The organism is Prevotella sp. oral taxon 376, from assembly GCF_003043945.1.
GTDB lineage: Bacteria > Bacteroidota > Bacteroidia > Bacteroidales > Bacteroidaceae > Prevotella.
On the sequence record NZ_PYXG01000001.1, the window covers coordinates 1640857 to 1840000 of the forward strand.

165 protein-coding genes, 5 tRNA genes, 2 rRNA genes and 2 pseudogenes (2 of these 174 running past the window's edge) are annotated in these 199144 nt (G+C 52.1%); 81 read left to right on the forward strand and 93 right to left on the reverse strand.

Annotated features, from left to right (window positions below; translation table 11 throughout):
- The 5 genes from C7120_RS07165 to C7120_RS07185 all read right to left on the reverse strand — a co-directional run.
- On the reverse strand, window positions 1-404 hold the 5' portion of the coding sequence (locus tag C7120_RS07165; protein WP_107620948.1) for a hypothetical protein. Its footprint begins 76 nt before the window's first position; the window shows 404 of its 480 coding nt (coding positions 1-404); the start codon lies at window positions 402-404; its stop codon lies off the left edge, out of view.
- Between the two features lie 547 nt (window positions 405-951).
- Window positions 952-1548: a DNA-3-methyladenine glycosylase I gene (locus C7120_RS07170; RefSeq protein WP_107620949.1), complete on the reverse strand. Its 597-nt coding sequence runs from the start codon at window positions 1546-1548 to the stop codon at window positions 952-954.
- A gap of 15 nt (window positions 1549-1563) precedes the next feature.
- Entirely contained in the window at window positions 1564-2382 is an 819-nt protein-coding gene (locus C7120_RS07175; RefSeq protein ID WP_107620950.1) for a TerB family tellurite resistance protein, read from the reverse strand.
- A 114-nt stretch (window positions 2383-2496) separates the two neighbouring features.
- Window positions 2497-2823, reverse strand: coding sequence for a nucleoside triphosphate pyrophosphohydrolase family protein (locus C7120_RS07180; protein WP_107620951.1), 327 nt, complete (start codon window positions 2821-2823; stop codon window positions 2497-2499).
- A complete protein-coding gene (locus C7120_RS07185; RefSeq protein WP_107620952.1) occupies window positions 2820-3281 on the reverse strand; it encodes a type I restriction enzyme HsdR N-terminal domain-containing protein in 462 nt (153 codons plus the stop codon). Before C7120_RS07185 ends, C7120_RS07180 begins: the two co-directional genes overlap by 4 nt.
- A 58-nt stretch (window positions 3282-3339) precedes the next feature.
- Here C7120_RS07185 and holA point away from each other — a divergent pair, with 58 nt between their 5' ends.
- The 4 genes from holA to C7120_RS07205 all read left to right on the forward strand — a co-directional run bounded on the left by holA (window position 3340) and on the right by C7120_RS07205 (window position 7301).
- Entirely contained in the window at window positions 3340-4368 is a 1029-nt protein-coding gene (gene holA / locus C7120_RS07190; protein WP_107620953.1) for a DNA polymerase III subunit delta, read from the forward strand.
- 778 nt (window positions 4369-5146) lie between these two features.
- A complete protein-coding gene (locus C7120_RS07195; protein ID WP_107620954.1) occupies window positions 5147-5578 on the forward strand; it encodes a helix-turn-helix domain-containing protein in 432 nt (143 codons plus the stop codon).
- Window positions 5579-5631: 53 nt separating this feature from the next.
- Window positions 5632-6399, forward strand: a complete 768-nt coding sequence (locus C7120_RS07200) for a dihydroorotate dehydrogenase electron transfer subunit (protein ID WP_107620955.1) — start codon at window positions 5632-5634, stop codon at window positions 6397-6399.
- Window positions 6393-7301, forward strand: coding sequence for a dihydroorotate dehydrogenase (locus tag C7120_RS07205; protein WP_107620956.1), 909 nt, complete (start codon window positions 6393-6395; stop codon window positions 7299-7301). Before C7120_RS07200 ends, C7120_RS07205 begins: the two co-directional genes overlap by 7 nt.
- A gap of 99 nt (window positions 7302-7400) precedes the next feature.
- Here the strand turns inward: C7120_RS07205 and C7120_RS13770 are convergent, their stop codons facing one another.
- Window positions 7401-7586, reverse strand: a complete 186-nt coding sequence (locus tag C7120_RS13770) for a hypothetical protein (protein WP_146154210.1) — start codon at window positions 7584-7586, stop codon at window positions 7401-7403.
- 196 nt (window positions 7587-7782) lie between these two features.
- Here C7120_RS13770 and C7120_RS07215 point away from each other — a divergent pair, with 196 nt between their 5' ends.
- The 4 genes from C7120_RS07215 (at window position 7783) to C7120_RS13900 (ending at window position 12261) form a co-directional block, all read left to right on the forward strand.
- Complete coding sequence (locus C7120_RS07215; RefSeq protein ID WP_107620958.1) at window positions 7783-8397, forward strand: TetR/AcrR family transcriptional regulator; 615 nt, start codon at window positions 7783-7785, stop codon at window positions 8395-8397.
- 46 nt (window positions 8398-8443) lie between these two features.
- Window positions 8444-10198, forward strand: coding sequence for an ABC transporter ATP-binding protein (locus tag C7120_RS07220; protein ID WP_107620959.1), 1755 nt, complete (start codon window positions 8444-8446; stop codon window positions 10196-10198).
- Between the two features lie 25 nt (window positions 10199-10223).
- Window positions 10224-11969 carry an ABC transporter ATP-binding protein gene (locus C7120_RS07225; RefSeq protein ID WP_107620960.1) on the forward strand — a complete coding sequence of 582 codons (1746 nt, stop codon included), beginning with the start codon at window positions 10224-10226 and terminating at the stop codon, window positions 11967-11969.
- A 142-nt stretch (window positions 11970-12111) separates the two neighbouring features.
- Entirely contained in the window at window positions 12112-12261 is a 150-nt protein-coding gene (locus C7120_RS13900; RefSeq protein WP_158267355.1) for a hypothetical protein, read from the forward strand.
- Window positions 12262-12427: 166 nt separating this feature from the next.
- On the opposite strand, the gene C7120_RS07235 is transcribed toward C7120_RS13900, so the two are convergent.
- The 7 genes from C7120_RS07235 to C7120_RS07270 form a co-directional block, all read right to left on the reverse strand.
- The gene (locus C7120_RS07235; RefSeq protein WP_233247040.1) at window positions 12428-14317 is read right to left on the reverse strand and encodes a GH25 family lysozyme; all 1890 of its coding nucleotides are present in this window, start codon (window positions 14315-14317) and stop codon (window positions 12428-12430) included.
- A gap of 90 nt (window positions 14318-14407) precedes the next feature.
- Complete coding sequence (locus tag C7120_RS07240) at window positions 14408-15112, reverse strand: DUF3307 domain-containing protein (protein ID WP_107620962.1); 705 nt, start codon at window positions 15110-15112, stop codon at window positions 14408-14410.
- A 2-nt stretch (window positions 15113-15114) separates the two neighbouring features.
- A complete protein-coding gene (locus tag C7120_RS07245) occupies window positions 15115-15750 on the reverse strand; it encodes a hypothetical protein (protein WP_107620963.1) in 636 nt (211 codons plus the stop codon).
- A gap of 535 nt (window positions 15751-16285) precedes the next feature.
- Complete coding sequence (locus C7120_RS07250; protein WP_107620964.1) at window positions 16286-16477, reverse strand: hypothetical protein; 192 nt, start codon at window positions 16475-16477, stop codon at window positions 16286-16288.
- Window positions 16474-19905 carry a leucine-rich repeat domain-containing protein gene (locus C7120_RS07255; RefSeq protein WP_107620965.1) on the reverse strand — a complete coding sequence of 1144 codons (3432 nt, stop codon included), beginning with the start codon at window positions 19903-19905 and terminating at the stop codon, window positions 16474-16476. Before C7120_RS07255 ends, C7120_RS07250 begins: the two co-directional genes overlap by 4 nt.
- Before the next feature lie 781 nt (window positions 19906-20686).
- Window positions 20687-21766 carry a chorismate synthase gene (gene aroC / locus C7120_RS07265; protein ID WP_107620967.1) on the reverse strand — a complete coding sequence of 360 codons (1080 nt, stop codon included), beginning with the start codon at window positions 21764-21766 and terminating at the stop codon, window positions 20687-20689.
- Window positions 21767-21771: 5 nt separating this feature from the next.
- A complete protein-coding gene (locus C7120_RS07270; RefSeq protein WP_107620968.1) occupies window positions 21772-22416 on the reverse strand; it encodes a peptidylprolyl isomerase in 645 nt (214 codons plus the stop codon).
- A 535-nt stretch (window positions 22417-22951) separates the two neighbouring features.
- Between C7120_RS07270 and C7120_RS07275 the strand changes: the two genes are divergently transcribed.
- The 12 genes from C7120_RS07275 (at window position 22952) to C7120_RS07325 (ending at window position 32266) form a co-directional block, all read left to right on the forward strand.
- Window positions 22952-25132 (forward strand): S8 family serine peptidase, encoded by a 2181-nt coding sequence (locus tag C7120_RS07275; RefSeq protein WP_107620969.1) that lies wholly within the window; start codon window positions 22952-22954, stop codon window positions 25130-25132.
- A gap of 114 nt (window positions 25133-25246) precedes the next feature.
- Window positions 25247-25741 (forward strand): flavodoxin FldA, encoded by a 495-nt coding sequence (gene fldA / locus C7120_RS07280; RefSeq protein ID WP_107620970.1) that lies wholly within the window; start codon window positions 25247-25249, stop codon window positions 25739-25741.
- Window positions 25742-25782: 41 nt separating this feature from the next.
- Window positions 25783-26142, forward strand: coding sequence for a DUF2023 family protein (locus C7120_RS07285; protein WP_107620971.1), 360 nt, complete (start codon window positions 25783-25785; stop codon window positions 26140-26142).
- 357 nt (window positions 26143-26499) lie between these two features.
- On the forward strand, window positions 26500-26664 hold the full coding sequence (locus C7120_RS13905; protein WP_158267356.1) for a hypothetical protein: 165 nt from the start codon (window positions 26500-26502) through the stop codon (window positions 26662-26664).
- The gene (locus C7120_RS07290) at window positions 26651-26875 is read left to right on the forward strand and encodes a DUF3791 domain-containing protein (RefSeq protein ID WP_107620972.1); all 225 of its coding nucleotides are present in this window, start codon (window positions 26651-26653) and stop codon (window positions 26873-26875) included. Before C7120_RS13905 ends, C7120_RS07290 begins: the two co-directional genes overlap by 14 nt.
- Complete coding sequence (locus tag C7120_RS07295; protein WP_107620973.1) at window positions 26872-27348, forward strand: DUF3990 domain-containing protein; 477 nt, start codon at window positions 26872-26874, stop codon at window positions 27346-27348. The genes C7120_RS07290 and C7120_RS07295 overlap by 4 nt, the downstream gene beginning before the upstream one ends.
- Complete coding sequence (locus tag C7120_RS07300; RefSeq protein ID WP_107620974.1) at window positions 27345-27566, forward strand: hypothetical protein; 222 nt, start codon at window positions 27345-27347, stop codon at window positions 27564-27566. The genes C7120_RS07295 and C7120_RS07300 overlap by 4 nt, the downstream gene beginning before the upstream one ends.
- A gap of 467 nt (window positions 27567-28033) precedes the next feature.
- A complete protein-coding gene (locus C7120_RS07305) occupies window positions 28034-28513 on the forward strand; it encodes a hypothetical protein (protein WP_146154211.1) in 480 nt (159 codons plus the stop codon).
- 101 nt (window positions 28514-28614) lie between these two features.
- The gene (locus C7120_RS07310) at window positions 28615-29517 is read left to right on the forward strand and encodes a M48 family metallopeptidase (protein WP_107621431.1); all 903 of its coding nucleotides are present in this window, start codon (window positions 28615-28617) and stop codon (window positions 29515-29517) included.
- A 31-nt stretch (window positions 29518-29548) separates the two neighbouring features.
- A complete protein-coding gene (locus C7120_RS07315; RefSeq protein WP_369916849.1) occupies window positions 29549-30007 on the forward strand; it encodes a MaoC family dehydratase in 459 nt (152 codons plus the stop codon).
- A 234-nt stretch (window positions 30008-30241) separates the two neighbouring features.
- Entirely contained in the window at window positions 30242-31402 is a 1161-nt protein-coding gene (locus C7120_RS07320) for an OmpA family protein (RefSeq protein WP_107620977.1), read from the forward strand.
- A 78-nt stretch (window positions 31403-31480) separates the two neighbouring features.
- The gene (locus C7120_RS07325) at window positions 31481-32266 is read left to right on the forward strand and encodes an acyl-[acyl-carrier-protein] thioesterase (RefSeq protein ID WP_107620978.1); all 786 of its coding nucleotides are present in this window, start codon (window positions 31481-31483) and stop codon (window positions 32264-32266) included.
- A gap of 114 nt (window positions 32267-32380) precedes the next feature.
- Here C7120_RS07325 and C7120_RS07330 read toward each other — a convergent pair whose 3' ends face one another.
- The 4 genes from C7120_RS07330 to C7120_RS07345 all read right to left on the reverse strand — a co-directional run bounded on the left by C7120_RS07330 (window position 32381) and on the right by C7120_RS07345 (window position 38853).
- Window positions 32381-34291, reverse strand: a complete 1911-nt coding sequence (locus C7120_RS07330) for an ATP-dependent DNA helicase RecQ (protein ID WP_107620979.1) — start codon at window positions 34289-34291, stop codon at window positions 32381-32383.
- Window positions 34275-36008: a single-stranded-DNA-specific exonuclease RecJ gene (gene recJ / locus C7120_RS07335; protein WP_107620980.1), complete on the reverse strand. Its 1734-nt coding sequence runs from the start codon at window positions 36006-36008 to the stop codon at window positions 34275-34277. The genes C7120_RS07330 and recJ overlap by 17 nt, the downstream gene beginning before the upstream one ends.
- Before the next feature lie 210 nt (window positions 36009-36218).
- On the reverse strand, window positions 36219-37427 hold the full coding sequence (locus C7120_RS07340) for an aminopeptidase C (protein ID WP_107620981.1): 1209 nt from the start codon (window positions 37425-37427) through the stop codon (window positions 36219-36221).
- A gap of 25 nt (window positions 37428-37452) precedes the next feature.
- Window positions 37453-38853 (reverse strand): aminopeptidase P family protein, encoded by a 1401-nt coding sequence (locus C7120_RS07345; RefSeq protein ID WP_107620982.1) that lies wholly within the window; start codon window positions 38851-38853, stop codon window positions 37453-37455.
- A gap of 87 nt (window positions 38854-38940) precedes the next feature.
- On the opposite strand from C7120_RS07345, the gene C7120_RS07350 reads away from it, so the two are divergent.
- Window positions 38941-39798, forward strand: coding sequence for a patatin family protein (locus tag C7120_RS07350; protein WP_107620983.1), 858 nt, complete (start codon window positions 38941-38943; stop codon window positions 39796-39798).
- A gap of 223 nt (window positions 39799-40021) precedes the next feature.
- On the opposite strand, the gene C7120_RS07355 is transcribed toward C7120_RS07350, so the two are convergent.
- A complete protein-coding gene (locus C7120_RS07355; protein WP_107620984.1) occupies window positions 40022-40726 on the reverse strand; it encodes a DUF805 domain-containing protein in 705 nt (234 codons plus the stop codon).
- Window positions 40723-41403 (reverse strand): tRNA (guanosine(37)-N1)-methyltransferase TrmD, encoded by a 681-nt coding sequence (gene trmD / locus C7120_RS07360; RefSeq protein WP_107620985.1) that lies wholly within the window; start codon window positions 41401-41403, stop codon window positions 40723-40725. Before trmD ends, C7120_RS07355 begins: the two co-directional genes overlap by 4 nt.
- A 187-nt stretch (window positions 41404-41590) precedes the next feature.
- Between trmD and C7120_RS07365 the strand changes: the two genes are divergently transcribed.
- Window positions 41591-42337, forward strand: coding sequence for a DUF5020 family protein (locus C7120_RS07365; protein WP_107620986.1), 747 nt, complete (start codon window positions 41591-41593; stop codon window positions 42335-42337).
- A 77-nt stretch (window positions 42338-42414) separates the two neighbouring features.
- On the opposite strand, the gene ligA is transcribed toward C7120_RS07365, so the two are convergent.
- Genes ligA through C7120_RS07380 form a run of 3 tightly spaced genes read right to left on the reverse strand, consistent with a single transcriptional unit; the run spans window position 42415 to window position 45881 of the window.
- Complete coding sequence (ligA, locus tag C7120_RS07370; RefSeq protein WP_233247041.1) at window positions 42415-44400, reverse strand: NAD-dependent DNA ligase LigA; 1986 nt, start codon at window positions 44398-44400, stop codon at window positions 42415-42417.
- Entirely contained in the window at window positions 44401-45066 is a 666-nt protein-coding gene (locus C7120_RS07375) for a B3/4 domain-containing protein (protein WP_107620987.1), read from the reverse strand. It lies immediately after the preceding gene.
- Window positions 45063-45881 carry an N-acetylmuramic acid 6-phosphate etherase gene (locus C7120_RS07380; protein WP_107620988.1) on the reverse strand — a complete coding sequence of 273 codons (819 nt, stop codon included), beginning with the start codon at window positions 45879-45881 and terminating at the stop codon, window positions 45063-45065. Before C7120_RS07380 ends, C7120_RS07375 begins: the two co-directional genes overlap by 4 nt.
- Window positions 45882-45968: 87 nt before the next feature.
- On the opposite strand from C7120_RS07380, the gene coaW reads away from it, so the two are divergent.
- The 6 genes from coaW to C7120_RS07420 all read left to right on the forward strand — a co-directional run bounded on the left by coaW (window position 45969) and on the right by C7120_RS07420 (window position 53777).
- Window positions 45969-46808, forward strand: a complete 840-nt coding sequence (gene coaW, locus C7120_RS07385) for a type II pantothenate kinase (protein WP_107620989.1) — start codon at window positions 45969-45971, stop codon at window positions 46806-46808.
- Between the two features lie 324 nt (window positions 46809-47132).
- Window positions 47133-47552, forward strand: coding sequence for a hypothetical protein (locus tag C7120_RS07390; protein ID WP_146154212.1), 420 nt, complete (start codon window positions 47133-47135; stop codon window positions 47550-47552).
- 49 nt (window positions 47553-47601) lie between these two features.
- A complete protein-coding gene (locus C7120_RS07395; protein ID WP_107621433.1) occupies window positions 47602-48612 on the forward strand; it encodes a M20/M25/M40 family metallo-hydrolase in 1011 nt (336 codons plus the stop codon).
- 272 nt (window positions 48613-48884) lie between these two features.
- On the forward strand, window positions 48885-49493 hold the full coding sequence (locus C7120_RS07405; RefSeq protein ID WP_146154213.1) for a hypothetical protein: 609 nt from the start codon (window positions 48885-48887) through the stop codon (window positions 49491-49493).
- Window positions 49494-50233: 740 nt separating this feature from the next.
- Window positions 50234-53566 (forward strand): leucine-rich repeat domain-containing protein, encoded by a 3333-nt coding sequence (locus tag C7120_RS07415; RefSeq protein WP_107620994.1) that lies wholly within the window; start codon window positions 50234-50236, stop codon window positions 53564-53566.
- Between the two features lie 13 nt (window positions 53567-53579).
- Window positions 53580-53777: a hypothetical protein gene (locus C7120_RS07420; protein WP_107620995.1), complete on the forward strand. Its 198-nt coding sequence runs from the start codon at window positions 53580-53582 to the stop codon at window positions 53775-53777.
- A 96-nt stretch (window positions 53778-53873) separates the two neighbouring features.
- Here the strand turns inward: C7120_RS07420 and C7120_RS07425 are convergent, their stop codons facing one another.
- On the reverse strand, window positions 53874-54347 hold the full coding sequence (locus C7120_RS07425) for a DUF5675 family protein (protein WP_199220675.1): 474 nt from the start codon (window positions 54345-54347) through the stop codon (window positions 53874-53876).
- An 82-nt stretch (window positions 54348-54429) separates the two neighbouring features.
- Window positions 54430-54750, reverse strand: a complete 321-nt coding sequence (locus C7120_RS07430; protein ID WP_107620996.1) for a hypothetical protein — start codon at window positions 54748-54750, stop codon at window positions 54430-54432.
- A 485-nt stretch (window positions 54751-55235) separates the two neighbouring features.
- Between C7120_RS07430 and C7120_RS07435 the strand changes: the two genes are divergently transcribed.
- Complete coding sequence (locus tag C7120_RS07435; RefSeq protein WP_369916862.1) at window positions 55236-57554, forward strand: TonB-dependent receptor domain-containing protein; 2319 nt, start codon at window positions 55236-55238, stop codon at window positions 57552-57554.
- A 165-nt stretch (window positions 57555-57719) separates the two neighbouring features.
- Window positions 57720-58634 (forward strand): LysR substrate-binding domain-containing protein, encoded by a 915-nt coding sequence (locus C7120_RS07440; RefSeq protein WP_107620998.1) that lies wholly within the window; start codon window positions 57720-57722, stop codon window positions 58632-58634.
- Between the two features lie 93 nt (window positions 58635-58727).
- Here C7120_RS07440 and C7120_RS07445 read toward each other — a convergent pair whose 3' ends face one another.
- The 4 genes from C7120_RS07445 to C7120_RS07455 form a co-directional block, all read right to left on the reverse strand.
- Window positions 58728-60419 carry a putative transporter gene (locus tag C7120_RS07445; RefSeq protein ID WP_107620999.1) on the reverse strand — a complete coding sequence of 564 codons (1692 nt, stop codon included), beginning with the start codon at window positions 60417-60419 and terminating at the stop codon, window positions 58728-58730.
- Window positions 60420-60431: 12 nt separating this feature from the next.
- Window positions 60432-60992 carry a hypothetical protein gene (locus tag C7120_RS07450; protein WP_107621000.1) on the reverse strand — a complete coding sequence of 187 codons (561 nt, stop codon included), beginning with the start codon at window positions 60990-60992 and terminating at the stop codon, window positions 60432-60434.
- A 237-nt stretch (window positions 60993-61229) separates the two neighbouring features.
- Window positions 61230-61328: a smalltalk protein gene (locus tag C7120_RS13910; protein WP_158267358.1), complete on the reverse strand. Its 99-nt coding sequence runs from the start codon at window positions 61326-61328 to the stop codon at window positions 61230-61232.
- 113 nt (window positions 61329-61441) lie between these two features.
- Complete coding sequence (locus tag C7120_RS07455; protein ID WP_107621001.1) at window positions 61442-61948, reverse strand: HU family DNA-binding protein; 507 nt, start codon at window positions 61946-61948, stop codon at window positions 61442-61444.
- Between the two features lie 634 nt (window positions 61949-62582).
- On the opposite strand from C7120_RS07455, the gene C7120_RS07460 reads away from it, so the two are divergent.
- The 3 genes from C7120_RS07460 to C7120_RS07475 all read left to right on the forward strand — a co-directional run bounded on the left by C7120_RS07460 (window position 62583) and on the right by C7120_RS07475 (window position 64499).
- Entirely contained in the window at window positions 62583-62753 is a 171-nt protein-coding gene (locus C7120_RS07460) for a cysteine peptidase family C39 domain-containing protein (protein ID WP_233247042.1), read from the forward strand.
- Window positions 62754-62894: 141 nt separating this feature from the next.
- A complete protein-coding gene (locus tag C7120_RS07465) occupies window positions 62895-63989 on the forward strand; it encodes a hypothetical protein (RefSeq protein ID WP_146154215.1) in 1095 nt (364 codons plus the stop codon).
- Window positions 63990-64301: 312 nt separating this feature from the next.
- Window positions 64302-64499, forward strand: coding sequence for a hypothetical protein (locus C7120_RS07475; protein ID WP_107621003.1), 198 nt, complete (start codon window positions 64302-64304; stop codon window positions 64497-64499).
- 106 nt (window positions 64500-64605) lie between these two features.
- On the opposite strand, the gene C7120_RS07480 is transcribed toward C7120_RS07475, so the two are convergent.
- Window positions 64606-65130 (reverse strand): hypothetical protein, encoded by a 525-nt coding sequence (locus tag C7120_RS07480; RefSeq protein ID WP_107621004.1) that lies wholly within the window; start codon window positions 65128-65130, stop codon window positions 64606-64608.
- Window positions 65131-65711: 581 nt separating this feature from the next.
- On the opposite strand from C7120_RS07480, the gene C7120_RS07485 reads away from it, so the two are divergent.
- Window positions 65712-66458 (forward strand): hypothetical protein, encoded by a 747-nt coding sequence (locus C7120_RS07485; RefSeq protein ID WP_146154216.1) that lies wholly within the window; start codon window positions 65712-65714, stop codon window positions 66456-66458.
- 601 nt (window positions 66459-67059) lie between these two features.
- Here C7120_RS07485 and C7120_RS07490 read toward each other — a convergent pair.
- From C7120_RS07490 to C7120_RS07510, 5 genes are all read right to left on the reverse strand, one after another.
- Window positions 67060-68676 (reverse strand): hypothetical protein, encoded by a 1617-nt coding sequence (locus C7120_RS07490; RefSeq protein WP_107621006.1) that lies wholly within the window; start codon window positions 68674-68676, stop codon window positions 67060-67062.
- Between the two features lie 27 nt (window positions 68677-68703).
- Window positions 68704-68889 (reverse strand): hypothetical protein, encoded by a 186-nt coding sequence (locus tag C7120_RS07495; protein ID WP_107621007.1) that lies wholly within the window; start codon window positions 68887-68889, stop codon window positions 68704-68706.
- A 367-nt stretch (window positions 68890-69256) separates the two neighbouring features.
- Window positions 69257-70399 (reverse strand): cytochrome d ubiquinol oxidase subunit II, encoded by a 1143-nt coding sequence (locus C7120_RS07500; protein WP_107621008.1) that lies wholly within the window; start codon window positions 70397-70399, stop codon window positions 69257-69259.
- 87 nt (window positions 70400-70486) lie between these two features.
- Complete coding sequence (locus tag C7120_RS07505) at window positions 70487-72142, reverse strand: cytochrome ubiquinol oxidase subunit I (RefSeq protein WP_107621009.1); 1656 nt, start codon at window positions 72140-72142, stop codon at window positions 70487-70489.
- A 319-nt stretch (window positions 72143-72461) separates the two neighbouring features.
- Window positions 72462-72692: a DUF4492 domain-containing protein gene (locus C7120_RS07510; RefSeq protein WP_107621010.1), complete on the reverse strand. Its 231-nt coding sequence runs from the start codon at window positions 72690-72692 to the stop codon at window positions 72462-72464.
- 440 nt (window positions 72693-73132) lie between these two features.
- Here C7120_RS07510 and C7120_RS07515 point away from each other — a divergent pair, with 440 nt between their 5' ends.
- Window positions 73133-73462, forward strand: coding sequence for a multidrug efflux SMR transporter (locus C7120_RS07515; RefSeq protein WP_107621011.1), 330 nt, complete (start codon window positions 73133-73135; stop codon window positions 73460-73462).
- Window positions 73463-73493: 31 nt separating this feature from the next.
- Here the strand turns inward: C7120_RS07515 and C7120_RS14150 are convergent.
- Window positions 73494-73659: pseudogene (locus tag C7120_RS14150) on the reverse strand (IS982 family transposase); the annotation flags it as partial.
- 125 nt (window positions 73660-73784) lie between these two features.
- On the opposite strand from C7120_RS14150, the gene C7120_RS07520 reads away from it, so the two are divergent.
- Together C7120_RS07520 and C7120_RS07525 are read left to right on the forward strand one after the other, a co-directional pair.
- Window positions 73785-75893: a contractile injection system tape measure protein gene (locus C7120_RS07520; protein WP_146154217.1), complete on the forward strand. Its 2109-nt coding sequence runs from the start codon at window positions 73785-73787 to the stop codon at window positions 75891-75893.
- A 4-nt stretch (window positions 75894-75897) separates the two neighbouring features.
- Complete coding sequence (locus tag C7120_RS07525; RefSeq protein ID WP_107621013.1) at window positions 75898-77232, forward strand: ATP-binding protein; 1335 nt, start codon at window positions 75898-75900, stop codon at window positions 77230-77232.
- A 279-nt stretch (window positions 77233-77511) separates the two neighbouring features.
- Here the strand turns inward: C7120_RS07525 and C7120_RS07530 are convergent, their stop codons facing one another.
- The 21 genes from C7120_RS07530 to rlmN all read right to left on the reverse strand — a co-directional run bounded on the left by C7120_RS07530 (window position 77512) and on the right by rlmN (window position 100792).
- Entirely contained in the window at window positions 77512-79692 is a 2181-nt protein-coding gene (locus tag C7120_RS07530; RefSeq protein WP_107621014.1) for a hypothetical protein, read from the reverse strand.
- 8 nt (window positions 79693-79700) lie between these two features.
- Entirely contained in the window at window positions 79701-82145 is a 2445-nt protein-coding gene (locus C7120_RS07535; protein ID WP_107621015.1) for a hypothetical protein, read from the reverse strand.
- A 2-nt stretch (window positions 82146-82147) separates the two neighbouring features.
- Window positions 82148-84595 carry a baseplate J/gp47 family protein gene (locus tag C7120_RS07540; RefSeq protein WP_107621016.1) on the reverse strand — a complete coding sequence of 816 codons (2448 nt, stop codon included), beginning with the start codon at window positions 84593-84595 and terminating at the stop codon, window positions 82148-82150.
- 9 nt (window positions 84596-84604) lie between these two features.
- Window positions 84605-84994: a GPW/gp25 family protein gene (locus tag C7120_RS07545; RefSeq protein ID WP_107621017.1), complete on the reverse strand. Its 390-nt coding sequence runs from the start codon at window positions 84992-84994 to the stop codon at window positions 84605-84607.
- A gap of 3 nt (window positions 84995-84997) precedes the next feature.
- Entirely contained in the window at window positions 84998-85276 is a 279-nt protein-coding gene (locus C7120_RS14350) for a PAAR domain-containing protein (protein WP_107621018.1), read from the reverse strand.
- 11 nt (window positions 85277-85287) lie between these two features.
- Window positions 85288-87018, reverse strand: a complete 1731-nt coding sequence (gene vgrG, locus C7120_RS07555; protein WP_107621019.1) for a type VI secretion system tip protein VgrG — start codon at window positions 87016-87018, stop codon at window positions 85288-85290.
- Window positions 87019-87021: 3 nt separating this feature from the next.
- Complete coding sequence (locus C7120_RS07560; RefSeq protein ID WP_146154218.1) at window positions 87022-87606, reverse strand: hypothetical protein; 585 nt, start codon at window positions 87604-87606, stop codon at window positions 87022-87024.
- 159 nt (window positions 87607-87765) lie between these two features.
- Complete coding sequence (locus tag C7120_RS07565) at window positions 87766-88230, reverse strand: phage tail protein (protein ID WP_107621021.1); 465 nt, start codon at window positions 88228-88230, stop codon at window positions 87766-87768.
- Between the two features lie 70 nt (window positions 88231-88300).
- Window positions 88301-88753 carry a phage tail protein gene (locus C7120_RS07570; RefSeq protein WP_107621022.1) on the reverse strand — a complete coding sequence of 151 codons (453 nt, stop codon included), beginning with the start codon at window positions 88751-88753 and terminating at the stop codon, window positions 88301-88303.
- Window positions 88754-88786: 33 nt separating this feature from the next.
- Window positions 88787-90262 (reverse strand): phage tail sheath C-terminal domain-containing protein, encoded by a 1476-nt coding sequence (locus C7120_RS07575; RefSeq protein WP_107621023.1) that lies wholly within the window; start codon window positions 90260-90262, stop codon window positions 88787-88789.
- A gap of 37 nt (window positions 90263-90299) precedes the next feature.
- Window positions 90300-90917, reverse strand: coding sequence for a Pvc16 family protein (locus tag C7120_RS07580; RefSeq protein ID WP_107621024.1), 618 nt, complete (start codon window positions 90915-90917; stop codon window positions 90300-90302).
- A gap of 12 nt (window positions 90918-90929) precedes the next feature.
- Complete coding sequence (locus tag C7120_RS07585; protein WP_107621025.1) at window positions 90930-92930, reverse strand: DUF4157 domain-containing protein; 2001 nt, start codon at window positions 92928-92930, stop codon at window positions 90930-90932.
- Between the two features lie 368 nt (window positions 92931-93298).
- Window positions 93299-93375 (reverse strand) — tRNA-His (locus C7120_RS07590).
- Between the two features lie 94 nt (window positions 93376-93469).
- The gene (gene secG / locus C7120_RS07595; RefSeq protein WP_107621026.1) at window positions 93470-93850 is read right to left on the reverse strand and encodes a preprotein translocase subunit SecG; all 381 of its coding nucleotides are present in this window, start codon (window positions 93848-93850) and stop codon (window positions 93470-93472) included.
- A 23-nt stretch (window positions 93851-93873) separates the two neighbouring features.
- The gene (locus C7120_RS07600) at window positions 93874-94638 is read right to left on the reverse strand and encodes a hypothetical protein (protein WP_107621027.1); all 765 of its coding nucleotides are present in this window, start codon (window positions 94636-94638) and stop codon (window positions 93874-93876) included.
- Window positions 94639-94655: 17 nt separating this feature from the next.
- Window positions 94656-95153 (reverse strand): LptE family protein, encoded by a 498-nt coding sequence (gene lptE, locus C7120_RS07605; protein WP_107621435.1) that lies wholly within the window; start codon window positions 95151-95153, stop codon window positions 94656-94658.
- Between the two features lie 144 nt (window positions 95154-95297).
- Window positions 95298-96527, reverse strand: a complete 1230-nt coding sequence (locus C7120_RS07610) for a sigma-54-dependent Fis family transcriptional regulator (protein ID WP_107621028.1) — start codon at window positions 96525-96527, stop codon at window positions 95298-95300.
- 54 nt (window positions 96528-96581) lie between these two features.
- Window positions 96582-97571 (reverse strand): lysylphosphatidylglycerol synthase transmembrane domain-containing protein, encoded by a 990-nt coding sequence (locus C7120_RS07615; protein WP_107621029.1) that lies wholly within the window; start codon window positions 97569-97571, stop codon window positions 96582-96584.
- Window positions 97572-97574: 3 nt separating this feature from the next.
- On the reverse strand, window positions 97575-98726 hold the full coding sequence (locus C7120_RS07620; RefSeq protein ID WP_107621030.1) for a PdxA family protein: 1152 nt from the start codon (window positions 98724-98726) through the stop codon (window positions 97575-97577).
- A gap of 112 nt (window positions 98727-98838) precedes the next feature.
- Window positions 98839-99759, reverse strand: coding sequence for a DUF4837 family protein (locus C7120_RS07625; RefSeq protein ID WP_107621031.1), 921 nt, complete (start codon window positions 99757-99759; stop codon window positions 98839-98841).
- On the reverse strand, window positions 99752-100792 hold the full coding sequence (gene rlmN / locus C7120_RS07630; protein WP_107621436.1) for a 23S rRNA (adenine(2503)-C(2))-methyltransferase RlmN: 1041 nt from the start codon (window positions 100790-100792) through the stop codon (window positions 99752-99754). The genes C7120_RS07625 and rlmN overlap by 8 nt, the downstream gene beginning before the upstream one ends.
- A gap of 577 nt (window positions 100793-101369) precedes the next feature.
- Here rlmN and C7120_RS07635 point away from each other — a divergent pair.
- The gene (locus C7120_RS07635; protein ID WP_107621032.1) at window positions 101370-105158 is read left to right on the forward strand and encodes a DUF4922 domain-containing protein; all 3789 of its coding nucleotides are present in this window, start codon (window positions 101370-101372) and stop codon (window positions 105156-105158) included.
- Window positions 105159-105226: 68 nt separating this feature from the next.
- Window positions 105227-106576: an MFS transporter gene (locus C7120_RS07640; protein WP_107621033.1), complete on the forward strand. Its 1350-nt coding sequence runs from the start codon at window positions 105227-105229 to the stop codon at window positions 106574-106576.
- 604 nt (window positions 106577-107180) lie between these two features.
- Here the strand turns inward: C7120_RS07640 and C7120_RS07645 are convergent.
- Window positions 107181-108479, reverse strand: a complete 1299-nt coding sequence (locus tag C7120_RS07645) for an alpha-L-fucosidase (protein WP_107621034.1) — start codon at window positions 108477-108479, stop codon at window positions 107181-107183.
- 306 nt (window positions 108480-108785) lie between these two features.
- Between C7120_RS07645 and C7120_RS07650 the strand changes: the two genes are divergently transcribed.
- From C7120_RS07650 to C7120_RS07685, 8 genes are all read left to right on the forward strand, one after another.
- Complete coding sequence (locus tag C7120_RS07650) at window positions 108786-111827, forward strand: SusC/RagA family TonB-linked outer membrane protein (RefSeq protein ID WP_369916863.1); 3042 nt, start codon at window positions 108786-108788, stop codon at window positions 111825-111827.
- Window positions 111828-111840: 13 nt separating this feature from the next.
- Window positions 111841-113391: a RagB/SusD family nutrient uptake outer membrane protein gene (locus C7120_RS07655; RefSeq protein WP_107621036.1), complete on the forward strand. Its 1551-nt coding sequence runs from the start codon at window positions 111841-111843 to the stop codon at window positions 113389-113391.
- Window positions 113392-113604: 213 nt separating this feature from the next.
- Window positions 113605-114000 carry a hypothetical protein gene (locus tag C7120_RS07660; protein ID WP_107621037.1) on the forward strand — a complete coding sequence of 132 codons (396 nt, stop codon included), beginning with the start codon at window positions 113605-113607 and terminating at the stop codon, window positions 113998-114000.
- Window positions 113997-114803: a class I SAM-dependent methyltransferase gene (locus tag C7120_RS07665; protein ID WP_369916850.1), complete on the forward strand. Its 807-nt coding sequence runs from the start codon at window positions 113997-113999 to the stop codon at window positions 114801-114803. Before C7120_RS07660 ends, C7120_RS07665 begins: the two co-directional genes overlap by 4 nt.
- A 489-nt stretch (window positions 114804-115292) precedes the next feature.
- Window positions 115293-115748 (forward strand): nucleoside deaminase, encoded by a 456-nt coding sequence (locus C7120_RS07670; RefSeq protein ID WP_107621038.1) that lies wholly within the window; start codon window positions 115293-115295, stop codon window positions 115746-115748.
- A 653-nt stretch (window positions 115749-116401) separates the two neighbouring features.
- Entirely contained in the window at window positions 116402-116989 is a 588-nt protein-coding gene (locus C7120_RS07675) for a Spi family protease inhibitor (protein WP_233247043.1), read from the forward strand.
- Window positions 116920-117633, forward strand: a complete 714-nt coding sequence (locus C7120_RS07680) for a C10 family peptidase (RefSeq protein ID WP_107621040.1) — start codon at window positions 116920-116922, stop codon at window positions 117631-117633. Before C7120_RS07675 ends, C7120_RS07680 begins: the two co-directional genes overlap by 70 nt.
- A gap of 2 nt (window positions 117634-117635) precedes the next feature.
- Window positions 117636-118244: a hypothetical protein gene (locus C7120_RS07685; RefSeq protein WP_146154219.1), complete on the forward strand. Its 609-nt coding sequence runs from the start codon at window positions 117636-117638 to the stop codon at window positions 118242-118244.
- Between the two features lie 128 nt (window positions 118245-118372).
- Here the strand turns inward: C7120_RS07685 and C7120_RS07690 are convergent, their stop codons facing one another.
- Both C7120_RS07690 and rsmI read right to left on the reverse strand, forming a co-directional pair.
- On the reverse strand, window positions 118373-119218 hold the full coding sequence (locus C7120_RS07690) for a hypothetical protein (protein ID WP_107621042.1): 846 nt from the start codon (window positions 119216-119218) through the stop codon (window positions 118373-118375).
- A gap of 4 nt (window positions 119219-119222) precedes the next feature.
- The gene (rsmI, locus tag C7120_RS07695; RefSeq protein WP_107621043.1) at window positions 119223-119921 is read right to left on the reverse strand and encodes a 16S rRNA (cytidine(1402)-2'-O)-methyltransferase; all 699 of its coding nucleotides are present in this window, start codon (window positions 119919-119921) and stop codon (window positions 119223-119225) included.
- A 93-nt stretch (window positions 119922-120014) separates the two neighbouring features.
- Between rsmI and C7120_RS07700 the strand changes: the two genes are divergently transcribed.
- The 3 genes from C7120_RS07700 to C7120_RS07710 all read left to right on the forward strand — a co-directional run bounded on the left by C7120_RS07700 (window position 120015) and on the right by C7120_RS07710 (window position 121850).
- Window positions 120015-120632: a thymidine kinase gene (locus C7120_RS07700; protein WP_107621044.1), complete on the forward strand. Its 618-nt coding sequence runs from the start codon at window positions 120015-120017 to the stop codon at window positions 120630-120632.
- Complete coding sequence (locus C7120_RS07705; protein WP_107621045.1) at window positions 120604-121716, forward strand: AI-2E family transporter; 1113 nt, start codon at window positions 120604-120606, stop codon at window positions 121714-121716. Before C7120_RS07700 ends, C7120_RS07705 begins: the two co-directional genes overlap by 29 nt.
- Before the next feature lie 61 nt (window positions 121717-121777).
- A tRNA-Lys gene (locus C7120_RS07710) sits at window positions 121778-121850 on the forward strand.
- Between the two features lie 167 nt (window positions 121851-122017).
- Here the strand turns inward: C7120_RS07710 and C7120_RS07715 are convergent.
- From C7120_RS07715 to C7120_RS07745, 7 genes are all read right to left on the reverse strand, one after another.
- Window positions 122018-122287 (reverse strand): hypothetical protein, encoded by a 270-nt coding sequence (locus C7120_RS07715; protein WP_107621046.1) that lies wholly within the window; start codon window positions 122285-122287, stop codon window positions 122018-122020.
- A gap of 28 nt (window positions 122288-122315) precedes the next feature.
- Window positions 122316-122846, reverse strand: coding sequence for a hypothetical protein (locus tag C7120_RS07720; RefSeq protein ID WP_107621047.1), 531 nt, complete (start codon window positions 122844-122846; stop codon window positions 122316-122318).
- 44 nt (window positions 122847-122890) lie between these two features.
- Entirely contained in the window at window positions 122891-123907 is a 1017-nt protein-coding gene (locus tag C7120_RS07725) for a PstS family phosphate ABC transporter substrate-binding protein (RefSeq protein WP_107621438.1), read from the reverse strand.
- Between the two features lie 81 nt (window positions 123908-123988).
- Window positions 123989-125053, reverse strand: a complete 1065-nt coding sequence (locus C7120_RS07730; protein ID WP_107621048.1) for a Gfo/Idh/MocA family protein — start codon at window positions 125051-125053, stop codon at window positions 123989-123991.
- 9 nt (window positions 125054-125062) lie between these two features.
- The gene (locus C7120_RS07735; protein ID WP_107621049.1) at window positions 125063-126130 is read right to left on the reverse strand and encodes an SPASM domain-containing protein; all 1068 of its coding nucleotides are present in this window, start codon (window positions 126128-126130) and stop codon (window positions 125063-125065) included.
- Window positions 126131-126231: 101 nt separating this feature from the next.
- Entirely contained in the window at window positions 126232-127941 is a 1710-nt protein-coding gene (locus C7120_RS07740) for a sigma-70 family RNA polymerase sigma factor (RefSeq protein WP_107621050.1), read from the reverse strand.
- Between the two features lie 108 nt (window positions 127942-128049).
- A complete protein-coding gene (locus tag C7120_RS07745; RefSeq protein ID WP_107621051.1) occupies window positions 128050-128394 on the reverse strand; it encodes a hypothetical protein in 345 nt (114 codons plus the stop codon).
- A gap of 546 nt (window positions 128395-128940) precedes the next feature.
- On the opposite strand from C7120_RS07745, the gene C7120_RS07750 reads away from it, so the two are divergent.
- Window positions 128941-130341, forward strand: a complete 1401-nt coding sequence (locus C7120_RS07750; RefSeq protein ID WP_107621052.1) for a GDSL-type esterase/lipase family protein — start codon at window positions 128941-128943, stop codon at window positions 130339-130341.
- On the forward strand, window positions 130338-131825 hold the full coding sequence (locus tag C7120_RS07755; protein WP_369916852.1) for an MBOAT family protein: 1488 nt from the start codon (window positions 130338-130340) through the stop codon (window positions 131823-131825). The genes C7120_RS07750 and C7120_RS07755 overlap by 4 nt, the downstream gene beginning before the upstream one ends.
- A 54-nt stretch (window positions 131826-131879) precedes the next feature.
- On the opposite strand, the gene C7120_RS07760 is transcribed toward C7120_RS07755, so the two are convergent.
- The 3 genes from C7120_RS07760 to hemW all read right to left on the reverse strand — a co-directional run bounded on the left by C7120_RS07760 (window position 131880) and on the right by hemW (window position 134544).
- Window positions 131880-132593 carry a M15 family metallopeptidase gene (locus C7120_RS07760; protein WP_107621053.1) on the reverse strand — a complete coding sequence of 238 codons (714 nt, stop codon included), beginning with the start codon at window positions 132591-132593 and terminating at the stop codon, window positions 131880-131882.
- Window positions 132590-133150, reverse strand: a complete 561-nt coding sequence (locus C7120_RS07765; protein ID WP_107621054.1) for a sugar O-acetyltransferase — start codon at window positions 133148-133150, stop codon at window positions 132590-132592. The genes C7120_RS07760 and C7120_RS07765 overlap by 4 nt, the downstream gene beginning before the upstream one ends.
- Window positions 133151-133428: 278 nt before the next feature.
- A complete protein-coding gene (gene hemW, locus C7120_RS07770) occupies window positions 133429-134544 on the reverse strand; it encodes a radical SAM family heme chaperone HemW (protein WP_107621055.1) in 1116 nt (371 codons plus the stop codon).
- A gap of 265 nt (window positions 134545-134809) precedes the next feature.
- On the opposite strand from hemW, the gene C7120_RS07775 reads away from it, so the two are divergent.
- Window positions 134810-136972: a translation factor GTPase family protein gene (locus tag C7120_RS07775; protein WP_107621056.1), complete on the forward strand. Its 2163-nt coding sequence runs from the start codon at window positions 134810-134812 to the stop codon at window positions 136970-136972.
- A gap of 165 nt (window positions 136973-137137) precedes the next feature.
- On the opposite strand, the gene C7120_RS07780 is transcribed toward C7120_RS07775, so the two are convergent.
- A complete protein-coding gene (locus tag C7120_RS07780) occupies window positions 137138-138871 on the reverse strand; it encodes a family 20 glycosylhydrolase (RefSeq protein ID WP_107621057.1) in 1734 nt (577 codons plus the stop codon).
- Window positions 138872-139098: 227 nt separating this feature from the next.
- Here C7120_RS07780 and C7120_RS07785 point away from each other — a divergent pair, with 227 nt between their 5' ends.
- Complete coding sequence (locus C7120_RS07785) at window positions 139099-140661, forward strand: sensor histidine kinase KdpD (RefSeq protein ID WP_107621058.1); 1563 nt, start codon at window positions 139099-139101, stop codon at window positions 140659-140661.
- Between the two features lie 35 nt (window positions 140662-140696).
- Window positions 140697-141395, forward strand: a complete 699-nt coding sequence (locus C7120_RS07790; protein ID WP_107621059.1) for a response regulator transcription factor — start codon at window positions 140697-140699, stop codon at window positions 141393-141395.
- 152 nt (window positions 141396-141547) lie between these two features.
- On the opposite strand, the gene C7120_RS07795 is transcribed toward C7120_RS07790, so the two are convergent.
- Together C7120_RS07795 and C7120_RS07800 are read right to left on the reverse strand one after the other, a co-directional pair.
- On the reverse strand, window positions 141548-142087 hold the full coding sequence (locus C7120_RS07795) for a hypothetical protein (protein WP_107621060.1): 540 nt from the start codon (window positions 142085-142087) through the stop codon (window positions 141548-141550).
- Window positions 142088-142091: 4 nt separating this feature from the next.
- Window positions 142092-142784: a hypothetical protein gene (locus C7120_RS07800; RefSeq protein WP_107621061.1), complete on the reverse strand. Its 693-nt coding sequence runs from the start codon at window positions 142782-142784 to the stop codon at window positions 142092-142094.
- Between C7120_RS07800 and C7120_RS13775 the strand changes: the two genes are divergently transcribed.
- Window positions 142770-143090, forward strand: coding sequence for a hypothetical protein (locus C7120_RS13775; protein WP_146154220.1), 321 nt, complete (start codon window positions 142770-142772; stop codon window positions 143088-143090). The two genes, C7120_RS07800 and C7120_RS13775, sit on opposite strands and share 15 nt — an antisense overlap.
- Window positions 143091-143124: 34 nt before the next feature.
- Here the strand turns inward: C7120_RS13775 and C7120_RS07805 are convergent, their stop codons facing one another.
- The gene (locus C7120_RS07805; protein ID WP_146154221.1) at window positions 143125-143340 is read right to left on the reverse strand and encodes a hypothetical protein; all 216 of its coding nucleotides are present in this window, start codon (window positions 143338-143340) and stop codon (window positions 143125-143127) included.
- 104 nt (window positions 143341-143444) lie between these two features.
- Here C7120_RS07805 and rpsF point away from each other — a divergent pair, with 104 nt between their 5' ends.
- The 7 genes and pseudogenes from rpsF to C7120_RS07845 all read left to right on the forward strand — a co-directional run bounded on the left by rpsF (window position 143445) and on the right by C7120_RS07845 (window position 153270).
- Complete coding sequence (rpsF, locus tag C7120_RS07810) at window positions 143445-143789, forward strand: 30S ribosomal protein S6 (RefSeq protein WP_107621063.1); 345 nt, start codon at window positions 143445-143447, stop codon at window positions 143787-143789.
- 3 nt (window positions 143790-143792) lie between these two features.
- Window positions 143793-144065 (forward strand): 30S ribosomal protein S18, encoded by a 273-nt coding sequence (gene rpsR, locus C7120_RS07815; RefSeq protein WP_092111733.1) that lies wholly within the window; start codon window positions 143793-143795, stop codon window positions 144063-144065.
- An 18-nt stretch (window positions 144066-144083) separates the two neighbouring features.
- Window positions 144084-144632, forward strand: a complete 549-nt coding sequence (gene rplI / locus C7120_RS07820; RefSeq protein WP_107621064.1) for a 50S ribosomal protein L9 — start codon at window positions 144084-144086, stop codon at window positions 144630-144632.
- A gap of 129 nt (window positions 144633-144761) precedes the next feature.
- Complete coding sequence (gene fabD, locus C7120_RS07825) at window positions 144762-145649, forward strand: ACP S-malonyltransferase (protein WP_107621065.1); 888 nt, start codon at window positions 144762-144764, stop codon at window positions 145647-145649.
- A gap of 40 nt (window positions 145650-145689) precedes the next feature.
- Window positions 145690-147821: pseudogene (locus C7120_RS07830) on the forward strand (alpha-amylase family glycosyl hydrolase).
- A gap of 35 nt (window positions 147822-147856) precedes the next feature.
- Entirely contained in the window at window positions 147857-151105 is a 3249-nt protein-coding gene (locus C7120_RS07840; protein ID WP_107621068.1) for a glycosyl hydrolase, read from the forward strand.
- Between the two features lie 446 nt (window positions 151106-151551).
- The gene (locus tag C7120_RS07845; protein WP_146154222.1) at window positions 151552-153270 is read left to right on the forward strand and encodes a hypothetical protein; all 1719 of its coding nucleotides are present in this window, start codon (window positions 151552-151554) and stop codon (window positions 153268-153270) included.
- A 115-nt stretch (window positions 153271-153385) separates the two neighbouring features.
- Here C7120_RS07845 and C7120_RS07850 read toward each other — a convergent pair whose 3' ends face one another.
- The 4 genes from C7120_RS07850 to uxuA form a co-directional block, all read right to left on the reverse strand.
- Complete coding sequence (locus tag C7120_RS07850) at window positions 153386-154960, reverse strand: Rne/Rng family ribonuclease (protein ID WP_107621070.1); 1575 nt, start codon at window positions 154958-154960, stop codon at window positions 153386-153388.
- A gap of 237 nt (window positions 154961-155197) precedes the next feature.
- Complete coding sequence (locus C7120_RS07855; RefSeq protein WP_107621071.1) at window positions 155198-155476, reverse strand: HU family DNA-binding protein; 279 nt, start codon at window positions 155474-155476, stop codon at window positions 155198-155200.
- Between the two features lie 496 nt (window positions 155477-155972).
- Window positions 155973-156785: an SDR family oxidoreductase gene (locus C7120_RS07860; RefSeq protein WP_107621072.1), complete on the reverse strand. Its 813-nt coding sequence runs from the start codon at window positions 156783-156785 to the stop codon at window positions 155973-155975.
- 11 nt (window positions 156786-156796) lie between these two features.
- A complete protein-coding gene (gene uxuA, locus C7120_RS07865) occupies window positions 156797-158044 on the reverse strand; it encodes a mannonate dehydratase (RefSeq protein ID WP_107621073.1) in 1248 nt (415 codons plus the stop codon).
- A gap of 213 nt (window positions 158045-158257) precedes the next feature.
- On the opposite strand from uxuA, the gene C7120_RS07870 reads away from it, so the two are divergent.
- A complete protein-coding gene (locus tag C7120_RS07870; protein ID WP_107621074.1) occupies window positions 158258-159280 on the forward strand; it encodes a sugar kinase in 1023 nt (340 codons plus the stop codon).
- Between the two features lie 37 nt (window positions 159281-159317).
- Window positions 159318-159986 (forward strand): bifunctional 4-hydroxy-2-oxoglutarate aldolase/2-dehydro-3-deoxy-phosphogluconate aldolase, encoded by a 669-nt coding sequence (locus C7120_RS07875; protein ID WP_107621075.1) that lies wholly within the window; start codon window positions 159318-159320, stop codon window positions 159984-159986.
- Between the two features lie 150 nt (window positions 159987-160136).
- Here C7120_RS07875 and C7120_RS13915 read toward each other — a convergent pair.
- The 7 genes from C7120_RS13915 to C7120_RS07910 all read right to left on the reverse strand — a co-directional run bounded on the left by C7120_RS13915 (window position 160137) and on the right by C7120_RS07910 (window position 171378).
- Window positions 160137-160207: transfer RNA gene (locus C7120_RS13915), tRNA-Cys, on the reverse strand.
- A 231-nt stretch (window positions 160208-160438) separates the two neighbouring features.
- Window positions 160439-161635, reverse strand: coding sequence for an L-serine ammonia-lyase, iron-sulfur-dependent, subunit alpha (locus C7120_RS07885; RefSeq protein WP_107621077.1), 1197 nt, complete (start codon window positions 161633-161635; stop codon window positions 160439-160441).
- Between the two features lie 22 nt (window positions 161636-161657).
- Window positions 161658-164231 (reverse strand): ferrous iron transport protein B, encoded by a 2574-nt coding sequence (feoB, locus tag C7120_RS07890; protein ID WP_107621078.1) that lies wholly within the window; start codon window positions 164229-164231, stop codon window positions 161658-161660.
- Window positions 164232-164340: 109 nt separating this feature from the next.
- The gene (locus C7120_RS07895) at window positions 164341-165039 is read right to left on the reverse strand and encodes an ABC transporter ATP-binding protein (protein ID WP_107621079.1); all 699 of its coding nucleotides are present in this window, start codon (window positions 165037-165039) and stop codon (window positions 164341-164343) included.
- Between the two features lie 5 nt (window positions 165040-165044).
- A complete protein-coding gene (locus tag C7120_RS07900; protein ID WP_107621080.1) occupies window positions 165045-168551 on the reverse strand; it encodes a preprotein translocase subunit SecA in 3507 nt (1168 codons plus the stop codon).
- Window positions 168552-168761: 210 nt separating this feature from the next.
- Window positions 168762-170165, reverse strand: coding sequence for an alkaline phosphatase family protein (locus C7120_RS07905; protein ID WP_107621081.1), 1404 nt, complete (start codon window positions 170163-170165; stop codon window positions 168762-168764).
- Window positions 170158-171378 carry a DUF4105 domain-containing protein gene (locus C7120_RS07910; protein ID WP_233247044.1) on the reverse strand — a complete coding sequence of 407 codons (1221 nt, stop codon included), beginning with the start codon at window positions 171376-171378 and terminating at the stop codon, window positions 170158-170160. Before C7120_RS07910 ends, C7120_RS07905 begins: the two co-directional genes overlap by 8 nt.
- Before the next feature lie 87 nt (window positions 171379-171465).
- Between C7120_RS07910 and C7120_RS07915 the strand changes: the two genes are divergently transcribed.
- The 4 genes from C7120_RS07915 (at window position 171466) to C7120_RS07930 (ending at window position 176962) form a co-directional block, all read left to right on the forward strand.
- On the forward strand, window positions 171466-172761 hold the full coding sequence (locus C7120_RS07915) for a hypothetical protein (RefSeq protein ID WP_107621083.1): 1296 nt from the start codon (window positions 171466-171468) through the stop codon (window positions 172759-172761).
- Between the two features lie 50 nt (window positions 172762-172811).
- Complete coding sequence (lptC, locus tag C7120_RS07920) at window positions 172812-173435, forward strand: LPS export ABC transporter periplasmic protein LptC (protein ID WP_107621440.1); 624 nt, start codon at window positions 172812-172814, stop codon at window positions 173433-173435.
- Window position 173436: 1 nt separating this feature from the next.
- Window positions 173437-174711 (forward strand): hemolysin family protein, encoded by a 1275-nt coding sequence (locus C7120_RS07925; RefSeq protein ID WP_233247045.1) that lies wholly within the window; start codon window positions 173437-173439, stop codon window positions 174709-174711.
- A 109-nt stretch (window positions 174712-174820) separates the two neighbouring features.
- Window positions 174821-176962, forward strand: a complete 2142-nt coding sequence (locus C7120_RS07930; RefSeq protein WP_107621084.1) for a peptidylprolyl isomerase — start codon at window positions 174821-174823, stop codon at window positions 176960-176962.
- Between the two features lie 312 nt (window positions 176963-177274).
- Here the strand turns inward: C7120_RS07930 and C7120_RS07935 are convergent, their stop codons facing one another.
- Window positions 177275-178093: a hypothetical protein gene (locus C7120_RS07935; protein WP_107621085.1), complete on the reverse strand. Its 819-nt coding sequence runs from the start codon at window positions 178091-178093 to the stop codon at window positions 177275-177277.
- Window positions 178094-178198: 105 nt separating this feature from the next.
- Here C7120_RS07935 and C7120_RS07940 point away from each other — a divergent pair, with 105 nt between their 5' ends.
- The 3 genes from C7120_RS07940 to C7120_RS07950 are packed head-to-tail and all read left to right on the forward strand — an operon-like array spanning window position 178199 to window position 181089.
- A complete protein-coding gene (locus C7120_RS07940) occupies window positions 178199-179473 on the forward strand; it encodes a replication-associated recombination protein A (protein WP_107621086.1) in 1275 nt (424 codons plus the stop codon).
- Between the two features lie 12 nt (window positions 179474-179485).
- Window positions 179486-180442, forward strand: a complete 957-nt coding sequence (locus C7120_RS07945) for a D-2-hydroxyacid dehydrogenase (protein ID WP_107621087.1) — start codon at window positions 179486-179488, stop codon at window positions 180440-180442.
- Window positions 180443-180444: 2 nt separating this feature from the next.
- Window positions 180445-181089 (forward strand): trimeric intracellular cation channel family protein, encoded by a 645-nt coding sequence (locus tag C7120_RS07950; RefSeq protein ID WP_107621088.1) that lies wholly within the window; start codon window positions 180445-180447, stop codon window positions 181087-181089.
- 76 nt (window positions 181090-181165) lie between these two features.
- Here C7120_RS07950 and glyA read toward each other — a convergent pair whose 3' ends face one another.
- From glyA to pyrB, 3 genes are read right to left on the reverse strand one after another with little or no spacing between them, the layout of a single operon-like run.
- On the reverse strand, window positions 181166-182446 hold the full coding sequence (gene glyA, locus C7120_RS07955) for a serine hydroxymethyltransferase (RefSeq protein ID WP_107621089.1): 1281 nt from the start codon (window positions 182444-182446) through the stop codon (window positions 181166-181168).
- Between the two features lie 38 nt (window positions 182447-182484).
- On the reverse strand, window positions 182485-182940 hold the full coding sequence (locus C7120_RS07960; RefSeq protein ID WP_107621090.1) for an aspartate carbamoyltransferase regulatory subunit: 456 nt from the start codon (window positions 182938-182940) through the stop codon (window positions 182485-182487).
- Window positions 182937-183890 carry an aspartate carbamoyltransferase gene (pyrB, locus tag C7120_RS07965; protein ID WP_107621091.1) on the reverse strand — a complete coding sequence of 318 codons (954 nt, stop codon included), beginning with the start codon at window positions 183888-183890 and terminating at the stop codon, window positions 182937-182939. Before pyrB ends, C7120_RS07960 begins: the two co-directional genes overlap by 4 nt.
- A gap of 112 nt (window positions 183891-184002) precedes the next feature.
- Between pyrB and C7120_RS07970 the strand changes: the two genes are divergently transcribed.
- The gene (locus C7120_RS07970) at window positions 184003-186315 is read left to right on the forward strand and encodes a transglycosylase domain-containing protein (RefSeq protein ID WP_107621092.1); all 2313 of its coding nucleotides are present in this window, start codon (window positions 184003-184005) and stop codon (window positions 186313-186315) included.
- Between the two features lie 20 nt (window positions 186316-186335).
- On the opposite strand, the gene C7120_RS13920 is transcribed toward C7120_RS07970, so the two are convergent.
- The gene (locus tag C7120_RS13920) at window positions 186336-186761 is read right to left on the reverse strand and encodes an HU family DNA-binding protein (RefSeq protein WP_158267359.1); all 426 of its coding nucleotides are present in this window, start codon (window positions 186759-186761) and stop codon (window positions 186336-186338) included.
- Between the two features lie 497 nt (window positions 186762-187258).
- Between C7120_RS13920 and C7120_RS07980 the strand changes: the two genes are divergently transcribed.
- Window positions 187259-187792, forward strand: a complete 534-nt coding sequence (locus tag C7120_RS07980; protein ID WP_107621094.1) for a hypothetical protein — start codon at window positions 187259-187261, stop codon at window positions 187790-187792.
- Between the two features lie 52 nt (window positions 187793-187844).
- Window positions 187845-188279, forward strand: a complete 435-nt coding sequence (locus C7120_RS07985; protein WP_146154223.1) for a hypothetical protein — start codon at window positions 187845-187847, stop codon at window positions 188277-188279.
- A 228-nt stretch (window positions 188280-188507) separates the two neighbouring features.
- Here C7120_RS07985 and C7120_RS07990 read toward each other — a convergent pair whose 3' ends face one another.
- A complete protein-coding gene (locus C7120_RS07990) occupies window positions 188508-189410 on the reverse strand; it encodes a hypothetical protein (protein WP_107621096.1) in 903 nt (300 codons plus the stop codon).
- A 44-nt stretch (window positions 189411-189454) separates the two neighbouring features.
- Complete coding sequence (locus C7120_RS07995; RefSeq protein ID WP_233247046.1) at window positions 189455-191752, reverse strand: TonB-dependent siderophore receptor; 2298 nt, start codon at window positions 191750-191752, stop codon at window positions 189455-189457.
- 375 nt (window positions 191753-192127) lie between these two features.
- Between C7120_RS07995 and C7120_RS14355 the strand changes: the two genes are divergently transcribed.
- Both C7120_RS14355 and C7120_RS08005 read left to right on the forward strand, forming a co-directional pair.
- Window positions 192128-192538 carry a MauE/DoxX family redox-associated membrane protein gene (locus tag C7120_RS14355; protein WP_146154224.1) on the forward strand — a complete coding sequence of 137 codons (411 nt, stop codon included), beginning with the start codon at window positions 192128-192130 and terminating at the stop codon, window positions 192536-192538.
- The gene (locus C7120_RS08005; protein WP_107621099.1) at window positions 192525-193343 is read left to right on the forward strand and encodes a hypothetical protein; all 819 of its coding nucleotides are present in this window, start codon (window positions 192525-192527) and stop codon (window positions 193341-193343) included. Before C7120_RS14355 ends, C7120_RS08005 begins: the two co-directional genes overlap by 14 nt.
- 132 nt (window positions 193344-193475) lie before the next feature.
- On the opposite strand, the gene C7120_RS08010 is transcribed toward C7120_RS08005, so the two are convergent.
- Together C7120_RS08010 and C7120_RS08015 are read right to left on the reverse strand one after the other, a co-directional pair.
- Window positions 193476-194321: an SGNH/GDSL hydrolase family protein gene (locus tag C7120_RS08010; RefSeq protein ID WP_107621100.1), complete on the reverse strand. Its 846-nt coding sequence runs from the start codon at window positions 194319-194321 to the stop codon at window positions 193476-193478.
- A 71-nt stretch (window positions 194322-194392) separates the two neighbouring features.
- The gene (locus C7120_RS08015; RefSeq protein ID WP_107621101.1) at window positions 194393-195607 is read right to left on the reverse strand and encodes a tetratricopeptide repeat protein; all 1215 of its coding nucleotides are present in this window, start codon (window positions 195605-195607) and stop codon (window positions 194393-194395) included.
- 789 nt (window positions 195608-196396) lie between these two features.
- Between C7120_RS08015 and C7120_RS08020 the strand changes: the two genes are divergently transcribed.
- The 4 genes from C7120_RS08020 to C7120_RS08035 all read left to right on the forward strand — a co-directional run.
- Window positions 196397-197929: ribosomal RNA gene (locus tag C7120_RS08020) — 16S ribosomal RNA — on the forward strand.
- A 144-nt stretch (window positions 197930-198073) separates the two neighbouring features.
- Window positions 198074-198147: transfer RNA gene (locus C7120_RS08025), tRNA-Ile, on the forward strand.
- Window positions 198148-198167: 20 nt separating this feature from the next.
- A tRNA-Ala gene (locus tag C7120_RS08030) sits at window positions 198168-198241 on the forward strand.
- A 148-nt stretch (window positions 198242-198389) separates the two neighbouring features.
- Window positions 198390-199144, forward strand: a 23S ribosomal RNA gene (locus tag C7120_RS08035) (it continues 2157 nt past the right edge of the window).
- The 16S and 23S rRNA genes sit together here with 2 tRNA genes alongside, the layout of an rRNA operon.

Below are 199144 nucleotides of genomic sequence, written 5' to 3' on the forward strand. Positions count from 1 at the left end.
TCCTTGTCGTGTCTTGTTAGATGCCCTTTGAACTCTTCCATGAAGTTCACTATCTTCATTCCATCACTTGGCATAACCTTCATTAAAACCTTGATCAGTTCATCCAGTTTAATTGTTTCATAAAGATTCTTCACATGGGCTTTGGGTTTGGTCATCGACTCTATGGTTCCCAAAGGCAGATGTATGATTAGAACTTCTTTTCCTAAACCTGCTGCACATTTCCGATATGTGCTGATTCTGATGTCCTTTTCCATTTTGCAAGCCTTTAGGAAATTTGAATACTCGATGCTACTTGTATGAGCAGCATCTTTTGCATTGACGCATGAAAGAGCTAAAGTTTCAAGCGTAGGACAACCGATGTACAGGTGTCCCTTTTGTTCTGAGTTGCTGTTTTTGTTTGCCATAATACATTGAACTATAATGATTATGGCTGCAAAGTTCCTAATGAAATGAGCTTTTAACGGAATATCAAAATACCATTATCTGGTAATATAATACCATTTTATATATTGATTATCTGCAGTATATCACAAGTGGCAAGGCTCTTCAGTGCACGGTGCAAGCCTATATATAGATAGGTCTTGCACCATGCACTGAAAAATTGTAGCCACAAGCTTTCTAAAACATTTTTAGTCAAATATTTGGAAGATGTATCATCTTTTTGTAACTTTGAACCCGAAAACAAGAAGTCTATGCTACTTCTGTGCGTTCTCTCAAAAATATCTGAAATGGCTACAGATTGGCTACAGTAAAAATTGAGGTTCGGCTAAATTTCTGAATATCAAGGACTGATATAGGTAAGTTCATTTCCCTCCAGGTCCACAGGAAGAAATGGCGGTGTCCTTTAGGAGCCGCCATTTCTTATGGATATTGCCGCTTGATTGTTTTTGAGGTGGGAGGAAATGGGCCCCGGGAGGTGGATGGGGGCGACAGGGCAGGGCGCTTCTGGCCTCACGGGCGGAACTCGATGTCCGCCACCCGGTTGATCTCGTCGTGCCTGAAGCAGTGCGGCTGGTGGTCGTTGATGATGCCGATGGCCTGGAGGTGAGAATAGGTAATCACGGTGCCCACATATCTGAATCCCCGTTTCCGGAGGTCTTTCGCCACGAGGTCGGAAAGCTCGTTCCTGACGGGAGCTTCGCCCTGGTGCGACTTGTAGACCAGCGTTTTGCCTTGGGTGAACGACCAAATATAGCGGTCGAAGCTGCCGAACTCGTTCCTGACCCTGATGAAGCAGGCGGCGTTTGAGATCACGGCCTCGATTTTCCGGCGGGAGCGGATCATGCCTTCGGTGCCCATGATGCGCTCGATGTCTGACTCTCCGAAGCGCGAAACTTGCTCGAAGTCGAAGTCGGCGAAACACTTGCGGAAAACCTCCTGCTTGCGGAGCATCAGCTCGAAGCTGAGCCCGCACGACAGGCATTCCATCAGGAGAAACTCATAGTGGCGCCGGTCGTCGTGCACGGGATTGCCCCATACATGGTCGTGATAGTCCTGATAGACTCCCGGATGGCGGTTCCACGCCCAGTTGCATCTTTCTTTATTCATGTTTCTTGCGGCTGTTCAGAGGCCCCGGGCCCTGTAGATGCGCTCCTTGGCGTCGTTGATTTCCTGAAATTTCTTTTCCGCCGCCTTCTTGATATCTTCCCCGAGGGTGGCCACACGGTCGGGATGGTGGCGCAGGGCCATTCTCCGATAGGCGTCCTTCACCTGGCTGTCGGTTGCGGTGGAGGCGACGCCGAGCACACGGTAGGCCGACTCGAGGTCTTTCTGCCCGAGGTTGAGCATGGAGTCGAGGTCGGCCGCGGAGAGGTTGAGATGCTGCGCCACCTCCCTGAGCGCGTCGATTTCGGAGGCATCGACATGACTGTCGGCCCGGGCTATCATGAGCAGGAAGTCGAGCAGTTGCAGCCGCTGCCCGTAGCTCATGTTGGCCGCGATCTGCCGGCAGCACTTGCGGATGGTGTCGCCGTATTCGTAGGAGCCCATCTTTTTCGCCTCCTCGAAGAGACGGAGGAGTATCTGCTCGCCCTGCTTCACGGCAGTCTCGCCGAAGTTCCGGCGGAGGAACTGCCTCACGAGCTCCATCTCGGAGTGCATGATCCTGCCGTCGGCCCGGATGATGTAGGAGGCCAGGACGAGCAGGGAGAAGAGGAAGCTGTTGCGCTCGCCCTCGTAGGTCCTGCGCTGCCGGTAGGTGTGTTGCCGGTCTTGGGAATAGCCGTCGTGGGCGTTGCCGCTTGAAGAGGTGTTGTCGGCGGTGTTCACGGAGTTGAGTCCTGCGTCGAAGAGCGCGCCAAGGGCGAAGCCCGCCAGTGCGCCGAGCGGTCCTCCGCCCATGATGAATCCTAAGAAGCCGCCGATCCATTTGCCTGTTGCCATGTCCTGATGTCTTTGTGCGAGGGGCCCGGAAGGCCCCCGCTGGTTTTGTCTGTGGAATATAACTGCCTGCAAATCTACTGCTTTTTTGCAGATTCGGGCAGGTGATAAGGAAGATTAACGATTGTCGCCGTTCCCGTGGAGCATGTCGCGCTCGTCGCGCGACTGGATTTTCTCGAGGTTGAGCCGTGCGATGTCGTCGAGCCGGTAGCCCATGTCTCCGGCAATGGCGGAGACATACCACAGCACATCCCCCAGCTCCTTGGCAATCTCGAGTTTCTCGTCCTCGTCGAAGACTCCGTCGTTGTCTCGGATGGTTTTCTTCACTTTCTCGGCCACCTCGCCGGTTTCTCCCGCAAGGCCGATGAGCGGATAGACCATGCGCAGCTCCCGGGGGTAAACGGAGGTCTTGCCGGCTGCTTCCTGATATTCGTTGAATGTCATGTCTGTTGGATATTTTGATAGTCTGGAATCTCTTCTAAATATAAATATTCTTGATGGTCATAATCCATCTTGCAACAGTAGCTCTGCATGCCGTTGCTGACCACGAGATAGTCTACATGCAGCAGCAGGTTGTATGCGCCGACCTGTTCGAAGGCCTTCTGCGTGAGCGGGATGTCGGGAGCCTTGTATTCAATGATCATGCGGGGGTGGAGCCTGGTGTCATAGAGCACGGTGTCGGCGCGGAGCTTCTTGCCGTTGCCCACCTGCAGGTTCACCTCGTTCGCGAGTAGGGAAGAGGGATAGCCCCGGTGCTCGATGAGGTAATGGACGAAGTGCTGCCTTACCCATTCTTCGGGGGTCAGCGCGACATATCTCCTGCGCAGGACATCCCAGATGGCGGGCTTTTCCGTCGTGCCCGATAATTTTATTTGGAAATCAGGGAGGTTTAATCGAATCATTTTATTATCTTTGCATATACCTTACAAAGGTAGGAAAAATAATCGATAATCCTCGACAATGGCTGAAAGAAAGAGTGCATCCGCTACATATGATTCCATCATGGGGGACCTGAGGGCTCGCAAATTCTCACCTATTTATATATTAATGGGCGAGGAGGCGTATTATATCGACAAGATTTCGGACTATATAGCGGAAAATGTGCTCCAGCCGGAAGAGCGCGACTTCAACCAGACGGTTCTTTTCGGGGCAGATGTGTCGGCTTCACAACTGGTCGACCTTGCCAAGGGATATCCCATGATGGCTCAATATCGCGTGATTATCGTGAAGGAAGCCCAGAACCTGAAGGCTACGGAGCCCCTTGAAAAGTATCTCGATAGCCCCGTCCCGTCTACGATTCTCGTTCTTTGCCATAAGAATGGCAGCATCGACAAGCGTAAGAAGATCGTTCCGAAGGCCGCTGCCGTAGGGGTGGTGTTTGAAAGCAACAAAATGCGCGAGGCTGATCTTCCCCGGTTTGTGGAGAATTACCTGAAGCAACACGGGGCCTCCATCGACCCGAAAGCGGCATTTATGGTGGCCGATCATATCGGTACGGATTTGAGTAGGCTGATTTCCGAACTAGACAAGGTCCTGATTTCTCTGTCGGAGGAGAAGCGAGTTACCCCCGAAATCGTGGAAAGACAAATCGGGGTGAGCAAGGACTTCAATCCGTTTGAACTGAGAAATGCCATCGTAAACAGGAATATTTACAAGGCAAATCAGATTATCAAATACTTTGACAAAAACCCAAAGGCAGGTTCCCTGTATGCATTCCTGCCTCTGCTCTTCAATTATTTCCAGAATCTGATGATAGCTTATTATGCCCCGCAGAAAACCAGCCGGGATTCTGTAGCCCAGTTTCTGGATTTGAGATCGGGGTGGGCGGCTACTGACTACATGACCGGAATGAGAAATTATTCGGGTATGAAGACCATGCAGATCATTCATAAGTTTAGAGAGATAGATGCCAAAAGTAAGGGTCTGGATAACCCAAATACTCCTCCCGGAGACCTGATGAAGGAGCTAATTTTCTTCATTTTGCACTAAAAATGCCGTTTTTTCCTCTATTTTGAGCTAGAATCGCGACTTCTCATAGCCCCTTTTTTTGCCTTAACTCCTTTGTTTTTGAGGAGGTTAAGCCATTTTAACCCTCAAAAATAGGGCCGTTTTTACATCCACTTGAGCACTAATCCTGAAACTCGCCCAAATTTCCCAAAAACCTCTATTCGGCAAGAAGAGAATTCATCGTTAACTTTCTTTTGTGTTTTAGTTTGCGTATTTTGGATTTATAAATGTGGTATAACGGGTGTTAATGTATTGTATTTCTTAATCAACATTTATACAAATATACAAATCTACAAACGCTTATATTCGTGTTTTGTAATCCGAAATAACGATTCGGATAACTTAATTATATAAATATCCATTCTTCTGCCATGACATTAAATCATTAATAATCATCGTTTTAGTGAGTTATCCTATATGAATATACGGTTTTGGGTGTCTATATAGCACAGTAAAGTGAATATTTTATATAGATTTCCGTATGAGTTCTGTAAGTAATTGATTTATAGTCAGTATACTTTCCTGAATCCTTTCTTTTTCTTCTTTGTAAAGGATTCTTTGTTGAAATTCGTGTTTGCATATCAAAATCAAAACCGAATCGGATGCTGGTTTGGTAATTTGAATTTGTTGATTTTCGAATCGGATATTTGGAATAGTAAATAATTCGGGAATTTGTTGTAAGTCTCAAAAAAATGATTTATCTTTGTAAAGTCAAGCTGAAGTCGGCTTTTGGACCTATTTTTAGAGCAGGTTTAGGAAAATGAAGGATAGAATTTTGGAACTTATGAAGAGTCAGCACATGACTCAACAGACTTTTGCAAATTTTCTTGGTATTGCTCCGGCAACACTGAGCAGTATCTTTAATGGTAGGACGAGGCCGACATTAAATATTGTGGAGGCTGTGAAGTCCAAGCTTCCGGGAGTGTCGACCGACTGGTTGATGTTCGGTACCGGTCCCATGTATCAGGATGAGAAAAACTCATCCTCGAATGAAAACTCAACCGGAGAGACTTCTCCTCTTGAGCCCGTTCTCGATTTCGGGCTGTCCCCTGCCACTCCATCGGTGGTCGACGGGCAGAAAAACTCACCTAAGGAGATTGTGAAAATAATTGACAGACCGCAACGAAAGATAACAGAAATCAGAATTTTCTTTGACGACCAGACTTGGGAATCTTTTCTTCCCAAGAAGTAGATTCTCCAAAATATTCGTTACCTTTGCAATATAAATCCTTGCAAAACGAATATATGAAGAAGTCGTGTATTGACTTGAGGGTTGTTGGCGTTGAGCATTTAAATGAGAAATATGTTCTTTTGAGGCTTACCGACAGCGCCCCTTTGCCTGAGATGATGCCGGGTCAGTTTGTCGAGGTCAAGGTCGACGATTCTCCTCAAACTTTCCTCCGTCGGCCTATTTCCATCAATTTTCTCGATGAGGAGCGCAACGAATTGTGGCTCTTGGTGGCGGCCGTTGGCGCGGGAACGCGCCGTATGGCCCGCCTGAAAGTCGGCGACGCGCTGAACTGCGTGCTGCCGCTGGGCACCGGATTCACGATGCCCCAAACCCCTGACGAGCGTCTCCTGCTCATCGGCGGGGGTGTCGGCGTAGCCCCTCTTCTCTATTTCGGGAAGAAGATTTGGGAGTTCGGAGCCCGTCCTACCTTTCTTCTGGGTGCCCGTTCCGCTGCGGATTTACTGGAGTTAGACGAGTTCGCCAGGTATGGAGAGGTATGTGTTACCACGGAGGACGGCTCCCTCGGCGAGAAGGGATTCGTAACCGACCATTCCGTGCTCGGTTCCCGGTTTGACCGGATATCCACTTGCGGTCCCAAGCCGATGATGCTTTCCGTGGCCCGGTATTCCCGCCGGTCCGGCATCGAGTGTGAGGCCTCGCTGGAGAACATGATGGCTTGCGGACTGGGGGCCTGCCTGTGCTGTGTGGAGAAGACCACGGAGGGAAACCTCTGCGTATGCAAGGAAGGGCCAGTGTTTAATATTCGGAGGTTGTTATGGTAGACTTACATGTAAAGATAAATGATTTAGAGCTGAGGAATCCGGTGCTGACGGCCTCGGGCACATTCGGCTACGGTTTGGAATTTGCCGACTTCGTGCCCCTTGACGGTTTGGGAGGCGTTATCGTAAAAGGTACTACGCTGCGCGCGCGCGAGGGCAACGACTATCCCCGCATGGCGGAAACCGCCTCGGGAATGCTGAACTGCGTGGGGCTCCAGAACAAGGGCGTGGACTATTTCCGCACGCAGATTTACCCCCGGATAAAGGACATCGACACGCATATGATCGTGAATGTGAGCGGAAACTCGCCGGAGGATTATGCCGAGTGTGCCGCTCGCATCGACGAGCTCGACAGGATTCCTGCCATCGAACTGAACATTTCCTGCCCGAATGTGCATCAGGGCGGCATGGCCTTTGGCGTTACCCCGGAGGGGGCGTCGTCGGTGGTCAGGGCCGTCAGAGCCCGCTATCACAAGACCCTCATCGTCAAGCTCTCGCCCAATGTTACGGATATTGCCGACATCGCGCGGGCCTGCGAGGCCGAGGGAGCCGACAGCGTGTCGCTCATCAATACGCTGATGGGCATGGCGATAGACATCGAGCGGCGCCGGCCCGTATTGAGCATCGCGACCGGCGGACTGAGCGGACCCGCCGTGAAGCCCGTCGCCCTCCGCATGGTCTATCAGGTGGCCAGGGCCGTGAAGATTCCCGTCATCGGCCTCGGGGGCATCTGCACGGCCGAGGATGCCGTCGAGTTTCTCATGGCGGGAGCCACCGCCATCGAAATCGGGACGGCCAATTTCCTCGATCCTGCCGTTACGATCAAGGTCAGAGACGGGCTCGGTGCCTGGCTCGAGGCGCATGGCTGCTCCTCGGTCAGCGAGATTATCGGCTGTCTGGAGTAGCCGGATCGTCGGCAGCAGGGCCACGCCCCCTTGCCTCCGCCCGTCTTTCGGCGGGCGCACGGATGGGAGTGTCATCGCGGGAAACGGCTTCCGGGGGTGTTACACACGGCTTGTAATGTCGTTACAAGCAGCGTGTAATCGTGTTACAAGCCGTGTGTAATTCCTCCGTGAGCCCGGCTCGATTTCCTCATGAGCTTTGCGCCCTGCCGCCTTATGAATGCCTGTTCCGTTGAAATGATGGCGTCGCTTGCCATCAAGTTCCATGTATTCTTTGCGAAATACCAATTTTTAGGTATTTTAGAGTGTTTGTTTATTTGCTATCTTTGCGGCATGAAACTGTGGCTTATGACAAGAATCAAACACCAAATACAGCCGGGACATGGATTCCCAACCTATCAGACGCATCGTTTAAAAGAAGAACGGTGCGTTTTTTTTGTGACCGAAACAGAACAATGTTCATTATTGCTAAATTCCATTCTACATGCAGACGCAGAAAGATGACATACGGCGGCGTCTCCTCGTGATAGCTCGCGAGGAGTTCATCGCCCATGGCGTAAGATGCACCTCCATTCGTACGGTGGCGCGCAAGGCAGGTGTTGCCGTGGGAAATGTATACAACTATTTCAGTAGTAAGGACGAACTGTTCCGCGAAGTGCTCCATCCGCTCATCGACGCGCTCAATCGTTATCTCCTGTCGCACAACGAAGAACAGCACTTGAGCATTGAAGTATTCAGCGTGAGGAAGTTCCAGGATGAATACATCATGGCTATGAGGACGCTCGTGAAGAACTTCCGTCCCGAACTCCGGCTGCTGCTCTTCCATGCCGAGAGCACCTCCCTCGCCGGGTATAAGGAAAGGATTATCGAGCATCAGACGAGAATAGGCATGGAATATCTGTGCCTGATGAAAGAGCGTTATCCCGGTATCAACATCGATATTTCCCCTTTCTTCCTCCATATTGCCAGCTCCACTTGGATGAGTATTCTCTCTGAGCTTGTGGAACACGATGAGTACGAGGAACGGGAGATAGAGCGTGCGCTCGAGCAATATGTAGCTTATAGCATGGCGGGCTGGAAAGAACTGATGAAAGTGTGAGGGAGTGTAACTCTTCAACTCCTTCAAGTTAAAAATAAATAAAGATATGATAAAGATTCTCAAACGCTTAGGGACTTACATGGGAGGGCGCAGACTGTTGCTTCCCTGCTCTGTTGTGCTGTCGGCAGTGAACGGACTGCTGTCGCTCGTACCCTTTATTTTCCTGTGGTTGGTGGTGCGCACGCTGCTCACTGCCGACGGAAACCTTGCCGATACGCCCGTATGGGACTATGCCATTGCGGCGTTCGTGGTGTCGGTGGCGAATGTTCTGCTCTATTTCGCCGCCCTCATGCTCTCGCATCTTTCCGCTTTCCGCATCGAAACCAATATGCGGCGCACTGCCATGGAACGGCTGATGCGGGTTCCGTTGGGCTTTTTCGACACGCAGAACACGGGGCGTATGCGCAAGATAATAGACGAGGATTCGAGCCAGACCCACACTTTCGTGGCACATATACTGCCCGATGTGGCAGGCAGCGTGGTGGCTCCGATAGGCATCATAGTACTTCTGCTTGCCGTAGACTGGCAGTTGGGCATTGCCGCAATGATGCCGATAGTGTGCGCCTTCGGCATCATGGGCTACATGATGAACCCTAAGAACAACGATTTCCAGCGTATGTACCTCGACGCACAGGAGAAAATGAGTGCCGAAGCCGTGGAGTACGTGCGCGGAATACCCGTTGTGAAAGTCTTCCAACAGACGGTATTCTCGTTCAAGCGGTTCCACGACAGCATCATCAACTACCGCGACCTCGTCATCAAATACACCCTTTCGTGGCGCACACCCATGTCTGCTTACACCGTAACCATCAATGCTTTCGCCTTTCTGCTGGTGCCTACGGGCATCATAATGATAGGGCACGGCGGCGAAACAGCGGTCATCGTTGCCGATATGGTGCTCTATGTGCTCATCGCACCCGTCATTGCAGCCAATGTAATGAAAGCCATGCACCTCAGCCAGAACCTCTTTTTGGCAAACGAAGCGGTAGACCGGTTGGAGCAACTCACCGCTACGTCGCCGCTTCCCGAGAGTTCCAATCCCGAGAAAGCAGCGGCCTTTGACATCAGCCTGCGCAATGTATCGTTCCGCTATGAGGGAGCGGAGCGCGATGCCGTGAGCCACATCAGCCTCACCATTCCCGAAGGAAAGACGGTAGCGCTGGTGGGAGCGTCCGGAAGTGGAAAGACCACCATCGCAAGGCTCATTCCCCGTTTTTGGGATGTGCGTGAAGGCACTTTGAGCATTGGCGGCGTCGATGTTCGGCACATGGATAAGGCAACGCTGATGCGCAGCGTGTCGTTCGTCTTCCAGAACACCCGCCTGTTCAAGACCACCATTTTGGAGAACATACGCTACGGCAGTCCCGAGGCAACCATGGAACAAGTGAACCGTGCCGTAGACCTTTCGCAGAGCCGTGAGATCATCGACCGCCTGCCACGAGGTCTGGACACCGTTATCGGGGCCGAAGGCACCTACCTCTCCGGCGGCGAACAGCAGCGTATCGTCCTAGCCCGTGCCATCCTCAAGAACGCCCCCATCGTGGTGCTCGACGAAGCTACCGCCTTTGCCGACCCCGAAAACGAGCACCTTATCAGGCAGGCATTTGCCCACCTGACTTGCGGAAAAACCGTGCTCATGATAGCCCACCGACTGACCACCGTGCAAGATGCCGACAACATTGTCGTGGTGGACAACGGCAGAATAGCCGAACAGGGTACGCACCAACAACTCATGGAGCAAGCCACATTATATTATAAGATGTGGAACGAATACCAGAAGTCGGTGGCATGGAAACTATAAAACCTAACAGAAAGGACATAAAACTATGATTAAATATCTTCAACAACGGTTCGCCCTTACCGAGAAAGGAGCGAAAGACTTGCGGAAAGGCATCGCCTGCTCTACATTGATGAACCTTGCATTGATGCTGCCGCCCACCTATTTGTTCTTCTTCCTTATGGAGTACATTGACGCCAAGCCCTCCACCGAGCCGCACACGCTGTGGTTCTATGTGCTTGTGGCAGTGCTCTTGGCTGTGTTTATGTTCTTCTTGGCTCGCTTTCAGTACGACAGCACCTACACCACCGTCTACAACGAGAGTGCGCAACGCCGCATCGGAGTGGCAGAAAAGCTGCGCCGACTGCCCCTCGCTTTCTTCGGCGAACGCAACCTTTCCGACCTCACCTCCACCGTGATGGAAGACTGCACGATGCTCGAGCAAACCTTCTCGCACGCTGTTCCCCAGCTGTTTGCGTCGGCTCTGAGCGTCGTCATCATCGCCGTGGGCATGTTCTCCTACAACTGGCACTTGGCTTTAGCCCTCTTTTGGGTTGTTCCGCTCGCCGTAACCACCCTGCTGTTGTCGCGCCGTCAGCTCCACAAAGCCTTCGTTCAGCATTATAAAGTGAAGCGCGGCGTAACCGAACAGATACAGGAAGGGCTGGAATGTATGCAGGAAATAAGGTCGTACAGTGGCGAACAGGCATACTGCCGCAGCTTCGACAAGCGGCTGAAGGGCTACGAACGCGAGCTGGTGCGCGGCGAACTCGTGGCAGGAGTCTTCCTCAACCTCGCCGGAATGCTGCTCAAGCTCGGTATGCCCACCGTTATATTGGTGGGAGCGTGGCTGTTGCAGCAGGGCGAAGTGTCGGTATTCACCTACTTGGCTTATCTCTTGGCATCGGCAATGGTCTACAATCCCATTATCGAAGTGTGCAACTACCTTGCCCTTCTCTCCTTCCTCGACGTGCGCATCAACCGTATGAAGGAAATAGAAAACATGCCTACGCAGGAGGGAAATGCAGATGTACAACTCGAAAACTACGACATCGAGTTCCGCAACGTAAGTTTTGCCTACGAAACCGAGAAGCAAGTGTTGCACGATGTGTCGTTCACTGCACGCCAAGGCACCGTTACCGCCCTCGTGGGGCCGTCGGGTGGGGGCAAAAGCACTACGGCCAAGCTCGCCGCACGCTTTTGGGACATTGCCGACGGACAAATTCTTGTGGGTGGAAACGACATCTCGAAGATTGACCCCGAAACGCTGCTGAAACACTATTCTATTGTTTTTCAAGACGTATTGCTGTTCAATGCCTCTATTGCCGACAATATCCGCATCGGCAAGCGTAACGCCACCGACGAGGAAGTGCGCCACGTTGCCCGAATGGCGCAGTGCGATGACTTCATCAGCCGAATGCCGCAAGGCTACGATACCGTCATAGGCGAAAACGGCGAAACCCTTTCGGGTGGCGAACGGCAACGCATTTCCATTGCCCGCGCCCTGCTGAAGAATGCCCCAATAATACTTCTCGACGAAGCCACCGCAAGCCTTGATGCCGAGAACGAGACGAAAATACAAGCGGGTATTTCCGAACTGGTGCGCAACAAGACTGTCATCATCATAGCCCACCGTATGCGTACCGTACGCAATGCCGACCACATAGTGGTGCTTAGCGGCGGTACGGTCAGCGAACAGGGCACGCCCGACGAGCTGCTGGCCCGGGGTGGCGAGTTCGTCCGAATGGTGGAGTTGCAACAGGAAAACAGCGTTTCCCGGCATAGGGAAAGCTGAAAATCATCGTTGGGAACAAAAAACGCCCACCGTTTTCATCAAAAATCGTCGTGGAAAGCAAAAACACCCGACGTTTTCATCAAAAATCGTCGTGGAAAGCAAAAACTCCCGACGTTTTCATCAAAAATCAAATGAAACCACAATGAAAATCGAAAAAATCAACCATAAATTCAAGCAACTGGAGAGAGGGTGGTCTGCCATCGCCCGACGGCACAATGACTGGTGTCATGCTAAAACTGCGGCCGTTCCCCGCAGGCAGCGTGTGGAAGCAAACGAGCCACATAGCGCCTGACATGCTTACGGGCAAGGCAACCGGGCGCGTCATCGAGCAGGGCACGGGTTTTCGCCCGCAGGCAAAGCCCCGCCCGTCTCCAGCTCGCACCCCATTTATCCTTGATTCGTTCTGATTTTATTGATTGGCTGAAAGACAAAAAGTCCTTGGGTCTTTTGCGGGCGCATTATTGACACCCCTCCGCAAACTTGTTGAACTCCTTCCTGTAGCCATTGAAGACATTGATGTCCACCTCTCCGCGGATACCGTCCACCCTGCCGTCGGGGCTCAGCTGCCAGTAGACGAGTCTCACATCGGGCTTGTATTCGCCGTAGCGGGCTATCCACACGGGGTAGTCGCGCTTGATGTCGGGGGCATAGGGGAGGTGGTTGTTCACGAACATCTGGCTGATGTAGAGCACGGGTTTCTTTCCCGTGCCCTCTTCTATGGCCTTGAGCCATGTCCTGACGCCTGTCCACAAGGCCTCTTCGCCTCCCATCTTGCGAATCTGCGAGGGCAGGGGCTCTACATCCAGCACGGGCGGGAAGTCGCCCTTCTGCACCTTCGAGTTCTTTAGGAACCACTCGGCCTGTTTCTTGGCGGGCGAGGTAGTGGAGAAAAAGTGATAGGTTCCCACGGGAATGCCCCGCTTGCGTGCCTGCCGATAGTCGTCGGCATAGTATTTGTTGAGCACCGTGGTGCCTTCGGTCGACTTGATATAGAGGAACGAGACGGGGTAGTCCACCTTGCCTCTGACGCGCTTACGACTGAGGGTTCCCAGCTGGGTGATGCGCAGCCGGTCCCATTCGATGGGGTAGTGCTTCCTGCCGATGTCGTGCTGGAATCGCGAGATATCGATGCCGTAGATGCGTTCCGAGGTGTAGATGAGTCGCTCTCCCCGATAGACATCGTGCTGCCACTCTCCCGCGTGCAGCAGCGAAGCCGGGCCGATGGCGAATCCGAATCCGCTGCGCTGTCCCTCCGTCCATTTGCCCTCGTAGCGTATGCCGTCCGGGTTTATGAAGATGCCGTGCCCCGTAGGCGTGCCGTGCCGGTTCATGTCGCCGCTGTAGGTGCCCGTGGCGTCTGTGCGTGTACCATAATATAAGGTGTCGTCGGCGAAGAGTCCGTGCGTTCTCCTGCCGCTCGAGTCGACGCAGAGCCCCGCGCCCTCGCGCTTGCCGTTTTTGAAATAGCCGGCGTATTCTATGCCCTCCTTGGCATATCTTATTCCATAGCCCGTATATGGGTTTTGCTGGAAGCCGTTAGAAGCATCGCTTTTAACGGCTAAAAGGCTCGTAATTTGCGGCTTCCGACAGGCCTTGAAGCCGTCTTCGGCATAGCGTTCGAGGAAGTATTGCTCCTTGACCGACCTCAGCCAGGGCCACAGGCTGACGGCCGCTGCGGTGAAGGGCTTGATCCTTGAGCGGGTGCGAAACCTCATGTAGGAGTCGCCTTCGCCCCGGTTGGTCCAGTCCACGGTCTCCCGGCGCAGCCTTCCCCTTGTCCGGTAGACCACGGCATGGCGCGTCGTGAGCCTCACCTCGGCATTCCGTCTGATCAATGCCTTTTGCAGAAGCGAGTCTACATGGCGCAGGGAGTCGATGCTGGTGTTTATTCTCAGTGCGTATCGGTATATCTCCGTGTAGCCCTCATCCTGCACGCCGTGCACGCGGAGGTAATATCTCAGCTCTCTCTGCTGGCGCTCCAGGCCGCCGAGCACGGAGTCGTTGGCGGCCAGCTCCCGGGTCAGCCAGGCTCGCAGCCGCGGCGAGAAGTCGTCTTCGGGAATCTCGGTTTTACGCTCGTAGGGCGTGCTCGCCAGTCGGCCGAGGCACGAGGGCAGGAGCCACAGGCGGTTGATCCATACGGCGGGCGTGTAGGTGGTGTCGGGAGCGAACGACATGACGGAGTCGCCGTCGATCTTCAGTTGATAGGCGGAGGCATGCTCGATGAGGGCCGTGCTTCTTCTCATGACGCTTTCGGAGGGCAGCCAGAGCCGCCAGACGAGCAGTCCCGCCGCGACAAGGAGCACCGCCCCCGCGATTTTCCGGCATGTGCCTCGGTTGGTTTTCATACCTGGTTTCATGAATCCGAATGCAAAGTTATAAAGATTTTCCGAACGGGCGGCCATCGGGGCGACCGGCAAGGAGCCTCTTCCGGTTTATCACAGACATTTGACGGCATAGCCCGTCAGGATGGCGATGGTGAAGCTGGTAAGGGTTCCCACCAATACATACTCGGTGGTCTTGATGTCCCGAGCCTTGTTCAGGTCGCCGTATCGGAAGATGGACTTGGCCGCGAGGAGGAACCCGATGCCTTCCGTGCTGTCGGTGAGGATGAATGTCAGAATCAGGATACGCTCCAGGAATCCGATCCATTTGCCGGCGTCGGGCAGTCCGCCTACTGTCAGTCCGCTCTTTCCCCACCGTTTCAGGAGCAGGTTCATGAAGATAGAGGTGGGCCTGAGCACTACGGTGTAGCCTATGAGATACTTGACGAGGGTCTCCGGGTTGTCGATCAGCCGGGTTGCTTCTCCGCATAGTTCCGCGCCCTGATAGCCGGCGGCGAGCAGGGCGATGACGGTCAGGTGGGCCGCCTGGTCCAGCAGGAAAGCGCGCAGGGCGCGGCCTTTGTGCCGTGTCTTGAGGGTGTCTATCACAAAGTGCGACGCGAAAATGATCAGGGGAATCTCCCAGCGGTCCCACGCGGCGGCCAGCAGATAGGCTGTCAGGGCATGGATGCCGGAATGCACGAGCAGATAAGTCCACCTCGCTCTGTCGGCGGAGCTTTTGCCTTGGCTCATCCCGTCGGTTTGCAGGAAGAAGTCGGCAATGATGTGCGCGAGTATCAGTCGGAGTAGGAGTGGCATGTTTATTTGGCGTTAAGGGTAATCAGGTCGTGGTATCTGGTCAGGTAGGAGCGTATGAGTCTCTCCCTGGCCAGCACGGAAATCTTGCTGATGTTCTGGGGCGACTGCTGTTGCAGTTCCGCTATTTCCTTCTGAGTCTTCTGGAAAGCGATGGATTGGTAGATGACGAGCGACTGCGTGGGCGTCCAGTTCGAGATGATGTCGTCGGCGAAGAGCGTGCTCACCTTGAGTTCTTCGTTTACGCTTTCCCACCGTGTCCTGACGGCCAGGCAGCTCTTGCCCAACTCGTCGAAGGCCCTGCCCGAATACCGGAAGGCCTCTCCGTCGGAGGCGGTGATGTGACGGGCGGCAAACTCGATGCCGCCCACTCCTATGGCCATCCTTGCGTCCCAGGTGCCATCGGTGTCCTTTGGCGTGCTCTTGCGCAGTCCAGCCCTGATCAGTATGGCTATCCGCAGGGCTTCTGCGGCTTTGTCGGCAACCATCTGGAAGCTATCTCCGCGGAACACCTCGTATTCCAGCGGGGAGAGGGATTTCAGGTCGTTTACGATGTGGTTGAGTTCCTGCAACAGCCTCGGCCTCTGTTCCATGGGGATGGTGGTGGAGTTGATGATGTCTCCGGTAATGACGGCTTTCATGCTTCTTTGGTTTGAATTTCACTACAAAGATATACAAAAGAATGTAAACTCCAATGATTTCGGGTTGTTTTTTTAGAAACAACCTTTATGGTTTGCTTTTCGGGAGAATATTAAACCTTTATGGATTGTTATCCGCGAAACAACCTTGCGGCGATGGCTCTTGGGGGCCTCTGTGGCCGGCCGGGCTGTCCGGACAAGCCCCCGGCTGGGTGGCCGGCAGGGGGAAGAAGGATAAAAGATAGGGTTCTATTTGACGAAATCGCCGAAATTGTCGCACAAAATCGCCGAGATTGTCGAAGTTCTGATAAGACTTGTCTCCATTTCAGTGCGCTTCTCTAAGGCAAGTTGAATAGAAATGTTAACCCTCGTTGCCAAGTCATGAACAAAGAGCCGTGCCCCCCTATAAGGAAGCACGGCTCTTGGGTGCATATGAACGGTTTCCTTTTTGGGTTACCCGTTTTTCTTTCGACAGCCCTCCCATATGTTCTTGCTGTCAGTGCGGAGCGCATTTGGCCAGGGCCGGGCAGATGCGCTATCAATCATCCCAAGGGTTGTAATTCTTTATTCCCCAAGCGGATTCGTCATCAAACCACCCTTCCTTGGCCTCGGGATCTCCGCCGATTTCGTCATCTCCCGCCTGTGGCAGAGAGGTTTCGTACATGACAGAAGAGATATTGGCCAATATGATTTCCGTCATTGGCCTTTCGTATGTTTCCTTGATCTTCATTTTACTACTACTTTTTTACCGTTATGGATGTATATGCCTCGGGTCGGCTTGCTGACTTTCTGGCCATTGAGATTATAATAGGTGTCATCGGTTTTGGAAGCCGTGTTGTCTGCCGAATTGATTTCCTCAATGCCTGTGGTCTCATTATCATCAAAGAGAAGTGAAATCTTGGCGCCTCCCGAAACATCAATGTTGATGTATGCCTTGTGTACGCCGATGGTGAGTTTACCCTCGTTCTTGAACTGTTGCGCCTGCGATACGCGGAAAGCCTTGCCTCCGGTTACATAGAAGTTGGTCTTTCCATCTTCCGTGTCGGAGATATCCTTTGCGTCCATCGTTACAGGCTTCAGGATGTTGGCTCCTCCATAACTCCATTTGTCGTCCTCACCGATGCGGTAATAGAAGTCGGCCGGCAAGGTGCCGTCAATGGCCTTGAGCACCACGCCGGTGTTGGCTGGAATGTACAGACCATCTTTGGAAATATCTTCGCCGAGATTGATACTCTTCATGCGGATGATGCTGTTGCCGATCTTCTCGCCCGATGTGAAGGCGATCACCTTCGGGCAGTTCTTCGCTGCGTCCCAGAAAAGGCGGTTGCCGCTGTCATCGGTATCGCCGAAGTCCACATCAAACTCGCGCGAGAAGGTAGAGTATAGCTTGTTGGTCAGCGCGGGCGTGCCCTTGATTTTGTAGTCTATCTGGTTGTAGAACTGATAGTCGGCCGGGCTGTCTTGCATGGTGCCAGTCCCAGTATCCCACATCTGCTTCTTCCATTCGGTCTTGTAGTTTTCCACTACCGACTTCTTCACATAGATGTTCGTCGTGCTTGCGAACTCCTTGTAGTTGGTGTTGGTCTCGTCGAGTTCAAAGCGGGTGGTGCTCAGCATCTTCTTGGTCGGGGCATTGCTGAGGAAGAACACATTCTCGATGGTGCTGCTGTTGTCGGCGATATTGGTCATGAACGCCTTCGCGCCCACATATTCGACATAGTTCTTCACGACAACCTCCTTGATTTTGCTGCTTGCGTTCTGGAAAGCATAGTCTCCGATAAGCTTCACCTCGAGGTTTCCGTGGGTAGTGGTTTTCTCCGGGATTACGAATGTGTGCTGTGTGCTCTTGACGGAAAGCAGGTCGACCACGGTGGCGGCCACCTGCAGGTATTCGTTGCCATCCTCAACGAAGGAAGGCTGAATGCTCTTGAAGTTGTCCTTATAGAAAGGAATGGCATCGTATTGTGCCTTTAGGTCGCTGCGCACATAGATGTTGATGTTTGCGGGCATATTGGTCGTGCCTGCCGTTCCATCGTCGAAACTCTTGTGATTGGGACGCTGGTCGATATTGTCCGGGCTAATGGGCTCTTCGCAGAGGAAGGCGATGTCTTTCAGGTTCTTGCAAAGACTGAAGGCACGGTCGCCGATTTCGGTTACCTTGTTCGGGATCATCACACTCGTCAGGTTCACGCACTCGAGGAAGGCGAAGTCGCCGATCTTCGTGATCGAAGGGGGCAGGAGCGTGAACTTGGCATGCGCCTTGCCGTGGGGGAAGAGCACGAGGGTCTCCTTGTTCTTGGTAAGTAGATAGCCGTCAACGCTGGAATACCTGGTATTCTTCTTGTCGACATTGATGTCGGTCAGGTTCTCGCAATACTTGAAAGCCTCTGAACTGATGTCGGTCAGGTTTTCAGACACATTGACCACGGTCAGGGCCGAGCAGCTGCGGAAGGCCTCGCGATCCAGTTTGGTCACGCTGTTGGGGATGCTGATAGCCGTAAGACCACAGTCGGCGAAGGCACCCTGCCCGATGATCCCGATAGTGGCATCGGGGGCGAACTCGGCGGTCTTGAGACTTGAGCATCCTGCAAAAGCATTCTTTTCAATATCGGTTACGGTCTTTGGGAATACGATTTTTTCCAGTTTTGTGAGTCCGTAGAACGCGGATTCTTCTATCTTTTCCAAAGTGCAACTTCCTTTGAAATTGAACTCCCGCAATTTCTCATTAGTTCTGAAGGCATCTTTCTTGATGGTCGTCAACTTGGAGTTGTCAGGCACATTAATGACTTCTAAGTTCCTGCATGCGTTGAAAATATTGGTAACTTCGGTGAGCGACGAGGGCAGCATAACCTCTTTCAATTTCTGACACCAGCCAAAGGCGAACTTTTCAATGGTTGCTACTTTGGAAGTTTCCTTAAAGGTTAACTTCGACATGTTATATACATCATTGAACGCACTTTCCTCGATCTTCTCTACATTGTCGGAGATGGTAAGGTCTGTTATCGTACTGCATCCGGCAAAGGCATATTTAGCTATGGTCTTCACAGATGGGTCAACGGTGTATTTCCCATCGGACACATTTTTCCTTGGAGGGAAGAAATAGAGCATTGACTTGTCTTTCGAATAGACAACACCGTCAGCGACCTCAAAATTAACACAACCTCCAGGAGGGGCTTTGTATTCTTCTATATTCTGGCAACTAGCTATGGCACCTACCACATTTTCCTTTTCCAGATTTTTAGGGAGCGTAATGGATTTAAGTTTTTTGGCAGCATAGATGGATGTATTGTTGAGTTTGGTTACCTGATTCAGGTCTATGGTTTCCATAAGTTTACACTTGTCTATGGCACGGGGAGCGATCGATGTGATGCCATTAGGAACTTGATAGGTTGTAGTGGCTTTGGCACGAGGATAGGCAACCAATTCCGCATCTTTGAAAAGCACGCCACCAATGACTCTGTAAAGGGAGGTGCCACCCGCGGCGATATCAAACTCCTCCAGATCGTCAGATGGAGTGATGGTGGGGAAGCCCGTTTCCACATACTGCAAGTTTTTCGGGAGCACCAGTTTCCTAAGTCCGGTAACCTGATGGAAAGCGCTATAATAGATTTTCTCCACGCTCTCAGGTACATTATAGATTCCCTCTGTGGGATTCAGGGCTGACGGTACAGAGTAGAGTTCTTTCCCGTCTTTGGAGTAGAGACAGCCGTTGGTGTCGGACGAGAAGTGTTGATTGCCTGAAGCTACCGTTATTTTCGGCTTTGTCCCAATATTATAAAAGGCCGAATGGACAATGGTCTTAACATTACTCGGAATGGTGAGCGCTGTGAGATTGGCATCCCCGAAGCAGGCATCATCGAATTTTTCAATGGTCTCGGGCAGCGTTACTGCGGTAATATTCTTGCATTTGGCTCCGCCGCCACCTATCTGTGTAACATGGAAAGTGGTACCTTTGCCATCGTCAAAGCTACTCGGGATGGTGATAGCTCCCACCTTAGAGTCTCTTGCGCCAATGAAGGCTACATTAAAATCGGTTATATTCAGCACTTTGTATGCGAGGTCTTCGTGCCAAACCGTTTCTCCCACCGTATAGGCTTTCATCTGTATGGGAATTGCCAGTAAAAGCAATGCGAAAGTAAATAATAGAGTTCTTTTCATTTTCTTCTTTTTTAATATGAATAATTTTTTGATTATAAATTTTGTTTTGTCATATTGTTGTTTTGTTAGAAAGATAAGCTTATTTCTGGCTGCGGAACTTCGCTACCGGGTATGACAAACAAGGCAAGGACCCCCATGGAAAATCCTTTGCCGGCACTATTAATTAATATCCCGTGCGGGTCATCGCGCGCATATGCGAAAAGTTTAAGAAAGCGAGGACGCCAGTAGTATTGTGTGTGTGTGTGTGTGTGTGTGTGTGTGTGTGTGTGTGTGTGTGTGTGTGTGTTAGCAAAATATTCGAGCTAACCAAATATAATATATTAAAAGATGTGAAGAAGTCAGGATCTTCCTGCACACCACCACTCTTGCCTTTAAAAAAAGATAAATGACATTGTTTTTTATAACCTTCTAACGATTTCATCCCTTTTGAGTTTTCGCCGCAAAGATAAGTAAAGTTTCCCAAATATGCAAGTAAAATCTGGAAATTATGCATAAACGGGTGCGTAGGAAGTCAAACGGATATGGCTGTCATTCAATGAGAAATCCGCATTTGGCCAGGGAAGTCCCCCGCACAGATTCGACGATCGGAAAGAAGCGGTTTCTAAACTGCCATGCTCTTGATATTCCCGCAAGGTGCGGTGGCTGATATAAAACCACTCGCGTATTGATTTGCCAGTGAGAAAATGCTCACCGACAAATGGCGGCTATCGGGTTTGGGGAAGGCGGAACTCGGTGTTCGGACAGGCCGCTCCACCCGGCAGCCGCCTGTCCGGCTTCTCTTTCACTCAAGTCTGCTGCCGCGGTTTAGCAGGTAACAGTCGAGGATTACGATGGCCGTCATGGCCTCCACGATGGGCACGGCTCTCGGAACCACGCACGGGTCGTGCCTTCCCCGTGCCTTCAGGATGGTGGCGTTGCCGTTGATGTCCACCGTGCTTTGTTCTTGGAGCAGGGTGGCCACGGGCTTGAAGGCCGTACGGAAGTAGATGTCCTCACCGTTGCTGATACCTCCCTGGATGCCTCCGGAATGGTTAGTGGCGGTAGCGGTTTTGGTGTTCTTGTTGATAAAGGGGTCGTTCATCTCCTTTCCCCGCAGGGCGGCACTTCGGAATCCCTCGCCGTATTCGAATCCTTTGGCGGCGTTGATGCTCAGCATCGCGGCCCCTAAGTGGGCGTGGAGCTTGTCGAACTCAGGCTCTCCGAGGCCCGCCGGACAGCCTTTCACCACGCAGGTAACGGTGCCTCCGATGGTGTCGCCGGCGGCTTTTACCTTTAGGATGAGCTCCTCCATCTGCCGTGCCTTTTCGTCGTCGGGGCATCTCACGACGCTTGCTTCGGTCTTCGCTAAGTCGTAGCGGCGGTAGTCGGGGTCGAGGACGATGTCGCCCACTTGTGAGGTGTAGGCCTGTATGCTGATGCCGATTCTCCGCAGGGCCAGCTTGGCGAGGGCTCCCGCCACGCAGCGGCTGACGGTGACGCGTGCCGAGGAGCGTCCTCCGCCCCGATAGTCGCGGATGCCGTACTTGGCCATATAGGTATAATCGGCATGCGAGGGCCGGAATGCGTTGCGCATCTCCTCGTAGTCCTGCGAGTGCTGGTCGGTGTTCGGGACGAGGAAGCCTATCGGCGCGCCCGTGGACTTACCCTCGAAGATGCCGCTCAGAAACCTCACCCGGTCGGACTCCCGTCGCCCCGTGGTGATCCGGCTCTGGCCGGGGCGACGCCTGTCAAGCTCCCGCTGCACGAATCCTTCATCGATCTCAATGCCCGCGGGATAGCCGTCTATCACGCCTCCTACGGCTTCTCCGTGGCTTTCTCCGAAGGTGGTGAGCCTGAAAATATTACCCAGCGTATTGCTCATATTCCTTATTTCTTATCGCATGGGCAGCCTTCATGGTTCCCATGACCGTCCTGGTGGCAGCACTTTCCGTGCCCGTGGCCGTCGTGGTCTCCGTCGCAATGCCCGCCGCAGTGTCCTTCACGATGTCCCTCACAGTGCCCGTCGCAGCCGCCTTCTCCGCTCAGCATTTTGGCAAATTGCTCGATTTCCTGGTTGGTCGCGTCGCGGTTGTCGATGATGTGGCCCTTAAAATTGAGTGTCTTTCCGGCCAGCGGATGGTTCAAGTCCATCTTCACGGTGCTGTCGCCGATGGCTATCACGCGCCCCATGAACCGATTGCCGTCTTCATTCTGCAGAGGTACTACGGAGTCGACGAAGATGTGCTCGTCGTCAAACTTCCCATTGACCACAAACATTTGCCTGTCGAGGTCAAGCACATGTTCCTGCATGTATTCGCCATAGGCCTGCCCGGGGGTGAGGGTGAAGTCGAACTCATCGCCCTCGTGAAGGTCTGCCACGGCTTTCTCGAAGTCTTCGAGGGTGATTCCGAAGCCGCTCAGGAATACGAACGGCTTGTCGGCGGAGGTCTCTTCTATGAGGTGGCTGCCTCCGTCGGTTACATCATATAGCCGATAGGCTACATGAATCAGTTTGTTGGTCTTCTTGTCCATGTATCTTCTACATTATCTATAATTATGCCGCAAAGATACGAAAAAATGCCGTAATATCCGAGCGAAGCAGCAAGTTTTAACGCTCGGGGCTGTTCCAGAGGCTTTTCAGGGCCACATGCGTAGGACTTTTATGCCTTCTGTTCCCTTGTTTAGTATTTCAATAGAATCTGCCGCATGAAGTTGCGGTATTCATTGGGGGGATACTCGGCCACGGTCGCGCCGACTCCGGTGGATGGCTGCCGCTTCGTGTTTCAGCGGCTGAAACTCTGGGTTTCAATGGCTGAAACTTCGAGTTTCAATGACTGAAACTCCGATTACAGACCGCTTGTAAGAATCCGGACCTGGGCCTGCGGGCAGGCGGGTCGTCGTCAGAGAGGGAATGGGTTGTGGCGAATGGGGGAATGGGTTACGGCGGACGAGGAGATGAGTTGCCGTCAGAGAGGGAATGGGTCGCGGCGGACGAGGAGATGGGCTGCCGTTCAAGATTTCCCGGCCAGAATTTGCAGATGTGATATTTTTTCGCTTACTTTGTGGCATGAAACGAATGGTTTTCATGTTTTTGGCGGTGGTGGGCGCGCTGAGTCTGAGTGCCCAGCGCCCCGATTATGCCAAGATGTCGACCCTGGTGCGGCAGCTCTCGCTCGCTCGGGAGGGCAGGCAGACGCGCGCCGCCTCGCCCTCGGACGGCAGGGAGCCTGCCCTCTGCGCCTTCGTGCGTATAGACGGCGACGGCGACAGGGTGCTCCGCTCGCATGGCTGCGAGCCGCTGACGAGCGAAGGGAACATCTGGATAGCCAGCATTCCCCTCTCACGGCTGGCGTCGCTGTCGCGCGCCGGGGGCGTAAGGCGCATCGAGGCCGGTCGCTCCAACAGCATCCAGACCGACACGATGGCCACCATCCTCAATGCCCGGAAGGCGTATGAGGGGGGCGGGAAACTGCCCCGGGCCTATACGGGAAAGGGCGTGGTGGTGGGCGTGATGGACATCGGGTTCGACCTGACGCACCCGAACTTCTACAACGCCGACGCCACCGAGTATCGCATCAAGGCCTTCTGGGACCAGCTGGCCACCGACAGCAACCGCTATGTGGGGCGCGACTACGAGGGCGAGGAGACGCTCCTTGCCCTGGCGCACTCGAGAGACGGGATCGACCAGACCCACGGCACCCACACCCTGGGCATCGCCGCGGGCGGCGGATGGGACCCCGACGAGCCGGGCAGGTATCGCGGCATGGCCTACGAGAGCGACATCTGCCTCGTGGCAAATGCGTCCTCGGAGGACAAGGACCTCATCGATCCGGCCGATTACTACAAGTATACCTATGCCACCGATGTGATGGGATTCAAGTATCTCTTCGACTATGCCGCGGCGCACGGGCAGCCCTGCGTGGTCTCGTTCAGTGAAGGCTCGCACGAGGATTTCCGCGGCGACGACCGGCTTTACTATGAGATGCTGGCCTCGCTCGTGGGTAAAGGCCGGATTCTGGTGGCCTCGGCGGGCAACAACGGTGGCTATAAGACCTACTTCCGCAAGCCCGCGGGGGTGGGGCAGGCGGGCTGCTTCATCACGCCCGACGGGCAGCGGGTGGCCTTCACGCTGAAATCGGCGGCCCCGTTCGCCATCACCCTCAAGGGCTGGGGCCCTGCGGGGGAAGAAAAGGAGGTGGCCACCGCAGCCATCCTGGCACAGGGGGACTCCACGCTGCGTGCCTCCACGCCCCTCGGCGAGCTGGTGATAGCGGCCTACCGTTCCTGCTACGACGCGGAGGAGGTGTGCTATGATGTCCTGCTGACGCGGATGCCCGACCTGCCTTTCTCCCTGAAAGTTACGGGCGGCAGCGCCGATGTGGAGTTCTATCAGTCGGCGGGGATCCCGACGACGAATGCCCTCGACCCCTCGCTCGACGCCGGCGAGAACACCCACAGCATCCATTCGCCGTCGAGCGCGCCGTGCGTCATCGCCGTGGGAGCCAACGGCTATCGTGAGGACATCTATACCTATAAGGGCGAGCACCGCGTCTATGAGGCGGGACTGCACGGGAAACGCTATTCGGCCTCGTCCGTCGGGCCGACCTTCGACGGCCGCATGAAGCCCGATGTGGTGGCTCCGGGCGTGAATGTCGTCTCCTCCTACAGCAGCTATTACCTCGAAAACCATCCCGGCGCATGGGATATAGAGCACTCGGATAAGAAGCACTTCGGCTTCCGGGGGCGCACCTATGCCTGGAACTACAACTCCGGCACCTCGATGGCGACCCCGGCCGTGGCCGGCGCCATCGCCCTCTGGCTGCAGGCGAAGCCCGACCTGACGCCCGAGGAGGCGATGGAGGTGATCGGCAAGACCTCCCTCCATCCCGACTCGACGCTGTCTTATCCCAACAACGAGTATGGCCACGGCCAGATAGATGTCTATGCCGGACTGCTGGAACTGCTCCACCTGACCCGGATCGAGGATATTTCCACCCATCAGCCTGCCCGTGTAACGATTCGTCCGGCACAGGACAGGCGGGTGCAGATTGCGTTCGATGCCGCTCCCGCTCATGATTTCATGGTATCGGTGTATTCGGCCGACGGCCGGAAGCTGCTGGCCCGTCGGCTCGCGGGAGGGAGCCGGGTCTATGAGCTGGATCTGTCCTGCTGCCTGGCGGGCGTGTATGCCGTGCAGGTGAACGGCGGCTCCAAGGACACCACGGGGTCGTCGCTCGTGCGCCTGTGAGCGGACGCTCCCCATTTCTTGGTATTTTCTAAAAATCACCATTTCTCGGTATTGCAACTCTCGGATAATATCCCTATCTTTGCAGCAGAAAATTAATATTAAAAGACAAGCAAAGTGAAAAAGACAGTTGTAGTGTTTGGCTCTTCTACGGGCATGTGTGAGGCAGTCGCTCAGACAATAGGTGAGAAATTAGGCGCGGAGGTCATTAATGTCTCCGACTTGGACGAGGCAAAGGTTCAGGAGGCAGAAAACCTGATCCTGGGAACCTCTACCTGGGGTGCCGGCGAGATGCAGGACGACTGGTACGACGGCGTGAAGGTGCTCAAGAGCGCCGGATTGGCCGGCAAGACGGTTGCCCTCTTCGGCGTCGGCGACTCGGAGTCTTACAGCGATACATTCTGCGGCGGCCTGAAAGAGCTTTACGACGCATGCGTCGAGGCCGGTGCCAAGGTGCTCGAAGGAGTGGACGCAAGCACATATACATACGATGACTCGGAGGCTGTGGTCGACGGTAAGTTCCTCGGTCTGGCGCTCGACGAGACCAACGAGGAGGACAAGACTCCCGAGCGTATCGACGCCTGGGTGGCTCAGATTACGCCAAGCCTTTGACAGGAAAGATTTTTAATTGTTAATTGTTGGAATAATTTCCCATGAGCGAGATAGTCCCTGTCGACATGAAAGTCCTGATGAATCATATCTATGAGTATCAGAAGGGTGTCCGCCAGATGGTGCTCTTCACTTTCAACAGAAAGTTTGAGGACTGGGCTTTGAGGCGTCTGGACCGTCAAGGCATCGACTATCTCGTTCAGCCAGTGGGCAACAGCCGACTGAATCTCTTCTTCGGGAGACGGGAATGCCTGGATGCCATCCGGCTCTTCGTAACGAAGCCGCTCAGCCAACTCACCCCGGAAGAGGACTTCATACTCGGTGCCATGCTGGGATACGACATCCGCGTGCAGTGCGAACGCTACTGCCACCGCAAGTGCCGTTCCTGCAAACAGGCGCAATAGAATAGATATGGAAGATAAACTTTTAAATCTTGTTCGCTAAATAAAATTCATAATGTTTTTGTATAATATGTAATTGCCTCGCTGGGAAGCGGGGCTTTTACATATTCAAAGGGGCGGATGCCGGGAGGCCGGAGGCACACGCGTCTTGCACCTGTAGGCAGGCGTGAAAGTAAAAGGCCGCTAAAAGGCGGGCTTTTAGCCGTTAGAAGGTGAGCTTTTAGCCGTTAGAAGGCGAGTAAAAGACGGCCTTTTGCTTTTCGGGCGGCCGCCTCCCCGGGCCGAAAGCGATTTTTCGGGGGGAAAAGTTTGCGATTCCGGACATTTTTTTATATGTTTGCAGCGTAAATGCGACGACGGATGAAGAAGCTGGTGAAATGGGCGGGAGAGGATTTCCTGCCTGCGGCTCGCCACATGGCTGACGCCGCGCATCTGACAGAGACCACGCCCACGGCAGGGCAGGGCGCCATCGCCTGTTTTCCCGGCCGAAACCAATCAGGAGGAACCCCATATGGAATACAGTAAAGAAGACAAGTTGGAATGGACGATGATATTCATCCATGAGTTTGGCAAAAGGTTCGGGCTCACGATGAAGCAGGCCTTTGGCTACCTGAGCCGCTTCCAGGGTATTGACTTTATAGACAGGCATTATGGCTATGTCCACACGCAGTCGTTTGAGCGCATGGTGGAAGATATAGCCGTGCTATGCAAGAGAATGGGAGGGCAACTGCAATGAAACTCTATCATGGAACGAATATAGACTTTGACAAGATAGACTTGGGGAAGTCGAGACCGAACAAGGATTTCGGGCAGGGTTTCTATCTCTCGGACAGCCCTCGGCAGGCAGAAGCGTTGGCCGCCGTGCGCGTGGAGCTGGCGGGCGGTGAGCCGATCGTGATAGAATATGACTTTGACGAGAAGCTCCTTGAGAGCAATCTGCTTAGAGTGAAGCGTTTTGATAACTACACGGAGGAGTGGGCCAACTTCATACTTGCCAATCGAAACGACAACACCTTTGGAACTATTCATGGCTATGACATCGTCATCGGGCCTATAGCCAATGATCGCGTAGGTCGGCAGCTATGGCGCTACCGCAATCATGACATAGACATGCCCACACTGGTCAGGAACCTGAAATACATGAAAGGCATTACTCTCCAGTATTTCTTCGGCACAGAACGGGCAATCAGTTATCTTAGGAAGCTATGAGCGAGAAGGAAGAAATGAAAAGCGACATGGTGAGAGACCTTGCCAGTCTGCTGATGGACAGAGACCCGGGCCTCAGCATGGACCAGGCATTGGGTATGGTGTTCAATTCCGAGACCTATCAGAAGCTGCTTGAAGACAAGACCCGGTTGTATTACCAGAGTGCGGGATATGTGTTCTCGTATCTGCAGCAAGAGCTGGAAACGGGTAAGATAGGCTGAGGGGAAGGGCTGGGTTGCGGAGATGGGTGAAATCCCATGCTCAATGTTTCTGTCCCGAGTTTTCCTGTTCTGTGATGCCTTGTTTCCGATGGAGGGGAAATGGCTGGCGGGATGGGCGTTTCAGGCGTGAAAGTAAAAGACGGCTAAAAGGCGGGCTTTTAGCCGTTAGAAGGTGAGCTTTTAGCCGTTAGAAGGCGAGTAAAAGACGGCCTTTTGCTTTTCGGGCGGCCGCCTCCCCGGGCCGAAAGCGATTTTTCGGGGGGAAAAGTTTGCGATTCCGGACATTTTTTTATATGTTTGCAGCGTAAATGCGACGACGGATGAAGAAGCTGGTGAAATGGGCGGTGCCCTGCGCGCTGGTGGCGGCGGTGATTGCCGGCATCCGCATGGCGGGGGATGCTGAGAGGTCGGGAATTTCCTGGCCGGCGGAACGCCGTCCTGCCGCCGACGCCCTGCCGCCGGGCAAGGTGCCGCTTTCGGAGGGCTCTCACCACTGCCTCTCGGTGCGACAGATGCTGTATGTCGCCGAACTGGTGAAGCTGGAGGGCGGCAAGGTGGCGGGCCTGAAGGATGAGCGCACGCTCGACCGCCTGATGGTGGGCATGGGCTACCGGAAGGAGCGCTACGATTTCGAGGATCAGGACGGAGAGGTGATGGCCTATGCCTACGACTGCGAGCTCGACCAGACGGGCAGCATGGTGAGGACACGGAGCACGGATGCCAATCGTGTGATCGTGGCCTGCGGCCATCAGCCCGAGTCGTCTAACCTCGTTACGCTGGTAGTGGCAGGCCGCGCGGCCTACAATGAGTTGCTCATGCAGATCTACGACATGAACTACTACAAGGGCGCCGACGGAGCCTTCCACAAGGAGGGCAGCCGCTTTCGCATCTTCCCCTCGGAGCTGGTGGACGGGCACGGGTTCGAGGTGGACATCTGCCGCGAGTGAGGCTCGGGCGGACGGAAATGTCTGCCGTGGGCGCCGCCCGGCCGTTTTGGCACGCTTTTTGCGAGAGACAGGAAAAACAAGTGCAATCATTAAAAATAACAATGAAGACAACTAAATTTCTATTGATGACGATGTTGGTCTCACTGCTTGCCGCGTGTGGGACCACTCGCACGGTACCCATCACCGGAAGAAAGCAGAATCTTCTGATATCAGATGCCGAAATCATGAGCATGAGCCTAAAGGAATATAATTCTTATATGGCCACGGCGAGGAAGTCGGCCAACACGGCCAATACGGCCATGGTGCAGCGCGTGGGCCGTCGTCTGGCAAACTCCGTGGAGACTTATCTCCGCAACAACGGACTGGCAGGCGAGGTGAGCCAGTATAGCTGGGAGTTCAATCTGGTACAGGACAAGAGCGCCAACGCCTTCTGCCTGCCCGGCGGGAAAATCGTTGTTTACGAAGGTCTGCTGCCTTACACCCAGAGCGAGGCCGCCCTGGCGGTGGTTCTCGGCCATGAGATTGCCCACGCCGTGGCCAAGCACAGCGCCGAGCAGATATCCAAGCTGTATCGCCAGCAGTATGCCACGCAGATAGGCAGCGGCATCCTCGGGGCAGCCGTGGGCTCTGAGGTCGGAAACATCGCGGGTGTCCTCGCCCAGACGGGCTTCAAGTTCCGTAACTTGAAGTATAGTCGGGACAACGAGACGGAGGCCGACCACATCGGACTCATCTTCGCCGCCATGGCCGGATACGATCCCCGGGTGGCCATTCCATTCTGGCAGCGCATGGCCGCGGGCTCCTCCGCCAATCGGAACGACATGTTCAGCGACCACCCGTCAGACGCCAAGCGCATCGCCGCCCTCCAGCGGGAGATGCCCGAGGCCTTGAGGTATTACCAGGCCTCCGGCAAGATGTCTGCGGCTTCCCGGCCCGCCTCGACCGCAGAGAAGAAAGCCATCAAGAAGAAATCAACCGCGAGGAGGACCTCTGCCAGACGGTAAGGGGAACTCCGACGCACAATAAGCAATCAAGATGATAGAAATCAATTCTTACGAAGAACTTGCCTCCCAGTTAGGCAAGGAGTTGGGAGCCTCGGAATGGCTCCAGGTGAACCAGGAGCGCATCAACCAGTTTGCCGACGCCACGCTCGACCATCAGTGGATTCATGTGGATGTGGAGCGGGCCCGGGTGGAGAGCCCCTATAAGAGCACGATAGCCCACGGCTATCTCACCCTGTCGCTCTTGCCCCACTTCTGGAACGAGATTATCAAGGTGAACAACCTCAAGATGCAGGTGAACTACGGCATGGACCAGATGCGCTTTGGCCAGCCCGTCATCACGGGCAGCCGCCTCCGCCTCGTGGCCACGCTGCACGACATTGCCGACCTGCGCGGCATCTGCAAGGCCGGCATCGCCTTCAAGATAGAGATCGAGGGGCAGCGCAAGCCGGCACTCGAGGGTATCGCCACCTTCCTTTATTATTTTAAATAAGGTATATGGCATATCCCGGAGGCAGAGGCCGCGGCAAGGCGGGAGAAGAGAGAAAGGTGTAAATACATGCAAAAACGCTTGATTTATATTCAGTCTTTGCCCAATTATGGCCAAAAAGGTGCGATTTTGTTGAAAAAATTTGGTGGTCTCATGGTTTTTTCATTACTTTGCACCAGAGAACTTCGATGGTAAAAGGATAATTATAAATTTTTTAATGTTTAGTTTTTAGAGAAAATGAAAAAATTAGTTTTATTGTTCGCGGCTGCCTTGATGGCAGTTTCTGTCAACGCTCAGACCGTTGAGGAGAGCAAGACATTCGACAATTTCTACATTGGCATCAATGGGGGAGTTGCAACAAAGATGACACAAAACAAATGGCTCGGTAACCTGAATCCGAACGCCGGCCTCCGCATCGGCCGCTGGTTTACCCCGGTTTTCGGTCTGGCAGCAGAGAGCAACGCTTACTTCTCAAACAAGCCTTTCGCTTCTACGGGCACAACCGTTCGCTTTCTGAACACAAGCTTGCTGGGTACCGTTAACCTGAGCAACTGGTTCGGTGGCTATCCGGGTGAGCCTCGTGCGTTTGAACTCGTGTTCGTAGGCGGCTTCGGCTGGGGCCACGCTTTCGGAAACCATGGCTTCAACTGGGCTTATACGACAACTACACAAGGTCCTGCCCAGCAGCCTATTGTGAATGTAGTGGGCAAGAAGGGCGATAACCTGACCTCAAAGGTAGGCTTGGACTTCACTTTCAATCTCGGTGCCAACAAGGCATGGCAGGTTTATGTTGAGCCGTCGGTCGTTTGGGGATTGAATGACGAGATCGTGAAGGGCAATGATGCTCAGCAGAAGCCCGTAACCTATATCGCCTTGGGACACAATGAAGTTGAATACAACATCAACAAGGCTTATGCTCAGCTGAACGCAGGTATCGTCTACAAGTTCGGTAACTCTAACGGCACTCACAATTTCAAGATTGCCCAGCTCCGCGACCAGGCAGAGATCGATGCTCTGAACTCTACGATCAACGATCTCCGCAATGAGCTTGCCAAGAAGCCCAGGGAGGTTGTCAAGGAAGTAGTCAAGGAAGTTGCCGCTCCTGTACAGGAAGTTAAGGTGGAGAATCTCGTATTCGTAACCTTCGCCCAGGGCAAGTCTGTTCTCACCAAGGAGGCTAAGAAGGTGCTCGACGGTGTGGCAGAAGGCAAGCATGTGCAGATTGTAGGAACCGCTTCGCCCGAGGGTTCTAAGGAGATCAACGACAAGCTCTCGCAGGCCCGCGCCGATGTAGTCGCATCTTATCTGAAGAGCAAGGGTGTTGTAGTTGACGAGGCTCTCGGTAAGGGTGTACAGGGTACTACCTCAAACCGCCTGGCTGTTGTTTATGTAAAATAATCAATGAGATAAACCCATAGGGAGTCCCGATGCTCGGCAAGAGTGTCGGGATTCTTTTTATAAAACCAAGACAACAGCATGCAGACACCGAGTAAAGTGGGGCGTTACCCCTTTCTGGCGGAGCCTTTCCACTGCGACTTCTCACAGCACCTCTTCATGGGGCATCTGGGAAACCACATGCTCAATGCGGCCGACTTTCACTCCAGCGACCGCTCCTTTGGCATGAACTATCTCTCCAGCATCCACCGTACCTGGGTGCTCTCGCGCCTGGCCATCGAGATGACGAGCATGCCCAGGGCCTACGATAAGTTTTTCGTGGAGACCTGGGTGGAAAGTGCCATGAAATACTTTACGAGCCGAAACTTCAAGGTGTGCGGCGAAGATGGCTCCGTGTTCGGCTACGGCCGCAGCGTGTGGGCCATGATAGACACGGAAACGCGCCAGCCCACCGATATCCTGCAGGTGCACGATGGGCTTATCCATGCGTATGTGGAGACGGAGAAGCCGTGTCCGATGGCCAGCCCCTCGAGGGTGAGGATGACGGAAAGGGCCCGCCTCGTGCGCACCCTCGAGACGCATTATAACGATGTAGATGTGAATGGGCATGTCAACAGCGTGAAGTATATCGAGCATGTGCTCGACCTCTTCCCGCTGGATTGGTATCGGACGCACTTCCTGAAGCGTTTCGAGATGGCCTATGTGGCGGAGGCTCATGGTGGCGATCGGCTGAGCTTCTATAGGGAGGAGACGGCGGCGAATGAATATTGCGTCCGCATCGTCAAGCATGTGGGGATGCGGGAAGGCGGTGTCGATGAGCTTGTGGAGGTAGCCCGGAGCAAGATGGAGTTTGTAAATATCTGCTAAAAAATTTGGAGAAATAAAATCAAATCGTTATCTTTGTACCAAATTTAATTGCAAATCAAATTTTTATAACTTTTGTATGTAGTGTTTTATTGTAGGAGAGATGGCTCGTGAGGGTCACCTCTTTTCTTTTGTCCTGCTGATCAGGCTGCCGTTTACGATGACTTTCTCTTCCGCGACCAGATACTCGAGGGCTCCCTCCATCTGCCTGTCGGGGAGGCGGAGTCGCAGCAGGTCGGTAATCAGATGCTCCTTTCCGTCGCCCAGGAGTTCCATGATCTGGTCGACGGGATTCCGGAGGCGGCTCTTTGAGAGCTGATCGGTCTTCCGCTCGAGGCATACATCGCACTGGTCGCAGTCTTTTCCTCCGGTCTCTCCGAAGTAGTTCAGGAGCTGCCGGCCTCGGCATTCGTCGTCGCTGTCGGCATAGCGCTCCATGGCGCGGATTCTTCGGACGAACTGCCCTCTGCGCTCTTCGTAGACTTCTTTGGGGAGGCGGAGCCTCTCTATCTCCTCTCGGGCCTGCGAATAGGTGATATAAGGACTCTTGCGCTGCGGGATGAAATGGATGATGTGCCTCTCCGAGAGCCCTTTCAGGATGAGGTACACCTGTTGGCGCTTCAGCCCGGCCTGTTGGGCAATGTAGGCTTCGTCTACATACGAGTAGTCGGTGAAGAGCCCCCCGTAGTTGCGCAGGAGAGCGGTGATGACGCTTTCCTCGTGCCGGGTGGTGGCCTCCAGCCGGTAAAGCTCATTACGGCTCAGGAGGAATCTGACCCTTGCGCTTGCATCCGGATCGGTCTCATAGACGATGTAGCCCGCCCTCTGCAGGATTTTCAGCGAGGAGTCCACCTGTATCGGGAAGTATTTATAGGTGTTGCAGAACTTGTCGATGTTAAACTCTGCCGTATAGCCCCGTCCGCTCTCGAGCCCGATCTGGTAGTAGTAGGCCAGATGTTCGTAGACATCCTTGATATAGTCTTTTGCGGGAAAGTTGTCCGCGATGCGTTTCTCCAGCTTGCGCTTGTCGCTGCCGTTGTAGAGCAGCACGGCGTAGGCCTTCCGCCCGTCTCGTCCCGCGCGCCCGGCCTCTTGGAAGTAAGCCTCTATGGAGTCGGGGCAGTCGAAGTGGATGACAAGCCTCACATCGGCCTTGTCGATGCCCATGCCGAAGGCATTGGTGGCCACGATGACGCGTTTCTCCCCGCGTTGCCACAGGTCTTGCCGCGTATCCCTAACGGCAGAGTCAAGCCCCGCGTGAAAGTAGACGGCGCCCAGGCCGTTCTGTTCCAGCAGCCGCGCAATCTCCTTGGAACGCTTCCGGCTTCGCACATAGACGATGGAGGAACCTTCCACGGACTTGAGGATGTGAATGAGTTCCTGATACTTGTCTTGGGTTTTTCGCACGATGTAGGCCAGGTTCTTGCGCTCGAAGCTCATGCGGAAGACATTTTTCTCCTTGAATTCCAGCTTCTCCTGTATGTCGTCGACCACTTCGGGAGTGGCCGTGGCGGTCAAGGCAAGCACGGGAATACCGGGTTTCAGCTTGCGGATTGCCGCCACCTGGAGGTAAGACGGTCGGAAGTCGTAGCCCCACTGGCTGATGCAGTGGGCCTCGTCGACGGTGATGAAGCTTACCTTGATGTGCTTGAGCTTGGCCTTGAAGAGTTCTGATCCGATGCGCTCGGGCGACACATAGAGAATCTTGTAACCGCCGAAGACGCAGTTCTCAAGCGTAGTGATGATTTCCTGCCGCGACATCCCCGAGTAGACGGCGGCGGCGCGGATGCCGCGCTCACGGAGGTGCATCACCTGGTCTTTCATCAAGGCGATGAGTGGGGTGATGACGATGCACACCCCCTCCAGCGCGAGGGCGGGCACCTGAAAGGTAATCGACTTGCCGCCGCCCGTGGGCATCAGCCCGAGCGTATCCTTGCCGCTGCCGATGCTCTCGATGATTTCCCTCTGGATGCCGCGGAAGTCGGGATAGCCGAAGTTCTCGTGCAGTATGTCAAGAAAGCTCTTCATCCTCAGCCGGCCTGATATCCTCTATTTGCAGTTGAACGGCATTGTGCTTGAAGATATTGTCCTCGATGGTATAGGCAATGTCAAAACTTCTCTTCGACTTGATATACCGCGCGGAGGCGCTCTGGCCGAAGGCGATGCCGTTGACCACGGCGCTCGACTTGGAGTCTACCAGTTCGAGTTTGATGTGCTCTTGCTCGCGGCCCACCACCTTGCTCGTTCCGTAGTCGTAGACATCGGTCGTGCAGAAAAGCGGCTTCATGTTGCCCGGCCCGAAGGGCGAGAACTTCTTCAGCTCGTTGTGCAGCTTCTTGGTGATGTCCTTGAAGTCTATCTGCGCGTCGATGTTCAGGATGGCCTCGGTGAGCTCCGGCTGGATGTGTTCCTCCACATATTTCTGGAAGCGCTGGCAGAATTCCTTCACCCGGTCCCATCGCAGCGTGAGGCCGGCCGCATAGGTGTGGCCGCCGAAGTTGACGAGCATGTCCCTGCAGCTCTTGATGGCGGAATAGATGTCGAATCCGGCAATGCTGCGCGCCGACCCCGTGGCAAACTCTCCGTCGCGGGTGAGCACCACGGTGGGGCGGAAATAGATTTCCGTGAGCCTCGAGGCCACGATTCCCACCACGCCTTTCTTCCAGTTCTCGTCATAGAGGACGATGGATGATCGGTGTTTCTGGCTTTCCAGCCGCGCCACGATCTGGTTGGCTTCCTCCGTCATCTGCTTGTCGATGTCCTTGCGCTGCTCGTTATATTCGTCGATGTGCTTGGCCTTGCCGCGCGCCGTGCCGAAGTCTTTCTCCACCAGCAGGTCTACGCTTTCCCTTCCGTTCTCCATCCGCCCCGACGCGTTGATGCGGGGGCCGATGCGGAAGATGATGTCGCTCATCGAGATTTCTCGGTTGTTCAGGCCGCAGATGTCGATGATGGCCTTCAGGCCGATGCTGGGGTTCTGGTTCAGCTGTTTCAGTCCGTGGAAGGCGAGGATGCGGTTCTCGTCTATCACGGGCACCAGGTCGGCCGCTATGCTCACCGCGCAGAAGTCGAGCAGGGGGATGAGCCGCGAGAAGGGGATTCCGTTGTTCTTGGCAAAGGCCTGCATAAACTTGAATCCCACGCCGCATCCGCAGAGGTGCTTGAAGGGATAGCTGTCGTCCTCGCGCTTGGGATTGAGGATGGCCACGGCGTCGGGCAGTACCTCGTCCGGCACATGGTGGTCGCAGATGATGAAGTCGATGCCCTGCTGTTTGGCATAGGCAATCTCCTCGATGGCCTTGATGCCGCAGTCGAGGATGATAATTAGTTTTACGCCCGTTTCCTTCGCGTAGTCTATTCCTTGCTTGCTCACCCCGTAGCCCTCATTGTAGCGGTCGGGGATGTAATAGTCGATGTTCGAATAGAACTGCTGCAGAAACCTGTACACCAGCGCCACGGCCGTGCATCCGTCTACATCATAATCACCGTAGACCAGAATTCGCTCCTTGCGCCCCATGGCGTCGTTCAGCCTGTCTACGGCAACATCCATGTCCTTCATGAGGAAGGGATTGATCAAGTCGGCCAGTTGCGGGCGGAAGAAACGCTTGGCTGCCGACTCCGTCGTAATGCCACGGCGAATCAGCAGGTGCGCCAGGGTGGGACTCATATTGAGTTTCTCTCCCAGTTCCTTAGCTGCTTGTCTTTCTTCTGGTGTAGGTGCTTGGTAATTCCATTTGAAGTGCATTTATATTGTTTTTATTTCCTTGCGTTTTCGAGGTGGATTCTGCAAGTCTGCGGATATCCGTGTCCAAAGTTACGAAATAAATACAAGAAAACGGCAGATTGTGTTTTAAAAAATCACAATCTGCCGTAATTTAGCCTGCTTCTTGTCCGGGAGTCGGGAACGGGAGGTCGTGGCCTCACGGGTGCCCTGTTCTCCGTGGTCTTTCCGCTATCAGATGCCGAGCTTCTTGCGGATGTCCTTGGGCACGGCGTTCTTGTTCACCATGAAGTCCATGGTGTTGGCGGCGATGAATGCTTTGGTCATATACCAGATGCCTTTATAGTCTCCGGTCTCGCCCCAAGAGTTCTTCACCATGTAGTATTCCTTGCCGTTCTGGTCCTTGGCGATGCCGAATATGAGCATGCCGTGGTCGTCGGTGAGCTCCCAGTTGTCGAAACGCTGCTGGCGCATCTCCTGCGTCGGCTTCACCTCGGGCACATTGCAGCCCAGCGAGTCGACGATGTTTTCCTTCTTGGTTTTCGACAGTTTGAGCCAGTGTGCCATGTCGCTGCCGGCGAGGCTTTCCATCTTCTTGGTGTCGTAGGCATAGGCCAGTCCCTGGCGGGTGAAGCCCTCCTCCGACACATCGCCGCCCCAGGCCACGGTGTAGCCTTGCTCAATGGCGTTGTCGATGATGCGCATCATGTCGTCCAGGGGCACATTCCATGACAGCGGGTTGCGCCAGTTGTCCTGCACTTCGACGGCGAAGGCCGTCCAGAAGGGGTGGTGCGTGTAGCTGGTGAAGGTGGTATAGTTGTTCCAGTCGAGGCCGAGGCTTGCCGCGAAGCTCTTCGGGGTGTAGCTCTTGCCCTGATAGGTGAAGTGCTCCGGGCACTTGCCGAGGTAGGCGTCGAGGATGCCCTGCATGCCCACTTTCCATTGGGTGGAGAGCTTATGGCTCTTGCTTTTGGCGATGGCGGCCACATAAGGTTCCAGCAGGGAGAAGAACTCGTTGAAGTTATTGAGCGAGTCGCCGTAGAGGCTGCCGGGGAAGGGCATGGCGTCCTCCGGGCAGATGCCGTAGTGCTGGATGCAGTAGAGGGGGTCGTAGGCCGAGCCGCCCTGCGCGAATTGGCAGTCGCCGTGCAGCCGTACCACCTGGATGGCACGGTCCATGTAGGTCTTGTTGGCCACGAAGCTCTCGCAGAGGTCGTAAGTCTTGCCCGTTGCCTTCAGGATCTCGGCCTCGAAGAAGCTCAGCGTGGAGTAGTCCCAGCAGGTGCCTGAGCGGTTTTGGTTCTTGATGCTGGTAATCTTGTTTTCCTTGATGGTGGTGAATACAGGTTTGTTCTCGTTCTTTTTCTCCTGTTTCTTCTCGTCTTGCGCGCTTGCGCCCATGGTCATCAGGGCCGCCAGCGCCAGCAGTAATACTTTTCTCATTGGGTTTTGTTTTATGTTTTTTGTGTTAATTATTCGCCATGAAAGCCTCTACATCCTTCGGGTGATAGGGTATGCGGTCCTTGCCGATGAAGCGGCAGCCGTCGGCGGTGATGAGCAGGTCGTCCTCGATGCGTATGCCTCCGAAGTCCTTGTAGGTCTCTATCTGGTCGAAGTTGAGGAATTCGGCACAGTGCCCCGATGCCTTCCAGTTGTCGATGAGGGCGGGGATGAAGTAGATGCCCGGCTCGTCGGTAACCACGAATCCCTCTTCGAGGCGCCGCCCCATGCGGAGGGCGTTGGTGCCGAACTGGTCGAGGATGGGGCGGGTCTGCTCGTCGAAGCCCACATTGATCTGGTCGAGCCCCTCCATGTCGTGCACATCCATGCCCATCATGTGCCCCAGTCCGTGGGGCAGGAACAGGGCGTGCGCGCCGGCGCTGAGCGCCTCGTCGGTGTCGCCTTTCGCCAGTCCGAGCTCTTTCAGGCGGTCGAACATCATCCGGCAGACGGCAAAGTGCACATCCATATACTTCACGCCGGGCCGCGCCACTTGCAGTGCGTGGTCGTGGCAGGCCTCCACGATGGAGTATATCTCGAGCTGCCGCTGGCTGTATCGGCCGTTCACGGGATAGGTGCGGGTGTTGTCGGAGCAGTAGTTGTTCACGGTCTCGGCTCCCGCGTCGCACAAGGCGAGCCGTCCGTCCTCGAGTTTTGCCATCGAGGGGCTGCCGTGCATGATTTCCCCGTGCTGCGAGAAGATGGTGGCGAAGCTCACCTGTGCCCCGTAGGAATGGGCCACTCCGTCCACTTGTCCGCCGATGTATTTCTCCGTTACGCCGGGCTTGGTCAGTCGCATGGCCGTGGTGTGCATCTTGTAGCCTATCTCCGCGGCGCGCTCCAGTTCCTCTATCTCCTCGGGGGTTTTCACGGAACGCATCTTCACCACGGCCTTGATGAGCGCCATGGAGGCGCTGGCCTTCTGCCGGTCGGGGTGGATGCCCGTCAGGTCGAAGAGCTGCAGCTTGTTGTCGTAGCGGTAAGGGTTCAGGTAGTGCACCGTGCGCCCTTTGGCCTTGGCCTCGTCGAAGATGTCCCGCAGCTGCCTCATCGGAGCCGTGTGCCCCACGCCCACCGAGGCGGCGAGGTCTCGCACGCTGTCCACGGAGCCGTACCACACGATGTCCTCGATGTCGATGTCGTCGCCCACTAGGGTCTCCCGGTCGGCGTCGATGTCGATGACGCCTGCCAGGCCGTCTCTCTGGATTCCGAAGAAATACAGGAAACTGGAGTCCTGGCGGAAGGGATAATACGCGTTGTTGGGGTAGTTGCAGGGCGACTCGTTGTTTCCCAAAAGCACGATAATGCCGCTGCCGACGAGCCTCTTGAGCTCTTTGCGGCGCTGGATATAGGTCTCTTTGCTGAACATTTTTGGAGTTTTTAGTATTTATCTGTCGCAAAGTTAGCAAAAATAAAAGAGAAATGAGTAACTTTGGGGACAAATTTATCTGTACACATGCAAATTGATTCAAATACGGGGCTGGTGCTTGAGGGGGGAGGCATGCGGGGCGTGTTCACGAGCGGCGTGCTGGATGCCTTCATGAAATACGGCCTCTACTTTCCCTATGTGGTGGCCGTCTCCGCCGGGGCGTGCAACGGCATGTCCTATATCAGCCGACAGCCGCGCCGGGCCCGCATCTCCAACATCGACTATCTGGCGCGCTACGATTACATCGGGCTGCGCCATCTGGTAACGCAGGGGTGCATCTTCGACCAGAAGCTGCTCTACGACAAGTTTCCCAACGAGTTCATCCCCTTCGACTTCGACACCTTTTTCCGCTATTCCGACCACTTCGAGATGGTAACCACCAACTGTCTCACGGGGCGGGCGATGTATCTCCACGAGTCGCACGACCGACAGAAAGCTCTCGACATCGTGCGCGCCTCTAGCAGTTTGCCCTATGTGAGCAAGATTGTCCGGGTAGACGGCATCCCGATGCTCGACGGCGGCATCGTGGACTCCATACCCGTGCTCCGCGCCATGGAGACGGGGCATCCGAAGAATGTGCTGGTGCTCACGCGCAATCGGGGCTATCGCAGCGAGGGCAGGGACATCCGCGTTCCCCACTTCGTCTATAAGAACTATCCCCGCCTGCGGGTGGCGCTGAGCCGCCGCGTCAGGGCCTACAACGACCAGCTCGACCTCGTTGACCGGCTCGAACGGTCGGGGCAGGTGGTCTGCATCCGGCCCGAGCGGCCCGTGGAGGTGGGCCGGATAGAGAAGGATGTGGCGAAGCTGGAAGCCCTCTACGAGGAGGGCTATGCGCTCGGCGAGGCTTTCTGCGGGGAGCGGATGCCGCGGGCGGGGGGATGAGGAATCTCCGTGGGGGCATGCCTCGCCCTGCCCCTGACGCCTCATGAACGGAATCCGGATAAGAGGGCGGGGCGTGGTCGTTCACCCCCTGATAGGGAGCAGCTTTCCTTTCAGCGGCCTTTTGCTCGCCTTTTAGCCGTTAGAAGGAACGCTTCTAACGGCTAAAAGGACGGCTTTTAACGGCTAAAAGGAATGCTGCCCGCAACCTGCTGATTATCAGTGCTTATTCTTCTGCCGGCTCTGTCGTGCCGGGCTCGTCTGCGGGCGTCTCCCCGAGGGGCTGTTCCCCATGGTCCCCGGCTGTGGCTTCGGCGGCCACGGCCTCGTCTATGGCGTATTTCTGCGAGGGGCCGTACTTGTTTTCTTCCACATCGCTGTCGAAGAGGGTGAGGAGGAAGATGTAGAGGGCGAGCACGGCGTAGGCGGCGAGGAGGAGTACGGCGATGGCCGTGATGGCCATGGACTCTCCCCGGGTGATGGCTCCGGCGGCGAGGAAGATGAAGCCGACGATACCCAGCAGGTAGGTCGCTCCTATGAGCCAGCCGCTGTGGCCGGTGTCGTGCAGTCGGCGGAAGGTGAGGGCGAGCATCAGTATCCATGCCACTACTCCCCAGGCGCAGACGATGGCGTAGGTGGCGAAGAGGCCTCCCACGACGATGCTGTCGGGCCTGGTGAGGGCGGCGAAGCCGGCCGTTCCGGCTCCCACGAGCATGGCGAGGATGTAGACCACGATGGTGATGAGATAGAGGCCGACGGCTGTCCACCAGTATTCCGACCGGCGGGCGCGGCCCTTGAAGTTGAGGATGTTACGGAACGCGAGCCTCAGGGCTTCGGTGAACTCTACCGGGCGGTTGCACCGGGTAGGTTTGTTGCTTGTGTAGATGTTCATATTTTGTGTAAATTTAGGTTGGGTTCCTCTTGGGGTCATATTCCCTTGAGCAGGTCGGGCCGCAGCCGTCGGGTGCGCTCCAGGCTCTGCTCCATTTCCCACTCTTTGATTTTCGCCTCGTTGCCGCTCAGCAGGATGTCGGGCACGCGCCAGCCCTTGTAGTCGGCGGGGCGGGTGTAGATGGGCGCGGAGAGCATGTCGTCCTGGAAGCAGTCGGAGAGTGCGCTCTGCTCGTCGCTGATCACTCCCGGCACGATTCGCACCACGGCGTCGGCGATGAGGGCGGCCGCCAGTTCACCGCCCGTGAGCACATAGTCGCCCACGGATATCTCGCGGGTAATGAGGTGGTCGCGCACGCGCTGGTCGACGCCCTTGTAGTGTCCGCAGAGGATGATGAGATTGCCCCGCAGCGAGAGGTCGTTGGCCATGTGCTGGTCGAACTTCTCGCCGTCGGGCGAGGTGAAGATGACCTCGTCGTAGTCTCGCTTAGCTTTGAGGGCGCTGATGCAGCGGTCTATGGGCTCTACCTGCATGACCATTCCGGCGAAGCCCCCGTAGGGGTAGTCGTCCACGCGGCGCCACTTGTCGGGCGTGTAGTCGCGCAGGTTGTGCAGGCAGATTTCGGCCAGCCCTTTCTTCTGCGCTCGGGCCAGAATCGACTCGTTGACGAATCCCTCGAGCATTTCCGGCAATACGGTGATAATGTCTATTCTCATGACTGCTGTTGCAAATATAGTGAAAATGACAGAAATAAACAAGAAAGAATCGTTTTTTCTGCTTCTCCGGGTAAGCTCAGCATGTTTCCGCCCATGGCGAAAATGGGATAAAATTCCCGCTGACAGGCCGCCGTTTCACATATTTTATATATCTTTGTGCTCGATTTATAAACAATAAACACGAATCATGAAAAGATTTCTAAGCCTTTCGGCGGCACTCATCGTGTGCTCGCTGACCTTTGCCCAGAACATTCAGTTGCACTACGACCTCGGCCGGCTGCTCCACGACGAGCTGTCGTCACGGACGGATGTAACCACCACCGTCGAGATGTTCAAGCCCGACCGTTGGGGCAGCACTTATTTCTTCGTCGACATCGACTATAAGGGCGACGGCGTGATGGGCGCCTACTGGGAGGTGAGCCGCGAGTTCAACCTCACGAAGAACAAGCGGTTCGCCGCCCACATCGAGTACAACGGCGGCCTCACCAGCGGCCATGCGGCCGACTCCTACTATGCGAACCGGTTCCAGCATGTGGCCCTGCTCGGCGGCGCGTGGAACTGGCACAGCGCCGATTTCTCGAAAACATTCTCCGTGCAGGCCATGTATCGCTATGCCTTCAAGAACGGGCACACGGGCGCGCGGCCGTTCAGCGGCTTCCAGCTCACCGAGGTGTGGGGCGTCAACTTCGCCCGTGGGCTCTGCACCTTCAGTGGTTTCTGCGATATGTGGTACGACCGCGGCGTGCGCGGCAATCTCATCGTCGTGAGCGAGCCGCAGTTTTGGTTCAACCTGGGTGCCCTCAAGGGTTGGCGGGGCGTGAACCTCAGCCTGGGCTCGGAGGTGGAGATTTCCAATAATTTTGTGTGGAACGAGCGGGGGGAGAACGACAAGTTCTATGCCATTCCGACCCTCGCGGCGAAGTGGACATTCTGACGCGAAGGGAAGTAAAGCCGTTGAGCGTGTAAGGAATAAGGAGTAACATCTCTCCCCGGGAGAGCCGGGGAGAGGCGTTACTTCTCCTTCCCTTCCCCGAATTTCTCGATAAACTCCGCTTCGGAGATGATGGGCGTGCCGAGCTGGCGCGCCTTTTGGTTCTTGCCGCTGGTGGAGTTTGCATCATTGTTGATCAGGTAGTCGGTGGCCTTGCTTACCGAGCCGGTAACCTTGCCGCCCTGACTCTCGATGTAGGCCTTCAGCTCCTCCCGGTTCTTATATTGGTAGACATCGCCCGTAACGACGAAGGTGAGTCCGGCGCAGCGGGCTCCCGTCGGCGAGGCCTGTTCCTGCCGCAGTTCCAGCTCGCCGAGCAGACGGCGCAGCATGGCCGTGTTGCGCCCGTCCTGACACCAGCGGACGAACGACGCCGACTTCTCCGGGCCGATGCCGTCGATGGTGGCGAAGAAGGCCGGGTCTTGCGCCCGTTCCGCCTCGCCGATGAGTTCCGTGAGCGGGTAGGCAGCCAGCAGTCGCTTGCACACATCCTGCCCGCACATCGGGATGGTGAGGGCATAGAGCAGCTTGCGGGCTTCCGCCTTGCGCGAGGACTCCACCGAGCGCAGCAGGTTGTGCACCGATCGCTCGCCAAAGCCTTCCATCCGGGAGAGCTCCGCGGCGTGGTCGCGCAGATGGTAGAGGTCGGTCGGCTCGCTCACCCAGCCCAGGTTGATGAACTTGGCCAGCGTCTGCTCCGAGATTCCGTCGATGTCCATGCCTTCCTTCGACACGAAGCGCACGAACTTCTTCAGCTGCCTGGCGGGGCAGTCGGGGTTGGTGCAGCGCAGGGTCTTCGTGCCGCTGGCCTCGCTCACCGCCACCTCCGTGGGCTGCCGGCACACGGGGCAGTGGCCGGGAATCAGGAACGGGCCCACGGGCTGCGACACGCGGATGACCTTCGGGATGATCTTGTTGGCCTTGATGACGCTCAGCACCGATCCCTTGCCGCCTATTCCCAGGCGCTCGCACTCGCTGATGTTGCAGAGCGAGGCCCGCCGCACGGTGGTGCCTTCCAGCTCCACGGGGCGGAACACGGCCACGGGATTGATGGTGTTGGCGGCGCACGACCACTCGATGTGCTCCAACTGGGTCTCCGCGCTCTCGTCCTGCCACTTGAAGGCGTAGCCCGCCCGTGTGGCGTGGTGCCCCGTCACGGAGCCCGTCCGGGCATAGGCGGTGTCGTCGTAGGTGATGACGAGCCCGTCTACGGGGTAGGGGCAGACGCGGTGCGTAACCTTCTCTGTCCATCGGGCGATGACCTCCTCGATGTGCTCCAGCGTGGGCCGGCCAATGAGCTCGTGCTCCACGGTGTGGAAGCCGTTCTGCTCGAGGAAGTCCATGCGTGCTCCCCACGAGTCGATGTCGTCGTCGGCATAGACCAGCGTGAACGGTATCCACCGGATGCGGCGCGCCTTCACCTCCTCCGGATCTTTCAGGGTGAGCGAGCCCGAGGCCAGGTTGCGCGGGTTGGCATACTCCTCCTCGCTCTCCATGTTGAACCGTTCGAAGTCGTCGTAGGAGATGACGGCTTCGCCCCGGATGACGATGTGTCCCTGCGAGGGGATGCTCTGCGGGATGCCGCCGATGGCTCGGGCCAGATGGGTGATGTTGGTGCCGGTGTGTCCATTGCCGCGCGTTACCACCTTCGTGAGCCTCCCGCCGTCGTAGGTGGCCACCAGCGTGAGGCCGTCGAGTTTCCACGAGAGCCACACGGGGCGCCCTTCCGCCCACTTGGCCAGCTCTTCGGGCTTCTTGGTCTTGGCCAGTGAGAGGGTGGGGAACTCGTGCTCTTCCTTCTGTCCGGCTATGTTATCTTCCGACACCTTGTGGGTGGGGGAGTCGGGGAGCACGGTGCCCGTTTCCTGTTCCAGCGCCTTCAACTGGTCGAACTTGGCGTCCCACTCATAGTCGGTCATCAGTTCTCCCCGTCCGTTATAGTATGCGTCGGCGGCCTGATTGAGTTCTGTTATCAGGCTGCGCATGAGTAGCTGTCTGTCTTCCATTTACCTATATATAAAGTATTTGCCTTCTTTTCCCTCGCAATATCTCTCCGCCAGCCGCAGGATATATTCCGCATTGGCGCGCACACTGGCCTCGTCGCCGTCGTATCCGTTGATGAGCACCAGCAGTCGGGTGGTCGGCAGTTCTATCTTCGTGCGCTCGTTGTCGGAGGTGGAAGTGCCCACGCCCCCGCGGGCGTCGCGGTATACGGGCAGTCCCTCGATGTTGAGCATACCCCGGCCGATGCCCTCGTAGGGCTCTCCGGCACGCCCGATGCCCAGGGTGAGCGTGCCGCCCTCGAGCTTGTCGGCGTCGAAGCCTCCGATGCTGTAGCCGAAGCGCATGCTGGCGAGGTTGACGAGGTCTACGAGCGTGTCTATCCGGTAGAGCGGCTTGCCCTGCAGCAAGCGGCGGATGAGCGCCTCGGAGGCGGGGCGGTAGCGCGAGGGATCCTTGCCGCAGGCGCGGTAGACGCGCCGCGTGGCCGCTATGCCGGGCATCTGCTTCAGCGTTTCGGTGGTGAGCAAGGCGCGATAGTGTTCGCCGAGCGCGTCGATTTCCCGCCACAGTCCCCGCGAATGGGGCGTGTTGACGACGACGGCTTCCACGCATGCCCCCACGAACTGCGGGCACACGGATTCTATTTCCTGTGATACGATGATGTTCATAGTCTGCTGATGGCTTGTTCTGCTTTCTTCACGCTGCCGTATTTCCTGAGGAGGAGCTCGGCCTCCCGATAGTCGGCATACCGTGGGTTGCGCTCCATGAAGATGCGCACGGCTCGGTCGAGGAGCTTTTGGTTGATGGTCTTGGCGTTCACCATGCGGTTGCCTTCCACCCTTCCGAGGCGTATCATGCAGGTGGTGCTGATCATGTCGAGCACGAGTTTCTGCGCCGTTCCCCCTTTCATGCGGGTGGAACCGGTAACGAATTCCGGGCCGGTGAGGACGACGACGGGATAGTCTGACGCCTCGGAGACGGGAGCCCCGGGGTTGCCGACCACGGATCCCGTGGCGATGCCCTCCGCGCGGCAGTGCCGCAGGGTGGACAGGACGAAAGGCGTGGTGCTGCTGGCGGAGAATCCCACCACGATGTCGCGCGTCGAGATGCCGTGCTCCCGGAGCTGTCGCCAGCCGTCCTCGGTGTCGTCTTCCTTCGACTCCGTGGTGTTCAGCAGGTCGTCGACGCCGCCGGGAAACACGGCCTGAATCATCCCCGGGGGTGAGGTATAGGTGTTCTGCGCCTCGATGGTGTCGAGGATGGCGAGCCTTCCGCCCGTGCCGCAGCCGCAGTAGAAGAGCCTCCCGCCTGCCCGCAGCTTCTCCACGATGGCCGTGATGAGCCTCTCTATCTGGGGCAGCGCCCGTTCCACGGCCTCGGGCACGCCCCGGTTCTCGCGGTTGATGTCCGCGATGAGTTCTCCCACCGACATGCGCTCAAGGTGCTCGTAGCGGGAGGGTTGCTCCGTGATTCTTTTGTCCATCTCGATGCGAAATTACGAAAATATTCTCAGATTGCCACCGGCACTCCGTGATTTTTTCGTATATTTGCAGACAAAAATTCATAAGCAATGGCAATTGTAATAGGAATCGATGTGGGCATCAGCACCACGAAGATCGTGGGAATCAACGAGGACGGCATCGTCGTCTCGCCCCTCCGCATCAAGGCTACCGACCCCGTAACCTCGCTCTACGGGGCTTTCGGAAAGTATCTGATAGACAACAAGCTGCATCTCGGCGACATCGAGAAGGTGATGGTAACGGGCGTAGGCTCGTCGTATATAGACCAGCCCATCTACGGACTGCCCACCGACAAGGCCGAGGAGTTTGTGGCCGACGGACTGGGCGCACGCTACGAGACCGACCTCGACGACATGATCGTGGTGTCGATGGGCACGGGAACATCGTTCGTGCAGTGCAGAGGCGAGGAGATCCGCCACATCGGGGGCATCGGCGTGGGGGGAGGCACCCTCACGGGGCTTTCGCGCATCATGCTGAAGACCGACGATGTGCGAACCATCACCACGCTCGCCATGCAGGGCGACCTGGCCAACATCGACGTGCAGATAGGCGACATCAGTCCCTATCCGCTGCCCGGACTGCCCAAGCACGCCACGGCGAGCCTCTTCGGCAATGCCAAGAGCAACGCCTCGCGCGAGGATATTGCCAAGGGAATCATCACCACCGTGCTGCAGACCATCGGTTCGGGCACCATACTCGCCTCGCTCAACTCGGGCATACGCGACTTCGTGCTGATAGGCAACCTGACGCTGCTGCCCCAGTGCAAGGAGGTGTTCCCGGGACTGGAGAAGCTCTACAAGGTGCACTTCATCATCCCCAAATACTCGGAGTTCTGCACCGCCATCGGAGCGGCGCTGTGCTATATCAATGGCGTAGGGAGCAAGGAGTAGGGAGCGAAGGATGCTGGCGTGGGGACAGTAGTGGGCAGGCGGTTTTCCTTTTAGCCGTTAAAAGGTGAGCTTTTAGCCGTTAGAAGCCGGGCTTTTAGCCGTTAGAAGCCGGGCTTTTAGCCGTTAAAAGGAAGGTAAAAGGCCGTTAAAAGGAATCCCTCCCCATCCCTCCCTTGTATGGAGGGGGCAAAGGGGTGAGGGGCGCGAGGAATCAAGGAACAGAAAGCCTCCCCCTGTCTTCCTCCCGCGGAGGGAAAGAAAGCTCCCCCTCTCCTTAGGGGAAAGTCGGGGAGAGGCCTCAGGGAGAGGTATTAATGATTGTATATGCAACGACGAAAAAATAGAAAATCGCAGACAGACTCGAGCCTCTCGCTCTTCAGCGAGGAGGAGATGGCCGGGCGCATCACGCGGGTGAGGGAGACCCCGGGCGCCGTCCCGCCGCCGTTCGACGACGACCGCATGATTGCCGAGATGGCCTCCGTGCTGCGACTGATCAGCCGCATGGACGCCAGTCGGGTGCGCAGCATCGCCCTCATGGCCACGGCAGCCTCGCAGGGGGGCATCAATCTGCAGGCCAGCTACCGGTTGCCCTCCCTCGCCGAGGGCACCCTCGACGGCTACCGGCTGGGCGCGTGGCTCTACTGCTCGTTTCTCGAAGCCTTCCCCTCAATGGCCGACAAGCTGCGCCTGCCCTATGGCGAATGCTACCGCAAGGCCCGGGAGGAGGTGGCTCCGGTGGTATGACAAACTGCGGGCACAGGAAAAGAAACACTCGGAAAACAACGAATGCACGATGAGAAAAACCATTCTACTGACACTCCTGCTCCTCACCTGTAGCGGGGTGGGGGCACAGAGACCCGACAAACGGCAGGAGGCGCTCAGGCAACGGGGCCTCGGCACCATCACCGCGGAGGCCGCCCGGGCGCATGTATACTTCCTCGCCAGCGACCTGCTCAAGGGCCGCAAGGCCGGCGAGGAGGGGTCGCGGCTGGCCGCGGAGTACATCATCTCACGACTGAGGGAGCAGGGCGTGCGGCCCTTGCTGCGGGACTATGGACAGCCCTTCGAGGCTGTCAGCCGTGCCACCCTCGGCCGGGCACGCTGGTTCGTGGAGCCCGACAGCGTGGCCCGCGTCAAGGCCGGTCGCCATCAGAGCCTCCGCCTGCGCAACATCCTGGGCGTGATACCCGGACAGCGAGACGATGAGTATGTCGTCATTGGCGCCCACCTCGACCACGAGGGCATGAACCCGCTCCTCGAAGGCGACCAGATCTATAATGGGGCCGACGACAACGCCTCGGGCGTGAGCGCGGTGCTCCAGATCATGAAGGCCTTCGCGGAGAGCGGGGCGAAACCCGTGCGCACGCTCGTCTTCGCCTTCTGGGACGGCGAGGAGGAGGGCCTGCTCGGCTCCCGCTACTTCACGGAGACCTGCCCCTATATAAATAAGGTGAGGGGATATATCAACTTCGACATGATCGGGCGCGACCCTAAGCCCGGCAACCCGTCCTACATGGTCTACTTCTACACCGCCGCCCACCCCGAGTTCGGCGACTGGCTGCGCGCCGACATACGCCGCTACGGCCTCCGCCTCGACCCCAACTACCGGCCGTGGGACTATCCCGTGGGCGGCAGCGACAACGGCTCGTTCGCCAAGAAGGGCGTGCCCGTGGTATGGTATCATACCGACGGACACCCCGACTACAACCAGCCTACCGACGAGCCACAGCTGATCAACTACGAGAAGACGGCCGAAATCACCCGCGCCGCCTACCTCTGCGCGTGGCGGATGGCCAACCCGTGAGGGCGCCGACGAGCCAAAAAGTCTGCCGGCAAGCTTCACAGACGCCTCGTCCGAAAGGCGGCGCGCCGGAAAGGAGAGTCGTTTTACGGGCATTCAGGCTTGGCCGTCCTCTTATGGGATGAGGGACCACGGCCGATGGGAGGGGTCCTTCCACAACGGGCGGACATCTTCTTAAGAGGATTTAAAATATCTTAAAAGCAGCGTCGCGACATGCAAGGTCGTGGTCTTCCCGTGTTATTAAGGCAGAGATATTCATTAAATTGATTATAAACATGAAAAAAACGACTTTTGTTTTCTTCTTCTCACTCCTCTTGGCAGGATCTGCGATGATGTTCACCTCCTGTGGATCCGACGACGAGGAGCGCCCCGTCATCTCTATCATGGAATCCATGGTTGACATGACCGGCGGCAGGGCGCAATGGCCCGGACTGACGAAGCTGACGAGGGCGACCTTTGAGAGCCAGATCGTCGGTCAAGGTTGGTATTGCGAGCAGAGCTACCAGGTCTCTCCGCGTGGTGTCTACGGTCCTTCCACCAGCAGGCAGGGCATGTTCGGGATAGGCCCCGTGCACTATTATTTCGACCGGGACTCCGTTACTCGTTTCCTTTACAATGATGCCAAGGGCTATCAGAACAAGGGACTGGGCTATGTGCGCGACGCCTACACCTATGACGAGAACGACAACGGGGTGTATGTAGACGGCAACCGGCTGTTGCAGATCAGTCCCAGCGGTGTGGTCAACGGAAGGTTCCTGTATGCCATCGAGGACGGGGGAACGCACGCTGACGGCTCCACCGCCTACGCCGTCTCGATATTCCGGCGAATGAGCGGGGGCGAGCAGTCAGCCATCCGCCGCGACTATTCTGTCCGCTGGCGGTGAGCCCCTTGCGGCATGCCGACGGCACAGCCTCCTATTGCGAGGTCGTGCAGTCGGGCGTAAGGCCGGAGCAGCTGGGTGCTCATTTTCATATTCCCCACTATTTCCTCGTGAATATCGAGTTCAGATAAGAATGGCGAACCGGGCTGCTCCGCTTCCCGTGCGGGTTCGTGTCATGCCCCGGGCGATGTCTTCGCCCGCTTCATCTTCGAGCAGGAGTAGGCATCCACCGGCGGAACCTGAAACTGCGGGGCTATGATTTTTTCTTGTCTTTTTCTTGTATAATCAAAAAAATATACATACCTTTGCAGGGAAAAGAGAAAGTATTAGTGTATCGCAGAAATTCAGATAGACCACGGAGATGTCTCCCTCTCTATGAAAAGAGCGTGTGTGCCTTGCGGGAAACCTTGGTTTTTCGTGCAACTTTTAACACTTTGTATTTGGCTATTCCAAATATTTTGCTAACACACACACACACACACACACACACACACACACACACACACACACACACACACACAACTGGTGTAGCCTTACTCCAAAACTTCTTTACATGCGCGTGCGATTCAATCGGCACGCTTCCCTTGGGCAATGGATTTTCCGAGATTTCCCTTGCCCGGTCGGTCGTGTCCTGATGCGGAGTCTTATCATTTGAAACAAGGCATGCTCCTACAATGAAATCATTCAACATAAAAGTATACAAAGAGGGTTATGAAATCAGTTATTAATTTAAAATCAAAAAGATGAAACAAACTAAACTTTTATTATTGCTGTTGCTGGCAATGATTATGTCGGCAACAGGGGTGTACGCACAGGCCGTGGGCTCCACATTCCAAGTGGGTAATCATAAGTACACCATCACCAAAAACGACCTGGTGAACCATGTGGACAATGAAGTGGGTATTCAGGAAATCGGCGGCTCCGGTGCCGTAACGATACCGGCCACCGTGACCCACCCGCAGAGTCTGGAGGTCTATAAGGTAACATCGGCCATCCCGTGGACAAATTGCAGCAAAACCATAACCAGTCTGACTTTCTCAGAAGGATTCAAGACGATGGGCAACGGCTGCTATGGCACCTGTACCGAGCTGCGGAAAGTTACATTCCCTTCTACTTTTGAAAGCCTCGGGCATAGCTGCTTTGAGAACTGCAAGAACTTTACGGCCGTTGAGGTGGCCAGCGGGAACGGCACTTACAAGCATAACAGCCAAGGTTGGCTGATAAGCAACGACGGTAAGACACTGGTTCTCGTACCGTCGGGCGTATCGGGAGATGTCAGTATCCCCAACACGATTGAAACCATCGGCCAAACTGCTTTCAAAACCTGTCCCAACTTAGAGAAAATCAACATCCCCGCCTCGGTGAAGTCTATCGATGCGACCATCAATGCCTCTATCTATGCCTCTTCCACATACATCACCGTGGATGGCGGCAACACTTACTACAAGGACATCAATGGCGTGCTCGTAACGAAAGACGGCAGGAAACTCATCACCTTCCCTGCAAAATACAGCGGAACACTGGGGAACAATACCTACAAGGTGCCCGACGGTGTCAAAACAATTGCCAGCGAGGCTTTCGGCCACGCTACGCCTAACTTGAAGAAGATTAACCTAAACCAGGTGGAGACCATCGAGGGCTCGGCTTTCGACTGGGCCAGCGGACTAAAGGAGGTAACCTTCGGCGCGAGCGTCAGTTCCATCGCTGAGGGCGCATTCGTCAACTGTGAGAACTTGGAGAAGTTTATCGTCGATACCAACAATCCAAACTACAAGAGCCGGGACGACATTATTTATACCAAAAACGGAGAAACGCTCGTGCTCTGGCCCACCAAGAAGACCGGCCACTACAATATACCAGAGGATGTCAAGTATATTCAGCCCAAAGCGTTCTATGGAACGAATATCACGAGTGTCAAATTCCCCTCAACGCTCGAAGAAATCGGTGCCGAGGCTTTCCGGTTCTGTAAACTTGAGACTCTCGATTTCGGTACAAACTCTCATCTGAAAAAGATTCGCTACTTTGCCTTTGCCAACACGGAGCAACTCACGGGCGGCATCGTGATTCCCGCCTCGGTGGAGACAATCGAAGGCGAAATGTTCCATTGGACATACAAAGTAACCAGCGTCCATATTGCCGATGGCTCTAAACTGAAAGAAATCTACAGCGAGGCATTCATCAATATGCAGGGACTGGAGACATTTGTTTTCGACGGCTCGGCCGATCAACTGACCAACATTCACACGAAGACCTTTGCCAACAATCCTAAGCTGAAACACTTCGAGGTTCCCCAGAATGTAACATCAATCGGCAAAGGTGCCTTCCTTGATACGCCATCCTTGGAAACCGTAACTTTCAAGACACCCGCCCACATTGCGACCATCGGCAACGGTGCGTTCGGAAACAGTGGTATCAAGACCATCTCCCTGCCCGAGAGCGTGACGAAGATAGGAGAACAGGCTTTCGACAACTGCAAGAACCTGGAAACGATTTCCATTCCTAAGAATGTAGCTAACATCGAGACGGGTGCTTTCAACTTCTGTGAGGCACTTACTGCGTTTAATGTAGACAAAGACAATACCACCTACGCCGACCTCGACGGTATGCTCTGCACCAAGAACAAGAAAACACTTGTTACTTTCCCTGCTGGAAAGGCAGACACCAAGTACACTTTGATACCATATTTCGAGACTGTGGGTCAGTATGCCTTCTATTCCAGCGACAAGGTTACGAACATCACCTTCCCGAAGAGCGTAACCGAGATTAAGACACGCGCACTCGCACTATGCAAGAATTTGAAATCGCTCAGTTTCATGGGAACAGACAATGTGCCTGCATTGAGTGCCGACATTACCTTCAATTCCGCCAATCCTAAGGACATTGCCATCTATGTGCGCAAGGCATGGTATGAGAACAGCGCCAACGCCTCTACGGTAACTTCATACAACAACACTTTCAAGGAGGTGCATCCCTCGTTTGTTTCCACGGCAGGCTACGACCGCGGCACGGAGTTCTTCCCCACATCAACCGACAATGTAGGCGTCATCAGCTTCTACACGCCGCGCACCTCTGTCATCATCGACAAGGTAGCCAAGGAGACTGCATACACTGATGTCTACGGGAAGACCTGGCCGGAAAAGACCTATACGGTCAGCTCTGTGCTCGACTTCGCCTATCAGAATGAGAGTAGGGTAAAGGACATCGTGCTGCTTGCCGACATCGGAGCCATCGGTCTGGACGCTTTCAGGGCCGGCACACAGCTCAAAGGGCTGTATTTCGTAGGCAATACGCCTGCATCGCTCAGCTCAATAGGCTATGAAATGCCGTCTGACTATCCTTTCAATGAGGGACAGGCTATCTATGTCAAGGAGAGCAAGGTAAACGCCTATCAGACAGCATGGACACAGGGACACACGCTGAACATCACGCACGAGATTCCGCAGCAGACGAACAAGAACGGCGGTACGGTTTGCTTCCCGTTCGATGTGAAATATCCGCAGGGACTGGGTGCCAGCGACATCAAGCCCTATGTGCCGATGGATTACAGTCTGGCATACAACGCGACGAATCCTATCGTTCGTGCCTACAGCGTCGACAACTACTACCTCCCGGCTTTCGTGGGCGCATTCATCCGTAGCAAGAACACGGCTTCCGTCGCTTCCTACTGCCAGATGGACGAGGAACAGGCGCACGACAAGTCAGCCCTGACCACCCTCGGCTATAGCACAACCGCCGACAACCGCATGGTGGGCGCCGTGGAAGACACCCCCGTCACCAACGAGAGCGGCTACCAGTGCTATGCGTTCAGCAAGCAGTATGGCAAGCTCGTGAAACTCGGCGACAATACGAACATCCCCTACTTCAAGGCTTATCTCCGCCTGAAGAACAATGCGGCGTCGCCTGCCAAGGGTATGTCTCTCGTCTTCGACGACGAGCCGACCGTAACAGGCATCAATGGCATTTCAGAGACAGCCGAAGAGGACAACGCACCTTATTATAACCTGAACGGCATGCGTGTGGATCACCCGCAGAAGGGCGTGTATATCCACAACGGCAAGAAGGTAATCATAAAATAAAGGAGAATTGAAAATGAAGAGAAAAAGATATTCAGCACCTGCGGTAGAGTCCATCAAGGTCAATACAGACAATCTGATGGAAGTTTGGAGCATCGGTATAGACGACGATCCCGGCCATAGCATCGGCCCCGGCGACGAGGGCGACATCGGTGCCAAGCCCGGCTTCCAGGACGAGGACGAGTGGCCGTCGTTTAGCCCGTGGAGCGATTAAGTCCGCGTAAGGACGGAAATCATATTTGTTTATTCAGGGGGGGCACGATGGGTGGCTCCCCCTGAATCCTTTCCCTCCGGGCAGGCTCCGAGTACCTTATGCCCCGAGCGAGGGCGAGCTCACGGTGATCCAGATGGGGCCTTCGCTGCCCTCAAGGAGTTGCGTCAGGCGTCGGAAGGCGTCGCGGGAGAATACGAGGCAGGAGTCGGCGGCCGCCGTGCCCACGAGGATGCAGCCTTGCGTGTCGTTTTCGGTGTTGCCGGTGTGGATGCGGATGCCCTTGAATCCGGGCACGCCCACGAGGGTGGGGAGCCATCGGCGGAACTTGGGGCTGTAGGCCACCACGAGGGGATAGCGCCCTTCGGGTATGGCCGTGCGTCCGGCTTTCTTGCGTGCTCCGCCGCTGAGGTTGCGGCGCGTGGGTTCGAGGGTGTCGCAGAGGAAGCTTGCTCCCTCTGCGCTGTCGTCTTTCCCCGATGGGGCATTGCCTGAGGGAGTGTGCTCCGTCAGATAGAGTTTGCCGAATGTCTTGTCGGCCAGGAATTGGGTTCGTGTCAATAGTAGTTCCATGTCAGTAATAGTTTATAGGGGTGAAGGGTTAAGGGAGTATAGAGCTCCCTTGGTTTTTTTATTCTCTTATTCTTTTATTCTCTCACACTCTCATTTTCTCATTCTTTCCCCTGGTTTTCTCCCTCAGTTCCTCGTGGCTGGGCCAGGGCGTCAGCTTGATGAGGGCGGCGAGAAACCAGGCCGTCTGACGCACATGGCGGGGCATACGCAGGGCTTCCGCCCATCGCTCGCCCCCGAGGAGGCGGTGCACTCCCGCCCACACGGCCACGATTTCCTCGATTGGCAGGCGGTCGAGTTCGTGCTTCACCACGCGCATGCCCATGTTGCCCACCACGGCTTCGGCCACGGCGGCGGCGAACGCCGCATGGTCTATCATCTGTTGGGTAATCTGAATCTTTTTCATACTTTTCATTTTCTGGTTTGTTAAAAGGGTTATCAATCGTTTTTGGGAGTGGGAGAGCCGGCTTCCCGTTTTTTCCTGTTGCAAAGATACGCTCCGTTTCCGCCCCCTGCCATGGTGCGGGCAGAGGGAGGAGTATGGTAAATCTTCCCTCTCCTTTGGGAAGGGCAGGGAGAATTCTTGAAAAGCGGGGGTGCCGGGTGGCAGGTAAAAGGCCGTTAAAAGGCAGGCAAAAGGCCGTTAGAAGGAGTCCTTTTAGCCGTTAGAAGGCGGGCTTTTAGCCGTTAGAAGGTTTTCCATCCTGTGCCCTTCCCACGACGGGGGATGCCGGTTTACGGGAAAGGCCTGTAAATTCATGGGAAATAGGTATTGTGGGAACGGCCGAGTATTCGTACCTTTGCGGTCGGAAATGAGAAAAAACAATAATTAAACTCAACAGCCAAATGAAAACAACAATAAAAGAAAGAAGATTCCTTCGCCCTATAGAGATGCTGGCACTTGCCATCCTCCTGTCAATTGCCACTCCGTTGCGGGCGGAAGACGCCGTAAAGGACAACACCGACGCCAACCTCATCGGACATGTGGTGCACCAGCGCACTCAGGAGCATCTGCCGCATTTCGGCCTCTATGTGGTGGGCACCCTGATCAAGACATCGACCGACGCCACCGGACATTACCACCTGAAGAACCTGCCCGTGGGGCAATTGCTGATCGAGGCGAGGAGCGCGGGCTACAAGCCGGTGAGGAAGATGGTGGTGATGGAACGCGATAAGACCTGCGAGCTGAACTTCGAGGTGGAGGAAGACGAGGTGTCGCTCGAGGAGGTGGTCGTTTCCGCCAACCGCAACCTGACGCTGCGCCGGGAGTCGCCCACGGTGGTGAACATTCTCGACGGGAAGCTCTTCGAGATCACCCAGTCGGGATGCCTGGCGCAGGGGCTGAACTTCCAGCCCGGCGTGAGGACGGAGGACAACTGCCAGAACTGCGGTTTCAGCCAGGTGAGAATCAATGGGCTCGACGGCCACTATTCGCAGATACTCATCGACTCGCGCCCCGTATTCTCCGCCTTGCAAGGTGTCTACGGACTGGAGCAGATTCCCTCGAACATGATCGAGCGCGTGGAGGTGGTCAGGGGCGGAGGATCGGCCCTCTATGGAGCGTCGGCCATCGGCGGAACGATCAACATCATTACGAAAGAACCCTCGGGAAACTCGGCCGAGGCCGCCCACTCGATCATGTCGATAGGCGGCAAGGGCCGCTTCGATAACAACACGACGGTGAACGCCTCCATCGTGGCCGACAACAACAAGGCGGGCCTGTATGTATATGGGCAGAACCACTATCGGGCAGGCTACGACCATGACGGCGACGGATATACGGAGCTGCCGGTCTTGCGCAACCAGACCATAGGCCTGAACAGCTATCTGCGCCTGAGCGACTACTCCCGGCTCTCGCTGCGGTATCACGGCCTGAGCGAATACAGGCGCGGCGGCAACCTGTTGCACCTGCCGGCTCATGAGGCGAACATCGCCGAACAGCTCGATCATGCCATACATGGGGGTGGGCTCGGCTACGAGCTTTATGCGCCCGACGGCAGGAACCGCCTTTCGGCCTATCTTGCCTTCGAGCATGTGGACCGCAAAAGCTATTATGGCGGAACGGGCGACGGCTCTGCCCAGAGCATGGAGGCCGCGCGCAAGGCCTACAGCCTGACCCGCGACCTGAACCTCATGGGAGGCGTTCAGTTCGTGCACGGTTTCAGGCGGCTGCTCCTCATGCCGGCTACCCTGACGATGGGCATGGAATACAGCTACGACGGTCTGGAGGACGAGTCGCTGGGCTACGACTACAGGATGCGCCAGCGTGTGCGCGTCGCCAGCGGATATGTGCAGAACGAATGGAAAAACGAGCACTGGGGACTCCTGGTCGGCGGCCGCGTGGACAAGCACAACCTCATCCGCCGGGCCATCTTCTCGCCGCGCGTGAATGTGCGCTATAATCCCGTGAGCAACATCAACCTCAGACTGGTGTATGCCGGCGGATTCCGTGCGCCGCAAGCCTTCGACGAAGACCTGCATACCACGATTGCCGGTGGCGAGAGAGTGGTAACGCGCCTGAGCAGCGGACTGAAGGAGGAGCGCTCGCACAGCTTCAGTCTCTCGGCCGACCTCTACAAGTCTCTCGGCAGCGTACAGACCAACCTCCTGATAGAGGGATTCTATACGCGCCTCAACAATGTGTTTGCGGAGAGGAAACTGGCAGAGACCGATGGGTTCGGCAACAGAATCAGCGAACGGTATAATGCCAATTCGGCCGATGTATTCGGCATGAGCATAGAAGGCAAGGCCGCCTTCACCTCGTGGTTCAGCCTCCAGGCGGGCATCACCTTGCAGCGGAGCCTCTATGCGCGGGCCGTGGAATGGGACGAAGAAGCCCCCGCCCTGCGCAAGATGCTGCGCACGCCCGATGCCTACGGGTATTTCACCGCCACATTCACGCCGGTCAGAAACCTCTCGATCTCCTTCTCGGGCAACTATACCGGCAGGATGACGGTGCCCCACGCGGCAGGTTCGGGCGTGGAAAAGCCCGTGGCAGAAGAGACGCCGTCGTTCCTGGCGCTCAACTTCAAGGCGAGCTACGGCTTCCGCGTCCACGACCTGGTGAGGCTGCAGCTGAGCGGGGGCGTGCAGAACCTGGCCAACTCTTACCAGAAAGACTTTGACAAGGGATGGAACCGCGACGCAGGATACATCTACGGGCCGTCGCTGCCGCGAAGCCTCTTCCTTGGCCTCAAGGTTTTCTATTAGGAAGGGGCTGACACGCGCTTAAGCGCGGAGAGGGGGAGCGGAGGCACAGACTCGTGCCCTCGCTCCCCCTCTTCTCTCTTGCTTCCCGTGCCGCCGGAAAAAATAAGCGGCCAATGGTCGTGAAATCCAATAATTATGGTTATCTTTGCAGCAAACATCTGAACTATGGAAATAAGGCAACTTAAATACTTTCTGAGCGTAGCGGAAGCATTGAATTTCTCCGCTGCCGGCCGGAAGCTCTTCATCACCCAGAGCACCCTCTCGCAGCAGATCAGCCGGCTGGAGCAGGAGATAGGGCTGCCGCTCTTTGAGCGCAACAGTCATGAGGTGAGGCTCACCGAGGCGGGGAGGGAGCTGCTGCCCCATGCCCAGAAGGTGATCAATGCCGCCGACTCGTGCAGGAATCACATCGACGACCTGAAGCAGCTGCTGACGGGCGAACTGAACATCGGCGTAACCTATTCGTTCAGCACCATCATGTCGGAGACGCTTATCGACTTCATGAAGGAATATCCTGGCGTGAAGCTCAACATCTGCTATGACACCATGGAGGAATTGCTGCGGATGCTGAAGCGGCACGAACTCGACTTCGTGCTTGCCTTCCGTCCCATCAAGGCCGACCACGACCTGGAGAGCCGTCTCATCTTCAGCAACCGGCTGGCGGCCATCGTCAGGGATGGCCATCCGTTGTCGAGGAAGCGATCGGTCAGGCTTGCCGACCTTGAGCGATATGCCCTGGTGCTTCCTGCCCGTGGGCTTCAGGCCCGCTGTGCGTTCGACTGCCTGGCAGAGGGGAGCGGAGCGGACTTCAGGGTGAAGGTGGAGGTCAACACGGTGAGTATCATCTTCAAACTGCTCCGTCGCACCAGTTGCATCAGCGTCCTGGCAGAGTCGACCGTGCTCTATGAAACCGACCTGAAGGCCGTCTCCATTGCCGAGGCCGCCAACATGGACGGTTGCATCCACATGCTCAAGGGGGCTTATTTCAAGAAGTCGGCACAGGAGTTCGTGAGGATGCTGAGCCAGTCGACGGCGCTCGTGAGATTCTCGCTGAAGAGGTTCGTGGGCCCTGGCTGTTAGATTTTCGTATCATGAAGAAGAACGCCCCTCCCCGCTCGCGAATCCGCGAGCGGGGAGGGGCGTCATTTCCGGCAGGGCCTCCCGTTGCTTCCTCTAACCCCCGCAGCAGGAGAGCACGATGAGTTGCGCGGTGAAGATTCGGAGGAACATGCTCAGGGGATAGACCGTGGAATAGCCGATGGCCGGGGCCTCCTTGGAGCAGCATGCGTTGGCGAAGGCCAGCGCGGGCGGGTCGGTGTAGGTGCCGGCGATCATGCCCATGAGCGTGAAGTAGTTGAAGCGAAACCTCAGGCGTGCCAGACAGCCTATGATCAGGATGGGAATCACGGTGATGAGGAATCCGCAACCTACATATTTCAGGCCGTCGCCGGCTGCCACGGTCTCCCAGAATCCGTCTCCCGCCTTGATGCCCACCGACGCCAGGAAGAGTGCCAGCCCCACCTCGCGCAGCATCATGTTGGCCGAGCTCGACACATAGGTTACCAGTCTCATGTGGTGGCCGAACCTGCCGATGAGGATGGCGATGATGAGCGGCCCTCCGGCGATGCCGAGCTTCAGCGGGACTGGCATGCCCGGAATCTGGAACGGGACGCTCCCGAAGAGGATGCCCATGATGATGCCGATGAAGATGGTGGCGATGTTGGGCGTGTCCAGGCGTTTGATGGAGTTGCCCATCATGTCGGCCACACGCTCCACATTGTCGGCACGGCCTACCACCATGATTCTGTCGCCCACATGGAAGTGGAGGTTCTTGCCGGCAAAGAGGTCCATGCCCTGCCGCGTGATGCGGGTAACATTCACGCCGTAGAGGCTCGACAGGCGGAGCTTGACGAGCGTCTTGCCGTTTATTTTCGGATTGGTTACGACGACGCGGCGCGAAATCATCGGCTGGTCGGGCTGCCCGTCGTCTTCCCACTTCCCACTCACTTCGGGGCCTATGAATGCTCTCACGGCCTCGGCGTCGGCCTCGGCGCACACGATGAGCGCCTCGTCGCCGAGGCGCAGCAGGGTATCCTTATTGGGGGCTACCAACAGGCCGTCGTGGTGGATGCGTGTGCACACGAAGTCGCGGTTGATCATTTCCGAGATCTTCTGCAGCTTGTGCCCCACGATGGACGCGTTGGTTACCTTTAGCGTCATCAGGTGCGGCTTCTCCTGGGCATTCTGCTCCTCCTCGCCCTCGAGCAGGGATTCCTCTTGCTGAAGGCGCGTGCGGGTGATGACCCTGATGAGGATGGTGGTCCCGATGATGCCCAGCACGCCTAACGGATAGGCGCAGGCATAGCCGCTGGCTATCTGGGGAGCGCTGTCCGCCACGGCGTTCAGGGCCTCGTCGGCCGCGCCGAGCCCCGGGGTATTGGTAACGGCGCCGTAGAGCGTGCCTATCATCATGGGCAGGTTGTGCGCGTCGTTGGTATCGAAGAAGAGGTAATAGCATCCGAACATCACGGCGATGTTCAGCACGATGAGGGCCGTGGAAAGCAGATTGAGCGTTATGCCGCCCTTGCGGAAGCTCTCGAAGAAGCCGGGGCCCACCTGCAGGCCGATGCAGAACACGAAGAGCATCAGCCCGAAGTCTTGCACGAAAGTCAGCACCGATAGGGGTGCCGTGAAGTGCAGGTGTCCGGCGATGATGCCGGCAAAGAGCACGAAGGTTACGCCCAGCGAGATTCCGCCCACCTTCAGTTTGCCCAGCAGCACTCCCGCGGCAATCACGAGCGAGTAGAGCAGGGCGATGTGTGCGATGCTGTCTTGGTCGGTGAAGAGATTGAAGAGCCAGTCCATGATTGTCTTTGCTTATTGCTTGACGCGTTTTTCGATTTCCTCCATGATCTGTCTTGCCGTGTCGAGTCCGTGCCTGTAGATATGTTCATACAGGTCGGGCTGGATGACCCCCGTCGACTTGTCCACGAAGACCATCGTCTCGTCGAGGCAGTTGATCTTCAGGTCCTTGGCGCCGGCGTTGCTGGTGATGAGGATGATGTCGATGGCATCTCCGTCCAGTCCCTTGCCGAATTCAGAGGCTCTGTCGCCCAGGGTCTTCATCCGTGCGGCTATGATTTCATCATATCTCACCATGATGTGGCCCTGTCTGGTCATGTAGCCCAGAGTCTTTCTCTCGTCGTCGAAGGCCACGACGAACGACTTTCCGGGTCCACACACGAAGGCGGTGGGCAGGAATCCCTCCTCCGGCCGCAGCTTCAGCATAGTCCGCGCCTCATCCTCCGTGCCCTCGTCCGTGGCTTTTCTGTTGGTTTCTTTTGCCTTTGTCCGGAGCTGCCGGATCTGGTCGGACTTGCATGCCAATATTGCGACTAGGGCGATGATGGCTAAAATGGAAACGGTTACTATCGACATAATCCTGTTTTTTTAAGAAATATCAGCAATAGAAGTGAATAGATTCACGGGCAAAGGTAGTCCTCTTTTTCTTGTGAAACTCACTTTAGCTATGGATTCTGTGTCTTGCGGCTATCAGTTTTCTCTATCATCGGCGTTGTCGCTCCTGCCGGGGGCGGATAAAAAAAGAGGCGGGCAGGCCTCCCCGTATGAGCGAGGGGGAGAGCCTGCCAGCCCGTCTTTTGGTCTCATGGCCGCTTAGAGAGCCATGCAGGAAGTAACACCCAGTGTGGTGGCAATGGCTGTCAGCACGCTGATGAGCGTCTGAAGCAACAGTTTCCAGGTTTCTTTTTTCATGATGATAAGATTAAGGTTAAAGAGTTGGGGAGGCCTCCCCCCTGCCGCCCCTCCTGCAGCGGGGGAGCTTTCTCCTTACAGGGAGGCCGGGGAGAGGCCGGGAGAGGTTTGGGTTATGCTCCGGGCTGTTTGCCTCCGCCCTCTGCCGGAGTGGTGGGCTTGGCGGGCTTGGAGCTGTCTACCTTGTTCTTCGACGCCTCCTTGCAGCTGATGCCGTCGAGCAGGTCGCGTACCACGATGTGCTTCACATGCCCTTTGGCGTTCACGCCGTTGGGCAGCGAGTGGCTCGCGGGCAGGAAATTGATGCGGTAGCCGGCCACATGCTTCGCCGAGTTGAAGTCGGCCGCGGTGGCCGCGGGGCGGGTGCGCATGCCCACTTTGAACTGTCCGAAGCCGTCGAGCTTCACGATGTTGGAGCTCTGGAGCTCGTCTTTCATCACCTCCACCATTTCGGTAAGCACGGCGAGCACATCGCTCTTCTTCATCGAGCAGTTGCGCTGGATGCGCTGTGCCACGGCGTCGAGGCCTACGATGTTCTGATGAACTGCCTTCGCATACCACTTGCCCGGATAGAGCGAGTTGGAGCGGTTGTCCTGATAAAGTTTGTACAAGATTGCCATAATGGTTTGTGTTTTTAAGGTTACGGAGAATGCGCTCCGCTCGCATGGCTGCTTTTATCGATTGCAAAGGTAATGCCTCGGGCTCCGGATTCCAAAAGTGAAGGAGCCGTTTTGCCGCCTTCCCGGGAGGCAGGAATCGTTAATAAAACTTAACGAAAAGTAAGGAAGCAAGGAGTAAGGAGGGATTGCGGGAAGGTGTGATTGATCGGGCTCCTCTCCATTCAGGGGCTTCTATGATTTCAGGAACATGCCCCGCCATGCCCCCACGGCTTCCTCTCCTTGGAAGAGAGTCAGGGAAAGGGAAACCGAAAAGCCGTCAGCAGCTTTCCTCCTAAGGGCTGAAAGCCTGTCTTTAACGGCCTTCTGCCTTCCTTTTGGCGGCCTTCAGCCTTCCTTCTAACGGCCTTTTGCCCGCCTTCTAACGGCCTTCTGCCTTCCTTTTGGCGGCCTTCAGCCTTCCCTGCTGTCGACCTCTCCCCCTCTGTGAGAGCGCGACCCCGTCGGGGCCCGCCTCTCTTTCAGGGGGAGGAGTCGGGCAAGGCTCCCCACACTCTTGCTCCGCAACCGGCGGATCGGGGCGAAATACACCTACATGCTCCACCCCGTGCAGACCGCCGGCCGGTTCTTGACGGACATGACCACGAAAAACAAGGTGCGGACAACGCGCCAAAGGTGGAGCGATGTGAGCGATATGCGGCAGAACTACCGCCAGCTCGACGCCATGGATTGTGGCCCGGCTTGCCTGAAAATGATAGCCGGTTACTGGGGTTGTGGATACTCCCTGGGCGGGGAGGATAAACTTTAACAAAATAAATTGCCGAGAATGCTTGCGGGGTTCATCGGAAAAGGTTACCTTTGCGCTTACTGGAGGACACCGATTTCACGACCCACACCCGGGTCTTCGGCAGGAAGCGGCAGCCACCTTAATAACATAAACAGAGCAGAAATGACGATTTACATGAACATTGTGGGCCTGCGCTACTACGCCCTGAGGGACGACAGGTGGCAGGATCTCTTCGACGAGAGCGGATGCCTGAAGCCCGCTCTGTCAGGGCGTGAGCTGATATTGCGGCGGGCGACGGGCGCAGCCGTCGACGATGCCGTGGAAGCTCTCTGTGGCAATGAGCAGTGGGGCAATGTGGCCGACGGACAGAAGCTCGTGGCAGCCTCCTGGCTCGAGGCGTACGGGCAGGGACAAATCACGACAACCATCGTTGGGGGCGACTATGCCATGCATGCCTTGCTCGTCAGGGCGGACCTGGATGCACAGTCGCTTTCCGCGGTGAAAAAAGACTTTACAAAATACGAGGAGTGGATGCGCTTGGCAGCCGATTTCCCCGTGCTCATGCCCACGGCCGGGGAACAGCAGCTCGACCGCACCCTCTCGTCGCTGGAATGGCTCTTGGTGCAGCTCGACTGCGCCGCCTCGCCCGAGGCACGGCAGGACGCCCACACCCTGCGCTGCGCCCTCGTACACATGGGAAGCACGGAGAGCCGACTGGCGTGGAAGACCTTCTGGCAGCAAACGGCCGCCCGGTCGCCGCAGATGGCCACGCTGCGCGTCCTGGCCCGTCATGCCGACACGGCCCGGCTGGAGCCCCTCTTGCTTGCCTTTCCGGGCGAGGTGTTCGCCCTCATGGAGGCCGACCCCGTGCTCGCCGTGGCACGCCTCCACTATGCCCGTCTGCCGCGGGCCGTGCTCCGCAAGTTTGTCTCGCTCTGGATGCTCTGGCTCGACAGCGTGCGGCCCGCGGGAGTGGAGCAGCCCGACCGCCCCGACCAGTTCACGGCACAGCAGACGGCCATCCTGGCCTATTATCTGCTCGACGCGCAGGGCACGCTCTCCAGTGCCAGCCATCAGGCCGTGGCCGCCCTCTTTGCCCTCCTCTCGGGCTACAAGGAACGCACGATAGCCCGCAAGCTCGACTTCCAGGCCCGGTTCGACTCGCCCCGTGTGCAGCAAGACCTCCACCTCGTGGCCTCGAAGATACGCCACCTTTTCCCCGAGGTCTATGCCAAGATCATGAGGGAAATGGAGTAAGGGGAGTCAGGAGAAGTTATTTCGCTGTATTTATCGTAGGTTCTGCCGCCATGTCCATTTGGGCGCCCTCTTCTTCAATCGATGGATAATGGATTTTATGATCGGTAAGGAATATATGATTCAATGTAAAGGCCAAAGATGCTAAGGTCTTTTCCCTTCTTTCTTTTGCCAACTCGCATTCCCAGATTGTAATTGCTTCTTCTTTTACCTTTGGATATCTTAGTCATATCAACTTGTTTTACTTCACGCAAGTACATGTGTTGACACCCAATTACGACAAATTGTTCGATAGTGGATACATTTCCTTTGACAATGATGGAACAATTCAGCCCGATGTTTGAGAACAACCAGCGCCCCGTGGCCTTCGTGCCCGACGACGCCATAGAGAGCAAGCCGCGGAAGTGTCCATCGACTCCGGCTCCTGGAGGATATGAGGAGTTAGGAGGAGCCTCTCCCCAGCCCTCCCCCAAGGGAAGGGAGGGAAGACTTTATACACTTGACCGTGCATAGTTCCTTGCCCCAATGGGGTGTATAGGTGTCAGACTTTATACACCCCACTCCTTGAATTAAACGCTAATGCTCTTCCTTTTAAATACTAAATGCTAAACTCTCAATGTTACCATTTTTTTACTCTATTAAAGAAATTGTAGTCTGTAACCGTAAATTCAAGTATTCCTGGCTCTATATCATCAGGATATTTCTCGTAAGTCTCCACTAAGTCGACTTTTTCTTTAATAGAGACCTCCATGGTTCTTATCGTGTCATTGTTGCACACAGAATCAGGATATGTTTCATAAAAAACAATTTTTGTAATATAAATTCGTCCGTGATTTCTGCGATCCCAAGGACTTGTCCCTCTCAAAAGGATGTAATCATAAGACATTCCTATATCATCAAGCTCTTTACATAAGTCTATTACCATAAAGTCTCCATATTCAAGAAGTTCTTTCTTTCTGTCCAGTAGTTTTTTGTAGTTTTGAGGTGTCCAGTTGGTTTGTGCTCTTTTAGATGAATCCACATTCATATTCGATAGGGCCAGATTGGAACTCTCTCCTGCAGTCGGCAGGGCGAAAACCTCGTAAAAGCTTCCGCAGAAACACAAGCCTATGGCAATTACCGATAATAAAAAAAGATGTTTCATAAGCTATTCATTACATTTTCTTAATTCACATATTGTCTTGCCTAAGCGAGTTACCCCCCTAATGCTTGGAAAAACGCATCCTCTTTTTGCTTGTCTTTAGAAAGGTATTGCATAAATATTTTCCCTTTCGCATTATTAATAGACGATATAGATATAGAATAATTGTCCATATAGTCAAATGTCTGGCATCCAGCCATTACGATTCCTGCAAAAACGAGAAGTAAGAGATTAAATCTTACTCTTAACACATATTTTTACTTGGATAAATACATATTTCCTTCATTTGACATCCGTCGGTTTAATTTAATTTATAGGTATTTAAAGTAATTACACAAATGTAATATAAAAAAGGAGATAAACAAAGTATGTCCTAAACATTAACTTTATTTTAACACAAATCTCCCTCGTTGGTCCGCCGCACCGGCTGCGCCGACAGCGACCACTCGGTCGATGACCGATGGCTTCCCTACGGGGGGAGGGTCGGGACTTTTCTCCATACTCCTGTCATGCCCCCTTCCATGGTCATGGGCGGCAAGAGGGCGTATCTTTGCGGCAGAAACCACAGAAAAGGAGAAATGCGTATGAAATCGAAACCATTCTTGAAACTCAACCTCAACCTGCTGCACCGCCCCGACCACAAGTGGCTCTGCGAGGGGCGCACCTGCGAGAAGCTCGGGCTGTATGTCATCATCCTGATGTATCTGGCGAATACCGACCGGGGCGTGGCCAGCTTCCATTCCTTCCGTGAGCTCTCCGCCGCGAGCCACAAGAGCCTGGCCGTGGTACGCCGGTTTGTGGAGGAGTCGGGGCTCTTCCACATCGACCCCGCGCGCCAGCTCTATCAGAGCATCTACATGTGCGAGGAGATGGGGTTCAAGAGATGTGTCGGAGTGCCCGTGGAATGGCCGCCAAGTGCTCACGAAGTCGACACGAAGTCTTCACCATCGCGCCCGATATATAAGGTTCGGGCCCGCGAAGATGAAGATGAAGAAGATGAAAAAGAAAAAGAAAAGAAAGAGGACGGCATGGCCGCCTCTTTCGGTGAGTTGTTGGAATCAAGGGAACAGGAGCCCGAGGGCGTGGCGGAGCTCTTTGCCGACGAGGCGCTGCTGAGCCAGGTGGCGGCGCGGGTGAACTATCTGATCTGCTCGCCGCGCAACCGCCCGCTGGTGCGCCGCTGGCTGGCCGACTACATCCGCCGCCGGGGCTACTATCGGGCCCATCCGCTCTGCAAGCAGACGGCGGCGCTGAAGCTATACGAGCTGCTGCGCCCCGGCACGGAGACGCGGCGCCAGTTCTGGGAGTACATGAACCGCAGTCTGGCCTGAGGAGGGCTCTCGCCGGGTCGGCCTCCATGTCCCCATGGGCGTCCCGGCGTGCCTTGTCGGGCAGCGTGGCCACGGGGTTGCCTCCCATGGGCGAGGGAGTGCGGGCGAGGATGGCCCTCCCCCTTTGGGGCGGGGCGGGGGATGTGGAGAGGCGAAACAAGAAGCCGCCGGAAGCATGGCTTCTGACGGCTAAAAGGTAAGTAAAAGGCGGCTAAAAGCTCGCCTTCTAACGGCTAAAAGGCAAGTAAAAGACGGCTAAAAGCTCGCCTTCTAACGGCTAAAAGGCAAGTAAAAGACGGCTAAAATCCCGCCTTCTAACGGCTGAAAGGCAAGTGAAAGACGGCTGAAAGAGGGCGGCTCAAGTATTTTTGGCACGCCCTTCACTTTACAGGTTGTTCGACCGCAATTCCTCTTCGTGATTGGGAAAATAATGATCAGCGCCTGTAAAGAGCGAGTGCCCGCAGGATATTTGAGCCGGGCGGATGTCGTGAAAGGAAGGCGCTCTTCGGCTCGAGCGTGAGAAAACAAGATTTCCGGAAATCGGATAAGCCGATTCCCGGAAATCTTTTCTGCGGGGCATGTCATGTTTTGCCCGTTGCTTTTATTCTACCTTCCACAGGTAGCAACCGCTTTTCCTATTTCTGATGTTACTCACTATTGCCTTGTCCGATGTGAAATACAGGTTGTGTGCTCGGGAACGGATATACCGATCAGCCGTACTTAACCAGTAGAAGCCGGCTGTTCCGAAACTGGAGAGCCTACCGTCTGTAAAGACGCCCATGGCGGGCAGGAAGAAATACTTCTCTATCTCGTCGGGCACCCCTGTCGAAATGCTGTTGTTCTCGGGTAACGATGCGCCGAAACCCATACTGCGATAGTCTCTATTGTTGTAGGAATCCTTGAGGGCCGCGGCGTCCGGCTTTCCATTCTCTTGCGCGATAACGCCCAGCTTCTTGAACCACATTCCGCAGTTATACAAATGTCCTTTCATGGCCCAGAGAGTGGTATTGTCCCAATAGGGCTTGCCCTTCATGGTGTACCAGAGGCACTCGTTGATGTTAGGAGTGTTGGCGCAGCTGCGAGAAGCTGCGACCGAGGGGGCCGATGACGAAATGTAAGTGGGATTGAACCACCGCGGGTCGTTTGCTTCGCTGGGGTAATGGTTGTCGTAGCCATTGTTCGTGATAGGCTGGTAGTCCTCATACCCGGCCCAGTAATGCTTGTTTTCCGCCGCGTCCCACATATAATAATTATCGCTGCCGTACAGGGGAATCTGCAGGTTCATGCTCACTTGTTTGCGCTTGCCTTCTTTGAGTGTTACATTGGCGTAGGTCTTGGTGATGGTTCCGCTGACGGCAGTAACAGGATCTGAGAGCGTGTACTCTATCTTGAATGTGCCGTAGGTACCGGGAGCGATGACCATGATGGCTGCGTTGGCTTCTTTCTTGGCCTGATCGGGGACGGTAAACTTGTCGGACAGGTTGAGCGTGATGCTGCTGTTGTCTGCGGAGGTTGCGGGGCGAGAGGAGATGTCGATGCCGCTGTCGTTGAAATCGAATTCACCGGCAATCGCCTTGTCGGCCGTTACCTTTATCTTGGTTAGCCTGGCTCCGGCTATGGCTCCCGGCGTGTTATAGGGCAGGAACACCATGTAAGAGGCCTTATGGTCGAGCATAAAGTTGTAGCGGTTACTCGCCTTCCGGGCGATGGCTACGCCACAATCGCCGCTTTCGCCGATATGGCTTGCGTCGTTGGGCACGGTTTGCGTCTGCTCGTTTTTGATGGTTACTTTATCTTTCGTTCCGTTCTTGCCGGTATAGCGCACCGTGTATTGATCGGCGGAAAATGTTCCCTCGAAATAGAATGAGGCCCTGGAAGCTCGTTTTACTCCGCCCGTGATCGGACTCTCTTCCAGCCGCTCATCGATATCGCTCTTCTTGCTTCGCTGAAGGTCGGGCGTGCCTGTCGCCGCCTTGTTGACCCATAGAGGGTCGTCGGCCGTCCAGTAAAAGTTCACGATCGAGCCGTCGTAGTTGCCCGTGGTGCGGGTCGTCGCGGCTTTCGTTGTCGGTTCGTTGTCTTCTATCACGAAAGCCGTCAGGCTCTCGGTGCCCGGCTCGGTGCCCGGCATGTAGTCTTGCGCTGCGTTGTCATTCGTGCAGGCAGTGGTCAGCAGCAGCAAGGACGCGCCCAGGAATATATGTTTCTTTCTTTTCATTTGTCTTATTAGTTATCGACTATATCATTAATTATCATTTGATTCTATTTCGTCGAACCATCCCTGCTTGGCGTTGAGGTCATTCCCGTCGCCGCCGGCACCGTTGTGGCCGCCCGGCCCCGACAGCTCCAACAGACACCTGTGCGGCTCGATGCCGATTACTTCTATCTCGGGCTTATCATAGAGCCGTTGTTCTACTTGGTTTTGCTTCATGACTTGTCTTGTTTTTGTATTGCTATTGAATGAATAAATCCGTCTTATTTTGCTTTTCGAAGAGGACCGAAGGGGCATGAAAAGGCACACAAAGGAAACTCTCTATAAAGCGTAAAAGCTGCGGGGGAGAATGTTTCTCCTATGCCGCCTTATCGTCTTGATATGATGATATCGCCGAACTAAACACGGCTGCAAAGGTAGCAATTTCTTTTCAAACTGCCAAATAATCAGAGAGAAATTATGAGATTATTTTTTTTCATCCACCCGCATGCGGATGGCGAACTGGCGGTGCACCGCGACATGATAAAGGGTGTAAACCACATGGCTCGTGGATTTACACCCTGATTTGCGCATAGGGGGATGTTTGTCAATATGCCTCTCCTTCCTCGATTTCCTTACGGTCGAGCTTCTTGCGATCTATCGACCACCAGGCGTAGGCGCCGTAGGCGATGATGACGGGTACGAGGAGCGACACCCAGAACATGGCGCGCAGGGTGGTTTCGCTGCTGGAGCTGTTGGCGATGGTGAGCGAGCTCTGCAGGTCGGCGTTCGAAGGATAGAAGGCAGTGTGGTTCCACCCGGCCATGAGGAAGAGCACGATGACGGTGAGGATGACGCCGATCCCGGCGGGCCAGATGCCCTTGATATAGTCTTTCCGGAGCAGGGTGCGCCCGATGCCGTAGAGCAGGAGCCCGACGCCGGCGAGCAATGTCGCTGCGAGCGGCCACTGCTGGAGCAGGTTGTGCAGGTATTTCATCGGCTCCATGAGGATGACGCCCGTGGCGGGGTCTTCGGCAAAGCCGTCCTTCAGGAGGGTGCGGATGAAGAAGGTGAGGAAGAGCACGAGGAACGCGGCCGTGTTCATGGCGAGCTGTGGCCGGATGCGGGCACGGATGGCCTCGTCGGCGATGTTGTTGTTTACATATAGGATGCCGAGCACGCGGGCCAGAAGCAACACGGCCGCGCCGAAGACGAGGTTCCACCCATCGAGCAGCGCGTCGAGTCCGGCCGAGGCGTTGGCCCAATGGCTGATGACGGGCTGCGCGGCGGCCGTCATGTTGGCCTTCTCGATGATGAAGTTGCTGCCGTCGAAGAAGGTGGCCACGGCTCCGCCGAGCAGCAGGGGCCCCACGATGCCGTTGAGCACGAGGCAAACCTGGAAGGTCTTGGCCCCGAGGAGGTTGCCGAGTTTGTTCTGGAACTCGTAGCTCACGGCCTGCACGACGAACGAGAAGAGGATGAGCATCCATATCCAGTAGGCGCCGCCGAAGCTGGTGCTGTAGAAGAGGGGGAACGAGGCGAAGAACGAGGCCCCGAAAGTGGCGAGCGTGGTGAAGGTGAATTCCCACTTGCGCCCGGTGGAGTTGATGACGAGCCGCCGCTCCTGGGGCGTCCGGCCGAGCTGGAATATCATGGAGTTGGCGCCCTGTACGAACATCAGGAACACGAGGAAAGCTCCCATCACTGAGATGACGAGCCACCAGTATTGTTGTAGAAATGAGTAGGTCATAGTTTCAATTATATTTTGCCCCCTCATTCCCCTCTGTAGGGGGATGATGAGAGACGGGCATAGTGATTACGGATTATAGTTGCTGATTCATGATTCTCCCTCTCCGCGGGAAAGGGCAGGAGAGGGGTCCTCCCCTTTACTCTCTATTCTTTCCCCCTTTATTTCTTTCGTTTCATACTCCGGCCCCTTCTTGATCTGCTTGCAGAGGATGCTGATTTCCACGAGGAGCATCGTGGTGAAGAGTCCGAGGAAGATGAAGAAGGTGAGCGCCACGCTGCCGGCGGCGATGTCGCTCACGGCCACGCCCACGGGGAGCATGTCCTGTATCGTCCACGGCTGTCGGCCCATCTCGGCCACTACCCATCCCGACTCGCTGGCGATGTAGGCCAGGGGGATGAGAACCAGCGCGGCGATGTGCAGCCAGCGATAGCGGGCGATGTCGCGCTTGTAGACGATCCAGAGCACCACGGCGAAGAAGAGGATGAAGAGGCATCCCAGGCCCACCATCACGCGGAAAGCGTAGAAGGTGAGGGGGATGTGGGGCACGAGCTCCGCCGTGTTCTTGATGTATCCGTAGCCGAAGTACCGGATGTTGTCCTTCAGCACGGGCAGCTGCGCCTTGGCCTCGTCGGGCAGCTCGTCGGGCGCCAGCTGTCGTCCGCCGGTAGCCTTGCGGTAGGCGGCGAGGGCGGCTATGGCCTTCTTGCCGCTGGCGATTTTCTCGGCGAAGGAGGGCTCGCGGGTGCCGTCGGCCCGGGTATATCCGTTGATGAGGTCGTTCACGCCGGGTACATATCCGTGCAGCGTGCGGGTAGCGAGCACGGAGAGACCGTAGGGCATGGCGACGCGCAGCGGCGCCTCCTGCTGCTTCTCGTAGTCGGGCTGACGGAAGGGATTCACGGCCGATATGAGCGTCAGGCTCTGGTCGTAGCCGCCGTTGTAGAGGGCTTCCATGGCTGCGAGCTTCATGGGCTGCACATGGGCCACTTTGTAGGCCGACTCGTCGCCGGTGATGGCGGCGAGCAGCGAGGCGGCGAGTCCCAAGGCGGCTCCTATCTTGATGCTCTCCTTGGCGAGTCGGTGCTCACGGTTCTTGAGCAGATACCAGCAGCTCACGCCCACGGTGAAGACGGCTCCGATGATCCACGACGAGGTGATGGTGTGGCAAAACTTGTCGACGGCGAAGGGCGAGAAGGCCACCTCCCAAAACGAGGTCATCTCGAAGCGCATGGTGTCGGGGTTGAACTGTTGTCCCACGGGATACTGCATCCACGAGTTGGCTACGAGGATCCACCATGCCGAGATGGTGGCGCCGAGGCCCGTGAGCCAGGTGGCGGCGAGGTGGAAACCGCGTGAGACCTTGTTCCAGCCGAAGAACATCACGGCCACGAAGGTGCTTTCCATGAAGAAGGCCACGATGCCCTCGATGGCCAGCGGCGCGCCAAACACATCGCCCACCATCCAGGAGTAGTTGCTCCAGTTGGTGCCAAACTCGAACTCGAGGATGATGCCCGTGGCCACGCCCATGGCAAAGTTGATGCCGAAGAGCTTCTGCCAGAAGCGGGCCGTGTCTTTCCAGAACGGTTTGCCCGTGCGGTAATAACAGGTCTCGGCAATGCCCATGACGACGGCCATGCCGAGTGTGAGCGGCACGAAGAGCCAGTGGTAGATGGCTGTCAGCGCGAACTGGGCTCTCGACCAGTCGACGGTCGCCGCGGTAATGTCTAAAAACAGGTTTAGCATAGTAGTTTATTTAATGAATGAATACTTCTCCACAGCTCTCCCGGAGCCTCTCCCCGGCCCTTCCCTGCGGGGGAGGAAGTCCCCCCGCTGCAGGAGGGAACCAGGCCTCTTTTACGCTCCTTTCTTCCTCGCCTTGAAGAGGAGGCTCTCTCATTAACGGCCTTTTGCCTTCCTTCTGACGGCTGAAAGGCGGGCTTTTAACGGCCTTTTGCCTTCCTTCTGACGGCTAAAAGGCGGACTTTTAACGGCCTTTTACTCTCTTTCTGACGGCTGAAAGTAAGCCCTCCCTCTGGCCTCTCCCCGGTCCTCCCTTATTCCTTTACTCCTTCACCCCTTGCTTCAGTATCTGCGTCGACACGAATTCAGACTCCTGCCCCTTGTCCGCCTTGCCGCGGATGAAGTCGGGGAAGAAGAACAGCTTCAGCACGGCGAAGATGATGACGAGCTTGATGAGTATCACCGCCCATAGCGTCTTGCCCAGCGTCATGTTTCTGAATCCGTCGTAGTAGAGGCGGTAGGCCTGATAGAAAAATCGTCCGAGTGTCTTCACATGAATCTTGTTATGGCTGCAAACTTAACAAAAAATCCTGATACTTCCAACGGTTTTCTGTAAAAATTACAAATTTATTTTGAAAGAAAGGAATAAGAGGGAAGCAAGATTGGCAGGAACATGGCCGGATGTCCGGTCATGTGGAGACAGCTAACAAGGGGTAGCGCGTTTCCTTGGTCAAACAGCCTGTGCGGATGGGGCGGTTCTTCAGCTTATCTCCTTTCCATGTTTGGTCGCATTTTGCAGATATACGATAAAGGAAGCGGAGGCACTTCTTTCCGTCTGTTTCTGAATCCCTCGCCCATCATTCGGTAACATCAAGATGGCATGAACCAACGAGTCGCATTTGGCATTTTGGGAAAAAAGGAGTACCTTTGCAGATGAAACGCAGATGGGCGACGGCGTTACGGTCCGCCTTTATCAATTAAAACTTTCAAGTTATGGCTTATTTATTCCTTACACTTGCCATTCTTTTAGAAACTGCGGGGACAGTGTGCATGAAGCTTTCCGAAGGTTTCACAAGACCATTGCCCGTAGTAGGAACTTGTGTTACCTATATCGCCTGTTTCTATTTCCTCTCGTTATCCTTGAAGACGATTCCATTAGGCGTTGCCTATGCTTTATGGGCGGCGTTGGGAATTGTATTGGGAAACATCATTGCCGTCGTGTTTTTCAAGCAACACTTCGATTTCGCGGCAGGCATTGGCATCGCACTCATAGTAGCGGGAGTAGTGGTGCTCAACCTCTTTTCAAGTGCATCCGCGCATTGAGGGGCGCAGATGTCTGGCATTTCCCCGGGCGGAAACGCTTCAGGCAACGATGGCCTGAAGCATGAAAGAGGATCATGATAAGCGTCATTTCCTGTTTTAGACATCGTTGAATCCCGATGATCATTCCCTTTTGTGTGGCTCTTTAGTGTCTATTTTGCCATCGTTGCATCAAAAAACTCGCGGAAATCATTTGCCATACGAAATAATTCAGTAACTTTGTCTGCGATGATTGTTGCGTATCTTGTTTGTAACTAAAACAGAGAAGCATGATGAACATTCCTTCCGCCTTTTGGCCTGTGCCAATCGCTTTATCTCGAACAAAATGAATCGGAATCATGAAAATATAATCAATAATGTAACGCTGCACTTCCAATATGACTCCTTTTGGGGAGAGGAAAGCCAAGTTACAGAGATCGCGGAAAAGCAATATGACGATTATGTTTTGCCCGTTTTAGAGGAAGTTATTGAAAAATATAGCAATTATGACCTAAACATAGAGAACTTATGTATTGATTTAGGTGCTATCAAACCATCGGATATTCCGGATAAATTGCGCCTCTTATTGGATGAGGAAATCAGGTCGCGCATAGCGGGAAACCGCATCCCAGGCTCTCCGGAATGGGGAAAGGAAGTATTGGCTGACGAGCCATACAAGGCGATCAATGAGGTATTGAGGTATCTTGTATTTGAAGAAGTCCCTTGGACTGAAGATGCAGAGCTCTTCATACCTGAACAATGGGTCAATCAATATGCGGAGCTTCTGTTGTCTGATGGCACATACATCAATCAGCTACGAGAGCTATGCGCCATTAACAACACGGCTCGTTACCGATTGTTTTCATGCTTTACGACCGATTTTCTATGTAAATTTGCCTTGGAACTCATTGTCCTCGCATATCAACAGGATATCAAGATGCTGTTGGAATATGTGCCGGAGACGGAGGAGCAACCGTGGAAAGCACAACAGAGAACCCAGGAACAGCCATTGGAAACACAACAGAGAATCCAGGAACAGCCATTGGAAGCACAACAGAGAACCCAAGAACAGCCATTGGAAACACAAGCTGGCATGGATCAACCTGTGGCTACTCAACCGCGCCATTCTGTGGTGTTACCCGACGCATTAAATCATACAGCCGACAATGAGGAGCAAATGTTCCGAGAAATTCTGGCTCTCATTCAGCAACAGGACCATGCGACAAAGGAGCAGATAAGTGTTCATGGGCGTAACGAAAAATTAGACCGTGCGCTTTTAGGATGGCTAAAAAGTATCCCGAAAACCACATTGTTTCATCTTATTGAAGTGTTATGCGAAGGGAAATCCTTGCCGCAACACGCAGAGAGCGGGCAGCCCAGAAGCCAAGGAAGCCCATATCCTTTTGGGAAATCCTTGCCGCAACACGCAGAGAGCGGGCAGCCCAGAAGCCAAGGAAGCCCATATCCTTTTGGGAAATCCTTGCCGCAACACGCAGAGAGCGGGCAGCCCAGAAGCCAAGGAAGCCCATATCCTTTTGGGAAATCCTTGCCGCAACACGCAGAGAGCGGGCAGCCCAGAAGCCAAGGAAGCCCATATCCTTTTGGGAAATCCTTGCCGCAACACGCAGAGAGCGGGCAGCCCAGAAGCCAAGGAAGCCCATATCCTTTTGGGAAATCCTTGCCGCAACACGCAGAGAGCAGGCAGCATGAGCATTCCCAAAGAGGGCTTAGCACTCAACAAGTAACGCTTCAAAAAAGGACGCATGTGGGCAAACTTGCGGAAAAGAAAGGCGACGGGAAAGAAGCGTCTGGGGCATCCGGCTCGTTTCCTCCTACGGAAGAAGCATATTATCAACAGTTGTTGGAAAAGAGTTGGGACAGTATCGAAGTGGAATTAGCCCAATCTTTGCCGGCATCGGGGTATGGAGCCGACATGGATAGTCGCCGTTTCTTCACGGCAACAGCAGGGCTCGTGTTGCTGCATCCGTTTATACCTTCTTTCTTGAGAAAGTTAAACTTATTGGACGAGCGCGACAGGTTTGCGTCTATAAATGATGCCGTACACGCCGTGCATTTACTCCATTTCCTCGCAAGCGACGAGGAACTGCACCACAGCCATAAGCTATCTTTAGAGAAATTGCTATGTGGGCTTCCCGTTAACTTCCCTATTCCCAGAGAATATGAAATAGAAAAAGAAGAGCGACAAGAAGTCAACAACCTGCTGGCTGCAGTCTGCCAACACTGGAAACCATTAAACAACACTTCCATATCGGGATTACAATATTCGTTTATACAACGATCCGGGCTGTTGGATTTTGAAGAACCTTATTGGACAGTAAGAGTCAAAGGATCTGCGATTGACATATTAATGAATGATTTGCCATGGGGATGTTCTACAATCATGTTCCCCTGGATAGAGAATATGATTTGGATAGACTGGCAACCGAACAACTAAAAGTATGCAAAAGGACAATTTTTTAAATTTAGAATTACAGTGGTTTACAGATATCGTTATCACACGCCTGAAACTCTATTTTAATCAAGAGTGCGAGTATCAGGATATACGGCAAATACAACTTCCGCCAATGGATGAAACGAGCTCTTATTGCCGTTTCTTACAAAATCACAAGATGACTTTCCCTGATCGCGTCTTGTCATTATTGGCATGGATTCCTTTTCTGAGGCCGCAAATACTGGATTGCTTCCAAGTGAAGAATAATCATACGGGGCAACGGTTTGTGGAATTTGGGTGCGAAGATAATGAAACGACGGGAGGGGTCAGGCCAACATTGGCGACAGCTCTATTTATTTTGGCGGGAGATGATGTAGATGAGCGAATGAGACTCGGTGCCTATTTCACCAAACATCCGTTTTTCTCGTCTCAAGAATTCTTGAAAAAGAGAGAAAACACGATTGATTCTTTTGCAAATTGGCTGATACAACCTTCACAAGAGCTTTTAGAAAGTATTTTTTTCCATCGGGTTTATATCCCCGATTTTTCCAGTTCTTTTCCTGCGACCATAGTCTCAACAGAGCGTTCTTGGGACGAACTCGTATTGGATGAAGCAACCATAAAACAAGTAAACGAGATCAAATTGTGGGTCAAGCATGGGGAAAGAATACGCAAGGAATGGGAATTGGAAGGAAAAATCAAGCATGGTTATAGGGCTCTTTTCTATGGACCGTCGGGGAGTGGAAAAACATTCACGGTGATGCTATTAGGCAAGGAAGTGAACAAACCAGTCTTTTGTATAGACTTGTCTATGGTCATCTCAAAATATATCGGAGAAACAGAAAAGAACTTGGCAAAGATATTTGATTTCGCTGAAAACAGGGAATGGATACTTTTCTTTGACGAAGCAGATGCCTTATTTGGCAAACGAACCAATGTAAAAGATGCCCATGACAGGTATGCCAATCAAGAAGTTGCATACTTACTTCAACGGGTGGAGAATTACCGAGGCTTGGTTATCTTGTCAACTAACTTTAAGGCAAACATAGACGAAGCCTTTGCCAGGCGTTTCCAAATCATGGTGAACTTCCCCATGCCTGATGCCTCTATGCGCGAAACATTATGGAAGAATACTTTTTCACGAAAATGTACTTTCGAAAAAGGGGTTAATCTTCGAGAAATTTCTGAAACTTATGAACTTTCGGGGGGATCTATCCTCAATGTAGTTCAGTATTGTTCGCTAATGGCCATGGATCGGAACGAGCATATCATACGAAAGAATGATATAATAGAAGGGATTAAAAAAGAGTATACAAAAGTAGGCAAGACGATAAAATGGTAGGGTAATTTGAACTCTATAAATAGCAATCCCCCGCATACATTCAATCTTATGCGAGGGATTTTAACATCTCATTTTCAAGACCTTTCAACATGCTCAGACCTTGCCCTTTCCGTCATTCACAGAAATTTTCATAATCCAGAACTCCATTGCTGTAGCCCTTCATACTAAATTACCATGTCTGCTGAATATGCTTTTTACACCATTTTTTACAGATGTTACTACTATTCTGCGACAAATATAATCAATCTTTTTCAATTGTCCAATTTTTTTGGAAAGTTTTTATATCATTGCGTCAAAAATAATTCTATCGTCATAATGAAGTAAGAGAAGCGTGTCTTTCTTCCTACATCCACAATAGCCTTCAGCGTATTGATATTGTGGAGCATAGCATCTTTTATAGTAAGAATGGAGAGAGGATATCGCTGCCACAAGAGGAACCCTGTATAAATGCTTCTTGGTCGTTCTCATTAAGGCAATGTTGTCTGCCATAAATGCGGCAAAACATAATATATCCCATGGTTCAATACTATTGAATTTTTCCATAAAGTTATCTATTGTCTCCATTTTTATGGCTTTATGACAATATGCAGCTGATATTAATTCACCCCATGACACCCCCACCTGTTCGATCGCATCAAGCGTTTTGCGGATTTCCGGGCAAAACATATTCCAGCTTTCAAGTGTCTCTATTTGTTTTTTTGACATACTCTCTGCTGTTGTACTATCAGATAGGGTCTCTTCTTTGTCCACATTTACAACCCTATACGCTTTTGCGCATGGATTATAAATAAGGATACGACATTTTTTTTCATTCCTTTGTGAGTCCCGGTAAGGTTTCACTAAGGCTTGACGAAGGTAGATTGGAATATCCTGTAAATGATCGGTTGACACACTTACCAACTCCATTTTCCGATCAGAATGACTCATAACTCTCACTACGGGAATAGAACCTGTTTCTGATTTCTCAATCTTAGCGAGCTTTTTCCTTATTCTATCGCGGAAAGAATAGTTAGCAACTGTATTTTTAAGTGTCTCGACGAAATCGACATGATTTTTACCTGTATTTCCTTTTAGCTTTGCTTTATAGGCCTTTGCAACCTTTACCTCAATAGGAAGGCAGTTTTCAGAGATATACTTTTTGAGCATGTCTTCAACTTCATGAACATTAGCACCATAATGCCCTTGCAGGAAAAAGCTGTTTTGCACATTTCTTGCCTGAGGTTCAAGACCTGTGATAGCATCATAGTCTCCTATTGTCTTTTTCGAAGAGAGTTGAGGAGCTGTCCAGTATTTCTTGAATTCAGCATCCGTCGTATAGTAATATGGGATAGGGCGCTCGCCTAAAGAGCATTGTGGATTATACCAAAACGCTTTAGTTGCACCACTGAATGTATTGCTACCGTAGAAATTTTTACAAAGCAAAACAATCCGTTTAATCAGTCGATATAGTTTCGTTGCCTCAATATTTAATTCTTCATTGCTCGCAGGAATAAAATATGAACGATAAATGTCTTCTTGCGCTAATGTTGATCCCGTTCCAAGAACCAATTCATTAGATGCGTGGGAGATGCCCATTGGAAGTAGGGGATATCGGCACACAAACTCATTGTAGAAGCTAAGACATTCATTGATTGATATTGCCAAATCTTCCAAATGCTGCAAATAATACATTGGTACTTCATTAATATTCTTATGCCATTGAGGAGTATATTTACCGACAATATTCAGCAATTCACCTCCTAGCACGCTTGTATCTTTAAAAAGACTGAACCAATGAGAAGAAGGGCTTACCCTCGTAGAGTGTTCTACGAACAAGGGATCTAATATCTGGGTAACGCCTATTAATCCTTTTGAAATCTTTGAAAGATTTGTTTTGAAGAGTTCGCGCATTCTTAAATTCAAAACATTTACATTTAACATCACGAACAATCCGTGCAACTGTTCCAAATTAACAAAAGCGTCTATTGGCTTCAGGTAACAAAACGCAGGCCTCGACTGGGCGCTCTTTTTCCTTAAATGAAGCCCAATGGTTATTTCTTTGTCTGTGGCACGAATATCACATGAATGTTCACTGCAATATGTTTGATTTTTATTTTTTAATGTAAGAGTTAATACTATAAGGTATTTATCAAGAGTATTGGGTAAACTCTCCGTTACATTCTTAGATACTTCCTGACATAAATCATAGTCAAAGTCTGTATTGTCGCTCTTTAAGATTGCTTTATAGGTGATGGGAGTTTCTATATGAATCAATGTACCGTTGGAAGTTATTCCTACTCCGGCAGATAGCGTAAGGTTTCCTTCCCGGAATGAATAAGTCAGTCCCTTCACTATGCCAAAACCTATAAACTCACTGCGGGTAAGTTGGATCTGCTCATCACTGTACCCAAAAGATTCGTTTAGTGCAGAGCTGGATAAAACCTGTCCTGGACTAAAAAATGGATATTTTTTTTGCTTCATAATGAGTATTATCTATGTTTTTTACTTTCAAACTGTTTTTCCCAATCCATATCTTCTGATATATTACAATAGTCAAGTTTAACATAATGTTCGTCCGGTCCGGAAAAAATATCACCATCCAACTTCATTGGCATATAAATATTTCTAAACCTATTAAATACTGATACCAGGCGCTCAATGGCCCCGTTTTGTTTCTGTATCCATTCTCTTGTATATAAGGGATGGGGACAAACCTTCATCACTTTCAAATAGTCTACATATGCTCTTTCGAGATCATACATGACATTTGGACTCAACCAACATATTTTAGATGCGATATGAGCAGGTATTTCTTCATGTATCACACTTTCTACATACTGACGGAAATAATAATTTTGACAAATAGAAAGCCATCCCGGCAAGACAACAGTTACTCGGAAAGAATAAGGGTCATGTAGGATTTTTTCTTTCTCCCCATCCTCTGAAAGTCTAAGGGTCGCAGCCTCCGTTAGGCCATCATGCGGAACCAATAGTATGTGTTCCATGACATGTAGGCCAAATGTATTCTCAAAAGTCTCATTCCGATTATCAACAAACTTTCTAACAATAATGCCGCTTGTTTTTCTTTTATATGATGATATAACTGATGGGGCTAAACGAACCTGTTTCTGTGGATTATTAATTCCAAGGCGTGTCAATATTCTGTCTTCGATGCCGCTTAGACTCCACTCTTCTGTATAATCGTGTGCTTTTGCGCGATTACCGCTGATTTCGGGATAACGCTTGAGATAACGCTTTTTGTCTTCGATGTTTTCTTTCAGGTCAAATTTGTCAACTTTATCCTTTTCGCCCAAGGCAAAACTTAAAGCTGCATAATTTGCAAATGTATCATTAAATCGTGCCAATAAATGATTGACAAGTTTATCACGCCGATGTAATGCTTGCTCTTTTGTTTCGGCATATCCTTCCTGATAATCAGATATAATTTTGTTTATATTGCAAATTTCTTCCTCTGTAAGCTGCTTGTAAAAGTAGGTCGGATCAATATTTTTACTTTCATCTAAAGAGAAATAGTCTTGCAGGGAATTCAACTGTGCCAAATAATCGGCCAGCAGCTGATCAAAGAATGTTAAATACCCTTTCAACTGTAGCTTCTGCCCATCCTTTTTACCATCTTCCTCTTCATCGCAACTATCTTTATCCATTTTATAACAGTGTGGTAAATACTGCTGGAAACTAAAATAACGATCCAAATTACGATATCTCCCCGATGGTATCGGCAACTGCAATTCGAGATTATCTATTATCTTGCGATGATTATTCCCAACAACGATTTCTGTTTTTTTAGGATAGAATGGGAACCAATTCTTTAAAAAAACAACCTCATTCGTCAGAACCTCAGAGCCGGAATGACCATCTTCTTTTCTATGGTTATTGAAAAGGGATGTAAATGACAGGTGATGTATATTCGGCTCGTTCAAGATAAGTTGAGACCCAAAGACTGTAACCAACCCTTTTTCTAAATCTTCTGTCTTTACTTTAAAATGGAAATGATGTATACTCTTTACACCATCTATCTTCAGTATTATTGCTATAATATCGGACTCATTAAGTCTGATTTTTTTCTCAAAGTGCTCAAGTTCACTATAGTCCACGAAACCCAGACGCGGCAAACACCCTTGATAAATTTCTTCTGGTGTTTTACCTTTTTGAAGCAATTCGGTTATCGTGTAATAACTGATAGATGGTGATATATATTGATCTACCGCATCATAAATATGTTGAAGAATTTGCTTCTCGTCCAAATCTTTTTGTGATAAAATTGCATCGTCGAGTTCGATCTCAACACAGATACCAATCTTTACAGGATTGGAAACCTCTACATTTACAAAATCCTCACACAAATTGCGATGTTTCTGGAGCATGTTCTTGACATAAGCTCGAAAAACATCCGTATACTTCTCGGCATATTCAGCAGTGTATTGGCCTGCATTATTTCTCCGAATATACCGTTGTATTTCATGAAGAAAAACATTTTCTTCCAACTCAATGGTCGTGTCATAGAAACCCTTCACACGGAGTTCTTCCTTTATATTCGTTGGTGTGGCCTTATCAATTTTCTTTTCGACACGCTTCATCCAAACATTTCTGACACCTGGAACATGCTCTAATATAAATTTCCTATAATCAGTAATTGTTGTAGGATTGCTCGACAAGATATGGGCTGCCGGGAAAAGACTTCCATTTAATTTAGGATGTAATTCTCCTTTTGAGGTCAGCAGGTCCACCATCGCAAAAGAGGTACGAAAGCCCAGATCCGTCAAAGAGAAGCAAAGAGCTTCCAAGAAAGTAACACCTGGATCGTGGACATTATGATCTGTCCACAATTTATGGCCTATTTGCTGTATATACTCCAAACCATATTGTTTCAGTTTGTCGTAATCCAACGGGGATATATTTTCGTATTCTAACATAATTAAACGATATTGATAGTATGATTATCTGCTGTCGTTAGTATAGAAGTTATGGCCTTAGGCATTATTGTTTCTCCATTATTTACCAAGGCACCATCATGATACACTTTAAGTGCCACGACATGATCCACATAAGGCAACTCTGTTATAAACATCAAAAGTTTCGATTCATGGAGCTTACGCCCGAAAGAAATCTGCTCCGTCGACGAAACCCAAGGAGCCAAATAATGTATTAATTGCTGATTAAGGAGTGAAGAATAATGGTTTTTGTCGGAATAACCTTGACGCAGACATAAAGTACAACTAACTTTAATTTCTTCATACAAAGGAGCTTCTACATGGACATTAACTTGTGTAGAACTGCATGCTTCAATATATTTTTTAATATCTAATAATAAAGCGGCTTCAACTTCCGGTTTATTATTAAGTGGTAAAGCGGCATCATTTTTTTTAGGGACAACAACTAAAAGCACATTGCCAGGGCATTCCTTATGCTGACCATTGAAAGCGGGGAAACAGCGTACTACGGATATTTGTGGAAAGCGTTCGAGCACCAATCGCTCATAATCCCAAGGTGTCCACGCTCTACCTTTATGCCGAAGTTTTTCACTTACCCTACATATATATTGTTCTCTTGTTTCATCGTAGATACCTTGCTTGCCAACATAGGGTTGATACACTTTTTTAATTCCAGCGACTTGTGTAACAAGCTTTGAAATGGTATTGGCTTTCAATGCCACCCCGACTTGTGCAGAGCTTTCTGAATTTGTATCAAAAGAAAGTTCTGCAACTTGAGTACAAATACTTTCTATAACCGTAGGCTCATAAGAGCTTGAGAGAACGGCACGAATCCATTTAATATTTGGTTTGCTTATATTTAAGTTCACAATACCTGTTTGCCGCAATCCTTCTGTCGTATCTTTTAATAAATGATAAGGGCTGAATTTTTGCCAACAATTATCGCAGAAGAAAGACCATTGTACTACATGTGCATCACTTTTCTTGAAAGCATTTAATAAAAAATAAATACTGAGAATGCAAGGTAAATTGTTGCCTTCCAATTCTATAATAAGAGCCTGACTCTCTGAACTGTCTTGAAACGAAGATAAAGAGGTCTCTGTTAGTTCTTTTGAAATTGAAGAAGTTACATATGTTCTAAATGCAATATCCTTACAATTATAGTCTACTGATATAGGTTCATCCAGTCTAATTATATCTCTTCGTTTTGGTTGTATCTCGCTTTTCTTCAATACGAAATTAACCATTTCTCTCGTGTAAGCATCTTGATCATAGTCTTTACTGTTCAATGTTAACCTTTTCTTATCACCAGAGAGAATATAAACGGAATTATCTAATTTTATATGCACATTTTTTATCGAGCATGCGGACAGAGGAGGTATAAGTTGCAGTTTATCGCCCTTATGGCATTTAGTTCCAAAAGGCATAACTCCTACTTCGTTCTGTAAGATGCCCATAGCATTTTTTATAATAATGTCTTTAGAGCCTTTCACCTCAATACTGATTACAACCTTCTTTTTAATAAAGGCTTCTAATGTATCGATACAAGCACTCGTAATTTTTAATACTGGTACGGAACAGCCAGTGCATGCAGTACCATGCGTCTTACTATTATAGGCAACAAATGCAGGTTTGGTTTCATCTATCGTTACTTTATTACCTTGCGGGAAGATCTCTTCCGACCATCCTGTTTCTGTAGTGTATTCTATACCAAATTTGCCTATATACTCATTGCCAAAGGAAATAATACGAACCCCATCTTTAAGTAAGAAAGCTGCTGACGATATATAAATACTATAATTTTCTTCTCCCCCTATTGAACCATTCTCACCTAAGCGTTTGATAGTAGAACCATTACTCCACCATATTTTAGAAATAGCAGTATGGGTCAAGGTAACATCATCCATCGATTTATACATAATAGGACGAGAGTTCGCGTCTTTTCCCGCATCAAATAATGTCCCTTTAGGTAGGAATACGCTCTGGACATTCTTTCTCAAGGTGAAGAATACAGGGACTGTACCATAAGTTCCTTTGCGGGGTAGGAAGTTCAATATCTGCTTATAGTAGAATTCCATGTGTTTCTCGGTCAGACTATTTAGATTTTTTTGTTCTATCGCAAATAGTTTTAAGAAAGCCAACATCAGTGCAAAGTGTGGTTTTATATTTCCACGATTCATCTGCAGTTCTAATTCTTTCACATTTACTTGCTCCCCATCGTAGAACTCTTGAAAAAACTCTATCCATGTTCCGGCCTTATGGCCTTCATCATCGTAAAAATTAACTTGATGGGCAAAATTGGCAACTTGTTTAATGAGATCACTAAAGTCGCGCTCGTCTATGCGGATATAGTCTGAGGCAAGTGCCAAAGGGAATCGATCCGTCTGGAATGTTCCACTATGAGTACTGATATAATTCTCTACAATTGCCATGATATGTTATTATTCAAAGTTAAAGGGATACACCATATTATATTCATTTCCTGTTTCTAAAATAGTGTATGCGATTGTCAACATGAGCTTTCCATTAAGAATCTCTGAACTATTGATTGATAACGAATCAAGCGATATTCTCGGCTCGAATTCTGTAATAATCTCCCTAAAAAGTTTCTCAAGACGCTTGATGCGCATTGTATCGGTGCCAAGGAATTGATAATCTTCTATATTGCAGCCATATTGAGGGTGGAAAAGTCGCTCTTGCTGCTTTGTATGGAATAGTATCATCAAACTTTGCTCTATTTCCTCCTGATCGGATTCTGTAAGCGCAACTGTATTGCTTATCTTGCTAAATCGAGGTGGAAAGGCCCATCCTCTTCCAACTGTTTCTTCCATAATTTATTTCCCTATAATAACGGTAGGACATCCTGCGATTGGCATGGCTCCACATCCCGCTGTACTGGTTGTTGTTAATGCGGGCCTACCACCTATCAACACCGTGGCGCTCCCCACGAGGAATGGTGAAGCCGGTAAATGCGTCGGTGCAACGATTGCACAGGTATGCAAATCACCTACGACTGCCGCAGGCATTCCACCAATCAGCACACTTGCGACTCCGGGGCCTGTAACAACGCCTCCATGATTTGTTATATCACCTATTCTCACTGCAGCTGCCATCTTTCCAAGTATTAATTGATTTGTACTATTGCACCTTTCACAATGGTATTTCCGGATGCAGACAACTCACAGGCTGCCGTTCCTTGTAATTTCAATTGTGAATTTGCCTTTATATTCACATTACTACCTTCAATGGATATCCCCTGGCTTGCCTTCAGGTTTATGGCTTGGTTCGTTTCCATGGATATGCCATTACTATCTAAAGATATTTTGTTGCCATTTTGATCTTGAATATAGATTCCACCATCTGCGTCACTAAGTGTAATACGATTATTGCCCGGTGTATCCAGTGTCAATACTTTTTGATCATCATCAAATAGAATCTTTAGCTTTTCTCGACTGATAATCCCCTTTTGATGATTGCTATCAGACTTTTCTATTGGCGAGGGAAGCGTACTACTATGCAGCATTCCAAGTACTACTGCGTTATTGGGGTTGTCATCAACAAATCCGACTATTAACTCATCATCAATCTCCGGATAGAATACCACACCGCGCTCCTTCCCCGCGCCAAGCATCGCTAATCGTGCCCAAATTATAGTATTTTCGTTCACGAGTAATTTAATGCTTATACGCTCTTCCCCGAGGGGATCTCCTTCTAAAGCAACAACTTTCGCTATTTGCAAACCATGTACGGAGGGCATCATGCCTTCAGCTGGTTTGGCCTCTATATTGTCGTAACGCTCTGCATAGAGTGTTTTATCCATTCCAAGAGTTATCTTCGTATGCCAATCTCCATTCTCTATTGTATGAGAAACCGATGACACAATGATCTTTCCATCAAATCTTTTCCCGATATTCTCGAAGGCCACCATCTGTCCTGGCTCTAAGGCCTCCCCCCATATTTCTGCCGAACCGATTATCCTTGCAAGATCAGTACGCATGCTCAGCATCTTATGATAGGCTATCATCGCATCACGCACTTCCATATAGCCCAATGTAGGTTGCGACAGTTCGTTCCTGTCATTTGCTTCTGCAAGTTTTTCAATAGGCAGATTACCCATGGCATAGCCATATTGACCTCCTTGCAATGTTTCCTCTTCTTTTTCCTGTGTAGAATAATTCCAGCCGGTTGTCTTATATGACTTATGGGCATACCTCCCATCCAATTCTAAATCCAGATTATATAAATTATAACCGTTTGCTATATTCAAAGCCGGTTCAGCATTTACTTCAGGGGATTTAATTTTTATTCCTTCTGGCGTCGTAACCACTACCATTCCTACAGACTCTGCACGCATATTGATAAAGTCCCAATCCGTGCAATTATATTGCACTATTCTTTCGTGCTGGATCGAAGTGTCTTCTACTTCAACTTGAATATTGTACGCCGAGCATATATCCTTGATAACCTTTTGATCAGAACAATCTTCAAAATTGCGTATTTTTCTTTCTAAAGTCATCTTATATGCAGGATGCTTTGCCTCGATTGTTAATCTTGCGCCATCACTACTCAGCTGAAGATGCTGCATTTCAATAATTCCTTTGAAAATACATTTCTGCTCTTCCTCTTTTCCAACGCTGATACTTATCTCTTTTCCAATCAAGAAATTATCGGAATCTCCTATCACGAAGTCTTCATCATTAAAGCCGCCATCATTCAATGCGATTTCCGCAGTAGCCAAACGATGAAACTCCGTTTCTGTAACTACTGATATAATATAAGGTGCAAATTCGGTCTCTTTACCGTTAATTTTCACACTTAAGCTTGTATCTTGAATAAAGATGTCTTTCTTCTCCATGAATTATTTTATTTCATGTATCGTATCTTTTCCCAACTTGCTGGCCTGATCTGTCACCTCGCTGGCACAAGTACATTCGCATATGGGGCGACACTCTTGCTTTGCTTTGGGGGGCTTCTTCTTTTGAGAAGGCTTAGGCCTTGAAACCGTTTTAAAGCTACAAGATAGTTTTGCTCGTAGTGGAGTTCCATCCTGATGAAACAGCTGATAAACAATTTCTAATGATGTCAGTTTGCATAACATCAATATTCCAGCGTATTCAATTCCTACATAAGGTGCTTTATAGCCCATTTCGGGATTAGAATATACGATTTCCAAGAATTTATCAATCTCTGTTTTTACATCGCTTCGATTCTCGTCTACCAATCCTGTGCCATCGATGAGAAGATCAAATTTAATCACTTCACTCTCAAAGCCCATGCCCTTACCGACATCATTTACCGACCCGAGAGGTTGATTCTTTTTATCTTCACTCTTAACGGATAAGGTTCGCACAAAAGAAGTAGGATTTAAAACTGCCAAGTATTCAGCTTTACTGACTACATCCTTCTCTTTGAAACTATTCTCAGAGAATGCTCTAAATGCCATTTTCCTAATCATCGTTCTCTGTTTTTCCTTTGGCTTGTCAGTCTCTCGTACACCCTGTTGGTATGCGAAATGTTATCTACTTGCTTTTCCGCTGTCAGAGGGTTAGGGGCAGTTTTCCTGCTGCGAGTGAAATCCGCTTTAATAGTAAGTTCCTTAATTTTAAGTGTCATTCTCCACTTTAAATGATCGGTATGCAAGTTCTATTGTCTCTATAGCCAGCTCATTCTTGTTGGCATGAAGTGATGAGGACTCCATTTTTACAGGATATACCCCCGTAACATTCCAAGTACGCAGAGGCTTAATGTTCTCATCAACGATAGAGATCGTCATATCACCGGGCTTGAAAATGAAATCCTCTAAGGCTCCCTTCACCCACTTCATCAAATCAGAATCGAGACTATGGGATTCCATTGCCCGTTTCAAAACAATGTTCTTATACTTAGCTTCCTTTGGAAGTTTCCATACAAAACCGTTTTCACCTCCTTCTTTATATTCTTCAACAGATAGTTCTGACATTAGTCCCGAAACTTCTTGCCAGCCTGAGTCTTCAAGGTTAAATGGCCTTTTGAAACTCACAATAAATGAAAAGGCTGACATATAAGATTTTGTATCTTTACCTGTCATGGGTCAATATTGAATGAGATTGAAAAGTGGGCGCAGGCAGAACTTGTCTGTCCTGCACCCTCACTCTGTTCTATTTACTTTGTGGATGATCTGTGGTGAAGCTCTCATAGGCAAGTTCAAGGCTTTCAACCAATACCTCACCCTTTGATGCACTCAGGTCTCCCGGGGTATACTTTGCGGGAAACGCATTCTTCAAGTTCCACACGACAACTGGTTTATGCTCTTCATCAAGCAAAGAAATGATAATATCCCGCCTGGTGACGGTATTATTCTTAATTTCTGATATCCAGGTGTAAAACCCATTGTCTGCTTTCATTGTGCCGCGCTTGAGCGTAACATTGCCATAAGTTTTTAGTCCAGGCATTTTAAATGTCGTGTACTCCTTATCAGCTCCATTGCGATATTCAATCACCTTCGTGCTAACATTCAACCCCGACACATCAGAGAAACAAACATTCTCATCGTCATCACTCCACTTCACTGAAAAGTGAAAGCCTGTTAAGGGATAATTATTATTTGCCATAATGCTTATAGTTTGTTTTTTATAAATTCGAAATTAAGACTCTTGAACCTTGTGTGAGAACTGGAGCACAATGAACTCTGCCGGCCGGACAGCTGCTAAGCCAATTTCAACCTTCATGATGCCCTTATTGATATCATCCTCTGTCATTGTCTCCCTAAGTCCTACGGAAACATAAAAGGCTTCTTTCGTTGTAGAGCCAGCCAATGCGCCATCGCGCCACAAGTTAGAAAGGAAATTTTCTATCTGGCAACGAACCTTTACCCATGTGTTTGCTGTATTGGGTTGGAAAACAGCCCATGCCGTGGCATTTTTTACACTTTGCTCTATATAGGCAAACAAGCGGCGCACTTGAATATAACGCCATTCGTTGCTATTACTATCCAGTGTGCGAGCTCCCCAAACAAGAATACCTTTACCTCTGAAATAGCGAATGGCATTGACGGATATACCCGAATCAGCAGGAACATTCATTTTTCCCTGCTGTGTATCCGAGATGTGAACATTGACATCAGAAACTGAATTTATACTGATATTGGCAGGTGCATTCCAAACACCATTCTTGGCATCATTCGTACAAATGATACCTGCCATAGCGCCGCTTGGCGGAATAATCTTAGCCGGCTCCAGCAAAGCTGCCACCACGCTGTCGTAATCTTTTTGTGTTGCGGCATACTTCTTGGCCTCATATTTCGCTTTCTCCGAATCGCTATTCTTTTGGGGCTCACCCTCTTTACCCCAAACAAAACAGTGCGCGACTTGATAAAAATCAATATCTTTTGCATAGTTTGTCTTCACGAATGGATAATAGCCTGCACCATAATTCAAGTTATTGGTACCAACTGCCTCACGGAATGCATTGATATCCGCATCCGTATTACCAGTGCTTTTCACATCCAACAAAGCAATGCGGTTTTGCATTTTTGCACAATGTGATAAAGCTCTTTTCTGAATAGAGCCAAGCAATGTTGCGTCAAAATTTGTCGCTGCATCAGGGAATAGGACTATTGTTATCTCTGGCACAGTCTCCAAACATTTAAATACTTCTTCAGAGAAAGTTGCTTCCGTGATGGTGTCTTCGAAGCTTGCCACCGACACGACATAACATTCAGCCCCTCCATTATCAAAGAAAAGGCGCATACTGTCATAAAGCACAAACTCTGAACCGATTAATTTTGTTTCCTTGACTTCAAGAGGTTTCGGGCCACCAAATTTGCTCTCGAAATCAAGCAAACTGATTACCTTGACCGGTTTGAGTATCCTCTTCGTAGACTGACCATTCTCCTTTGTTGTCTTTGGAGAGGATTTTTCAGTTGTACTGCCTGTACTCACATTTTTATTTCCTGCATTATTGACATCTTGCTGAGAAGATGTTGCAGTTACACTACCAATAAAAGGAGATTTCTCAGTTATTCCTATAAAAACAGGAATTGCAGTTGCTACCCCCGCGACAGACGGCGGAAACTTGGAGATTTCTTCCACATAGACACCTGGTGTTTTGTAATCATTCATAAGATTGTAATTTAACGGTACGACTTATTATATTAATTTAAATCTTTTTATTATCAGCATCTTCTTGATTTAAAGACATCTTTTTCCACACATGTTGTATCTCACGGATTTCCTTATACGCCATATGTCTTGAGTCTTTGAGCGTAAGCATTCTAACCTTATAACAGACTGCCGGCATAACCTTACAACCTAAAGTTTGCCATAAACTATTATTTTGCTCCGCTGTCAGAGTTTGCAATTCTATAGACAAGCTCTTCATGATCTTTGCGACATTAGCTTGCTGTAGCATTTCTTCTTGCGGTAAAGGCTCTTCTTCCTGTGGGGCAAAGTCATATATGTTATTAAGCACATACAGCGTTTTAGATATTTGCATCAGTGCCGTGTTATAATTTTGTGCTTGCGAAGAGATCACGATAAAGAGGTTAATGCAAAGATCGGGATTAGCAAAATAGCCCTCCTTGTCTGGGAGCGGGTGGTATGAGACCTGTTTTTTCATAGATGTTTCTTCCTCAATCCGCAGAAGAGTAATATAAAGACCTTCTTCTTGCTGGCCTTCTTTCTCCAACGCATTCAGATAGACTTTCCAGTCGGTCCCCATTTCCTTAAACTGGATTTCTAAATATTTTTGTATGGTCTCTAATGTTTTACTGATCATGGGATTTAATCTTTATCTAAAAAGTGCTCCACCTGTAGCCTTTAGGATATCTATCATATACCTCTCTTTCTCATAGCCAATAACATCAAGAACTTCATTCAGATTAAGGACTATGCTAGCTAGAGTTGAAATTGGATTTAAAACTTCATCCATATTCGGTGCAGAATTGTCTACCATTCCATGCAACATCTTTTTTTCCATGTCGGTTACGATCTCTATTCCATTCTCAACGACTTCTGTTCCAATGATTTCCTGCATAAGTCTCTGTATAGCAAGTTTCTTTAACTCTTTATCTGCCATCGCTTCTTTAAAGATATCTTTGGCTTTATCCACATCAAATAGCGGACCAACTTTTAGCTTAAGCATATTGACCAGGATAATCGTAGACTGTTCTTCTATAACATCCCACTTGTCCCATTCCTTGTCTGAGCTTGCTGCTAAGGAGATGTAATAACTGATGCTATCGCTTAAAATACCCGGCATAGCACCTGCAATCTCTTTAATAATGGTCTTACCGAAAAGCCACTCTAATTGTGCCGCTACACTGGGAGCTCCTAATATAACAGAAAATTCTATTTCCAGCGTCTTGAAAAATATGTATGTCCAAGTTTCTGCCGATACCAACGCACGCGTGTCAACATGAAATTCATATAAAGTATCCTTTCTATTTTGGATCATTTGTTTGAAAAAAGCTGCTACTCTGGCTTTTCCTTTATCCCCCTTTTTCTTGTATTCCTCTTCATATCCCGTAAGTGCCCTGATACTCTCAGCATATACATTGTATTGATCATTAAGCCATCTCTTAGAGGCATCTTCAGGGTATGCTTTATGAAACTCAATAGCTGCATAAGCATCAACCACCTTACTCATTTGCATAGAAAAATCTTTTATATGGTTTTCTATGTCAGAAGGTCCCTTGATACCAACTTCATCTAATACTTCTTTTGGCCAGGAAGTACTCAGAAAATCATAAACATCTTTCTGTATATCCTCACGATTGTCAAAGATCTCGCCATCAAACACCAACTGATCAAACCCTTTTGAAAGTATTTCTTGTGATTTCTTAAAAGATTGACTTTCCGGATGATACTCACTGAAGTTCTTTTGTTTTATAGAGAGTATTTGTTTAAGCGTATCAAAAACCTTGTTGCCATTACTGAGCTTAACTAAGTCAGTAAATTCAGCTATAGCGAAATGATAAGCTTGATTAGCTTTCTCTCTGTCACTCAATTCCCTATATCGCGGATCATCACATAGGCGGTGATAGTAATCGTTTATAATACTGTTAGCAGTTTTTATTAAAAAATCTAATCCATAATCTTTAAAGTCTGCATCAAGTAGCCCCCCCCACCTTGTAGGCTCCTCTTCCAGATCCAATTTTTTAATAACATTTGGATGTGCTATTTCCAAATAACGGTAGAATTGTGTCCAAGTCCATGAGGATGAAAAAAAACGCTCCGCGATTTCACGCTGGTAATCATAGTTAGGGCTCCTCGAAACTTTCCCATTCCCCTGAACGACATGGGCAAGCTCGTGGGCAATAAGATGTTGGCCCTCCTTGGTTGAAGGAGCATACTGGCCTTGAGCAAAATAAATGTCATTGCCATGTGTAAACGCTTTGGCACAAATAGAATTGCTCAATGAAAAGGCCGTTTGATCCGTATGGAGACGAACTTGCGAAAAATCGCGTGTAAAACCGTTCTCCATCATGTTCCGCAACCCCGAAGGCATCGGCATGCCCTGCCCCTGGGTCGAGGCCAAACGGCTCTCCATTTCCCGTGGCAATGCAATGCCACCCGAACCTCCTGCCGACAATGCTCGATACACTTTGCCACCACCAACAATACTGTCGGCAGCCAAGTCTGCCTCATACTCGTCAAGATCGCCGGGCGAACTCATCTCCAACTTGGCATGTACAAATGTGCGAGAGTCTGATGAGTGTATTGCGCTAAAAGTAGGATTGTTACTTTTATCTTTTATGGGTGCCGTTTTAGGAACTAATGATTTTGGCATAACTTAAAATTCGTTATAACACTAAAAATATGTAGAGATCCAGTAATGTAGATTATTAACTTCTCGACAAAAATAGAAAAAAAAACTGATATTAAATCTAAAACGCTTAAAAAAAATAGGTATTTTTTATATTATTAACATAAAACATTTTGATATTCCAAACGAACCGTTGGCCTGCGGTCGCTTAGTGGTGTTTAAATTAATAAGTACAAGTCATCGTATGCACAACTTATCCCGAACTGGGGGTAAGTATATGCCTATTCCTATTCCTACTAAATTTCTACTGAGCCTGTATATACTTTTCGTTTTCTTTATAATAAAAGAAAAGCGGAAACCCTTTATCTATCGGATTTCCGCTTGTTTCTTGGTGGGGTGGAGGGTGGGATTCGAACCCACGACATTCAGAACCACAATCTGACGCTCTAACCAACTGAACTACATCCACCGTGTAAGGGTTTGCCCAATCATCTTAAGCGGATGCAAAGGTACGGGAAATATTTGGAACAGCCAAACATTTCCCGATATTTTTTTATCCTGTCTTACTTTGCCGGCGTAACAGGTGGCTTCGGAGCCGCGGGAGCATTCTGTTGCGTGCCCTGTGTGGCTTGGCCTGCGCCGAAGCCCTGTGTGTTGACGGGGTTGGTGGTCTCGGTCTTCACGGCCTGGCTGTCGAACACGCTCTGCTCGTGCTGTGCCTGGGGCGCGGTGTAGGCGCAGAAGATGCTCAACACGACCATGGTGGCTGCGAGGCCCCATGTGATTTTCTCGACGAAGTCGGTTGTCTTGCGGACGCCCATGATCTGATTGGATGAGGAGAACTGTGATGAGAGGCCTCCTCCCTTAGACTCCTGGATGAGCACGATGAAGATCGTCAGGAGCGATACGAGTACGATAAATACTACTAATAATGTATAAACCATCTTTTCTTAAAACTATTTTATTTTTAATTCTTATTTGTCTCTTTGGCGCTATCGTTGCGGATGAGCTTCCGCAAGAATCGCATTTGGTCTGCAAAGTAAGCATTTTTTTTTGAATTATTCAAATTTAAATGCTTAATAATTTCCAAAGCGCGCTGATATTTGCCTTGTTGGATGTAAATGCGGGCGAGCGTCTCGGTGTAGTAGATGGCGTTGCTCTCACTTTCCTCCTCGGGGGTGTCGTCGATTTCGGGTAGGTAGCGCGGTTCCTCGCTGAGCTCGATCTTGCCTCCCGACTGGTCGAGGAACTGGTCGATGAGTGCCTGTCCTTTCATGATCGGAGTGTCGGCGGGAGCAGCCTCCTCGGTCTCGAGCAGGTAGCTCACATAGTCGGTGGTGGCGTCGGCGGGCGTGGGCTTGCGCTTTTTGCGACCGGCTTTCTCTTTCTCGCTCTCCACGGGGATGGTGTCGAGGAAGTTGTCGATGAGCAGGGCGGTACGGTCTTCTACGGTTTCCTCCTTGACTTTCGCGGTCTTTCTGGTCGCCGGCAGGTTGCGCAGCTTATAGTGGGCGGCCTCCACGAGATTGAAGATCACCTTGCGGTCGGTGATGTAGATGGCGGCCTTGCGCAGCTCTTCGTCGAAGGTGAGGTCGTGCAGGATGTAGAGGTTCTGCAGCATGAGGAGGCGTGCGGTCTGATAGTATGGATAGAGTGCGATGAGGCTGCGGAGATCATAGAGGGTCTCCTTGTCCATGAGCTCGGGATGTTTGATGAGTTGCACTAAGTCCATCTGTCTCTTGTCTGTGTTTACCAGTTGGCCACGGTGGCGTTGAAGATCTGGTCCACGAGGTCCTTGCACATTTGTGTAACGAGTTCCTCCTGCACCGACGACAGGTTCTGCGTAGTCTCATAGACCTGCGTGGCGGTGAACTGCCGCTCGAAGTCTTCCTGGTGGTTTGTATTGTTGGTGAAGCGCACGGCAACGGTCATCGAGAGCTCGGTCTGCGCGGAGTATCCCTCCGACGACACCGACTTGTTGCGTTGCGAGTATTGCGTGATTTCGCCTTCTATCTTCAGGTCGCCGTTTCGCCTCACCTGGATGAGTTTGGTGTGGTTGGCAAACTCATCTTTCAGCGCGTTGTTGAAAATGGGCGCCATGGGTCCCCACACATAGCTGGAGCGGATGGGGAAGTCGGCGATGGTGATGGTCTTTGTCTTGGAGTAGTCGATGCTGGCTCCGTTGAAGCTGTAGCCTTTGAAGGCGCATGACGACAGCAACAGTGCCATACAGCCGACGAGGAGCATCAGGGTCGTGCGGAGTGCCCCCCCTGCGTGGTGTGCGCAGCCTGTCGGCCGGCGGTCGGTGAGTAAGTTGCGATTCGCCATGTGGTATCTCGTTAATGATTCAATTCACAATTCATAATCCACAATCTCTAATCCACAATCTTCCTACAGCCCATACTGCTTGATGCGGCGGTAGAGCGTGCGGTCGGAGATGCCGAGAGCCGTGGCGGCTTTCTTGCGGTTGCCGTTAGCCATGCGGAGGGCTTTCTCCACCATCTGCCGCCCGAGGCTGGTCAGGTTCAGGTCGCCGTCTTCCTCCTCGGCCTCTATGAGTTCGGCCTCGGCATCGAGGGGCTGCGGCTGTAGCGAAGACGGCTGCAGACCGGGCATGGCTGGCTTGGTGGGAGCGATGATGGGGGTTTGGAATCCCGTGGCTCCGTTGAGCCCCCGCGCCTCGTCGATCTGCTTGCGCAGCGAGCTCATGTCGCGCCTGAGATTCGACACATTGCCGCGCAGCTCGTAGAGAATCTTGTAGAGCAGCTCGCGCTCGTTCTCATAGGAGTGGTTTCCGCCCTTGGTGATGGGGGCGAGCTCCGTGCTCTCCGGATCGTGCGGAATGTAGTGGGAGAGGATTTCGCCGCTGATCTCGCGCGAGGGGCTGAGCACCGACATCTGCTCTGTGATGTTCTTCAGCTGGCGCACATTGCCCGGCCACTTGTAGCTGAGCATGAGCTGCTTGGCCTCGTCGGTGAGCGAAATCTTCGGCAGCCGGTATTTCTCGGCCATCTTCATGGCGAATAGGCGGAAGAGCAGCAGGATGTCCTCTCCGCGGTCGCGCAGCGGCGGCATCTGGATGGGAATCGTGTTCAGGCGATAATAGAGGTCCTCACGGAACCGGCCCTCGCGGATGGCCTTGCGGATGTTGACATTCGTGGCCGCCACGATGCGCACATCGGTCTTCATGATCTTGGTGCCGCCCACGCGTATGTATTCGCCTGTCTCCAGCACCCGGAGCAGACGGGCCTGCGTGGCCAAGGGCAGCTCGCCCACCTCGTCGAGGAAGATAGTGCCCTTGTCGGTGATGCCGAAGTATCCCTCGCTCTCGCCGATGGCTCCCGTGAAGGATCCCTTCTCGTGGCCGAAGAGCTCGCTGTCGATGGTGCCCTCGGGGATGGAACCGCAGTTGATGGCAAAGTATTTCTCGCGCCGCCGGGGCGAGTTGTCGTGAATCAGGCGGGGGATGATTTCCTTGCCCACTCCGCTCTCGCCCACGATGAGCACGCTGAGGTCGGTCGGTGCCACCTGCAGGGCCACATCGAGCGCATGGTTCAGTCCGTCGCTGTTACCGACGATGTTGTATCTCTGCTTGATTCTTTGCAGTTCGGTCGTATTCATTGGATGACAAAGTTACGCATTTTTTGTGAGACAGCTGCAATTCTGTCAGACTTTTTATGTTTTTTTCTTGTCGAGCTTGATGAGCAGGAGTCCGATGCCCGTCCACACAAGTTCTCTTAATCTTACAATCAGAGCCACGAAGATACCTGTGCTGGTCGTGAGCCCGAGGCCAGTCGTCGACATCAGGAAACCTCCTTCACGGCCGCCCAGTTGCAGCGGCATGAAGAAGAGCATGTTGGCAAACAGCGAGGTGAAGGCCAGGATGAGAATGCAATGAATATAATTTACACTCGGCATCAAGACGAGCAGGATGAAGAAAATCTCCGTGGCGGAGCAGAAGCGGCATCCCAGTTCGAGGCACACGGCCGAGTAGAAGGTCTTGGGATTCTGCTTGTGCAGGTCGGCTATCTGGCGGTCGATGGTGTCGAGCTGCTGCTTGTGATGCTCCACGAAGGGCACGGCCCATCTCTTCACCAGCGGGAGGTGGCGCAGCACCTGCAGCAGTCGGCTGGCGAAACCTTTCTTGTAGCCTGTGGCGAAGAACCAGATGCCCAGCAGGCAGAAGGCTCCCGTCAGGGTGAGCATGACGGCCATGAACACCGACACGCGCTGCGTGAGGAGGAAGAGGAATATCGAGACGAGCCAGAACCAGAGGTGGCTGAAGATGTGGGTCATCGCGTAAAGGATGACCGACGACGAGGCACGCTCCGTGCCCACGACGGGGGCCAGCTCCATGATGCGATAGGGCTCGCCGCCCATCAGGCCGCCGGGAGTGGCATAGTTGAGGGCGAAGCCGGATATCGTGAGCTTGTAGACCCACCAGAATCCCACCGGCTTTCTGCCGTTGTCCTGCGAGCGGATGATGAGCCACCACGCCGAGGCGTTGAACAGGTAGAGGAATGCCCAGAGGATCACCACGGCGAAGAACCAGTAGCCCGCGTGCCGCAGTCCCTGCCACACCTCGGCAAAGGAGAGCTGCGTAACCATGACGGCGAGCACCACGAGTCCGAAGGCGAAGAAGGCGTTCTGGTATTTTCTGCTCATGGCTTATTCGGCTGCCGCCTCCTTGGGCCTTCCGCCCCGTGCTTCGTGCGGGCGGTCGGCGCGCTCCTTGATGGCGTTCTCGTGTTTCTTGGGAATGGCGAAGCGCACCTTCTCGCTTTCGTCGCGGCGTTCGCGGTAGAGTTTTGGCAATGGGTTCCCCATTGGCTCGTCGTAACGCTCTCGGTTGCGGAAAACATCGATGCCCAGGAAGATGGCGTGGCGCAGGGAATTCTCATTGGCCGCGTCCTTGCCCGCAAGGCTGTACTGCACGCCGTGGTTGGGTGCGGTGCACACGATGGGCAGCCCGGTCAGGAGCCGCTCGCTGCTCTCGATGGTGAGGGCGGAGAAGGGTGCCATGCCCTGATCGTGATACATGGCCAGCACGCCGTCGAAGTTCCGGTAGTCGCCGCTGGCAAAGAGGTCGTCGGCGGGATAGGGCCCGAAGGCACAGAGGCTCTTTTCGTTGAATTCCCCGATGGCCTTGCGGATGACCTCGTCTTCTTCCTTGCCGGCTCCCGGATTCAGTGAGAGCACGGCGACGCGGGGGCAGGAGATGGCGTAGTCGCGCTTCAGGCAGGTTACGAAGGTCTTGATTTTTCCGGTCAGTTTTTCCTTCGTGATGGCCGCGGCGACATTTTTCAGGGCCATGTCCTCGGTGAGGAGGCCCATGCGCAGCTGCTCGTTCTGCAGGAGGGTCATGGGCTGTGTGCCGTCGTCGAAGCACTCCTCGATGTAGGCCGTCTGCCCCTTGAACTGGAAGCCTACGCCCTGGATGCTGGCGTCGTTGATGGGGCAGGTAACGAGCACATCGAACAGATTGTCGCGATAGTCGGTGATGGCGCGGTCGAGGGCCATGAGCGAGGCGTGCCCTGCCTCCTGCGAGGCCGAGCCCATCTCCACCTTTATCTCCTCGTCGCAGGCCGTGAGCATGTTCACGCACCCCTCACGAGCTTCCTCCGCTCGCTCTATGATGGAGAAATTGGCCTCTATGCCCAGCGCGTTGCGATGGTAGGCGGCCACCTTGGGCGAGCCGTAGATGATGGGCGTGCAAAGCTCCAGCATCGTGGGGTCTGAGAAGGTTTTAAAAATCAGTTCGTATCCGACGCCGTTGGTGTCGCCGTGTGTGATGGCCACACGAATCTTTCTTTTTTCCATAGGATGGTTTTTTGTATTTAGTTATCTATTGACCTCCCCCCGGTCTCCTCCCGCAGAGGGGGTATGGGAATCCTCTCCCTCTGCCGGGGAGGGCCGGGGAGGGGCTTACTCCTTAATAATCATACACCACCGCCTCGAGCTGCCTGATGAGGTTGCGCTTCTTCTGCCCGGGGGCATAGACGAAGGCCAGTTCCACGAGCATGGTGCCGTCGCGGCGGTTCGTGAGGCGGGCGAAGAACGGGCCGCCCATGATGTCGTTCTCCATTTCCCAGAGTCCGTGGAAGTGCAGGTCGAGCATCTTGTCCTGCCGTGTCATCACGGTGGAGGCGTTCATCCGCATCCGCATGTCGTCGGCCTCGCCCCGGATGTTGGCTCCGAGGCAGCTGTCCACGCGCTGCAACACCTCGGGGAACGCCTTGAAGGCAGGACCGAGGAAGTCGCCCAGATGATAATAGGGGCATTGTCCCCGCAGACGCATGACGACGAGGTTCTTCGTGGCGAGGGTGCCGTTGTCGGAGAGCCATAGGAAGTCCTTGCCCTGCTTGCTTGCCTTCATGTCGGCGGGGATGCGGATGTCCTCGCCGAACATTTTCTTGACCAGTGCCCCGGCCTTGGGGTTGTGCTTGCGGCGGAGCTGCTTCACGGCCTGCTGGTGCTCGAACTGCTCAATGAAGGCTTCGGCGATCAGGATGTTGTCCTTGTTGGCGTAGACCACTCGCTGCGGCCGCGTGTAGACATTATCCTTGATGTCCCAGTCGTGGCGGGTGCCCTTCGTGTAGATGACGACGGTGCGAGCCAACCGGTAACTGCCCCTGAAGTCCTTCGGGCTGATGCTCACCACATCATACATCGGCTCCCCCTGCGGCAGTTCCCTGCAGGGCCGGCCCAGGCAGTCGGCGATGGCGTCCGCGCTGTCGCCCACCACGAGCACCTCGTAGGGCTTCATGCTGCTCATGGCGTGCTCCGCCGGTTTCCGTCCGCCGCATGCGGCGAGGAGCAGCAGGGTTGTGAGAGCGGGCAGCAGCTTATTCATGGCGCCGCCCTCCCGTCTTCCTCGAGGTGCTCAGCAAGCCGCAGGCAGCCTCGATGTCCTGTCCGCGCGAGGCGCGGATGGTGGTGAAGATGCCGTGCCCGGTCAGGTAGTCGCGCAGGGTTTCCATCGTCTCTTCGTCGGCTCCGCGGAGCGGCACGCCCGGTATCTGGTGGAAACGGATGAGGTTCACGCGACAGTCGAGGCCGCCGAGCAGCCTCACGATTTCTCGGGCGTGGGCCGGCGAGTCGTTCAGGCCCCCGAAGACGATGTATTCGAACGAGAGGCGCCGCTGGTGGGAGAAGTCGTGGCTGCGGAGCAGTTCCACGATTTCCCCGATGGGCATACCCCGCTGGGCGGGCATGAGCTCGGCGCGCTGGTCGGGCAGGGGAGAGTGGAGGCTGATGGCCACATGGCAGTCGCTCTCCTCGAGGAATCGCCGCAGCTTGCCCCTCACGCCCACGCTCGACACGGTGATGCGCCGTGGGCTCCACGCCCATCCGTAGGGGGCGGTGAGCACGCTGGTGGCGCGGAGCACGGCCTCGAGGTTGTCCATCGGCTCGCCCTGTCCCATGAAGACGATGTTGGTGAGCCTGTCGGCCTCGGGCAGGGCGTATATCTGGTTCAGGATGTCGGCCGCCGAGAGGTTGCCCTCGAATCCCTGCTTGCCGGTCTGGCAGAAGAGGCAGTTCATCTTGCATCCCACCTGGCACGACACGCAGAGCGTGGCGCGGTCGTTGTCGGGGATGAAGACCGTCTCCACGCGCTTGCCGTCTCTTGTCGGGAAGAGATATTTCACGGTGCCGTCCTTGGAGTGCCGCGCCTCGACGGGGTCGGCACAGCCAATCTCGTAAGCCTTGCCGAGCTTCTCGCGGTTGGCTTTCGACAGGTCGGTCATCTCGTCGATGCTTCTCACGCAGTGCCGGTAGATCCATTTCGCCATCTGTCCGCCGGCGAAGGCGGGCATCCCGAGCTCACGGGCCACACTTCCGAGCTCGTCGGGCGTCATGCCGAGAAGAGCTGTCTTTCTGTCCATCTTGTTGCCTTTTTTCCTTCTTAGGCCTTGTTTCACGGGATTCTGCCTCCCGGAGGGAGGCGCCGTGGCATGCCTTTTCCGCATGCAAAGATAAGGAAAATCGGCGGAATATTTGCAGAAATCGCAAACTTTCATGTGATTCCGCCTGATTCTCTCATGTTCATCCTTTTCGTCGCCTTGCGTCCGGCTGAAAGTAAAAGGCGGCTAAAAGGCGAGCTTCTAACGGCTAAAAGGTGAGCTTTTAACGGCTAAAAGGTGGGCTTTTAACGGCTAAAAGAAAATGGGGGAGCAAGGAAGGGGGAATAGGGAGTGGAAAGGGGGTAGGCGATAAGTCTGCCGTTCCTGCCGTCTCTTGCGCTGGCAGAGCGGAATCCGGACGGCGAAGACGACGACCGGTCCTATCACGATTGCCAGTTGCGAGCCCATGTCCTGTGGGTTTAGGTTCGTTGTGATTTCACGGAGAGAGCCTTGTCTTTCCGTTTCTTATCCGGGAAAAGGTATGGATTTTTTCGATAATTATCCCCGTTTTCCCGTTTTTTTTGTAAGTTTGCAATCTGTTAAACGGTTTTTCAGAAAGATGAGACAATTGATCGACTGCTTCCTGCCTTGCGACGACCTGCGCTCGCTGGAGGGCACGCTTGAGGCCTTGAGGCAGAGCAAGACCACGCGATACATTTATCTATTGGTGTCGGCCGAGTTTGCCGAGACCGCCCGTGTTCCTGCCGACTGCAGGGTGGTGGAGGTGGACTCGCCGCTGTCCGTGGCCACGATGCTGCGGATGGCGGCCTGTGCCGGAGCCGAGTATGCGCTCCTGAGCCAGAAGGCCGCGCCCTTCACCCTCGGCTACTACGCCCTTGAGCGCATGTTGCGGGTGGCCGCGGACGAGGATGCCGCCCTGCTCTATGCCGACCATTATGCCATGGAGGACGGGGAGCGGCGCGGCCATCCGGTCATCGACTATCAGAAAGGGTCGCTTCGCGACGACTTCGACTTCGGTCAGCTGCTGCTCATCCGCTCCTCGCTGCTCCGCGAATATGCTGCCTTGCCGCATCCCGGCTATCGCTTTGCGGGGCTCTACGACCTGCGCCTCTTCCTCTCCCGCAGCGGCGAGCTCTTCCATCTGAATGAATTTCTCTACACGGAGCAGGAGACCGACACGCGTAAGGGTGGCGAGCGGCAGTTCGACTATGTAGACCCACGGAACCGAGAGGTGCAGGAAGAAATGGAGCGGGCCTGTACTGAGCATCTCCGTGAGATGGGCGCGCTTGTAGACCCTTCGCTCCATGCGCAGCCCGATTTCGGCGAGCAGGACTTCGAATATGAGGCATCGGTGGTCATCCCCGTGTATAACCGTGAGCGGACGATTGCCGATGCCGTGCGGTCGGCCTGCGGGCAGCAGACCGGCTTCAGGTTTAATGTCATCGTCGTCGACAACCATTCCACCGACCGCACGCCGCAGATCATCGACGAGGTGGCATCGGCCAATCCGCAAGTCTGCCATCTCGTTCCGGAGCGCGACGACCTGGGCATCGGCGGATGTTGGAACATGGCCGTGCACGATGCGCGCTGTGGCCGCTTCGCCGTGCAGCTCGACAGTGATGACCTCTATTCCTCGCCCCACACCCTGCAGCGCATCGTCGACGAGTTCCGCCGACAGCAGGCGGCGATGATCGTGGGCTCCTACCGCATGTGCGACTTTGACCTCAACACGCTGCCGCCGGGACTTATCGACCACCGGGAGTGGACCGAGGCGAATGGCTGCAACAATGCCCTGCGCATCAACGGACTGGGGGCGCCGCGCGCCTTCTTCACACCGCTGCTCCGGCAGATTGGCTTCCCCAACACCAGCTATGGAGAGGACTACGCCGTGGGACTGGCCTTCTCGCGCCGCTACCGCATCGGGCGCATCTACGACGAGCTCTATCTCTGCCGCCGATGGACGGGCAACAGCGACCATGCGCTGAGCATTGACAAGACTAATGACAACAATCTCTACAAAGACAGGCTTCGCACGCTGGAACTGAACGCCCGGCAGCGCCTGCTCTCGGGAGCTGAAGACCTACTTGCGGGCGACGGGCTGCAGCGGTTCTTCAATCGACAGCTGGAGGTGTGGGACGAGGCCCGCCGCCACTTCCACGACCTGCAGTCGGTCAAGACGCGGAATCTGCCCTGCGGTGAGAGCACCCTCTGCGTACAGTTCAACCCCGCGCGCAGGGTCTCCACGGGGGCGCGGACAGACCGCAAGAGCCTTCAGGAGCGTCCCTGCTTCCTCTGCGAGAAGAACCGCCCGCGGGCGCAGATGACGAAGCCCGTCGATGCCCGCTTCGAGTTGCTCGTCAACCCGTTTCCCATCCTGCCCGTGCACTATACTGTTCCCGCCCGCCGCCATCAGCCACAGGCCATCCTGCACAACTATGGCGAGATAGGCCGACTGCTCGGGCAGTTTGCCGACCTGACGGTGTTCTACAACGGTCCGAGGTGTGGAGCGTCAGCTCCCGACCACCTGCACTTCCAGGCCGGCACGAGCGGCATCCTTCCGCTGCAGGCAGAGTGGCAGCGGCTCAGCCACGGCCTGCAGGCCGTGGTAACGCTCGGCGACGACGCCACCCTCTCCGTGCTGCACGACTTTCCCGTTCCGGCCTTCGTTATCCGCAGTCGTTCGCAAGATGCCGACAGCCAGCTCTTCCGTCTGCTCTACAAGGCGCTGCCCGTGGATGAGGGCGACACGGAGCCGATGATGAACATCGTGGCATGGCGCGCGGCCGACGAATGTGTGAGCGTGGTCTTCCCTCGTCGCAAGCACCGCCCCGACAGCTACTACCGGGCAGGGGCGGAGCAAATCATGGTCAGCCCCGGTGCCCTCGACATGAGCGGCCTCCTGATCACGGTGCGGGCCGAAGACTTCGATAGGCTCGACGCGGCCACGGCTGTCTCTATATTAAAAGAGGTGAGCCTCGCCGACGAACAGATGGCCGCCGTTACGGCAGCCCTGACGGACCACGAGGAGAAGAAGAAACTGCGCCTTGCCGGACTCTGCCGGACAGAACCCGAGGTGAGCGTGGGCATCGTGAGCGGTGAGGAAATCCACTTTGCCCTCAACAGGCCTTATCTGGCCAAGGGGAAAGAGATCTGCGGCGAGCAGGTGGTGAGCTTTTCCGGGGGAGGAATCTTGTGGAACGGCAACCAATACAAGGAGCTGCGCTTTGTTCCGCAGGAGGCAGGAGCCTCCTTTTCGCTCCATGATGTTACCATCGGCGTCAACTTCCACTGGGAGCGCAAGGAGACGCAGACTTTCCTCGGCACGCTGCGCTTCGTGGTTGAGGAAGACAAGGTCTGGGCCATCAACGAGCTGCCTGTGGAGCGCTATCTGGAGAGCGTCATCTCCAGCGAGATGAGCGCCACCTCCAGCCTGGAGCTGTTGAAGGCGCATGCCGTCATCTCGCGCAGCTGGCTGCTGGCCCAGATGCTGCGGCGGCAGCGGTTCGGCGGGGAAGCCGACAGTTTTTTCTCGTTCACCAAGAAAGACGACGAGCTCATCCGCTGGTACGACCGTGAGGACCACACCATTTTCGATGTCTGTGCCGACGACCATTGCCAGCGCTATCAGGGCATCACGAAGGAGACCAGCCGGAGGGTGGCCGAGGCCGTGGGCGACACCCGTGGACAGATACTCACCTCGGAGGGAGACATCTGCGACACCCGCTTCTCCAAGTGCTGCGGCGGCATGAGCGAGGAATACCAGTATTGCTGGGAAGACACGCCGAAGCCTTATCTGGCCGCCGTGCGCGACATCGCGCAGGGCATCTCGCCGTCGAGGCGGCAGGAGCCCGACCTTACGGTGGAGGCCGAGGCCGACCGCTGGATTCGCTCCTGCGAGCCGGCGTTCTGCAACACGGCCGACGGCAGGGTGCTCGCCGAGGTGCTCAACGACTACGACCGGGAGACGCGAGACTTCTATCGGTGGACGGTGGAGTACGGCCAGCGTGAGCTCTCGGCCCTCATCTCTGATAAGCTGAAGATGGATTTCGGTGCCATCATCGACCTCATTCCCCTGGAACGGGGCCGGAGCGGACGCGTCTCGAGGCTCAGGATCGTGGGCACCGAGCGCACCTTCACCATCGGCAAGGAGCTGGAGATACGCCGCGCGCTCAGCGAGACCCATCTCTACAGCTCGGCCTTCGTGGTCGATAAGCTCGACGCGAGGGATGGCATCCCGCGGCGATTCGTCATCCGCGGGGCCGGATGGGGCCATGGCGTGGGCCTCTGCCAGATAGGGGCTGCCGTGATGGGCGAGCAGGGCTACGACTACCACGACATCCTCCTGCACTACTACCAGGGAGCTGAAATCCAAAAAATCTATCAATAACCGCATCGCTCCCGCCGGCCTCCTCCGCGGGGCGGAGCGGCGGCGGGGCGGACAACCAACATGAACCTATGAGAGCAAAAACACCTTGGAGCTGGGTTCCTACCCTCTATTTTGCGGAGGGACTACCCTATGTGGCCGTGATGACCATCTCCCTCATCCTCTACAAACAACTCGGTTTGAGCAATGCCGAGATCACCTTCTATACCTCGTGGCTTTATCTGCCGTGGGTCATCAAGCCGCTGTGGAGCCCCTTCATCGATCTCATCCGCACCAAGCGGTGGTGGATCGTGTCGATGGAACTGCTCATCGGGGCGGCCTTCGGAGGCGTGGCCTTCTCCATTCCCACCTCGTTCTGGCTGCAGGGCTCGCTGTTCTTCTTCTGGGTGATGGCTTTCTCGAGCGCCACCCACGACATCGCCGCCGACAGCTTCTACATGCTCGGGCTCGACGACCACCAGCAGGCCTGGTTCGTGGGCATCCGCTCCACTTTCTACCGGTTGGCCACGATCTTCGGACAGGGCATCCTCGTGATGATTGCCGGCAACCTGCAGGTCATCTACCGCAACTCCATCAGTTTCTCGTGGGCGCTGATGTTCTACGGCGTTACGGGTCTCTTCATCGCCCTCTGGCTGTGGCATGCCTACATCCTGCCACGCCCCCGGGAAGACGCTCCCCGCGGGGATCTCTCCCCATGGACCATCTGGCGGGAGTTTCTCAACACCATCAAGACTTTCTTCCGTGTGGAGCGTAAGGAGGTGGTGGAACATGCCGACGGCAGTCGAGACACCGTCAGCCGTTGGACCTGGCGCGGCGACGCGCTCGTGGGAATCCTTTTCATGCTGCTCTATCGCATGCCCGAAGGCCTGTTGGCCAAGGTGTCGGCCCTCTTCCTCATCGATGCCCGCCACGGCGGCGGACTGGGTCTCTCGCCGCAGGAATACGGGCTGGTGCAGGGCACGGTGGGCGTTGTCGGCCTCACGCTGGGCGGCATCCTCGGCGGCATGGCGGCTGGCCGGGACGGGCTGCGGAGGTGGCTCTGGCCGATGGTGATGGCTATCACCATTCCCGACCTGGTCTATGTCTACATGAGCTACGCGCTGCCCACGAGCCTGCTCACGGTGAATGCCTGTGTCTTCTTCGAGCAGTTCGGCTATGGTTTCGGCTTCACGGCCTACATGCTCTACCTTATTTATTATAGTCGGGGCGCCTTCAAGACCAGCCACTATGCCATCTGCACGGCCTTCATGGCTCTCTCGATGATGATTCCCGGCCTGTTTGCCGGTGAGTTGCAGGAGGCTGTGGGCTATCGCGCGTTCTTCCTTATCGTCGTGGCTTTCTGCTCTGTTACCTATCTCGTTACGGCTTTCCTCAACATCGACCCGCACTTCGGAAAGAAGGAGGATATGGTTTCCTCCTGATTCTCTCTCGTGGAGGGGAAAATGGGAAGTAAGAAGCAGGGAATGAAAAGCCGAGGGCTGTAGCCACTTACTGCTCTCCCGCTCTCTACGGAGAGGGGAACGGCGGCGGGAAGATGCTCCTTTACTCCTTGCCTCCTATTTCCTCCATGACCTTGGAACAGGCATTCTTGATTCTCTCCCTGTGGTAGCTCCGCGGCCCGTCTCCGTGTCTGACGGGCCTGCCGGGCGGCAATTTCCCGCCGTGGGATTTGATGCTTGTGAAACAGCAGACCGCTACCCAAACTGCTTTTTGGGCAGCTTTAACGGAGGAGACCATAAAAAACATCAAACGGAAGGCCGCAGAAAGAAAAAGTAAAAGGCCGTTAGAAGCTGGCCTTCTAACGGCTAAAAGGAGAGCTTCTAACGGCTAAAAGGCGAGCTTTTAACGGCTAAAAGGAAACGGGGTCGTGGCAGGGAGGATACAGGGCATTCATGGTTGAGGGATTGCCCGGCCGTCCGATGCGGAAAGGCTCATGGCCGCAGGGTCATGAGCCTTCTGGTTTTCTTCCACGCGAGGGTTTATGCCTGTTTGTCCCTTCGCGCCGGTGGCGCCGGTGGAGGTCTTCTATTTCAGGCTAACTTCCACGATGGTGTCCACACCCTTGGGTGCTGCGGGCAGCTGGAGGAGCACTCCGTTCTTGGATTTCAGCACGCCCACGGACTGCTTGCCGGCAAACATGCGTGCCTTGGCAACCTTCTGTGGGGGCACGGGGAGGAAGAGCTCCTTGTCGGTTGACTTCAGGATGTGCACATAGAGCGTGTTTCCCTTCTGCGTGGTAACGCCCCAGTCGTGAGGAGGCACGATGCCGCCGCGTGTGCCATAGATGGTCTCGCCGTTCTGCTTCATCCAGTTGCCGATGGCCTTCAGTCGCTCCACGGCCTCCACGGGCAGCTGTCCGTCAGGGCGCGGTCCCACATTGAGCAACAGGTTGGCGTTGCGTCCCGCCGCGCCCACGAGCTGCTGTATCAGGAAGTCGGCGGTCTTGTATTTCTTGTCGGTGATGTCGTAGCCCCAGCTGCCGTTCATGGTCAGGCAGGTCTCCAGGGGCAGTTGGCCGATGTCCTGGCCCGAGAGCCCGTAGGTGTTCTGTCCGGGCAGGTCTTGCTCGAACATCTGTATGTCCTCGCCCTGATGGGGGGTGCGGTGGTGGTTGTTGCCGATGAGGCATGCCGGCTGCAGCCGGTGGATCATGGCGTATTGCTCGTCGAGGCGCCAGTCGAAGGGCGTCTTGTCGGAGTCGTGGTCCCACCAGCCGTCGAACCAGATGCAGTCCACCTTCCCGTAGTGGGTGAGCAGTTCGGTGAGCTGGCGGTTCATGAACTGGAAGTAGCTGTCGTAGTTCTGCCGATCGGTGGGTCTTCCGAGCTTTCTTCCTGTGCGTCCGAGGGGATAATCGGGTCTTCCCCAATCGAGGTGAGAATAGTATAGGTGGAGCGAGAGCTCCTCGCGGTCGCAGGCGTCGGCCAGCGCGCGCAACACATCCTTGCCGTAGGGCGTCCCGTCCACGATGTTATAGTCCGACTGCCCGGTCTTGAACATGGAGAATCCGTCGTGGTGGCGCGTGGTGAAGGTGATGTATCGGGCTCCGGCTTCCTTGAAGGTCTTCGCCCATTCGTCGGCGTTGAACTTGGAGGGATAGAACCCGTCGGCCAGGTGGGGATACTCCTCGTAGTTGAGGCTCTTGTTGTTCATCACCCATTCGCCGTCGCCGAGCATGGAGTAGATGCCCCAGTGGATAAAGATTCCGAACTTCATGTCCTGGAAGTTCTTGCGTGCCTCCAGGTTTTCCCGGGTCGGCTGATATTGTGCGAATGCACCCAGGCAGGCCGTCAGGGAAAGGATTAGTAAGATTGTTTTCTTCATGATAAAATAATTTAGCTGCCCAAAGTTACGAGAATGTGGGCTTATTTCAAAACAAAATTCATTAAAAAAGACTAAAGAATGGCAATAAATATCCGCCACCTTATTTATTTAAGAGAGGGCTTCTGCCGACTTTTTTTCACGGAAATAAGATTTTTTGCGCAAAAAAAGCACGCTGTTTTTTTGTTTTTTAGGAAAAATGGCTATATTTGCAGATAATATTGCAGACATCTTAAATCTTTTTGGTATATATTAATCTTACAATGTAATTATTTTATGGAAAAAACAAAATCAGAACTCAAGCCTAAGATGATGAGGGGAAAACTTCTTATGGCAGGTCTATGTGCGATGTCATGGTGCATGTTTCCGATGTCAGGATTGGCGTCCTCATCGGGCAGTTCCATCATGATCTCACAGCAGAAAGGCAGTGTGATTCACGGTACGGTGACGGACGCGAACGGCGAGACGGTCATCGGAGCCTATGTGGTGAAGAAGGGGCAGCGCACCGGCGCGATCACCGATGTGCAGGGCAACTTCACGATAGAGGCCGGAGAAGGCACGGAGCTTGTGGTGAGTTGCGTAGGCTTTCAGTCCACTTCGTTCGTGGTGAAGGCCGGAAAAAGCACCTACGCCATCACTCTGAAGGAAGACCGCAAGACGCTGGAAGATGTGGTGGTAGTAGGCTACGGCACCCAGAAAAAGGTGAATCTGACCGGTTCCATAGCGACGGTTACGGCCGATAAGTTGGTGAATCGTACCGGAAGTGATGTAACAAACATGCTGACAGGACTGATGCCGGGAGTAACGATCATACAGAACTCCAGCCTCCCCGGTGCCGACCAGGGCATCCTGAGGGTGCGTGGACTGGGAACGATGGGTAATGCTAGTGCCATGGTTATTATCGACGGCGTAGAGTCGAGCATGAGTGAAGTGAACCCCAACGACATCGACAACATCTCTGTTTTGAAAGATGCCGCGGCTTCGGCGATATACGGCGTGCGGGCTGCGAACGGCGTAATACTCATCACTACCAAGCATGGACAGAAAGGCAAGGCGACAGTTTCTTACGACGGATATACCGGATGGCAGGAAGCTACGCGCATGCCTAAGTATGTAGGAGCGTATGATTACGCCATGTTGATGAACAAAGCCTATGTAAACGACGGCCAGACGGCTCCGTATTCGGATGCAGAGCTTCAGAAATTCAAGGATGGAAGCGATCCGGATCGCTATCCCGACTCCGACTGGCTCAATGCTTTGCTTAGCGAGAATGGCTTCTTCCACAACCATCATATCGGCATCAAGGGAGGTGGCGACCGTGTGGTATATTCGCTTGCGTTGAACTATTTCGATAAGGACGGATTGATTTACAATACCAATTTCAAGAAATTTAATGTGCGTACAAACCTCGATGCGCAGATCAACAAGCGTGTCAAGTTCTCCACGAACATCTCTTTCTATAGGAGTAGACAGCTCACTCCGGCCGACGGCGTAGACAATTTGATGCACTATGCGTTCCGAGAGTCACCCGTAACACCCATACAATTCTCTGACGGGCGCTACCCGCTATTCAAGAACGAGCATAATTCCGTGGCCTATTCCCGTATCGGCGGGACGAGCAAAGAAATTGCGACGAGCTTCCAAGGCAACCTTGGACTAACTGTGGACATCGTTGACGGCCTGAAGTTCCGTGGCATTGCAGCCGGTGCTTTTAGATTCGATGACAATCCGGTGCATACGAAGTCTATGCCTTTCTACACTATGGGTGCAAGTGGGACTTCGCTGGTGAAGACCACACAAAGCTCTATTTCCGAGTATGATATCAAGCATTTTGAGACCAATTTGCAGGCCTACTTGGACTACAACAAGACTTTTGGCAAGCACGCTATTAGTGGATTGCTGGGCTTGTCGCAGATGTACCAACAAACGCGATACCTCTATGCTAAGCGCAAGAACATCCCTAACTCCCTCAGTCAGCTAAATGCAGGAGAGGTAACAGGCCAGAGTACCGAAGGGACAGAGGTAGAATACGCACTGCGCTCTGCTTTCGGGCGCCTTAATTATGTATATGCAGACAAGTATCTCTTTGAGGCAAACCTGCGTTATGATGGCACTTCGCGCTTCCCAAAGAATAAACGTTTCGGTGCTTTCCCCTCCTTTTCCTTGGGTTGGAGAATTTCTGAGGAGGGCTTTATGCAGTCCACGAAGTCATGGCTCAGCAATTTGAAGCTGCGTCTTTCTTGGGGTTTGCTGGGCAATCAGGAAACAGTGAATAGTGACGGAACCGTTAATTACTATCCTTATCAGAACACTTACAGCTATGGATACGACTATAGCTTCAACAATAGCTTGCAAACAGGTATCTCAATATCAAGCCGCATGGCCAATCCTAACATCACTTGGGAAAAGACGGCACAATGGAACCTCGGGCTTGATGCCACTTTCTTTGGCAATAACCTGAACTTTACACTCGACATCTTCCGCAAAGACACCCGCGATATACTGCTGCAACTGCCCGTGCCAGGCATCATGGGTGTGAATCCTCCTATGCAGAATGCGGGCAAGGTGCGCAATACAGGATTTGAATTCCAAGCCAATTACAACAACCGCTGTGGCGAACTGATTTACTCGGTAACAGGAAACTTCAGCTATGTACGCAACAAAATCGTTGATCTCAGCGGTGGCGATACACCCGGACAATCCGTAGGCGACCCGTTGTGGGCGTACTATGGCTATGTGTGCGACGGCATCTTCCGCTCGGAGCAGGAAATCAAGGAACATCCGTCGCAGGCTATGGGAGACCCCGTTCCCGGCGACCTGAAGTATCGCAACCAGAATGATGACCAGACGGTGGACAGCAACGACCGCAAGGTGCTGGGCTCTTACTTCCCGAAAATTAACTACGGACTTAACTTCAATGTGCAGTACAAAGGTTTCGACATGAGTGCCGTGCTGCAGGGGGCGGCTGCCGTGAAGGGACTGCCCGTGGCGGAAATCAGGTACGCTTTCTACAATGGCGGTAAGTTGACCGACAAGTATCTTGACAGCTGGACGCCGGAGAATCCGAACGCCTCCATGCCCCGCCTCTCGATGAAGGATGAGAAGAACCGGATTATCTCAAGTTTCTGGGTGCAGGATGCGTCCTACCTCAAGATGCGCAACATCCAGTTGGGATATACCCTGCCGGCCAAGATCACCGGCAAGTATGGCATCAGCCGACTGAGAATCTATGGCAGCATCGACAATCTTTTCACCATCTCAAGCTTCGACAGCGTAGATCCTGAGCTGGTAAGCGGCACTTACTACCCGTTGACGCGTAATTATACTTTCGGTCTAAACATCACATTCTAAAAGCATTACAATCATGAAGATAAAATATAGTATCACAGCTTGCCTGTTGATCATGGCGCTTTTCACTTCGTGCAACGACAGTTTTCTGGAGCGTATGCCTACCGACCAGCAATCGGACGGTTCTTTTTGGAAGTCAGCTGCGGAAGCAGAGGAATTTGTAAACGGCATTTACCTTTTCCTGGTGGAACCGGAAAACCACACGATCATGACCGATTGCTATACGGACAATGCCGTTCCCGTGCATGTGGGGGCAGAGCAGGGATCCCTGTCTGCCGGCACGGCTGTATCGGGCAATCCCCATTTCAAGCAGCTTTGGGACGCGGCCTATGCCGGCATACGCCGCTGCCTGGTGTTCTACCAGCATATAGGCGAGGTGCCGATGAGCGATGCCGACAAGGCCGAACTCACGGGCGAGGTGCAGTTCTTGGAAGCTTTCTTCTATTCCACCCTGTTGAAATACATGGGTGGCGTGCCTGTCCCCGACCATCCGTTGGCCTTGAGAGAGCCCATGCCGGCACGCACCTCGGAGGAGGATACCTATAAGTATATAGTGGACTTGCTCGACAAGGCAGCTCCTGTGTTGCCTGATATCCGTCAGGACGACGACCATGGCAAGCCCAGCGCGGGAGCCTGCTATGCCCTCAAGGCCCGTCTGGCCTTCTATGCCCACAAGTATGATGAGGCCGAGAAGGCTGCCAAGAAGGTGATGGACATGGGCAAGTATGGTCTCTATGACGATTACGCGAACCTGTTCCAGCCCGTTGCCGAGACCTGCAACGAGATTATCTTCGACCGTGAATATTTGGAGAACCCCAAGAATTCCAGGGAAGGAAGCAGGATCGGCCTGTTCTTCGCTCCCATTGTCATGGGCGGCTGGGAGGCTTTGTCGCCGACGCAGGACATGGTAGACGCCTATCCCTGTACCGACGGCAAGTCTATCAGCGAGTCCAGTCTCTATGACCCGGCTCATCCCTTTGCGAACAGAGACCCCCGTCTGGCTGCCTCCGTACTCTGGAACGGAAGCACCATCGCCGGGCACACATATACCACGGGGAGCATCGGCGACGGCAACCATACCCGTACAGGTTACTCTATGCGTAAGTATATGAACCCCGACAACGACGGAATCAATAATTACGACTGGACCAATTTCATCTTTATCCGCTATGCGGAGGTCTTGCTCACCTATGCGGAAGCCCGCAACGAGCAGCTCGCGGCTCCTGACAAAGCGGTTTATGATGCCGTGAATGCCATCCGTCAGCGAAAGAGTGTCAACCTGCCTGGGCTTGCCTCTGGCCTGTCAAAGGATGAGATGCGCACGGCCATCAGGCTGGAGCGCCGTCTGGAACTGGCCTTCGAGGGCATTCACTTGTTCGACACCCGGAGCTATAAGACCACGGAGGCTGCCGTAACGAAGCCTGTCTACGGCATGCGTCCCAACGGCGAGAAGTTCCTTGTGGAGAATCGCAAGTTCAATCCGGCCCGCGACTATCTGTGGGCGATTCCGCTCGAGGAGATCGACTTGTCAAAGGGCGTATTGAAGCAGAATCCTAACTGGGATTGACGCTTCTTTGGCTTATGGAGAGCAGCCGTGCCACGGGAATCCCTGGCACGGCTTTCCTTTCGTGGCATTCAGAAAGCCGAGGCGGTCGTCTGAGCACGACAGGAAGTCTTGGGAACCAAGGTGGAAATCACCATTTTTAAGTATTGCGGACTTTGAGAATGATTCGTATTTTTGTATCAGAGTAATATTGCTCCGACCTAAATCAGTTTCGTTATGACAAAACAAACAGAAATCATCTTGCTTTGGACGCTCATCGTTCTGGGCTTCATTGCCCATTCACAAACTGAGATGCTGCCCGCGTTTTGGGGGCAGAGCATCGTTGCCATACCTGCCGGATCGGCTCCCGCGGGCATGATAGCTTTCATGGCGGCAATCACCTACCTGCTGCCCGTGGTTGCCATCCTGCTTCTTACCTACGGCAAGGGCAAGGGCGTGCGTGTGGCCAATGCCGTGCTCGCCAGTCTCTACGGCGTGTTCTGCATCCTTCACATGGGGGAGTGGGCAGAGGGTTTCAACCCCGTACAGCTCACGGTGATGCCCCTGATGGCCGTCGTGGGTGTCATTCTCGCCGTGCAGTCCGTGAGATACGCTAAGTCGGATGGCGCATGATGCGGTTTGATAATGCCGTGGTGGAGACCACTCTCATTCCCCTCTATATGCGGGCGAAAGAGAGTCGTCGAGAGGATGCCATCTTGAAAGACCCGCTGGCAGAGCGCATCATCGCGGGGATAGACTATGATTTCAACGGCCTTGATAATGCTCCGATGAGCTATATGGGCTGTGTGGTACGCGGACGCTATTACGACGGGCGGACCCAGAAGTTCATCCATGAGCATGCGCAGCCCGTGGTGGTCAGCATCGGATGCGGTCTCGACACGCGTTACCAGCGCGTGAGCGATAGGCGGAACGCCGTCTTCTACGAGCTGGACTTGCCCGAGCTGATGGACTTGCGTCGCAAGCTGATTCCCGAGGAGGGCGAAGATCACTATATCGAGGGCTCGCTGCTGGAGACCGATTGGCTCGACATGCTCAAGGAGCGCCATCCAGGCGCGCAGTTCCTCTTTATCGCCGAGGGCGTGCTGATGTATTTCACGGAAGAGCAGGTGAGGGGATTGCTGACGGCCATTACCGACCGATTCGCGGAGGGCGAGGTGAGTTTCGATGTCTGCGGACCGCTGATGGTCCGGCGCGGCATACGCCCCGACTCTATGAGAGACTTCCAGGCACAGATACGCAGCGGCGTGGAAAGCGGCTGGGAGGTGGAGGCGTGGAATCCGCGGCTGCACCTGATAGAACAGCGGTCGTACATGGAGTTCTTCCGCGGCCGCTGGGGGCTCATGGGGCAGACCTTAGGGCGTTTCCCCCGGCTGTGTCGTAAGTTCAGCTCTCTGCTGTGTTTTCGGATCGCATAAGATAATCTATTCCATGAACCTATATGGCATGGCCGGGCGGGCTTGGTCCGTCCGGCCTTCCGTAGCGCCCCTCCCTTGTCCTTGAAAGGCAGGAGGGGCGATGTCATTCCACGATGAGTAACGCTAACGCCGCGGGCCGGTGTCGGGGTTGCGCAGGGCTATGGTGATGAAAGGCAGGTTGCTGGCATATACCTTGGCGTCGGGATAAAGGTTCCGGATGATGGCGTCCAGGTCGTCGGTCTTGCGCCCGGCTGAAAGTAAAAGGCGGTTAAAAGGCGGGCTTCTAACGGCTAAAAGGCGAGCTTCTAACGGCTAAAAGGCGGGCTTTTAACGGCTAAAAGGAAAGTTTCTCCGTCTTTCCCGTAAAGAGAGATAATTGAGTTTAATACGGGTGCAAGGATAATAAGATTATTTTAAATAAACAAGAAACATATATGGAAGTTGCGTGTTTTACGGTGGTTTTGTGTATTTTTGCAAAAAACGGGAAATATGACGAGTGCGGACGAACAATTGAAAAAAGACGAATTCTACATGCGCAAGGCGTTGCAGGAGGCCGAGGCGGCAAGGCGCGAGGGCGAGGTTCCCATCGGGGCGGTCGTCGTGGCGGGGGAGAGAGTCATCTCGCGGGCGCACAATCTCACTGAGACCCTCCGCGATGTAACGGCCCATGCGGAGATGCAGGCCATCACGGCAGCCGCCGACATGCTGGGCGGGAAGTATCTGCGGCAGTGCACCCTGTATGTAACGGTGGAGCCGTGCGTGATGTGCGCCGGTGCCATCGGGTGGGCGCAGATAGGCCGGATAGTGTATGGAGCGTCCGACGAGAAGCGAGGCTACCAGACCTTTGCCCCCCGTGCGCTGCATTCCAAGGCGACGGTTACGAGGGGAATCCTTGAGGATGAGTGCCGCCGCATCGTGCAGGATTTCTTCAGGGAGAGGCGGTAGCGCATACCGTAGCTCTCAAAAGCTTGTCTTAGGGGTCGGCAGGCTAATGTCGAGGATGGATAAATATGGCAGGCAAGGGCAAATTCACTCTACCCGTCTGTTGGATTTTCCGGCGGCGTAATCCTGCCTTTCTCCTTCCTGCATGAACGGATAGGGGAGGACTCCGCTCTCCCTCTGTAGGGGAGGGCTGTGGGGTGGTTTTCCTTTTAGCCGTTAAAAGGAAAGCTTTTAGCCGTCTTTTACTCACCTTTTAGCCGTTAGAAGGCGAGCTTTTAGCCGCCTTTTACCTGGCGGCCTCCTGTCCCCCTCCCGTAGAGGGGAAGGAGAGGGCTTCTTGTTCCCCTGCCTTGCGCTCAGTCCTTTCTGTTTCGAATAGCAAAGCTTGCTGCTCACCCCCCGCTTTTTCCCTGTTTTATGCCATGGCAAGCCCCGTCGGCTCATCAAGAGAACGGGGAGCAAGAAGAAGGGGCTGCCAGCATCAAGCATCTTGCCCAGAGATTTTTAACTTGTTTAAAACGAGTTAAAACGGTAAATCTTTCTTAAATAAAGTGATAAGTTCTTCAATTATTTCGTATATTTGTGCTGATAACTAAAACTCCTACACTATGAAAATAAAAAAACTTTTCTTGTTGCCATTTGTCCTATTGGGATTAATGTCATGTAGTAATGATGTCGAGGAAGCTCCTGTTTCGAGCATTCTCCCCTCGCATCGTATCAGCGTTACACAAGCGAAAGAAAATGTTCTTGACTTTGTTTCTCATGTAAATGCACGCACGAGAGCGGGCTTTAAGAACATAAGAATTGCAGATGTGAATGCCGTCTCGTTATCTGGTAAAGCCACACGCAGTACAGGGAGTTCTGTCAATCTTGACACCCTGTTCTATGTCGTGAATTTCGAGGACAGCTGTGGATTTGCCATTGCAGCCTCTGACGACAGGGAGCAATCCGTTTATGCGCTGGTTGAAGACGGAAACTACTCATACAACGAGGAGGATACCACCAATAATGGTTTCCTTGCGTTTGTCTCTGCATTAATCGAGCGGATTGTCTATAACCGTTCTAATTTAGATGGAGCCGTGTTGCCGTTAGATCCATCCACTCCTGCCATAGTAGGGCCTGGCGAGACCTATGGGCCTGGGGAGGAGGGGCTCGTCCAAATAAATTTGAGGTCATGCTCCCTTTGTTGGTTACAAAATGGCATCAAAGAGAACTTTACAATCTGTATTGTAATGGCTGCCTGACAGGGTGTGTCGCAACTGCAGTAAGCCAAATCTGCTCTTTCCTTGAGGAACCGACACACATTTCGTATTCATACGACAACGGCGAGCATGGGGAAGCTACGCTTGACTGGAATTTGATAAATGCAGAATGCAAGTTTTCCGGGGGACACCCCATTACCTCTGCCGCAATAGAACAAGTCGCAAGGCTCATGAGATATTGGGGCATAACCATCGGCGCCGATTATGGAACCGAGGGAACGGGAGCTGATACCGGCTGTGCCGTTGATAAAATGCAGGAAAAGGGCTTTGCTGCTACTGACCTCCAGCCATATAACATAGACAATGTTATCAAAGATTTGAAGAGTGGCAACAAAATCATCTTAATGCGGGGAAACGGCAGGTATTTCCATGTTGGTTTCGTCTTCCGCAAATATGTAGACGGACATGCCTGGGTCGTAGACGGATATATAGATAAAGTTGAGAAGGGAACCTCTTCTAAGTACATCCACTGTAACTGGGGGTGGGGAATAGGCAGGAATGGCTATTACCTCAGCGATGTCTTGAATGCAGAAGAGCAACCCGTATACAACGATGATGCCACACCGACAACAAGGAGCGGGAACTTCCGATATAGACTAAAAACCTCAACAATAACAAAACAATGAAGATGATGAAAGCAATAAGATTATTCCTACTTACAATCGCATGTCTGCCCTTACTCTGCGGTTGTAGCGATGAGAATAATGGAGGGGAGCGTATAGCTATTTGTCCTTTTAATCAATATGTAAGATTTGAGGATGACGAGGGCAGCAATCTGATAGAGAAGATGAAATTGGTAGAGCCTCCTGCATCCGGTCTGCGGTATGCAGATAATGATATCATAAAAGTAAACTGCTATCGTGAGAGCGACCACAAACAGCAAGAATTTGTAAATTCGGATTGGCTCTGGCTTCCTACAGACAATTATTTATTTGACAAATCCTACGGCGACACCTTGGGCGTTGTCATGCGCTTGATATGGTTTGACGATGACCTTTGGGATACCGACTTTGAGATAGAACCGAGGGAGGAGGTCTATGTGGTAGAGCTGATCAGCCCGAAGATTTTCAAGGACGAGAAGCCGCACACCGTAAAATGGTTCACCCATATTTACGGGAGGGCACGCTACGAGGCTTATCGCTGCGAGATAGACGGTAGGCCTTTCATCCCTAAAAACGCGGACTCCAGGTTAGGCTGGCACCATATTTATGCCGCCCTGAAATTCAAGGTGGAGTAAACTCGGGGCGGGAGTTTCCCGTCCGTGAAATAGAATAAGCCCCACCGGCTCATCAGGAGAACGGGGAGCAGGAAGAAAGGGCTGCCGCAAGAAAGCGGCAGCCCTTTGATATCTTTCAGCCTTGTGGCCTACTTGACGAGGATCACGAGATACTTGCTCGTTGACCAGAATATCTGCGGGTTGTTGATGCGCAGGACATACTGGTTATTCGCGTCGCGGCTGAGCGTGTAGCTGCTTGAGGGGTGCATGGTGAGCACCCGGGCCGACTTGGAGTAGAGCTTGATTTCCTTGTCTACGCGGATATCTACCTTGGTGAAGTAGTTCTTGTTGAAGTTAGATTCCAGAATCTTTCCGTTTACGAGAATATGCTGGTCTTTCAGTTCTTTCTTCGTACCGAAGACGAACCATGCAGTGTTGAGTTGCTTGTCTTGATCACTGATGGTCTGGCTCTTCTGCTCCGACTCGGTCTTCAGGTTGGAGACATTGCTGTTGAGGTTGTTCACCGTCTCGTCCAGTTCGGCAATGTGTATGTCCTTGGAGTCGAGCTCGGTGCGCAGCTGCTGGAGCTGCTGGTTTTTCTCGTCGAGTTGCTGCGTGAGGTTCTCAATTGTCTTTTTCAGCTCTCCACCGTTGAAGCGGCTGTCGCGCAGCTGCTGCTGCAGCTTCTTGATGAGCTCACGGTTGCGCTGCATGGTGTTGGAGATAAACTGAATGTTCTCTTTGATCTGCTGTTTCTTGTTGGTACCCTCACCGTCCTTGACGATGCTTACCCGATTTTCGGCCTCGTTGATCTGGCGGAATCCTTCAGTGATTTCGTTCAAAGTCCCCATCATGTCGTTAATCTCATTGTCTCTCTGAGCAATGACCTGCTGGAGAGAGTCATTTGCTGGGTCGATGGAAGTACTGGCTTTCCTCTGTGTACAGCCTGTGAGCACAAGCGTTATCAGGCATACGAAATAGATAACTTTCTTCATTTGATTATTCCTTTTTAAGTTTGTTGTCTTTATTATTCTTTCCCGCAAGAACGATAACGATTTCGCCTCGTGGAGCTGTTTCCGTGAAGTGCTGGATGACTTCTTCCAGCGTACCACGAATATGCTCTTCGTGCACTTTTGATATCTCGCGGGCCACACTCACCTGACGGTCGCTGCCGAAATGTTCGGAAAACTGCTGTAAAGTCTTGAGCAACCTATAAGGCGATTCATAGAATACCATCGTGCGCGTCTCGTTCTTGAGTGATTCCAGATGGGTCTGGCGTCCCTTTTTCTGGGGCAGGAAGCCCTCAAAGCAGAACCTGTCGCAAGGCAGGCCCGACGATACGATGGCGGGAATACATGCGGTGGCACCAGGCAGGGCTTGAACCGTGACGCCCTCTCTTGCGGCCTCTCGGGCAAGAAGGAATCCCGGATCGCTGATGCCTGGTGTGCCGGCATCACTGATGAGAGCAATGGTCTGGCCGGCTTTCAGTCGCTCTACAATACCGGCTGCGGTGCCATGCTCGTTGAACTTATGGTGCGACATGAGGTGATTCTGAATGTCGAAGTGCTTGAGCAGAATGCCCGATGTGCGGGTGTCTTCAGCCAAAACGAGATCGGCTTCTTTCAGGATGCGGATGGCGCGGAGCGTCATGTCCTCCATATTTCCTACCGGGGTAGGTATAATATATAATGTGCCCATATTTGATACAAATATAGTTATTTAATCTTCATAAACAAAAAAAGCGCTCATTTCTTTGCAATTTTTAAAACGCTTTTGTAAATTTGTACCGTAATGATGGAGAATCTCATCGGGGAAACACACCGCCCCGGAAGAATAGAAGTGGTGTGCGGGTCAATGTTTTCCGGCAAGACCGAGGAACTGATTCGGCGCATGAAGCGGGCAAAGTTTGCCCGCCAGCGTGTTGAGATATTCAAACCTTCGATTGATAAGCGATATTCCGACGAGGATGTGGTCAGCCACGATAAGAATATCATCCCTTGTACGCCCGTCGACTCATCGGCAACGATCTTGCTGCTTTCTTCAGATATGGAGGTGGTGGGCATTGATGAGGCGCAGTTTTTGGACGAGGGACTTGTGGATGTTTGTAACCAGTTGGCTAATAAGGGAGTGCGTGTGATTGTAGCGGGCCTTGACATGGATTTTAAAGGCGTTCCCTTCGGGCCGATGCCGGCATTATGCGCCATAGCCGACGAGGTTACAAAGGTGCATGCCATCTGCGTCCGCTGTGGCGCCTTGGCCTATGCGAGCCACCGTCTGGTGAAAAACGACAAGCAAGTGATGCTTGGTGAGAAGACTGAATATGAGCCGCTGTGCCGTGAATGTTATCAAAAAGCTGTAGGGAAAGAAAAATGTGAGGAAGATGCAGGAACCGCAGAAAATAACGCTTGACAAGCTCGTCAGATGGGTGGGGATCATCCTTCTGGTCTGTACCATACTTTATTTTGTAAACTATCTGAGCGCGGTATTGCTCCCATTTTTTATCGCATGGCTCTTTGCCTATCTGCTTTATCCTGTCGTGAAGTTCGTAGAGAATAAGATGCATGTCAGGATTCGTGCATTATCCATTTTCATCACGATGGTGTTCGTTGTGTCGGTTATCGGTCTGCTGACATACTTCATCGTTCCTCCTATGATCGAGCAGTTTCAGAAATTAGGACAGCTGATTTCGCAGTGGGTGCATAATACTACTCATACCAATGATCTCTCGGCATACATTTCGGACTGGATTGGAAAAAACCAGGAAGCAATAGAGAGATTCTTCAGGAGCAAGGACTTTACCGATGCCGTGAAGATGACCATGCCCAGGCTTTTTGATTTTCTCGGGCAGACGGCCAGTATTGTCATCAGCATCGTGGCATCCATGATCACCTTGCTGTATATGTTCTTTATTCTTCTGGACTACGAAGAGCTTACGAACAATTGGATTCGAATCTTTCCGAAAAAGGTCCGCCCGTTCTGGTCAGGTTTGATGAAGGATGTGGAACGCGAGCTGAATAATTATATCCGTGGTCAGGGGATGGTAGCCTTCTGTATGGGCGTGATGTTCTGCATCGGCTTCACCATTATGGATTTTCCGATGGCAATCGGTCTGGGAATTATGATAGGAATCATGGACCTTGTACCTTATCTACACACCTTCGCATTGATTCCAACGGCATTCCTTGCCATGCTCAAGTCTGCAGAGACCGGACAGAACTTCTGGCTGGTATTCGGATTGGCAGTAGGGCTGTTCGTCGTCGTACAGATTATCACCGATATGATCGTTACTCCGAAGATTATGGGAAAAGCAATGGGACTGAACCCGGCGATACTCCTGCTCTCGCTTTCCGTGTGGGGATCGTTGTTGGGCTTCATCGGACTGATTATCGCCCTGCCTCTTACCACCTTGATTATCGCTTATTGGCAACGGTATGTTACAAAGGAACGGGAAAAACCGCAGATAAAACAAAAAGAACAAAAAACAGTAGAATAATTTGGCTGTTTGGAAAAAACATACTACCTTTGCACTCGCTTTCGCAAGAAAGATGGAGACAGACTCGCTAGCTCAGCAGGTAGAGCATCACACTTTTAATGTGGGGGTCATGGGTTCGAGCCCCATGCGAGTCACAAAGTAGCAAAATAGGGAATTTCATTACTGAAATTCCCTATTCTCTTATTGCGAAAAGGTTAGCGTTAAGGGGCGAGACGATTCGCCTTGACGAGCGTAAATATAAATTAAGATGTAGCGAATCTGTTGTTATAGTATGGTATAGGCTGTATTTACAATTCTACCTTTAATATATGGGAAGACTCTTTGCTGAGTTGAAAATCACACTCGTCTTTTTGTTCTGTACAATGCTAATCGGATCATTATATACAAAATCAACCTCATCACATTTCATATCTCTTCCTGCATAATAGACTTTCAGATGATAATTGTCCGGCAGCGGGTGGCTCATCTTGATTTTGACATCATAATTGCAGATGCAGGAAGTCCAATCCTTGAAGTCGCTATTATGAGATACGATAAGGGTGATTTGATTCCCTTGATTAGTTACATTCACAAACCTCTTGTCTATTTAAAAACAATCTCTACATTTCAGGCAAAATCATTTTAGATTTGAATGTTACGCTCACTTTCTGATTCTGCACAAGAACGACCTGACCATCATATGCAATATTGGACTCGTCATATTCCATATTGGTTTTAGCGTAGTACACTTTCAAGTGGTAATTTCCAGGAACTAATTTGCTCATCTTGAAATTAACATCAAAGTTGCAGATACAGTCCGCTAACGATTCAGGAGGATTTTGATACACAATAAGAATAACTTGATGATCTTGATTGGTTACATTCACAAAAATGTTTCTTGCGGCACAGTTGGCTTTCACATCTTCCAGTACACATTGGGCTATCCCATCCGTTTTCAACTCAATGTTAAGAGTTGCAGGGCTGGCATAATCTTTCATATAGAAATCATTATGTGTCTCAGTTTGGGAGAAAGATGCCTTACAAGTAGAATTTGAAACTTCATAAACTTTTAATCCGCCAAGGACCACATTCTCAGAAGAACATGCCGATAGCCCTATGAGGCATATCAGACTATAAGATACCTTTTTCATAATTAGATAGATTTGATATAAATATTTTACTTTGTTTTTTAGTATTAAGAAGTTTTCATGTTCGTAGTAGAGGTTAAGGGCACATAACCACTTTCTTCTACGATGGACCTAGCTTCTTTCTGTGTGAGAAATTCAAAAAGCTTATAAGCATACGAGTCGCGTTTCGTATCAGCCCTAATGGCAGCAAAGATTTCAGAGACATAAGGATAGGTCCCGTTGTTGATGCTCTTTTTGTTGGGAAGAACCCCTTCTATGCCAATTGCTTTGGCATAATCCTGACCACGTGTCATGATATTATAGTAGTAAAAAGGTGTGTAAGCAATTCCGTTCACATCTTTGCGTATCTCATAGAATGGTCCGGCCATCGTTCCTGTTTCCATACCGGGTTTCCCTATTATAGTAAGACCTTGCATGACCATGGTCTCCATTTTCTCCTGACTGCCGGAATTCGCATTCCTCACATATGGATTTATGGTTGCATCATTTCCCCCAACATCTTTCCAGTTTTCTATCCTGCCAGTATAAATATCTTGAATTTGCTTGATGGATAAGGAGTTGACAGGATTGTTTTTATTAATGATAAATATAAAGCCATCTTTACCGATGGGGCGGGTTATCAATTTAACATTCTTGCTGTCAGCATATTTTTGTTCATCTCTTGAAATATCTCGTGATGCAATAATAAGCTCCACCTTACCGTCAAGCAGGTTCATATACGACCCGTGTGTTGTACTGCAGTTAAGTTTACTTTTCAAAAGATCGCGTTGAGACTCTGTGAGAGAGGTTTTCCCCCAGTCAATAGAAACATACCATACTTGCGTAACGGCCTGATCTTGCCACCATTGATACGGAAGTCCAAGAACCTTTGATGCCAGAATCACACTAAGAGGTTGTGTTGAGGTTGAACAGTCCAGTGCGGGAAAATCTGCCAAAGACATACTCGGAATGGATTTGCTTCCTGTATTCTCTTCATTGCAACTCATCGGTATAATACCCATCACGGTTATCAGAAAAAGACAAAAAGCTATTTTTAAGAAAGTTGCTGATTTTAAATCTACCATAATCTCTCTTTTTAGTTCTGAATATATAACGGACAAGTTATTTTTTTTATTTCTTTCTTACTAAGAAAATACATGTACAACCTAAATCTTGCTTATATCTGCTTCTATTTCACTTAAAAGTGAATAGGTTGACTTTACACTTTCCAAGCCAAAAACATTTTCATTCTTACACCTGTTTTCAACCATGTCGGCAAATGTCTTAATCTCAGAGAAGAATCCCTGCGAGACGCTTTGATTATTGCCCACTGTTGGAACAAAGCCGTTTCTTCCGTACAGATTGATGACAGCGGCATTGTTTCGAAAGACTTTCTCCCATGGAATCCCAAACATCGAAGAGTGTCTGGGAGAAAAATCAAGTTTCTCCATTCTGTCTAATATATACAACCCTTTGTCCGTACTAATACTTAACTGCTCCTGCGCGTCTTGCCAAGAATAGCCTGTTGAAAGTTCCAGCATACCTGTTACATCTTGGTGTTCCAACATAAGAAACAAGGTCTGTCCGCCATCTTTACTACTTATTGTATCTACCATCTTTACCTTTGCTTTGCCAAAGAGAAACACAGCATAGTCGAGTGGATGGATAAACAAGTCAAGCAAAGCATTACCTTCCGGATACAGTCCTGTCAGATAACGATAAAGGTAATGCCGCTTACCATCATTCCTCAACCGTTTTTGCAGAATTTGGGTAGCAGGGGCAAAGCGTCTTTGCAATCCAACCATGATATGTTTTGAACCATATAGTTTAACGGTATCTACCAGTGATTTCAACTCATCTTCATCCTTACACGGTGGTTTCTCTATGAATAAGGATTTCCCTGCTTTGATGACCTCACTTGCTATTTGAAAATGTGAATGTGGATGGGCAGCCACAAAGACGCCTGAAACCATATCATCATTCAGAATATCTTGCAAAGAAGTGGTGCCCTTGACTCCTTTATACTTTTGAGAAATCAACCTCGCCTTTTTCTCAGAAGTACAGCAAACATATTTCAGCGGTAACTGAAGGTACTGCATGACGGGCAGCAGATTGCTGACGCAATGATTGCCAAAACCTACAAGCGCGTATTGCCGGGTGTAGATATGGCCCAACTCTCTCATACTACGCATACTTTTATATCTGCCGATGATGTGTTCTAAATATCCCATACTTTCTGCCTATGCGGTTATTTTCTTGAAATGCTTTTTATAAGTAATATTCCTGTTGTTTGTCCATTGATATTTCCCATAGAACAATTCAATCATTCGTTTGGGCAGTATTCTTTCCAAGTTTCTCAACAGGATAATATCATATTTCCGATGGTAGTTAATCCAGCACTGATTACATTCCTTGGAATGCCGCCATTGAATTTTAGAGGTCTTTTGCGAGTTGAATATCTCATCAAGCGTGTTTTCATGTATATTTCCCAAAATTACATTTAAGTTTTGACACAAGGGAACATCGCCATTGGAGTGGATGACCAACTCACTGAAAATGCTATGACACCGAAGTTTCAATCTGCTATTCTTCCACTCGTCATACAGTGCGACAAAGTCAAAGTTTTCGTCCGTCTGGTGTATGGAAGACGGTATCCGGCTGATGAAATCCATATCATCGGCTTCCATCAAATCTTTTGTCGTGTCGAAAAATGATATCGTACTATAAATGCCGATGCGCATGTCGATACCATATTTCTTGGCAATACCTATAACATGCCTCATATCTTCAAACGAATTCCAGGGGGAAAGGCAGAACATCAGGGAGACAGGCACCAGATCCTTGCATGCCTCTACTACTTCAATAATGTTGTCATACCCATCCCGTCCACGCATATAGCGATAAGTTTCCTTATTGCCGTCAAGCGAAATATACAAGTGCTTGGGATGATGGTTTTTCACGGATGATATGATCTTGTTCGCTGCAAGGCAATTAGACAGCAGTGTGTAGTTGGGATGATGCGTGTCAAACCATCCCAGTATCTTATCGGCTTCGGGATGCAGAATGAATTCTCCTCCTTCCAAGCCTATTATCGTGCGCTTTGTTACGCATTTGCTGTTCATTATATTGATTATATCATCCAAACTTAAATTCACGATAGGTTTCTTCCATATGGAACAGTGCTTGCAACGAGACTGGCAGCTTGTCGTGGAATATATCATCAGAGAGGTGAGTTCCTTATGCTGTCTGCGTATCATATTGTTGACAAATACTATTCCATGATGGATATAGTCATAAATACTATACATTCTTTCTTTTTGGCTTTGTCTTTTATAGAAAAGAGCGGAAACCGGTAAAAAGACTGCACCGTAATTTATGACTTTTATCCTATATGCTCATTTTTCATTACTTACCAAGTGAGACGCAGTCCGAAAGGCACTGTTATCGTGAACGGATGCTCAGTGCGGTAGGTTTCAAGACCACTGCCGTTTCTGAAATAATAGAACATGTTGGGTTCCAAGTACAGACTGAACGGCTTGAATATATTGTATTGCACACCAATACCTAAGTTTACGGACCACTGATAACGAGCCTTGATGTTGCTCCTTAGCGTGTATGATGAATCAGCTGCCATGATAAACTTTTTATTAAGCGAACTATGGACAGGCATCTCAAACATCACGCCACCTGTTGTGTATGCGTTGAATCGTCTTTGACCCCATATACGGTAGGTTAATCGCAGAGGTATGCCCAGATAATCTATCTTCTGGGTTTTCAGCAGTTTTGCTTTATGATATTCACTTTCGAATTCAGACTTTAGTCTGGTATAGGCAACTCCTGTTCCGAATGTCCATCTTGGACTTAACTGCTTGTTTATGGAGAGATTAAATGTCTTGGGACGATAATGATGTGCGACTTCTCCCAATGGGCTATTATCATCTATAGGATGATCAAGAAGCATCAAAGACATTCTTGCTCTTTCCACAGAATCCATCAGGGCATTGTTTCGAGCATAATAGTTCTCTACATCTTTCCATGTATATAATTTGGCCGCTGCGCCACCGTTAGCGTAATCTACCACTGACAGATAGTTTAGATTTGACATAGTCTCATTTGCACCGGCATTGGAAGAATAGCCGAAGTTGAATGTCCATGGATATTCCTTCTTATGACCGATGTTGAGGTTTGTATTTCCATTCGATGCCATCATCTTGTTTTGAGGAATCTGCAGCAGGCGGTATAAAGAATCCTCCATGCCGGTACCCGTTGTCAGGTACTTCTGTAAGGCATCTACATTAAATGGTACTGTCTGTTGTTCAGTTTCCACGCTGTCGGTTTCAACTTGCGGATAGAAACGATCCGTATGGGTGGTTGTCCCCGCCCAAACATTGCGACCATCGCTATTAGTGCTTGATGAGGTAGAATCTTTCAGCTGCCTTATCTTCCGTGTATCTTTTATTTCTTGATCACTCCTTGATTGATTCTTGTGAGGGTTTACCACAGTGGGCTTATAATTGGAAATTTCAGCAGACTTGTCTCGCGTTACGAAATAGATATAGACAGGAATCATAATTGCCAATAAGAACAGCATCCAATAGTTAATCAGTATTGTACGCAGCATTCTCTTAGCCCTGGACAACTGGGAAGAGGAGCTGTGCGGATTGATACCAAGTAGTTCCCCGATTTCCTTATGGGAGAGACCGTCCAGAACCGAGAGTTTGAATATCTCCCGACTTCCCTTTGGCAAGGACTCTATCGTCGACAACAATAGCTCCAGTTCAATATTCTTTTCTTCCCCGTCGATCTCTTCCTCTTCTGGAATATCTATCTCCAAATAAGACAAAGGAATTTCATTTCCTTTTGTGCTTTGCAGATACCTCAGAGAAAGGTTCCTTACTATGGTTATCATCCATCCCTCAAATTTTGAGCTGTCTTTCAGTGTCTTTATGGAGGTGAAGATGATGATAAAAGCGTCGTGTAAAATATCTTCTGCCGCACTTTCGTCGGCCACATAGTGCAGGCATATTCTCATCAATCTGTCAGAATATACCTTATATAAATTTCCGAGAGCTTCTCGTTCTCCTTGCTTACATGCGTCAATATCAACATCTATATTCATAGATATATTTTTCTTTTTTATTAAAAGGAGTGGATGATGCCTAAAAGACTGCACGGATTTTGAAACTTTTTTTTAAAGAAACCTGTAAAAAGAGGAAAAACTCTATTATTAGCTATTTATTTTAATGACAGATGGAGCATTATCTGAAGGATTGACCAACTTTTCCTTTGGACGCATGAAGCGAATGCACCATGTGATGCAGTCCCGTCTGTAATGTAACAAGGAGTTGGTTGAGGTTCTTGAATGAATTTCAATCTGTCTGAATTCCGGAGGCGATTTCTTGATTCTCTTCATCAATTTATCGAATGATTTTGCGTCGCCGTATATGTAGCCATCCGCCATATTGGTTTCTTTGGCAATGCTCTCTGTGAAGTCGTTGTCATCATGACGAGCCACAAATGTGAGCGTTATCATACAGAAAGCGTGGAATCTCCATCCTTTGAGTATATTCATTTTGGCTTTTAGTTATTATCCTTATAAGATAAAAGGTGTGTTTGCAAAGATACCAAATTAATTTTATAGCGGAAAATTATCAATCGGTTGTTTTAGGATTGCATAACTTAATTTAAAGGTGTAATTCTATCAAACCTCGATTACTGCACATTAATATATAGCCGTTGATCTCTCATCGGGTAATCTGATATTATTTAAAGATGCATTTCTTTCAGCCGTCACCTTATCCATTAACGGCTCCCCGGCTGACGAAATCGGCGAGATTGAGCGACGAAATCGCCGAAATTGAATGACGAAATCGCCGATTTTGTCAGCCTTTTGGCCGTTTGCGGCCAGGCGGGAGGACATCCTTTGCGAAACCGGGGGCTGCTCCCGCGAGGTCCGCGGGCCCTCCCGGCTTTTCTTGACATACATCACCAAGATGGGAAATTATCATTTCCTGTCTGAATTTATGTTGCGATTTGTGATTTCATTCGCGAAATATTTAGTAATTTTGCACCCGCTCTGGCAGTGGTTGCGAGTGGCTCTTAAGGTGAGAAGGAATCGATGAAGCAGTCTTTACGGACATTTGCCCTTGTGGCTATCGTGGTTTTTATATTGCTCATGATGCATCAGTTGCCTACGCTCAAGGTGGGCGGAACTGAGCTGCGCCATGTGAATATACTGAGCCAGATATTGCCTCCGCTCGAGGAGCGGCAGGTGGATGTGGTTCCCGTAACAGTCGCCCCGGAGCCCATGACGCCACTTGCGAGCCGGGGCGGGAAAGTCAATTTCAAGGAAAAATGGCGCAAGGGCGTGGAGCCGATCGTGGATTTCTCCGGAGGTAAGGCCGGCAGAATGGATCATTTCTATGCCATGCTCGACAGCGTAGGCCGTCTGGGCAGACCTGTGAGAATCGCCTATTTCGGCGATTCCTATATCGAGGGCGACATCATGACGGCCGATTTGCGCGAGATGTTGCAGGAAAGGTTCGGTGGAAACGGCGTCGGCTGGCTCGATGCCGGATCGTCTGTCAATGTGAGGAGCCGGCGTTCCATCACGCAGAAGATAAGCGGGTTTACGGAACATGTGGTGGTGAAGAAGCCCTTTGATGAAGCCAAGGAGGGCATCGCGGAGAAATATTACGAGGTCGGCGAGGGCGCTTACCTGTCTTTGAGTGGGTCGAGATTCTATCGGCACACCAGCCAATGGACCTCTGCGAAGCTCTTCCTGCGCACGGCTTCCTCGGTTACGGTGGAGGCCATGGCCTCCGATGGTCGGCGGCAGACCCATGTCTTTCCCTCGTCTCCGTCGGTGCAGATGTGGAATCTGACAGGAAGCATGAGCGGCGTAGACTATCGTTTCAGCCAGGTGGGGGATGGAACCCTGCTCTATGGCGTGGCCCTGGAGTCTGATAGGGGTGTGGTCCTGGATAACTTCAGCATGCGGGGCTCGTCGGGAATCACGCTTGCCAAACTGCCCGCCCGGATGCTCGAGGATTTCCGCCGACATCGTCCTTACGACCTGATTATTCTTCAGTTTGGTCTCAACGATGCCGTGACGGGCAACACGCTGCCGATTCTGCAGCTCTATATGGGAAAGCTGCGCAAGGCCGTGAGCCACCTCCGGGAGTGCTTCCCGGAAGCAAGCATCCTCATCGCGAGCGTCCCCGACCGCGACCAGCGCACTTCGGATGGCATTCAGACCCTGCCGGAGGTGAAGAATCTCGTGCGGCTACAGGAGCAGCTGGCCGCCGACTGCCATGTGGCTTACCTCAATTTCTGGCGTGCCATGGGAGGTCAGAACAGCGTGAAGGCACTCGTGGACAGGGACATGGCTACCAAGGACTATACCCACCTGTCGTTTGGCGGTGGGGCGGTCGTGGCCCGCCGCGTGTATCCCTCATTCATCGGGGGGCTGGATAACTATCTGCGCCGCCGCGAAGCGGAAAGGAGGACAGCGGAATGAAAGAGCCGTTGTGGAACCGGATTGTAGAGGTGTTGAGCTATAATCCTCAGGAACCGATGATCTTCTCGAGTGGTGTATTCCTGATATTGTTTCTCTTTTTCTCCTTCATTTATATGTGCCTGGAGAGGAAGACGAGTGCCCGCCTGCTCTTCGTAACGCTCTTCTCCTATTATTTCTACTATAAGAGCAGCGGCATGTATTTCTTTCTGCTGGCCGTGGTAACCGTCAGCGATTACCTGATAGCCCGTGCCATCTATCGCAGCCGGGGGAATCAGCGGAGGGGCAGGTGGCTGGTAGCGCTGAGCCTCGCCATCGACCTGGGAATGCTCGGCTACTTCAAGTATACCAATTTCTTCGCGGGAATGCTTACGGCGATGGTGGGCGGCAACTTTCAACCTTGGGATATCTTCCTCCCGGTGGGGATAAGCTTCTTCACATTCCAGAGCCTGAGCTATACCATCGATGTCTACCGGGGCGACTTAAAGCCGCTTCCGCATCTGCTGGACTATGCTTTCTATGTGAGCTTTTTCCCCCAGCTGGTGGCTGGGCCTATCGTCCGTGCCCGCGATTTCGCACCCCAGATACGCAGGCCGGTGGTCATCACGCGCGACATGTTTGCCCGTGGTGTCTACTTCATCATCATCGGGCTGTTCAAGAAAGCCGTTATCAGCGATTATATCAGCTTGAATTTCGTGGACCGGATATTTGATAACCCGACCTTATACAGTGGTTTTGAGAACCTGCTGGGCGTCTACGGCTATGCCTTGCAGATCTATTGCGACTTCAGCGGGTATAGCGATATGGCCATTGGAATCGCCCTGCTGTTGGGCTTTCGCTTCCCGATGAACTTCAACGCGCCGTATAACAGCTCGAGCATCACCGACTTCTGGCGCCGCTGGCACATCTCTCTGTCTACCTGGATACGCGACTATATCTATATCTCGTTGGGCGGAAACCGGAAAGGAAAGATTCGCCAGTATGTCAATCTGTTGCTGACCATGCTGCTGGGAGGCCTCTGGCACGGGGCGAGCGTCAACTTCGTGGTCTGGGGGGGCATTCACGGACTGGCCTTGGTGGGGCATAAAATCTTCAGGACGGAGATGTTACACCACGACCGGCATCATGAAAGCCGGGGATGGAAGCGGGTGGCGGCCATGATTCTCACCTTCCATTTCGTTTGCCTTACATGGCTGATCTTCCGCAATCACACCTTCGCGGGAGTCTGGGTGATGCTTTGCCAGATTTTTGGAAACTTCCATCCGGAGCTGATAGGGCAGGTCGTGGTCGGATATAAATATGTCCTTGCCCTGATGCTCTTCGGCTATCTGAGCCATTATCTGCCGAATCGTTGGCAGGAAGGCCTCATCTCATGGATGAAGAGAGGCAATGTGGTGGTCGACGCCCTGTTGCTCGCGCTGGTCATCTTCATTATCATCCAGGTGAAGAGCAGCACCATCCAGCCGTTCATCTACTTCCAGTTCTGAACGGGGCCGACCGTTTTTTTATCTCATCGGCATATTTAAGAGGGGGTGGTGTGCCTATTTCTCAAAGTGCTGGAAGTCCTTGCAGCTGCGCCAGCTGCCGCCCCATTGGAAACCGTGCTGCAGGAAGAGGCGATGGCAGAGGTCGCCCCGCGTGAGCTTATAAGGGAACGGTTTCCGGCGGTCGCAGTATCGGGCGGCCGTGGAGGGCCTCACCTCCCGGGTGCCGTCCTTGCGGTCTTTGTAGTAGGGATTGTAGAGCGGATTGATGTCTACGGCCATGCCTCGTGCGTGGGCCGACAATTTTCCGGAGCCGGCGACGGCGCGATAGCAGAACGCGCTCGTGTTGTTTGCCCGCATCGAGAGCTCGTCGTCGGCATTGAAGTCGTCGATGAGCACCATCCGCTCGATGGGATACCGGGCATCGAAGAGCGTGCGGAAAATCTCCACCAGGTCGGTTGCGATGAGTCGGTGGCACACCAGTTCGCCGAGCAGGATGTGCCCCCCGCCGTCATAGTGGAGCACGCGCACATAGCGGAGGTCGGCGAGCTTGACGGCCGTTCCCTCCTTGAACGACTTGCCCCGCATGCGGCGATAGACACTCTCGGGAATCTCCGATGAGCCGAAGCACCGCTCCAGCCCGTATTCCTGAACGGCTTTCAACGACACCCGGGTGCCGGCCTTCCATTCGCGGAAAGCCTGCGGGGCGGTCTGTGCGCCGACGCAGGAGCCCATCATCACGCCGACGAGGAACAGCAAGAGTCGTCTCATGGTTCCGGGTTCAGGTGTTTCTTTACTACCGCAGGATTTCCCGCGGCCATGCAGTCGTCGGGAATATCGCTGATGACGACGCTCCCCGCGGCGATGATACACCGCTTCCCGATGGTTACGCCCGGGCAAACCACGACGCTTCCGCCAAGCCAAGTGTCGTCGCCGATGCTCACGCGGTGGCAGGTCTCTTGTGGCAGCCGGCGCTGCTCATGGCCTTTCGGATGCTCCGGGGTGTAGATATGGCAGCCGGGACCTATCAGCACATGGTGGCCGATGCGGATTCCGCCGCCGTCGAGGAACACGCAGTCGTAGTTGATGAAGCAATGGCGGCCGATGCGGATGCCGTGGCCGTGGTCGCAATGGAAGGGCGGCACCACGGTGCTGTCTGGCGGGATGCCCGGAATGAGCTCCTCGATCACCCCGCGGTAGCCGGGCTCGTGGGCCGTCATCGTGCGCAGCTGGGCGCACAGCTTACCGGCATGCCGCCCGCTCTCCGCCACCTCCGGGTCGGCGAAAGTGTATGGCTGTCCGGCTTTCATTTTCTCGATTTCCTTCATGTCGGATTCTTTTATCTCGCAAAGTTACGAATAATTTCCGATAAAAGCAATACTTTACCGCGAGACACGGGAGACTGTTTTCTCCGAGACCGCCACTTCCCGCCTTCCGCAGAGCCGTGGGAGGCGGAGGCAAGAGGCTGCCCCGGCAAATGTTTCCAGCGGCCCTAAGGTTGACAATCTCGGCGATTTTGTCTGACGAAATCGCCGAAATTGTCTGACGAATTCGCCGAGATTGTCAAGCTGGGAGCGGCCTCCTGCCTTCTGGTTGGTAGCGGGACTTACCACATCAGCTCGCTCATGATGCTGTCGCTGATATAGAGCCCGGCCCTCGTGAGGTGCAGCCGGTGGCCGTCGAGCTGGAGAAGACGGCTGTCGAGAAACCGCTTCGACCGCTTTAAAAGGTATTCTTTGTATTTCGGTTTTAGCGCTCTGATATCCAATCCCTCACGCATTCGCATCGAAGTGGTTATCAAGTCGTCGTATTGGGTGTCCTCATCCAGAGTCTCGGCCTCGGACGGGCATTCGCCCTTTTCTATCGATGCGACATATTGGCGGATGTCAGCCACATTCCAGCTCCTGATGTCCCTGCCGTTGAAAGAGTGGGCCGCGGCTCCGATTCCGACATACGGCACCCGGCTCCAATACGAGCTGTTGTGGCGCGAGCGGAAGCCGGGACGGGCGAAGTTGCTGATTTCATACTGCTCGAATCCCGCCTCCTCGAGCCGCAGGATGAGGGTGTCGTACATTCGCAGCGACAGCTCCTCGTCGATATCCTCTATCTTTCCTTGTTCGCGCATGCGGTAGAGCGGCGTTCCCTCTTCATACATCAGCGAGTAGGCAGATATGTGCTCGACGCCCAAGCGGAGGATTTCGTCGAGGTTGTGGTTGAGGTCGGCGAGCGTCTCTTGCGGGAAGCCGAACATCAGGTCGACGCTGATGTTGCCGATGCCCATGTCTCTCAGCCTGCGCACGGCCGTCCCCACCTGTCCCGAGGTGTGCCTCCGGCGGAGGAAGCGGAGCCTCTCGTCCGCGAAGGTCTGCGCCCCCATGCTCACCCGGTTTACCATCGGGGGCAGGCGGAAGCCGGCTTTGCAGATGTCGTCGGGGTTGCACTCCATGGTGATTTCCAGGCTCCGGGTGTCGCCGCCCTTGAGAAACACCTTATTAATATATAGGAACAGGCTGTCGAGCTCCGGTCCGGAGAGCACGCTCGGGGTGCCTCCGCCCAAGTAGACGGTCTCCATGGGCTCGGGGCACTCATCTTTGCGCAGCTCCATTTCTTTGCACATAGCCTCTACATACCTCCCTCGCAGCGCGGAAAGGATGGTACTGTAGAATCCACAATAGACGCATCGCGACTCGCAAAACGGAATATGAACATAGAGGCCGGCCATCTTTTTGCTGCAAAAATACTAATTACTATTAAAAGATGAGCGGTTTTCCATGATTTTCTTTGGTGCTTTCCACTAAAATGCCTATCTTTAACGGCAGAAAAAAAGGCAGGGAAATTCGGCAATGCCGTGAAGCAGCAGCATGTGCGTCGTGCTCCTGAGAACCTTAAAACCATTTTCCCCGCCTTTGTGAGGACTTGCAGGTCAAGGCCGCGGAGTCCTGTTGCCGTGATTGGAAATGTAATACTAATAACTTAAATCTTTTGATATGAGAGTATATCAATCTAACGAAATCAAGAACATTGCCTTGCTTGGCAGTGCGGGTAGCGGCAAGACCACTCTTGCCGAGAGTATGTTGTATGAAGCCGGCATCATCAAACGCCGTGGTAGTGTAGCAGCAAAGAATACTGTGAGCGACTACTTCCCAGTGGAACTGGAGTATGGCTATTCGGTTTTCCCGACCGTATTCCATGTGGAGTGGAACAACAAGAAGCTCAATATTATAGATTGTCCCGGAGCTGATGACTTCGTCGGAGGTGCCATCACTTCCATGAATGTTACCGACCTGGCGGCCATCGTCATCAACGGCCAGTACGGCCCCGAGGTGGGCACGCAAAACTGTTTCCGCTATACGGAAAAGCTGAAGAAGCCTGTTATCTTCCTCATCAATCAGCTGGATTCGGACAAGTGCGACTTCGACAACCTCATGAATACCATGCGGGAAATCTACGGACCGAAGTGCGTGCAGATACAGTATCCCGTCCAGACAGGCCCTGACTTCCATGAAATCATCGATGTGCTCATCATGAAGAAGCTCTCTTGGGGCGCTGAGGGCGGGGCCCCGAAACGAGAGGAAATTCCCGCCGAGGAGATGGATAAGGCCATGGAGCTTCACAAAGCTCTCGTGGAGGCCGCCGCCGAGAACGACGAGGTTCTGATGGATAAGTTTTTCGAAAGCGAGACGCTCACGGAGGACGAGATGCGCGAGGGCATCCGCAAGGGATTGATCACGCGCAGCATCTTCCCCGTGTTTTGTGTCGATGGCCAGAAGGATATGGGCGTCCAGCGCCTGATGGAGTTCCTCGGCAATGTGGTGCCTTTCGTCAGCGACATGCCGAAAATGCACAACACGCGGGGAGAAGAGGTTACCCCCGACAGCGACGGACCAGAGAGTCTGTACTTCTTCAAGACGGGAATGGAGCCCCATATCGGTGAGGTTTCTTACTTCAAAGTGATGAGTGGGACGGTGAAGCCGGGTGATGATCTGAGCAATGCCGACCGCGGCAGCAAGGAGCGCATGGGGCAGATATATGCCTGTGCGGGTGCCAACCGTATTCCGGTAGACCAGCTCAATGCCGGCGATATAGGATGTACGGTGAAGCTCAAGGATGTGAAGACGGGAAATACCCTTAACGCCAAGGAGGTGGAGCAGCGCTTCGACTTCATCAAGTATCCTAACAGCAAGTACTCTCGCGCGGTTAAGGCCGTTAATTCGGCGGATACGGAAAAGATGATGGCTGCCCTCCTGAAGATGCGGCAGGAAGACCCGACATGGGTGATAGAGCAGTCTAAGGAACTCCGCCAGACCATCGTCCACGGACAGGGAGAATTCCATCTGCGCACTTTGAAGTGGCGTATGGAGAACAATGAGAAGATTGCCGTGCAGTTCAGCGAGCCGAAGATTCCTTATCGTGAGACCATTACGAAGAAGTCTAAAGCTGAATACCGACACAAGAAACAGTCGGGCGGTGCCGGACAGTTCGGTGAAGTTCACCTGATCGTGGAGCCTTATGCCGAGGGCATGCCGGATCCGGTAGCCTACAATTTCAACGGCCAAGAGTTCAAGATGAACATCAAGGGCAAGGAAGAAATAGACCTCGCATGGGGCGGAAAGCTCGTCTTCCTCAACTCCGTTGTCGGCGGCGCGATCGACCTTCGTTTTATGCCGGCCATCCTGAAAGGCGTCATGGACTGCATGGAGCATGGTCCGTTGACGGGGTCCTATGCCCGTGATGTGCGCGTGGTTGTCTACGATGGGAAGATGCATCCCGTGGATTCCAACGAGCTTTCGTTCACGCTGGCTGCCCGCCATGCGTTCTCGGATGCGTTCAAGAACGCGGGTCCTAAGATCCTGGAGCCGATCTATGACCTTGAGGTATTCGTCCCGTCTGACTACATGGGCGATGTGATGAGCGACCTGCAGGGGCGTCGTGCTCTCATCATGGGTATGGACAGCGAAGCCGGATACCAGAAGCTGCAGGCCAGAATCCCCCTGAAGGAGTTGGCAAACTACTCCATCTCGCTGAGTTCGCTTACCGGCGGCCGTGCAAGCTTTACTACGAAGTTCTCTTCTTACGAGCTCGTGCCCAACGAGATCCAGTCTAAGCTGATTGCGGACCATGAAACCGAGCAGGCTAACGAGGACGAATAACAAGATTATTTTCAAATAACCAAAGTACTTTTATCTCTCCGGGAAGCAGTGATTGCCTCTCGGAGATTTTTCTTTCCGCGGACGATGGCAGGAGAAAAGCAAGGCGCGCGTCCGCATAAAAGCAGACGCGCGCCTTGCCAGATATGCCCGGGGCTGCGGAAGAACCTATCTCACGATGATCTCATCGGTAAACACCCAGTCGCCTTGGCCCTGGCTCTTGGCTTGTATACGGATGTAGCGTGCCTTCTGAGGACTACCCTGATAGCCGAGACAGACGAAGTTGAGATAGCGTTTCGTTATCTTTTCCTGGTGCGACCGGTAAATCTGCTTGAAGCTGCCACCGTCGTCTGAGACGGAGATGACCAGTTCCTCCGGGAGGAAAATCCAGGCGCCGGCATTCTGTATGAAGTCCATCTGGACGCTCTCAAACCTTTGCTCCTCTCCCAGGTCGAGGGTAATATCCATACAGTAGCCGTCGCTGCCAATGAATCCTTGCCATCTTTGGTCGGCATGCGTCCATCCGCCCCGTTGCCCGTCGGTCAGGGTTGCAGTGCCTTGTGCCTCGTAGCGTGGGCTGTAAGGTTTGTTGTAGGTTGCCTTGGCTGTTGTGGCAAGGTGGCTGACAGGCAGCAGACTTTCGGGGCGGTCGCCTTTTTCCTTGGAGAGATCAAAGGCATTGACTCCTTCTGCCCTTAGCTTGTCCACCTCTTTCAAGGCGTAGTCGCGGAACTCTTTATAAGGCTTTGGCTTGCTCTCCATCCCTATTTTGGCAATGGCCAGGAGACGGGGAAAGATGGCGCGCTCCGCTTCTTGCGGCGTCTCGATTTGCTCCGTCCATACTGCCGCCTCGATTCCGAGGACATGGGATGCCTCTGCTGGCGTGAGTCCCTGTATGGGATTGAAGCTGTAGACCTGCTTGAGGGGCAGATAGTTGGTGCGCTCTGAAACGCGCAGTTCCGGTGCATCCTGCAGATTGTTGATATAGCAATATCGGTTCGGAGCCATAATCACATTGAAACCTTGCTGGATGGCCAGGCGGGCATACTTGCTATCCCGCCAAACCATGATGGTCTTCGGATTTCCTTTGATGGACGACGGGGCGGGAGAGAGCGTACACAGTTCATCCCAGCCGATGAGCGATCGGCCGTTGGCAGTCAGGAACGAGTCGATGCGGTCGATAAGTAGGGTCTGGAGGCCGGATACCTCTTTTATATGATGTGCGTGCATGTAGGATTGGCAATTCCGGCAACTTTTCCATGCGTTCATCTCTGCCTCGTCGCCGCCGATGTGTATATACTGGGAGGGGAAGATGCGCATCACTTCTCTCAGGACATTCGTGAGGAAGGTGAAGGTTGCCGGATTGGAAGGGCATAGGTCGCTTGACAGGTTGACTTTTCCCGTGGTTTCGTCGACGCATCCCAGTTCCGGGTAGGTGGCGAGCACCTCGTCGGAATGTCCGGGCATTTCTATTTCCGGGATGATCTCGATACCTTTCCGGGCCGCGTATTTCACTAATTGGCGCATTTCCTCCTGCGTATAGTAACCGCCGTAGGCACCAGGGGCACCTTGGTGGGTATAGTCGCGCTGGCCGTCGATCCACCATTTGCCCCAGTCTTCTTCGCTTCTCCATGCTCCGATCTGCGTCAGTTCGGGATATTGGTGGATTTCCAGACGCCATCCCCCGTTATCCGTGAGGTGCAAATGAAGCTTGTTGATGTGGTATCGTGAACAGAGATCTATCTGCTTTCTGAGGAAATCCAGGGAGAAGAAATGTCGCGAAACATCGATCATCAGTCCGCGCCACTGATAGGAAGGAATGGCTTTCTTTTGCGGTATTCGTGCCTCTGTCGGCGACACGGAGAGGCAGAGCATCAGGCATAAGGTGATTGGTATTCTCATCGTTTTCTTTTTTTGCAAAGATAAGAATTAAAATTCGAAAGAGAAGCAAATCGTCTGGTTTTGTGCCGTAAAGAGCTGATAAGGATATGAGCCGAGAACATTCTGCCCCAAGAGATAGTTTCTTATTCGCAACTATAATAGCTCAAAATGGTTAAAGAAGTTAAATATGGGGCAAATATTTAACATTCTTGATTTTAATATTTAAGATTTTATTTAACTTTGTGAATATGAAGAAGAGAACGATATGGACAATAGCTGCCATCATGGGAGTATCTTTCATGATGTTGCTTTTCCTCCAGCTCAAGTATATCCAGGAGATGGTGGATATGAAAAAGGAACAGTTTGACGAGAGCGTCAACCGTTCGCTTTATCAGGCCTCACGGAATCTGGAGCTCAACGAGACCCTCCAATATCTTGAAAAAGATGTGAACGAGACCGAGCGCAAGGCCCACAAGCAGGATTCTGTGGGTGCGCGCGGCGGTATTTCCGACGGCACCACCCATACCTCGCATGCCTACTCTACGGTGGGAAAAGACGGCATCGCCTATTCTTCATTCGAGCTGAAGACCATTTCCTCAAGCCCCGCCTCAAAGCCGAAGGCGATGATCCTGAAAGACGACAAGGGCTCTATTTCCGAAGCCTCAAAGTCTTTGGGCGAAATCGTGAAGAACCGCTATGTCTATCAGAAGGCCCTTCTTGACGAGGTCGTGCTGAATATCCTCTATTCCGCATCGGAAAAAAACCTGCGTGAACGCATCAATTTCAAGATGCTCGACCAAGATCTGAAGGCGGAATTGATGAACAACGGCATTAACATTCCTTACCATTTCACGGTAAGCACACAAGACGGAAGGGAGGTTTACCGCTGCCCGGACTATACGGGCGAGGGCGAGGAATACACCTACAGCCAGCTTTTGTTCCGCAACGATCCGGCTTCGAAGATGGGCGTGGTGCGGGTGCACTTCCCCGAAATGAGCCGCTACATCTATTCTTCGGTTCGCTTCATGATACCGAGTATCATCTTCACGCTCATCCTGCTCATCACCTTTATCTTCACCATTGTCATCATCTTCCGGTCCAAGCGTTATACAGAGATGAAGAACGACTTCGTGAACAATATGACCCATGAGCTCAAGACCCCGATAGCGAGCATCTCGCTGGCTGCCCAGATGATGAACGACAGGAGCGTAACGAAGAGCGAACAGATGATGTCCCACCTGTCGGGAGTCATCAACGACGAGACCAAACGCCTGAGGTTCCTGGTGGAAAAAGTGCTCCAGATGTCGATGTTCGACCGTAAGAAAGCCGTCTTCAAGAAGAAGGAACTTGACTTGAACGAGATGGTGGAGAACATCGCGAACTCCTTTACCTTGCGTGTGGAGCATACCGGCGGGAAGATATATACGGAGATAGAAGCCGTAGACTCCACGATCTATGTGGACGAGATGCACTTCCAGAACGCCATCTTCAACCTGCTTGACAACGCCGTGAAGTATGGTAAACCCGACCGGCCGCTCAACATCTACTTGAAGACATGGAATGACGCGGAGCACCTTTACCTGTCGATTCGCGACACCGGCATCGGCATCAAGAAAGAAAACCTGAAGAAGGTGTTCGAGAAATTCTATCGTGTTCACACCGGGAATGTGCACGATGTGAAAGGATTCGGGCTGGGATTGGCCTATGTAAGAAGGATTGTGAACCTGCATAGTGGTGAAATCAAGGTGGAGAGCGAATACGGCAAAGGCACCAAGTTTACCATCAAGTTGCCGGTGATCAGAGAATCATAAATCAGAAAATTATAAACCAATTAAAGACAGAAATTATGGATGAAACATTGAAAATCTTGCTTTGCGAGGATGATGAGAACCTCGGAATGCTGCTTCGTGAGTATTTGCAGGCTAAGGGCTATCAGGCGACACTCTGCCCTGACGGCGAAGCCGGATACAAGGAATTCCTGAAAAACAAGTTCGACATCTGTGTGCTCGATGTCATGATGCCGAAGAAAGACGGCTTCACCCTTGCCCAGGAGATTCGTCAGGCCAATGCCGACATGCCTGTCATCTTCCTCACAGCCAAGACCTTGAAGGATGATATCTTGGAAGGATTCAAGATAGGAGCCGACGACTACATCACAAAGCCTTTCTCCATGGAAGAGCTCGTGCTGCGTATCGAGGCCATCCTGCGCCGTGTCCGCGGCAAGAAGAACAAGGAGTCTACGGTCTATCATATAGGTCGCTTCGTCTTCGACACGCAGAAGCAGCTGTTGACCATCGGCGACAAGCAGACCAAGTTGACGACCAAGGAGAACGAGCTTCTCGCCCTGCTCTGCTCTCATGCCAACGAGATTCTGGAGCGCAACTTCGCCCTTCGCACCATCTGGGTGGACGATAATTACTTCAACGCCCGCTCCATGGATGTATATATCACCAAGCTGCGCAAACATTTGAAGGACGACGAGCAGATAGAAATCATCAATATTCACGGCAAGGGCTATAAGCTCATCGTGCCGGAAGAGGCCTGACAGGGTTGTCCCGGATAGAATCAGCAATCGGCTGTCCTGCTGTTGAGGGCCGCCGATTATATCATAAACTGCGGCAGAAGCCTCTGCCGCGGTTTTAGTGTATAGCCGGAATTTCAGTTTTTCCTGGCGTTTATGGTGCCTGTTTGTGATGTTTACTTCTTGATAACTTTCTTGCCATTCACGATTACGATGCCCTTATAGGTGTCGCCAACCTGCTGACCCGCGAGGTTGTAGATGGCATCGTTGCCGGCTTTCTCTGTCGTCTTGAGCGTACCGATACCCGTTGGGTCATTCGAGAAGGGGTAAGCCTTGGCGCCATCGGCCGCATCCTTGGCAACCTTCAGGTATGCCTTGTGCGCCCCGTTGGTAAAGGCAGACCCGTCTTCCGTGCCCCAATAGAAGCCAACAGAGCCCATATCGCCTGTCTCGTTCGTGGAGAGGCGGTAGAAATAGCTGGTGGCGTCAGCCTCCAACGCGGTTTCTGTGTCAGTACCCGACAGCATGCTGTCGTTGTCGGAGTTTCCTGTGTTGGTTGTGCTTAGAAACTCGTAGTTGCCCGGTTCGGCCTTGATGACAACGGCCGTGCCTGCCGAAATGTTTTTGCCCGCTTCGTAAGACTTGCTGGTCTCGAGCCTCCCGTTCGTAACTTTATAGGTAGAGGCCGTCGCGCCTTCAGGTATCGTTAATGCCAACTTGCTATAATATCAAGGTGGCGTAGCGGGTCTCTCCGACAGCGACCGGTATGGCAAGGGCAAACGGCTTGAGGTGTGCGGCACCTATGTAGATATTGTTGAATCCGGCAATCAGGTCATAGGTGTTGCCGTCGCTGGCTATTCCCTTGACGGCTTCAAGGTGGCCGTAGAGCCGGACTTTGCTCTCGCCGGATGTCGCATAATATTTCGCGCTTGTTCCTTCGCCTTCTACCGTAATGGTAACGCTGTTCAGGCGCACGAGGTCTGACACCTTGTTGAATTGCAATATATCCCCAACGGTGGTAACGGACGGGTCAAGGGCCGTCGTCGTTGCTCCGGTTACGGTTACATGGTCCAGGTTGGTGGCGCTGTTGTCTCTTACCTCTATGAGTTTATTACGGTAGTCGTAGTCGCAAATCAGGCTGCCGTTCAAGGTGCTGTTGAGGGGCAGGTTCAGCCCTGTACCATAGAAAAGCACGGCCTTGTCGCCCTCGCGGATATAGACATTCTTGGCGTCTACATACACCACCTTGGCGTTGGTCAGCCTCAGGTTGATGAAGGCTTGGTCTGTTGTCATGCCGTGCAAGTCGGCGATGGTCTTGTCTACCGACTCGTGGCAGGTGAAGGTCTTGGATACATTCGCACTCTTATTCTCGCCGATTTTAGCAAATGCGATGATGGTGTGCGTGGCGTCCAAATCCAGCTGGGCAACGCCTGTGCCCTCTTCTCCTTTGCCCGTGTATTTTCCATCGGCATCACTGAAATCTTCTGCCGAGAGGTCGATGCCATAGTAAATGGTGGAGTTTGCCGGACCTGTAATCGTGATTGTCTGCTGATGAAGGAAGTTCTCTTGTCCGGTAAAGGTTGGAACGGCAACGAAGTTTGCGTTGGTCGCATAAGTAACTACGATAGAAGTTGCGCGAACCTGATTTGCGGAAGCGGCAGATACCAGACAGCCTTTCGGCAGGTCGCCGCACGGTCGATGGCCGGGTGCGCATGGTGAGGTCGTGAAACTTGGTGGGGAAGGGCGCCGCGGCCTAATATCCCCCTTGCTTCCTCATGGTCTTGTAAAGGAAAACGACACCCGTCAGGATGCTGGCCAGCCCGATGACGAGGAGGTCGTCCTTGGTGTTCGGGGCAGATACGAAGAGGGAAACGGCGAACAGCATTGCGCCAAGGGCAAGTGCCACCAGGCCGATGGTCTTGCTGCTCCGGGTAAGAATCGTGCCGATTTTTCGTGATAGAGCCTTCATATCGGCAACAAAAGTACGAAAAAGTTTGGTCAATCCAAAAAAAAACAGTACTTTTGCACCGCGTTTTGCAAAAAGTAGTTTTAAACAATTAATTATTAATTAGGATGAATCAATACGAAACCGTTTTCATTTTGACTCCCGTTTTATCTGATGAACAGATGAAGGAAACGGTCGCTAAATTCAAGAAACTGCTCACCGACAACGGTGCGGAGATCCTGAACGAGGAGGCCTGGGGACTGAAGAAACTGGCTTACGCCATCGAAAAGAAGACATCAGGCTTCTACTGCCTGTTCGAGTACAAGGGCGGGCCAACTATCGTGGAAACCCTCGAGACAGGCTTCCGCCGCGACGAGAAGGTAATCCGTTACATGACTGTTAAACTTGACAAGTATGCTGCAGCTTATGCTGAGAAGCGTCGCGACAAGTGGGCTAAAAAACTGGAGGCATAAATTATGGCAGAGCAGAACAAATCAGAAATTCGTTATTTGACAGCTCCTTCTATTGACACGAAGAAGAAAAAGTATTGCCGTTTCAAGAAGAGCGGCATCAAGTATATCGACTATAAGGACCCTGAATTCCTGAAGAAATTCCTGAACGAGCAGGGCAAAATCCTTCCGCGCCGTATCACCGGGACATCTTTGAAGTATCAGCGTCGCGTGGCACAGGCTGTAAAGCGTGCCCGCCAGATAGCGCTGCTTCCTTATGTAGCTGACATGTTGAAATAATAAAGAGGAGGAGACAGAATGGAAATTATACTGAAGGAAGATATTATCGGACTTGGATATAAGAACGAAATCGTGAATGTGAAGAGCGGCTATGGCCGCAACTATCTCATTCCGACGGGCAAGGCTGTCATCGCTTCACCGTCCGCAAAGAAAATGCTCGCGGAAAATCTGAGGCAGCAGGCCGCCAAGATCGCGGCTCTCAAGGCCGAGGCAGAGAAGAGGGCCGAGGCATTGAAGGATGTGGCTCTCGAGATTGCGGCCAAGGTTGGTGCCACCGGTCAGCTCTATGGTTCGGTGAATGCCGCGACCGTAGCCGAGGAACTTGCCAAGAAGGGCATCGAGGTAGACCGCAAGATTATCACCATGCGCGACGCTAAACGCGTAGGCGACTACGAGGCTACCGTTCACTTCTACAAAGAGGTAGAGGTAAAGATTCCCGTAAAGGTGATTGCCGAGAACGCTCCCGTTGCCGCCCCGGCAGTAGAGGCAGCTCCCGCAGAAGCTCCTGTGGAGACTCCCATGGCAGAAGAGCCCGTAGCGGAGGAAGAGGCTCCCGCAGCTGAGTGATCAGCACTTAGTGAGAATATATTTTCGCACTGTAAAGCAAATCTATATTAAATCCCGGTTACCGAGGTGGTAATTGGGATTTTTTTTGTATCTTTGCATCATTAAGAAAAATATTAAAAACGGAAAAAAATGAAAGCATTTGTATTCCCCGGACAGGGTTCGCAGTTCGTAGGCATGGGCAAAGACCTCTACGAAACAAGTCCTTTGGCAAAGGAATTATTTGACAAGGCCGACGCCATTCTCGGCTTCAAGATTACAGAAATCATGTTTGCCGGTACCGATGAGCAGCTCAAGGAGACCAAGGTTACACAGCCGGCAGTATTCCTCCACAGCGTTATTTCCGCGCTCTGCATGGGCGAGGCTTTCGAGCCCTCGATGGTTGCCGGCCATTCGCTGGGTGAGTTTTCCGCCCTCGTGGCCAGCGGCGCGTTGAGCTTTGAAGACGGTTTGAGACTGGTTGCTGCCCGTGCCAATGCCATGCAGAAGGCCTGTGAGGCCAACCCTGGAACGATGGCAGCCATTATCGGCTTGTCTGACGAGCATGTCGAGGAGATATGCAAAGAGGTAAGCGTGGGGGGTAAAGTGGTCATCCCCGCTAACTATAACTGCCCCGGCCAGCTTGTTATCTCGGGCGATGTGGAGGCTGTCGATGCCGCTTGTGAGAAGTTGAAGGAGGCTGGCGCGAAGCGCGCGCTGCCCTTGAAGGTGGGCGGAGCTTTCCATTCCCCATTGATGCAGCCGGCCCAGGAAGAGCTCCAGGAAGCCATTGAGAAGACCGGTTTCAATACTCCGAAGTGCCCGGTGTACCAGAATGTGGATGCCAAGCCCCATACCGACCCGACTGAAATCAAGCAAAACCTCATCGCCCAGCTGACAAGCAGTGTCCGTTGGACAGCCAGTGTGCAGCATATGATTGCCGACGGGGCAGACGATTTCACGGAATGTGGTCCCGGTAAGGCGCTGCAGGGCATGATAGGGCGCATAGACCGCAATGTCGCTCTCCACGGTATTGCATAGCGGGAGAAGGGTTCAGCCCCTCTCTTTTTAGAGCTTCCCCATGAAAAAGATCATCATTTATCAACTGCTTACACGCCTTTTCGGCAACCGTAACCTCACGCGTAAAGCGTGGGGGACAATTGCCGAGAACGGTTGTGGCAAGTTTGCCGACATCGACGAGCCGACTCTCAGGCAGATAAAGAGACTCGGTGCGACCGCCGTGTGGTATACCGGCGTTATCCGCCATGCCTCTCAGACAGACTATTCCCTATACGGAATCCCATGCCAGCATGGGGAGATCGTGAAGGGAAAGGCGGGCTCTCCCTATGCCGTTACCGACTATTATGATGTCGACCCTGATCTGGCCGTTGATGTTTCCCGCCGCATGGAGGAATGGGAAGCTCTGATAGAGCGCACTCACCGCGTCGGGCTCGGTGTCGTTATGGACTTCGTTCCCAATCATGTGGCGCGCGAATACCGCTCCGTTTGTCGGCCGGAAGGCGTGCAAGACCTCGGCGAAAATGATGATGCGCACATGCACTTCTCGCCCGCGAACAACTTCTATTATTGCTGGGGGCAGCCTCTCGACCTCTCGAATGTCGTCTCCGGGACGGAAGTTTCCTACCATGAGCAACCTGCCAAGGCCACGGGCAACGACCGCTTTGATGCCCGTCCGAGGCGAAACGACTGGTATGAGACCGTGAAACTCAATTATGGCATCGACTACTGTGATGCGGGAGGCCGCTCAGAGCACTTCGAGCCGATACCGGACACATGGCTGAAGATGACAGAAATCCTGCTTTTCTGGGCTTCAAAGGGAGTAGACGCTTTCCGTTGCGACATGGCGGAGATGGTGCCACCGCAGTTCTGGAGCTATGCCACGGCAAAGGTGAAGAGGTTCTACCCTGACATGAAGTTTATTGGCGAGGTTTACAATCCCGACCTTTACACGACCTATCTTTCGGCCGGATTCGACTTTCTCTATGACAAAGTAGGGATGTATGATTGTCTCCGGGATGTGGTCTGCGGGCATCGGCCGGCCTCAACCATTTCCCAACAATGGCAACGGACTGATGGAATCGGCAACCGGATGCTCTATTTTCTGGAGAATCATGATGAGCAGCGCATTGCGTCCGACTTCTTCTGCGGCAACGCAAGGGCAGCTGTCCCCGCCCATATCGTGGCATGCCTGCTCGGCAAGAATCCCTATATGCTCTACGCCGGACAGGAGTTTGGCGAACGGGGCATGGACAACGAGGGCTTCTCCGGCGTCGACGGGCGCACCACCATCTTTGATTATTGGGCTCTGGACACCCTCCAGAGGGGATATTTCAAGGCTGGGGGACTCACGGGGGAGGAGGCGGAATTGCGTGGAATCTATCAAAAGGTGATGCGGCTGGCCGCCACGGAAAGTGTGTTTACCGATGGCGACATGTTCGACCTGATGTATGTGAACCCGCAGCTTGCCGACCGGCAATACGCCTTCCTTCGCAAAACGGGCGACAAACTGGCACTCGTCGTCGTGAATTTCTCAACCTCGGAGGTGCATGCAGAGGTCAGAATACCTTCGCATGCTTTTGATTTCCTGAAGATAAAAGAAACGAAAACCACTGCCGTAGAACTCCTTACGAAGGAGGAAGCGGAGCTTGAGCTTAAGGCGGAGAATTCCCTGAGCGTCAAGATTCCTGCCTATGGAGGCGTCATCTATAAAATGCAGCTATCATGAGCGGCGACTTTATTTTAAACGGACATAACAAGGATGAGTTCCCACCGGCGCATACGGCAGAGCATCTGCTCAATCAACTGATGATAAGAATGTTCGGATGTGAGCGCGGCAGGCATGCTCATATCGAAAGAAAAAAGAGTAAAATCAGCTATGTTCTCGACCATAAGCCCTCCCGACAGGAAGAGCGCGAGATAGAACGGAGGATGAACGAGCTGATTGCGGAGGACATGCCGGTAAGCTTCGAATTCGTGAATCGAGACCATATCCCCGCAGAGGTGAAGCTGGACAGGCTTCCCGACGACGCCTCAGAGACGCTGCGCCTGGTGCGGATAGGCGACTACGATGTCTGCCCCTGCATCGGGAAGCATGTGCGCAGCACCTCGCAGATAGGCCGCTTCGAGATGCTTGGCACAAACTGGGATGAACGGGAGCACAGCTTTCGGATAAGATTTAAAGTGATACAATAGATAATCCCCATAAAACCAACTTAATTAACCTGACAATGAAAACGACCTTAATAAGCATGCTCCTCATTCTGTCAGGAGCTTTTCCGCTATCCGCACAGACGAGCGAAGGCTTGTATCGGAGTTTTTTGAATCCCGACAAGGCGGCGCGTCCGCGTGTGTGGTGGCACTGGATGAACGGCAACATTACCAAAGACGGCATCTGGAAAGACCTTCATTGGATGAAGCGTTCCGGCATCGCAGGCTTTCACAACTTCGACGCGGGCCTTGAGACGCCGCAGATAGTGAAGCGGCGACTGGCATATATGACCCCGGAATGGAAAGACGCTTTCCACTATATGCTCACTGTGGCCGACTCATTGGATATGGAAGTAACCGTGGCCAGCAGTCCAGGATGGAGCGAGACGGGAGGTCCTTGGGTAAAGGATGAAGACGGAATGAAGAAAATCGTCTGGCGGGAAGTGGATATTCAGGGTGGCGGGAAGCTGAAGCTGCGCCTGCCCGAAGGCTTTGATGTTACAGGAAAGTTTCAGGATTACCATATGGCTTCCGACTATATCTCGCAGGTTTTCATGTCGCGTAAGTTCTATCAGGACATTGCCGTATTGGCCGTGAAGGTGAGCGAGGAAGATGTTCCGATGCGGGAGTTGCGGCCGGTGGTAACTGCCAGCCGGGGCCGGGTAACCCTGGAGCAGCTCTGCAATGACAGTATATCGGACGGAGCCGTCATCGCCTCTGACCAGAACGGCAACTCGTGGGTGCAGGTGGAGTTTGCCAAAGCGCAGACCATCAAGTCGCTTCAGTGGTCAGGAGTATCCTCGAATGGCGACATTCAGGCGTTGTCCTATTCTCTTTCAGCAAGTGATGACGGGATTCATTTCCGCAAGATAACGGATCTGGGCTATCAGGGCTGCATAGAGAAAACAGCGAATATCCCCATGACAACGGCCAGGTATTTCCGCCTGAACATCAAGAACTCTGCCACCGATTCATCTCTGATATCCATGCTGCGGCTTTTCCCCGTAAACCGGGTGGAGCTTTCTGCCGACAAGGCAGCCTTTGCCTTCTATCGTTATGCCAGTTCTGCTTATACCCCTTCGACCACGGATGCTATTCCTCTTGGTAATATCGTCGATGTAACGCACTATGTGAGGAACGGGGTGCTGACCTGGAAAGCTCCGGAAGGCCGTTGGCGTATTTATCGCATAGGCTATAGCCTGACAGGAAAGACCAACCATCCCGCAAGTCTTGAGGCCACCGGGCTGGAAGTGGACAAATTGGATCCAGAGGCCATCCGGAGCTATTACAAGAATTATTTGTGCACCTATCTCGACGCTTCGCAGGGCATGATGGGCAAACGGGGCATTCAATATATCCTTACAGACAGCTATGAGGCTGGTCCGCAGACATGGACGATCCGCATGAGGAAGGAGTTTATGCGTCGTCGGGGATACGATCTGACCCCGTGGATGCCCGCTTTGTTGGGGCTGGTCATCAATAGTGCGGAGGAGACAGACCGCTTTCTTTTCGACTGGCGGATGACTCTTGGCGAGATGATGACGGAATATCATTATGACGGGTTGAACGATATCCTGAAAGAATACGGGTTGAAACGCTATTCGGAGTCCCACGAGGCATGGCGCGCAAACATGACCGACGGCATGGATTGCAAGCGTACGGCGGATATACCGATGTCGGCCATCTGGATGCGCTATAACCAGAAGAAACTGTCGGAGCCGCAGTTCGAGTCGGATATACGCGAGTCGGCATCGGTGGCTCACATCTACGGGCAGAACATTGCGGCAGCAGAGGCGTTTACGACCAACGGCTATCGCGATGGTGCCCTGGTCTATTCGCCAGCGGTGCTGAAGCCTACGGCCGATGCGGCAATGGCATGCGGCCTGAACCGTTTCGTCATTCACACATCGCCCCACCAGCCTGTGGACGACAAGTTCCCGGGCATCGGGCTGGGCGTCTATGGGCAATGGTTCGACCGGCATGAGACATGGGCCGAACAGGCGAGAGTTTGGACAGATTATCTTTCTCGCAGTTGCTATCTGTTGCAGCAAGGACGCTTCGTAGCGGATGTCGCTGTCTATTACGGTGAAGACACCAACATCACGGGACAATATATGACTCGTTTCCCCAGTTGCCCGCAGGGCTATGCCTTTGATTTCGTGAGTCCTTCGGCATTGAAAGAGGTGCTGATGGCAGGCGGCGGCAAGCTGCTTTCGCCCTCGGGGATGGAATACCAAGTGCTTCAGCTGACAAATGTAGCCCGGATGTCGCTTTCTGTGCTTCATAAGATAGCAGAGTTGGCCGAGGACGGTGTCGTGATTTGTGGCGACAAGCCCGGTCAGTTGGCCGGCAGGGAGGGTTCTCTGGCAGAGTTCCGGGAACTGGTCGACAAGATTTGGAATAGTGGCAGGAAGAATGTCTTTACGGGATTCCCCCTCGGCCAGATTCTTGCCAAAAGAGGAATAGAACCCGATGTCGATTTCCTCGGAAATAAGGAAAAACTGCGCTATGTGCATCGGCATCTGCCGGAAGGGGAGATTTATTGGATAGCCAATCAGACTCCTGAAATACTGCGACCGAAGGTTTCTTTCCGCATATCGGGCAAGAAGCCGCAGATATGGCATGCCGACACCGGTATGAAGGAACCTGCCAGCTATGAGACAAGGGATGGTCGCACGGTGGTAGACTTGCAGTTTACCCCCTATGATGCGCTGTTCATCGTCTTTGTGGACGATGCGGATGTGCCGTTTGTCCGCTTCCCCGAAATCTCCAAGACCGTTCTTGCCAAGATTCAGACTCCTTGGGAGGTGAAGTTCCAGCATCGGAGAGGAGCACCGGAGAGAGCGGTCTTCGATGCCCTGACCTCTTACACAGCATCCCCGGATATGGGAATTAAGTATTTCTCGGGTACGGCAACCTATAGCAATGTCTTTAGTCTGGACAAGAAACTTTTCGGGCAGAAAGCCTATCCGAAGCGTATCGTCCTTGATTTGGGCGATGTGAGGGATTTGGCCGAAGTCTATGTGAACGGTCGGAAACAGGGAGTGGCATGGCGTGCGCCGTTCCGGATAGATGTTACCGATGCCGTGAAGCCCGGTCGGAACTCCTTAGAGGTAAAGGTGGTCAATGTATGGCACAATCGTCTGGTGGGCGATGTGCAGCCCGGTGCACGGCCGGTAGCTTGGACGCAGGTGGACTTTTACAAGCCCGACGAGCCTCTCTTGGAGGCCGGTTTGCTGGGGCCGGTAAAGGTAGAAGCTGAATATTAGGATAAGGTATGAAAAAGAGAGGACACCGGCCAAGTATCTTTCGTCGTATTACATATAGTCTGTAACAGGATTACACGCCGTTTGTAATGCGATTACTCATTACGAGTAATCGCATTACTCGTTGTGGGTAGTCCTGCTGTCTGCCACAGGCAGTTTTTACTTGGGATATTCTGAGTTCTCCTTTCACCTGTATATCCATAGGCTCTCTGTATTTGGCGGCGGCAGTTGATGTCATGAAGTGCAATTCGTAAAAAAGTTTTGTAAAATCGTAAAAAAAGCAAGGGAAATCTTGGTGATGATAAAATAAAATGCTAAATTAGAAGCGGAATGGAAGGAGTGAGATGCTTTTCGTACTGAACATGGTGATATTTCTTGAAGTTATCAACCTGACATGATATTAACAAACCTAATATTTAGCTATTATAAAAAAAAGTCTACAAAGAACAATGCTACTGTTAATGGCAGGCATGGTCTCGTTGACGATGCAGGCCGCAGTATTTACCGGCGTAAGCGTAGACATAACGCTTACGGGCGATGGAGAGCATGAGACCAGCAGCAGGGATCTCCCCGCATCAGGCTTTACCGAGGAGATGGGCGATCTCTCGTCAAGCAACGATACCGTGTTTACCGTTAACAGTTTTACGGCAGCGGTAATCGGAGAGGCCGTGGAGGTGGCGATGTTCACCACAATCTATGATGCTTCGGGAGAGCCTGTCTATGACTGGAAAGGCACCTGGGCGGCGAATTTGGGAAACGGGATATGGAAGAGCTCTGTGCCTCTCGATGTGCTCAGCGGGCTGCAGAAAGGAATAACCTATAAGATAGAGATATTCTTTCGTGGGAAGAGTGCCGACGGAAGCTATTTCTACTGGAGCAACGACAGCAAGAATTACATAATCAAGTTTCGCTATGACGATGTGGAGGAAGAGGGAGACGAACAGCCGTTCACATGGTTTGCCGACTCTACCGCTGCCTTTACCGTGTTGGCAAACGGCATAGAGAAGACGCTTTCGTTCAACGGCGATGGCTCTATCCATTCCGGAACACAGGACTTGGGTATGGTGAACTCGCTTAGTATCCATAGTTGGATGCTCCGCCTTCGCCAGAAGCCCAATAGCAACATGCAGATAACCTCGGCATCTATCCAGAAGGTTGTCATCGTACCAGGCTCTCAGGAACTGGGCTGGGGAGTGTATGGAGACGGCATAGAATATACTTCTGCCTACAATGTTAGTGGTATGCTCGACAAGAAATTCAAGGGAGAGGAGATTGGTGAGGATGTTCTGGGCAGTCTCGAGGACGGAAAGACCTACGGCCTGTACTTTATGTATCAGCTGATAGACGCAGAAGACCATTATTATGGCTTCGGCGCAGGCAATGACCGTCTGGGCTTTATATTTACCAAGGGCGATCCGTCGTCCGGCACAAGCAACATCATCCTTGACGCCTCGCACTTCTCGACGGACTATACCTTTAGTGGAACAGAGACGGATGCCAATGTAAAATATGTGATGAGGCCGCGGAACGGAAATCCGGAGAATGGCTTCATGCTCGACATTTCGCCAGTCGTACAAGGGCAACCGGCAGCATTTGTAACAGCCATGCTGTCAGATATCAACTACTGGGAGCCCGCTTTCCGCCGGCTGGCATCTCCTCTTGCAGGAGAGGATCTTGAGGCAAATGAGAACACCAAGCAGCTCACAGTCAGCAATGTGGGCTTGTTGCCGAACCAGTTTTCAAGCTACGAAGACTTGAAGATTGCCACGCTGAGCTATGATTCTAACTATTCAGGAACCCCCGTTATACCTGAGGGTTGCTTCAGCGGGTGTAATAGTTTGGATGCACTTTATATAGCTTGTAGCAAGATAAGCCTTGGCAGCAACGCACTTAATCCCGAAGCAGACTATGTCGTATTCGTCCCCAGTAGCGAGATGGCCGAAGTTTTTCTGGCTTACAAGAATAATTACGGTTGTGCCTATACGGTGAAAGTAGAGGCTACTCTCGGTATGGGTAATCAGCCTTTCATGCCAAGTGCCGTGCCTGTCAGGCGTTATGATCTTGGCGGTTGCCAATTGCCCTTGCACTCCAAGGCGCATTCCGGCGTGAGCATTGTGAAGATGAGCGACGGCTCTGTCCGGAAGGTAATAGACCGGAAGGCTCGTTAGCAAGTATTTGATTTCCCGTAGATAGACGAACTGGCGGAACACGCGGATAATAATCCGGGCTCCGCCAGTTCGTCCATGGGGACTTGGTTGTCTGCGCGCACTGGGCGCGCAGACATCATTTAGTCTCTATTTCTTCCTTCATGTCTATGAATTCCCGCTTGGAATCGTAGAACTCATACTGAAGGAAAGCCAGTTTCTGAGACGGGACGATGCGTACTCCAAACCCGTATTTGATTTGCCACTTGTTCTTGAGGCTTACCACGCCTTGGTTGATGAAGGCGGCAACATACGGATGTACATGGAGATAGAATTTCTTGACGCCAATCTTATTGACCAGTCGGTCGATCTTTCCCTCTAACAAATCGGTGAACAGGATGCTGGACTTGATCTTGCCAGTACCGTCGCACGACGGGCATGTTTCTTCTACTCTGACATCCATGGCAGGCCGAACGCGCTGACGCGTAATCTGCATTAGTCCGAATTTGCTCAGCGGCAGGATGTTGTGGCGGGCGCGGTCTTTCTGCATGTTCTTGCACATGCGTTCATAGAGCATCTGCCGATCTTCCGCAAGGTTCATGTCGATGAAGTCGACCACGATGATTCCTCCCATGTCTCGTAGTCGTAGCTGGCGAGCCAGTTCGTCGGCCGCACCGAGGTTCGTCTCTAATGCATTCTGCTCTTGGCCATTGCCGGCCTTTGCCCGGGTGCCACTGTTTACATCCACCACATGCATGGCTTCGGTATGCTCGATGATGAGATAGGCTCCGTGACGATAGTTGACGGTCTTGCCGAAGCTTGACTTGATCTGCTTCGTTACATTGAAGTTGTCGAAGATGGGTACCTTGCCCGTATACAGTTTTACTATGCCTGCCTTTTCTGGGGCTATGAGTGAGACATAGCTTTTGACCTCGTTGAAAACACTCTCTTCGTTGATATAGATGTTTTCATAGCTGGGATTGAAGAGGTCGCGAAGCAGGGCAACGGCTCTGCTGGTCTCTTCATACGCAAGCTGCGGTCGCTTCTGGGTCTTCTGGACTTTAGTGATGGCGTCTTCCCATCGCTGGTTAAGCACCTTGAGTTCTGCGTCCAATTCAGCCACGCGCTTTCCTTCTGCCACGGTGCGCACGATTACGCCGCAGTTCTTGGGCTTGATGCTCTGGATGAGTTGCTTGAGTCGGGCTCTTTCCTCGCCGCTTTTGATTTTAGAAGAAACGGAAACTTTATCGCCAAATGGAATGAGGACCAGGAACCTTCCGGCAAACGAGATCTCTCCCGTGAGGCGCGGCCCCTTGGTCGAAATGGGTTCTTTGACAATCTGCACCAATACCTCCTGACCCGCCTTGAGTGTTGTCTGTACGCTTCCGTCTTTCTGCAGGTCGGGTAGGCGTGATGCCTTGGAAAATGGATAAAGTTTCTTTCTGTCGCTTTGTACCTGTTTGAGATACTTTTCGTAAGAGGGGAATTGATTTCCCAGGTCAAGATAATGGAGAAAGGCGTCGCGCTCATAACCCACATCTACAAAGCATGCGTTCAAGCCCGGCATGAGCTTCTTTACCTTGGCTATGTAGACATTGCCAACAGTGAAGGAGGCCGAGCGCGGCTCACTCTGATACTCCACCAGGTTCTTATCTTCCAGCAGAGCTATCGAGATTTCCTTTTGCTGTACATCAATTACTACTTCGCTTGTCATTTCTGTTATCTTTATTTTCAAAAATTAGGGGCATGCCTATCAAGAGACACGCCCCATAGTCTGTATGAATAGGCTTCAGAGCCAAGTCTTGATCTACTTGCTCTTATGTCTGTTCTTACGCAATCTCTTTTTACGCTTATGCGTAGCCATCTTGTGGCCCTTCTTTTTCTTACCGTTTGGCATAGCTTTTTAAAAATTAAATGTTTGATATAATGTTATTTTGAATTTGCCGACCAATTAGTCGTTCATCAAAGCAGTGAATTCCTTGGATGGCTTGAAGCCGGGAATGTCGTGTGCCTCCACGCGGATGGTGATGTTCTTCTGCATGTCGCGACCCGTCTTGGCTGCGCGATGCTTGACGATAAAGGTACCGAATCCTCTCAGTGATACATCTTCCTTGTGCTTGGCTACGGAGTCCTTGACGACTTTCATGAATGCCTCGATCGTGAGGGCTACATCCTTTTTTGCAAGGCCAGTCTGTTCTGAAATCTGGCTGACGATTTCTGCTTTGGTCATTTTCTTGTTATCTTTATTTTGTTACTAATTTTTACTTTTTGCCTTCATTGGTCTTGCAAATATACGAGTTTTTCCGCTTAAACGAAAATTTATAGCTCTTTTTTTGCGGAAAAAAGCATCATTTTACATGCTAAGTTCCTAATTATCAAATCTTTTTGTTTGCAACAGGGAGTGAATGAGGATTTCAGTCTTCTTTGTGGTGTAAAGAAAAAAGAATGATAAAGGGACATCGCTTTCCTGTCTTGAGGGGCGATATTTTGATTGTGGGGAGTCAGCGTCTGGCTTCTGTTTCTCCCGATTTCAAGGATTGCAGAGACTTGAGACCCGTAGCGTAAAAAGGATTGGCAGTCTAATATGGCAGGAAGCTCCTTGGCCTGACCAATCGCTTTCCGCACTTCTTCCAGGCCTTACACCTTACGGAAGTCTTTCCGCTTTCCCGCAATTTCTCGATGGTGCTGATGTCCGCTTCCTGCCAGACGAATCTTTTCAGGGGGATTTACATTGCGAATGTATTGAATCCGCCGTCGACAACGGCTACGGTTCCCGTAACAAACTCAGAGGCATCGCTTATCAGATAATGAATCGTGCCGCAGAGTTCTTCGGGCTCTCCCATGCGCCCAAACGGTGTCTGCCTTATCACATCTTTTCCCCGTTCGGTGTAGCTCCCGTCAGGATTTGTCAGCAGCGATCGGTTTTGCTCCGTGATGAAGAACCCCGGGGCGATGGCATTTACGCGAATTCCCTCTCCGAATTTCCGGGCAGTCTCGTGTGCCATGTAGGCAGTGAAATTGCTGATGCCGGCTTTGGCTGCCCCGTATCCACAGACTCGGGTTAACGGGCGGAATGCCGCCATGCTGGAGAAGTTGACAATCGCCCCTTTTTTCTGTTGTACCATAGGCTTGAGGAAAACCTGCGTGGGGATAACCGTTCCGGCAAGATTGAGATTCAGCACTTCCTGAAATTGTCCCGGATCGAGATCAAAGAAGTTCTGATCAGGCCCGATGGTTGCCCCCGGCATGTTGCCTCCGGCCGCATTGAGGAGTGCGTCGACTCTGCCGAAGTCCGCAAGGATGTCCCTGCAATTTTGTTCTATGACGCCCATGTCCATGACATCTGTTTGATAGAACTTGGCAATTCCGCCGTCGGCTTTAATACTTTCCACGATTCGGTTTCCAACTTCTTGCTTGCGCCCCAAGACCGCGACCTTGGCACCTTGTCCGGCAAGATACTTCCCAATACAGCGCCCTAATACGCCTGTACCACCAGTAATGACCACTACATGGCCTTTGATATCAAATAAGTTTTTCATATGGGATGAGTTTATTCGTAAAATCCAGGTTGTTTATATTCGATGCCTAATTCCTTGTCCACCGTGGCGATGACCCCCTGAATCTGCCCCATGGCAAACATCCTGCCAAGAAAAGAATAGCCTGCGTTATATCCCCGGTCGGCATCGCCGAGCATGGTCATTCCGTGGTCGACGCGCATGGGCAGTCGGGCTATGTTGGGGTTGCTGCTTCGTCTTTGTTCTTCTCTTTCAAAAATACGGACTAATTCTATCATGTCGGCACGGCCACCAAGATGACTTGCCTCCGTAAAGTCTCCGTTAGGGAAAATGTGGCACGACCGCAGGTGTACGAACCAAGTGCGTGCGGCATACTTGTTGGCAAGTTCCGTCAGGTTGTTATGCGCCCCCGCCGACAAGCTTCCGGCGCAGAAGGTGAGGCCATTGTGCCTGTCGGGTACGGCATTCAGAAACCACCTGATGTCCTCGTCGCAGGTTACGATGCGGGGAAGGTCGAGGATAGGGAACGGGGGATCGTCCGGATGAACGCACATATACATGTCGCGCTCGTCGCATACGGGCATGATGGCCTCGAGGAAATATCGCATGTTCTCGCGCAGCTGGCCCTTGTCGACTCCTTTATATAGAATGAGAAGCTGTCGGAAAAGCTCCACGGGATGCTCATCTCCCTCCTTGATGTTGCCGCTGACGAATCCCTGCGTCTTCACGATGATGTTTTCCACGAGCTTGTGTTCATCCGCCGGTGTCATCCTCGCTTTCAGTTCTTCCACTTCTTTCAGGATGTTGCGGTTCATCTGCCTGCCCCTCTGGTCCCAGTCGGTTTCTGCCCCTTTGCGGTTCAGGATGTGGATGTCGAAGTAGGCAAACTCGGCCCAGCTGAAATAGAGGTTTGTCGTTCCGTTTGGATTCGGATGGTTAAGGTCGGTGCGTGCCCAGTCAAGCACGGGCATAAAATTATAGCAGACGGTGTGAATGCCCTCGTCGGCGAGATTCCGCAGACTTTCTTTGTAGACTTCGATCTGCCGGTCGCGGTCAGGCCCCCCGTATTTGATGGTCTCCGTAACGGGAAGCGACTCCACGACGCTCCATCGCATTCCGTAACTCTCGATGTAGCTTCTCAGGTCATGAATGGCCTCTCTTGTCCAGACTTCGCCTAACGGCACTTCATGAAGTGCCGTAACAATCCCTTCCACTCCTATTTGCTTTAGCATGGCAAGCGTTATCTTGTCGTTTTTGCCAAACCATCTCCATGTCCTTTCCATATACTATGATATATTCTATTTTTTTTGTTTATCAGATAATAGATATGCATTTCTAAAGGCTGAATGCACTTGGCCTGAGGCCGTGATTACATGCTTTTGACTTCTTTCCGGAGAATCTTCGTGCAAAAATAAGGAAATTCCTTGAGAATGTCGCAGAATTATCTTATTTTTGCAATGTCTAACCCAAGAAAATACATTTTAAAGGATTAAGAAATGGCAAAGATAATCACCTTCGGCGAGATAATGCTCCGCCTGTCGCCCGTCGGCAGCAATCGTTTCATCCAGTCGGATGCGTTCCGTATCATTCCGGGCGGGGGAGAGGCCAATGTCGCCGTGAGTCTTGCGAACTATGGGCATGAAGCCTGCTTCGTTACGAAGCTCCCCGCACATGAAATCGGCCAGATGGCCGTCAATGCACTGCGTCGATATGGAGTCAACACCGCCTATATTGCCCGCGGCGGCAGTCGCATCGGGCTTTATTATGCAGAGACGGGAGCCTCTATGCGCCCGAGCAAAGTGATCTATGACCGCGCCCATTCCTCCATTGCCGAGGCAGGACCGGCCGACTTCGACTTTGATGAAATCATGAGCGGCGCCCGCTGGTTTCATTGGAGCGGGATTACTCCGGCAATCTCCGACAGGGCTGCCGAGCTGACCAAACAGGCCTGCAAGGCTGCGAAGCGACATGGCGTAACCATATCCGTAGACCTTAACTTCCGCAAGAAACTATGGACTTCGGAGAAGGCCATCTCCATCATGCGGCCGCTGATGGAGTATGTGGATGTGTGCATCGGCAACGAGGAGGACGCCCAGCTCTGCTTGGGCTTCAAGCCGGATGCCGATGTCGAGGGAGCCAGGACCGATGCTGCCGGCTACCACAAGATATTCGGGCAGATGAGGGAGGAGTTCGGGTTCAAGTATGTAGCCTCCACCTTGCGGGAGTCGTATTCGGCCACCCGCAACGGATGGAAGGCTCTCATATACGATGGCAGGGAGTTCTATGAGAGCCGGCGGTATGACATCAACCCGATTATAGACAGGGTTGGCGGCGGCGATTCTTTCTCAGGCGGCCTTATCCATGGCTTGCTCACGAAGCCGACGCAAGGAGAGGCTCTGGAATTTGCCGTGGCAGCCTCGGCCTTGAAGCATACGATAGACGGCGATTTTAACCTTGTCGGTGCCGACGAGGTGGAGGCCCTGGCTCATGGAAACGCCAACGGGCGTGTGCAAAGATGAGAAGAGAATACAAACAGGTTAAGCATAAGAAACGAAGATGGCAAAATTTGATAAGATAGCAGTCTTGAGGAAAATAGGAGATACGGGCATGGTTCCGGTCTTTTACAATAAGGATATAGAGACAGCCAAGCATGTCCTGGGAGCCTGCTACGAAGGTGGAGTGAGGGCTTTTGAGTTTACCAACCGCGGCGACTTTGCCCATGAGGTGTTCGGCGAGCTGGTGAAGTGGGCCGACCGGGAATGTCCGGAGCTGGCATTGGGCATCGGCTCTGTCGTCGATCCCGCCACAGCGGCGCTCTATATACAGCTGGGGGCTGATTTCGTGGTCGGCCCGCTCTTCAATCCCGAAATCTCACCCGTCTGCAACCGGCGGCTGATACCTTACTGTCCGGGCTGCGGGAGCGTGAGCGAAATCGGCAAGGCGCAGGAGTTGGGGTCGGATCTGACCAAACTGTTTCCGGGAGATGTCTATGGTCCTAAGATGGTGAAAGACCTGATGGCGCCATGCCCATGGACCAAAATCATGGTTACGGGCGGCGTTGCCCCGATGAGAGAGAACCTTGAGAGTTGGTTTAAGGCCGGAGCTTACTGTGTCGGCATGGGCTCGAAACTTTTCCCGAAGGACAAGGTGGAGTCGGCCGACTGGGACTATATCACCGCTCTCTGCAGGGATTGCCTTGATATTATCGGGGATTGCAGGTTGTAACCGTGGCGACCGAGCTTGGCTTCACGGGGTGTTACAAGCGGCGTGTAACACGATTACACACAGCTTGTAATCCTGTTACACACAGCGTGTAAGAGTATCGACAGCCGTTAAAGGAAAATCCGAAAGCCGCCGGCTTTCGGATTTCTGATGAGGTACCTAGCGGAGTCGAACCGCTTTGAACGGTTTTGCAGACCGTTACCTAACCGTTCGGACAAGGTACCCTGTGCCCCCATTAGGGTTTGCTTGTGCAAAGATAAGGCAAAATATTGGGAATTGCAAATTTTCCCTTTACTTTTTTCTTGCCTTCTTGCATTTCTCATAAAAGGCGCATCCGGCGCACCCGTAGTTTCTGCATTTCAGGTTCTGCCTATACTCCCGGTACAGGTATCGTATGAGCCAGGCCACACAAAGCGTGAGGATGACGGCGAGAAGTATATACTGGAATACCATCGTCAGTCCTGATGATAGTCTTTGGCCAGGCCTCCCGTGCCGGTCTCCTTGTAGAGGGAGGGCAGGTCGTGGCCGGTCTGCTTCATCACTTCTACGACACGGTCGAAGCTCACCCGGTGCTTGCCGTCGGAGAAAGCGGCGTAGAGGTTGGCGTCGAGGGCCCGTGTCGCGGCAAAGGCATTACGCTCTATGCAGGGTATCTGGACAAGTCCGCATACAGGATCGCAGGTCATTCCCAAGTGATGTTCCAGTCCCATCTCGGCCGCATACTCTATTTGAGAGGGGCTTCCGCCGAAGAGCTGGCATGCCGCTGCCGATGCCATGGCGCAGGCCACGCCGACTTCGCCCTGGCAGCCCACCTCTGCCCCGGAGATGGAAGCATTCTGCTTGACGATGTTCCCGAAGAGGCCGGCCGTGGCTAATGCATGGAGAATGTGGGTGTCGCTGAAGCTATGGCCTTTGGAAAGATGGTAGAGAACGGCAGGCACAACCCCGCACGAGCCGCAGGTGGGCGCCGTAACGATGGTCTCGCCCGAGGCGTTCTCCTCGCTCACGGCCAGCGCATAGGCATAGACCAGCCCTCGTGTCTGGAGGGTCTGCTTGTATCCGGTGGCCTTTATATAATAGGTGGATGCCTTTCGGGCCAGGTTCAGCGGCCCGGGGAGTCGCCCCTCGTGGTTGATGCCGCGCTCTACGCTCTCCTGCATGGCTTCCCATACCGTCTGTAGATACTCCCATATGCTCGGATCTTCACACTCGTCCACATACTCCCAATAGCTCCGGCCGCTGTTCTCGCACCATTGCATGATTTCCGTCAGCGAGTTCATCGGGTATACTTCGGGAGTGAAGAATCTGTCAGCCTTGGCTTCTCCCTCGGAAAGAGCTCCCCCTCCTACGCTGTAGACGGTCCAGTCGTGAGTGCCGTCGGCCTTGAAAAGCATGCCGTTCGGATGAAAGGGAAGAAACACGGTGGGCTTCCAGACAATCTTGGTGGGAGCAATGGGTTGCAGCACTTCCAGTATGGCCTGATGGGTGAGGTGGCCTTTGCCCGTGGCCGCAAGGCTTCCGTAGAGGGTAACCTCGAAGTTTTTTGCGTCGGGATGCTCCTTCGCGTAAATATGCGCGGCATTCTCCGGACCCATCGTATGGCTTGACGAGGGGCCTTTGCCGATTCTGTATAATTCTCTCAAAGATTTCATAATGTTTTATATTTTATGCTTTTTATAGGAAGAGCGACCCGACCTGGAATACCAGTGCGCTGACAACCCATGCCAGGCAGGTGGTGTATGCCGCCGTGAACAGCGCCCATTTCCAGGAGCCTGTTTCCCCCTTGATGGCCGCGATGGTGGCAATGCAGGGGAAGTATAGCAGCACGAAGAGCAGGAAGCAATATGCCGTCAATGTGGCCAAGGGGGCTGCCGCCTCGTATTTTAGTCCGTGGGTGTTGGCAATGTCTGTCTGAATCTTGTGGCGGAGTATCTCATATTTGCCGCCTTCGTTATTATAGCTGTTGTCTTCGGCAAAGCTTTCATCGTTGGAATACAGGACTCCCATGGTGGAGGCAACGATTTCCTTGGCGCCCACACCGGCCAGAATGCCCACATCCAGCTTCCAGTTGAATCCCTGCGGAGTGAATATCGGCTCTATGCTCCGGCCAATCTGCCCGATGTAGCTTTGCTCTTGCTGCCGATGAACGGCAGCCATGTAGGCCTCATGGGCTTCGTGTGCCTGATTGGAATCCTCGCCGTATCGTGCCATGGCGGCCTCCGCGCTCGCTTTGGCAGTCCCCACATTCCTGTCATAGGGAAAGTAGCCTAATGCCCACACGATGATGCTCGCCACGAGGATAATGCCTCCCATCTTCTTCAGATACTGGCGGCCCTTTTCCCATGTGTGGCGGAAGATGGCCTTCCATGTCGGGAAGCGGTAGGGTGGCAGTTCCATGACGAAAGGCACATCCTCGCCCTTGAACAGAGTGCTTGTGAAGAGCTTGCTCATGAGTACGGCCAGAGTCATTCCCACGAGATAGAGGGAGAACATGACGAGCGACTGGGTGAGGCTTCCGACGAAGAAGGTGCCGATGATCATAATATAGATGGGAATGCGAGCCTCGCAGCTCATCAGGGGGAGGATGAGCATCGTTACAAGCCTGGAGCGACGGCTCTCGATGGTGCGCGTGGCCATGACGGCGGGCACATTGCACCCGAATCCCATGATCAGCGGGATGAATGACTTGCCGTGTAACCCCATCCTGTGCATGAGCTTATCCATGATGAAGGCTGCGCGCGACATATATCCGCAGTCCTCCATGAACGATATAAAGAAATAGAGAATCAGGATCTGTGGAAGAAATACGATAACCGCTCCCACGCCGCCAATGATACCGTCAATGAGCATTGCCTTGATAGGACCTTCCGGCATGTAGGCTCCTATCTGGCTTCCCAGTAGTTCTACGAGTGTCTCTATCCAGTCCATGGGATACTGGCCGACCATAAAGGTTGTCGCAAACATCACGATCAAGATGAGGATGAAGATCGGGAATCCTACCCATCTGTTGGTTAATATGCGGTCAAGCAGATGGGTTGTCTGGTAGGTGTCTTTCTTGTTTCCCGTCTTATAGAGCGCTTCCTCAAGTGCGCCATGGATAAATCCATACTTCGCGTCCATGATGGCAGTCTCGCAGTCGTCGCCCGTCTCTTCCTTGACTCTTCTCGCCGCGTCATCACGATGCCTGAGAATTTCCGCCGCATCGGGCAAGGCCTTGATGTATTCCTCTGCGTCCTTGTCGTATTCAAGCAGCTTTATGGACAGATAACGGGTAGAATAGCGGAGCCGCACATTAGGGGCTTTCTTCAGGTGTTCTTGTATTTCTTCGATTCCATGTTCGATCTCGTGTCCATGATTGATATGGATATGGCGGAAATGAGGAGATTCCCCCTCTTTGCCCTCGTACATCTGGATTACCATGTGGAATAGCTCTCTGATGCCTCGGCCATTGGTGAAGACGGTGGGAACCATAGGGACACCCAACAGGCTCCCCAGCTTTTCGTAGTCTATATGGTCGCCTCGTTGCTCCGTCTCGTCAAACATGTTGAGGGCGCAAACCATGCGCACGTGCATGTCGATGAGCTGTGTGGTGAGATAGAGGTTGCGCTCGAGGTTGCTCGTGTCGATGACATTGATGATAACATCAGGAGTTTGCTCGATGATCTGCTTCCTCACATAGAGCTCTTCGGGAGAATAGGCAGAGAGGGAGTAAGTGCCGGGGAGGTCGACAAGGTTAAACTTATAGCCTTCGAATTCCGCGTGTCCCTCCTTGGCGTCTACGGTAACGCCGCTATAGTTACCTACGCGCTCGTGTGCGCCTGACGCAAAGTTGAAGAGCGAGGTCTTTCCGCAGTTTGGATTGCCTACCAATGCAACATTGATTTCCTTGTGCTTCTTCTCTGCCGCGTCCTCAAGCTGCTTGTCGGTAAGTGGTTGCTCATCGGCCTCGCGGCTATCGATCATCTTGGAACTTTTGACGAGTTTCTCAGCATCTTTTTCTTCCTCTTCTATCTTCTTGGCTTCCTCAAGGGTTACGACTTCTATCAACTCCGCCTCGCTGTGGCGGAGGGAAACCTCGTAGCCCATAATCTTGTATTTTACGGGGTCCTGCAAGGGGGCGTTCAGCAAGACCTCTATAGACTTGCCCTTGATGAAGCCCATCTCCACGATGCGCTTGCGGAAGCCTCCATGACCGAGCACTTTTACGATGATGCCTTTTTCTCCAGTCTTAAGTTCTGATAATTTCATTTTTTCTCTTTCCTCTCCTATTACATGCAAATATACGACAAAAAAGGTGCAACTCTGTTGCAACCTTTTATTTTGTCAGAAATATACCTAGAAATGGGGAGGGCTGATCTTAAATGTTAAAGTAGTCTTCCAGTTCTTTCTCGGCGCTCCCATGCTCGTTCTGCAGGTCCTTTAAAATGATGCCATGCTCGAGCAGGGCAATGCGGGTGGATATCTCTATTGTATGTTGCAAGTTATGACTACTGATCAGAATGGTAGCCTCGTTCTCCCGGGCATAGGTCAGGAGGAGTTTCTTCAGTATGTTCTGACTTGATGGATCCAGAAAGTTGAACGGCTCGTCAAGGATGACGAGCCTGGGGCAATTGAATAATGCGGAAATGATTCCAATCTTCTGTTTGTTCCCGGCAGAGAAGTCTCTGATGAGTTTTTTCTGATTCATGATCTCGCCCGCCATGAATTGTTCGAAGTCCTTTTCACGGGATTCAACAGCGTCTTTTGTCATGTTGTTCACCTTTCCGAGGAATTCAAAATACTCTTCGGGAGTGAGAAAATCGATTAAAAACCCTTCATCAATGTAGGAACCGGTGGTCTTTTTCCATTCCTCGCTTTCGGCTGGATTGATGCCGTTGATGGACACCGTCCCCTCATCTGCTTTCATCAAATCAAGCATCAGGCGAAAAAGAGTGGTCTTGCCGGCCCCGTTGTTGCCTACCAATCCAAGAATATCGCCATCGTTGATGGTGAATTCCGGGATATGGACGGCTACCTTTTCGCCAAATGATTTCTGGAGATTGTCAAGTCTGATCATGCTGCTTATCTGATGTTACGCCCATGGCAGTTTTTAAACTTTTTGCCGGAGCCACATGGGCAAGGGTCGTTGGGGCGAGGCATTTTTTCGCGGATAATCGGCGTGTGATTTACTCTTTGTGCCGTTTCGCGGGTGTCCTGCCGGGCTGCAGCCTGTTGTGCGGGATCGCTGAGGTCGGCCTTCTGTTCATTATAACGCTGGCTCCTCTGCTCTGGCGCCGCCTCGTGAACTTCCTGTTCCTGCATTTCCGGGATCTGGGCACGCATGAGGATGGACGAGGTGCGATTGTTGATGTCGTCAATCATGGTATCCCAGATGGTCGCACTCTCAAGCTTGAAGATCAAGAGGGGGTCTTTCTGCTCGTATGAGGCGTTCTGCACGCTGTGGCGAAGTTCATCCAGTTGACGAAGGTTTTCTTTCCAGTTGTCATCAATGATATGCAGCATGATGACCTTCTCGAACTGCTTCACGACATCCTTGCCCTCTGTCTTGTATGCCTTTTTGAGGTCGCAAGGAATATTATATACGCGCTTTCCGTCGCTAACCGGTACCATGATGCGCTCGAAGCGGTCTCCCTGATTTTCTTCCACATCCTTAATGACAGGCCAGGCTACACTCTGGATGCGGTCGGTCTTGCGCTTGAAGGCCGCCATCGCGTCTTGGAATGCGCGCTCTGCCAGTACATTGTGGTCGGCATTTAAGAGCTCTTCTTCTGTAAAGGGGCACTCCATCGCGAAGACTTTCAGGAACTGTTCCTTGCATCCTTCGTAGTCGTTTTTCTCAATGATGTTGATGCAGCGGTCCCAAATAATGTTTGCTATATCCATGCCGATGCGTTCACCCATGAGGGCGTGTCTACGCTTCTCATAGATTACGGTACGCTGCTTGTTCATCACATCATCATATTCAAGCAGATGTTTACGGATACCGAAGTTGTTTTCCTCTACCTTCTTTTGAGCTCTTTCGATACTCTTGGAAATCATAGGAGCCTCTATGCGCTCGCCTTCCTGGTAGCCCAGACGATCCATGACATGTGCAATTCGTTCTGATCCGAAGAGGCGCATCAGCTTGTCTTCCAATGAGACATAGAAGACCGAGCTGCCCGGGTCGCCCTGGCGGCCGGCACGACCACGCAACTGACGGTCTACGCGCCGGCTTTCATGGCGCTCCGTGCCAATGATGGCTAAACCTCCTGCCGCCTTTACTTCTTGTGTGAGTTTGATATCGGTACCACGACCGGCCATGTTGGTGGCAATGGTTACGGCTCCTAACAGTCTCTCCTCGTTGGTGATGAGGTTCTGTGCATCCTGTCCGGCAAGACTGGTATCCGCACTTTTAGCTCCCTCATTTGCCGCTTTGACGAGTGTATTTTGATATCTCACGGCAGACGCTTTGTCGGTAAAAGCCTTTCCATCGGTCGCAAGGAAAACCGTTCCCTTGGTGCTTTTACCCGCCTCGGCAACTACCAGAGCCTCTTGCTGGTGCAGCTTGGCATTCAATACCTGATGTGGAATCTTGCGCATATCGAGCATCTTGGAGAGCAACTCACTGATTTCGACAGAGGTTGTACCTACCAGACAAGGCCGTCCACTGACGCGCATTTCCTCAATTTCCTCGATGACGGCAGAATATTTCTCGCGGGCTGTCTTATAGACGCGGTCATCCATATCGTTGCGGACTACTGGCTTATTAGTCGGGATCTCGACCACATCAAGTTTGTAGATGTCCCAGAATTCACCGGCCTCGGTAGACGCTGTACCCGTCATGCCCGAGAGTTTATGGTACATGCGGAAGTAATTCTGCAGGGTGATGGTGGCAAAAGTCTGTGTCGCGGCCTCTACCTTGACATGCTCCTTTGCCTCAATAGCCTGGTGAAGACCGTCGCTCCAACGGCGACCTTCCATGATACGCCCGGTCTGTTCGTCTACGATCTTTACCTCGCTATCTATGACAACATATTCATCATCCTTATTAAACATGGTGTATGCTTTCAGAAGTTGCTGCAAGGTGTGAACACGCTCGCTCTGAACGGCATAGAGATTCAGTAGGTCATCCTTTTTGTCAAGACGGTCTTGGTCGTTCAGGTCATGCTCGTTTTCAAGTGCAGAGAGCTGGCTGGTAATGTCGGGCAGCACGAAAAGATCCGGCCGGCCGGTCTGTTTGGCAAGCCAGGCACCGCCCTTGTCGGTGAGGTCGGCAGAGTTCAACTTCTCGTCTACTACGAAGTATAAAGGCTCGATGGCCTTGGGCATTTCACGATTGTTATTGGCCATATAGAACTCCTCGGTCTTCAAGAGCCCCGACTTGATGCCATCTTCTGAGAGATACTTGATGAGCGGCTTGTTTTTAGGCAGTGCCTTATAGGAGCGGAAGAGGGCAAGGAACCCTTCTTCTTCCAGCTGTTGAGCCTGTTTCTTGTCTTGTACCTGCTGTGCCTGGGTGATTTTCTGCTTAGCCTCGGCAAGCAGTTCCGTGGCCTGCTTGCGCTGCACCTCATAGAGTTTTTCTACTAATGGCTGGTATTCTTCGAACATCTGGTCGTCGCCCTTGGGTATCGGACCGGAGATAATCAATGGAGTACGGGCGTCGTCAATCAATACGGAGTCGACCTCGTCCACGATGGCGTAGTTATGCTGGCGCTGCACAAGGTCTGCAGGACTGATGGCCATGTTATCACGGAGGTAGTCGAAGCCGAACTCGTTGTTAGTTCCGAAAGTAATATCTGCCTGATAAGCCTTGCGCCGCTCTTCCGAGTTGGGCTGATGCTTGTCGATGCAGTCGACGGAGAGGCCGTTGAACATATAGAGCGGTCCCATCCATTCAGAGTCGCGTTTGGCAAGATAATCGTTCACGGTAACCATGTGCACTCCGTTTCCTGTAAGTGCGTTCAGGAACACGGGGAGGGTGGCTACGAGGGTTTTGCCTTCACCTGTTGCCATTTCGGCTATTTTACCTTGGTGCAAGGCTATGCCGCCGAAGAGCTGCACATCATAGTGTATCATGTCCCATTGGATCTTGTTGCCGCCGGCAGTCCACTCATTGTGGTAGATGGCCTTGTCGCCGTCGATGGTGATGAAGTCGTTTGCCGGATTCCCGGCAAGCTCACGGTCGAAATCGGTGGCTGTAACCACGGTTTCTTTGTTTTCGGAGAAACGACGGGCCGTATCCTTTATAATGCTGAAAGCTACCGGCATTACCTCGTTGAGGGCCACTTCGTATTTGTCGAGAGCCGCTTTCTCAAGTTTGTCAATCTCTGTGAATATGTCCTCGCGCTCGTCGATGGGGGTGTCTTCTATCGTGCTCTTGAGTTCCGCGATCTTCTCTTTTTCTTCCTTTGCAGAGTCCTGTACATATTTCTGGATTTCCTTTGTCTTTGCACGCAGTTGGTCATTGTTCAGCTCTTTAATGGCGGGGTAGGCCTCTTTTACGGTCTCCACTAATGGCTGGATAAGTTTCATATCACGGGTTGACTTGTCGCCAAACAATGACTTTAAAAAATTATTGAAGTTCATTTTCTTATGTTTTTTTTGTTCTTACCTAATTATATTTTGGACGCAAAATTACGAATAATTTTTCAATTATCAGCATGTTGCTCCAAGAAAGATGAATGTAGCAAAAGTAAAAGACGGCTATTTGGTCGCCTGTTAACGGCTAAAAGGAAGGTAAAAGGCCGTTAAAAGGTCGCCTTCTAACGGCTTTTTCCTCAGGGCCTCTTGAATAGTTTAAAACAGGGGAGCCGCCTTGCAGGCGTTGGGTGCCCTTATGCGGATGGCCTTTGCGATGGTAGGGGCAATACGATCTACCGCTATGGGCATGGTGATGCGCTCTGCTTTGATATTGCCTCCGTAAGCGATGACAGGGAATGGGACAAAGCTGACGCGTGATGTATATTTCTGTTGGTTGTCTTCGTTGTAGAGTTGCCAGCCCGGCGCGACTTCTACGATGATGTCGCCACTAATGGCGGGATTGTGCCCATTGCGTATTTTCTCGATGTCGCTGTTGCCGTCAAGGAGTCGTGTGGAGGTGTATACATCTCGTACTCCCGCGTTCTGGATGAGGAATTCCTGGCTTCGTGTGAGCACTTCGGCCAGCCCGATGCGTTTTTGCTCTAAGAGCTGATGGTTCAGATAGATCTGATTTCTGAAGATGGCCTCCACATATCGGCCTTGTCCATAAATGGCTCCAAGATAAATATTGAGGAGATTTGCCGTGCGGTTGATATAGAATGTGCCGGTAGGGATTTGATAGCGGGTGTAGTCTACATTCTCCTGCGTGGTGTAACCTGTACTCGTGAGGAAGAAGAGTACATTCTGTTTGCCCACGCTGCTCTCGATTCCCGAGATGAGTTCGGCCACCACCTGATCAATTTTGCGATAGACGCTTTCCATGTCTTTCTGCCAGTTTGTCGCGTTTCTGCCCTTGGCGGAAAGTGTGATTGAAAGCAGGTCGGTAATCTCGTCTTTGCCCATTCTGTTGTCTCTGACGCATTCCTTTGCGGCTTGAACGACGGCAAGGTTCTTGGAACCTTCATCTTCGGTGCGTTGAGAGTATACGCTCTTGTATGCGTCCAACCACTTTCTTGCTTTATTGGAATAGTATCCGGAGGTGCTGAATGTCCCTTTTCGTTCGTCGATCCATATCGCTCCGTCGGCGGCATGGCCGGCTGACAAGATGGCGGCATCTTTTTCCGACGCGATGGCATAGATGATGGCTGCTCCGTTTGTGGCCACTTTAAGCTCGTCGCCTATGGTCGAAGTTGAGAGTTTTTTCGGCGAAGCCGTGTATCTGTCGTCGTCGGTACATCCTACGGGACGGAGACTTTTCCTGTCGAGCCATTTGCTGCTTGTGATTCCATTATAGTAAGGAGTCGTGCCAGTGGCTATGGCGGCTATCGCCGAGGCTCTGTCAAGTGGCTCGAACGAATAGCTGGCAGCCTCATATACACGGCCCTGCTGAAGCAGTTTTTTCAACCCTCCCTCGCCATAAAGCGGGGCGAAGGCTTCGATATAGTCGGTGCGCAATTCATCGATGGCTATGTTTACCACGAGCCGGGGCGCCGACTGCAGAGACTGGGCCTGTCCAGTCGTGGAAAGCGCGACGAGGAGTGCGGTGAGGTATCTATTCATTCTTGTCGGTATTACCCATGTGTTTGGTTATCAATATTTCGTTTGATATGATTCTTATCAGCAAAATCAGTGCCACGATAAGTACAGCCTTGTCATATTTCTGAAAGGCATATCCGATAACAGCGATGGCCGTGAGATATTTGGATGCGGTCAGATACCAGTGTAGTTGCCGTTTGCGGAGCTTCCTGACTACGGGTATCATGAAAACGAGCGATAGGGGGCATAGAAGCAGAATCTGCAGGTTGAGGCTCACGGTAGGGTGCTGACTGAACACCATAGCCAAGAGAATGAGCCCCGCAACGCCGTCCAGCGTCATAAGGAGAGCATCATATCCCCAGAGAATCTTTTTGTTGCTCCACTCGAAAACGCAGATGGCAATGGTAATTATCAGTAAAATAATTGAACAGTCAGACGGGCTTAAAGGAAAGCCGGATTTATAGTCTCTCTCTCTTGCGTGAAGGAGATATTCCGTATTGCTCACCAATTTTTCTTTCTTGCCGTCGATGTTTGTGCGTAGGGCGTTGTCGAAATCGTTCATCAGATTCCCCGGAAGAAATTGCCGCTCGCTTTTTGTCGTCTTGAAATCAGCTTTCAATCCAAGGAGCAAATCGTTCCCCAGCCGAGCCCAGGGATGGTTGCGGTTATAGGCATGAATCATGCTCCGGAAGCTTTGGCTGATTTCATGGTCTTCAGGAAACGACACTTCTTCGTTCATGTTCCTGACGAGTATGTCTCTCGCTCTCGTCGTACAGTTGTCGTAAAAGTAGTTATAACGATATTCCCGGTTTTCCGGAAGATAGTTTTTTTGAATGGCTTCAACGATCCGAGACTTGTCTTCCCTGGTGAGATTCAGCACTTGTTGCTTCACCCATCTTCCTTCCTGCCGATACTCGGCGATAAAGTCTGGGTAGGTGGTGATTCCCATTTGGTAATCGGTGAGGCCAAAGACGAACCGAAGAATGAAAAATTTCTGACGAAAAGAGAAGATTCCGTAATTGACGACAAGATCTTCTCCATCCATGTCATGAACCCGTATGGCAGTGTGCCCATACAGCGACCATATCTCTTGGCCAGGCCCGCAGGTCAGCAAGCTTATTTCCACGCTGTCCCATCTTTCGTTGACGGTTGGCACATTATCTGCTTTTGCCTGACATGTTAAAGACAGTAAAAAGATAACCAAATAGGCTTTAAAAGTCAGTTTTATTTGTTTCACGATGCAAAAATAGCTTATATTTTGCAGTTATCGTTCTTTTATTTCGAATTTTTTCAATAATTTTGCAACCTGTATAATGGATAAAGTATGAAAAGGATATTTTTTTGTGCTGCATTGCTGGCAGTATCTTCTTTGAATGTGCTTGCTCAGAGCGGTACTAACTCGCCATATAGTCAGTTTGGACTGGGTGTCCTCTTTGATCAGGCAAGTGGTTTTAATCGTGGTATGAATGGATTAGGATTGGGTTTCCATGAGCATAACCAGATTAATTATTTGAATCCGGCATCATATTCTGCGATCGACTCTTTGTCGTTTATCTTTGATATTGGAATGTCGGGGCAGATAGCTAACTTTAAAGAAGCAGGTGTTAAAAAGAATGCCCATAATGCCGATTTGGAGTATCTTGTCGCGGGCTTCCGCGTTTTCAAGCATGTGGGAATGAGCTTTGGCCTCATTCCGCTTACCAATATCGGATATAATTATGCGAAGTCGCAGTTCGTAGGCGGTTCGCTCACGACGACTACCACCAACACTTATTCCGGTTCTGGTGGCATTCACGAAGCCTATTTAGGTATTGGATGGGAGCCTGTCAGAGGGTTGGCCATTGGTGGAAACATCGGTTATCTGTGGGGAGATTATGAGCGCTCCTTGGTAAACAGCTATAGTGATTCTTATGCAAATACGCTTTCTAAGTATTATACAGGTGATGTCCGCAGTTACAAACTTGACCTCGGCTTTCAGTATACGGCAAGACTCTCAAAGAAAAACTGGCTAACTCTCGGCGCCACCTATACTCTCGGGCACAAGTTGGGGGCCGACCCGCAATGTCAGGTGATATCGACTAATAAGGCTACGGCTGTTTCCGATACGGCCACTTATGTGGTTAAAAACGGGTTGGAAATGCCGACAATGATTAGTGCCGGTTTTATGTGGAACCACAACAATCAGTGGAAAATAGGGGCAGACTATTCCTTGCAGCAATGGGGCAAGATTGATTTCCCGGAATATAGTGTCGTGAACGAGAAGCCTCAATACACCTTGGCTCCCAATCTTTTAAAGGATCGGCATAAGTTTACCGTTGGCGGTGAATATGTGCCCCAGGAGAACAGCCGTAATTTTTTCAAACGCATTCATTATCGCGCCGGCATCTCTTATGCCACACCTTATATAAAGGTGAACGGCCAGGATGGCCCTAAGGAAATGGGCGTGAGTGCGGGATTCGGCATTCCTATCGTCAATGGATATAACACCCGCTCGATTTTGAACATCGGTGCACAGTATGTTCGTTCAGAAGCAACAGGCCTGATAAGGGAGAACACTTTCCGCATCAATGTGGGCATCACCTTCAATGAGCGCTGGTTTGCAAAGTGGAAAGTAGAATAAACCCTAAGACATTTTCTGCGGAATTGAAAAAGACAGCCCTCTCACTCATCGTGGTTACGCTCCTGTTTGCCTCTTGTCAGAAGCAGAAAGAGCATACGGCGTCAGCCATCAACCCCCAGGATTCGGTGGCTGTGATGACGAGTTACGGGGTGAACACCTTGATTTCTGATTCCGGTGTTATTAAATATCGGATAGTTACGGAGCGGTGGGAGGTCAATCAGAATCGTCAGCCCTCTCGCTGGATATTCGACAAAGGTTTGTTTCTGGAGCAGTTCGACCAGAAATTCCATGTACAGTCTTACATACAGGCCGACACGGCATACTATTATGACCAGCAGCGCCTTTGGGAGTTGAGGGGGCGGGTTCGTATCCTTACGAAGGACGGACTCCGGTTCTCAAGCGAGCAGCTGTATTGGGATGAGATGAAGCACGAGCTTTACTCCCATGTCTTTTCCCATCTGGTAACGCCAGAGCGGCAGTTGCAAGGCAGCTATTTCCGTAGCGACGAGAAGATGACAAGATATTATGTCTCTAACAGTAAGGGCTCATTTGAGCGTGGGGATATGCAGGGCGATAACGACACTTTGCAGTCTGCGCCCGATTCCGCCAAGCTCAAGTTGCGTCCGCAAGCTTCTCCTCAGCCGCGTAATACCTCAATTCCTATCATGCATTGACATGGGTTCTGTAGATATCTCTCTTGTTATAGGCATTCTCGTTACAATGCTGTTCTCCGCCTTCTTCTCGGGGATGGAGATTGCTTTCGTATCTAGCAATCGCATGCTTGCGGAGATGGACAAGGAGAAAAACGGTCTCATCCGGAAGATACTGGCCGTATTCTATGATCATCCCAATGGCTTTGTGAGCACGATGCTCGTGGGCAACAACATCGTGCTTGTGGTCTATGGCATCCTTTTTGCCAAGATTTTCGACACGACTCTATTTGCCGGACTTGACGCGGGGACGAGAGTTTTGTTTGATACCGTCTGCTCTACGCTCGTGATTCTCTTTACGGGAGAATTCCTTCCGAAGACCTTATTCAAGAGCAACCCTAATTCACTGCTCGATTTCTTCTCGCCAATCGCATATTTTTTCTATATCGTTTTATGGCCAATCAGTAAATTTGCTACTTTCCTGGCCAAGTGGCTGTTGAGGCTCTTCGGCATCAAGATGGATGCGGAGAGCGACGACGAAGGCTTCTCCAAGGTAGACTTGGATTATCTGGTGCAGTCCAGCATCGACAATGCCAGGAACGACGACGATATAGAAGACGAGGTGAAAATCTTCCAGAATGCCCTCGACTTTCCCGACTTGAAGGTCAGAGACTGTATGATACCCCGCACGGAAATCATAGCCGTAGACATGAACGAATGTGGGCTTGACGAGTTGAAGCAGAAGTTCATAGAGAGCGGACATTCAAAAATCGTGGTCTATGAAGACGACATCGACCATATTGTGGGCTATATCCATTCGTCGGAGATGTTCCATAATGCCGGTAATTGGAAAGAGGGCATCCGCACGATGCCTTTCGTTCCCGAGACAATGGCCGCCCAGAAGTTGATGAAGACATTCCTTCAGCAGAAGAAATCCCTTGGTGTCGTCGTCGACGAGTTCGGCGGCACCAGTGGTCTTGTTGCCTTGGAGGATATCGTGGAGGAGATCTTCGGCGACATTGAGGATGAGCACGACAATTCCAACTACATAGCAAAGAAGCTGGACAGGGAGGGCGAGTACATCCTCTCGGCCCGTCTGGAGATAGACAAGGTGAACGAGATGTTCGACATCGACCTTCCCGAGAGCGATGACTATATGACGATAGGAGGCCTCATTCTGCATTACTACGAAAGTTTCCCGAAACTGAACGAGGTGGTGCATATTGGCCGTTTTGATTTCAAGATACTCAAGAATACAATGACCAAAATAGAGTTGGTAAAGCTAAAAGTGAATGGCTGATATCAAATTTTTGCCGAAAAATTCGCTTGTTTACTATCTTTTTGGTATCTTTGTGGGCATTTCAAAATGTAATATAGGTAAATAATAATTAAAAATAAAATAGATAATAATGGCAGCATTAGGAAAGATTAGAAAAAGAGGCGTGATTCTTGCCAGCATCATTGGTTTCGGCCTCTTTGCCTTCATTGCTGAAGAGTTGTTCCGTTCTTGCGACGCGACGAAGAATGAACAACGCCAGCAGGTAGGCCGGGTGTTAGGCGAGAAAATCAATGTGCAGGAATTCCAGGCACTCATGGAAGAGTATCAGGAAGTGATCAAGATGCAACAAGGTGCCGGCAACCTGAACGACGAGCAGATGAATCAGGTGAAAGACATGGTCTGGAACACCTATGTGCAGACCAAATTGGTGGAGAACGAGGCTGAGAAGCTTGGCCTGACCGTAACCGACGAGGAGATGCAGAACATCATGCGGATGGGCATCGACCCCATGCTCCAGCAGACTCCGTTCGTAAACAGGCAGACGGGACGCTTCGATGTAAACGCCCTTCAGAAGTTCCTTGCGGACTACAAGGCACAGCAGGCTGCACCCACACAGGTAGCTGAACAGTATAATACGCTCTATAAGTATTGGACTTTCATAGAGAAGACCCTCCGTCAGCAGACCCTTGCGCAGAAATATCAGAGTCTGTTGGCTCACTGTCTGCTTTCAAATCCCGTGGAAGCCAAGGCCTCCTTCGAGGAAGAGAACCAAGAGGCACAGATTCAGCTTGCCTCCCTTGCTTATTCGAGCATCGATGACAGCAAGGTGAAAATAGAGAGTTCCGACTTGAAAAACAAGTATGCCGAGATGAAGGCACGCTTCCAGCAGTATGTGGAGAGCCGTGATGTGAAGTATGTAGACATAGAGGTAACTCCCTCGCAGGCCGACCGCGCCGCCCTCAACAAGCAGTTTGCCGAATACCATACGCAGCTTGCCGCAGCGGCCGATCCTACAGATGTGGTTCGTAAGAGCGCTTCCCTGGTTCAATACCTGGGCATTCCCCAGACCCGGGAGGCTTTCCCGATGGACATTGCAGCCAAGCTCGACTCTATGGCAGTAGGCCAGGTTTCCGCTCCGACAGAGAATGAGCGGGACAACACGATGAACCTAATCAAGCTCGTTGCCAAGCAGCAGATGCCCGATTCCATCCAGTATCGCCAGATTCAGGTGGGAGGTGAGACCGCCGAGGCTGCCCACAAGACCGCAGACTCCATCTATACAGCCCTTGCGGGCGGTGCCGATTTCGAGGCTTTGGCCAAGAAATACGGGCAGACAGGAGCCAAGACCTGGATTACATCAGCCCAGTATCAGGGCGCTCCTTCTCTGGATGCAGACACCAAGAACTATCTCTCTGCCCTTACCACGGCAGGCGTGAACGAGACCAAGAACATTGTCCTGACCCAGGGCAACATCATTTTCCAAGTGCTCGACCGCAAGGCAATGGTTACAAAATACACCGCGGCCGTCATCAAGAAAGACATAGAATTCTCAAAGGACACATATAGTGCCGCTTACAACAAGTTCAGCTCCTTCGTGAGTGCCAACCAGACAGCGGAGTCGATAGAAAAGAATGCTGCCAAGGCTGGCTATATGGTGCGGGAGGCCAACGATGTTACCACGGCGCAGCATTACCTTGCGAACATCCACGCTACCCGTGATGTGTTGAAGTGGCTGTTTGAAGCCGGCGAGGGCGAAGTGTCTCAGATGTATGAGTGCGGCGACAACAACCATCTGCTCGTGGCCATCTGTTCGCGGATTCATCCTGCCGGCTATCGCACTTTGGCTGATGCCCAGGTTCGCGAGATGGTAAGGGCGGAAGTGCTGAAAGACAAGAAAGCCGATCAGTTGGCTGCCAAATTGGACGGCGTAAGCTCCGTTGCGGCTGCCAAGGCAAAGGGCGCCAAGGTGTCGACCGTTAACCAGATTACCTTCTCTGCCCCTGTATTCGTGATGGAGACGGGTGCCAGCGAGCCAGCTTTGAGCGGCGCCGTTGCGGCTACTGCCAAGGGTAAGTTCTCCAAGAATCCCGTCAAGGGAAATGCCGGAGTCTATGTCTTCCAGGTTACGGGCAGGACACAGCGTCCGGGCAAGTTGGATGTCAAGGCTCAGGAAGCCAAGCTCCGCCAGAAGGCCATGCAATATGCGGGCAACTTCATGAACGAGCTTTACCAGAATGCCAAGGTCGTAGACAACAGATACCTCTTCTTCTAATCAGAGGCACGCGATATATCAGAGAGTCCCAATGTCCGTTTCGGATGTTGGGACTCTTTTTTGCCTCGGGCGCCGGAGGTGGTTCCGGGCGTTACGAATTCGCCGATTTCGTCGGACGATCTCGCCGATTTTGTCGTACGATTTCGCCGATTTTGTCATCTTGCCGATAGCTTCCCATCCTCCGGTTCCCTGCGGTGGGTGGGACGACAGGGCGTCGTCTCTCGTGATATGACATGAAAAAGAGTTGCCTCCGGGGGCAACTCTTATGATGTGGGATGGTTTTTCTTGTTTCCCGACGCGGCCTCCGGCAGGCTAATACACGCCGTCGTCCTCACTGATATCTTCCGCCTCGAGGCTCAGATCGTCGGGGTCGGCGTCGAAGGTCGTGCGATAGCTTTCCTCCGTGAACTTGTCCTCGTCGAAGGCATCCTCGTCGTCCTCGTCCAAAATCTCTCTCTCTTCGATGTCTTCCTCTTCTCCCTCTTCAAGGTCGCTGCTGCCGCTCTTGCGTCGCTTTTCCTCCTCCAGTTCCGATTCCGGCCTGAAGCGCAGCTTCTCTATCTCGGGCTTTGCCTTGGCGAAGATGGCCTCCACCCATGTTCCCTTGGGGATTTCCAAGACCTCAAAGCCGTCGGCGACTTTCTTTTCATACATTCCTCCCACTTTGTGCAGGCGCTCCTGGGGCAAGGTAGTGGTGCTGATGTCGAAGCCTTTCTCAATGATGTCCTTGATGTTCTGCGGCAGCGATTCCCATCCGCTGCCGAAGTTTCGGTCGAGCACCTCTATCAGCTTGGCTGCCGAGATGTGGTGGATGTTTTCGTAGGTAAGGTCGGTAACGCGCGTGATGGGGCGCTTCTTGATGGCCCATTTCACCTTTGTGCTGTCATCCATGCGTACATTCCCAATCTTGAATCCCCGCTCCTCATATTTCTTCAGCACTCCGGGCTTGTCGATTTTGATTTCTTCTATCTCAAAAGCGCTGCGTATGATATCGGTATAGCGGCGGATATTATCCCTGAAGTCGGCCTCCTTGTCTCCGGCTTCCCATAGGCGGAAGATGTCGTTTTCCTGAAGATCCCAGACATTGCTCTTGTTTAGTGTCTTAATTGTTATAGCCTTTTTATCTTTCATCAATGATTCAATTTTGCTGCAAATGTAAGTACTTAATTCTTAATTCGCAAACTTTTAATGGAAAAAAATCACCCGTTTCTTATCTTTTTCGTAACTTTGCGGGTAATGAGTGAGCCATTAGCCGAGCGAATGAGACCCCGCACGCTGGATGACTATGTGGGTCAGAAGCATCTGGTAGGTAAGGATGCGGTGCTGCGCAAGATGATAGACGCAGGCCGTATAGCTTCGTTTATCCTCTGGGGACCACCCGGAGTGGGGAAGACCACATTGGCCCAGATCATAGCAAACAAGCTCGAAACGCCGTTCTATACGCTGTCTGCCGTAACCAGCGGAGTGAAGGATGTGCGCGATGTCATTGAGCGGGCGAAGAATGGCAAGTTCTTCAATCGTGTTTCGCCGATTCTCTTCATCGATGAGATCCATCGTTTCTCGAAGTCGCAGCAGGACTCTCTGCTGGGCGCCGTAGAGCGTGGCGTCGTAACCCTTATCGGCGCTACCACGGAGAATCCCTCGTTTGAGGTCATCCGGCCGTTGCTTTCCCGCTGCCAGCTCTATGTCTTGAAGCCGCTGGAGAAAGACGACCTGCTCCAGTTGTTGGAGCGAGCCATCACCCAAGATGGTGAGCTGAAACGAAAGCGCGTCGTGCTGGAGGAAACCGGAGCCATGCTTCGCTATAGCGGGGGCGATGCCCGCAAGTTGCTCAATATTCTGGAACTGGTGGTGGATGCTGCCGACAGCGACGAGGTGGTAATTACCGACGGACTGGTGGAGAGGCAGCTCCAGCAGAATCCGTTGGCCTACGACAAGGACGGCGAGATGCACTATGACATCATTTCGGCCTTCATCAAGTCTATCCGGGGAAGCGACCCCGATGCCGCTCTCTATTGGATGGCACGCATGATAGAGGGGGGAGAAGACCCGCAGTTTATTGCCCGCCGACTGGTGATAAGCGCCGCGGAGGATATCGGCTTGGCCAACCCGAACGCCCTGCTGATGGCCAATGCCGCCTTCGACGCCGTGATGAAGATAGGCTGGCCGGAAGGGCGCATTCCCCTTGCGGAGGCCGCGGTTTATCTGGCCTCCAGCCCCAAAAGCAACTCGGCCTATATGGGAATAGCCTCCGCGACCGATTTGGTGCGGAAGACGGGCAACCTACCCGTGCCCCTGCACCTGCGCAACGCTCCCACCAAGCTGATGGAGCAACTGGGATACCATGACGGATATAAGTATGTGCACGACTTCCCGGAGAACTTCACGGAACAGCAATACCTGCCGGAAGCCCTTAAGGGTGAGCGTCTCTGGCATGCCCAGCACTCGCCTTCTGAAGAGAAACTCTATCAGCAGATGTTGCGCTGTTGGAAAGACAGATATAAAGATTAAGGAGAAAAGAAAATGAAGATTGTAGTTTTAGATGGTTATTCAGTCAATCCCGGTGATCTTTCGTGGGATGGCTTGAAGGAGATGGGCGAAGTTGTGGTCTATCCCCGTACCGCGACTGATGAGATATTGGAGAGAGCCAAGGAATCAGATGTTGTCCTGACAAATAAGGTCCCGTTCCATGCGGATATGCTTTCAAAGTTGCCGAAGTTAAAAATGATAGGAGTCCTGGCTACGGGATTCAACATCATTGATACCGAGGCGGCAAGGGAGCGGGGCATCACGGTCTGCAACATTCCTGCCTACAGCACCGACAGCGTGGCCCAAATGGTGTTTGCCCACATATTGAATATAACGAACAAGGTGGACAGCTTCGCCCGTCAGAACCGTGAGGGGCGGTGGAGCCGGAATCCTGACTTCTGCTACTGGGATGCTCCCATCCATGAGTTGGCCGGCAAGACCATCGGCATCGTGGGGCTTGGGAACATCGGATGCAAGGTCGCGCGGATTGCCCGCGACTTCGGAATGGATGTCTTCGCGTATACCAGCAGGAACTCTGCCGACCTCCCGGAGGGGATACAAAAGACCACGATGGAAGGTCTCCTGGGCGTGAGCGATATTCTCACCTTGCATTGTCCGTTGACTTCGGAAACCCGTGAACTGATCAATAAAGACAGCCTCCATCGGATGAAGCACGGGGCTATTCTGATTAATACTGGCCGTGGCCCGCTGGTCAATGAGCAGGATGTGGCCGACGCCTTGGCATCTGGTCAGTTGGGGGCGTATGGCGCAGATGTGATGTGCTCGGAGCCTCCCGCTGCCGACAATCCTTTGCTTTCGCAGCCTCATGCGTATCTTACTCCCCATGTGGCATGGGCTACCCGTGAGGCCCGAGCTCGCCTGATGAGGATAGCGGTGGCAAATGTGAGGGCTTTCGAAGAGGGAAATCCTCAGAATGTAGTCAACGGATAGCCATGACTCTGTACGCCGATTTAGAGTTTGTCCGCACGGTTCAGCAAGTCTTGGAGTTTGTCGGTACATTTGCTTTTGCCATTTCGGGCATCCGTCATGCTGCCGGCCAGAAGTTCGATTGGTTCGGAGGCTTTGTCTGTGGAGTTGCCGTAGCCATCGGCGGAGGTACCATCCGCGATGTGATGTTGGGTGTTACGCCGTTCTGGATGACCTCTCCCGCCTATCTCATCTGTACCGCCTTGGCCCAGGTGTTTGTGGTTGCCTTTAAGAAGTATCTTCGTCCTTTGGACAACGCATGGTTTGTGTTTGATACTCTCGGATTGGCGCTTTTCACCATAGCAGGCATCCAGAAGACACTGGCCTTGGGCCATCCTTTCTGGGTTGCGGTCATCATGGGCTGTATAACAGGAGCTGCGGGCGGGGTCATCCGTGATATCCTGCTGAACAAGCAGCCTGTCATTTTCCAGAAAGAGATTTATGCGAGCGCAAGCATCGGGGGTGGATTGCTTTATTGGGGCATGATAGAGTTTGGAGTGAATGTCGGCATTACGGCACTGGCGACATTCTTGTTTATCTGCCTGATCCGTTTTCTTGCGGTGCGTTATCACATTTCCCTGCCGGTCTTGACCAGTGAGGACAATGGTTGAAGGGTATATCCACATTCAAGGGGGCAGGCTTCTCGATTGAGAACCTGCCCCCTTGAGCGTGGTCTGCCGTTGGAGTTTAGTATGCGAACAGAGGATAATCCTTCATGGTCGCGTTCACTTTCTCGCGGACTCTTGCCGTAACCTGTTCGTTCTCCGGCGCCTCCAGCACCTCGTCGATGAGGTCGGCGATCAACAGCATCATGTCTTCTTTGGCTCCGCGGGTGGTCATCGCGGCCGTTCCAAGGCGGATGCCGGAGGTCTGGAATGCGGAACGCTCATCGTAGGGAACCTTATTCTTGTTGACTGTGATGTCTGCCGCGACAAGGGCATTTTCAGCCACCTTACCTGTCAGCTCCGGATATTTAGGACGCAGGTCGAGCAGCATGGAGTGGTTGTCTGTACCGCCGCTTACGATGGCAAATCCCTTATCGGTCAAGGCCTGGGCCAGAACGGCGGCGTTTTTCTTAACCTGCGTGGCATATTCCGTCCATGAAGGTAGCAGATTCTCGCCGAACCCGACAGCCTTGGCGGCGATGACATGTTCTAACGGGCCGCCTTGTATGCCAGGGAAAACGGCACTGTTGATGAGCGAACTCATCATCCTTACCTCGCCTTTCTTGGTCGTCTTGCCCCACGGGTTGGGGAAGTCCTTGCCCATCATGATGACTCCTCCGCGTGGTCCACGCAGTGTCTTGTGGGTCGTAGTGGTAACAATGTCGGCATATTTAACGGGGTTGTCGAGCAGGCCGGCAGCTATCAGTCCGGCGGGATGCGCCATGTCGATCATCAGCAAGGCGCCTACCTCGTCGGCGATCTTACGCATGCGGGCATAGTCCCACTCCCGGCTATAGGCGCTTCCGCCACCGATAATCAACTTTGGCTTGTTCTCCAAGGCCAGTCGCTCCATCTCGTCATAGTCCACGCGGCCGCTCTCCCTGTCGAGGGTGTAGCCGATGTGGTGGTAGAGAATGCCCGATGTGTTGACCGAACTGCCATGCGAAAGATGCCCGCCCTGGTCGAGGTCGAGTCCCATAAAGGTGTCGCCGGGCTTCAGGACAGCGAGAAGAACGGCCTGGTTAGCCTGTGCCCCGGAGTGCGGTTGTACATTCGCGAAGTCCGCGCCGAAGACTTTCTTTACTCGTTCGATGGCCAGATTCTCCACCTCGTCTACCACTTGGCAGCCGCCATAGTAGCGGTGAGCCGGAAGCCCTTCGGCATATTTGTTGGTAAGATAGCTTCCCATTGCCTGCATGACCTCGTCGCTGACGAAGTTCTCTGAGGCGATAAGTTCCATTCCTCTTAGCTGGCGTTGATGTTCTCTTTCGATTAAATCGAAAATCTCATTGTCTTTTCTCATAATATTATAGGGTGTTTTAAGTATGTGATTCTTGTTCTTCAGCAGAGTTTTACTTTGCTGATGTCCTGTTCCTTGTCGCAATAACGGCACTTGATGATGCCGTGTTCCTTGTCGACGACATTGAATACGGTCTCCATAGGCTCATTGTTCGTGACGCAGACAGGGTTGTTGCATTTCACGATTCCCCTGATTTCGTTGGGCGTTTCCACCATTTTCTTCTCTGAAACCTCATAGTCGTGGATAATGTTGAGCACTGCCTTGGGGGCGACAACCGACAATTGTGAGATCTCTGCGTCGGTAAAGAACCTGTCGGAGACCTTGATGATTCCCTTCTTTCCGATTTTCTTGGACTCAAAATAGTTGCCGATGGTAACCGGGGTGGTGAGTTTTTCCAGGCCAAGAACTGACACCACCTGATAGGTTTTCTCGGCAGGAATATGATCGATAACGGTGCCATTCTCAATGGCAGCTACCAGTCGTTCTTTCTTATTCATGGTTCGATGACGGTTTTATCGTTCTTAATCTCGTCCAATGTGATGCCGAGGCAATAGCAGAAGATGGCCTCGCGGGCGTAGAGCCCGTTCTTGGCTTGCTGGATGTAGTAGGCATGCGGATTCTCGTCCACATCATATGCGATCTCGTTCACTCGCGGAAGCGGGTGCAGGATTTTCATGTTTGGCTTGGCCAGGCCGAGCATTTCGTTCTTCAGGATATACACATTCTTCACACGCTCGTATTCCATGAGGTCGGAGAAGCGTTCTTTTTGCACGCGCGTCATATAGAGAATGTCGGCATCGGCGATGACTTTGTCGTTGAATGCAGTATGCTCCTGATACCGGATTCCGTGCTCTTTGCAGTAGAGCTTATACTCCTGGGGCATGGCAAGTTCCTTTGGCGCAATGAAGTGGAAGGTGGGATTGAAGTGCTGCATGGCCATGATGAGCGAGTGAACCGTACGCCCATACTTCAAGTCTCCTACCAGATAGATGTTCAGATTGTCGAGTGTCCCTTGAGTTTTATAGATGGAATAGAGGTCGAGCAGACATTGTGAGGGGTGCATGTGGGCCCCGTCGCCGGCATTGATGATGGGCACGGGAGCCACTTCGCTGGCATATTGGGCCGCCCCCTCTATGTAGTGCCGCATGACGATGATGTCGGCATAGTTGCTCACCATGAGCAGGGTGTCCTTCAGGGTCTCTCCTTTGGTGGTGCTGGAGGTCTTGGCGTCCGAGAAGCCGATGACCCTTGCGCCAAGCCGATTTGCCGCCGTCTGGAAGCTGAGCTGCGTGCGGGTGGAAGGTTCAAAGAAAAGTGTGGCCACGACTTGCCCCTTCAGTAGTTCCCGATTGGAATGTTTCTCGAATTCCTGCGCCATTTCGAGCAGATAGAGCAGCTTCTTCTTCGAAAGATCGGCAATTGTTACAAAGTCATGTTTTTCCGTCATGTCGCGAGTCGATAGTTCTGATTCGACCGCTAAGTTACATATAATTTTTAATTTAATGATGTTATTTCAAAAGAAAAATTGTATTTTTGCATATATTTATGGATATTGGCAAATGAGAAAATTGTTTATACGCTTCCTCTGGATAGCTCTTGTCTTGATCGTGGGCATCTCGTTGATGGCTTTCGTCGCGATATGGAAAGGCTGGGTGGGATACATGCCCGAGATGGCGGATATCATGAATCCGCTCGACCGGTCGGCCACCCAAGTGTATTCTTCCGACGGCATCGTGATGGGCACATGGAGCGCCAATCACGAGAACCGCATCATCATTCCCTATTCCAAGTTGTCGCCCCATCTGGTCCACGCGCTGGTGTCTACCGAGGACGAGCGCTTCTACGACCATTCGGGGATAGACTTCGTGGCGTTGGGGCGCGCCGTGGTCAAGCGTGGCATCTTCCGGCAGGAGAGTGCCGGTGGAGGCTCCACCATCACCCAGCAGCTGGCCAAGCAGCTTTATTCCTCGGTCGCCCACTCTTCGCTGGAGCGGCTTTTCCAGAAGCCGGTGGAGTGGGTCATCGCCGTCAAGCTTGAGCGCAACTTCACCAAGGAGGAGATTATAGCCCTCTATCTGAATAAGTTTAACTTCCTGCATAACGCCGACGGCATCAAGACGGCGGCAAATACTTACTTCAACAAGGAGCCCAAGGACCTTACGGTCTGCGAGGCCGCCACGCTGATTGGGCTGTGTAAGAACCCGGCGCTCTTCAATCCCGTGCGCTTTCCGGAGCGCAGCAAGGAGCGCCGCGATGTGGTTCTCGGGCAGATGCGGAAGGCGGGCTTCCTCTCCGCGGAGGAATACCGCGCCTGCCGCGCGGAGCCGCTGAAGCTCAACTTCCATCGCATCGACCATAAGGATGGCACGGCAACCTACTTCCGCGAGTTCCTGCGCCAGTATATGATGGCCAAGCGTCCTGACCGCGACGACTATCCATCCTGGAATCAGAACCAGTATGTATTCGACTCGATAGCCTGGGTGTCAGACCCGTTGTATGGCTGGTGCAACAAGAATTTCAAATCCGACGGCAAGCCTTACAATGTCTATACCGACGGGTTGAAGGTCTATACGACCATCGATTCGCGGATGCAGCAATATGCCGAGGAGGCTGTCTACGCCCATGTGGCCAGGTTCCTGCAGCCTAAGTTCTCCGCCGAGAACCGTCGCAAGCCGAATGCTCCGTTCACCGACAAGCTTACCGCCAAGGAAGTTCGCCAGATCCTGAACCGCTCGATGAACCAGAGCGAGCGCTACCGGGCCATGAAAGCGGCCGGCGCAAGCGACGAGGAGATTCGCACGGCCTTCCGTACGAGGACGCCCATGACAGTGTTTACCTATCACGGGGAGATAGACACCACGATGACTCCTTTGGATTCCATTCGCTACTACAAGTCGTTCCTCCGCGCGGGATTCATGAGCATGGATCCCAAGGACGGCTATGTGAAAGCCTATGTGGGCGGACTGGACTACAACCACTTCATGTACGACATGGTGATGGGCGGCCGCCGTCAGGTGGGATCCACCATCAAGCCGTTCCTTTATTCGCTGGCGATGGAGAATGGGTTTTCTCCCTGCGACCTTGCTCCCAATGTGCAGCGCACCTATATCGTGGCAGGAAAGCCCTGGACACCGCGCAATACCTCCCGCCGGCGCTACGGATCGATGGTAACCCTGAAGTGGGGACTGGCCCAATCGAACAACTGGATCTCGGCTTATCTCATGAGCCAGCTCAACCCGCAGCAGTTCGTGAGCCTGCTCCACGAGTTCGGCATCAACAATCCCGACATCCACGCCTCCATGTCGTTGTGCCTCGGGCCGTGCGATGTGTCGGTCGGCGAGATGGTGAGTGCCTACACCACCTTCGCGAACAACGGCATCCGGTGCGCTCCGCTCTTCGTTTCCCGTATCGAGGACAACGAGGGAAACATCATCGCGAAGTTCCAACCCCGCATGAACGAGGTCATCAGCTCGCAGAGCTGTTACAAGATGCTGGAGGAGCTGATGGCCGTGGTCGACGAGGGCACGGCCGGCCGGCTGCGCCATCGGTTCAACTTCACGGGGCAGATCGGAGGCAAGACTGGCACCACCAATCGCAATTCCGACGCCTGGTTCGTGGGCTTCACGCCACAGCTCGTGAGCGGCTGCTGGGTGGGCGGAGAGGATCGCGACATCCACTTCGACTCCATGTCGATGGGGCAGGGAGCCACGATGGCCCTGCCCATCTGGGCACTCTATATGCAGAAGGTGTATAAGGATGCGTCGCTGCCCTACAATGAGAATGCGGTATTCGACATCCCCGAGGACTTCAACGCGTGTGCCAAGGATGAGACGAGCGTAGACCTGAACGGCATCGACGAAGTCTATGAGTGATGTGCCCACCCGCGCCGGGCTTACTTCTCCACGGCGTTCATCGGGGCAAACTTCACCTCGGTGTTCTCGCAGAATGTCTTTTTCAGCCGGCCGTGGCGTCCGCTCTTCCTGCCCACGGGCAGGAAGTGGCATTTTACGCCCTTGATGTTCGTGCCGATGTGGAAGGCTTCCGGCTTCTCGGCCGACAGGCTCTCCACCGTCAGGCGAAACCGCCCGAAGCCGTCGATGACCACGGTCTTCCCGTCTTGCAGCATCTCGGTCATGGTGTCTGTGAGTGCGTCCATCATCCCTTTCACCTCTCCTCGGGTGAAGGTGGTGTCCGCCTCTACCTTCCGGGCGATGTCTTCGGTGTGAGCTTCGCCCGTCGATACGGTCTTTGCAAACCACTTGCCGCTGTTCTTGTCGTGCGGCATCCTGTTTCTCATGAGCTTGATTAAAATTGCCATAGTGTGTTTGAATTTAAGTTGGTAATGTGTTCTTTCGGTCGGATAGATTTCCGTTCCGGGGGCAGGAGACCGTTTCCCGCTTGACAAAATCGCCGATTTTGTCGTACAATCTCGCCGATTTCGTCCCACGATTTCGCCGATTTCGTCCCACAATCTCGCCGATTTCGTCGGGCGGATAACGGCTGGCAGCATTCCTCGCCCTTGCCTTTCCGGATTCTGACTGCAAAGATAAGGCATCTTTCCGCTTTTCCCAAAAGTGAATAGCGGGTTTTCGGGCAAACTGGGGTAGCCGCAAGATATAAATTTATAGATATGTTAAAATAGTCATATTCGGAGCAGAAAAACAAAGGAGAATTAGGTTCCCGTCCATTTTTTAGCTATTTTTGCCCTGGATGGGTGCCACTCGGCCGTGTCTGTGGTGGGCAGAAAACAGATGGAGGGAAGTTCTGAAGAAGATGGAACCAACAATGGATTACAAAAAATAAAGCCGACGAATCATGAGAAGGAAATTCCTGTTCATACTGGCGGGCATTATCGTTTCGGTGGTGCTGATTGTCCTCGTGCTGACGGATAGGCATTATCGCAATTATTATATAGCGGGTTTGACCATGGAGAAAGTCTCGCCCGACAGCCAGAAAGATGGTGCCGGATATTACCTCGTGTCGTTTTCCGTCCGCTATTCCAATCCCGAGTATGGATTGTTCATTGGCGGGTTGCAGCCCGGCATTTATGGACTTGAGAAAAAGATTCGCGCCATCACATTCTATGACGACCACCGGCAGGCAATCACCTCGCCCGTCCGTGTCTTGCCGGATGCGGAGGGCACGGCTTGCGGAGACATCGGAACGGGAAGCCGCACGACTTCTGAAACCCTCGGAATAGACTCTCTCGTGAGGGGGATAAACGATAACAGTCTTTTCCGTGGCGGATATGCAGCCCGGTTCGTCGCGGTGGTTGATTCCGTGAAAGAAAGCCCCGTGGCCGTGGAAGTGGTGTTCGAGGACGGCTCGAGGCTTAGGAGCAGCCTGTAGGCTAAGGGTCTGGTGTCGGACTTGCTATATGGAAATGAAGTTAAAGGCAATAATGATGAATAGATTAAGGAATATAACCAGCCGGGGATTACTGCTACTGTTGGCGCTTCTAATGTCGCAATGCGCTCATGATGAGAATAGTTATGAGGGACTTGTCGGCAACTTTAACAAGCATGAAGAGGATTTTGCCGAACTGATAGCAGCCTTCAGCCTTCAATTAAGACATCATGATGTGGGGAACTACCAAATGGAACTGACGATTGGGGAGGACAGTGATTTTGTTTTCGTGGGCAAGACACCGTATCTTATCGACGAGGAAGCCGGGGAGCGGTCGGTTCATTTGAAATTAAGAAGAGGCTCTCCCGAATACCGAAACGGGCTCAAGGAGTTAGGCTGGACAGAGGCTTCGGTGAGCAGGATAGGGGCTTTGTTGCGGCGCGTGAACTGCAAGACGATTCGCTCGGTGAACTATAGCGGGGGCTGCTAGGTAGAGATTCTGCCTGCGGGTGATGATGCCATTGTCTCCCATTCTTACTTGTATTATGAGCGGCCTATCACCGGGGATAGCGTCAAGGCTTACGGGAAACCTGTCAGTCATTCTGCGATAGGCCGGCATTGCACGGTCTCCGTTGCCTCCGTTCTGTGATTCCAGCCTCTGCTGATGCTTTTTCCGGCAGGGTGCATCGGCGTATGGGGTGCGGGGAGAACGGGCTTGCTATTTTCTTTTGAACTCCGCGAATCGGTAATTGGGGTAGTATTCGGTCTTGTCTCCAAACTGATATGCCGTGGAGTCTTGTATCTCGCACCTCACGGTCAGGCCGACGGTGTCCCTCCGATGCTTGGTTGTCTTGAACTTCACGGTTGCCGTCTTGGTCGAGTCGCAGTCTATCTCAAGCGACTGCAACGCCGTCTCGTAGTCGATGGAGGAGAGCCCTTGAAGGATCAGCTCGTCATCGGCATGCCCGTCGCTAGCAAGAAGCCGGCTGACGAGCGAGGGGCGCAGGTATCGCTTGAAGAGCGGTTTGAGTTGTCCTACGGTGGGCTGTGCCACTTTCTTCTGATGCAGATAGAGGGTCATGAATTCGCTGAGGTCGTTGATAATGTCGCATTCCTCGTCGCCCATCTCCATGGTGAGCACATAGAGGTCTGGCTTCCTGCCGAGATTGTAGCAGTAGAGCATGTTCCAGCAGTCGTCTGTTTCCGGTATGCAGTCCCACGTTTGCAAATAGAGGGTGTTGTCGGTGGTGAACAGAGGAGCAACTCCTTGTAACTGAAATTCACCCTCTTTGCCTACGAAAGTCTTAGTGCGTAGTTCTTTATTTTTGCACAGCAACAGGCCGTCCTTGTACAGAGTGAGGAAGGCGGAGTTATCTCGCACGGGGTAGTCGGACTTTGGATCGATGACCAACTCATTGGGCGCTACGCGCAAATGGATGTGCCAGGCCCCCATGGTGGTATCCGTAACGCTTTCGGGAGAGCTGTAAATGGTGTTGCTTACGGCGGCAGGCCTGTCGGTCTTCAATAGTCTCTCGCTGTCGGATTTCGTAGCCGTAGTGGCATTTCTTGTGCTGCATTCTACAAGGACAAGCATCAGGCCGATGGATAGAAGATGTTTCATCTTGTGTTGGAGATTGTGGCAAAGGTGGCATTTTACGCCCTTGATTATTCCCCTTTCTTGGTGGTGATATCATCGTTGCTGATGCTACTGGCAGCGCTCCGTCCTCTGAATTGCTTGCCTATGTTCCAAGCCACCGTGATAGTTATGTTGTTGGCATACAGTCGGCGTATCGATTGCTGATGCATGTTGCGGAAATAGGTATCGCTGCGCGTATTCCAGCAATATACCAGCGAGTTAAGGAAGTTCAGTTCCAGTTCGAGGCGGTCCTTGAAGAGGTTCTTGCTGATGGTGAGGAATAACTGCGGATTTCGGTGGAATATGCCGTTGAGACTGTAACTCTTAGGCCGATAGTTGGCCGACAACATATACATCCACCCTTTGGTACTGAGATAACTCATGTTCAGGTTGCTGGTCCATCCCCATCCCTTGGAGGTCTGCATGAGTGTTTGCTCACGGTATGTTCCGTCGAGTTCGTATGAGCGGTGGAAGCCAGTAAGCGATAGCGATACATTCATACGGTTCTTGCAGAAGCGCTGGGAGTAATTAGCCGATACGGCTGTATATTTGCTGCTGCCGATGTTAGCATAGGTTGTAGCATTATAATTGTCGGGTGTTATATAGATTTGGCTTATCACATGTGATTCGTCCTCGTAGTTGGCTGTCAGAGTGAGGTAAGCGTTGCGTATCTGTCTACGCCACGACATGCTGATTGCATCGTTGTATTGCGATTGTAGATCGAGATTGCCCACATGCTGTGTGAAGTCGTTGATGAATAGAGTGTCGGCATTGAGATGGTCTACGCTTGGGCGAGTGATGCGCCGTTGGTAGCCGGCTGATAGCGATCCTCCCTTCTTAAGATTATAATTGAATCGCAGGGATGGCAGAAAGACATAGTCGTGTCTGCCGCGCAGGTTGTCGGTCTCACCTTTGAGTATGGCATAGACAGACAGGTCCTGTGTGAAGGCATAATGCTCTGTAAGATATAATTGTTGGATGGAATAGTCGGTGTGTCTGCCGAGTGCGGATGAGGTGGTGTTCTGCCGGTATACATTCTTGAATCCGGCATTGATGTCATGGTCGTGACCGAATAGACGGATACGGTTCTCCCAAAGCAGTTCGCCTGTATATTCTCGCATGGCCGAACGGTAACTCTCAATATCGCTGCCAGGATAAGCTATGGCGTAACGATAGTAGTAATAGTTGCCTTTGATGGTCAATGTGTTTCGGCTGTTCATCTTGTATCCTATGTTTGTGTATCCGCCATAGTGGTCTATCTTCTCGTTGCTGGTGCGCTGATAGTCTGCACCGTTAAAATCGGAACCGGAGTCTGTAGCATCGGCCGGGTATCCGCTATGAAAGGCGGCAGCTGTTATAGTGAGTCGATCTGTAGCGAAGTGATTGAGCTTAATGTACTCTGCATCCTGCCGTGTTTTGATGGTTCTTAGGAGCGTGAGTCGCTGTGTCGGTGTGTCGCTGAAATATCGAGTTATGTTGTTCTCCGACTTCTGCGTATGGCATACAAGGTTGAATGAAGCCATGATGTCCCACTTCTTGTTTTGGAACCCGAAATTATTGTAAGTACCTACTTGTGGGTGCAACATGCCCGTCCATGTGGAGAGACGTGCGTAAGCCCGGGGATGTTGCCGTTGTTTCTTGATGATATTTATTTCACCGGCAGTACCGCTGTCATCATCTTTGGTCATCTCGTGCACCTCCACGCGCTCTATATCTCTGGCACTGATGGTTTTCAGTTCTTCGTTAGTGGCGTTCCTTCCATCAACCTTGACTCTGCATCTGCGGTTTTGCCCTACCAGCGTATAGGTATCGTTGCTGGCCACGATGCCGGGGAGGAATGAGAGTGCCCTGTCGGCCTTGGTGGTTTTCAACATGCCTCGGGTGTCTATTTGATAGATGCTCTTTTGTGCATCATTTTTGGCGATGCGGCGATAGGCTACCACTTCAACCTGTTTTATTTTCTGGGCTTTATCCTGTAGGTATATGCAGTGATTGACCGAAGGCGTATAAATGGTGATAGCAGTATCTAAGTTTTCGTAAAACTTGCTTTCTATTTGTATCCTTACCTGCTTGCATATTGGCGATTTTACGGTAAAAGAAACTTTCCCGTTAAGGTTTGTGTCGTGCTTGAATGTACTATCGCAGGCTGTAAATCTGACTGTTAGATTGGAAATCTTGTTTTTCTGACTATTGCTAATGGTTAAGTTTATGACTGACTGGCCACTACTTTTTAGACAAAAAAGAATTGCTGTAACTAAAACACCCACTCTCCACCAATTGAATGAAGAGTGGATAAATGAATAGCTTTGTCCCAATTTAATATTCATGCCATTTTCCATACCAAATTCTAGAACTGTCTTCCATGCATGCGCCACTACCAACGCACTCTCCTTTGTATCGTGTAAATGCATTAAGAGATGACAGGGATGCTTTTATTGGTGTGTTAGTAGATGTTTTTTTTTCCTGCTTGTGCAGGGGTAAGCAATAAAGCTACGGCTAAAAACATTCCGCATGCCATTGCGGTTTTGTGTCCATGTTTAATATGTATTGATTCGTATTAGTACAAAGATAAGTTTTTTTTATATATATAAACCTTTTTCTTTTTTAAAAAAAGTTAAATATTCGATATTTGTTAATTTCTCCTTCTTCAATTCGGGAAAACTATTATTTTTGCATCGTATTGATTGCTAAATTCTTTGATTTTGAAGAAAAGAAGTTTATATAGTTTCTTGTTGCTATTATTGATAGTGTTCTTTTCTTATACTTTTATAAATAAAGTATTAGATATAGATAGCTTTATGCTGAATATCGCAAAAACGGGTTTGTTTAGAGGTTGGATGGTTGATGCCGTTGCTTACTTGGCCTTGGTATTGGAGGGGACGTGCATAGCCTTATTATTATTTAGAGAAAGCATAGGCTTAATAGCTTCGTGGCTGATGATGCTCTGTTTTACTTGTTATATTTGTATCTTGTATTTTTTCTCCCTCTATGAAATTTGTGGTTGTGGGGGAATCCTAAATGGTCTCCCATTTTGGTGGCATCTGCTAATTAATAGTGCTATCATTGTTGTTATAAGTTATTTGATTTATAAAAGGTTTTATGGAAAAATATAAAAGTGTTTTTCTATGCGTCAGCATAGTACTGGTGATGTTTTTGATATTATTTATTTTCCTTATATATAATAGAGTAGGCAATGCTCAAGATACTTATCTATTTTGTAGGAAATATTCTGATAATACTGTTAAATGGAACTTGGAAGAACTGCCCCGACCAGATAGTTTGGATTTCTTGCAGGGAAGCAAGAGTAAGAAAGTGGACTCCGTCGAGTTGAACAATCACTATTGTTTGTCATTTGGACCAGTCGGTTCAAAGACTTCTGCCCCATTTGCGTTTTCTTGCTATCCTTCAGGCAAAGATGGGCAGTCAATATCCTTTATGACTTTTAAATATGCTCCATCGTGCGACTATTCTAATATTTATGAAAAAGGACTAGCTTTTGATGGTGTATTCCTGAAGATAGGTAACTATGTTACTTATACTTTTCGACATTTGCCATCTGTCTTGGTGTTTGATGCTAAAGGGCGTTTTATGAAAGACATCCATACAAATGACAATGTCCCGTGTCCGTCAATAATACGCTACAAGGAATATTATATATATGAGCGTGGTAAAGCTTTCAATTCGAATGTGTCTTCTTTTGTAAAAGGACAATTTGTGTATGTTTTTTCTTATAGGATTCCAAGAATGGAAAAGCGGTTTATAGTAGATGTTTATTCTCTGGAAACAGGGAGATATCAATATAGTGTAAATATCGACAATAAAGGAAAATATGCGAATACTGATATAGACAAAGTGTTTTCTGTTGGCAAGGAAATTTATATCGATACCCGAATGGATCTTTTGAAGCTAAGTCTGTAGGTAGGGATTGTCTACATGCTGTGTGAAGTCGTTGATGAATAGAGTGTCAGCATTGAGATGGTCTACTCTTGCCCGGGCTGAGCAAGTCTCTCGTCATTTGCCGTGTCGTCTGCCGAGCTTGGGCAAGATGCTTCAGAAACGGCAGGGCAGACTGAAAAGCTGGTAAAGCAGGGTTTGCGCCATGATTTTGTGCCCGTAATTGTTGGGGTGCAAGAGATCGCCCGGGGCATTGAACTTCTTTGTTTGCTCCGTGATGAGTGGGAATAGGCCGGAGAGATTGCCGAGGTCTATCACGGGAACGGCCCATACCTCTTGTGTCTCTTTGATGGCTTTCACATACTCATCGAGATAGAGCCCTGCTCCGTTCTGATAGGATTCATCTAGCTGTATGTTCTTGTCTTTATAGTTAAAGAGCGCGCGATGGAGTGGGGTGAGTATCACCACCTGCTTGTCGGGATACATGGTCTTGATCTTTCTCATGGCGATGTTGATGCGCCCTTTCAGTGTCTGTGGGTTGTAGTCGAAATGTCTTCTGAGTCGCGTAACGGTCTGTCGAGGCTGGTGCCACCGCTTAATGTGAGTTTGTTCTTTGGATTCGGTGTGCCAAACACCGATGGGCAGATCGGCATAATAGTCGTTTGTTCCGATGAATATCAGTATGGCATCAAACTGGTAGCCGTGTTCTTTGTTAAGGCTGTCGGCCTGGTTGGGGATATCATCCCATTGCCGACCGTTCACGGCATAGACATAGCTGGTGGCATGAAGCCATTCTTCTAGATATTTCCAGTATTTCTTTTGAGTGGATGGGATATTCGGGTCGGTGACGGAATCGCCGAAATAGGCGATCCGAGCCTGTCTCCAAGGGTGTATTTTCAGTAGGTCGCCGAAGCTGGGGGCGTCTGACTCGGGATGTTGCGCCATGGCGTTCAGTGCCAAAAGGAGGCACAGGGTGATGGTGGATATGATTTTGGTCTTCATTTTAAATGGATTCTTTGTATGTCAGGTTATGCGAAAGGAGGATCGGTTTCCACCTTTTGTGGGTTCTGGGCTTATGCTTTCGGGGCTTCCTTCTCAATTTTTACAGACTCTCCTTTCTTGATCTTTTCAATCATTTCGCCATTCAACTTTCCGGGAAAATTCTTCTCCAGGAGCGCTTCTAATTTCTCGAGACCCTTTTTGTATGCCTTGATATATTGCTCAAGGTATTTCACCTCGCCGGTATATTGCTTGTTAGCCTGATAGTAATTGAGTACATCTACCATGGCGTCCTTGAAGGTGTTGAGACTAAAATCGGCTTCTCCGGTGGCAAGGGCGTATTTGCTGCATCCGGCTATATAGGCTATAAAATAGGCCATCGACTTCTCATTTCCCATCAATTTGGACTCGTTCTCGCCGATTACCACATGGCTGTCTTCGGTGGCTTCCGACCAGTTCATGATGTAAGTGGCGGCATCATTGATTTTCGGATCGGTTATATAGTGCTTGAAGAAATATTCTATGCATCTCGCGGCATCACGATTGTGGTCGCGGGCAACGGCGGCCGAGGTGAATTCCACGGCCTGTGGCAGGTCGCGCTCGCCGGCTTCTGTCTCTTTTTTCAAGGTCTCTATGCGCTCTGAAAGTTCTTTAGCTTTGGCCTTGTCGCCGTTCTTTTCATAGTATTTGCATAGATATTCAGCTTCATCAGTATATTTGTCGGAGTGTTCTCCATAGAGATTCTTGAGTATGTTGAGGGCAAGCAGTTCGTGCTGAATGGCTTTATTGGTGTCGCCACAGAAGTTGGCGAGTTCCGCTACATGCAGCTGAATGACCGCCATATCGTGGTCGTTCTCATGAAAGTTCTGGTAAACGCCAAGGGCTTTTTGGGCATTGGCCAATCCTTCTGTATACTTCTCGGCCGTACTCTGGTAGAGGGCGAGATTATCCAGGGCAAAGGCGTAGTTCTTGTCGGTGGTACTGATGTGCTTTCCGTAGAGGTCCACCACTTGCTGGGCTGTTATCAGTGCTTGGTCAAGCTGCTTGGTACGATAATAACATTTGCCCAATTGTATCAGCTTGACGATATAGGTGGAGTCGCTTTCGCCTACTTCCTCCTTTAGGGCGGCGAGATGTTTTTGGCGTATCTCCATTGATTTCTCGTAGTTTCCTTCGTCAAAAAGCTTGTTGGCAATGCTGTCGAGCTTGGCTGTTTTTGCAGATTGCGCTTGTGCGACAACGGGCACTAAGGTCATAAGGGTGATAATTGTTAAGAATGCTTTTCTCATCTTCTGGGTATTTTAAAAAGATTATTAGCTTTTGATGGAGCAAAGTTCCGAAAAATTTCTGATATATGCAAGTATTTTATGAGAAAACAAATAGGCTGGGATAGAGAAGGAAACCTCATAAGGAGCCGCATTATTATAGTCTGGCGCAGTTTACTTTATACTTCTCGTACAACCTCGGCTATTACGAGTCTCACAGTTTTTCCTATACGGTCGAGTCCGTTCGTTAGCCTTTTTCCTGCCGTCCCCGGCCTGCCGATCCCGCCGATTTCGTCTGCCGATCCCGGCGAGTTTGTCGGTCAATCCCGCCGGTTTTGTCTGCCGATCCCGCCGGTTTCGTTCCTTTTTTCATTGCTTTCCCGCTCCCCCCTGTCCCCTTTTATATATAATAATGTATGCTTTCCCTCCTTTTTTCCCTTTCCTTTTGTTTTGTCAACATTTCCGAAAACTTTTCCTTATTCCTGAAATTATCTCCCCCAAAGTTTGGCCGGTTGTTTTTTTTGTGTTACCTTTGCACTCGCTTTCGCCCATTTTGCGGGTCGTTAGCTTGATATTTTTCGTTCTTTGGCATTCTTACATAGAGAGACAGGTAGTACAGGAAGTCCAGGCATTCTCCTTCCCGGCGCTCGTTGCCCGGTTTGGTTTTTGCCTGTCATTTTTCAGGAAGAGTCCGTTTTTCCCTTTTCCTTGATTGGTATTGGGAAGATTCCACGGATTCCGGATAGCCGTTCTGACCGGATCGGCGCGCGCCGTTTCCTTTTTTGGGAATTTGGCGCCGCCACATGATTTTTTACAATGGAGAGTTTGATCCTGGCTCAGGATGAACGCTAGCTACAGGCTTAACACATGCAAGTCGAGGGGCATCATGTCGGTTGCTTGCAACCGATGATGGCGACCGGCGAATGGGTGAGTAACGCGTATCCAACCTGCCCCCGGCCGGGGTATAACCCGTCGAAAGGCGGCCTAATCCCCCATGTAGTCCTCTGAGGTCCTCCGATGAGGATGAAAGGTATTTTTCCGGCCGGTCGATGGGGATGCGTCCGATTAGCTTGCTGGCGGGGTAACGGCCCACCAGGGCTTCGATCGGTAGGGGTTCTGAGAGGAAGGTCCCCCACACTGGTACTGAGACACGGACCAGACTCCTACGGGAGGCAGCAGTGAGGAATATTGGTCAATGGGCGGAAGCCTGAACCAGCCAAGTAGCGTGCAGGATGACGGCCCTATGGGTTGTAAACTGCTTTTGCGCGGGGATAAATTGGGGAACGTGTTCCCCTTTGCAGGTACCGCGCGAATAAGGACCGGCTAATTCCGTGCCAGCAGCCGCGGTAATACGGAAGGTCCTGGCGTTATCCGGATTTATTGGGTTTAAAGGGAGCGCAGGCCGCCCCTTAAGCGTGTTGTGAAACCCGGGCGCCCAACGCCCGGCCTGCAGCGCGAACTGGGGGGCTTGAGTGCGCGCAACGCCGGCGGAATTCGTCGTGTAGCGGTGAAATGCTTAGATATGACGAGGAACCCCGATTGCGAAGGCAGCCGGCGGGAGCGCAACTGACGCTTATGCTCGAAGGCGCGGGTATCGAACAGGATTAGATACCCTGGTAGTCCGCGCTGTAAACGATGGATGCCCGCCGTTGGCACTTGGTGCCTTCGGCCAAGCGAAAGCGTTAAGCATCCCACCTGGGGAGTACGCCGGCAACGGTGAAACTCAAAGGAATTGACGGGGGCCCGCACAAGCGGAGGAACATGTGGTTTAATTCGATGATACGCGAGGAACCTTACCCGGGCTTGAATTGCTGAGGACGGCGCCGGAGACGGCGCTTCCCTTCGGGGTCTCAGTGAAGGTGCTGCATGGTTGTCGTCAGCTCGTGCCGTGAGGTGTCGGCTCAAGTGCCATAACGAGCGCAACCCCTCTCCGTAGTTGCCATCGGGTCATGCCGGGCACTCTTCGGACACTGCCGCCGCAAGGTGTGAGGAAGGTGGGGATGACGTCAAATCAGCACGGCCCTTACGTCCGGGGCTACACACGTGTTACAATGGCCGGTACAGAGAGTCGTCCGGGCGCGAGCCCGGCCCAATCCCTAAATCCGGCCTCAGTTCGGACTGGGGTCTGCAACCCGACCCCACGAAGCTGGATTCGCTAGTAATCGCGCATCAGCCATGGCGCGGTGAATACGTTCCCGGGCCTTGTACACACCGCCCGTCAAGCCATGAAAGCCGGGGGCGCCTGAAGTCCGTGACCGCGAGGATCGGCCTAGGGCGAAACCGGTGATTGGGGCTAAGTCGTAACAAGGTAGCCGTACCGGAAGGTGCGGCTGGAACACCTCCTTTCTGGAGACGGCATTGGGTTTTTTCCGTGTGTCTTTCGGTTCTCTTCCCTCCTGTTTCCTGTTCTCTCTTTCCCATATTTTTTCGGGGATGGTCCTCCGCCGCGCCTTGCCTGTTGCGGGCCGCGCGGGCTGGTCCCGGGCCTTCAGTCCCATAGCTCAGTTGGTCAGAGCGCCACACTGATAATGTGGAGGTCGGCAGTTCAAGTCTGCCTGGGACTACGTCCCTTTCCCGTTTCCCCGGGGGATTAGCTCAGCTGGCTAGAGCACCTGCTTTGCAAGCAGGGGGTCAACGGTTCGAATCCGTTATTCTCCACGACTCGGCCCCATCTTTTTGGGTTCCGTTTGGTAAGATCTTTGACATATTGACACAGGCAAGACAATGAAGTAGAGGAAGGCCCTCCTTATATAGGTGGGCCGGAAGTACGGGCCCGCCCCTGGCCTTTTCGGCGTTGGGGCGGCGCGCGAAAGTATTTAAGGGCGCATGGTGGATGCCTTGGCTCACTCAGGCGATGAAGGACGCGATAAGCTGCGATAAGCTCCGGGTAGGCGCAAATGGCCATTGATCCGGAGGTTTCCGAATGGGACAACCCGTCTGTCTGCAGGACAGTCACCCGGTGCGTTTATGCTCCGGGAGCTAACGCGGGGAACTGAAACATCTTAGTACCCGCAGGAGAAGAAAATAACGATGATTCCCCCAGTAGCGGCGAGCGACCGGGGATGAGCCCAAACCGTAGGGGTCTTTTTGGCCCTTTCGGGGTTGTAGGACCGCGCCGTTGTACCTTGATTGTGAGGAGAAGGCCCTGGAAAGGGCGGCCTTAGCGGGTGATAGCCCCTTATCCGAAGCATGACGGGACATAGCGGTATCCTGAGTAACGCGGGACACGAGTAATCCTGCGCGAATCCGCCGGGCCCATCCGGCAAGGCTAAATACTCGAGTGAGACCGATAGCGTATAAGTACCGTGAGGGAAAGGTGAAAAGCACTTCTAGCAGAAGAGTGAAATAGTTCCTGAAACCATGCGCCTACAAGCGGTCGGAGCACGTTATTCGTGTGACGGCGTGCCTTTTGCATAATGAACCTACGAGTTTCCGTTTCCGGCGAGGTTAAGCCCCATTGAGTGGCGTATCCGCAGTGAAAGCGAGCCTTAATAGGGCGTTTTAGTCGGTAGCGGCAGACGCGAAACCAAGTGATCTACGCATGTCCAGGGTGAAGTTCCG

Bases quoted from the DNA above. Each gene is read 5' to 3' on its own strand.
- C7120_RS07270 (WP_107620968.1), bottom strand. From the start codon at position 22,416: ATGGACAAGAAGACCAACAAACTGATTCATGTAGCCTATCGGCTATAT.
- C7120_RS07735 (WP_107621049.1), bottom strand. From the start codon at position 126,130: ATGTATAGTATTTATGACTATATCCATCATGGAATAGTATTTGTCAAC.
- C7120_RS07685 (WP_146154219.1), top strand. From the start codon at position 117,636: ATGATGAAAGCAATAAGATTATTCCTACTTACAATCGCATGTCTGCCC.
- C7120_RS07985 (WP_146154223.1), top strand. From the start codon at position 187,845: ATGATGAATAGATTAAGGAATATAACCAGCCGGGGATTACTGCTACTG.
- C7120_RS07600 (WP_107621027.1), bottom strand. From the start codon at position 94,638: ATGGACTTAGTGCAACTCATCAAACATCCCGAGCTCATGGACAAGGAG.
- C7120_RS07350 (WP_107620983.1), top strand. From the start codon at position 38,941: ATGCAAATTGATTCAAATACGGGGCTGGTGCTTGAGGGGGGAGGCATG.
- C7120_RS07560 (WP_146154218.1), bottom strand. From the start codon at position 87,606: ATGGCATTTAGAGCATTCTCTGAGAATAGTTTCAAAGAGAAGGATGTA.
- C7120_RS07515 (WP_107621011.1), top strand. From the start codon at position 73,133: ATGGCTTATTTATTCCTTACACTTGCCATTCTTTTAGAAACTGCGGGG.
- C7120_RS07520 (WP_146154217.1), top strand. From the start codon at position 73,785: ATGAATCGGAATCATGAAAATATAATCAATAATGTAACGCTGCACTTC.
- C7120_RS07365 (WP_107620986.1), top strand. From the start codon at position 41,591: ATGAAAAGATTTCTAAGCCTTTCGGCGGCACTCATCGTGTGCTCGCTG.
- C7120_RS07245 (WP_107620963.1), bottom strand. From the start codon at position 15,750: ATGAAAGCCGTCATTACCGGAGACATCATCAACTCCACCACCATCCCC.
- C7120_RS07635 (WP_107621032.1), top strand. From the start codon at position 101,370: ATGAGACAATTGATCGACTGCTTCCTGCCTTGCGACGACCTGCGCTCG.
- C7120_RS07740 (WP_107621050.1), bottom strand. From the start codon at position 127,941: ATGAATATAGATGTTGATATTGACGCATGTAAGCAAGGAGAACGAGAA.
- C7120_RS07990 (WP_107621096.1), bottom strand. From the start codon at position 189,410: ATGAAACATCTTCTATCCATCGGCCTGATGCTTGTCCTTGTAGAATGC.
- C7120_RS07390 (WP_146154212.1), top strand. From the start codon at position 47,133: ATGCAACGACGAAAAAATAGAAAATCGCAGACAGACTCGAGCCTCTCG.
- C7120_RS07720 (WP_107621047.1), bottom strand. From the start codon at position 122,846: ATGAAAAAGGTATCTTATAGTCTGATATGCCTCATAGGGCTATCGGCA.
- C7120_RS07205 (WP_107620956.1), top strand. From the start codon at position 6,393: ATGGTAGACTTACATGTAAAGATAAATGATTTAGAGCTGAGGAATCCG.
- fabD (WP_107621065.1), top strand. From the start codon at position 144,762: ATGAAAGCATTTGTATTCCCCGGACAGGGTTCGCAGTTCGTAGGCATG.
- C7120_RS07705 (WP_107621045.1), top strand. From the start codon at position 120,604: ATGCAGGAACCGCAGAAAATAACGCTTGACAAGCTCGTCAGATGGGTG.
- C7120_RS07640 (WP_107621033.1), top strand. From the start codon at position 105,227: ATGAGAGCAAAAACACCTTGGAGCTGGGTTCCTACCCTCTATTTTGCG.
- C7120_RS07310 (WP_107621431.1), top strand. From the start codon at position 28,615: ATGAAGACAACTAAATTTCTATTGATGACGATGTTGGTCTCACTGCTT.
- C7120_RS07805 (WP_146154221.1), bottom strand. From the start codon at position 143,340: ATGAAGGCTCTATCACGAAAAATCGGCACGATTCTTACCCGGAGCAGC.
- coaW (WP_107620989.1), top strand. From the start codon at position 45,969: ATGGCAATTGTAATAGGAATCGATGTGGGCATCAGCACCACGAAGATC.
- C7120_RS07540 (WP_107621016.1), bottom strand. From the start codon at position 84,595: ATGGCAATTGTAGAGAATTATATCAGTACTCATAGTGGAACATTCCAG.
- C7120_RS07755 (WP_369916852.1), top strand. From the start codon at position 130,338: ATGAAAGAGCCGTTGTGGAACCGGATTGTAGAGGTGTTGAGCTATAAT.
- C7120_RS07700 (WP_107621044.1), top strand. From the start codon at position 120,015: ATGATGGAGAATCTCATCGGGGAAACACACCGCCCCGGAAGAATAGAA.
- C7120_RS07620 (WP_107621030.1), bottom strand. From the start codon at position 98,726: ATGGAAAAAAGAAAGATTCGTGTGGCCATCACACACGGCGACACCAAC.
- C7120_RS07655 (WP_107621036.1), top strand. From the start codon at position 111,841: ATGAAGATAAAATATAGTATCACAGCTTGCCTGTTGATCATGGCGCTT.
- rsmI (WP_107621043.1), bottom strand. From the start codon at position 119,921: ATGGGCACATTATATATTATACCTACCCCGGTAGGAAATATGGAGGAC.
- C7120_RS07215 (WP_107620958.1), top strand. From the start codon at position 7,783: ATGCAGACGCAGAAAGATGACATACGGCGGCGTCTCCTCGTGATAGCT.
- C7120_RS07430 (WP_107620996.1), bottom strand. From the start codon at position 54,750: ATGAAAAAGATTCAGATTACCCAACAGATGATAGACCATGCGGCGTTC.
- C7120_RS13920 (WP_158267359.1), bottom strand. From the start codon at position 186,761: ATGGCAATTTTAATCAAGCTCATGAGAAACAGGATGCCGCACGACAAG.
- C7120_RS07580 (WP_107621024.1), bottom strand. From the start codon at position 90,917: ATGATCAGTAAAACATTAGAGACCATACAAAAATATTTAGAAATCCAG.
- C7120_RS07415 (WP_107620994.1), top strand. From the start codon at position 50,234: ATGAAACAAACTAAACTTTTATTATTGCTGTTGCTGGCAATGATTATG.
- C7120_RS07725 (WP_107621438.1), bottom strand. From the start codon at position 123,907: ATGGTAGATTTAAAATCAGCAACTTTCTTAAAAATAGCTTTTTGTCTT.
- C7120_RS07790 (WP_107621059.1), top strand. From the start codon at position 140,697: ATGGATGAAACATTGAAAATCTTGCTTTGCGAGGATGATGAGAACCTC.
- C7120_RS07930 (WP_107621084.1), top strand. From the start codon at position 174,821: ATGGCAGCATTAGGAAAGATTAGAAAAAGAGGCGTGATTCTTGCCAGC.
- C7120_RS07330 (WP_107620979.1), bottom strand. From the start codon at position 34,291: ATGAAGAGCTTTCTTGACATACTGCACGAGAACTTCGGCTATCCCGAC.
- C7120_RS13900 (WP_158267355.1), top strand. From the start codon at position 12,112: ATGAAAATCGAAAAAATCAACCATAAATTCAAGCAACTGGAGAGAGGG.
- C7120_RS07895 (WP_107621079.1), bottom strand. From the start codon at position 165,039: ATGATCAGACTTGACAATCTCCAGAAATCATTTGGCGAAAAGGTAGCC.
- C7120_RS07405 (WP_146154213.1), top strand. From the start codon at position 48,885: ATGAAAAAAACGACTTTTGTTTTCTTCTTCTCACTCCTCTTGGCAGGA.
- C7120_RS07355 (WP_107620984.1), bottom strand. From the start codon at position 40,726: ATGACCCCAAGAGGAACCCAACCTAAATTTACACAAAATATGAACATC.
- C7120_RS07340 (WP_107620981.1), bottom strand. From the start codon at position 37,427: ATGAGAAAAGTATTACTGCTGGCGCTGGCGGCCCTGATGACCATGGGC.
- C7120_RS07505 (WP_107621009.1), bottom strand. From the start codon at position 72,142: ATGCTAAACCTGTTTTTAGACATTACCGCGGCGACCGTCGACTGGTCG.
- C7120_RS07585 (WP_107621025.1), bottom strand. From the start codon at position 92,930: ATGCCAAAATCATTAGTTCCTAAAACGGCACCCATAAAAGATAAAAGT.
- C7120_RS07980 (WP_107621094.1), top strand. From the start codon at position 187,259: ATGAGAAGGAAATTCCTGTTCATACTGGCGGGCATTATCGTTTCGGTG.
- C7120_RS07545 (WP_107621017.1), bottom strand. From the start codon at position 84,994: ATGGAAGAAACAGTTGGAAGAGGATGGGCCTTTCCACCTCGATTTAGC.
- C7120_RS07535 (WP_107621015.1), bottom strand. From the start codon at position 82,145: ATGTTAGAATACGAAAATATATCCCCGTTGGATTACGACAAACTGAAA.
- C7120_RS07760 (WP_107621053.1), bottom strand. From the start codon at position 132,593: ATGAGACGACTCTTGCTGTTCCTCGTCGGCGTGATGATGGGCTCCTGC.
- C7120_RS07905 (WP_107621081.1), bottom strand. From the start codon at position 170,165: ATGAATAGATACCTCACCGCACTCCTCGTCGCGCTTTCCACGACTGGA.
- C7120_RS07690 (WP_107621042.1), bottom strand. From the start codon at position 119,218: ATGAAGAAAGTTATCTATTTCGTATGCCTGATAACGCTTGTGCTCACA.
- C7120_RS07845 (WP_146154222.1), top strand. From the start codon at position 151,552: ATGCTACTGTTAATGGCAGGCATGGTCTCGTTGACGATGCAGGCCGCA.
- C7120_RS07500 (WP_107621008.1), bottom strand. From the start codon at position 70,399: ATGACCTACTCATTTCTACAACAATACTGGTGGCTCGTCATCTCAGTG.
- C7120_RS07300 (WP_107620974.1), top strand. From the start codon at position 27,345: ATGAGCGAGAAGGAAGAAATGAAAAGCGACATGGTGAGAGACCTTGCC.
- C7120_RS07665 (WP_369916850.1), top strand. From the start codon at position 113,997: ATGATGCGGTTTGATAATGCCGTGGTGGAGACCACTCTCATTCCCCTC.
- C7120_RS07235 (WP_233247040.1), bottom strand. From the start codon at position 14,317: ATGAAAACCAACCGAGGCACATGCCGGAAAATCGCGGGGGCGGTGCTC.
- C7120_RS07375 (WP_107620987.1), bottom strand. From the start codon at position 45,066: ATGAACATCATCGTATCACAGGAAATAGAATCCGTGTGCCCGCAGTTC.
- C7120_RS07180 (WP_107620951.1), bottom strand. From the start codon at position 2,823: ATGACATTCAACGAATATCAGGAAGCAGCCGGCAAGACCTCCGTTTAC.
- C7120_RS07320 (WP_107620977.1), top strand. From the start codon at position 30,242: ATGAAAAAATTAGTTTTATTGTTCGCGGCTGCCTTGATGGCAGTTTCT.
- C7120_RS07780 (WP_107621057.1), bottom strand. From the start codon at position 138,871: ATGAGAATACCAATCACCTTATGCCTGATGCTCTGCCTCTCCGTGTCG.
- C7120_RS07840 (WP_107621068.1), top strand. From the start codon at position 147,857: ATGAAAACGACCTTAATAAGCATGCTCCTCATTCTGTCAGGAGCTTTT.
- C7120_RS07495 (WP_107621007.1), bottom strand. From the start codon at position 68,889: ATGAAGCAAAACCAAGTAGAACAACGGCTCTATGATAAGCCCGAGATA.
- C7120_RS07285 (WP_107620971.1), top strand. From the start codon at position 25,783: ATGAGCGAGATAGTCCCTGTCGACATGAAAGTCCTGATGAATCATATC.
- C7120_RS07435 (WP_369916862.1), top strand. From the start codon at position 55,236: ATGCTGGCACTTGCCATCCTCCTGTCAATTGCCACTCCGTTGCGGGCG.
- C7120_RS07860 (WP_107621072.1), bottom strand. From the start codon at position 156,785: ATGAAAAACTTATTTGATATCAAAGGCCATGTAGTGGTCATTACTGGT.
- C7120_RS07395 (WP_107621433.1), top strand. From the start codon at position 47,602: ATGAGAAAAACCATTCTACTGACACTCCTGCTCCTCACCTGTAGCGGG.
- aroC (WP_107620967.1), bottom strand. From the start codon at position 21,766: ATGAGCAATACGCTGGGTAATATTTTCAGGCTCACCACCTTCGGAGAA.
- C7120_RS07670 (WP_107621038.1), top strand. From the start codon at position 115,293: ATGACGAGTGCGGACGAACAATTGAAAAAAGACGAATTCTACATGCGC.
- C7120_RS07850 (WP_107621070.1), bottom strand. From the start codon at position 154,960: ATGACAAGCGAAGTAGTAATTGATGTACAGCAAAAGGAAATCTCGATA.
- C7120_RS07445 (WP_107620999.1), bottom strand. From the start codon at position 60,419: ATGGACTGGCTCTTCAATCTCTTCACCGACCAAGACAGCATCGCACAC.
- C7120_RS07225 (WP_107620960.1), top strand. From the start codon at position 10,224: ATGATTAAATATCTTCAACAACGGTTCGCCCTTACCGAGAAAGGAGCG.
- ligA (WP_233247041.1), bottom strand. From the start codon at position 44,400: ATGGAAGACAGACAGCTACTCATGCGCAGCCTGATAACAGAACTCAAT.
- rpsR (WP_092111733.1), top strand. From the start codon at position 143,793: ATGGCAGAGCAGAACAAATCAGAAATTCGTTATTTGACAGCTCCTTCT.
- vgrG (WP_107621019.1), bottom strand. From the start codon at position 87,018: ATGGAGAAGAAAGACATCTTTATTCAAGATACAAGCTTAAGTGTGAAA.
- C7120_RS07480 (WP_107621004.1), bottom strand. From the start codon at position 65,130: ATGAAACATCTTTTTTTATTATCGGTAATTGCCATAGGCTTGTGTTTC.
- C7120_RS07925 (WP_233247045.1), top strand. From the start codon at position 173,437: ATGGGTTCTGTAGATATCTCTCTTGTTATAGGCATTCTCGTTACAATG.
- C7120_RS07745 (WP_107621051.1), bottom strand. From the start codon at position 128,394: ATGAATATACTCAAAGGATGGAGATTCCACGCTTTCTGTATGATAACG.
- C7120_RS07870 (WP_107621074.1), top strand. From the start codon at position 158,258: ATGGCAAAGATAATCACCTTCGGCGAGATAATGCTCCGCCTGTCGCCC.
- C7120_RS07530 (WP_107621014.1), bottom strand. From the start codon at position 79,692: ATGAAGCAAAAAAAATATCCATTTTTTAGTCCAGGACAGGTTTTATCC.
- C7120_RS07945 (WP_107621087.1), top strand. From the start codon at position 179,486: ATGAAGATTGTAGTTTTAGATGGTTATTCAGTCAATCCCGGTGATCTT.
- C7120_RS07940 (WP_107621086.1), top strand. From the start codon at position 178,199: ATGAGTGAGCCATTAGCCGAGCGAATGAGACCCCGCACGCTGGATGAC.
- C7120_RS07970 (WP_107621092.1), top strand. From the start codon at position 184,003: ATGAGAAAATTGTTTATACGCTTCCTCTGGATAGCTCTTGTCTTGATC.
- C7120_RS07295 (WP_107620973.1), top strand. From the start codon at position 26,872: ATGAAACTCTATCATGGAACGAATATAGACTTTGACAAGATAGACTTG.
- feoB (WP_107621078.1), bottom strand. From the start codon at position 164,231: ATGAAATTATCAGAACTTAAGACTGGAGAAAAAGGCATCATCGTAAAA.
- C7120_RS07675 (WP_233247043.1), top strand. From the start codon at position 116,402: ATGTCATGTAGTAATGATGTCGAGGAAGCTCCTGTTTCGAGCATTCTC.
- C7120_RS14350 (WP_107621018.1), bottom strand. From the start codon at position 85,276: ATGGCAGCTGCAGTGAGAATAGGTGATATAACAAATCATGGAGGCGTT.
- C7120_RS07615 (WP_107621029.1), bottom strand. From the start codon at position 97,571: ATGAGCAGAAAATACCAGAACGCCTTCTTCGCCTTCGGACTCGTGGTG.
- C7120_RS07660 (WP_107621037.1), top strand. From the start codon at position 113,605: ATGACAAAACAAACAGAAATCATCTTGCTTTGGACGCTCATCGTTCTG.
- C7120_RS07290 (WP_107620972.1), top strand. From the start codon at position 26,651: ATGGAATACAGTAAAGAAGACAAGTTGGAATGGACGATGATATTCATC.
- uxuA (WP_107621073.1), bottom strand. From the start codon at position 158,044: ATGGAAAGGACATGGAGATGGTTTGGCAAAAACGACAAGATAACGCTT.
- C7120_RS07750 (WP_107621052.1), top strand. From the start codon at position 128,941: ATGAAGCAGTCTTTACGGACATTTGCCCTTGTGGCTATCGTGGTTTTT.
- C7120_RS08015 (WP_107621101.1), bottom strand. From the start codon at position 195,607: ATGAGAAAAGCATTCTTAACAATTATCACCCTTATGACCTTAGTGCCC.
- C7120_RS13910 (WP_158267358.1), bottom strand. From the start codon at position 61,328: ATGAAAAAAGAAACCTGGAAACTGTTGCTTCAGACGCTCATCAGCGTG.
- C7120_RS07645 (WP_107621034.1), bottom strand. From the start codon at position 108,479: ATGAAGAAAACAATCTTACTAATCCTTTCCCTGACGGCCTGCCTGGGT.
- C7120_RS07465 (WP_146154215.1), top strand. From the start codon at position 62,895: ATGACGATTTACATGAACATTGTGGGCCTGCGCTACTACGCCCTGAGG.
- C7120_RS07525 (WP_107621013.1), top strand. From the start codon at position 75,898: ATGCAAAAGGACAATTTTTTAAATTTAGAATTACAGTGGTTTACAGAT.
- C7120_RS07775 (WP_107621056.1), top strand. From the start codon at position 134,810: ATGAGAGTATATCAATCTAACGAAATCAAGAACATTGCCTTGCTTGGC.
- C7120_RS07785 (WP_107621058.1), top strand. From the start codon at position 139,099: ATGAAGAAGAGAACGATATGGACAATAGCTGCCATCATGGGAGTATCT.
- C7120_RS07855 (WP_107621071.1), bottom strand. From the start codon at position 155,476: ATGACCAAAGCAGAAATCGTCAGCCAGATTTCAGAACAGACTGGCCTT.
- recJ (WP_107620980.1), bottom strand. From the start codon at position 36,008: ATGCACTTCAAATGGAATTACCAAGCACCTACACCAGAAGAAAGACAA.
- C7120_RS07195 (WP_107620954.1), top strand. From the start codon at position 5,147: ATGAAGGATAGAATTTTGGAACTTATGAAGAGTCAGCACATGACTCAA.
- hemW (WP_107621055.1), bottom strand. From the start codon at position 134,544: ATGGCCGGCCTCTATGTTCATATTCCGTTTTGCGAGTCGCGATGCGTC.
- secG (WP_107621026.1), bottom strand. From the start codon at position 93,850: ATGGTTTATACATTATTAGTAGTATTTATCGTACTCGTATCGCTCCTG.
- C7120_RS07250 (WP_107620964.1), bottom strand. From the start codon at position 16,477: ATGAAGATCAAGGAAACATACGAAAGGCCAATGACGGAAATCATATTG.
- C7120_RS07475 (WP_107621003.1), top strand. From the start codon at position 64,302: ATGATGGAACAATTCAGCCCGATGTTTGAGAACAACCAGCGCCCCGTG.
- pyrB (WP_107621091.1), bottom strand. From the start codon at position 183,890: ATGACGGAAAAACATGACTTTGTAACAATTGCCGATCTTTCGAAGAAG.
- C7120_RS07315 (WP_369916849.1), top strand. From the start codon at position 29,549: ATGATAGAAATCAATTCTTACGAAGAACTTGCCTCCCAGTTAGGCAAG.
- C7120_RS07485 (WP_146154216.1), top strand. From the start codon at position 65,712: ATGAAATCGAAACCATTCTTGAAACTCAACCTCAACCTGCTGCACCGC.
- C7120_RS07175 (WP_107620950.1), bottom strand. From the start codon at position 2,382: ATGGCAACAGGCAAATGGATCGGCGGCTTCTTAGGATTCATCATGGGC.
- C7120_RS07575 (WP_107621023.1), bottom strand. From the start codon at position 90,262: ATGAATGATTACAAAACACCAGGTGTCTATGTGGAAGAAATCTCCAAG.
- C7120_RS07915 (WP_107621083.1), top strand. From the start codon at position 171,466: ATGAAAAGGATATTTTTTTGTGCTGCATTGCTGGCAGTATCTTCTTTG.
- rpsF (WP_107621063.1), top strand. From the start codon at position 143,445: ATGAATCAATACGAAACCGTTTTCATTTTGACTCCCGTTTTATCTGAT.
- C7120_RS07490 (WP_107621006.1), bottom strand. From the start codon at position 68,676: ATGAAAAGAAAGAAACATATATTCCTGGGCGCGTCCTTGCTGCTGCTG.
- C7120_RS07220 (WP_107620959.1), top strand. From the start codon at position 8,444: ATGATAAAGATTCTCAAACGCTTAGGGACTTACATGGGAGGGCGCAGA.
- C7120_RS07610 (WP_107621028.1), bottom strand. From the start codon at position 96,527: ATGAATACGACCGAACTGCAAAGAATCAAGCAGAGATACAACATCGTC.
- C7120_RS07240 (WP_107620962.1), bottom strand. From the start codon at position 15,112: ATGCCACTCCTACTCCGACTGATACTCGCGCACATCATTGCCGACTTC.
- C7120_RS07170 (WP_107620949.1), bottom strand. From the start codon at position 1,548: ATGAATAAAGAAAGATGCAACTGGGCGTGGAACCGCCATCCGGGAGTC.
- C7120_RS07255 (WP_107620965.1), bottom strand. From the start codon at position 19,905: ATGAAAAGAACTCTATTATTTACTTTCGCATTGCTTTTACTGGCAATT.
- C7120_RS07420 (WP_107620995.1), top strand. From the start codon at position 53,580: ATGAAGAGAAAAAGATATTCAGCACCTGCGGTAGAGTCCATCAAGGTC.
- C7120_RS08010 (WP_107621100.1), bottom strand. From the start codon at position 194,321: ATGAAGACCAAAATCATATCCACCATCACCCTGTGCCTCCTTTTGGCA.
- C7120_RS07885 (WP_107621077.1), bottom strand. From the start codon at position 161,635: ATGAAATCTTTGAGAGAATTATACAGAATCGGCAAAGGCCCCTCGTCA.
- C7120_RS07875 (WP_107621075.1), top strand. From the start codon at position 159,318: ATGGCAAAATTTGATAAGATAGCAGTCTTGAGGAAAATAGGAGATACG.
- C7120_RS07900 (WP_107621080.1), bottom strand. From the start codon at position 168,551: ATGAACTTCAATAATTTTTTAAAGTCATTGTTTGGCGACAAGTCAACC.
- C7120_RS07995 (WP_233247046.1), bottom strand. From the start codon at position 191,752: ATGAATATTAAATTGGGACAAAGCTATTCATTTATCCACTCTTCATTC.
- C7120_RS07455 (WP_107621001.1), bottom strand. From the start codon at position 61,948: ATGGCAATCTTGTACAAACTTTATCAGGACAACCGCTCCAACTCGCTC.
- C7120_RS07345 (WP_107620982.1), bottom strand. From the start codon at position 38,853: ATGTTCAGCAAAGAGACCTATATCCAGCGCCGCAAAGAGCTCAAGAGG.
- C7120_RS07425 (WP_199220675.1), bottom strand. From the start codon at position 54,347: ATGGAACTACTATTGACACGAACCCAATTCCTGGCCGACAAGACATTC.
- C7120_RS07935 (WP_107621085.1), bottom strand. From the start codon at position 178,093: ATGAAAGATAAAAAGGCTATAACAATTAAGACACTAAACAAGAGCAAT.
- C7120_RS07765 (WP_107621054.1), bottom strand. From the start codon at position 133,150: ATGAAGGAAATCGAGAAAATGAAAGCCGGACAGCCATACACTTTCGCC.
- C7120_RS07680 (WP_107621040.1), top strand. From the start codon at position 116,920: ATGCTCCCTTTGTTGGTTACAAAATGGCATCAAAGAGAACTTTACAAT.
- C7120_RS13905 (WP_158267356.1), top strand. From the start codon at position 26,500: ATGAAGAAGCTGGTGAAATGGGCGGGAGAGGATTTCCTGCCTGCGGCT.
- C7120_RS07570 (WP_107621022.1), bottom strand. From the start codon at position 88,753: ATGGCAAATAATAATTATCCCTTAACAGGCTTTCACTTTTCAGTGAAG.
- glyA (WP_107621089.1), bottom strand. From the start codon at position 182,446: ATGAGAAAAGACAATGAGATTTTCGATTTAATCGAAAGAGAACATCAA.
- C7120_RS07650 (WP_369916863.1), top strand. From the start codon at position 108,786: ATGATGAGGGGAAAACTTCTTATGGCAGGTCTATGTGCGATGTCATGG.
- trmD (WP_107620985.1), bottom strand. From the start codon at position 41,403: ATGAGAATAGACATTATCACCGTATTGCCGGAAATGCTCGAGGGATTC.
- C7120_RS07730 (WP_107621048.1), bottom strand. From the start codon at position 125,053: ATGGGATATTTAGAACACATCATCGGCAGATATAAAAGTATGCGTAGT.
- C7120_RS07450 (WP_107621000.1), bottom strand. From the start codon at position 60,992: ATGTCGATAGTAACCGTTTCCATTTTAGCCATCATCGCCCTAGTCGCA.
- C7120_RS07380 (WP_107620988.1), bottom strand. From the start codon at position 45,881: ATGGACAAAAGAATCACGGAGCAACCCTCCCGCTACGAGCACCTTGAG.
- rplI (WP_107621064.1), top strand. From the start codon at position 144,084: ATGGAAATTATACTGAAGGAAGATATTATCGGACTTGGATATAAGAAC.
- lptE (WP_107621435.1), bottom strand. From the start codon at position 95,153: ATGCTCCTCGTCGGCTGTATGGCACTGTTGCTGTCGTCATGCGCCTTC.
- C7120_RS08005 (WP_107621099.1), top strand. From the start codon at position 192,525: ATGGAAAAATATAAAAGTGTTTTTCTATGCGTCAGCATAGTACTGGTG.
- C7120_RS07625 (WP_107621031.1), bottom strand. From the start codon at position 99,759: ATGAATAAGCTGCTGCCCGCTCTCACAACCCTGCTGCTCCTCGCCGCA.
- C7120_RS07200 (WP_107620955.1), top strand. From the start codon at position 5,632: ATGAAGAAGTCGTGTATTGACTTGAGGGTTGTTGGCGTTGAGCATTTA.
- C7120_RS07565 (WP_107621021.1), bottom strand. From the start codon at position 88,230: ATGACAGGTAAAGATACAAAATCTTATATGTCAGCCTTTTCATTTATT.
- C7120_RS07950 (WP_107621088.1), top strand. From the start codon at position 180,445: ATGACTCTGTACGCCGATTTAGAGTTTGTCCGCACGGTTCAGCAAGTC.
- C7120_RS07325 (WP_107620978.1), top strand. From the start codon at position 31,481: ATGCAGACACCGAGTAAAGTGGGGCGTTACCCCTTTCTGGCGGAGCCT.
- C7120_RS07275 (WP_107620969.1), top strand. From the start codon at position 22,952: ATGAAACGAATGGTTTTCATGTTTTTGGCGGTGGTGGGCGCGCTGAGT.
- C7120_RS07960 (WP_107621090.1), bottom strand. From the start codon at position 182,940: ATGAATAAGAAAGAACGACTGGTAGCTGCCATTGAGAATGGCACCGTT.
- holA (WP_107620953.1), top strand. From the start codon at position 3,340: ATGGCTGAAAGAAAGAGTGCATCCGCTACATATGATTCCATCATGGGG.
- C7120_RS07185 (WP_107620952.1), bottom strand. From the start codon at position 3,281: ATGATTCGATTAAACCTCCCTGATTTCCAAATAAAATTATCGGGCACG.
- C7120_RS07460 (WP_233247042.1), top strand. From the start codon at position 62,583: ATGACCACGAAAAACAAGGTGCGGACAACGCGCCAAAGGTGGAGCGAT.
- C7120_RS07440 (WP_107620998.1), top strand. From the start codon at position 57,720: ATGGAAATAAGGCAACTTAAATACTTTCTGAGCGTAGCGGAAGCATTG.
- rlmN (WP_107621436.1), bottom strand. From the start codon at position 100,792: ATGGACAGAAAGACAGCTCTTCTCGGCATGACGCCCGACGAGCTCGGA.